Annotated in this window: 217 protein-coding genes and 1 pseudogene; 145 read left to right on the top strand and 73 right to left on the bottom strand. The window is 64.6% G+C overall.

The annotated features are described in order from the left end of the window. Window positions 1-168: 168 nt before the first annotated feature. A complete protein-coding gene (locus C1A15_RS15755; protein ID WP_101723443.1) occupies window positions 169-381 on the bottom strand; it encodes a TOBE domain-containing protein in 213 nt (70 codons plus the stop codon). Between the two features lie 214 nt (window positions 382-595). Here C1A15_RS15755 and C1A15_RS15750 point away from each other — a divergent pair, with 214 nt between their 5' ends. The 6 genes from C1A15_RS15750 to C1A15_RS15720 all read left to right on the top strand — a co-directional run bounded on the left by C1A15_RS15750 (window position 596) and on the right by C1A15_RS15720 (window position 7,219). Further along, complete coding sequence (locus C1A15_RS15750) at window positions 596-1,516, top strand: substrate-binding domain-containing protein (protein ID WP_101723442.1); 921 nt, start codon at window positions 596-598, stop codon at window positions 1,514-1,516. Between the two features lie 129 nt (window positions 1,517-1,645). Next, window positions 1,646-2,506 (top strand): phosphate ABC transporter permease subunit PstC, encoded by an 861-nt coding sequence (gene pstC, locus C1A15_RS15745; RefSeq protein WP_101723441.1) that lies wholly within the window; start codon window positions 1,646-1,648, stop codon window positions 2,504-2,506. After that, window positions 2,506-3,471, top strand: coding sequence for a phosphate ABC transporter permease PstA (gene pstA, locus C1A15_RS15740; RefSeq protein ID WP_101723440.1), 966 nt, complete (start codon window positions 2,506-2,508; stop codon window positions 3,469-3,471). Before pstC ends, pstA begins: the two co-directional genes overlap by 1 nt. Further along, a complete protein-coding gene (gene pstB, locus C1A15_RS15735) occupies window positions 3,464-4,339 on the top strand; it encodes a phosphate ABC transporter ATP-binding protein PstB (RefSeq protein WP_101723439.1) in 876 nt (291 codons plus the stop codon). Before pstA ends, pstB begins: the two co-directional genes overlap by 8 nt. Before the next feature lie 769 nt (window positions 4,340-5,108). Then, entirely contained in the window at window positions 5,109-5,801 is a 693-nt protein-coding gene (locus tag C1A15_RS15725; RefSeq protein ID WP_101723438.1) for a winged helix-turn-helix domain-containing protein, read from the top strand. After that, window positions 5,798-7,219, top strand: a complete 1,422-nt coding sequence (locus C1A15_RS15720; protein ID WP_245865056.1) for a sensor histidine kinase — start codon at window positions 5,798-5,800, stop codon at window positions 7,217-7,219. The genes C1A15_RS15725 and C1A15_RS15720 overlap by 4 nt, the downstream gene beginning before the upstream one ends. A gap of 124 nt (window positions 7,220-7,343) precedes the next feature. Here C1A15_RS15720 and C1A15_RS15715 read toward each other — a convergent pair whose 3' ends face one another. Further along, on the bottom strand, window positions 7,344-7,559 hold the full coding sequence (locus tag C1A15_RS15715) for a helix-turn-helix domain-containing protein (protein ID WP_101723437.1): 216 nt from the start codon (window positions 7,557-7,559) through the stop codon (window positions 7,344-7,346). 103 nt (window positions 7,560-7,662) lie between these two features. Here C1A15_RS15715 and C1A15_RS15710 point away from each other — a divergent pair, with 103 nt between their 5' ends. From C1A15_RS15710 to C1A15_RS15635, 16 genes and pseudogenes are all read left to right on the top strand, one after another. Next, window positions 7,663-8,541 (top strand): MarR family transcriptional regulator, encoded by an 879-nt coding sequence (locus C1A15_RS15710; protein ID WP_180953123.1) that lies wholly within the window; start codon window positions 7,663-7,665, stop codon window positions 8,539-8,541. A 151-nt stretch (window positions 8,542-8,692) separates the two neighbouring features. Continuing rightward, a complete protein-coding gene (locus C1A15_RS15705; protein ID WP_146001875.1) occupies window positions 8,693-9,316 on the top strand; it encodes a hypothetical protein in 624 nt (207 codons plus the stop codon). A gap of 94 nt (window positions 9,317-9,410) precedes the next feature. Then, entirely contained in the window at window positions 9,411-10,742 is a 1,332-nt protein-coding gene (locus C1A15_RS15700; RefSeq protein WP_101723434.1) for an FAD-dependent oxidoreductase, read from the top strand. Window positions 10,743-11,553: 811 nt separating this feature from the next. Continuing rightward, window positions 11,554-12,894, top strand: a complete 1,341-nt coding sequence (locus C1A15_RS15695; protein WP_101723433.1) for a replication-associated recombination protein A — start codon at window positions 11,554-11,556, stop codon at window positions 12,892-12,894. Window positions 12,895-12,999: 105 nt separating this feature from the next. Continuing rightward, the gene (locus tag C1A15_RS15690; RefSeq protein ID WP_101723432.1) at window positions 13,000-13,845 is read left to right on the top strand and encodes a DUF948 domain-containing protein; all 846 of its coding nucleotides are present in this window, start codon (window positions 13,000-13,002) and stop codon (window positions 13,843-13,845) included. 31 nt (window positions 13,846-13,876) lie between these two features. Then, on the top strand, window positions 13,877-15,166 hold the full coding sequence (locus C1A15_RS15685) for an AI-2E family transporter (protein ID WP_101723827.1): 1,290 nt from the start codon (window positions 13,877-13,879) through the stop codon (window positions 15,164-15,166). 121 nt (window positions 15,167-15,287) lie between these two features. Next, window positions 15,288-17,924, top strand: coding sequence for an alanine--tRNA ligase (alaS, locus tag C1A15_RS15680; RefSeq protein WP_101723431.1), 2,637 nt, complete (start codon window positions 15,288-15,290; stop codon window positions 17,922-17,924). A gap of 669 nt (window positions 17,925-18,593) precedes the next feature. Continuing rightward, window positions 18,594-19,013, top strand: a complete 420-nt coding sequence (ruvX, locus tag C1A15_RS15675; protein ID WP_101723826.1) for a Holliday junction resolvase RuvX — start codon at window positions 18,594-18,596, stop codon at window positions 19,011-19,013. Window positions 19,014-19,029: 16 nt separating this feature from the next. Further along, window positions 19,030-20,187 carry an endolytic transglycosylase MltG gene (gene mltG, locus C1A15_RS15670; RefSeq protein WP_101723430.1) on the top strand — a complete coding sequence of 386 codons (1,158 nt, stop codon included), beginning with the start codon at window positions 19,030-19,032 and terminating at the stop codon, window positions 20,185-20,187. A gap of 18 nt (window positions 20,188-20,205) precedes the next feature. Next, complete coding sequence (locus tag C1A15_RS15665; RefSeq protein WP_101723429.1) at window positions 20,206-20,796, top strand: YqeG family HAD IIIA-type phosphatase; 591 nt, start codon at window positions 20,206-20,208, stop codon at window positions 20,794-20,796. Next, complete coding sequence (locus C1A15_RS15660) at window positions 20,793-21,716, top strand: shikimate dehydrogenase family protein (protein ID WP_101723428.1); 924 nt, start codon at window positions 20,793-20,795, stop codon at window positions 21,714-21,716. Before C1A15_RS15665 ends, C1A15_RS15660 begins: the two co-directional genes overlap by 4 nt. A 218-nt stretch (window positions 21,717-21,934) precedes the next feature. Next, window positions 21,935-23,107, top strand: coding sequence for a chorismate synthase (gene aroC, locus C1A15_RS15655; RefSeq protein WP_101723427.1), 1,173 nt, complete (start codon window positions 21,935-21,937; stop codon window positions 23,105-23,107). Between the two features lie 26 nt (window positions 23,108-23,133). Next, on the top strand, window positions 23,134-23,673 hold the full coding sequence (locus tag C1A15_RS15650) for a shikimate kinase (protein ID WP_101723426.1): 540 nt from the start codon (window positions 23,134-23,136) through the stop codon (window positions 23,671-23,673). Then, complete coding sequence (aroB, locus tag C1A15_RS15645) at window positions 23,655-24,767, top strand: 3-dehydroquinate synthase (RefSeq protein WP_101723425.1); 1,113 nt, start codon at window positions 23,655-23,657, stop codon at window positions 24,765-24,767. Before C1A15_RS15650 ends, aroB begins: the two co-directional genes overlap by 19 nt. A gap of 30 nt (window positions 24,768-24,797) precedes the next feature. Beyond that, window positions 24,798-25,211, top strand: a pseudogene (gene aroQ / locus C1A15_RS15640) (type II 3-dehydroquinate dehydratase); the annotation flags it as partial. Window positions 25,212-25,280: 69 nt separating this feature from the next. Further along, window positions 25,281-26,429 carry a M24 family metallopeptidase gene (locus C1A15_RS15635; protein WP_101723825.1) on the top strand — a complete coding sequence of 383 codons (1,149 nt, stop codon included), beginning with the start codon at window positions 25,281-25,283 and terminating at the stop codon, window positions 26,427-26,429. Window positions 26,430-26,452: 23 nt separating this feature from the next. On the opposite strand, the gene C1A15_RS17295 is transcribed toward C1A15_RS15635, so the two are convergent. Beyond that, window positions 26,453-27,487, bottom strand: a complete 1,035-nt coding sequence (locus tag C1A15_RS17295; protein ID WP_245865055.1) for a hypothetical protein — start codon at window positions 27,485-27,487, stop codon at window positions 26,453-26,455. A 594-nt stretch (window positions 27,488-28,081) separates the two neighbouring features. On the opposite strand from C1A15_RS17295, the gene efp reads away from it, so the two are divergent. Beyond that, a complete protein-coding gene (gene efp / locus C1A15_RS15625; protein ID WP_101723424.1) occupies window positions 28,082-28,642 on the top strand; it encodes an elongation factor P in 561 nt (186 codons plus the stop codon). Between the two features lie 58 nt (window positions 28,643-28,700). Here the strand turns inward: efp and C1A15_RS15620 are convergent, their stop codons facing one another. Continuing rightward, window positions 28,701-29,006, bottom strand: a complete 306-nt coding sequence (locus C1A15_RS15620) for a helix-turn-helix domain-containing protein (RefSeq protein WP_245865054.1) — start codon at window positions 29,004-29,006, stop codon at window positions 28,701-28,703. Window positions 29,007-29,240: 234 nt separating this feature from the next. Between C1A15_RS15620 and accB the strand changes: the two genes are divergently transcribed. The 7 genes from accB (at window position 29,241) to C1A15_RS15585 (ending at window position 36,836) form a co-directional block, all read left to right on the top strand. Next, on the top strand, window positions 29,241-31,127 hold the full coding sequence (accB, locus tag C1A15_RS15615) for an acetyl-CoA carboxylase biotin carboxyl carrier protein (protein ID WP_101723422.1): 1,887 nt from the start codon (window positions 29,241-29,243) through the stop codon (window positions 31,125-31,127). Continuing rightward, window positions 31,127-32,479 carry an acetyl-CoA carboxylase biotin carboxylase subunit gene (gene accC / locus C1A15_RS15610; protein WP_101723421.1) on the top strand — a complete coding sequence of 451 codons (1,353 nt, stop codon included), beginning with the start codon at window positions 31,127-31,129 and terminating at the stop codon, window positions 32,477-32,479. The genes accB and accC overlap by 1 nt, the downstream gene beginning before the upstream one ends. Then, window positions 32,476-32,823: an Asp23/Gls24 family envelope stress response protein gene (locus C1A15_RS15605; RefSeq protein WP_015761248.1), complete on the top strand. Its 348-nt coding sequence runs from the start codon at window positions 32,476-32,478 to the stop codon at window positions 32,821-32,823. The genes accC and C1A15_RS15605 overlap by 4 nt, the downstream gene beginning before the upstream one ends. A gap of 25 nt (window positions 32,824-32,848) precedes the next feature. Continuing rightward, complete coding sequence (gene nusB / locus C1A15_RS15600) at window positions 32,849-33,439, top strand: transcription antitermination factor NusB (RefSeq protein WP_101723420.1); 591 nt, start codon at window positions 32,849-32,851, stop codon at window positions 33,437-33,439. Next, window positions 33,429-33,689 carry an exodeoxyribonuclease VII small subunit gene (locus C1A15_RS15595; protein WP_101723419.1) on the top strand — a complete coding sequence of 87 codons (261 nt, stop codon included), beginning with the start codon at window positions 33,429-33,431 and terminating at the stop codon, window positions 33,687-33,689. Before nusB ends, C1A15_RS15595 begins: the two co-directional genes overlap by 11 nt. 18 nt (window positions 33,690-33,707) lie before the next feature. Beyond that, entirely contained in the window at window positions 33,708-35,585 is a 1,878-nt protein-coding gene (gene dxs, locus C1A15_RS15590; RefSeq protein WP_101723418.1) for a 1-deoxy-D-xylulose-5-phosphate synthase, read from the top strand. A gap of 198 nt (window positions 35,586-35,783) precedes the next feature. After that, complete coding sequence (locus tag C1A15_RS15585) at window positions 35,784-36,836, top strand: inorganic phosphate transporter (RefSeq protein ID WP_015761244.1); 1,053 nt, start codon at window positions 35,784-35,786, stop codon at window positions 36,834-36,836. A 43-nt stretch (window positions 36,837-36,879) separates the two neighbouring features. On the opposite strand, the gene C1A15_RS15580 is transcribed toward C1A15_RS15585, so the two are convergent. Both C1A15_RS15580 and C1A15_RS15575 read right to left on the bottom strand, forming a co-directional pair. Then, complete coding sequence (locus C1A15_RS15580; protein WP_101723417.1) at window positions 36,880-37,053, bottom strand: YegP family protein; 174 nt, start codon at window positions 37,051-37,053, stop codon at window positions 36,880-36,882. 198 nt (window positions 37,054-37,251) lie between these two features. Further along, window positions 37,252-37,767, bottom strand: coding sequence for a GNAT family N-acetyltransferase (locus C1A15_RS15575; RefSeq protein WP_101723823.1), 516 nt, complete (start codon window positions 37,765-37,767; stop codon window positions 37,252-37,254). 181 nt (window positions 37,768-37,948) lie between these two features. Here C1A15_RS15575 and C1A15_RS15570 point away from each other — a divergent pair, with 181 nt between their 5' ends. From C1A15_RS15570 to rpsA, 4 genes are all read left to right on the top strand, one after another. Next, window positions 37,949-39,229 carry an ammonium transporter gene (locus C1A15_RS15570; protein ID WP_245865053.1) on the top strand — a complete coding sequence of 427 codons (1,281 nt, stop codon included), beginning with the start codon at window positions 37,949-37,951 and terminating at the stop codon, window positions 39,227-39,229. A gap of 13 nt (window positions 39,230-39,242) precedes the next feature. After that, window positions 39,243-39,581, top strand: coding sequence for a P-II family nitrogen regulator (locus C1A15_RS15565; RefSeq protein WP_101723416.1), 339 nt, complete (start codon window positions 39,243-39,245; stop codon window positions 39,579-39,581). A 185-nt stretch (window positions 39,582-39,766) separates the two neighbouring features. Next, on the top strand, window positions 39,767-40,177 hold the full coding sequence (locus C1A15_RS15560; RefSeq protein ID WP_101723821.1) for a Fur family transcriptional regulator: 411 nt from the start codon (window positions 39,767-39,769) through the stop codon (window positions 40,175-40,177). A gap of 479 nt (window positions 40,178-40,656) precedes the next feature. After that, entirely contained in the window at window positions 40,657-41,874 is a 1,218-nt protein-coding gene (gene rpsA, locus C1A15_RS15555) for a 30S ribosomal protein S1 (protein ID WP_101723415.1), read from the top strand. 95 nt (window positions 41,875-41,969) lie between these two features. Here rpsA and C1A15_RS15550 read toward each other — a convergent pair whose 3' ends face one another. After that, window positions 41,970-43,901, bottom strand: a complete 1,932-nt coding sequence (locus C1A15_RS15550; RefSeq protein ID WP_101723414.1) for an acyltransferase family protein — start codon at window positions 43,899-43,901, stop codon at window positions 41,970-41,972. Window positions 43,902-44,141: 240 nt separating this feature from the next. On the opposite strand from C1A15_RS15550, the gene mnmA reads away from it, so the two are divergent. Both mnmA and coaE read left to right on the top strand, forming a co-directional pair. Next, on the top strand, window positions 44,142-45,209 hold the full coding sequence (gene mnmA / locus C1A15_RS15545; protein WP_245865052.1) for a tRNA 2-thiouridine(34) synthase MnmA: 1,068 nt from the start codon (window positions 44,142-44,144) through the stop codon (window positions 45,207-45,209). After that, complete coding sequence (gene coaE / locus C1A15_RS15540) at window positions 45,206-45,805, top strand: dephospho-CoA kinase (RefSeq protein WP_101723412.1); 600 nt, start codon at window positions 45,206-45,208, stop codon at window positions 45,803-45,805. Before mnmA ends, coaE begins: the two co-directional genes overlap by 4 nt. 89 nt (window positions 45,806-45,894) lie before the next feature. Here the strand turns inward: coaE and C1A15_RS15535 are convergent, their stop codons facing one another. Beyond that, complete coding sequence (locus C1A15_RS15535) at window positions 45,895-46,968, bottom strand: YeiH family protein (RefSeq protein ID WP_101723411.1); 1,074 nt, start codon at window positions 46,966-46,968, stop codon at window positions 45,895-45,897. Between the two features lie 795 nt (window positions 46,969-47,763). Between C1A15_RS15535 and uvrB the strand changes: the two genes are divergently transcribed. Together uvrB and C1A15_RS15525 are read left to right on the top strand one after the other, a co-directional pair. Then, window positions 47,764-49,914, top strand: coding sequence for an excinuclease ABC subunit UvrB (gene uvrB / locus C1A15_RS15530; protein ID WP_101723410.1), 2,151 nt, complete (start codon window positions 47,764-47,766; stop codon window positions 49,912-49,914). A gap of 197 nt (window positions 49,915-50,111) precedes the next feature. Continuing rightward, window positions 50,112-50,879, top strand: coding sequence for a 12alpha-hydroxysteroid dehydrogenase (locus C1A15_RS15525; protein ID WP_101723409.1), 768 nt, complete (start codon window positions 50,112-50,114; stop codon window positions 50,877-50,879). Window positions 50,880-50,973: 94 nt separating this feature from the next. Here the strand turns inward: C1A15_RS15525 and C1A15_RS15520 are convergent, their stop codons facing one another. The 3 genes from C1A15_RS15520 to C1A15_RS15510 form a co-directional block, all read right to left on the bottom strand. Then, window positions 50,974-52,284 carry an MFS transporter gene (locus C1A15_RS15520; RefSeq protein WP_101723408.1) on the bottom strand — a complete coding sequence of 437 codons (1,311 nt, stop codon included), beginning with the start codon at window positions 52,282-52,284 and terminating at the stop codon, window positions 50,974-50,976. Window positions 52,285-52,538: 254 nt separating this feature from the next. After that, a complete protein-coding gene (locus C1A15_RS15515; protein WP_101723407.1) occupies window positions 52,539-53,345 on the bottom strand; it encodes a glycoside hydrolase family 25 protein in 807 nt (268 codons plus the stop codon). Window positions 53,346-53,453: 108 nt separating this feature from the next. Continuing rightward, window positions 53,454-54,206, bottom strand: coding sequence for a transglycosylase domain-containing protein (locus C1A15_RS15510; protein WP_101723406.1), 753 nt, complete (start codon window positions 54,204-54,206; stop codon window positions 53,454-53,456). Window positions 54,207-54,381: 175 nt separating this feature from the next. Between C1A15_RS15510 and C1A15_RS15505 the strand changes: the two genes are divergently transcribed. Further along, entirely contained in the window at window positions 54,382-54,792 is a 411-nt protein-coding gene (locus tag C1A15_RS15505; RefSeq protein WP_101723405.1) for an RrF2 family transcriptional regulator, read from the top strand. Here the strand turns inward: C1A15_RS15505 and C1A15_RS15500 are convergent. The 4 genes from C1A15_RS15500 to C1A15_RS15485 are packed head-to-tail and all read right to left on the bottom strand — an operon-like array spanning window position 54,789 to window position 57,483. Continuing rightward, window positions 54,789-55,496 (bottom strand): ABC-2 transporter permease, encoded by a 708-nt coding sequence (locus tag C1A15_RS15500; protein WP_101723404.1) that lies wholly within the window; start codon window positions 55,494-55,496, stop codon window positions 54,789-54,791. The two genes, C1A15_RS15505 and C1A15_RS15500, sit on opposite strands and share 4 nt — an antisense overlap. 24 nt (window positions 55,497-55,520) lie before the next feature. Beyond that, the gene (locus C1A15_RS15495) at window positions 55,521-56,219 is read right to left on the bottom strand and encodes an ABC-2 transporter permease (protein WP_101723403.1); all 699 of its coding nucleotides are present in this window, start codon (window positions 56,217-56,219) and stop codon (window positions 55,521-55,523) included. After that, window positions 56,216-57,106, bottom strand: a complete 891-nt coding sequence (locus C1A15_RS15490; protein WP_101723402.1) for an ABC transporter ATP-binding protein — start codon at window positions 57,104-57,106, stop codon at window positions 56,216-56,218. Before C1A15_RS15490 ends, C1A15_RS15495 begins: the two co-directional genes overlap by 4 nt. Then, window positions 57,106-57,483 (bottom strand): GntR family transcriptional regulator, encoded by a 378-nt coding sequence (locus C1A15_RS15485; RefSeq protein WP_101723401.1) that lies wholly within the window; start codon window positions 57,481-57,483, stop codon window positions 57,106-57,108. The genes C1A15_RS15490 and C1A15_RS15485 overlap by 1 nt, the downstream gene beginning before the upstream one ends. A gap of 276 nt (window positions 57,484-57,759) precedes the next feature. On the opposite strand from C1A15_RS15485, the gene C1A15_RS15480 reads away from it, so the two are divergent. Both C1A15_RS15480 and C1A15_RS15475 read left to right on the top strand, forming a co-directional pair. Next, on the top strand, window positions 57,760-58,116 hold the full coding sequence (locus C1A15_RS15480; RefSeq protein ID WP_101723400.1) for a type II toxin-antitoxin system RelB/DinJ family antitoxin: 357 nt from the start codon (window positions 57,760-57,762) through the stop codon (window positions 58,114-58,116). Continuing rightward, on the top strand, window positions 58,100-58,546 hold the full coding sequence (locus tag C1A15_RS15475; protein ID WP_101723399.1) for a PIN domain-containing protein: 447 nt from the start codon (window positions 58,100-58,102) through the stop codon (window positions 58,544-58,546). The genes C1A15_RS15480 and C1A15_RS15475 overlap by 17 nt, the downstream gene beginning before the upstream one ends. Window positions 58,547-58,552: 6 nt before the next feature. On the opposite strand, the gene C1A15_RS15470 is transcribed toward C1A15_RS15475, so the two are convergent. Further along, window positions 58,553-59,347: an EFR1 family ferrodoxin gene (locus C1A15_RS15470; RefSeq protein WP_101723398.1), complete on the bottom strand. Its 795-nt coding sequence runs from the start codon at window positions 59,345-59,347 to the stop codon at window positions 58,553-58,555. A 498-nt stretch (window positions 59,348-59,845) separates the two neighbouring features. Between C1A15_RS15470 and C1A15_RS15465 the strand changes: the two genes are divergently transcribed. Further along, window positions 59,846-60,208 (top strand): arsenate reductase family protein, encoded by a 363-nt coding sequence (locus C1A15_RS15465; RefSeq protein WP_101723397.1) that lies wholly within the window; start codon window positions 59,846-59,848, stop codon window positions 60,206-60,208. A gap of 12 nt (window positions 60,209-60,220) precedes the next feature. Here C1A15_RS15465 and dtd read toward each other — a convergent pair whose 3' ends face one another. Continuing rightward, the gene (gene dtd / locus C1A15_RS15460; RefSeq protein WP_101723396.1) at window positions 60,221-60,667 is read right to left on the bottom strand and encodes a D-aminoacyl-tRNA deacylase; all 447 of its coding nucleotides are present in this window, start codon (window positions 60,665-60,667) and stop codon (window positions 60,221-60,223) included. Continuing rightward, window positions 60,664-60,888, bottom strand: a complete 225-nt coding sequence (gene dmpI / locus C1A15_RS15455; protein WP_101723395.1) for a 4-oxalocrotonate tautomerase DmpI — start codon at window positions 60,886-60,888, stop codon at window positions 60,664-60,666. Before dmpI ends, dtd begins: the two co-directional genes overlap by 4 nt. Window positions 60,889-61,075: 187 nt before the next feature. Here dmpI and bilS point away from each other — a divergent pair, with 187 nt between their 5' ends. Together bilS and C1A15_RS15445 are read left to right on the top strand one after the other, a co-directional pair. After that, entirely contained in the window at window positions 61,076-61,591 is a 516-nt protein-coding gene (gene bilS / locus C1A15_RS15450; RefSeq protein ID WP_101723394.1) for a flavodoxin family protein BilS, read from the top strand. Window position 61,592: 1 nt separating this feature from the next. Continuing rightward, the gene (locus C1A15_RS15445) at window positions 61,593-61,859 is read left to right on the top strand and encodes a TfoX/Sxy family protein (RefSeq protein ID WP_101723393.1); all 267 of its coding nucleotides are present in this window, start codon (window positions 61,593-61,595) and stop codon (window positions 61,857-61,859) included. Between the two features lie 23 nt (window positions 61,860-61,882). Here the strand turns inward: C1A15_RS15445 and C1A15_RS15440 are convergent, their stop codons facing one another. The 3 genes from C1A15_RS15440 to hdcA all read right to left on the bottom strand — a co-directional run bounded on the left by C1A15_RS15440 (window position 61,883) and on the right by hdcA (window position 65,518). Further along, on the bottom strand, window positions 61,883-62,788 hold the full coding sequence (locus C1A15_RS15440; protein ID WP_101723392.1) for a DUF368 domain-containing protein: 906 nt from the start codon (window positions 62,786-62,788) through the stop codon (window positions 61,883-61,885). A 203-nt stretch (window positions 62,789-62,991) separates the two neighbouring features. Next, window positions 62,992-64,491: a basic amino acid/polyamine antiporter gene (locus C1A15_RS15435; protein ID WP_101723391.1), complete on the bottom strand. Its 1,500-nt coding sequence runs from the start codon at window positions 64,489-64,491 to the stop codon at window positions 62,992-62,994. A 73-nt stretch (window positions 64,492-64,564) separates the two neighbouring features. Next, window positions 64,565-65,518, bottom strand: a complete 954-nt coding sequence (gene hdcA, locus C1A15_RS15430; RefSeq protein WP_101723390.1) for a histidine decarboxylase, pyruvoyl type — start codon at window positions 65,516-65,518, stop codon at window positions 64,565-64,567. 211 nt (window positions 65,519-65,729) lie between these two features. Between hdcA and C1A15_RS15425 the strand changes: the two genes are divergently transcribed. Beyond that, entirely contained in the window at window positions 65,730-66,287 is a 558-nt protein-coding gene (locus C1A15_RS15425) for a TetR/AcrR family transcriptional regulator (RefSeq protein WP_101723389.1), read from the top strand. An 86-nt stretch (window positions 66,288-66,373) separates the two neighbouring features. Beyond that, on the top strand, window positions 66,374-67,192 hold the full coding sequence (locus tag C1A15_RS15420) for a 4Fe-4S binding protein (protein WP_245865051.1): 819 nt from the start codon (window positions 66,374-66,376) through the stop codon (window positions 67,190-67,192). Between the two features lie 25 nt (window positions 67,193-67,217). Here the strand turns inward: C1A15_RS15420 and C1A15_RS15415 are convergent, their stop codons facing one another. The 4 genes from C1A15_RS15415 to C1A15_RS15400 all read right to left on the bottom strand — a co-directional run bounded on the left by C1A15_RS15415 (window position 67,218) and on the right by C1A15_RS15400 (window position 70,994). Then, window positions 67,218-68,033 (bottom strand): M15 family metallopeptidase, encoded by an 816-nt coding sequence (locus C1A15_RS15415; protein WP_101723387.1) that lies wholly within the window; start codon window positions 68,031-68,033, stop codon window positions 67,218-67,220. A 108-nt stretch (window positions 68,034-68,141) separates the two neighbouring features. Then, window positions 68,142-68,927 carry a hypothetical protein gene (locus C1A15_RS15410; protein WP_101723386.1) on the bottom strand — a complete coding sequence of 262 codons (786 nt, stop codon included), beginning with the start codon at window positions 68,925-68,927 and terminating at the stop codon, window positions 68,142-68,144. After that, window positions 68,924-70,297, bottom strand: coding sequence for a HAMP domain-containing sensor histidine kinase (locus C1A15_RS15405; RefSeq protein WP_245865104.1), 1,374 nt, complete (start codon window positions 70,295-70,297; stop codon window positions 68,924-68,926). The genes C1A15_RS15410 and C1A15_RS15405 overlap by 4 nt, the downstream gene beginning before the upstream one ends. A gap of 37 nt (window positions 70,298-70,334) precedes the next feature. Next, window positions 70,335-70,994 (bottom strand): response regulator transcription factor, encoded by a 660-nt coding sequence (locus C1A15_RS15400; protein WP_101723384.1) that lies wholly within the window; start codon window positions 70,992-70,994, stop codon window positions 70,335-70,337. Between the two features lie 163 nt (window positions 70,995-71,157). Here C1A15_RS15400 and C1A15_RS15395 point away from each other — a divergent pair, with 163 nt between their 5' ends. After that, window positions 71,158-71,937 (top strand): MerR family transcriptional regulator, encoded by a 780-nt coding sequence (locus C1A15_RS15395; protein ID WP_101723383.1) that lies wholly within the window; start codon window positions 71,158-71,160, stop codon window positions 71,935-71,937. 180 nt (window positions 71,938-72,117) lie between these two features. Here the strand turns inward: C1A15_RS15395 and C1A15_RS15390 are convergent, their stop codons facing one another. Then, window positions 72,118-73,629, bottom strand: coding sequence for an ATP-binding protein (locus tag C1A15_RS15390; protein ID WP_101723382.1), 1,512 nt, complete (start codon window positions 73,627-73,629; stop codon window positions 72,118-72,120). Window positions 73,630-73,688: 59 nt separating this feature from the next. Continuing rightward, on the bottom strand, window positions 73,689-75,221 hold the full coding sequence (locus C1A15_RS15385; RefSeq protein ID WP_101723381.1) for a vWA domain-containing protein: 1,533 nt from the start codon (window positions 75,219-75,221) through the stop codon (window positions 73,689-73,691). Window positions 75,222-75,393: 172 nt separating this feature from the next. Here C1A15_RS15385 and C1A15_RS15380 point away from each other — a divergent pair, with 172 nt between their 5' ends. Together C1A15_RS15380 and recN are read left to right on the top strand one after the other, a co-directional pair. Further along, a complete protein-coding gene (locus tag C1A15_RS15380) occupies window positions 75,394-77,316 on the top strand; it encodes a leucine-rich repeat protein (protein WP_101723380.1) in 1,923 nt (640 codons plus the stop codon). Between the two features lie 172 nt (window positions 77,317-77,488). Further along, on the top strand, window positions 77,489-79,162 hold the full coding sequence (recN, locus tag C1A15_RS15375) for a DNA repair protein RecN (protein ID WP_101723379.1): 1,674 nt from the start codon (window positions 77,489-77,491) through the stop codon (window positions 79,160-79,162). A 22-nt stretch (window positions 79,163-79,184) separates the two neighbouring features. Here recN and C1A15_RS15370 read toward each other — a convergent pair whose 3' ends face one another. The 4 genes from C1A15_RS15370 to C1A15_RS15355 form a co-directional block, all read right to left on the bottom strand. Beyond that, window positions 79,185-80,669 carry an MFS transporter gene (locus tag C1A15_RS15370; protein ID WP_101723378.1) on the bottom strand — a complete coding sequence of 495 codons (1,485 nt, stop codon included), beginning with the start codon at window positions 80,667-80,669 and terminating at the stop codon, window positions 79,185-79,187. Between the two features lie 229 nt (window positions 80,670-80,898). Next, entirely contained in the window at window positions 80,899-81,426 is a 528-nt protein-coding gene (locus C1A15_RS15365; protein ID WP_101723377.1) for a PadR family transcriptional regulator, read from the bottom strand. 131 nt (window positions 81,427-81,557) lie between these two features. Further along, window positions 81,558-84,002, bottom strand: a complete 2,445-nt coding sequence (locus C1A15_RS17090) for a hypothetical protein (protein ID WP_180953121.1) — start codon at window positions 84,000-84,002, stop codon at window positions 81,558-81,560. A 128-nt stretch (window positions 84,003-84,130) separates the two neighbouring features. After that, a complete protein-coding gene (locus tag C1A15_RS15355) occupies window positions 84,131-86,131 on the bottom strand; it encodes an MDR family MFS transporter (RefSeq protein ID WP_101723376.1) in 2,001 nt (666 codons plus the stop codon). Between the two features lie 212 nt (window positions 86,132-86,343). Between C1A15_RS15355 and C1A15_RS15350 the strand changes: the two genes are divergently transcribed. The 5 genes from C1A15_RS15350 (at window position 86,344) to C1A15_RS15330 (ending at window position 91,130) form a co-directional block, all read left to right on the top strand. Further along, entirely contained in the window at window positions 86,344-86,982 is a 639-nt protein-coding gene (locus tag C1A15_RS15350) for a TetR/AcrR family transcriptional regulator (RefSeq protein ID WP_101723375.1), read from the top strand. Between the two features lie 871 nt (window positions 86,983-87,853). After that, the gene (locus tag C1A15_RS15345) at window positions 87,854-88,480 is read left to right on the top strand and encodes a tryptophan transporter (protein WP_101723374.1); all 627 of its coding nucleotides are present in this window, start codon (window positions 87,854-87,856) and stop codon (window positions 88,478-88,480) included. A 189-nt stretch (window positions 88,481-88,669) separates the two neighbouring features. Next, window positions 88,670-89,509: an energy-coupling factor ABC transporter ATP-binding protein gene (locus C1A15_RS15340; RefSeq protein WP_101723373.1), complete on the top strand. Its 840-nt coding sequence runs from the start codon at window positions 88,670-88,672 to the stop codon at window positions 89,507-89,509. Next, window positions 89,506-90,363, top strand: a complete 858-nt coding sequence (locus C1A15_RS15335; RefSeq protein WP_101723372.1) for an energy-coupling factor ABC transporter ATP-binding protein — start codon at window positions 89,506-89,508, stop codon at window positions 90,361-90,363. The genes C1A15_RS15340 and C1A15_RS15335 overlap by 4 nt, the downstream gene beginning before the upstream one ends. Beyond that, window positions 90,360-91,130, top strand: coding sequence for an energy-coupling factor transporter transmembrane component T family protein (locus C1A15_RS15330; protein WP_101723371.1), 771 nt, complete (start codon window positions 90,360-90,362; stop codon window positions 91,128-91,130). Before C1A15_RS15335 ends, C1A15_RS15330 begins: the two co-directional genes overlap by 4 nt. 6 nt (window positions 91,131-91,136) lie before the next feature. Here the strand turns inward: C1A15_RS15330 and C1A15_RS15325 are convergent, their stop codons facing one another. Further along, window positions 91,137-91,586, bottom strand: coding sequence for a GNAT family N-acetyltransferase (locus tag C1A15_RS15325; protein ID WP_101723370.1), 450 nt, complete (start codon window positions 91,584-91,586; stop codon window positions 91,137-91,139). Window positions 91,587-91,680: 94 nt separating this feature from the next. Here C1A15_RS15325 and C1A15_RS15320 point away from each other — a divergent pair, with 94 nt between their 5' ends. Next, complete coding sequence (locus C1A15_RS15320) at window positions 91,681-92,160, top strand: GNAT family N-acetyltransferase (RefSeq protein ID WP_101723369.1); 480 nt, start codon at window positions 91,681-91,683, stop codon at window positions 92,158-92,160. A 310-nt stretch (window positions 92,161-92,470) separates the two neighbouring features. Here the strand turns inward: C1A15_RS15320 and C1A15_RS15315 are convergent, their stop codons facing one another. Together C1A15_RS15315 and aac(6') are read right to left on the bottom strand one after the other, a co-directional pair. After that, entirely contained in the window at window positions 92,471-93,121 is a 651-nt protein-coding gene (locus tag C1A15_RS15315) for an SdpI family protein (RefSeq protein WP_101723368.1), read from the bottom strand. A gap of 286 nt (window positions 93,122-93,407) precedes the next feature. Further along, window positions 93,408-93,857: an aminoglycoside 6'-N-acetyltransferase gene (gene aac(6') / locus C1A15_RS15310; protein ID WP_101723367.1), complete on the bottom strand. Its 450-nt coding sequence runs from the start codon at window positions 93,855-93,857 to the stop codon at window positions 93,408-93,410. A 378-nt stretch (window positions 93,858-94,235) separates the two neighbouring features. Between aac(6') and C1A15_RS15305 the strand changes: the two genes are divergently transcribed. The 4 genes from C1A15_RS15305 (at window position 94,236) to C1A15_RS15290 (ending at window position 96,931) form a co-directional block, all read left to right on the top strand. Continuing rightward, on the top strand, window positions 94,236-95,075 hold the full coding sequence (locus tag C1A15_RS15305; protein ID WP_101723366.1) for a deoxyribonuclease IV: 840 nt from the start codon (window positions 94,236-94,238) through the stop codon (window positions 95,073-95,075). Window positions 95,076-95,127: 52 nt separating this feature from the next. Next, window positions 95,128-95,964, top strand: a complete 837-nt coding sequence (locus C1A15_RS15300) for a deoxyribonuclease IV (RefSeq protein WP_101723365.1) — start codon at window positions 95,128-95,130, stop codon at window positions 95,962-95,964. 326 nt (window positions 95,965-96,290) lie between these two features. Next, window positions 96,291-96,638 carry a type II toxin-antitoxin system RelE/ParE family toxin gene (locus tag C1A15_RS15295; protein WP_101723364.1) on the top strand — a complete coding sequence of 116 codons (348 nt, stop codon included), beginning with the start codon at window positions 96,291-96,293 and terminating at the stop codon, window positions 96,636-96,638. Further along, the gene (locus C1A15_RS15290; RefSeq protein WP_219618201.1) at window positions 96,635-96,931 is read left to right on the top strand and encodes a helix-turn-helix transcriptional regulator; all 297 of its coding nucleotides are present in this window, start codon (window positions 96,635-96,637) and stop codon (window positions 96,929-96,931) included. Before C1A15_RS15295 ends, C1A15_RS15290 begins: the two co-directional genes overlap by 4 nt. A 54-nt stretch (window positions 96,932-96,985) precedes the next feature. Here C1A15_RS15290 and C1A15_RS15285 read toward each other — a convergent pair whose 3' ends face one another. Then, a complete protein-coding gene (locus C1A15_RS15285; protein WP_101723363.1) occupies window positions 96,986-97,849 on the bottom strand; it encodes a C39 family peptidase in 864 nt (287 codons plus the stop codon). Between the two features lie 248 nt (window positions 97,850-98,097). Between C1A15_RS15285 and C1A15_RS15280 the strand changes: the two genes are divergently transcribed. Both C1A15_RS15280 and C1A15_RS15275 read left to right on the top strand, forming a co-directional pair. Beyond that, window positions 98,098-98,907 (top strand): MerR family transcriptional regulator, encoded by an 810-nt coding sequence (locus C1A15_RS15280; RefSeq protein ID WP_180953120.1) that lies wholly within the window; start codon window positions 98,098-98,100, stop codon window positions 98,905-98,907. Window positions 98,908-98,994: 87 nt separating this feature from the next. Next, a complete protein-coding gene (locus C1A15_RS15275) occupies window positions 98,995-99,717 on the top strand; it encodes a Fic family protein (RefSeq protein ID WP_101723361.1) in 723 nt (240 codons plus the stop codon). A 39-nt stretch (window positions 99,718-99,756) separates the two neighbouring features. On the opposite strand, the gene C1A15_RS15270 is transcribed toward C1A15_RS15275, so the two are convergent. From C1A15_RS15270 to C1A15_RS15260, 3 genes are read right to left on the bottom strand one after another with little or no spacing between them, the layout of a single operon-like run. Beyond that, entirely contained in the window at window positions 99,757-101,175 is a 1,419-nt protein-coding gene (locus tag C1A15_RS15270; protein ID WP_101723360.1) for an aldehyde dehydrogenase, read from the bottom strand. A gap of 19 nt (window positions 101,176-101,194) precedes the next feature. After that, complete coding sequence (locus C1A15_RS15265; protein WP_101723819.1) at window positions 101,195-102,382, bottom strand: iron-containing alcohol dehydrogenase; 1,188 nt, start codon at window positions 102,380-102,382, stop codon at window positions 101,195-101,197. A gap of 29 nt (window positions 102,383-102,411) precedes the next feature. Continuing rightward, window positions 102,412-102,951 carry a D-alanyl-D-alanine carboxypeptidase gene (locus C1A15_RS15260; protein ID WP_101723359.1) on the bottom strand — a complete coding sequence of 180 codons (540 nt, stop codon included), beginning with the start codon at window positions 102,949-102,951 and terminating at the stop codon, window positions 102,412-102,414. 298 nt (window positions 102,952-103,249) lie between these two features. Between C1A15_RS15260 and C1A15_RS15255 the strand changes: the two genes are divergently transcribed. From C1A15_RS15255 to C1A15_RS15210, 10 genes are all read left to right on the top strand, one after another. Next, window positions 103,250-104,710, top strand: a complete 1,461-nt coding sequence (locus tag C1A15_RS15255; RefSeq protein ID WP_101723358.1) for a S1C family serine protease — start codon at window positions 103,250-103,252, stop codon at window positions 104,708-104,710. Window positions 104,711-104,904: 194 nt separating this feature from the next. After that, window positions 104,905-105,627 carry a UMP kinase gene (gene pyrH / locus C1A15_RS15250; RefSeq protein ID WP_101723357.1) on the top strand — a complete coding sequence of 241 codons (723 nt, stop codon included), beginning with the start codon at window positions 104,905-104,907 and terminating at the stop codon, window positions 105,625-105,627. A gap of 69 nt (window positions 105,628-105,696) precedes the next feature. Continuing rightward, a complete protein-coding gene (frr, locus tag C1A15_RS15245; protein WP_101723356.1) occupies window positions 105,697-106,257 on the top strand; it encodes a ribosome recycling factor in 561 nt (186 codons plus the stop codon). A gap of 75 nt (window positions 106,258-106,332) precedes the next feature. Beyond that, on the top strand, window positions 106,333-107,112 hold the full coding sequence (locus C1A15_RS15240; protein ID WP_101723355.1) for an undecaprenyl pyrophosphate synthase: 780 nt from the start codon (window positions 106,333-106,335) through the stop codon (window positions 107,110-107,112). Further along, window positions 107,113-108,045, top strand: a complete 933-nt coding sequence (locus C1A15_RS15235; protein WP_101723354.1) for a phosphatidate cytidylyltransferase — start codon at window positions 107,113-107,115, stop codon at window positions 108,043-108,045. It abuts the gene before it with no gap. Between the two features lie 9 nt (window positions 108,046-108,054). Beyond that, window positions 108,055-109,281 (top strand): 1-deoxy-D-xylulose-5-phosphate reductoisomerase, encoded by a 1,227-nt coding sequence (dxr, locus tag C1A15_RS15230; protein WP_101723353.1) that lies wholly within the window; start codon window positions 108,055-108,057, stop codon window positions 109,279-109,281. A 636-nt stretch (window positions 109,282-109,917) separates the two neighbouring features. Next, window positions 109,918-111,009 carry a site-2 protease family protein gene (locus tag C1A15_RS15225; protein WP_101723352.1) on the top strand — a complete coding sequence of 364 codons (1,092 nt, stop codon included), beginning with the start codon at window positions 109,918-109,920 and terminating at the stop codon, window positions 111,007-111,009. A gap of 111 nt (window positions 111,010-111,120) precedes the next feature. Beyond that, window positions 111,121-112,188: a flavodoxin-dependent (E)-4-hydroxy-3-methylbut-2-enyl-diphosphate synthase gene (ispG, locus tag C1A15_RS15220; RefSeq protein WP_101723351.1), complete on the top strand. Its 1,068-nt coding sequence runs from the start codon at window positions 111,121-111,123 to the stop codon at window positions 112,186-112,188. Further along, window positions 112,185-113,942, top strand: a complete 1,758-nt coding sequence (locus tag C1A15_RS15215) for a proline--tRNA ligase (protein ID WP_101723350.1) — start codon at window positions 112,185-112,187, stop codon at window positions 113,940-113,942. The genes ispG and C1A15_RS15215 overlap by 4 nt, the downstream gene beginning before the upstream one ends. A gap of 218 nt (window positions 113,943-114,160) precedes the next feature. After that, entirely contained in the window at window positions 114,161-114,814 is a 654-nt protein-coding gene (locus C1A15_RS15210; protein WP_101723349.1) for an HAD family hydrolase, read from the top strand. Window positions 114,815-114,938: 124 nt separating this feature from the next. On the opposite strand, the gene C1A15_RS15205 is transcribed toward C1A15_RS15210, so the two are convergent. Then, window positions 114,939-115,823, bottom strand: coding sequence for a LysR family transcriptional regulator (locus tag C1A15_RS15205; RefSeq protein WP_101723348.1), 885 nt, complete (start codon window positions 115,821-115,823; stop codon window positions 114,939-114,941). 250 nt (window positions 115,824-116,073) lie between these two features. On the opposite strand from C1A15_RS15205, the gene C1A15_RS15200 reads away from it, so the two are divergent. The 10 genes from C1A15_RS15200 to C1A15_RS15160 all read left to right on the top strand — a co-directional run bounded on the left by C1A15_RS15200 (window position 116,074) and on the right by C1A15_RS15160 (window position 126,688). Further along, a complete protein-coding gene (locus C1A15_RS15200; protein WP_101723347.1) occupies window positions 116,074-117,117 on the top strand; it encodes a DMT family transporter in 1,044 nt (347 codons plus the stop codon). A gap of 247 nt (window positions 117,118-117,364) precedes the next feature. Next, window positions 117,365-117,562, top strand: a complete 198-nt coding sequence (locus C1A15_RS15195; RefSeq protein ID WP_101723346.1) for a hypothetical protein — start codon at window positions 117,365-117,367, stop codon at window positions 117,560-117,562. Between the two features lie 200 nt (window positions 117,563-117,762). Continuing rightward, window positions 117,763-118,140, top strand: a complete 378-nt coding sequence (locus C1A15_RS15190) for a phasin family protein (RefSeq protein WP_101723345.1) — start codon at window positions 117,763-117,765, stop codon at window positions 118,138-118,140. 24 nt (window positions 118,141-118,164) lie between these two features. Beyond that, on the top strand, window positions 118,165-119,820 hold the full coding sequence (locus C1A15_RS15185; RefSeq protein ID WP_101723344.1) for an ABC1 kinase family protein: 1,656 nt from the start codon (window positions 118,165-118,167) through the stop codon (window positions 119,818-119,820). A 146-nt stretch (window positions 119,821-119,966) separates the two neighbouring features. After that, window positions 119,967-121,121, top strand: coding sequence for a helix-turn-helix domain-containing protein (locus C1A15_RS15180; protein WP_101723343.1), 1,155 nt, complete (start codon window positions 119,967-119,969; stop codon window positions 121,119-121,121). A gap of 253 nt (window positions 121,122-121,374) precedes the next feature. Further along, complete coding sequence (locus tag C1A15_RS15175) at window positions 121,375-124,566, top strand: InlB B-repeat-containing protein (protein ID WP_180953119.1); 3,192 nt, start codon at window positions 121,375-121,377, stop codon at window positions 124,564-124,566. Beyond that, window positions 124,563-125,093 carry a hypothetical protein gene (locus tag C1A15_RS15170; protein WP_101723341.1) on the top strand — a complete coding sequence of 177 codons (531 nt, stop codon included), beginning with the start codon at window positions 124,563-124,565 and terminating at the stop codon, window positions 125,091-125,093. The genes C1A15_RS15175 and C1A15_RS15170 overlap by 4 nt, the downstream gene beginning before the upstream one ends. Before the next feature lie 119 nt (window positions 125,094-125,212). Next, window positions 125,213-125,812, top strand: coding sequence for a hypothetical protein (locus C1A15_RS15165; protein WP_146001873.1), 600 nt, complete (start codon window positions 125,213-125,215; stop codon window positions 125,810-125,812). A 154-nt stretch (window positions 125,813-125,966) separates the two neighbouring features. After that, window positions 125,967-126,260, top strand: coding sequence for a winged helix-turn-helix transcriptional regulator (locus C1A15_RS17445; protein WP_146001872.1), 294 nt, complete (start codon window positions 125,967-125,969; stop codon window positions 126,258-126,260). Beyond that, window positions 126,257-126,688 carry a winged helix-turn-helix domain-containing protein gene (locus tag C1A15_RS15160; protein WP_219618200.1) on the top strand — a complete coding sequence of 144 codons (432 nt, stop codon included), beginning with the start codon at window positions 126,257-126,259 and terminating at the stop codon, window positions 126,686-126,688. The genes C1A15_RS17445 and C1A15_RS15160 overlap by 4 nt, the downstream gene beginning before the upstream one ends. A 97-nt stretch (window positions 126,689-126,785) precedes the next feature. Here C1A15_RS15160 and C1A15_RS15155 read toward each other — a convergent pair whose 3' ends face one another. Continuing rightward, window positions 126,786-128,318, bottom strand: a complete 1,533-nt coding sequence (locus C1A15_RS15155; RefSeq protein WP_101723338.1) for a DEAD/DEAH box helicase — start codon at window positions 128,316-128,318, stop codon at window positions 126,786-126,788. Window positions 128,319-128,838: 520 nt separating this feature from the next. Here C1A15_RS15155 and C1A15_RS15150 point away from each other — a divergent pair. The 22 genes from C1A15_RS15150 to C1A15_RS15055 all read left to right on the top strand — a co-directional run bounded on the left by C1A15_RS15150 (window position 128,839) and on the right by C1A15_RS15055 (window position 151,118). Then, a complete protein-coding gene (locus tag C1A15_RS15150; RefSeq protein ID WP_101723337.1) occupies window positions 128,839-130,056 on the top strand; it encodes an LCP family protein in 1,218 nt (405 codons plus the stop codon). Window positions 130,057-130,092: 36 nt separating this feature from the next. Further along, window positions 130,093-130,749: a YveK family protein gene (locus tag C1A15_RS15145; RefSeq protein WP_101723336.1), complete on the top strand. Its 657-nt coding sequence runs from the start codon at window positions 130,093-130,095 to the stop codon at window positions 130,747-130,749. Between the two features lie 13 nt (window positions 130,750-130,762). Further along, complete coding sequence (locus tag C1A15_RS15140; RefSeq protein WP_101723335.1) at window positions 130,763-131,605, top strand: CpsD/CapB family tyrosine-protein kinase; 843 nt, start codon at window positions 130,763-130,765, stop codon at window positions 131,603-131,605. Then, window positions 131,602-132,255: a CpsB/CapC family capsule biosynthesis tyrosine phosphatase gene (locus tag C1A15_RS15135; protein WP_101723334.1), complete on the top strand. Its 654-nt coding sequence runs from the start codon at window positions 131,602-131,604 to the stop codon at window positions 132,253-132,255. The genes C1A15_RS15140 and C1A15_RS15135 overlap by 4 nt, the downstream gene beginning before the upstream one ends. A gap of 255 nt (window positions 132,256-132,510) precedes the next feature. Further along, the gene (gene loaP, locus C1A15_RS15130) at window positions 132,511-133,029 is read left to right on the top strand and encodes an antiterminator LoaP (protein WP_245865050.1); all 519 of its coding nucleotides are present in this window, start codon (window positions 132,511-132,513) and stop codon (window positions 133,027-133,029) included. Between the two features lie 37 nt (window positions 133,030-133,066). After that, window positions 133,067-133,891 (top strand): dTMP kinase, encoded by an 825-nt coding sequence (locus C1A15_RS15125; RefSeq protein ID WP_219618199.1) that lies wholly within the window; start codon window positions 133,067-133,069, stop codon window positions 133,889-133,891. Then, complete coding sequence (locus tag C1A15_RS15120; protein WP_219618198.1) at window positions 133,888-134,826, top strand: sugar transferase; 939 nt, start codon at window positions 133,888-133,890, stop codon at window positions 134,824-134,826. Before C1A15_RS15125 ends, C1A15_RS15120 begins: the two co-directional genes overlap by 4 nt. Further along, complete coding sequence (locus tag C1A15_RS15115) at window positions 134,823-135,698, top strand: NAD-dependent epimerase/dehydratase family protein (protein ID WP_101723333.1); 876 nt, start codon at window positions 134,823-134,825, stop codon at window positions 135,696-135,698. The genes C1A15_RS15120 and C1A15_RS15115 overlap by 4 nt, the downstream gene beginning before the upstream one ends. After that, window positions 135,695-136,945, top strand: coding sequence for a glycosyltransferase family 4 protein (locus tag C1A15_RS15110; RefSeq protein ID WP_101723332.1), 1,251 nt, complete (start codon window positions 135,695-135,697; stop codon window positions 136,943-136,945). Before C1A15_RS15115 ends, C1A15_RS15110 begins: the two co-directional genes overlap by 4 nt. Then, window positions 136,929-137,981 carry a polysaccharide biosynthesis protein gene (locus tag C1A15_RS15105; RefSeq protein ID WP_101723331.1) on the top strand — a complete coding sequence of 351 codons (1,053 nt, stop codon included), beginning with the start codon at window positions 136,929-136,931 and terminating at the stop codon, window positions 137,979-137,981. Before C1A15_RS15110 ends, C1A15_RS15105 begins: the two co-directional genes overlap by 17 nt. Then, window positions 137,978-139,168: a polysaccharide biosynthesis C-terminal domain-containing protein gene (locus C1A15_RS15100; protein WP_101723330.1), complete on the top strand. Its 1,191-nt coding sequence runs from the start codon at window positions 137,978-137,980 to the stop codon at window positions 139,166-139,168. Before C1A15_RS15105 ends, C1A15_RS15100 begins: the two co-directional genes overlap by 4 nt. Before the next feature lie 2 nt (window positions 139,169-139,170). Further along, window positions 139,171-140,313, top strand: coding sequence for a UDP-N-acetyl glucosamine 2-epimerase (locus C1A15_RS15095; protein ID WP_101723329.1), 1,143 nt, complete (start codon window positions 139,171-139,173; stop codon window positions 140,311-140,313). 3 nt (window positions 140,314-140,316) lie between these two features. Continuing rightward, window positions 140,317-141,417: a glycosyltransferase gene (locus tag C1A15_RS15090; RefSeq protein WP_101723328.1), complete on the top strand. Its 1,101-nt coding sequence runs from the start codon at window positions 140,317-140,319 to the stop codon at window positions 141,415-141,417. 1 nt (window position 141,418) lies between these two features. Then, complete coding sequence (locus C1A15_RS16895; protein WP_146001871.1) at window positions 141,419-142,747, top strand: hypothetical protein; 1,329 nt, start codon at window positions 141,419-141,421, stop codon at window positions 142,745-142,747. Between the two features lie 71 nt (window positions 142,748-142,818). Then, entirely contained in the window at window positions 142,819-144,033 is a 1,215-nt protein-coding gene (locus C1A15_RS16890; RefSeq protein ID WP_146001870.1) for a lipopolysaccharide biosynthesis protein, read from the top strand. A gap of 1 nt (window position 144,034) precedes the next feature. Further along, window positions 144,035-145,174 (top strand): glycosyltransferase, encoded by a 1,140-nt coding sequence (locus C1A15_RS16885; protein ID WP_180953118.1) that lies wholly within the window; start codon window positions 144,035-144,037, stop codon window positions 145,172-145,174. Between the two features lie 70 nt (window positions 145,175-145,244). Continuing rightward, complete coding sequence (locus C1A15_RS15085) at window positions 145,245-146,558, top strand: nucleotide sugar dehydrogenase (RefSeq protein ID WP_101723327.1); 1,314 nt, start codon at window positions 145,245-145,247, stop codon at window positions 146,556-146,558. Between the two features lies 1 nt (window position 146,559). Next, window positions 146,560-147,633 carry a Gfo/Idh/MocA family protein gene (locus C1A15_RS15080; RefSeq protein ID WP_101723326.1) on the top strand — a complete coding sequence of 358 codons (1,074 nt, stop codon included), beginning with the start codon at window positions 146,560-146,562 and terminating at the stop codon, window positions 147,631-147,633. 3 nt (window positions 147,634-147,636) lie between these two features. Beyond that, window positions 147,637-148,326 carry a formyltransferase family protein gene (locus tag C1A15_RS15075; RefSeq protein ID WP_101723325.1) on the top strand — a complete coding sequence of 230 codons (690 nt, stop codon included), beginning with the start codon at window positions 147,637-147,639 and terminating at the stop codon, window positions 148,324-148,326. Continuing rightward, window positions 148,307-149,434, top strand: a complete 1,128-nt coding sequence (locus tag C1A15_RS15070) for a DegT/DnrJ/EryC1/StrS family aminotransferase (protein ID WP_101723324.1) — start codon at window positions 148,307-148,309, stop codon at window positions 149,432-149,434. The genes C1A15_RS15075 and C1A15_RS15070 overlap by 20 nt, the downstream gene beginning before the upstream one ends. Window positions 149,435-149,520: 86 nt before the next feature. Continuing rightward, window positions 149,521-150,543 (top strand): oligosaccharide flippase family protein, encoded by a 1,023-nt coding sequence (locus C1A15_RS15065; protein ID WP_101723323.1) that lies wholly within the window; start codon window positions 149,521-149,523, stop codon window positions 150,541-150,543. Window positions 150,544-150,767: 224 nt separating this feature from the next. Continuing rightward, window positions 150,768-151,118: a UDP binding domain-containing protein gene (locus tag C1A15_RS15055; RefSeq protein ID WP_245865048.1), complete on the top strand. Its 351-nt coding sequence runs from the start codon at window positions 150,768-150,770 to the stop codon at window positions 151,116-151,118. 39 nt (window positions 151,119-151,157) lie between these two features. On the opposite strand, the gene C1A15_RS15050 is transcribed toward C1A15_RS15055, so the two are convergent. Continuing rightward, the gene (locus tag C1A15_RS15050) at window positions 151,158-151,844 is read right to left on the bottom strand and encodes an alpha/beta fold hydrolase (RefSeq protein ID WP_101723321.1); all 687 of its coding nucleotides are present in this window, start codon (window positions 151,842-151,844) and stop codon (window positions 151,158-151,160) included. Window positions 151,845-151,955: 111 nt separating this feature from the next. Here C1A15_RS15050 and C1A15_RS15045 point away from each other — a divergent pair, with 111 nt between their 5' ends. The 16 genes from C1A15_RS15045 to C1A15_RS14970 all read left to right on the top strand — a co-directional run bounded on the left by C1A15_RS15045 (window position 151,956) and on the right by C1A15_RS14970 (window position 168,488). Then, window positions 151,956-153,368, top strand: a complete 1,413-nt coding sequence (locus tag C1A15_RS15045; RefSeq protein ID WP_101723320.1) for a cytosine permease — start codon at window positions 151,956-151,958, stop codon at window positions 153,366-153,368. Next, on the top strand, window positions 153,365-154,468 hold the full coding sequence (locus C1A15_RS15040) for an S-methyl thiohydantoin desulfurase family protein (protein WP_035585796.1): 1,104 nt from the start codon (window positions 153,365-153,367) through the stop codon (window positions 154,466-154,468). Before C1A15_RS15045 ends, C1A15_RS15040 begins: the two co-directional genes overlap by 4 nt. Beyond that, the gene (locus C1A15_RS15035; RefSeq protein ID WP_101723319.1) at window positions 154,469-156,019 is read left to right on the top strand and encodes a hydantoinase/oxoprolinase family protein; all 1,551 of its coding nucleotides are present in this window, start codon (window positions 154,469-154,471) and stop codon (window positions 156,017-156,019) included. It begins immediately after the preceding gene. A gap of 241 nt (window positions 156,020-156,260) precedes the next feature. Continuing rightward, a complete protein-coding gene (locus C1A15_RS15030; protein WP_101723318.1) occupies window positions 156,261-156,644 on the top strand; it encodes a GntR family transcriptional regulator in 384 nt (127 codons plus the stop codon). 12 nt (window positions 156,645-156,656) lie between these two features. Beyond that, on the top strand, window positions 156,657-157,592 hold the full coding sequence (locus C1A15_RS15025; RefSeq protein ID WP_101723317.1) for a slipin family protein: 936 nt from the start codon (window positions 156,657-156,659) through the stop codon (window positions 157,590-157,592). A gap of 793 nt (window positions 157,593-158,385) precedes the next feature. Further along, on the top strand, window positions 158,386-160,005 hold the full coding sequence (locus tag C1A15_RS15020) for a molybdopterin-dependent oxidoreductase (RefSeq protein WP_101723316.1): 1,620 nt from the start codon (window positions 158,386-158,388) through the stop codon (window positions 160,003-160,005). A 1-nt stretch (window position 160,006) separates the two neighbouring features. Beyond that, entirely contained in the window at window positions 160,007-161,041 is a 1,035-nt protein-coding gene (locus tag C1A15_RS15015) for a molybdopterin-dependent oxidoreductase (RefSeq protein WP_101723315.1), read from the top strand. A 41-nt stretch (window positions 161,042-161,082) separates the two neighbouring features. After that, window positions 161,083-161,742, top strand: coding sequence for a 4Fe-4S dicluster domain-containing protein (locus C1A15_RS15010; RefSeq protein ID WP_101723314.1), 660 nt, complete (start codon window positions 161,083-161,085; stop codon window positions 161,740-161,742). Between the two features lies 1 nt (window position 161,743). Next, entirely contained in the window at window positions 161,744-162,697 is a 954-nt protein-coding gene (gene nrfD, locus C1A15_RS15005; RefSeq protein ID WP_245865047.1) for an NrfD/PsrC family molybdoenzyme membrane anchor subunit, read from the top strand. 174 nt (window positions 162,698-162,871) lie between these two features. Further along, the gene (locus C1A15_RS15000) at window positions 162,872-163,141 is read left to right on the top strand and encodes a hypothetical protein (RefSeq protein WP_101723814.1); all 270 of its coding nucleotides are present in this window, start codon (window positions 162,872-162,874) and stop codon (window positions 163,139-163,141) included. After that, window positions 163,138-163,872: a tyrosine-protein phosphatase gene (locus C1A15_RS14995; protein WP_245865046.1), complete on the top strand. Its 735-nt coding sequence runs from the start codon at window positions 163,138-163,140 to the stop codon at window positions 163,870-163,872. The genes C1A15_RS15000 and C1A15_RS14995 overlap by 4 nt, the downstream gene beginning before the upstream one ends. Window positions 163,873-164,379: 507 nt before the next feature. Next, window positions 164,380-165,213 carry a transporter substrate-binding domain-containing protein gene (locus C1A15_RS14990; protein WP_101723312.1) on the top strand — a complete coding sequence of 278 codons (834 nt, stop codon included), beginning with the start codon at window positions 164,380-164,382 and terminating at the stop codon, window positions 165,211-165,213. A 187-nt stretch (window positions 165,214-165,400) separates the two neighbouring features. After that, window positions 165,401-166,054, top strand: a complete 654-nt coding sequence (locus tag C1A15_RS14985; RefSeq protein WP_101723311.1) for an amino acid ABC transporter permease — start codon at window positions 165,401-165,403, stop codon at window positions 166,052-166,054. A 10-nt stretch (window positions 166,055-166,064) separates the two neighbouring features. Beyond that, entirely contained in the window at window positions 166,065-166,841 is a 777-nt protein-coding gene (locus tag C1A15_RS14980) for an amino acid ABC transporter ATP-binding protein (RefSeq protein WP_101723310.1), read from the top strand. Window positions 166,842-167,328: 487 nt separating this feature from the next. Next, on the top strand, window positions 167,329-167,796 hold the full coding sequence (locus C1A15_RS14975; protein WP_101723309.1) for a YbaK/EbsC family protein: 468 nt from the start codon (window positions 167,329-167,331) through the stop codon (window positions 167,794-167,796). Further along, a complete protein-coding gene (locus tag C1A15_RS14970; RefSeq protein WP_101723308.1) occupies window positions 167,796-168,488 on the top strand; it encodes a histidine phosphatase family protein in 693 nt (230 codons plus the stop codon). The genes C1A15_RS14975 and C1A15_RS14970 overlap by 1 nt, the downstream gene beginning before the upstream one ends. A 41-nt stretch (window positions 168,489-168,529) precedes the next feature. Here the strand turns inward: C1A15_RS14970 and C1A15_RS14965 are convergent, their stop codons facing one another. The 4 genes from C1A15_RS14965 to C1A15_RS14950 all read right to left on the bottom strand — a co-directional run bounded on the left by C1A15_RS14965 (window position 168,530) and on the right by C1A15_RS14950 (window position 172,752). Next, window positions 168,530-169,531, bottom strand: coding sequence for an SDR family NAD(P)-dependent oxidoreductase (locus C1A15_RS14965; protein WP_101723307.1), 1,002 nt, complete (start codon window positions 169,529-169,531; stop codon window positions 168,530-168,532). A gap of 192 nt (window positions 169,532-169,723) precedes the next feature. Continuing rightward, the gene (locus C1A15_RS14960) at window positions 169,724-170,989 is read right to left on the bottom strand and encodes an MFS transporter (protein ID WP_101723306.1); all 1,266 of its coding nucleotides are present in this window, start codon (window positions 170,987-170,989) and stop codon (window positions 169,724-169,726) included. 266 nt (window positions 170,990-171,255) lie between these two features. Further along, the gene (locus C1A15_RS14955; protein ID WP_101723305.1) at window positions 171,256-172,074 is read right to left on the bottom strand and encodes a MerR family transcriptional regulator; all 819 of its coding nucleotides are present in this window, start codon (window positions 172,072-172,074) and stop codon (window positions 171,256-171,258) included. Between the two features lie 12 nt (window positions 172,075-172,086). Continuing rightward, complete coding sequence (locus tag C1A15_RS14950) at window positions 172,087-172,752, bottom strand: GNAT family N-acetyltransferase (RefSeq protein WP_101723304.1); 666 nt, start codon at window positions 172,750-172,752, stop codon at window positions 172,087-172,089. Between the two features lie 168 nt (window positions 172,753-172,920). On the opposite strand from C1A15_RS14950, the gene ptcA (C1A15_RS14945) reads away from it, so the two are divergent. The 4 genes from ptcA (C1A15_RS14945) (at window position 172,921) to arcC (C1A15_RS14930) (ending at window position 177,855) form a co-directional block, all read left to right on the top strand. Then, entirely contained in the window at window positions 172,921-173,952 is a 1,032-nt protein-coding gene (gene ptcA, locus C1A15_RS14945; protein WP_101723303.1) for a putrescine carbamoyltransferase, read from the top strand. Window positions 173,953-174,152: 200 nt separating this feature from the next. Then, entirely contained in the window at window positions 174,153-175,655 is a 1,503-nt protein-coding gene (locus C1A15_RS14940) for an APC family permease (RefSeq protein WP_101723302.1), read from the top strand. Between the two features lie 67 nt (window positions 175,656-175,722). Beyond that, window positions 175,723-176,838, top strand: a complete 1,116-nt coding sequence (gene aguA, locus C1A15_RS14935; RefSeq protein ID WP_101723301.1) for an agmatine deiminase — start codon at window positions 175,723-175,725, stop codon at window positions 176,836-176,838. Window positions 176,839-176,901: 63 nt separating this feature from the next. Beyond that, window positions 176,902-177,855 (top strand): carbamate kinase, encoded by a 954-nt coding sequence (gene arcC, locus C1A15_RS14930; RefSeq protein ID WP_101723300.1) that lies wholly within the window; start codon window positions 176,902-176,904, stop codon window positions 177,853-177,855. Window positions 177,856-178,135: 280 nt separating this feature from the next. Here the strand turns inward: arcC (C1A15_RS14930) and C1A15_RS14925 are convergent, their stop codons facing one another. Continuing rightward, the gene (locus C1A15_RS14925; RefSeq protein ID WP_245865045.1) at window positions 178,136-178,549 is read right to left on the bottom strand and encodes a cytochrome c3 family protein; all 414 of its coding nucleotides are present in this window, start codon (window positions 178,547-178,549) and stop codon (window positions 178,136-178,138) included. Between the two features lie 335 nt (window positions 178,550-178,884). Continuing rightward, window positions 178,885-180,669, bottom strand: a complete 1,785-nt coding sequence (locus C1A15_RS14920) for an FAD-dependent oxidoreductase (protein WP_101723298.1) — start codon at window positions 180,667-180,669, stop codon at window positions 178,885-178,887. A 242-nt stretch (window positions 180,670-180,911) separates the two neighbouring features. On the opposite strand from C1A15_RS14920, the gene C1A15_RS14915 reads away from it, so the two are divergent. Further along, a complete protein-coding gene (locus C1A15_RS14915) occupies window positions 180,912-182,405 on the top strand; it encodes a response regulator transcription factor (protein ID WP_180953117.1) in 1,494 nt (497 codons plus the stop codon). Between the two features lie 6 nt (window positions 182,406-182,411). On the opposite strand, the gene C1A15_RS14910 is transcribed toward C1A15_RS14915, so the two are convergent. From C1A15_RS14910 to C1A15_RS14890, 5 genes are all read right to left on the bottom strand, one after another. Beyond that, window positions 182,412-183,836, bottom strand: a complete 1,425-nt coding sequence (locus C1A15_RS14910) for an MATE family efflux transporter (protein ID WP_101723296.1) — start codon at window positions 183,834-183,836, stop codon at window positions 182,412-182,414. Window positions 183,837-184,099: 263 nt separating this feature from the next. Continuing rightward, window positions 184,100-185,731, bottom strand: a complete 1,632-nt coding sequence (locus C1A15_RS14905; RefSeq protein WP_101723295.1) for an amidohydrolase — start codon at window positions 185,729-185,731, stop codon at window positions 184,100-184,102. Continuing rightward, window positions 185,728-187,155 (bottom strand): MATE family efflux transporter, encoded by a 1,428-nt coding sequence (locus C1A15_RS14900; RefSeq protein WP_101723294.1) that lies wholly within the window; start codon window positions 187,153-187,155, stop codon window positions 185,728-185,730. The genes C1A15_RS14905 and C1A15_RS14900 overlap by 4 nt, the downstream gene beginning before the upstream one ends. Window positions 187,156-187,370: 215 nt before the next feature. Continuing rightward, window positions 187,371-188,339 carry a helix-turn-helix transcriptional regulator gene (locus C1A15_RS14895; RefSeq protein ID WP_101723293.1) on the bottom strand — a complete coding sequence of 323 codons (969 nt, stop codon included), beginning with the start codon at window positions 188,337-188,339 and terminating at the stop codon, window positions 187,371-187,373. An 86-nt stretch (window positions 188,340-188,425) separates the two neighbouring features. Then, window positions 188,426-189,391: a helix-turn-helix domain-containing protein gene (locus C1A15_RS14890; RefSeq protein ID WP_101723292.1), complete on the bottom strand. Its 966-nt coding sequence runs from the start codon at window positions 189,389-189,391 to the stop codon at window positions 188,426-188,428. A 288-nt stretch (window positions 189,392-189,679) separates the two neighbouring features. On the opposite strand from C1A15_RS14890, the gene ptcA (C1A15_RS14885) reads away from it, so the two are divergent. The 4 genes from ptcA (C1A15_RS14885) to arcC (C1A15_RS14870) all read left to right on the top strand — a co-directional run bounded on the left by ptcA (C1A15_RS14885) (window position 189,680) and on the right by arcC (C1A15_RS14870) (window position 194,722). After that, window positions 189,680-190,723 (top strand): putrescine carbamoyltransferase, encoded by a 1,044-nt coding sequence (ptcA, locus tag C1A15_RS14885; RefSeq protein WP_101723291.1) that lies wholly within the window; start codon window positions 189,680-189,682, stop codon window positions 190,721-190,723. Window positions 190,724-190,851: 128 nt separating this feature from the next. Continuing rightward, complete coding sequence (locus tag C1A15_RS14880) at window positions 190,852-192,354, top strand: APC family permease (RefSeq protein WP_101723290.1); 1,503 nt, start codon at window positions 190,852-190,854, stop codon at window positions 192,352-192,354. A gap of 67 nt (window positions 192,355-192,421) precedes the next feature. Then, window positions 192,422-193,582 (top strand): agmatine deiminase, encoded by a 1,161-nt coding sequence (gene aguA, locus C1A15_RS14875; RefSeq protein ID WP_101723289.1) that lies wholly within the window; start codon window positions 192,422-192,424, stop codon window positions 193,580-193,582. Between the two features lie 186 nt (window positions 193,583-193,768). Beyond that, window positions 193,769-194,722: a carbamate kinase gene (arcC, locus tag C1A15_RS14870; RefSeq protein WP_101723288.1), complete on the top strand. Its 954-nt coding sequence runs from the start codon at window positions 193,769-193,771 to the stop codon at window positions 194,720-194,722. Here arcC (C1A15_RS14870) and C1A15_RS14865 read toward each other — a convergent pair. Further along, the gene (locus C1A15_RS14865; protein WP_245865102.1) at window positions 194,712-195,635 is read right to left on the bottom strand and encodes a BRO-N domain-containing protein; all 924 of its coding nucleotides are present in this window, start codon (window positions 195,633-195,635) and stop codon (window positions 194,712-194,714) included. The two genes, arcC (C1A15_RS14870) and C1A15_RS14865, sit on opposite strands and share 11 nt — an antisense overlap. A gap of 273 nt (window positions 195,636-195,908) precedes the next feature. Here C1A15_RS14865 and C1A15_RS14860 point away from each other — a divergent pair, with 273 nt between their 5' ends. The 5 genes from C1A15_RS14860 to C1A15_RS14840 all read left to right on the top strand — a co-directional run bounded on the left by C1A15_RS14860 (window position 195,909) and on the right by C1A15_RS14840 (window position 201,076). After that, entirely contained in the window at window positions 195,909-196,643 is a 735-nt protein-coding gene (locus C1A15_RS14860; RefSeq protein ID WP_101723287.1) for a response regulator transcription factor, read from the top strand. Between the two features lie 275 nt (window positions 196,644-196,918). After that, the gene (locus tag C1A15_RS14855; RefSeq protein ID WP_101723286.1) at window positions 196,919-197,869 is read left to right on the top strand and encodes an ATP-binding cassette domain-containing protein; all 951 of its coding nucleotides are present in this window, start codon (window positions 196,919-196,921) and stop codon (window positions 197,867-197,869) included. Further along, on the top strand, window positions 197,862-198,635 hold the full coding sequence (locus C1A15_RS14850) for a hypothetical protein (protein WP_101723285.1): 774 nt from the start codon (window positions 197,862-197,864) through the stop codon (window positions 198,633-198,635). Before C1A15_RS14855 ends, C1A15_RS14850 begins: the two co-directional genes overlap by 8 nt. Before the next feature lie 3 nt (window positions 198,636-198,638). Continuing rightward, window positions 198,639-199,526: a sensor histidine kinase gene (locus C1A15_RS14845; protein WP_101723284.1), complete on the top strand. Its 888-nt coding sequence runs from the start codon at window positions 198,639-198,641 to the stop codon at window positions 199,524-199,526. A gap of 164 nt (window positions 199,527-199,690) precedes the next feature. Next, window positions 199,691-201,076: a winged helix-turn-helix domain-containing protein gene (locus C1A15_RS14840; RefSeq protein WP_180953116.1), complete on the top strand. Its 1,386-nt coding sequence runs from the start codon at window positions 199,691-199,693 to the stop codon at window positions 201,074-201,076. A gap of 712 nt (window positions 201,077-201,788) precedes the next feature. On the opposite strand, the gene C1A15_RS14835 is transcribed toward C1A15_RS14840, so the two are convergent. The 11 genes from C1A15_RS14835 to rsxC all read right to left on the bottom strand — a co-directional run bounded on the left by C1A15_RS14835 (window position 201,789) and on the right by rsxC (window position 210,221). Then, entirely contained in the window at window positions 201,789-202,136 is a 348-nt protein-coding gene (locus tag C1A15_RS14835) for a hypothetical protein (protein ID WP_101723282.1), read from the bottom strand. 9 nt (window positions 202,137-202,145) lie between these two features. Beyond that, on the bottom strand, window positions 202,146-202,925 hold the full coding sequence (locus C1A15_RS14830; RefSeq protein WP_101723281.1) for an SDR family oxidoreductase: 780 nt from the start codon (window positions 202,923-202,925) through the stop codon (window positions 202,146-202,148). 123 nt (window positions 202,926-203,048) lie between these two features. Continuing rightward, window positions 203,049-203,663: a Gx transporter family protein gene (locus C1A15_RS14825; protein ID WP_101723280.1), complete on the bottom strand. Its 615-nt coding sequence runs from the start codon at window positions 203,661-203,663 to the stop codon at window positions 203,049-203,051. After that, window positions 203,638-204,039, bottom strand: a complete 402-nt coding sequence (locus C1A15_RS14820; RefSeq protein WP_101723279.1) for a NusG domain II-containing protein — start codon at window positions 204,037-204,039, stop codon at window positions 203,638-203,640. Before C1A15_RS14820 ends, C1A15_RS14825 begins: the two co-directional genes overlap by 26 nt. Then, window positions 204,036-205,106: an FAD:protein FMN transferase gene (locus C1A15_RS14815; protein ID WP_245865044.1), complete on the bottom strand. Its 1,071-nt coding sequence runs from the start codon at window positions 205,104-205,106 to the stop codon at window positions 204,036-204,038. Before C1A15_RS14815 ends, C1A15_RS14820 begins: the two co-directional genes overlap by 4 nt. Window positions 205,107-205,196: 90 nt before the next feature. After that, window positions 205,197-206,000, bottom strand: coding sequence for an RnfABCDGE type electron transport complex subunit B (locus tag C1A15_RS14810; protein ID WP_101723278.1), 804 nt, complete (start codon window positions 205,998-206,000; stop codon window positions 205,197-205,199). Window positions 206,001-206,015: 15 nt separating this feature from the next. Further along, window positions 206,016-206,609, bottom strand: a complete 594-nt coding sequence (locus C1A15_RS14805; RefSeq protein ID WP_101723277.1) for an electron transport complex protein RnfA — start codon at window positions 206,607-206,609, stop codon at window positions 206,016-206,018. Next, complete coding sequence (gene rsxE / locus C1A15_RS14800; RefSeq protein WP_245865043.1) at window positions 206,609-207,319, bottom strand: electron transport complex subunit RsxE; 711 nt, start codon at window positions 207,317-207,319, stop codon at window positions 206,609-206,611. Before rsxE ends, C1A15_RS14805 begins: the two co-directional genes overlap by 1 nt. After that, entirely contained in the window at window positions 207,316-207,909 is a 594-nt protein-coding gene (locus C1A15_RS14795) for an RnfABCDGE type electron transport complex subunit G (protein WP_101723276.1), read from the bottom strand. Before C1A15_RS14795 ends, rsxE begins: the two co-directional genes overlap by 4 nt. Beyond that, window positions 207,909-208,892: an RnfABCDGE type electron transport complex subunit D gene (locus C1A15_RS14790; protein ID WP_101723275.1), complete on the bottom strand. Its 984-nt coding sequence runs from the start codon at window positions 208,890-208,892 to the stop codon at window positions 207,909-207,911. Before C1A15_RS14790 ends, C1A15_RS14795 begins: the two co-directional genes overlap by 1 nt. Continuing rightward, window positions 208,893-210,221: an electron transport complex subunit RsxC gene (rsxC, locus tag C1A15_RS14785; protein ID WP_101723274.1), complete on the bottom strand. Its 1,329-nt coding sequence runs from the start codon at window positions 210,219-210,221 to the stop codon at window positions 208,893-208,895. Between the two features lie 490 nt (window positions 210,222-210,711). On the opposite strand from rsxC, the gene C1A15_RS14780 reads away from it, so the two are divergent. Both C1A15_RS14780 and C1A15_RS14775 read left to right on the top strand, forming a co-directional pair. Beyond that, entirely contained in the window at window positions 210,712-211,152 is a 441-nt protein-coding gene (locus C1A15_RS14780; RefSeq protein ID WP_101723273.1) for a DUF3788 domain-containing protein, read from the top strand. After that, entirely contained in the window at window positions 211,149-211,577 is a 429-nt protein-coding gene (locus C1A15_RS14775; RefSeq protein ID WP_101723272.1) for a pyridoxamine 5'-phosphate oxidase family protein, read from the top strand. Before C1A15_RS14780 ends, C1A15_RS14775 begins: the two co-directional genes overlap by 4 nt. Here the strand turns inward: C1A15_RS14775 and C1A15_RS14770 are convergent. The 3 genes from C1A15_RS14770 to C1A15_RS14760 all read right to left on the bottom strand — a co-directional run bounded on the left by C1A15_RS14770 (window position 211,510) and on the right by C1A15_RS14760 (window position 212,986). Continuing rightward, the gene (locus tag C1A15_RS14770) at window positions 211,510-212,001 is read right to left on the bottom strand and encodes a hypothetical protein (RefSeq protein ID WP_101723271.1); all 492 of its coding nucleotides are present in this window, start codon (window positions 211,999-212,001) and stop codon (window positions 211,510-211,512) included. The genes C1A15_RS14775 and C1A15_RS14770 overlap by 68 nt on opposite strands. 61 nt (window positions 212,002-212,062) lie before the next feature. Further along, a complete protein-coding gene (locus C1A15_RS14765; RefSeq protein WP_101723270.1) occupies window positions 212,063-212,494 on the bottom strand; it encodes a hypothetical protein in 432 nt (143 codons plus the stop codon). Between the two features lie 54 nt (window positions 212,495-212,548). Then, window positions 212,549-212,986: a LytTR family DNA-binding domain-containing protein gene (locus C1A15_RS14760; protein ID WP_101723269.1), complete on the bottom strand. Its 438-nt coding sequence runs from the start codon at window positions 212,984-212,986 to the stop codon at window positions 212,549-212,551. A 285-nt stretch (window positions 212,987-213,271) separates the two neighbouring features. Here C1A15_RS14760 and C1A15_RS14755 point away from each other — a divergent pair, with 285 nt between their 5' ends. Together C1A15_RS14755 and C1A15_RS14750 are read left to right on the top strand one after the other, a co-directional pair. Then, window positions 213,272-213,706 carry a YjdF family protein gene (locus C1A15_RS14755; protein ID WP_101723268.1) on the top strand — a complete coding sequence of 145 codons (435 nt, stop codon included), beginning with the start codon at window positions 213,272-213,274 and terminating at the stop codon, window positions 213,704-213,706. Between the two features lie 67 nt (window positions 213,707-213,773). Then, complete coding sequence (locus tag C1A15_RS14750) at window positions 213,774-214,343, top strand: CDP-alcohol phosphatidyltransferase family protein (protein WP_101723267.1); 570 nt, start codon at window positions 213,774-213,776, stop codon at window positions 214,341-214,343. On the opposite strand, the gene C1A15_RS14745 is transcribed toward C1A15_RS14750, so the two are convergent. The 4 genes from C1A15_RS14745 to C1A15_RS14730 all read right to left on the bottom strand — a co-directional run bounded on the left by C1A15_RS14745 (window position 214,340) and on the right by C1A15_RS14730 (window position 217,031). Beyond that, window positions 214,340-215,254, bottom strand: coding sequence for an SPL family radical SAM protein (locus C1A15_RS14745; RefSeq protein WP_101723266.1), 915 nt, complete (start codon window positions 215,252-215,254; stop codon window positions 214,340-214,342). The two genes, C1A15_RS14750 and C1A15_RS14745, sit on opposite strands and share 4 nt — an antisense overlap. Then, the gene (locus C1A15_RS14740) at window positions 215,251-215,961 is read right to left on the bottom strand and encodes a GyrI-like domain-containing protein (RefSeq protein ID WP_101723265.1); all 711 of its coding nucleotides are present in this window, start codon (window positions 215,959-215,961) and stop codon (window positions 215,251-215,253) included. The genes C1A15_RS14745 and C1A15_RS14740 overlap by 4 nt, the downstream gene beginning before the upstream one ends. A 26-nt stretch (window positions 215,962-215,987) precedes the next feature. Continuing rightward, window positions 215,988-216,452, bottom strand: a complete 465-nt coding sequence (locus tag C1A15_RS14735) for a zinc ribbon domain-containing protein (RefSeq protein WP_101723264.1) — start codon at window positions 216,450-216,452, stop codon at window positions 215,988-215,990. Window positions 216,453-216,563: 111 nt separating this feature from the next. Continuing rightward, window positions 216,564-217,031 (bottom strand): GyrI-like domain-containing protein, encoded by a 468-nt coding sequence (locus tag C1A15_RS14730; protein WP_101723263.1) that lies wholly within the window; start codon window positions 217,029-217,031, stop codon window positions 216,564-216,566. 170 nt (window positions 217,032-217,201) lie between these two features. Between C1A15_RS14730 and C1A15_RS14725 the strand changes: the two genes are divergently transcribed. Beyond that, window positions 217,202-217,486 carry a helix-turn-helix transcriptional regulator gene (locus C1A15_RS14725; protein ID WP_101723262.1) on the top strand — a complete coding sequence of 95 codons (285 nt, stop codon included), beginning with the start codon at window positions 217,202-217,204 and terminating at the stop codon, window positions 217,484-217,486. Continuing rightward, on the top strand, window positions 217,473-218,756 hold the full coding sequence (locus C1A15_RS14720; protein ID WP_180953115.1) for a HipA domain-containing protein: 1,284 nt from the start codon (window positions 217,473-217,475) through the stop codon (window positions 218,754-218,756). The genes C1A15_RS14725 and C1A15_RS14720 overlap by 14 nt, the downstream gene beginning before the upstream one ends. On the opposite strand, the gene C1A15_RS14715 is transcribed toward C1A15_RS14720, so the two are convergent. Both C1A15_RS14715 and C1A15_RS14710 read right to left on the bottom strand, forming a co-directional pair. After that, window positions 218,753-219,661, bottom strand: coding sequence for a helix-turn-helix transcriptional regulator (locus tag C1A15_RS14715; protein ID WP_101723260.1), 909 nt, complete (start codon window positions 219,659-219,661; stop codon window positions 218,753-218,755). The genes C1A15_RS14720 and C1A15_RS14715 overlap by 4 nt on opposite strands. A gap of 9 nt (window positions 219,662-219,670) precedes the next feature. Continuing rightward, window positions 219,671-220,315 (bottom strand): GNAT family N-acetyltransferase, encoded by a 645-nt coding sequence (locus tag C1A15_RS14710; RefSeq protein ID WP_101723259.1) that lies wholly within the window; start codon window positions 220,313-220,315, stop codon window positions 219,671-219,673. A 425-nt stretch (window positions 220,316-220,740) separates the two neighbouring features. Between C1A15_RS14710 and C1A15_RS17290 the strand changes: the two genes are divergently transcribed. The 6 genes from C1A15_RS17290 (at window position 220,741) to pheS (ending at window position 226,334) form a co-directional block, all read left to right on the top strand. Continuing rightward, the gene (locus tag C1A15_RS17290; protein WP_245865041.1) at window positions 220,741-221,040 is read left to right on the top strand and encodes a helix-turn-helix transcriptional regulator; all 300 of its coding nucleotides are present in this window, start codon (window positions 220,741-220,743) and stop codon (window positions 221,038-221,040) included. Continuing rightward, window positions 221,037-221,597, top strand: coding sequence for a hypothetical protein (locus C1A15_RS14700; protein ID WP_146001868.1), 561 nt, complete (start codon window positions 221,037-221,039; stop codon window positions 221,595-221,597). The genes C1A15_RS17290 and C1A15_RS14700 overlap by 4 nt, the downstream gene beginning before the upstream one ends. A 36-nt stretch (window positions 221,598-221,633) precedes the next feature. After that, a complete protein-coding gene (locus C1A15_RS14695) occupies window positions 221,634-222,194 on the top strand; it encodes a hypothetical protein (protein WP_101723257.1) in 561 nt (186 codons plus the stop codon). Between the two features lie 147 nt (window positions 222,195-222,341). Then, complete coding sequence (locus C1A15_RS14690; RefSeq protein WP_245865040.1) at window positions 222,342-223,499, top strand: serine hydrolase; 1,158 nt, start codon at window positions 222,342-222,344, stop codon at window positions 223,497-223,499. Next, the gene (locus tag C1A15_RS14685) at window positions 223,496-224,674 is read left to right on the top strand and encodes a coiled-coil domain-containing protein (RefSeq protein ID WP_101723256.1); all 1,179 of its coding nucleotides are present in this window, start codon (window positions 223,496-223,498) and stop codon (window positions 224,672-224,674) included. The genes C1A15_RS14690 and C1A15_RS14685 overlap by 4 nt, the downstream gene beginning before the upstream one ends. Window positions 224,675-225,272: 598 nt before the next feature. Further along, entirely contained in the window at window positions 225,273-226,334 is a 1,062-nt protein-coding gene (gene pheS / locus C1A15_RS14680; RefSeq protein ID WP_101723255.1) for a phenylalanine--tRNA ligase subunit alpha, read from the top strand. The last annotated feature ends 153 nt before the right edge of the window (window positions 226,335-226,487 follow it).

Raw genomic sequence — 226,487 nt, 5'->3', positions numbered from 1 at the left:
CACGCGGCGATGGCGCAGATCCAGCGCGGATCCGCCTCGATCTTGCGGGGATCCAGCGCGCTTCTCACGCGGATTCCACGCGGCCTGCCGCCGTTTCCCCCGCGGATTCCACGCGCGTCCTACGCGCGTGCCTCGCGAATCCAACGCGGGCGTATCCTCGAGGCTTCGCTAGTCGTCGACGCCGATGATAACCGACGATGCCTTGACGATGGCGTAGGCGGTCTGCCCCACTTCCAGATCGAGATCCTTGAGCGAGCCCATCGAGATCGTCGACGTGATCAGCTGGCCTCCGTCCAGCTCGAGGATGACGATGGCGTTCACCGCGCCCGGATGAATGGCGGTGACGGTGCCCTTCAGCGTATTGCGTGCGGAAAGCTTCATGATGCCCCTTTCGTGCGGTATTCCCTCCGCCGACCATTGTATCGTGGCCGATTACGCGTGCGCACGTCATGCGTCCTCAAACTTTACTCAGATTTGATCGGCTTCCGACACTCCTTTGATGCTGGTTCCTCATCATGGTTGTCGCAGCGGGCCGAGGGCCCGCGTTCAGCGAACACCATGCGCCTTCAAGGCGCCAACGAAAGGAACAGACAACATGAAGAAACGACTGCTGATGGTGGCGATGGGGGCCGTGCTCGCGTTCGGCCTGCTGGGCGTCGCGGGCTGCGCAGGCGGAAACGGCGCGACTGCAGCGGACGGAAGCGACGGTGCATCCGCTTCCGCAAGTCCCTCGGGCCAGATCTCGGTGTACTCGCGCGAAGACGGCTCCGGCACCCGCGGCGCGTTCATCGAGCTGTTCGGCATCGAGGAGAAGGACGCGAACGGCGACAAGGTGGATATGACCACTCCGTCTGCGGCCATCACGAACTCCACGTCGGTCATGATGACGTCGGTGTCCGGCGACGAGAACGGCATCGGCTACATCTCGCTCGGCTCGCTGAACGACACGGTGAAGGCGCTCAGCATCGACGGCGCCGAGGCGACGGCCGAGAACGTGAAGAGCGGCGAGTACAAGGTGGCCCGTCCGTTCAACATCGTGACGAAGGACGGCACCTCCGACGTGGCGCAGGACTTCATCGACTACATCATGAGCGCCGAGGGTCAGAAGGTGGTCGAGGATAACGGCTGCATCTCCGTGGCCGACAACGCGGGCTCCTACACGGCTTCCGGCAAGTCCGGCAAGATCGTCATCGCCGGCTCTTCGTCGGTAACCCCGGTCATGGAGAAGCTGTCCGAGGCGTACAAGGCCCTCAACCCCGACGTCACCATCGAGGTCAACCAGTCCGACTCGACCACCGGCGTGAACATGGCCGCCGAGGGAACCTGCGACATCGGCATGGTCTCTCGCGAGCTCAAGGACTCCGAGAGCAGCGTGAAGGCCACGGTCATCGCGCAGGACGGCATCGCCGTTATCGTGAACCCCGGCGCGTCGCTGGACAACCTGACGTCCGACCAAGTGAAGGGCATCTACACCGGCGAACTGACCACCTGGGAAGATATCGTTCCGTCTGCTTAGCAGCCGCCGGAAGCGCTCGACGCTGCGAGGTGCCGATACACCCCAAATCGCCCCTTTTCGCTGCGCGAAACGGGGCGATTCGGGACCCCTCGGCACCTCTCGCTGACTTTGCCAAACCAAGGAGTTTCCATGTCCCACCCGCATATCAAGGAAGGCATCGCGAAGGCGCTGTTCGTGGGAGCCGCGGGGATTTCGATCCTTGCGGTCGCCCTCATCTGCGTCTTCCTGTTCGCCAACGGCGTGCCGGCCATCGCGCAGATCGGCCTGCCGGAGTTCCTCTTCGGCACCACGTGGCGGCCGGCCAACGATATCTACGGCATCTTCCCCATGATCATCGGCAGCATCTACGTGACGGCCGGTGCCATCGTCGTGGGCGTGCCCACGGGCCTTCTGTGCGCTATCTTCCTCTCGCGATTCGCCAGCGGAAAGATTGCAGCCGTGCTCAAGCCCGGCGTCGAGCTGCTGGCCGGCATCCCGTCGGTCGTGTACGGCTTCTTCGGCCTCGTGCTCATCGTGCCGTTCATCCGCGCGAACATGCCGGGCAACGGCCTGTCGCTGCTGGCGGCAGCCGTGCTGCTGGGCATCATGATCCTGCCCACCATCATCACCGTGGCGCAGAGCGCGCTCGATGCCGTGCCGAAGAAGTACTACGAAGGTGCGCTGGCGCTGGGAGCCGACCACGAGCGCTCGGTGTTCCGCGTCATCGTGCCCGCCGCCACCTCCGGCATCATGGCCGGCGTGGTGCTGGGCGTGGGCCGCGCCATCGGCGAGACGATGGCCGTCATCATGGTGGCCGGCAACCAGCCCCTCATCCCCGAGAGCATCTTCAACGGCGTGCGCACCATGACGGCGAACATCGTCCTGGAAATGGGCTATGCGGCCGACCTGCATCGAGGCGCCCTCGTTGCCACCGGCGTGGTGCTGTTCGTGTTCATCCTGCTTATCACCATGCTGTTCAACGTAATCAAGAAGCGAGGTGAGATGAAGTAATGAGTCCGAAGCTCACTATAGCCTACGAGGCCGGTTCCGCCCCCGCGGCGCCTGCCGATTCCGACGACCGCATCGATGCCCTGTTCGCCGTTGCGGAAACGCGCCAGCGTAAAACGCGTCGCGTCGTGTCGGCGCTGCTGCGATCGCTCGTGTACCTGGGCGCGTTGCTCACTACGGCGGTGCTCTTGTTTCTCGTGGGATACATCCTGGTCAACGGCGTGCCGTACCTCACGCCCAGCCTGTTCGCCTGGGAGTACACCTCCGACAACGTCTCGCTCATGCCGGCGCTCGTCAACACGCTGCTCATGGCGGCGCTCTCGTTGGCCCTCGCGGTGCCCGTCGGCGTGGGATCAGCCATCTACCTGGTTGAATACGCACCGCGCGGTAGCCGTTTCGTCCAGATCGTGCGCACCACCACCGAGACGCTGCAGGGCATCCCCTCCATCATCTACGGCCTGTTCGGCATGCTGTTCTTCGTGACGGCGCTGCACTGGAACCTGTCGCTCATGGCGGGCGCGTGCACGCTGGCCATTATGGTGCTGCCCGTGGTCATGCGCACCACCGAGGAAGCGCTCATCGCCGTGCCCGACGCCTATCGCGAAGGCGGTTTCGGCCTGGGCGCGGGCCGTTTGCGCACGGTGTTCCGCTGCGTGCTGCCCTCGGCGGTTCCCGGCATCCTGGGCGGCGTCATCCTGGCGTTGGGCCGCTGCGTGGGCGAGGTGGCAGCCCTCATTTTCACGGCGGGCTCCATCGCCCAGATCCCGAACTTCCTCGAGCAGGGCGGCATGGCGCTGTTCGACTCGACGCGCACCCTGGCCGTGCACATGTACGTGCTGGCCAGCGAAGGCTTGCATGTGAACGAAACGTACGCGACGGCGGTGGTGCTGCTGGTCATGGTGGTGGTGCTGAACCTCCTGGCCACGTTCGCCGCGAAGAAGATGAGCAAAGGAAACCAAGATGACTAACGCTACCGTAGAGAAGACCACGACGCGCGCCGCAGCCTCCGCGACCGCGCACACCTACCTGCCGCAGGCTCGCGTGCGCACGGTCGAGCGCAGCGGTCGGCAGGCTCCCGCCGATGCGCCTGTGAAGATGGGCGTGCGCAACCTCGACCTGTTCTACAAGGACTTCCACGCGTTGAAGGGTATCAACCTGGAGTTCCCTCAAAACCAGGTGACGGCGCTCATCGGCCCGTCGGGTTGCGGCAAGTCCACGCTGCTGAAAAGCCTCAATCGCATGAACGACCTCGTGGCGGGCTGTCGCGTCGAAGGGGAGATCACGCTCGACGGCGAGGACGCCTACCGCTCGCTTGATGTGAACAACCTTCGCCGCCGCGTGGGCATGGTGTTCCAGCAGCCCAACCCCTTCCCGATGAGCGTGTACGACAACGTGGCGTTCGGCCCGCGCACGCACGGCATCAAGAACCGCGCCGACCTCGACGTCATCGTAGAGCAGAGCCTGCGCGACGCCGCCATCTGGGACGAGATGAAGGACCGTCTCAAGAAGAACGCGCTGGGCCTGTCCGGCGGCCAGCAGCAGCGCCTGTGCATCGCTCGCGCATTGGCCGTGCGCCCCGAGGTGCTGCTCATGGACGAGTCCACGAGTGCGCTCGACCCCATCTCCACTGCGAAGATCGAGGATCTCGTGGGCGAGCTCAAGAGCAAGTACACGGTGATCATGGTGACGCACAACATGCTGCAGGCGCTGCGCGTGTCCGACAAGACCGCGTTCTTCCTGCTGGGCGAGATGGTGGAGTCCGGTTCGACCGACGACATCTTCACGAACCCGACCGACCCCCGCACCGCGGACTACGTCGCCGGACGCTTCGGCTAAATAGGGACGTCGGGCGATTGAATTTGCGAGTGGATGCGAGGGCATGACGCCCGACGAGCCGTACCTGTCCCGAGCGTCCTGTCCCTGGCTTCCGATCGAGGCCGAAACGGCAAGAAAATACCGATTTCGGAAGTTTCAGGCCGGGTCGCCGGCGCGCCGGGAGGTCCTGTCCTGCATAATGCCCGGTCGCGACGATACCCCGTCCCGCCGTACGCTCCCAGCTCCCATCCGGAGCGTCGCGTACTTCCGAAATCGGTATTTCCTTGCCATTTCGGCGGTGGGGGGATGCACGAGGAGTTTGCGGCGGAAAGGGGCTGCGATTGGCGGAAACTTCCCCTGTTGGCCGATCGGGCTTCGCCGAGGTCTTCCGTTTCGAGAGAATCGGAAGGGAAAGGCCAGGTTGCGGCACCGGTCGCAGACGCAGGCGGGAAACGGGGTTGCCAATAGGGGAGATTCCTGCCGAAAACCCCCGTGCGGCAGGATGTTCGTACGGCAAGATGACGCATGGGATCGCCAAAGCGTTCGCCGAGAGCGAGTTCGATCGGTATCGCGTGACCCGGGACAGGTTGTGCGAGTCGGATTTCGACAAGACGGCTCAGCTGGCCCTCTTCGGCGATCGTGATGCAGCAGAAGGACTTGAAGGAGGGGAGTGGCGCCGCGTCCCTTCCGCAACACTTTACGCAAATTTGACTCGTCCGGCGCTGCGGTCGCTTTCCGGCTGCTTTACAATGAGCCGAAACGGTTGGAACGTTCCACGGGAGCCCCCACGATGATCTACTACGTTGAAGACGATACCAACATCCGCGACCTGACGGTGTACGCGCTCAAGCAGGCCGGCTTCGAGGCCGCGGGCTTTCCCGCGGCGGGAGAGTTCTTCGCCGCCTGCAAAGAGCGCCTCCCCGAGCTCGTGCTGCTCGATATCATGCTGCCCGAGATCGACGGGTTGGAGATCCTCCACATGCTGCGGGAGAACCCCGCGACGAAGCACCTGCCCGTCATGATGCTCACGGCCAAGGGCACCGAGTTCGACACGGTGAGCGGCCTCGACGCCGGCGCCGACGACTACCTGGCCAAACCCTTCGGCATGATGGAGCTGGTCAGCCGCGTGAACGCGCTCATGCGCCGCGCCTCGGCGCCGCCCGTGGTGGCCGACGACGAGCTGGCGTGCGGCCCCATCGAGCTGTGCGTGTCGGCCCACACCGTGCAGGTGGCGGGCGAGCCCATCACGCTCACGCTCAAGGAGTTCGACCTGCTGCACACCCTCTTGCAGAACCAAGGGCACGTGCTGTCGCGCAGCCAGCTGCTCGAGGACGTGTGGGGCATGACCTACGTGGGCGAGACGCGCACGGTGGACGTGCACGTGCAGACGCTACGCCAGAAGCTGTCCGCGGCGCAGGAGGGGGCCGATGCCCTCGTCCGCACCGTGCGCGGCGTCGGCTACTGCATCAAGCCCACTTCGTGAGCGCGCGCATGAGCCCCACCCATTTCAAGGTCAAGAACCTGTCCGGCAAGATATTCACGAGCGTGCTCGCGTTCACGCTCGCCATCATCGTGGCACTTTCCGTGACGATGACCACCATCTACTATCTGTCCTACGAGCACGATGCCGAAACCGAGCTGGCCGCCAGTGCCCAGGACGCCGCGCGCTACCTGAACGCCACGCCGTCGTCCGAGAACGCCCCGGCGCTGAAAGAGCAGTTCAGCGGCTTGACACGCTACACGCTCATCGCCGAGGACGGCACGGTGCTGTTCGACAGCGCAGCCGACACCGACGCCATGGAGAACCATGCCGACCGTCCCGAAGTGCAGGAGGCGGCTGCCCAAGGCGAGGCCGTCACCATGCGCTATTCCGAGACGCTCGGCACCGATACCGTGTACGCTGCCGTGAAGCTCGACGACGGCAGCATCGTGCGCCTGTCCGAGACGCGTCATTCGCTGCTGTCGTTCCTCAGCGAGATGTTCATGCCCGTGCTCGTGGCGCTGGCCGTGGCGGTGGTGCTCGTGTTCCTGCTGTCGAAGATGCTCACGAGCCGCATCATGAAGCCCATCGACGCGCTCGATTTCGCCAACCCGCTCGACAACGAGATCTACGAGGAGATGGACCCGCTGCTCATCCGCATCGACGAGCAGCAGCGGCAGCTGAAGGCTCAGAACACCGAGCTGGCCGAGGCCGAGAACATGCGCCGCGACTTCTCGAGCAACGTGAGCCACGAGATGAAGACGCCCCTGCAGGTGATATCGGGCTACGCCGAGCTCATGAAGAACGACATGGTGCAGCCGGCCGACCGCCAGAAGTTCGCGGCGCTCATCTACGATGAGGCGCAGACCATGCGATCGCTCATCAACGACGTGCTGACGCTGTCGAAGCTGGACGAGTCGGCGTTCGAGAACGATGGCGCAGCGGCCATCAACCTGTACGTGGTGGCGCAGCGCGTGGCGGGCCGCCTGGCCAGCTTCGCCGCCGACCAACACGTGAAGGTGCAGGTGGAGGGTGCGTCGGCGTGCATCGCGGGCAGCGAGACGCTGGCCGAGGAGATGCTGTACAACCTCATCGAGAACGGCATCCGCTACAACCACGAGGGCGGCAGCGTCACCATGAAGGTGGGGTCGGAACGCGTGGAGGGCTCGCCTACGGGAGACGAGGCGTGGCAGACGGTCGTGCGCGTCAGCGACACGGGGCCGGGCATTCCCGAAGAGCTGCATGACAAGGTGTTCGAGCGCTTCTTCCGTGTGGACAAGAGCCGCTCGAAGGAGACGGGCGGCACAGGGCTCGGCCTGGCCATCGTCAAGCATGCCGTCATGTACCACGGAGGCGCCATCGAGGTGGAGAGCGCCGAGGGGCAGGGCACCACGTTCGTGCTGCGGTTTCCCAGCGCCTGACGTTCACGGCCTTCCCGGACGCCCTCTGCGGAGGGCGTCTGCCTTTCTGCAGGTTCGGGCACGAGATGCGGTAACGGGGGGATGGTGCCGGTCCGAGACCCCTCGCCGCCGCGGCGCCGAGGGGCTACAGGTCTTCGAACAGTTGGCCCAACGTCACGCCCAGGCCGAGCGCGATCTTCTCCATGAAGTCGACGGTGGCGTTGCGGCTGCCCGCCTCGACCTTGGCGAGGTACGACCGGCCCACGCCGGTCATGAGCGCAAGCTGCTCTTGCGTCAGATTGTTCTGCTCGCGAAGCGCCCGGACGCGCTGGCCGACATTTTTCCTGGTTGTCTGAGTCATAGGCAAAGAGTACGGGCTTGTGCGGTATACTAGGTGTCCTATAGGGCACAATATGCAGAGGCGCCCAAGCAGATGCGGGGAGGCATCGAAGGAGGGTATCCGCATGATCCAAGACGAAGTGCTGTTCACGCCTCAATTGGCGACGGTGGTGGTCGATCTGCATCGTCGCATCGGCGAGACGATCGCCGAGGCGTCCGGGGTGTCGTATCTCGAGTTCTGCCTGCTCTCGTCGGTGCGCTCGCACGGCGGGTCATTGCTGCTGGCCGATTTCCCTCGCAACGCCCTGGCGAACGCGAACACGGTGGTCGTAGCTGCGAACGCGCTTGCGCGCGCCGGCTTCGTCGACAAGGGGCGCTGCCCGAGCGACGGGCGGCTGACCGTCCTCGCGGAACGCGCCGAAGGATCCCGTGCGCTTGAGCGCGGATACGAAGGGGTGTTCCGAAGCCTGCGGTCGTCGGTGTGGGCGAACCACACGGACGAGGACATCGAAGAGATCATGTGCTCCTTTCCTTCGGTAGCCGAGAAGCTGGGCGTCGGCGCCGAGGAGATCAACCGGCTCTGCCATCGGGTGCTCACGCCCGCGTACCTCATGATCGTCGCGGCGCTGCTGCGGCGCTGGTCGCGCGTCGTCGCGCAGTATGCCGGCCTGTCGTTTGCGGAATACCGCTGCCTGGCCGTTCTCGAGGCGCGCCCCATGCCGCTGGCCTGCGCCGCCATCGCCGAAGCCCTCATGCTGGAACGCACGTCGGCCTCCGCGCTGGTGGCGAAGCTCGCCCGCAAGGAGCTCGTGACGTACGGACCCGGCGCCGATCGCCGTCACAAGGCGATCTCCCTCACCGAGAAGGGCGAAGTGAGCGCCGCCTTGGTCACGGGAAAGCTTGGCCGCGTCACTGCCGAGCTGTACGCGGGGGTGGACGCTTCCCTTAAATCCAAGACGAACGAATTGCATATGCGCATGCACGCAACCTACGCTCGCCCGTAAGGCGTTTCCGAATCCTCCCAGTTCAAGCACCTCCCTTTTCGGTTCATTCCCTCGAATTGCATGATGCGCCGCATCATGCGAAAACGTTTGTAACCGATTCGTTACACCTCGTACACTTGCAGTATAGGAACACGGGGAAACGAGGGGAATCATGAAAAGTGACGAACGAAAGGCAGCTTGCTCATCGATGCGGGCGGGAGCGGTCGCGGTGCTGACGCTCGCGGCGTTGGCGTGCGGGCTCGCTGGGTGCGCGCCGAAGGCGAACGAGGGCGCCGCTTCGCCGAAAGACGACGAAGCGGCTGCGGTGCAGGTCGATTTCTCCTGGTCGGAAACGAGCGATTGCGGCATGTGCCACGCGAAGGAGCAAGCGTCGTTCGATGATGGCACTTGCGCCGCCTCCCAGCACGAGGGGACGGCGTGCGCCGTGTGCCACGCCGACGCTTCGACGCTCGCATCGGCCCACGAGGGGGCGACGGCGGAGAAAGCGGCGAAGGCTGTGTTGAAGAGCACGGCGGTGGATGCGGCGACGTGCGAAAGCTGCCATGCGCTCGACGAGGTTGCGGCCGCCACGGCAGGCGTGGAGACGCTTACCGATGCGAACGGCACCGTGGTCAACCCGCATGCGCTGCCGGAGTCGGCCGACCATGCCGAAGTGACCTGCACGAGCTGTCATCAAACGCACGTCTCGGGCGCCACCATCGAGAAAAAGGCCCAGCGCGCGTGCGCAAGCTGCCATCACGCCGACGTATACGAATGCTACACCTGCCACAGCTAGGACGTGCTTGAGGGATGACGCGGCATCGCCGTGAAACCCCGCCGCGCCCGAGGTTGGCCGCGGCGGCATATCGGAGGAAGGGAAAGGTACGATCATGGGGAACGACACACGCTTTACTCGCAGGAACTTCTTGAAGGGCACCGGCATCGCGGCGATCGCGATGGCGGGCGGGGCGCTTGCCGGGTGCTCGTCCGGCGGAGGCTCGGCCAACGCGGCGTCCGAGCCGGTTTCGGATGCGACGTCCATCGCATGGGCGAAAGAGGCCGACGTCGTGGTATGCGGCTACGGCGCGGCCGGCGCTTCCTGCGCCATCGAGGCGGCGGCGAACGGCGCGTCGGTGATCATCCTCGAGAAAGCCGCGCTGCCGGGCGGCTCGATGGCCCGTTGCGGCGGAGCCATCATGGGGGCGCCGACCAAGATCCAGCAGGCGCTCGGCATCGAAGACAGCGCGGATGCTCTGTACGACTGGGTCATGACCTGCACCGACGGCACGTGCAGCAAGGAGATCGCGCGTGCGTACGCCGACGTGGCCGGCCCGAACGTCGACTGGCTCGACGCGCTTGCGGAGGAGTACCTGGGGCAGCCGTGCTTCGAAGTGGCCATGGCCGAGGCGAACAGCGCGGTCGACGAGGGGCGTCACAACGGCGCCGTGGGCGGTTGCCTCGACGCGACGGGTTGCGAGTACGAGAAGTTCGGCGTCAAGCAGGAGGAGGCCGTCCCGCGCACCCACTGGGCCAAGGCGGCTCCCGACAATACGGCTAACTCTGGGCCCGAGCTGTTCGACCCGCTGCTGGCGTGCATCGAGAAGCAGGACGCCATCGAAGCCGTCTTCAACACCGCGCTCGTGAAGCTGGTGACGAATGCCGAGGGCGTGGTCGTCGGCGTGGAAGCCGAAGGCCCCGACGGCACCGTGTTCTATAAGGCGAACAAGGGCGTCATGCTGGCCACGGGTGGGTTCCCGGCCGGTTTGGACATGCAAGAGCGCTTCTGCCAGGACGCGCTCGACTACGCAACCTACATGTGCAAGGATTGCACGGGCGACGGCGTGAAGGCGGCCATGGCCGTGGGCGCCGATCTGTACAACATGTGCAACTACTATCCCATCGAGGTGGCGCAGCAGTACCACTACAACGTGCAGTACAACGACGTGTACAACAGCTGGGACATGGATTCCGACGGGTACATGGAAGTGCCGGCCATGAATCTGGCCGAGACGCACGGCGGCCTCGTCATCAACACGGACGCTCAAGTCCTCGACGTGTGGGGCGAGCCGATCCCGCACCTGTACTGCTCGGGTTGCGACACCGGTTCCAACATCTTCGGCGTTCCGGGCAACTACCCCGGATGCGGCTGCTACGTGAGCTTCTCGTTCGCGTTCGGGCGCATCGCCGGCAAGAACATGGCCAACTCGGAAGCCGTCGCCTAGCGATCCCTCGTCAGCGCGGCCTCCCTCCCCGCTGCGCGACCTGCACGGCTTCCCAAAGGAAAGGGGCTGCAACGTCGACGTTGCAGCCCCTTTCGCGTCTGTCGAACGGCGAGCTTCGCGCTCGCGAGCAGGCGGGCGAGGGGCGCGGCTGGCAAGACGAAGGCAGGTTGGTGGCGCCATCCCGGTCCGGCGCGCCTCTTGCCCCGTTAGCATCTCCCTGTGCATTATGCGGGGAACTCTACGATGCAAAATCGAGTTTTTGGCTTGTCCTGGCCTTCCGGAAACGGGCTTTAAGCTTCGGTGGCGGAGGGTATCCCGGAAAACTCCAGCTCACGTTCAGCTGGGCCTGATGAACGAGCGCGGCGACGTGCCAAAAATCCGATTTTGCATCACATTGCGCTCTGTGCTCGCATCACGCGAGGCACCTCGAGGCGGTCGCGAGGGTGCTTGCGCTTGTGAAGGAGGGGTCTGGGGCATCGACGATCGCGGGACGTGCTCGTTCGAAGTCGATGGGTGCACTTGAGCAAGAAAGCCCCGCCCCCGGCCAGAAGGATGAACCCACCTTAAAAGGTGGGTGCTCGCAGCTCGCTTCCTGGCTTTCGTATCGACAGACACGAATCCCCATTTCACGCGCGATCTTGAGCTCCCTCATGTATCAGCATCGGTCCATCGCAAAGTATGGCTACGAGGGCAGGACCTATCTTTGAGTATATGGGTAGCACTGTCAAAATAAAGTCTTGACATCCGGTTGTTTCGTCGAATCCACAAACATAGGTAGGCAAACAGGCGTTCGCATGATACGATATGCGGCATGGATACGCTATTTACTGAAATGGAAAACGAGCGAAAGTCGGAAGTCGCGCCCCTCGCGGTGCGCATGCGCCCGCGCACGCTCGAAGAAGTGGTCGGCCAGGACGAGGCGGTGGGCCCCGGCTCGTGGCTGCGCAACGCCATCGAGCAGGACCAGCTGAGCTCGGTCATCCTGTTCGGCCCCGCGGGCACCGGCAAAACCTCGCTCGCGCACGTCATCGCCGAGACGACGAAGGCCACGTTCGTGGAAGTGTCGGCCATCGGCGGCACCGTGTCGGACCTGCGCCGCGAGATCGACGCGGCCGACAAGCGCCTGTCGGCGTTCGGCCTGCGCACCATCCTGTTCGTCGACGAGATCCACCGGTTCAACCGCAGCCAGCAGGACGCGCTGCTGCACGCGGTGGAAGATCGCGTCCTCGTGCTGGTGGGCGCCACCACGGAGAACCCGTTCTTCGAGGTGAACTCCGCGCTGATCAGCCGATCGCGCGTCGTGGAGCTGCACGGGCTGTCGGACGAGGAGGTCGTCGCCCTCGTGGAGCGCGCGCTGACCGACGAGCGCGGCTTGGGCGGACGCTACCAGCTGGACGATAAGGCGCGCGATGCCATCGTGCTGTTGGCGGGCGGCGACGGGCGCGCGGCCCTCACCACGCTCGAGCTGGCCGCCGGCATGGTGGAGCCCGGCACGGCGAAGAAGCCCGCGAAGATCACCGAGGACAACGTGCGCGCGGCCACCCCGCACCGATCGCTGCCGTACGACAAGAACAAGGACATGCACTACGACGTCATCTCGGCGTTCATCAAGTCTATGCGCGGCAGCGACCCCGATGCCGCCCTGTATTGGCTCGCCCGCATGATCGACGGGGGAGAGGACCCGAAGTTCATCGCGCGCCGCATGTTCATCGCCGCGTCGGAGGATATCGGCAACGCCGACCCGCAGGCGCTGCTCGTCGCCGAAGCCGCGTTCAAGTCGGCCGAGGTCATCGGCTATCCCGAGTGCCGCATCAACCTGGCGCAGGCCGCCATCTACCTCGCCCTCGCGCCCAAGAGCAACGCGGCCGAAGCCGGCATCGACGCCGCGCTGGCCGAGGTGCGCAAGGGCCCATCGCGCAACGTGCCCGACCACCTGCGCGATCGCCATCGTCCCGGATCGGAGAACTACGGCACGTACCAGTACCCGCACAGCTATCCCAGCGGGTGGGTGGACCAGCAGTACCTGCCCGACGGCCTGCAGCGCGGATGCTTCTACCGTTCCAGCGATCGCGGCTGGGAGGCCTACCGCAGCGACACGTTCGCGCGCGACCGCCTCGACGCCGGGGAAAACCCCACGTCGCGCGGAAAGTAACCGATTGCCTACTCCTATGGAAGCAGGGTGAAAAGTTGACCTCGGTCTGTATATCATCCAAGGTGCTCGTGCTATAGTAATGGCTTCGGAAACAGGAGGCATACGGTGGATATCAGCGAAATTCTCAGCATAGCGTTGCCGGTGATCTACGTGATCGTGGGCGCGGTGCTGGTGTGGCTCGTCATCGAGCTTGTCATGACCGTCCGCAAGACGCGCAAGACGGTCGACGATCTGCAGAAGCAGGTCGAGCCCACGCTTGCAAGCGTGGAGCGCATCACGGCATCGCTCGAGCCCGTCGCGGCGAAGGTCGACCCGCTCGTGGAGCGCGTGTCGCTGACGGTGGACGCCGCTAACCTCGAGATCATGCGCGTCGACCAGATCCTCGAAGACGTGAACGAGATCACCGATTCGGTGTCCTCGGCCGTCGAAGCGGTGGACACGGTGACGAACGCCCCGGTGGAACTCGTGAACAACGTCACTTCGCGCGTGCGCAACGCGTTCAAGTCGCGTCGCGCCAGCGACGAGTCGGTGGCCCTAGGCCAGGCGAAGGCCGAGCGCGCCGAGGGCGAGCATGCCGCTGAGGCTCCCGTTGAGCGCCCGTCGTACGAGCGCCCCGCCGCTCCCGCCCCGGCGCCCGCTCCCGCGCACGAGCGTCCTGCGTCCACCCCGAACACCGAGGTGCCCGTTTCTGCCACCGACGTGGTCAAAGGCGTGGTGACGACCTCGGTGAAGGCCGCGCAGGAAGCCGTGGCCGACCAGCGCGAGCAGCGTGCCGAGCAGCGCGCCGAGCGCGAGGAGAAGGCCGAGGCCAAGCGCGCCGCCGCCGACAAGACCTCCGAAGCGGCCGCCAGCATGGCGGATGCCGTGACCACCGCAGCGAACGCCGACGCCGCTGCCGCGCAGCAGTACTTCACGTACGGCGCGGGCGCGAACGCGGAGCAGGGCAAGTAAGCGACGGCACACGGCACGAAAGGGCGGCTTGGTGGACACTCCCCAACCCGAATCGACAAAAACCGATAAGGCGAAGCGCAGCTTCCTCATAGTGTGGACGATCGTGGGCGGCATCCTGCTCACGGCCGTGCTCGTCTACCTGTTCAACATCCTCAGCGTGCCGGTGGGCATCATCATATGGACCACCGTCATCGTGTTCTGCCTGCGCGGGCCCGTGAACAAGCTCCAGAAGCTCGGCGTGCCCCGCGTCGCCGGCACGACGATAGCCTACCTGCTCATGTTCGTGACGCTGGCCCTCGTGGGCTTTTTGCTGTTCTCGCCGGCTTTCGGCCTGGGCGGCCAGTTCACCAGCCTCGTTGAAAGCGTCCCCGGTTACGTGCAGACCATCATCGGCTGGGGCAACGACCTGTATTCCCGCTACGCCGACCTGCTGTCGAACAGCACCGTGCAGGATTGGCTCAACCAAGCGCTCAAGGCGTTGGCCGATTGGGCCTCGTCGTTCGTGCGCGACAGCACCACGGGCGTGGTGGCCATCGGCACCGGCGTGGTCAACAGCTTCGTCGCCATCGGCTTCGCGCTGGTCGTAGCGTTCTGGATGCTCATGGAGCTGCCCGAGCTCGGCCGCGAGAGCATGCGCCTGGCCGGTCCGAAGCGCAAGGAAGACCTTGAGATGCTGCACGTCACGTTCACGCGCGTGATGGGCGGCTACATCAAGGGCACGCTCCTGCAATGCGCGGTCATCGGCGTGGGGTGCGGCGTGCTGTTCGGCGTCATCGGCATTCCGAACTCCGCAGCGCTCGGCGGCATCGCCGGCCTGTTGAACATCGTTCCCATCGTCGGTCCGTGGCTGGGCGGCGCGCTGGCTGCCGTCGTCGGCGTGTTCGTGAGCCCCTGGATCGCGTTGATCGCGCTTCTGGGCACCATCGCCATACAGCAGATCGTCTACACGTTCGTCTCGCCGAAGATCATGGCGAACTCGGTTGACGTGCACCCGGCGCTCACCCTCATCGCGTTGATGGCGGGCTCGGCCATCGGCGGCGCCATGAGCGGCTTCATGGGCTCGCTTGTGGGCATGTTGGCATCGATTCCCGCCGTGGCCGTCGCGAAGGCCGTTTTCGTGTATTATTTCGAAAAACGAACCGGTCGGCGCCTCGTGTCCGAAGACGGCGTGTTCTTCCAGGGCAGCACCGGCGCCGACGGGGCGATCGACCCCATCGCCGACGCCACGGCGCCGCACCCCGACGTGTCTGCGGCGTTCGAACGCGTCGAGCAGCGCAAGGCCGAAGCGGAGAAGAAGGCGCTGCATCGCAAGAAGCGCTGACCGGTCGGTGTCCAGCGATCGTGCATGTGTGGGGGTGCGCGGATGCCGAGGCGTCCGCGTTGTCGAGAGTGGAGCAGCGGGCCGTGCAACGCGGCCCCCGAGGAGATAGAAAGACACGACTATGAAGTACATGACCAGCGCGGAGATCCGCGAGAAGTACCTGAGCTTTTTCGAGGAGAAGGGCTGCAAGCGCTGGCCTTCGTCCTCGCTCATCCCCGACGATCCGTCGCTTTTGCTGACGAGCGCCGGCATGGTGCAGTTCAAGCCCTACTTCCTGCAGCAGAAGCACCTCGAGGCCCCCTACATCGGCACGACCACGGTTCAGAAGTGCGTGCGCACGAACGACATCGACATCATCGGCACCACGGGCCGTCACCAGAGCTTCTTCGAGATGCTGGGCAACTTCAGCTTCGGCGAGTACTTCAAGGAGGAGATGTGCGCGTGGGCGTACGAGTTCTCCACCGAGGTGCTGGGTCTGCCGGCCGAGCGCCTGTACTTCACCGTGTACCTCGACGATGACGAGACCATCGAGATCTGGAAGAAGCTCGGCGTGCCCGACGACCACATCTCGCGTCTCGGCGAGGAGGACAACTTCTGGCGCGCCGGGCCCACCGGCCCGTGCGGCCCGTGCTCGGAGATCTACTTCGACCAGGGCGAGAGCTTCGGCTGCGGCAGCCCCGACTGCGCGCCGGGCTGCGACTGCGACCGCTTCCTGGAGTACTGGAACCTCGTGTTCACCCAGTACGACGGCCAGGAGGACGGCTCGTTCGTGCCGCTGCCGAAGAAGAACATCGACACCGGCATGGGCCTCGAACGCATCGCCGCCATCCTGCAGGGCGTCCAGTCCAACTATGAGACCGATGTGCTGCGCAGCCTCGTGGCGGTGGGCGAGCGCCTGAGCGGCGCCGTGTACGGCAGCGACCCGGCCACCGATCTCAGCTTGCGCATCATGGCCGATCACAGCCGCGCCGTGGCGTTCATGATCGCCGACGGCATCCTGCCGTCCAACGAAGGCCGCGGCTACGTGCTGCGCCGTCTGCTGCGCCGCGCCGTGATGAAGGGCCACCTGCTGGGCCTCGACAAGCCGTTCCTCAACGAGTACGTTGACGAGATCGTGAACCTCATGGGCCACGTGTACCCCGAGATCGTGGAGAACCGCGAGCTCATGCGCCGCGTCATCCTGTCCGAGGAGGAGCGCTTCGGCGCGAACCTGCGCCAGGGCCGCGCCTTCCTCGACGAGGCGCTGGCCGAGCTCGAGGGCGTCGTGCTGCCGGGCGACCGCGCCTTCACGCTGCACGACACGTACGGCTTTCCCGTGGAAGTCACGCGCGAGCTGTGCGACGAGCGCGGCATCGAGGTGGACATGGAGGGTTTCGGCCGCTGCATGGACGAGCAGCGCGAGCGCGCCCGCGCGGCCAACACGAAGGATGCCGAGGCGGCCTGGTCCACGTACGGCGGCGTGATGAACGAGATCCTCGAGGCCGTGGGCCCCACCGAGTTCCTCGGCTACGCGAAGAACGACGCCGATGCGCGCGTGCTGGCGCTTGTGAAGGACGGCCAGCAGGTCGACGCGCTGGAGGCCGGCGACGAGGGCCGCATCGTGCTGGACGCCACGCCGTTCTACGCCGAGAAGGGCGGCCAGATCGGCGACACGGGCGCCATGACGAAGGACGACGCCGCCGTGCGCGTGCTGGACACGAAAGAACCCGAGAAGGGCCTGATCGCCCATACCGTGCAGGTGGAGAACGGGCGCGTGAGCGTGGGCGACACTGTGCACGCCGCCATCGACGTGCCGCGCCGCGAGCGCATCCGCCGCAACCACACGGCCACGCACATCCTGCATTGGGCGCTGCGCGAGGTGCTGGGCGACCACGTGAAGCAGGCCGGCAGCTACGTCGCCCACAGCCGTCTGCGCTTCGACTTCACGCACTTCGAGGCCATGACGGCCGAGCAGATCGCCGAGGTAGAGCGCCTGGCGAACGAGAAGATTATGGAGAACCATCCCGTGCGCGCCTACGAGACGTCGCTCGCGTCGGCGCGTGAAGCCGGCGTCATGGCGCTGTTCGGCGAGAAGTACGGCGAGTTCGTGCGCGTGCTCGACATCGAAGGGTTCTCGCAGGAGCTGTGCGGCGGCACGCATGTGTCGGCCACGAGCGAGATCGGCTTCGTGAAGATCACGTCCGAGACGAGCGTCGGCGCGAACCTGCGCCGCGTGGAGGCGGTGACCAGCTTCGACGCGCTGGCGTACATGAACCGTGTGGAAGCCGAGCTCAAGGAGGCGGCCGAGGAGCTGCGCGTGCCGCTGTTCGACGTGAGCGAGCGCACAGGCGCGAACGTGAAGCAGCTCAAGGAGCTGCAGACGAAGATGAAGCGCAACCGCCATACCATCGCCGACGACGGCATCACCGCGTTGCTGGAGAGCGCCGTTGACGCGAAGGCCGGCTACCCGGTGGTCTTCGGACGCCTGCCCGAGGCCGACGCGGGTCAGATGCGCAACGCGTGGGACGTGCTGCGCGCGCGCCTCGGCAAGCCGGGCGCCGCGGTGCTGGCCACCGAGAAGGAGGGCAAGCCCACGCTGCTGGCCGCCGGCACGCCGGAGGCGGTGGAGGCGGGCTTCGACGCCGGTGCCATCATCAAGGCGATCTCCCCGAACATCAAGGGCGGCGGCGGCGGAAAGGCCGCCATGGCGCAGGCCGGCGGCAAGGACGCCTCGGGCATCGACGCGGCGCTTCAGGCTGCGCGCGAACTGCTGCTGTAGGGTTGCCGGCTGGACCCGGGCGAAGGGGGTCCGCTGCTCAGACAGTCCTGGCTCGCGCAAACAGCCCGCTGGGCTGTTTGGCTCGTGCGGAACTCGCCTCGGACCCCCTTCGCCCGGGTCCGAGGCGCCTCTGCCGCAGGTTGCGCCGGCTATGCGAGCGGCGCTTCAACCTGCGGGGGCGTCCTTTTCGGCGGCTTCTCCGTGAATCGGAGAAGCCCTTTTTTCATCCTGGAGGAGTGGTCGTGCTGCTGCGCCTGCCAACTCGGGACGTGTGTGGCGGTCTTGTCGTCCTCGTCGATTTCAGACGTGCGAATCGAGTCGAAGGATCCTGTTCGGTCGTTCGCTGGGCTGATTCTGGCAAGAATTTCGAGCTAGGTAAAAGTTATGCATAGCTAACTCGATTAAAAGCGAGCATGTGAGAATACCGACCAGGTGTTTTGCGTGCAAACTACGACGCGAAGATGGTCTCCGGGCGTTCATCATTTACCTAGGTCGATTTTTCTGCCATATTCTCGCACCTCGACGACAAGCCACTGTCTATCGACCGTGCGATTTCCTCAAAAGAGGTTACGAGCATGCTTGCGCTCTTCGCCAGGTTGCCGCACTGACGTACAATAAGCTGAAAGCGGAAAGCCGCGCGTATCCGCCGGTAACATGAAAGGGCTCATCATGCGAATCATGGCGTTGGACATCGGAGAAACGCGCGTGGGGGTTGCGGTGAGCGACCCCGGGGAGCGCGTTGCGTCGCCGGTGGTGGTGCTTCCTTCTGCCGAGGTGCTTTCGTGCGCGAAGCCGTTTCAGCGCGTGCTCGAGGATTGGGAGCCGGAATTGCTGCTGTGCGGGCTTCCCTACACGATGGCGGGCGAGGAGGGGCCGCAGGCCGTGCGCATACGAGCTGCGGCGAAGACCATCTCCGATGCGTGCGGCATCCCCTACGAGTTCGCCGACGAGCGCCTGAGCTCGCAGGAAGCCAAACGGAGTTTGCGTGAAAAGGGCCTGAACGAGCGGGCCATGCGGGGCAAAATAGATATGATAGCCGCGAGTTTGTTTTTGCAGGCGTGGCTTGATGCGCGCCGCGAGGCTTGGTGAAAGAAGAGGACGGTCCATGCCCCAGCACAGGAAGCAAGTCACCTATTCCCAGCGTCCGAACCACGCAGCGCGCTCGGTTCACGCTCGCGGTGAGCGTCAGTTCCGCACGTACGATACCAGCTATATCCGCCCCAAGAAGAGCAAGGGGCCGGCCATCTTCGCGGCCATCCTGGCCGTCGTCGTGCTTGGCGGCCTGGCGTGGGGCGCGCTCACCCTGTTCAACAGCTGCTCCGCGCAGCCGGTCGAGCTTCTGGCCGAGGGCCAGGAAGCCACCATCGTGGTGGCCGAAGGCGCCGGCGCCAAGGCCATCGGCGAGGACTTGCAGGAGGCCCGCCTGGTAACCAGCGCATCCGACTTCACGAAGCGCGTGAACGAGCTGGGCGTCGACTCCCAGCTCAAGCCCGGCACCTACACGTTCGCCGGCGGCATCACGCTCGATCAGATCATCAACGAGCTGCAAGCCGGCCCCGCGTCGAACGCGCTCACCATCCCCGAGGGCAGCACGCTCGCGGCTACCGCCCAGAGCGTCGCGAGCTTCACCGAGAACCGCATCACGGCCGACGCGTTCACCGCCGCCGCGTCCGACGCCAGCGTGTACGCGGCCGACTATGCGTTCTTGGCCGACGCGGGCACGAACAGCCTCGAGGGCTTCCTGTTCCCGAAGACGTACGAGATCGGCGAGGACGCCACGGCCGAGTCGGTCGTGCGCATGATGCTCGACCAGTTCCAGACCGAGACTGCGAGCCTCGACTGGTCCTACCCGCAGAGCCAGGGCCTCACCATCTACGACGCGGTGAACCTCGCCTCCATCGTGGAGCGCGAGTCGTCGGGCGACGAGCAGATCCGCGCCCAGGTGGCCTCCGTGTTCTACAACCGCCTGAACAACTTCGGCGATCCGAACTACGGCTTCCTGCAAAGCGACGCGACCACGGCCTACGAGCTGGGCAAAGATCCCGAGCCTGCCGACCTTGAGAACAATACGCCGTTCAACACGTACCTGAACCAGGGTTTGCCGCCCACGCCCATCTGCTCGCCGGGCCTCGACTGCCTCAAAGCCGTGTGCAGCCCTGCGCAGACGAACTACTACTTCTTCTACTTCGCTAAGGACGAGAGCGGCGCGATGCAGTACTACTTCAGCGAGACGTACGAAGAGCATCAGCAGACGTTCTCGTAGGACGTAAGCGACAACGACATGGCCTTCCTCGAACCCGACCGCTACTTCGCGCGCATCTCGCGCATCGACATCGACCGCGACCTGCTGGCGCTGGGCTATCGCAACGTGCTCTTGGACGTGGACAACACCATTCTCACGCGTGACACCCATGAGGTGCCTCGCGACGTGGGATTCTGGCTGGCGAGGGCGCGCGATGCGGGCATCTCGTTCTGCCTCGTGTCCAACAACTGGCACGAAGGCGTGTACCACCTGGCGAACCGCCTGTCGCTGCCCATCGTGGCGAAGGCCGTCAAGCCGCTGCCGCCTGCGTTCCTCATGGCGCTCGGCAAGCTGGGCGCGAAGCGCGCCGAGACGGTGGTGGTGGGGGATCAGCTGGTCACCGACGTCATGGGCGCGCACTTCCTCGGCATGAAGGCGTACCTGCTGGCGCCGCTCGTGGAGCAGGACCTGCCCCACACGCTGCTGCTGCGCAATTTCGAGCGCGCCGTCATGGGCGAGCGGAAGCCGGAAGGAGCCACCACGGCGTCGAATGCGGTTCCCTGCGAGGAAGGCGAAGGCGCATCTCTCAGCGCATCGGATTTGAACGAGCGAGCGGAAGGATCATCATGACGGAGCACCTCTACCTGCTGGGCCATCCCATCGCGCACTCGCTGTCTCCGGCGATGTACAACGCCGTGTACGAGCGTCTCGGGTTGCCGTGGCGCTACGATTTGGCCGATTGCGCAACCGAGGACGAAGCGCGGTCGTTCCTCGATGCGCGCGACTTCCTATCCATCAACATCACCACGCCCTACAAGCCGCTCGCGTATCAGGCGGCCACGGCGAAAGCCGCTACCGCGAAGCTCGCCCAGGGAGCGAATGTGCTGGTGAAGAAGGGCGGCGCGCTCATCGGCTTCAACACCGACGGCCAGGGGTGCGTGGCCTACCTGGAGCGCACGGGCTTCAGCTTCGCGGGCAAGCGCGTTGCCGTGTGCGGCACGGGCCCCACGGCGCTGTCCATCCTGCATGCGTGTTCCATCGCGGGCGCCGACGTGGCCATGCTCGTCGGTCGCGATAAGGAGCGTTCGCGCAAGGTGCTCGAAGGCTACGTCGAGCGGTTCGGCCTGCTGGCGAACGCCACAGTGGATCTGCCACCCGCGCAGGCGCACCATCGCAGCTTCCGTGCGGCCTACGAGCGCACCACGTTCAAATTCGGAAGCTACACCACGTCCACGAAGGCCCTGGCAGCGGCCGATCTCGTGGTGAACGCGACGCCGCTCGGCATGAACGAGGACGACGGCGCGCCGTTCGACACCGCGCTTTTGCGCGCAGGGCAGGCCGTGTTCGACGCGGTGTATGGCCACGGCGAGACGGCGCTCGTGCGCGCCGCGCGCGAAGCGGGATGCACGGTGCACGACGGCGCCGGCATGCTGGTGGCGCAGGCGGTGGCCACGGTCCATGCCGTGTGCGATCTCGCCGAAGCGGATGTCGCCCTCGCCGATGACGAGCTGTTCGCCCTCATGGCCGAAGCCGCAGGGTTCGACCTGTAGGACTGGGGCGGGCGAGACAGGGGGACGGGGTAATTGTCTCATTTTGCGAGCAAAATGAGACAATTACCCCGTCCCCCTGTCTCGCCCGCCGTCCCTCTGTCTCGCCCCCGTCCCGTTCGTAGATGCGGCGTGCGATCTGCTTTTCGCTGACCTTGCCTGATCGGTAGGGTACAATACGATACGAACATCATTCGTATCAGCGCGGAAAGCGACAGACTATGCGATACCTAACAGCAGGCGAGAGCCACGGTCCGTGCCTCACGGCCATCGTCGATGGCGTCCCCGCGGGCCTGAAGATCTCCGAATCGCAGATCAACACCGACCTCGCGCGTCGGCAGTCCGGCTATGGGCGCGGCGGTCGTCAGCGCATCGAGCGCGACACCGTGGAGGTCGTCTCCGGCGTGCGCTTCGGGCGCACGCTGGGAACCCCCATCGCGCTCGTGGTGCGCAACCGCGATTGGGAGAACTGGACCGACCGCATGGCCGCGTTCGGCGACGCTCCCTCCGACCTCACGCGGGAGGTCACGCCGCGCCCCGGCCACGCCGACCTCGTGGGCGCGCTCAAAACCGACACGTCCGACTGCCGCAACATCCTCGAGCGCGCGAGCGCCCGCGAGACGGCGGCACGCGTGGCGGCGGCCGGCATCGCGCGCGAGTTCTTGGCCGACCTGGGCGTGGAAGTGTTCTCGTACGTCACGTCCATCGGCGGCGCTTCCTTCGACGAGGACGACGCGCTCATGAACGCCCCCGACTACAAGCCGCTCGCCATCGAGACGAGCGAGGTGCGCTGCCCTGACGAGCAGGCCACGGAGGCCATGAAAGCCGAGATCGACCGCGCGAAAGATGCGGGCGAGAGCCTGGGAGGCACGTTCCGCGTCGTGGTCACGGGCCTCGTGCCCGGCGTGGGCGGCTACGCCTCGGCGGGCGACCGTTTGACCTCGCGCTTGGGCGCGGCGCTGTTCTCCATCCCCGCCATCAAGGGCGTTGAGTTCGGCATGGGCTTCGAAGCGGCGCGCCGCCCGGGCTCGGAGGTGCACGACCCCATAGCGCTCGACAAGCAAGCCGGCTTCGTGCGCACGTCGAACAACGCGGGCGGCCTCGAAGGCGGCATGACCACGGGCATGCCCCTCATCGTGTCCGCGGCCATGAAGCCCATTCCCACGCTCATGACGCCGCTCGAGACGGTGAACCTCGACACGCTCGAGGTGGAGGAGGCGTCCAAGGAGCGCAGCGACACGTGCGCCGTGCCCGCCTGCGCCGTGGTTGCCGAGAGCGAGGTGGCGTTCGTGCTGGCCGAGGCGTACCTCGAGAAGTTCGGGCGCGACAACATGGCCGACATCAAGGCGGCCGTGAAAGCCTACCGCCAGCGGCTCAGGACGATGGCGCGATGAGGCACGAGGCTTCGAGGCGACCTCGCGTGGTGGGGGAGCTTACGCGCCCCGTGTTCTTCGTGGGGTTCATGGGCGCCGGCAAAACCTCGGTCGCACGTCGTTTGGCGCGCACCTGCGGCGTGGCGTCGGTGGACATGGACACGTACCTCGAGCGTCGCGAGGGCAAGCGCGTGAAGGAGATCTTCGCGCAGGCGGGCGAGGACGGTTTCCGCGCCATCGAAACCGACGTGCTGCGCGAGCTGGCCGGCAAGGAGCCGCTGCTCGTGTCGTGCGGCGGCGGCGTGGTCAAGCGCGACGAGAACCGCGACGTGCTCAGGGATGCCGGGTTCGTCGTGTACCTGCAGGTGACGGCCGACGAGGCGAAATCGCGCATCAGCGACACCTCCACGCGCCCCCTGTTCCAGAACCTCGATGCGGCGCGCAAGACGTCCGAGGAGCGTCTGCCTCTGTACGCCGAGGTAGCCGATCTCACTATCGACACCGCCGGCAAGAACGTGGCAACCATCGCGCGCGAAGTGCAAAACGCGCTTGAGAAGGAGGGCGTCCTGTGCCTGCAACGAAAGTAATCGTCAACATCCCCGGTGAGGAAGCCTACGACGTGCGCATCGGCGGCGGCGTGCTGGCGAATTTGGGCGCGCATCTGCGCCGGATTCCCGCGCTTTCCGAAACCGAGCGCGCGCTTCTCATCACCGACGAGAACGTGGCGCCGCTCTACCGCGCGGACGCGAAGGAAGCGCTCGTGCAAGCGGGGTTCCGCGTGAGCGACATCGCCGTGCCCGCGGGCGAGGGGTCGAAGTCCATCGAGGTGGCGGGCGAGATCTGGGAAGCCATGGCCGAGCTTGCGCTCGGGCGCGATTGCGCGGTGGTGGCGCTCGGCGGCGGCGTGGTGGGCGATCTCGCCGGGTTCGTGGCCGCGTCCTACATGCGCGGCGTGCCGGTGGTGCAGGTGCCCACGACGCTGCTGTCGATGGTGGACTCGTCGGTGGGCGGCAAGACCGGCGTCAACCTGGCGGCCGGCAAGAACCTCGTCGGCGCGTTCAAGCAGCCGTCGTACGTGTGCGCCGACACGGCCACGCTCGCCACGCTCGATGAGCGCGAATGGGCCTGCGGCTGCGCGGAGATCGCGAAGTCGGCCCTCATCGACTCCGACGAGTTCTTCTTCTGGCTCGTCGACGCGGCCGGCGCGCTGGCTGCGCGCGACGACGTGGTGGTCGAAGAGGCCATCGCCCGCTCGGTGGTGTTCAAGGCCGACGTGGTGGCCGCCGACAAGTCCGAGAGCAAGGGCGTGCGCGAGTGCCTGAACTACGGTCACACGTTGGGGCATGCGGTGGAATCGCTGGCGGGGTACGGCACGTTCTCGCACGGCGCGGCGGTGGCCGAGGGCATGCGCTTCGCCGCGCGCATGGCCGTGTCGCTGGTCGATGCGCCGCTCGATTTGGTCGAGACGCAGGATTCCCTGCTCGACGAGCTGGGCCTGCCCGCGCTCGACTGGTCGGCCGAGCCCGAGGCCATGCTGGAAGCGATGAAGCGCGACAAGAAGGCCCGCCACGGCCAGGTGCGCTTCGTGCTGCCGCGCGACGTGGGCTCCTGGCAGCTGGCCGACGTCGACGACGACATCATCCTCGAGCACCTCGCCGCCTGGCGCCGCTCGAAGGGGTAAGGACAACACGCGCAAGGGAAGCGGATAGCGATGAAGAACATTCTGGTGCTGAACGGGCCGAACCTCAACCTGCTGGGAGTGCGCGAGCCCGACGTGTACGGCACGGTGACGCTCGCCGACATCGAGCGCGAGGTGGAGGCGTACGCGGCCGAGCGCGGCGCGCACGTCGACTGCTTCCAGAGCAACCACGAAGGCGCGCTCGTCGACAAGCTGCACGAGGCGCGCGGCGCGTACGACGGCATCGTCTACAATCCCGGCGCGCACACGCACTACTCCTACGCGCTGCGCGACGCCGTCTCGTCCATCGACGTCCCCACGGTGGAGGTGCACCTGTCCGACATCTCGGCGCGCGAGGAGTTCCGCCGCACCTCGGTCATCGCGCCGGTGTGCGTGGCGCAGATCAAGGGGAAGGGCAAGGAGGGCTACAAGGAAGCCGTGGACGTGCTCTTGGCCCTTGAGCCGGTCGAACGTCCTGTGGGCTCCGTTTCGCAGCCTTCGGCGCAAGGGGACGAGCTGCGCGCTGCCGCGCCGCTTGCCGCCCCGCGCCTCGACCGCCTGCGCGCCGTCTGCGCCGACGCGGGCATCCGCACGTTCTTCGCGCGCGACACCTCGAACATCGCCTGGCTCACCGGGTTCGACGGCGTGTTCGACGACGAGGACGCCCATGCGCTGCTGGTCACCCCGCACGACGCGGTGCTCCACACTGATTCGCGCTACAGCGAGGCCGCGCGCGTCGCTGCCGCCGACGAAGGGGCCATCGCGGTCGACGACGCCCGCGTCACGCACGCCGCGTTCGTGGCCTCTGCGTTCACCGCGCGCCACGGCGAGCAGCCGGCAGCCGAGGCCGACGCCATCGTGCTCGGCATCGAGGACTCCCTGACGCTCGGCTCCTACCGTGCGCTCGAAGCGGCCTTCGCCGACGCGCCCGCACGCCCGCAGCTACGCGAGACGTCCGACTTCGTCCTCGGCCTGCGCGCCGTGAAAGAGCCGCTCGAGATCGTCCGCATGAAGGCGGCCCAGGCCATCACCGATGCCGCGTTCGCGCACATCGTCGCGTTCATGCGCCCTGGCATGACCGAGCGCGCGGTGCAGATCGAGCTTGAGGACTTCATGCGGCGTCACGGCGCCGAAGGCCTGGCGTTCCCCTCCATCATCGCCACGGGCGCGAACGGCGCGAGTCCTCACGCCATTCCGGGGCAGACGGTGCTCGAGACAGGTCAGTGCGTCGTGCTTGACTTCGGCGCGCGGGCGCACGGCTATTGTTCGGACATGACGCGCACCGTGTTCCTCGGCGAGCCGTCCGCGCGGATGCGCGACGCCTATGCGGCCATCCGCAACGCGAACGAGCAGGTGGAGGCCGCGCTCAAGCCCGGGGTCACCGGCAAGGCCATGCACGAGCTGGCCGAGCGCGTGCTCGCGGACGGCGGTTACGCCGGCAAGATGGGCCACAGCTTGGGCCATGGCGTGGGCATCGACATCCACGAGCTGCCCGTGCTGTCGCCGCGCAACGAGTCTGCGCTGACGGTGGGCAACGTGGTGACGGTCGAGCCGGGCGTGTACCTGTCTGGCGAGTTCGGCATGCGCCTGGAAGATTGCGGCGTGATCACGGCCGACGGCTTCGAGGTCTTCACCCAGTCGACTCACGACCTGGTGGTGCTGTAGCGGGCAGGTCCGCATAGCCGTTCTTAGGCGTGGGGGTCTTCCCAAAGAGCCTTGAAAAGCTGTTCTCGCAGCTCCAGGTGCTTGCGCGTGAATTCGGGGTCGCGGTACCGCAGGCGTTTGCCAGTCGCCTTCGCCACCTGCCGCGCAAGACGATTGAAGGTGCTGCTATCCGCGATGTGCCCAGGGAAAACCGTTACCACGGTGAATCCGAGCGCGATGAGCGTGCTGCGCCGTCGCGCATCGCTGCTTTGTCGGTCGGAGTCCGCATGGTGCAGCTCGGAATCGTACTCGACGGCGAGCTTGGCGTCGGGCCAGCAAAGGTCGCACAGGCAATAGCCTCGGTCGGCCAAATCGCGCCTGCTGGGCGGCACGTCGACGCGATAGTTCAGCACCGGCTTCTTCAACCCGTAGCCGCCCAGGTTGTTCGGCAGATACAGCAGCAGGGCGAGCAGGGTTTCCATAGCCGAGGCCGAGCCGTCCAGCAGGTAGCGCGTCGCGCGCAGCGCCTTGGCTCGCCCGGGCGCGCCCGCTGCAGCTTCGACGAAGGCCCGAAGTTTGGCAGCTGTCGTGAGCGACGCGTCGTGCGAGACCGCCGGACCGTCGTCGACCAACGCGTATGTTCCGCATAGTTCCAGCCCGAGCTGCACGAGTTGGGCGACGGTCATCTCGCGGGCCATCTGAAGGAAGCAGAACTCAGGCGTGCTGACGAGGAAGCCTTGTCCTGCGTCGACGAACGAGTTTGCCGGCAGGGTCGTCCACTTATGGCTGACCAGGCATGCTGTCGTCGTTCTGGCTTCGGTTGTGCCGACGATCGCGCGAACGGGAAGCTTGCATCCGGCCGGCCGGCGGTTTCCTTGCGCGAGCCGCGGCTTCGAGGAAGACGTCAACGCTCTCGCCGCACGGCGCGTGGCGGCCCTGCGTTCTTGGTATCCGCGCAGGAAACCAGGACCGACCAATCGCCAGTATTCAAGAGCGGAGCGATATCCAACGAGTATGTCCATGTCGGCCACTATAGAAGAATCTGGCAGAAAAATCGAGATAGGTAAATGGAACAGCAAGGAATGACCCTTAGTGCAGCGATGGCGTGAGCAAAACGCCAGGTCGCACATTCCTCAAGCTGTCTTTGAGGGCGGTTGCCCGTATGGAAATTTACCTACCTCGATTTTTTTGCCGCAATCGGGGATGCCGGCGACCGCGTGCACGGCTGGGAGGCGGTGTGCACAGGTGGGAGGCCGCGGCACGCGCAGATGGGAGGCGGCGTGAACGGCTGGGAGACCGCGCGCATGTCGGCAACCGCGTACGCAGGTGGGAGGCGGCGTGAACGGGTGGGAGGCGGCGCGCATGTCGGCAACCGCGTACGCAGATGGGAGACCGCGCGCATGTCGGCAACCGCGTACGCAGGTGGGAGGCGGCGCGCATGCCGGCGACCGCGTGCGCATATGGGCGACCGCATGCTCAAGTGGGAGACCGCGTGCGCATGCCGGCAACCGCGTGCACACGCGTCGTCGACCTCGCCCTGCCCTGATTTTTTTCTGATACCCTTGATGTGCGAGCGTCAGGCCAGCTCTTCATGAGTATAATGAACCAGTTTGAACGCTGATCGGGCCCCGCGGCACGCAGCGGATCGCCCGTGAACGAAAGGAATACCGAATATGGCTATCTCTACCGCCGATTTCAAGAACGGCATGTGCATCGAGTTTAACGGCAAACTGTGCACCATCGTCGAGTTCCAGCATGTGAAGCCCGGCAAAGGCAGCGCCTTCGTCCGCACGAAGCTGCGCGACATCAAGACGGGCCGCGTCATCGACAACACGTTCAACGCCGGCGTCAAGGTGGAGTCCGTGCGCCTCGAGACGAGGAAGCTGCAGTACCTCTACAACGACGGCGCCGACTTCAACTTCATGGACAACGACACCTTCGAGCAGATGGCCATCCCGGCCGACACCGTGGGCGATGCCGCGAAGTGGCTCAAGGAGAACGACGAGGCGTCGCTGCTGTACGCCGGCGACGAGCTGATCAGCATCGAGCCGCAGATGTTCGTCGAGCTCGAGGTCACGCATACCGAGCCCGGCTTCAAGGGCGACACGGCCACCAACACGACGAAGCCCGCCACGCTGGAGACCGGCGTCGAGGTGCAGGTTCCCACGTTCGTCGAGATGGGCGACATCCTGCAGATCGACACCCGCGACGGCCGCTTCATCAAGCGCGTCTAGCGCCAACCGAGCACGTTCGTAACGAGGGCGCCCCACGGGGCGCCCTCGTTCGTTTCGGCTACAACCGCGCGTGGTTGTCGGGCGGGGGAAGGGGATAGTCCTTCAGCTTGTAGGCGGCGAGGTCGAGCAGCTCGCCGGGATCCACGTCGAGCGCACGGGCCAGCTTCACGATATCGGAGAGCCGCACGTCCACGAGGCCGCCTTCGAGGTTGCTGATGCGCGGGTGCTTCGTGCCCACCATCTCGGCCAGCGTGGTTTGGGAAAGTCCTTCGGAGGTTCGCACGTCGAGAAGCCGGCTGCCCAGGTCGGCGGACAAGCGCTGGACAAGGGGATCCTTGCGCGCCATCTTCTCGTTTTTGCTCATCTCGCTCATACAGCAAGCGTAACGGCGCGCAAAACGCAAGCCGTCATCCAGCGGTTACAATGCTGGTTCTTTTTGATGAGCGCGCCGCATACGTATCCCGAGGCGAACCTCCCGCCGCTCTAAATCTGTTGCTTGTCGGTGAATTTCCCCGGTCGTCGCCTTGGCGGCGTGGGGTTACTCTATAATTCTTGTTTCGATCTTTGACTAACTGCAAACCGAAGGGGGTGTGAGTTCATGCCAAGGCTTCAGATCATGGATACCACCATCCGTGACGGCCAGCAAAGCCTCTGGGCCACGCGCATGCAGATCGGCGATATGCTGCCGATCCTGCCTAAAATGGACCGTGTCGGGTACTGGGCCATCGAGGCGTGGGGCGGTGCGACGTTTGACACGTGCATGCGCTTCCTCGACGAGAACCCGTGGGAGCGACTGCGATCTATCAAGGCGCAGACGCCGAACACGCCGCTCTCGATGCTGTCCCGCGGTCAGAACTTGGTGGGGTACAAGCACTATTCGCGAGACATCTGCAATCATTTCATCAAGGCCGCGAAGCGCAATGGCGTGCATGTCTTCCGCGTGTTCGACGCGCTCAACGACATCCGCAACGTCGTCGACAACGCCGAAGCCATCAAGGAATGCGGCGGCCACTTCGAAGGAGCCATCTCCTACACGATGTCGCCGGTCCACACGCTCGACAGCTTCCTCGACTACGGTCAGAAGCTCAAGGACCTCGGTGCCGACTCCATCTGCATCAAGGACATGGCGGGCATGCTCACGCCGTACCGCACCGAGCGCATGGTGAAGGCCTTCAATGCCGAAATCGGTTTGCCGCTGCACATCCATTGCCACTACGTCGGCGGCATGGCTCCCGCCAACATCCTCAAGGCCGCCGAAGCCGGCGCCGCCATCGCCGACACGGCCCATGCGCCGCTGGCGTTCGGCAACTCGCACCCGGCCGTCGAGATGATCGTCGCCGCGCTCCAGGAGAGCCGTTACGACACCGGCCTCGACCTCGATCTCTTGTTCGAGATCGCCGAGTACTGGGAAGGCGTGCGCAAGCGCGGCCACTACAAGCGCGGCGTCTCGTCGCTCACGCACATGCAGGTGTACTCGCACCAGGTGCCGGGCGGCATGATGTCGAACCTCGTGTCGCAGCTGGAAATCCAGAACGCGGCCGACCGCCTGCCCGAGGTCATGAAGGAGATCCCGAAGGTGCGCGCCGAGGTGGGCTACCCGCCGCTCGTCACGCCGATGTCGCAGATCGTGGGCACGCAGGCCGTGTTTAACGTGCTCACCGGCAAGCGTTGGAGCGTCGTGTCCAAGGAGATGAAGGACTACATCTGCGGGTACTACGGCAAGGCGCCGGGCCGCATGGACAAGGACATCGTGGCGAAGGTCGTGGGCAACTCCGAGATGCTGCCGCCCGACGTGGCGCCCGGCTCGCTCGTCACCACCACCTACGCGCAGGTTGAAGAAGAGATCGGCGACCTTGCGAAGAGCGAGGAAGACGTGCTCATGTACGCCCTGTTCCCGAACGAGGCGCGCACGTTCCTCAGCAAGCACCGCACATCGGAGAAGGTCGACTTCCTCATGGAGCAGGAGTCGAGCCACACCAAGGAGGACGATTACGTGGACATCAATCAGATTCGCGAGCTGGTTCGCGTCGCCGAGGAAAGCGGCGTCGGCGAGATCGTAGTTGAGGAAGAGGGCACCCGCATCGCCGTGCGCATGCCGGGCACCCTGTCCTCCGAAGCCGCTGCTGCTGCCGCCGCTCCGGTTGCCGCTGTGGCCCCGGCTCCGGCAGCCGCCGCTCCTGCCGCCGCAGCGGACGACGTCGAGCGCCCCTCCGACTGGTACGCCGTCACGGCTCCCATGGTGGGCACGTTCTACGCGTCCCCCGCGCCGGGCGAGCCTCCGTTCGTGCAGGTGGGCGACGAGGTTGCCGCCAACCAGACGCTGTGCATCGTCGAGGCCATGAAGCTCATGAACGAGATCGCAGCCGAGGAGATGGGCACCGTCCGCGAGGTGTGCCTCGAGGACGCGTCCCCCGTCGAGTTCGGCACGGTGCTGTTCTACGTCGAGCCGCATGGCGCCCCGGCCCCGGCCCCGGAGACGGCGTAATGTTTAAGAAGATCCTGATCGCCAACCGCGGCGAGGTCGCCCTGCGCGTCATGCGCGCCTGCAAGGAGCTGGGCGTGAAGACGGTCGCGGTCTACTCGACCGAGGACGCCAACACCTACCCCGTGCAGTACGCCGACGAGGCTGTGTGCATCGGCCCTGCTCAGGCGAACAAGAGCTACCTTATCATACCGAACATCATCGCGGCGGCGAAGACCACTGGCGCGGAGGCCGTGCATCCCGGCTACGGCTTCCTCGCCGAGAACGCCGACTTCGCCCGCGCCTGCGCCGACAACGACCTCGTGTTCATCGGGCCCAGCCCCGAGTGCATCGAGCGCATGGGCGACAAGAGCTCCGCGCGCGAGACCATGAAGGCGTGCGGCGTGCCCACCGTCCCGGGCTCCGACGGCTGCATCGAAACGGCGGCCGAGGCCAAGGCATTCGCCGACACCGTGGGCTATCCCGTGCTCATCAAGGCGACGGCAGGCGGCGGCGGCAAGGGCATGCGCGAAGTGCACGACCCGGCCGACCTCGAGGCGCAGTACGCCGCGGCCCGCAACGAGGCCGGCGCCGCGTTCGGCAACGACGGCGTGTACCTGGAGAAGCTCGTGCTGCGCCCGCGTCACGTGGAGATCCAGGTGCTGGCCGACGACTTCGGCAACAACATCGCCCTGTGCGAGCGCGACTGCTCCGTGCAGCGCCGCCATCAGAAGCTCATCGAGGAAGCGCCCTCGTCGGCGCTGACCGAGGACCTGCGCCGCGCCATGGGCGTGGCGGCCATCAAGGCCGTGCGCGCCACGAACTACAAGAACGCCGGCACCATCGAGTTTCTGCTCGACGAGCGCGGGTCGTTCTACTTCATGGAGATGAACACGCGCGTGCAGGTGGAGCACCCGGTGACCGAGCAGATCACCGGCACCGACATCATCAAGGAGCAGCTGCGCATCGCCTCCGGCGAGCCCATGAGCTGCGCCGACCGTGCGCCGTTCTCGCCTGCGGGCCATGCGATGGAATTCCGTATCAACGCGGAAGACCCCCAGCACGGCTTCCGCCCGTGCCCCGGCACCATCACGAAGTTCGAGGCTCCGGCCGGCCCCGGCGTGCGCGTGGAAAGCTACGTGCGCACGGGCTCGCGCATCTCGCCCTACTACGACTCGCTTGTGGCGAAGCTCGTGGTGTACGGCCAGGATCGCGAGGAAGCGCTCGCGCGCGGTCGCCGCGCGCTCGACGAGTTCGTGATCGAGGGCATCGAGACTACGATCGCGTTCCATCGTCGCGTGCTCGACAACGCGGTGTTCTGCTCGGGCGACGTGACCACCGACTTCATCGAAACCCAGATGGGAGACGTACTATGACAGAGCTCAACGTCGACGGCATGGCGCTTGCGCCGGGCGTCGTCGAAACCATCGTGTCCATTGCGGCCAACGAAGTGGAAGGCGTGGCCTGCATCGGCCCGTCCACCACGAGCGGCCTGCGCTCCGTGTTCGGCAGCAAGCCGACCACGCAGGGCATCGAGATCACCGTGGGCGAGGACGACAAGCTGCAGATTTCCATTCGCGTGGACGTGTACTACGGCTTCGTGCTTCCCGACCTCGCCGCCAGCATTCGCCAGGCTATCTCCGATGCGGTGACCAGCCAGGTGGGCATTCCCGTGGGTGCCGTGGACGTGTACATCGACGGCATGCAGTTCGCCCGCTAAACGCCCGGAGGCTTTAAGTATCTATATGGCTGCCAAACGACATGAACGAACCAGCGCGCGACGTGCCGCGCTCCAAGTGCTCTATACGAGCGAGATAACCGACGAGTCGCCCGCGGCAATCGCCGAGGGCGACCTTCGCCTCGAAGAGGACGGTCCGCTGCCCGAGTACGCGCTCAAGCTCGTGCTGGGCGTGGAATCCCATCGCTGCGCCATCGACAACCACCTTGCGGCCACGTCCGAGAACTGGTCGCTGGCCCGCATGCCTATCGTCGACCGCTCCATCCTGCGGTTGGCCACGTTCGAGATGATGTACGTCGACGACGTGCCCACCTCGGTCACCATCAACGAGGCGGTGGAGCTGGCGAAGGATTTCGGCGGCGAGGACGAGTCGCACCGCTTCGTCAACGGCATCCTCGGCCGTATCGCAAAGATGCTGGAAGGGGAGGAAGGCGAGGAGGCCGACGCCCCGAGCGACGCCTCTGAGGCGCCCGCCGATGGCGACGCTGCTTCCGACGGCCTCTCCCCTGACGCTGCGGATACCGCATGCGACCAGGTTGAGCCCTTTGCGGCCCAGGACGACAAGTCGCCGGAAGGAGAGCTCTCCCATGGCGCTTGAGTCGTATGATAGCTTCGAGGCGGTGAAAACCCGCCTCGACGAGATCGTCGACGCGGTGAGCGACGACGAGTTGGCGCTCGACGATGCGCTCGCCCTGTACGAAGAGGCGGTAGGGCTCGGGCTGCGCGCCAGCGACCTGCTCGAGGAGAATATCGAAACGCAACAGAGCGTCGAGGGAGCGGACGAGGTGTCGGACGAGCCGTCCGACGATGCGCCCGCACAGGAGACGGGTGCGCCGGTTTCGGCGTAGCCCCTGGTAAGGATGCATATGGATAAGCGTATTCTCGATATGGTGTCGTCCCCTGCCGACCTGAAGCTGCTTACGAACGAGGAGCTGTCCATCCTCGCGCAGGAAGTGCGCGAGGAGATCATCACGACAGCGTCCGAAACGGGCGGGCATGTGGCTTCGTCGCTCGGCGCGGTGGAGATCATCCTGGCCGTGCACAGCATGATGGACTGCCCGCACGACAAGATCGTGTTCGACGTGGGCCACCAGGCCTACGCGCACAAGCTGATCACCGGGCGCCTCGACGAGTTTCGCACATTGCGCACGTACGGCGGTCTGTCCGGCTTCCCGAAGCCCGACGAGAGCCCTTACGACGTGCACCCGTCCGGCCATGCCTCCGACTCCCTGTCGGTGGCGCTCGGCTTGGCCGAGGCGCGCGAGCTGCGCGGCAGCGACGAGAAGATCGTGGCCGTCATCGGCGATGCGGCCCTGTCGGGCGGCATGGCGTTCGAGGCGCTCAATCACATCGGCCAAGCTCAGACGCCCATGGTGATCATCCTCAACGACAACGAGATGTCCATCTCGCGCAACGTGGGCGCGCTCATGAAGCATCTCGGCTACATGCGCGCCACCCCGCAGTACCGCCAGACCCGCGACTCCGTGCAGGAGGCGCTCGAAAGCAGCGGCGCATTCGGCAACGCGTTGGCGAACTTCGGGCGCAACATGAAAGAGTCGATGAAGCAGTTCGTCATCCCGCGCACGATGATCTTCGAGCAGCTCGGCATCATCTGCACGGCGCCCATCGACGGTCACGATATCGGTCTGCTCAAGGAGACGTTGGCAACCGTGCTGCACACCGACGTGCCCGTGCTCATGCACGTGGTCACGCGCAAGGGCGCGGGCTACGCGCCCGCGGTGCAGAACCCTGAGAAGTTCCATGGCATCGCGCCGTTCGAAATCGCCACGGGGGATGTGAAAAAGAAGCCGTCCGCCGTGCCTTCGTACACGAGCGTGTTCGGCAAGGCGTTGGCCGCCGAGGCTCGTCGCGATGATCGCATCGTGGCCATTACGGCAGCCATGAAGGGCGGCACGGGTCTCGACGCGTTCGCCGAGGAGTTCCCCGAGCGTTTCGTGGACGCCGGCATCGCCGAGGAACATGCGGTGGGCCTGGCCAGCGGTTTGGCGACGGGCGGCATGAAGCCGGTCGTGGCCCTGTACTCCACGTTCCTCCAGCGCGCCATCGACCAGGTGATCATCAACAACGCTCTGCCGAATCTCGACGTGGTGTTCGCCATCGACCGTGCCGGCATCGTGGGCGAGGACGGCCCCACGCACCACGGCATGTTCGATCTCGCCTACATGCGCATGATCCCGCATATGCGGGTGCTTGCCCCCTCTGACGAAGCCGAGCTCGTACATGCGTTGCATACGGCGCTCGAGCTGGGCGGCCCCTTCGCCATCCGCTATCCGCGCGGGGCGGCCGAAGGCGTCGCGCTGCCTGACGAGCCGCACGTGCTGGAAGAGGGGAGGGCGCGCGTGATCCGCGAAGGCGACGACGTGGCCATCCTCGCGTTCGGACGCATGGTGTCGCGCGCCAAGGAAGCGGCGGCGCTGCTCGCCGTGCGCGGCATCGACGCGCGCGTGGTGGACATGCGCTGGGTCAAGCCGCTCGACGAGGACGAGATCGCCCGCGCGGCGCAGACGAAGCTCGTCGTGACGGTGGAGGGCGGCATCATTTCCGGCGGCGTGGGCGAAGGCGTGCTGAACGAGCTGGCTCGTCAAGGAGCCGCCGTCTCGGCGCTGACGCTGGGCATTCCCGATACGTTCGTGCCCCAAGGCTCCTCGAACCAGCTGCTGCACGACCTCGGCCTTGATGCGGAAGGCATTGCCGATGCCGTAGAGCAGCGTCTCGCTCGCTGAGGCTGCATTCTGCTCGACCTTCCAGCGCCGCCCGCACCGCGCGGGCGGCGCTTTTCTTTACATTCAGCCGGATGCTTTCGGGCGTGCGACGAGCGATTTTACCTAAACTTGATCTTTTCGTTGCCCAATCCTGACATTTCATCACTATCATTTCTCCGAGTGCTTTGTCTTGAGCGATCGGGTGTGGAGGAAACCGGCATGAGCTATGATTTAGGGGCGTTCGTCGGGGCGCTCATGGGCGATCCGGTACTCGCCCTCATCGTTGTTCTGACGCTCGGCGCGACCGTGGTGAACGGCGCGACCGACGCTCCTAACGCGATCGCCACCGTGGTGGGGACGAAGGCCATGAGGCCGGGTCCTGCCATCGCGATGGCGGCGGTCTGCAACTTCGTGGGTCTCGCTGCCATCACCGCTGTGTCGTCGGCCGTGGCGCTGACCATCTTCAAGATGGTCGATTTCGGCGGCGATAACCACGCGGCGCTCATCGCGCTGGCCGCCGCCATGGTAGCCATCATCGTGTGGGGCGTGGCGGCATGGTACTTCGGCATCCCCACGTCGCAGAGCCATTCGCTCATCGCCGGCATCACCGGAGCTGCCATCGCCCTGCAGGGCGGCCTGGCGGGCGTGAACGGCGACGAGTGGATGAAGGTCATTTACGGCCTGGTCATCTCCACGTTTTTGGGATTCGGCACCGGATGGCTGTTCACCCGGCTCATCAAGAAGCTGTGCTGGCATCTCAGCCGCGCGAAGGCGAACTCGTTCTTCAAGTGGGCGCAGATCATCTCGGGCGCGGGCGTGGCCGTGCTCCACGGCGCACAGGACGGCCAGAAGTTTTTGTCGCTGTGTATGCTGGGCATCATGATCGGCATGAGCGGCGCGGTGGACTCGAACGTGGAGTTCCCGTTCTGGCTGATCATCCTCGTGTCGGCCACGATGGCGCTGGGCACGGCCGTGGGCGGCAAGAAGATCATCAAGTCCGTGGGCATGAACATGGTGAAGATGGAGCAGTACCAGGGCTTCGCCGCGTGCCTGTCGGCCTGCTTCTGCATCGGCCTGGCCACGTTCACCGGCATGCCCGTATCCACCACCCACACGAAGACCACCGCCATCATGGGAGTGGGTGCCGAGAAGAGCATCCGCACGGTGAAGTGGGGTCTGGCCGGCAGGATGGTGCTCACCTGGATACTCACGTTCCCCGGTTGCGGCCTCCTGGCCTTCGCCTTCACGCACCTGTTCCTGATGCTGTTCTAAAGGTCCCAAATGGGGACAGTCCCCATTTGGGACATTCTGTCTTTTAGTCCTCTTCCACCACGGTTGCTTCAGGGGCGTTCTTCTTGACGCTCTCGATGCCTTTCTTGCAAGATTCCTTCGTCGTGTACACCTGCGATGTGGCGATGACCTCGCCGTTGTCGGCCTTCAGCACGAAGTGGCATCCTGCGTCGGTGGTCCTGATCACGAACTTTCCCATACGACTGCACCTTTCACGAATATTGAGCGGGTTCGTCGATCATACACCGCTTGGCGAGTGCGGTTCGACCTGATCAGGCGGTTAAACCAAGGGTTGAAGAAGCCCGTCCTCATCCGGGGCTTGCACGGTGCTACGTCTCTTCGCCGCGGGAGTCTCTGCGTGAAGGTATCGTCGGCGCAAGGGACTGGCAAGCATGCGCTAGCGCGCGAGCCGTTTCTCCATGATGAAGTCGTCCATGACGAAGCCGTTGCCGATGTCGGTTTCCACAGCGTCGATGGTTTCGAATCCCTTGCCGAGGTAGGCGCGGATGCCGAGGTCGTTGTGCTTGTTCACCGTGAGGTACATCGCTTCGAGGCCGCGCTCGTGGCACAGCCGCTCGTAGAAGGCGATGGCCTGCGAGGCGAAGCCCTTGCCGCGTTCCTCGGCCCGCAGGTACACCTTCGAGATGAAGTAGCGGTTCGTCTCGGGCTCCGCGCGGCCCCCCGTGTACCCCACGATGCGCCCGTCGTCCTCGGCGCGCAGGAACCAGTACTCGTAGGCGTGCTCGCGCAGGTCGCGCTCGATGGCGCCGAGGCTTTGAAAGTTCTCCACCATGTAGTCGGTTTGCGCGTCGCCGATGAGGGCGGGCCAGTACTCGTGCCAGATCTCGTCGGCCAGCGCGGCGAGGCGCTGTCGATCGTCGGCGGTTCGAACGGCGTCGAATGCGATGCTCATGGAAGGCAACCTTTCGCGGGTGGGGCGGTCGTGCGTGTTTCCTTATTGTAACGCGGCCGCTTCGTGTTTGTTACAAGACGTTTCCCGGCGTGTTAACAGTGGCAGATGTGACTCAACACCAGGTCAAAGCATGGGATCATCGAAGCGTAACCGATGGGACGTGCGATTTTCAAGGAGGTAGATGCATATGTTTGACACAGGGTCGACGGGCTTCATGATCGTTTGCGCGATGCTCGTCCTGCTGATGACGCCGGGTCTGGCGTTCTTCTACGGGGGCTTGAGCCGCCGTAAGAACGTCGTGAGCACGATGATCATGTCGTTTGCGGTGCTCGGCATCGTCGGCATCACGTGGACGGTGTGCGGCTGGTCGTTCGCGTACGGTGGCGACGGCTCGATTCCGTTCTTCGGGGGCTTCGATCAGATAGGCCTGCAAGGGCTCGTGATCGACATCACGAGCGAGGCGCCCGAAGCGCTGAGTCACGGCGCGTATCCCGCGATGGCCGACGTGGTGTTTCAGCTGGCGTTCTGCATGATCACCACGGCCATCATCACGGGTGCGGTGGCCGGTCGCGTGAAGTTCGGCGCGGTGTGCGCGTTCGTGGCCGTGTGGACCGTGGTGGTGTACCCGCCGCTCGCGCACATGGTATGGGGCGGCGAGGGCAGCCTCGTGGGCGACACCATCGGAGCGCTCGATTTCGCGGGCGGCGACGTGGTGCACATCTCGTCCGGCCTCACGGGCCTCATCCTTTGCCTGATCGCAGGCAAGCGGCGCGGGTTCGGCCTGGTGAGTTACCGTCCCCACAACGTGCCGTTCGTCGCGTTGGGCGCCACGCTTTTGTGGTTCGGCTGGTTCGGCTTCAATGCGGGCTCCGAGTTCGCCCCCGACGGCGTGGCGGCGCTCGCGCTGGTGAACACCGTGGTGGCGTCGGGCGCAGGGCTCGTGTCGTGGATGCTCACCGAGCGTGCGCGCGCGGGCAAGCCCACGCTCGTGGGCGCGGCGACGGGGCTGGTGGCCGGCCTCGTGGTCATCACGCCGGCGGCGGGCTTCGTGGAGCCGTGGGCTGCGGTGGTCATGGGCCTCGTCGTGTCGCCCGTGTGCTACTTCGCCGTGTCGCTCCTCAAGCGGAAGCTCGGCTACGACGACGCGCTCGACGCCTTCGGCATCCATGCGATCGGCGGCATCGCGGGCGGCGTTCTCACCGGACTGTTCTGCGTGCCCGAGCTTTCGTGGACCGATCGCGGCGGCCTTTTCTACACGGGTGATCCCGCGTTGCTGGGCGCTCAGGTGCTCGGCATCCTCGTGACGGTCGTGTTCGTGGGCGTGCTCGACGTGGTGCTGGGCTTCGTCGTGAAGGCATGCTTCAAGGGCAGCCTGCGCGTGAGCGAGGCCGAGGAAGCGCAGGGCCTCGACGTGGCGGCTCACGGCGAGAGCGCGTACCCGGCCTACGTGGGCCTCGACTAGGAAAGGAGCGAGCATGAAGAAGATCACGGCTATCGTGCGACCCGAGAAGCTCGAGCCGCTCAAAGAAGCGCTGTTCGCCGCGCAGGTGTCGGGCATGACCATCTCGCAGGTGCAAGGCTGCGGCAAGCAGCATGGGTGGAAGGAGCACTACCGCGGCACCGAGATCATGCTGAACATGATTCCCAAGGTGAAGTTCGAGCTCGTAGTGGACGACGCGGAGGCGGGCCCGCTCGTCGACCTCATCCGCGCCACGGCGCGCACCGGCGAGGTGGGAGACGGCAAGATCTTCATCTTCCCGGTGGAGGACGTCGTCCGCATACGTACCGGCGAGCGCGGTTCGGAAGCGCTGTAAGGGGGGGGCTGGCCTGAGGCCTCCTTCTCCCGCGTGTCGTGCGTTTGGACGCGGGCAGGGCGGGGGATGTGGACGTTCGCGGGAGGCAAGGTGCCGTTCGACGCGGTACCTTGCCATTTCATGCTAATGATATATAATCCTAATTAATCAACAGTATGGTTAGATATGCGAACGACAGGATGCTCATGGCTACGGAAACTGCAGAGCGCGCGACGACGCGCAACACCATTCAGCGAGCGCTCGTCTTGGAGGCGGTGCAGTCGCTGCATAACCATCCGACCTCGGCCGACGTGTACGAGGTGGTGCGCGAGCGTCATCCCAACATCTCGCGCGCCACGGTGTACCGCAACCTCGGGGTGCTGGCGAACCGCGGCGAGGTGCTGCGCGTGGAGGTTCCCAACGGCGCCGACCGCTACGATTTCCTCAACAAGCCGCATTACCATGCGAAGTGCCGCGTGTGCGGCGGCGTGTTCGACATCGATATGCCCTACCAGCACGACATCGCGTCGTACGTGTCCGACGCCCACGGCTTCACCATCGAGCACCACGAGATCATCTTCGACGGCGTATGCGCGGAGTGCCAGGCGAAGGGGTAGTCCGTCAGCCTGTTCGCCCGCAATGCCAAGCGCGCCATCTTCGGCGCGCTTTTTTCTGGGCTGCTGGACCCCGGTCGACAGGCCGGTTCTGCATGCTGACCCGGCAGAGGGGGAGGCTCGGGGATTTCCCGACGGAGCTTCTTCGCACATGCACGCTTTTGTCAATCGTTCGCAAGCAAATAGGGTCGTTTTAGTTGTCAAAAGCGTGCATGTGCGTATATTGACCGCGCGCTCTCGCAGCTCAGCGGAGATCGGAATTATCGTGAGGGTTCGTTAAAAAGAGCGCGGACCTCCGGGGCCTCTGTGCTATACTACTATGGCTTATAACGCACAAGCTGTAAGCGCATTGTAATGTAGGCCCCCGAGACATGTTTGTTACACCGCTGCACGGGCAAGTTTCTTGCACAAGCGAACATGGTGAAGTAGCAAGTAATCATGACGAAGGGTCCCCGATTGGTAGGAATTGAAAGGGGTCCGTTTTGACCGACATCAAAAACACGTCCGTCATCGACTTCGAAGACATCTCCGATGAGCAGATGAACGCGATGATCGACGGCACGCTGACCGAGTTCGACGAGGGCGATCTGGTCGACGGCACGGTCGTCAAGATCGAGCACGACGAGGTGCTCGTCGACATCGGCTTCAAGAGCGAGGGCGTCATCCCGTCGCGCGAGCTGTCCATCCGCAAGGATGCCGATCCGTCCGACATCGTCGAGCTGGGCGAGAAGATCGAAGCCCTCGTGCTCCAGAAGGAGGACAAGGACGGTCGCCTGATCCTCTCCAAGAAGCGTGCCGAGTACGAGCGTGCTTGGATTCGCGTCGAAGAGAAGTTCAAGGCCGGCGAAGTGGTCACGGGCGAGGTTATCGAAGTCGTCAAGGGCGGCCTCATCCTCGACATCGGCCTGCGCGGCTTCCTGCCGGCGTCGCTGGTCGACCTCCGTCGCGTCAAGGACCTCGACATGTACCTGGGCACCGAGATCGAAGCCCGCGTCATCGAGATGGACCGCAACCGCAACAACGTCGTGCTGTCTCGCCGCGTGCTGCTCGAGGAAGGCCGCAAGAACGAGCGTGCCGAGATCCTCGCGAAGCTCTCGAAGGGCATGCGCCTCAAGGGCACCGTCTCCTCGATCGTCGACTTCGGCGCGTTCGTCGACCTCGGCGGCATCGACGGCCTGGTGCACATCTCCGAGCTGTCTTGGAACCACGTCAACCATCCGTCCGAGGTCGTCAAGGTGGGCGACGAGGTCGAGGTCGAGGTTCTGGACGTCGATCTGCAGCGTGAGCGCATCTCGCTCGGCCTCAAGCAGACGACGGAGGATCCGTGGGTCAAGCTCGTCGAGAGCTACCCGGTGGGCACCATCGTCGACGGCAAGGTGACGAAGATCGTGCCGTTCGGCGCGTTCATCGAGCTCGGCCAGTCCATCGAGGGCCTCGTGCACATTTCCGAGATGGCCATGCGCCACATCGACACCCCGGCTCAGGTCGTGAAGGCCGGCGACGAGGTGAAGGTGAAGGTCATGGAGATCAACCCCGAGCGTCGCCGCATCTCCCTGTCCATGAAGGCCGCCGCGGCCGACCTGGGCTTCGAGATCGAAGTGGACGAGTCCATCCAGGTTGAGGAGAAGCCGGCCAAGAAGAAGGTCGAGAAGGCCGACGCCCCCGCCGAGGAAGCTGCCGCTCCCGAGGCTGCGGAGTAACGTCCAGCTTCAATACCATGCATGAATAGGAGGGCCGGTCGCAAGACCGGCCCTCTTTGCGTTCAGGGATTCGATGCGCTAGCTTTGCGGGTGCGCTACTGCTGCGGCTGGGGGGCCAGGCCGCTTGCCGCGCGCGCAGCGAGGGCGTGCACGGCATCGGACGCGGCTTTCTGCGCGCCGTCGGCGGCCAGCTCGAGCGGCGACTTCACCACGGCGGTCTCGTCGTTCTCGGCATGTTCGGGCAGCAGCGGCTCCACGGCATCGTGGATGAGCCCGATGTAGGCCTGCGCGCCCTCTTCGGTGAGGTGCGTGCCGTCGCCATCGAAGTACTCGTCGTGGTCGGCGCTGGCCGTGTACCAGTCGATCACGTGCACGTTTTCGTAGCGATCCGCTGCGTCGAACATGGCTCCGTTGGTCTGCCCGACCCACGACTGAGGGCTGCGCGTGTTCACGAAGAACACTTGGCGGTCGGGGCCGGCCGCTGCGATGAGCTCGTCGAGCTGCTCGTCGCTCGCCGCGCCGTTCGTGCCGAGCGCGAACACCACCACGCCGCCTACGATGTTCTGGTCGTCGTAGAAGTCGAACGTCTCCCGGCCTGCATAGAGCTGGCGGTTCACGGCGGCGTCGAGGGCGCCGTAGGGGAACGCTTCTTCGAACTGCGGGATGGCGCGAACCGAGACCGAGTCGCCGATCATGAGCACGTCGAGCTTGGGCTGCTCGGCCGCCGTGTCGTCGACGGGCAGCTCCGGCATCTGCGAGGTATGGGCCTGCTCGTCCTTCAGCAAGTCGGCAGCGCCGATGGCCGAGGTGGGAGGCACGACGATGAGGCCTACGACGGCCACCGCCGTGACGAGCGCGCCCGCGCCGTACAGCAACGCATGGCGCGTCATCCAGTCCCGCAGGTCGATGGTGTGCTCGCGCACTCCCTTCACGAACGTGCCGATGGCTCCCTTGCGCAGCGGGTTCTCGACGAAGCGGTACGAAAACGCGGCGCAGGCGAACACGACGGCCACCTGCACGAGGTACATCCACCACGGCGTCTCGCCTGTGAAATTGCGCGGGTTCATGAGCAGGAACAACGGGAAGTGCCACAGATAGATGCCGTACGAACGCAGGCCGATCCATACGAGCGGCTTCGCCCCGGCGATGCGCCCGAGGAGACTGGCAGGATGCACCATCACCGCGATGACGATGGCGGTGAGGATGGAGGCCAGCAGGATGCCGCCGCGGTAGAGGAACGGCGAGAAGCCGTCCACGAACACGATGAGGCCCAGCAGCGCGACGAGCGCGACGATCCCGACGCCGTCGAGAATGGTGCGCACCTGCTTCGTGAGGTGCACGCTCTTCTGCGCGCCCAACAGGTGCGACGGCCATACGAACGCGAGCCACGCGCCGATGAGCAGCGAGAAGGCGCGGGTGTCGGTGCCGTAGTACACGCGGCTCGGATCGTCGAGCGGGTTGTACAACAACGCCATCTCGAGCGCGGACAGCAGAGCCACCGCGAGGGTTGCGTTGCGCATGGTGGTGCGCTTCGCGCCCATCTTATGGGCGACGAGCAGCACGACGGGCCAGACGAGGTAGAACTGCTCCTCGATGGCGAGCGACCAGAAGTGGGTGAGCGGCGATGGGGCGCCCAGCGCGTCGAAGTACGATACGTCTTGGAAGATGTACCACCAGTTCGTCACCCACAGCAGCGCGGCCCACATGTCTTCGCGCAGCTTTGTGAGCAGGCTGTGGTCGAGCAGGGTGCACAGTGCGGCCGTGCATACGATGACCAGCACGATGGCGGGCATGAGCCGGCGCACGCGGCGCAGCCAGAATTGCGGCAGGTTGATGGTGTCGGTGTTGTCCCATTCGATGAGCAGCAAACTGGTGATCAGGTAGCCTGAAAGCACGAAGAACACCGTGACGCCCAAGAGCCCGCCCGGAGCCCATTGCATGCCCAGATGGTAGGCGATGACGGCGAGAACGGCGAATGCGCGCAAACCATCGAGCGCGGGAATGTAGCGTGATTTCGTCCCCGACATATGCTTCCGTGACCCTCCTGCGTAACCTATATAAGCGCATGACGCGCAAGTTTTTCAGTATAGCAATGTTTGCACAACAAGATGGCTCCGCAGCGGCAACGTACCGTGAAGAAGGGTGTTTCCACGAAATATTGAAAATCAGATCTTCGTATGAGTCTGGTTCCGCGCCGCGAGCCGTGCCTTCCCGGGGCCGTCGCATCCTCTATACTGGAGGCTCCGTAACGAGAAAGGACGTGCTTCGTGTCGAGCGATCGAGGAAACGGGCGCATCGCGCTCGGGATGAGCGGCGGGGTGGACAGCGCGGTGTCGGCGGCGCTGCTCATGCGCGCCGGGTACGAGGTGGTGGGCGTCACCTGCCGGTTCCGCGACAACGCCGCCACCGAGCGCGCGGTGGCCGATGCGGCGACCGTATGCTCCCAGCTGGGCATTCCCCATGCGGTGCCGACGTGCGTCGACGATTTCGAGCGCTGCGTGGTGGGGCCCTTCGTCTCCTCGTACGCCGCAGGGCTCACGCCGAGTCCCTGCGTGGGCTGCAACGCGCGCTGCAAAATGCCCGCGCTGCTGCGCGTCGCCGACGAATGCGGATGCGAGCGCGTCGCCACCGGCCATTACGCGCGCATCGCCCGCTTGGCCGATTCGGGCAGGTTCGTGGTGAAAACGGCGCTCGACGCCCGCAAGGACCAAAGCTACATGCTGTCGCTGCTGAGCCAGGAGCAGCTGGCGCGCCTCGTGCTGCCGCTCGGCGCCATGACGAAGGCGGAGGTGCGCGTGATCGCGGCCGATTTGGGCCTTGCGGTGGCCGAGAAGGCGGAAAGCCAAGACAACTGCTTCATCGAGGGCGACTACCGGCCGTTTCTGCGCGCGAGGGGGGTTGAGGACGCGCCCGGGAACATCGTGGACCGTGCGGGTGAGGTGCTCGGCCGTCACGAGGGGCTGTCGAACTACACGGTGGGGCAGCGCAAGGGCATCGGCGTAGCCGGGCCCGAGCCGTACTACGTGGTGGAGAAGCGTCCTTCGACCGGCGAGCTCGTGGTGGGATTCGCCGACGACACGCTCATCGACCGGGTGGTGGTGGGCGCCATGAACTGGCAGGCGTATCCAACGCTCGGCGATCCGTACGACGCGATGGTGAAACTTCGCTACCGGAGCCGTCCCTGTGCGTGTATCATAGAGCCGGAAGACAACCAGCGCGTATCGCTCGCGCTGCGGAGTCCGCAGCCAACCACGGCGCCGGGCCAATACGCCGTCCTCTACGACGGCGACACCGTATTGGGAGGCGGCATGATTGAGGAGGTAGTGCACGCATGAAGAAGCTGTTCATCATCGGCGGCATGGGAGCCGGCAAGTCCACGGCCCGCAAGGTGCTCGTCGAGCAGGGCTTGCCGAATATCGATCTCGACCAGGTGGGCCACGACGTCCTCATGTGGGACACGGTGAAAACCGAGCTCGTCGAGACGTTCGGCGAGGACATTCTGGGAGCCGACGGGGAGATCGACCGCCGCGCCCTGGCCGCCAAGGCGTTCGTGAGCCCTGCGGAAACGCGCAAGCTCAACCGCATCACGCTGCCGCGCATCGAAGAGGCGTTCACCGACCGCGTGGCCGAGTTGGAGGCCGAGGGCCACAAGGCCGTCGTGGTGGAGCACTCGGTGTTCAAGAACCGCCAGACGTCGCTCGCCTACGATGCCGACGTGGTGATCGCCGTATTGGCGCCCATCGACCTGCGCATCGAGCGCGCCGTGAAGAGCGGTTGGGATGAGACCGACGTGCGTCGCCGCATCGCCCAGCAGATCACCGACGCCGACCGCATCGAGGCGTCCGACGTGGTGTTCAACAACGACGGCACTCCCGATGAGATGCGCAACAAGGTGCTCGCCTGGTGGGGCGAGTATTCGAAGGACCTGTAAGGGTCGTCGCGCCGCACACGAAGGGCCCCGGTTCGGTTCAGAACTGGGGCCCTTTTCCTTGCCGACGCTTGACTGTGCTCGTCGGCGGCTTACCAGAGGCCGAGGACGTGCTGCATGCCGAGGCTGACGGCGGCAATGGCGATCCAGCAGCAGAGGCCCATGAGGATGGGCTTGCCGCCCGACTTCACGAGATGCACGATGTCGGTGTTCAGGCCGATAGCGGCCATGGCCATTACGATGAAGAACTTCGACAGCGTCTTGAGCGGCTCGAACAGCGCGACATCGACGCCCGCCGCAACGGCGACGGTGGTGATGACGGATGCAGCCAAAAACAGCACGATGAACACGGGCAGCGCACGACGCAGGCTGAAGCCGCCGAGCTTGCCGGCGGGCTTGACCACGCTGTGCTCCTGCGCCTCCAGCGCGGCGGGATCATGGCTTTCGCGGCGCGCCACCCAGATGCCCAGCACGAGCGTGATGGGGATGATGGCCAGCGTACGGGTGAGCTTCACGATAGTGGCCTGGTCGAGCGCATTGGATCCCGGATGCATGCCGTCCCATGCCGCGGCGGCGGCCGTCACCGAGGACGTATCGTTCACGGCGGTGCCGGCGAACAGGCCGAAGCCCTCGTTGGACATGCCCAGCGCCACTCCGAGCGACGGGAAGATGAGGGCGGCCAGCACGTTGAACAGGAAGATGACCGAGATGGCCTGGGCCACGTCGCGGTCGTGCGCCTTGATGACGGGGGCGGTGGCCGCGATGGCCGAGCCCCCGCAGATGGACGATCCGACGCCGATGAGCGTTGAGATCTCGGAGGGCATGTGCAGCACCTTGTGCAGCACGAACGCCGTGATGAGCGCGGTTGCGATGGTGGAGCCGATGATGGGCAGCGACATCATGCCCACCTGCGCGATCTGCGCGAGGTTCAGCCCGAAACCCAGCAGCACGACGGCGGCCTGCAGCACCTTCTTGCCGGTGAAGGCGATGCCCGTCTGCACGGGGCCGCGCGTGGGCTGTTTCCAGAACACGGCGATGGCCATGCCCGCCAGGATGGCGAATACGGGCCCGCCGATGATGGGGAACAGCTGCCCGATGAACCAGCACGGCACGGCGATGGCCGCGCACACCGCAAGCCCGGGAAGATTCTTCAGCACGTTGGTCACGATCGGCCCTTCTGTCGCAAGCGGGGCCCTCGCCTCGCATTCCCTCGTCAACGGCGACAGAGTATATCACTGCTTCAGTGTCGCTGCGTGCTGCAAATCCGCATTGTTTTCCAATATTTACGAACAAATGTTTGCTACGGTGTGATATACTATCAGAAAGCAAAAAGAGCCAGTGCAAGCGCTTGCCGATCGCGTCGCTCGGTCGGATGCCCATCGAGGCGACGGATGTTCCGCGCCGCCCGCATCATGCTTGCAGGATCCGCAGGACCCTCTCAGATTTCGGAACGCCTCAGAGGGGTGCATGCTGTTATGTCCGGTCATGAGACGATACAAGCGCGAGGACTGGCGATTTCTCTCATAACGCACGCAGAATATGAAGACTACGTGTCGCTTACCGATATCGCTCGCTACCGATCGTCGGCGCCGAAAACCACGATACAGAACTGGTTGCGAAACCGTGATGTAGTCGAATTCCTAGGTTTGCGGGAAAGCCTTCACAACCCGCGATTCAAAGGCATCGAATTCGATGCCTTTAAGAGAGAAGCGGGAAGAAACGCGTTCGTTCTTTCTCCAAGCCAGTGGATCGAACGAACCGGCGCCGTCGGCATGGTGTCGCGGCCGGGGCGGGGAGGCGGGGAGGAGGGTTTCCGATGCGGATTGCCCCCTGCTCCGTAACCATTTACTAACGAACATATGTTCATATCAAAGGTGCTGTGCTACACTGGTTCTCTTATGAGATTTTTCGTTGCGCAGCCCGACGTGTCGGCGCTACGCTGTTTGTTCGGAAGGAGCAGCATGGCTCATCTTTCCAATATCGAAGGCATCGAGATGGAGGGCAAGCTGCCCGAAGTTCGCCTCGCCGCAACGCCGTTCAAGGCGATCTCGCCGTACGAGCCGGCGGGCGATCAGCCGCAGGCCATCGAGAAGCTGGCACAGGGCATCAAGGACGGCCTGCGCTACCAGACATTGCTTGGCGTGACCGGCTCCGGCAAGACGTTCACCATGGCGAAGACCATCGAGGCCGTACAGAAGCCCACGCTCGTCATGGCGCCGAACAAGACGCTCGCGGCGCAGCTGGCAAGCGAGCTCAAGGAGTTCTTCCCCGACAACGCCGTGGTGTACTTCGTTTCGTACTACGACTACTACCAGCCCGAGGCGTACGTGCCCTCGTCCGACACGTTCATCGAGAAGGACGCGTCCATCAACGAAGAGGTGGAGAAGCTTCGCCATGCGGCCACCTCGGCCCTGTTGTCGCGACGCGACTGCATCGTAGTGGCATCGGTGTCGTGCATCTACGGCATCGGCTCGCCGATGGACTACGCCGGCATGGCCGTGTTCGTGGACAAGCAGAAGGACATGGATCGCGACCAGGTCATCCACGAGCTCATCGACATCCAATACGATCGCAACGACTACGAGCAGAAGCGCGGCACGTTCCGCGTGCGCGGCGATGCGCTCGACGTGTTCCCGCCGTATGCCGACCATCCCATCCGCATCGAGTTCTGGGGCGACGAGATCGAGTCCATCACCGAGATCGACAACGTGACGGGCGAAGTGCTCAACGAGTTCGAGGCGCTGCCCATCTGGCCCGCCTCGCACTACGTGACCGCGCGCCCCAAGATGGACCGCGCGCTCGGTACCATTCGCGACGAGCTGCGCGAGCGCTTGCAGCAGTTCAAGGAGGAAGGCAAGCTGCTGGAAGCGCAGCGCCTCGAGATGCGCGTGAACTACGACCTCGAAATGCTGGAGACGATGAACTTCTGCTCCGGCATCGAGAACTACTCGCGCCATATGGACGGCCGCGAGCCGGGCGAGCCGCCCTACACGCTGATCGACTACTTCCCGAAGGATTTCTTCTGCATCATCGACGAGAGCCACGTGACGGTTCCGCAGATCCGCGGCATGCACGAAGGCGACCGCTCGCGCAAGATCACGCTGGCGGAGCACGGGTTCCGTCTGCCCAGCTGCCTGGACAACCGCCCGCTGCGCTTCGACGAGTTCGAGGACCGCATCCCTCAGTTCGTGTACGTGTCGGCCACGCCGGGCGACTACGAGCAGAAGGTGTCGCAGCAGCAGGTGGAGCAGATCATCCGACCGACCGGCCTGCTGGACCCCGAGATCATCGTGCGCGGCTCGGCATCGCAGATCGACGACATCATCGACGAGTCGAAGGAGCGCGCTGCGCGCAACGAGCGCGTGCTCATCACCACGCTCACGAAGAAGATGGCGGAAGACCTCACCGACCACCTGCTGGATCAGGGCGTGAAAGCACGCTACATGCACTCCGACATCGCCACGCTCGAGCGCGTGGAGATCTTGCGCGACCTGCGCCGCGGCGAGTTCGACGTGCTCGTGGGCATCAACCTGCTGCGCGAGGGCTTGGACCTGCCGGAGGTGTCCCTCGTTGCCATCCTCGACGCCGACAAGGAGGGCTTCCTGCGCAACCACCGCTCGCTTATCCAGACGATCGGCCGTGCGGCCCGCAACGTGTCGGGCCAGGTGATCATGTATGCCGACAAGATGACGGACTCCATGGCGCTGGCCATCGACGAGACGAAGCGTCGCCGCGCCATCCAGATGCAGTACAACGAGGAGCACGGCATCGAGCCGCAGACCATCCGCAAGGCCATCAACGACATCATGAGCTACGTCACCGACGAGATGGGCTCCACTACGGCCGAGCAGGTGAACAAGGAGCTGGCCGAGCTCTCGCGCGAGGAAGTGCTGCGCATCATCCAATCCATGGAAGACGACATGGCCTCTGCGTCCAAGAACATGGACTTCGAGGAGGCCGCGCGCCTGCGCGACCAGGTGGTCAAGCTGCGCGTGCAGGTGGAGGGCGGCAGCGAGGACGACGTGTTGAAGGACCTCAAGAAGAGCGCGCGCAAGGGCAGCGCCTACGGCAACCGCAAGAACGCCGCGTACGGCAGCGCCCGAAGGTCGTAGCGGCTGCTTCCTGGCACGACGCCTGCGAGCGGCGTCTGGCCGTTCGTCGTGCGAACCGCGCCGCTGGATGTGGACGTTTCGAGGTGCGAGGCCGCTGGCCGAACACGTCTTTGAGCTCTCGGAGCATGAACTCGTGCGCGCGTCGGCCCGCGATACCATACGTCCCAGACGATGCAGTCGAATCGAAGGAGTCGAGCATGGACATGGGTTTGAAGGACAAGGTGGTGCTGATCACCGGCGGCGGTGGCGGCATCGCGCGCGGTATCGAGCGAGCGTTCGCGACCGAGGGCGCGAAGTTCATCCTCACCGATCTGTTCCCTGGCGGCATGGAAGCGGCGAAGGAGGAGCTTGAGCGCGACTTCGGCTCCGAGGTGTTCACGTACCTTGCCAACGGCGCGGTCGAGGACGAGGTGCAGGCTGCCGTCGAGGCGGGTGCCGCGCATTTCGGAGGACGCATCGACGTGCTGATCAACAACGCGCAGGCGTCGGCCTCGGGTTTGACGCTCGTGCAGCATTCTAAAGAGGACTTCGATCTGGCCGTGCAATCGGGTCTGTACGCGACGTTCTTCTACATGAAGCATGCCTACCCCTACCTCAAGGAGTCGGCAGGTTCCGTCATCAACTTCGCGTCGGGCGCGGGCATCGGTGGAAACCCGGGGCAAAGCTCCTACGCGGCGGCGAAAGAGGGCATTCGCGGCATGAGCCGCGTGGCAGCCTCGGAATGGGGCCCCGACAACATCAACGTGAACATCGTGTGCCCCATCGTCATGACGAAAGCGCTCGAAGAGTGGCGTGAGCGCGAACCCGAGATGTACGAGAAGAACATGAAGGCCATCCCGCTCGGACGCTTCGGCGACGCGGAGAAAGACGTGGGACGCGTGTGCGTGTTCTTGGCCAGCCCCGACGCTTCGTTCGTGACGGGCGACACCATCATGGTGCAGGGCGGGTCGGGCATGAAGCCGTAGGATCCGCTGCGAATACTCCGCCCTAACTCGGCGATAGCGGGGCTGCTCGATTGAGAGCAGCCCCGCTTCGATGCTGGGGAGGCGTTCCTGTCCGCTACAGCTGGGATCCGTCCACTCCGCCGTTTTCCAATGCGCTGTCGCGAACGATGTGCGGCTCGCCGTGGTCGAGGGCCCGCACGCTTTTGAACAAGTACACCGTCAGCCCCAGCACGATGCACACGAGGCCGTCCACCACGAAGAACGCGGCCACGCCCATGGCTTCGGCCGCCACGCCGCCGATGGCGATGCCGATGGGCGAGGCGAGCCCCATCGCCGCCATGGCCAATCCCAGCGCGCGGCCCGTCTTCTCTTCGGGCACGTTGCGCTGGATGAGCGTGATGAGCGGCCCGTTGAACCAGGCGCAGGCCAGCGCCATGATGGCGCACAGCACCACGAAAGCCCAGAACATAGTGGGCGTGAGGAATCCGCACGCCGTGGTGGTGACGCCCACGATGAGGGACGCCACCGCGATGAGCCCTGCCAGGCGCTTGCCGCCGCCCCAGGCCATGAGCACGATCGAGCCCGCGATCATTCCGACGCCGAACGCGGCCTCTACGATGGACGCCATGTAGCCGTCGCCGCCGAAGTGGTCGTACGTCATGAGCGGGAAGATGGCGCCCAGCGGGGCGAACGCCATCATGCCGACGGTGATGCCCACGATGAGGATGACGAGGCCGCGGTTCGCCGACAGCGCCTTCCATCCATCGCGAAGGTTCGCCAGCACGTGCTGGTTCTCGGTTGTCTCGTCGGTGACGGTGGGTATCTTCGCCAGGGCGAGGCCCGCCACGGCCACGAGCGCGCCGGCGAAGTCGAGGAACATCACGGAGTGGAACCCGATGGTGGTGTACAGGAAGATGCCGAACGCCGGCGCGCCGATGGATGCCACGGACATGAGCAGCTGGTCGAGCGTGTTGATGCGCAGCAGGTGCTTCTCGGGTACGAGCAGCGGCATGGCGGCCATCATGGCGGGGCCGTGAAACGCCTGCCCGATGCTGCGCACGATGACGAGGATCATGAGCAGCGGGAACGACACCTGACCGAACAGGATGACGATGCCCAGGCCCAGCGACACGATGCCAACCGAGAGATCGGCCACGATCATGACGGTTTTGCGGTTGTACTTGTCGGCGATGACCCCGCCGAAGGGCGAGAGGAGCCCTTGCGGCAAATAGGCGCAGATGGCGGCAGCGGCCAGCATGAGGGCGCTGCCCGTGGTCTCGGTGATGTACCACACCACGGCGTACCCCGCGGCGTAGCTGGTGATCATGGATGCGGCTTGGCCGCCCCAGATGGTTGCGATGATGGCGAGCCAGCGCTTCGGCAGCTCGCGACCGGCTGCGCTCAGGGGCGCGGTCGATGCAGTCATGGAATACTCCTTGAGAACGAGATGATCAACTGAGCATCAGTGTGCGGTAGCGAACGCGGTTGCGCTACCTATTCTGGATGGAAGATGCCGTTTGAAGGGCAACTATGCGTTGCACGGGCGGTGCCGTGCGGGGTGAACGTGCGAAATCGCCTAGGCGATTTAGAGATAGAGTTGTCCAGCCATCGGTCAGGCTCCTCATGAATCGAGCGAAAAGTGAGCGTTAGTGTAGCACGTACGGACGGCAGCGGCAAACGCTATGCGGGCGGCAGGAGCAGGTTGAGGTCGACGGCGGTGTCGATGCCGGCCACGGAACCGCCGTTAGTGTACTGCCAGATGGCGAAGTCGAACTGCGCGTGGGGCTCGGCGCTGTCGTATTCGGCGAACCATAGGGGGCGCCCGCCCAGCTCGGCACGATCGTAGCGCGCCATGTCGCCGCTGTTGCCGTAGATCATCGTGTCGTAGCCGCCCTGCTCGAGGCGTTCGCAGAACGCGCGGGCGCAGGCGGTGAGCGTCTCGCGGTCCACGTAGTTCGCGCGTCCCGCCGCGTCCGCGACGGGCTCGTGGTCGTACGCCACGGGCATCGCCAGATAGCGGCCGGCCAGCAGCTGCAACACGAAGTCGGCCTCCTCGCGCGCCTCTTCGACGCTTGTGGCCTGCGAGAAGAAGTACGCGCCCACATCGAGGCCGGCGTTCGTCGCGTTGTCGATGTTCTCGGCGTAGCGGGCGTCGGCGTACAGCGCGCCCTCGGTGTAGCCGCGGTTGCCCACGCGTACGAAGGCGAAGTCGACGCCGTCGCCCGCCACGACGTTCCAATCGATGGCACCCTGGTGGTCGGACACGTCCACGCCCAGCTGGGAGCGCACTTCGCCGTCCACGCGGTAGGCGAGGCGATCGCCCTGCGCGCCGGAGCGCTCGAGGGCGCTCCAATCGTAAGGGCTCACGTAGGCTTGCGCGGCGGGTTCGGTTGCATCGCCGCCGCTGCACGCCGTCATGAGGCCGAGCGATCCCAGCAAGGCGACGGCGGCCAGCGCGGCGGCCACGGTGGTTTTGAGTCGTTTCATGCGGCCTATCCTACCAAAGCTCCCAGCGCTCTCGCTTGCGAACCGTCCGACGCTACGACGACTACAGAACCAGCGCCCTGCCGTGCTCCAACGATCGCCCGCGGCGCATCATGCTGCCAGCGCGCGCAGGTTGCCCAGGATGTGTTGCGCTGCGCCCTGATCAAGGTAGTCGTAAGACACGAGCTTGCGCAGCACCTCCTGCTGGCGCTCGCGCGCAAGGTCGGGGTTCTGGGACAGGGCGTACACGCTCGGCGCGTTCGGGATGCCGGCCAAGAGCGTGCACTCGTCGGCATCGAGGGCGCTGGGAGCCTTGCCGAAGTAGCCCCTGCTTGCGCTGCCGATGCCCTCGTAGCCGTCGCCGAAGTAGATGGAGTTCACGTACAGCTCGAGGATTTCCCGCTTCGAGAAGTGCTGTTCCATGGTGAACGCCATGAACACCTCGGCGATCTTGCGCTCGATGGTCTGCTCCTGGGTGAAGTACTGGTTTTTCGCCAGTTGCTGGGTGATGGTGCTGCCTCCTTCGACGATGGCGCCCGCCTTGAGGTCGTTCACGAGGGCGCGCCCCGTGGCGATGACGTCGAAGCCCGGGTGCGCGTAGAAGCGATGGTCTTCAACGGCGACGACGGCCTGCAGGTATAGATCGGGCAGCTCGCTTGCGGGGGTGTACGTCTCGCTGCTCTGGATGGCGGCGGCCATCTCGTCGAGGCCGGTTCCCTCGAGCGCTTCGCGGTACAGGTTGAACCCGCGTGCGAGGAAGTACACCTCCACGAGCACGACGAGGATGAGCGCCACGAGGGCGATGCGTCCGAGGAGCGCGACGACGGGATGCGCCGACGATGTCCGATGCGCCGTTCCTTTCATGGTTCCGCCTTTCGCTTCGAGGGTCTGTATACGTTATACCAAGCCGTCCTTAACGCTGTCTTACCGACCACTTGCCCCATCCTTACATTCCTGCAAGAAAGGCGCGATCCATCAGGCAAATGATGGGCTATACTTGCGAAAGCGGCATGAACGACGAAAGGACGGGGCGGCGACCATGATGATTTCGACAAGGGGACGTTACGCTTTGCGGCTCATGATCGACATCGCGCGGCAGGGGGAAGCCGGCGCGTTGGTCACCATGCGCCAAGCGGCCGAGCGCGAAGACCTGTCCGTCAAGTACCTCGAGCAGCTGGGCGGCGCGCTGGTGAAGGCGGGCGTGCTCAAAAGCGTGCGCGGCGTGAGCGGCGGCTATCTGCTGGCGCGGCCGGCCGACCAGATCACCGCAGGCGACGTGCTGCGCGCCACGGAGGGCAGCTGCGCTCCGGTGTCGTGTCTCGAAGACGGCGCGGAGGCGTGCCCCCGGCGCGAGGAATGCGTGGCCGTCAACTTCTGGCGCGGCCTCGATCAGGCCATCGAGAACTACGTGGACAACGTGACGCTGGCCGACCTGGTGCGGATGGGCTAGAGGTCGCGCGACGCGTACCCGCGCAGGGCAGCGTGTTCCGAGACGGCGTACAGCGCAAGGGTCGCCGCCGTGACGCATGCCGCGACGATCAACGACCCGCCCAGGGTCTGCGCGGCGGCGACCACCTGGCCGACGATCGGCAGAAACGCGTCGAAGTCGATGCTGCGGAACAAGTAGATCCACCCCATGAGCGCGAGCATGAACGCGAAGGGGATGTAGCTGGCGAGCTTGCGGTAGCTGTTGGCGAACATGAAGGGCAACACTGCGCTGAACATGGCGATGGTCAGCGCGAACGTTCCCGCAGCGAAGGATACGGCCCCCGGCGCATCGAACCCCTGCGTGAAATGCCGCATGAGCGGAAGGCCTGGCACGACGGCGTTCAGAAAGCATGCTGCCGTGTATGCCGCGACGCCGAGAGTCACGCATCCGGCAACGACGATCGCGATGCTCGCGTAGCGTCCCCTCACCACGTCGGCGCGCGAGAGCGGCAGCGCCTGGCGAAACGCGACCCACTCGCGCCGCTGGTCGCGCATCAGCAGGGGCATGAGCACCATGTGGGACATGGGGAAGCCGGTCAGGAGAATGATGGGGGTCGCGTTCCCGGCCACCAGGCAGACGCCTGTCGAGAGGAGCGCCCACAGGGCCACGTTCTTCGGCAGCGATTTCGTCAAGACGAGAAAATCGGCTAGCATCATGGTCTTCATCGGGCGCCCCTCCTATCCGTTCGTCTAGAGCTCGCGCTTCTTGTACAGCCCCGTGGATATGATGGCCGAGATCACGTACGCGACGGCGACGATCGCGAGGATGCCGGCGGCGACCGCCACGGTGCCGGCGGGGGTCTCCAGCAAGTTCAGCACGTCGAGCACGAACGCGGGCGGCGGGCCGTTTTGCGGGAGCGTGAACGCGATCCATACGCCGAAGATGATGAGCAGCGGCAGATAGCGCACCGCTTTCGTCATACCGAACCGCGAGAACAGCGGCATGACGATGGCCAGCATGACGAGGATGATGCTGATGCCGGCCACCGACACCATGAGCAAGGCTTGCCAGGAGAAGTTCGCCATGAGGTCGGCCAGCTGAGGCACGTTCGGCATGAGCTGCGCGGCGACGATCACCAGAAACGCGGTGAGCAGGCCCACTGCGATGCCGAGCAGGGCGAGCAGCAGGAAGCTGACGTAGCGGCCCCTGATCACGTCGCCGCGCGAGATGGGCAGCGCGAGGCGGAACTGCTGCCAGTTGGCGCGTTCGTCCAGCGAGAGGATCATGATGATCAGCGAGAAGGGGATCATGACGCCCACCGCGGGGGTGACGATGTAGAGGTTGCCGATCATGATGCAGATGAAGATGCCCACGACGATGGCGATTCCCAGCTGCTGCACCAGGTATTTCTTGGCGATCAGGAGGTCGGACATGATCATGGCTTTCATCGGACCTCTCCTTTCAGCATCAAACCCATGTAGGTGTCGATATCGGCCTTGTCCAAGACGATGTTCTTGAAGTTCTCGGCGAACGCGAAACGGTCGGGCGCCAGCACGTCGATGCCGTAGGGGTGGCGCATGCTGCGCAGCTCGCCGGGCGCGAAGAAGCCGCTTTCGGCGATGCGTTCGTAGTCGGCCGCGCGGCAATGCGCGATGCCCGCCAGGTCGGTGATCGCGTCCTTCTCGACGGCGAATACGATGCGTCCGGCGTCGATGCACACGATGTAGTCGGCGATTTTCTCGAGGTCGCTCGTGATGTGGCTGGACATGAGGATGCCGTGACGCTCGTCGCGCATGTAGACGCGCAGGATGTCGAGCGCCTCCTCGCGGGCGAGCGGGTCGAGCCCGGCGGTCGCCTCGTCGAGAATCAGCAGGTCGGGGTCGTGCGCGAGGGCGCAGGCCAGCGACAGCTTCATGCTCATGCCGCGGGAGAGGTCCTGCACCGTCTTGCTCTTCGGCAGCTCGAACTGGGCCAGGCGCTGCTCGAAGTCGGCGGCGCTCCACGTGTCGTAGCTGTACTGCATGAGCTTGCCCACCGAAGCGACGGTCATTTCCTCGGGGAACGAGCAGGTGTCGAACACCACGCCCGTGCGCTGCTTGGCGTCCTTGACGGCCTTGCCGCTGGCGTGCTCGCCGACGTTCTGGCCGAACAGCTCAATGGAGCCGGCGTCGGGGTAGATGAGGCCGAGAACGGCCTTGATGGTGGTCGTCTTGCCGGCACCGTTCGAGCCTATGAAGCCGACGACGCTGCCGGCAGGCACGGTGAGGTCGACGTTTTGCAGGTCGAAGCCGTCATAGTGCTTCGTCAAGCTGCGGATGCGAAGAAGATCGTTCATCAGTCGTCACTTTCTGCGATGAGGTCGAGCATGGTATGAAGGTCGTGGACGTCGACGTTCGCGCCGCGCGCTTCGTCGACGGCTTGCGTGAGCAGCTCCTCGATGCGGCGGAGGCGTTCCTCGCGCAGAAGCTCGAGGTTGCCGCCGGCCACGAAGCTGCCCTTGCCGGGCACCGTCTCGATGAAGCCCTGAGCTTCCAGCTCGGCGTAGGCGCGCTTCGTCGTGATGACGCTGATGCGCAAATCGCCGGCCAGCGCTCGGATGGAGGGCAGTTGCTGCCCTTCGTCCAGCTCACCCGTCAGGATGAGGGCCTTCATCTGCGAGACGATCTGGTCGTAAATGGGCTTGTCGCTCGCATTCGAGATGATGATGTCCAACTCAGGCTCCCTTTCGTGTTCCGTATCCGAACGCGCGGGCGTCCCCTGCGCTCGGGTGGCACGTCGCGGCGTCCCGCTTCGCGCCAGGAGGGATGCAAGCACGTTCCCTGCTTCCCTCCGCTCGGGCTATGCCACTCGTAACGTATTGAGCGTATATACCCGATATGCACACTATAAACAATAGATACACACCCGTCAAGCATGTTTCGGGCGAAGAATGCCACTTGTCAGTAATACGGTATTACAGTATACTGATCGTGTTGAAAGGAGGCTGGCATGGAAACCGCGCTCAGCAAGAAGCGGTCACGCAGCAATCGCGACGACAGCATCGTCACCGCACGCGTACCGGTGGAAATCAAACGGCAGGGCAACGCCGTCCTCAAGAAGATCGGCTCTACTCCCACTGAGCTGGTAAACGCCGCATACCAATACGTCCTCAAGCGGGAGGAGCTGCCGGTTGAAGCACGCCTGCTCGAACCGCACGTCATCAAGCTGACCGACGAGCAGAAAAAGACGTTGCGAGAGCGAAGCGAGCGAGCGACATGCGCAGTTCCCGAATCGTTTTGGCAAGGCAAGTCGTATAAGGATCTGTTGGAGGAGGCAGTGAGGGAGAAATATGAAGCTCTTGCTTGATACGAATGTCCTTGTGGACTACTTCGGTGCCCGTCAGCCCTTTTTCGATCAATGGGAGCTGATCAACGCCTTGCAGATAACGGGGTATGCCGAGTTGTGGGCCTCGGCTGAATCGTACACGGACGCGTTCTATCTGTTGCGAAAAGCCGTCGGCCCCGCGAAGCTCCAGGACATGTTTCTCCAAAGCCTCTCCTTCATCAAGGTATGCTCGGTGGACGAGGGCGATATCCGCGAAGCAGCCGAGCGATCATGGCCCGATTTTGAAGACTGCCTGATCGGCATCTGCGCAGAAAAGGTGAAGGCGGACTACATTATCACGCGCGATGCAGACGGGTTCAAACGTTCGAGCATGCCTGCGATGGATGCGCCGTCGTTTTTTGCGATGCTCGAAGAGGAGTACGGCATCGTTTACGACATGGTCGACTGGTAGTGCGGCTCAGGCGCGCCTGGGGGCTTTTGCGAGGACGGGGTTGACGTAGCGGCCGCGGCGTTCGGTTTTCGAGCCGTACTGGATGGCGTTCACAGGGCAGCGATGCAGGCAGGCGAGGCACTGCGTGCAGCCGAGCTCGGCCCAGCGGGGCGTGCCCTCGATGAGCGTGATGGTGTTCGTGGGACATAAATCGGCGCATTGACCGCAGCTGATGCAGGTGGGGAGCGCGAAGAATTCGGCCGTGGAGCGCGGCTTCTCGTCCTTCTCGGTGAATTTCGACAGGATCACCCCGACGGGATTGCGATGCTCGGCGCGCACGTGCTCGCGCCCGACGATGCGCTCGGCAACCGTGCGGGTGGCGAGTTCCGCAGCGGCCAGCAGGCGCTCGCGCTTCTCGCCTTGGGCGGGCGCGTACAGGTAGGTGCAGTTGCCCACCGACTTCACGCTGAACGAGGCATCGAGGTTGATGCCCTGCGCTTCAAGCAGACGGTCGCCGAAGATGCGCGCGGCGTTGCCGACGAACGCGCCGCAGCTGAGCACGGCGAAGCAGTAGCCGGGCGTGAACGTCTCCTTGTTGCCCGTGCGGAAGTGCGCGCGCTTGACGAACGCGTCGACGATGGGCGGGGTGGTCCAGGCGTAGGTGGGGAAGACGAAACCGAGCTGCTCGTTTTGCGCAAGCGTGAAATCGAAATCCTTGTACTTGTACGCTGCGCCGATGTCGACGAGCAGGTCGTCCGTCGCTCGAGCGATGGTCTGCGCCGCGGCGAGCGAGTTGCCGGTGCCGGTGAAGTAGAAGATCATGAGAGGCCTTTCCGTCTGGATGTTCCCAGTATACCAAGGTGCGGCCGCGCGCGCTCGTTTCGCTACCTGGATGTATCTCGCTGCGTCCGTGGCATGGCGTGCAATGCCACGGACTCCCGTTCGGCGCACGATCTCGGCGGGAAAGGCTCAGATTGGCAGGATTCTCCCCTGTTGGTCGGTGGGGCGTTGCCGGAAGCCCCTGTTCCGGGAAGATCGGAGGGAACGGCCAGGTCGCGGCACCGGCTGCAGGTGCCGGGCGGGCAGCAAGGTTGCCAATAGGGGAAATTCCTGCCGAAAAAACCTCGGTGCACCAGGATATACGCATATCCTCGGGCGGAAAGCTCTTGCAGTTAGGCTCCAAACAGGATGCCGAACGGATGGTTCATGTGAAACATTCTGCCGACGCGCGCGCTGTTCACACGTTCGCTCAGCCTCGCGGTCGCGTAGCGCTTTGGTATCATTGGCGGCGTGCAAAAGGACGCGAACCGAGGAGGAACCATGGCGGACGTGCTGTTCATCGAGTACCCGAAGTGCTCCACGTGCAAGAAGGCGAAGGCGTGGCTCGACGCGCATGGCGTGGCGTATGCCGATCGCCACATCGTGGAGGACAACCCGACGGCCGACGAGCTGGCCGCGTGGCATGCGAGAAGCGGGCTGCCGCTGCGCCGTTTCTTCAACACGAGCGGCATGCTGTACCGCGAACGCAACGTGAAGGCACTGCTCGACGCCGGCATGAGCGATGCGGGCGCCTATGCGCTTTTGGCCGAGAACGGCATGATGGTGAAGCGCCCGCTCGTAGTGGGCGACGATTTCGTGCTCGTGGGCTTCAAGGAAGCCGAATGGGAGCGGGCGCTGCTCTAGCGAAACAGCGCGCTAGAGCGCATCGGTGTCGAGCCACAGCGTGAACGGCCCGTCGTTGACCAGGCTCACGTCCATGTAGGCGCCGAAGCGCCCCGTCTCCACGCGGGGCACGTCGCGGCGCGCGCGTTCGACGAACCATGCGTACAGGCGGTTCGCCTCGTCGGGCGCGCCCGCTTCGGTGAACGAGGGACGGTTGCCCTTTTTGCAGCTCGCGAACAGGGTGAACTGCGAAACGACGAGCACCTCGCCGTCCACGTCGGCTAACGACAGGTTCGTCTTGCCGTCGGCGTCCTCGAAGATGCGCAAGCGCGCGATCTTGCTCCAGAGGCGTTCTGCCTGCTCTTCGGCATCGCCGTGGCCAACGCCCAACAGGATGAGCAGTCCGCGCCCGATGGATCCTGCCGTCTCCCCGTCGATGTCTACCCGCGCGCTCGACACGCGCTGCACCACGGCCCTCATCGGCGGCCCGCAGCTTCCTGCTCGCGCCGGTAGGAGGCCTTCACCTCGTCGATGGGCTTGCCGCCGATGCCGATGTTCTCGTCGGGCAGCTCCTTGATGGTGACGAGGAAGAACTCGGCCGGCACGTGCATGATAGCGGACGCGGTGGCGGTGAGCTCTTCGATGAGCGCCTTCTTGCTGGGGGCGTCGAGCGGCCCGCCCTCGACGGTGATGTAGGGCATGCGGCATCCTTTCTCGCGGTCATGGGGCCATTATCGCACACGTCGGTGGGGCGGGGCGTCGCAACGGTTTGTTGCGTGAGAGCGCCGTGCTGATCGTGTGCGACCTGTTTACGATGCAGGTGGGCGGGTGTATAACGGTCGGAACGAACGAGGCGGCGCCGCGCGCCGCGCACGAGGGAGGACGCTTATGAGCTACGCGATCGTGTACGAGAGCAGCACGGGCAACACCGAACAGCTGGCGAAGGCGGTGGCCGATGCGCTGCCGAGCGAGGAGCGCCTCGCATTCGGGAGGGTGGACGACGTCGACCGCGACGCCGTCGCGCAGGCCGACCGCGTGTACGCGGGGTTCTGGACGAACCGCGGCGACTGCGGCGATGAACTGGCCGAGGTGCTGGCCGGGCTCGCGGACAAGGACGTGTTCCTGTTCGGCACGGCCGGCTTCGGCGCCGACGAGACGTACTTCGCCGGCGTAATGTCGCGCGTGGCGGTGCATCTGCCCGCTTCGGCGCAGGTCGTCGGTTCGTTCATGTGCCAAGGCCGCATGCCTGCGAGCGTTCGCGCGCGCTACGCCCAAACCGCCGCGAGCAAGCCGGAGCAGGCTGCGCGCATGCAGCAGCTCATCGAGAACTTCGACGAGGCGGCGAACCATCCCAACGACGATGACCTCGCTCGCTTGCGCGCGGCGGTCGAGGCGGCGATCTAGCATGGCGAAGCTGACCGACCTTCCCAACATCGGCGCCCATGCCGAGCAGCAGCTGGCCGAGGTGGGCATCGCCACGCCCGAGGATTTGGCGGCCGTCGGCGCCGAGCAGGCGTGGCTGAAGCTGCAGACCATCGACCCAGGCGTATGCCTGCACATGCTGTACGGCCTCGAGGGCGCGGTGCAGGGCATCCCGAAGGCGCGTCTCGACCCGGCGCGCAAGCAGGAGCTCAAGGAGTTCATGAATTCGCACCGGCCCGCATCTCGGTAGGCGCGCGGCCCCGCGTCGAAGCGCTACGCGTCGGCGGGTTCCTCCAGGCGCGCCCTGAGCAGCTGGAGCCCGCCCACCACGACGCCGCCGACTATGAAGAACACGATGCTGAACGTGTCGATGCCCATGGCGGGCTGCGGCTCGCTCAGCGTGAGCGGCCCCTGCGTGATGGAGAACAGCGAGCCCAACATCATGCCGATGATGGCATAGATGGTCTGCGAGCGGAAGCGCTCGAGGCACATTCTGATGAGGCGCACGAACACGAGCACACCGCACGCCACGCCCGCCGCGAACACGAGCAGGACGGGTAGGTAGGCCATGTCGAGCCCCATCACCGCGCGCACCGCGCCCATGATGGGCACGTACAGGCCGAAGATCAGCAGCAGCGTGGAACCCGAGATGCCGGGCAGCACCATCGCCGAGATGGCCACCATCGCCGCCAGGAACACGTACGCGACGAGGCCGACGTCGAGATTCTCCACCGCCACGTCCAACCCTGCGCCGGACACGGGGCTCAGCAAGGTCACGGCCACCACGAACGCGATGCCCGCGCCGGCGAAGACGAGGTTCGGCAGGCGCCCTCGCAGCGCGCCCAGCTCCTCGCGCACGACGATGGGGATGGCGAACACGATGAAGCCCATGAACAGCGAGCTGACCTCGTAGATGTGCGAGTCGAAGAAGCTCGTCAGCACGAGCGCCGACAGTCCGAAGCCGATCGCCCAGCCCACGCCCAGCTTCAGCAGGAAGCGCACGGCCACGAGGCGCGCGGCCTTCGTGCCGTGGAACAGGTCGTCGAGCGAGCCGATGAAGCGGTCGTAGAAGCCCAGCAGGAAAGCGACGGTGCCGCCTGACACGCCGGGTACGCTGTCGGCCAGGGCCATGCAAAACCCGCGGACGGAGTTGACGATGAGTTCGGTAGCGCCTTTCATAGATGGCTCCTTTTCGGTTTCAGATGGGAACAGCATGGCGTATGCGCGATGAAAGTCCCAGGTCGTACACCGATTGATGGAGGATATTCAGACTGCTTAAGAATCGGTAAAACCCGTGTAAAGTACAGGTAAAGCCAATTGCAAAAAGCCCGGGACCGCATAGCGGCCTCGGGCTTTCAGGGCGATCGTGCGAGGGGAGGGTTCTAGAAGTGGACGTTCCCGAACGTGATGATCGAGTAGATCAGGCCGGCGATGCCGAGAGCCAGCACTACGGCAAGGATGATCTTGTCGGACCTTTTCTCGAAGAGCTTCGCCTGTTTGTCATGCTGGCGCACGCCTACGATGTACAGCGGCAAACCGATGGCGTACACGATGCAGGCCACCATGAGGTAGTTCAGGCCGGCAGCGTAGATGAGCCAGATGCCGTACAGCGACCCGGCCGCGCCGGTGAAGATGGCCATGTTGCGGCTGGCGAAGATGCCGGAGGGGTACTCCTTCTTAACGGCGATCTTGAACAGGAACAGGGTGCAGAAGAAATAGCAAGGCAGCGCCATGACGCTCGTGATGCTGATCATCGTGGTCCATGCGTTGCTGCCGATGAAGAACGAGATGATGAGCACCACCTGCACGACGATGGTCGTCCACAGAAGCGAGGTGGAGGGCGATCCGTTCTTGTTCTCCTTCACGAACATCTTGGGGAAGATCCCGCTTTTGGATGCGGCCAGCGGCATCTCGCCCAGCATGAGCATCCATACGAGCCAGGAGCTCAAAACCGAGATGATCACGCCGGCGTTCACCATGATCTCGCCCCATTGGCCGAAGGATTTCAACATGATGGCGGCCATCGACGGATCGGCCATGTTGCCGACGTCGGCCTGCGAGTACACGCCGAGGGGCAGCAGCGACACGATGATGTAGAGGGCCAGGGTGACGAGGAAGCCGATGGTGGTTGCCTTGCGCACGGCGGCCTGCGACTTCGCCTTCCCCGACACGACCACGGCGCCCTCGATGCCGAGGAACAGCCACAGCGTGACGAGCATGGTGGAGGATACCTGCGGCATGACGTTGTCGAAGTTCAGCGTCAGCGCGATGCCGTCCTTCATGCCCCAGAAGCCTTCCATGAACACCGAGAACTTGAAGACGGTGGCCACGGCCAGGATGAAAATGATGACGGGCACGAGCTTGCCGATGGTGCCGATGATGTTCAGGAAGCTCGTGGACTTCGCGCCGCGCAGGGCGAGCAGGTACATGATCCACGTGATGATGGACCCGCCGATGATGGAGGGTATGTTGTTGCCGCCCGAGAAATCGGGCACGAAGTAGTTCAGCGTGGCCATGACGAGCACTGAATAGGCAACAAGCGCGAAGCAGTTGCAAATCCAGTAGCCGTACGCCACGAAGAAGCCGATCAGCTTGCCGAAGCCTTTCTCGGCGTACGTGTACAGGCCGTTCGTGAGCTCGGGACGCGCTGCCGACAGGATGCGGAACGTGTTCGCGATGAACCAGATGCCGATGCCGGTGACGACCCAGGCGATGATGATGGCTCCTGCGGAGGCGTCTGCGGCCATGTTCTGGGGGAGGTTGTAGATGCCTCCGCCGATCATGGCGCTGATGACGATGCCAACCAGGCCGATCAGGCCAACCTTTTTCGAGCTGGTCTGGGCTGTTGATCCGCTGGAACCGGAAGCGGTTTTGTCTGCCATGTTTCCAGTCCTTGTCTAACGAAATCGAGCCGCCCGGGACCACCTGGACGGCTCGACGAGGGGATGCCGTTGGTTACTTGAGATCCGTGAGGGGCTCGAAGTCCATGTCCTTCAGCCAGTCGGAGAGGTGCATGGCGTTGAGCGAATCGAAGCCGGTGGCGGGCACGGCGTTGCGGGCCAGCGTGACGTAGGGGCCCACGGTGATGGCGTTGCCGATCTCGCCGGGCTTCATCATGCGGTGCGCGAAGCCCACGTAGGTGCGGTCGTACAGCACGTTCTGGTCGCGGCCGCACTCGACGACGGACCAGACGATGGCCTTGCGATGCTCCTCGAGGAACTTGACCATGTCCTCTTCGTTGTCGTTCTCGGTCCACACGCCGGCGTCCTCGATGAACAGGTCGGCCGAGAAGTCGCGATCGGCGGACAGGGAGATGGCGATGAAGGACCACACGCCGTAGCCCTCGCCTTCCTTGAGCGGGCGGTCGGTCTTCGGACGGTAGGCGACGACGCCCTTGTTCGCGCAGATGGTGTGCGCGCCCGGGATGGGATGGTAGCGGCGGTTCTGCTCGGTGCCGAACAGCTCGACGCCGGCGCTCAGCAGCGGAGCAGCGTCGTACACTTCGAGCTCGCGGCCGTTCCACTGCTTCTCGGTGAACAGCGGCTTGCTCGCGCCGTTGTCGACCGAGTCGTGGCGGGCGAGGTCGTAGCCCCACACCTGGCCGGCCATGCCGCAGAACGACGAGGCGGTCAGCATGTTGATCTGGCCGACGTAGGCATCGGCGGCCTCGGCCTTGTCGTAGGTGACGATGCGGTCGACCAGCTCGTCGTTGGTCTTCTCAACCGTGCCGGCCGAAACCTTCAATACGGACACGTAGCCGTTGCCGTAGGCGCCGGGCATGCCGTAACCGTCGCAATAGTCGTCGTACGGGCTGATGGCCGTCTTGTCGATGTGCGGCGCACGCATGGTTGCATGATGATCGGCCTCGCGGGCGATGGTGCGGTTGCGTCGCTCCTCAACGTTCTTCATGGATGGGTCTCCTTTCGAATGTGAACGATTCAGCGCCGATTGTAGGGCCCTTCGCGCGTGCTGAATTTCGCATAAGGGTTTCGATGGCGAGCCGTGCCTTCCCCGATGACTGCACGTCATGCGCGTGAAACAGGGACGTGATCTTGACAAGCCGCTCGAACGGTGTATATTACAACCGTAATATAACAAGTGTTATGCAAGGGAGAAACGTATGCCGGAACAGAGGGTGAGCAAGGGGCAGGTGCTCGATGCGGCGCTTGCCATCGTGCGCGAGCAGGGCGAAGCGGCGCTGAGCGCGCGATCGGTGGCACAGCGGGCGGGGTGCTCGGTCCAGCCGATCTACAGCCTGTTCGGCGACATGCAAGAATTAGTGCGGCAGCTGTACGACCACGCTCGCGCGTGGGTGGCCGCCTACAACCGCGAGCACGAGCTGGACGGGAACAACCCGTTCGAGGCCAACGGCTTGTCGCATCTGAGACTCGCGCGCACCGAGCGCGCGCTGTTCCATTTCCTGTACCTGTCGCCCCACATGGAGGCGACGGGCTTCAACGAGGTGTACGAGAGCGTCGCCATCGACGGCGTGCAGCAATGCATCGAAGAGCTGGGGCATCTGTCGCCGGAGGCGGCGCGCACGCTGTACCTCGACATGATCGTCTACGTGCACGGCATGGCCGCGATGCTGGCCACGGGCGCGCGGTTCTCCGACGAGGAGCTGCACGCACGCATGGATCGCGCGTTCCAGGGCTTCGTCGCGATGGTGCGCTCATGAGCGCCCGGGGAGGCGGCGAGCAGGCTGCCCGCGAGCCGATTGCTTGCGCAGCTGACTCACGTGAAACATCTGGTACTACAGAACGAATGTTTCACGTGAAACACTCGAACGAGAAGACGGCGGCGCCGGGACGCGCAGCGGCAAGCGCAGCGCGTGATCGGCGGGCCCGCGGGCAAAAGCGCCAGCGGACGAGGCGCTTGCTGCTGCTCACGACGTTCCTGCTGTTTCCCATCATCATCTTCTATTTCTCGCCGGTGCTCATCATCGAAGGGGCGCTGGAGGGTGCGGTGGTCGCCAGCATGCTCGTGTTCGGCTTGCAGTTCCTGACGGCGATCGTGCTGCGCCGCGCGTGGTGCGGATGGCTGTGCGCGGCGGGCGGATTGCAGGAGCTCGCGGCCACGGCGGTGGGCAAGCCGTCGAGGCCTGCATGGCTCAAGCGCGTGAAGTACGTTATCTGGGTGCCGTGGGTGCTCTCCATCATCGCGTGCGCCTGGGTGGCGGGCGGCTTCTCGGTGGTGGATCCGCTGTACGGCATCCCGTTCGGCGTGTCGATGAACAACCCGCTCGGCCTGCCCATCTACTTCGGCATCGTGGCGCTGTTCTTCGTTCCCAACCTGGTGCTGGGACGGCGCGCCATGTGCCACTGCATCTGCTGGATGGCGCCGTTCATGGTGTTGGGCGAGAAGCTGGGGAGCGCGCTGCGCGTCCCGCAGCTGCACGTGAGCGCCGAGGCCGACCGCTGCGTCGGCTGCGGGAAGTGCGACCGCGCCTGCCCGATGAGCCTGCCGGTGGAGCAGCTGGCGCAGGGCGGCGCGATCGTCGACGCCGAGTGCATCCAGTGCGCGGCGTGCGCCGACGCGTGCCCCAAGGACGTGCTGAAGCTGCGGGTGGGGAGGCTGCGATAAGCGGGTGCCTTCCTGCGAGCTCCGATTAGGCGATCGCGCCGTCCTGCGCGAGGTATTCCTCGAGGCAGATGCCGCGCTTCGTGATGATCTCGGCGGCTTCGAGGCCCACGTAGCGGTAGTGCCACGGCTCGTAGACGACGCCGGTGATCTCCGTCTTGTCGGCGGCGTAGCGGAAGATGAAGCCGTATTCCCAGCTGTGCTCGATCAACCATCGTTGGGTGGGCGTGTCGGCCTGGGCGTCGGTGAGGTTCTGGTCGTCGAAGTCCACGATGTCGAGCGCCAGCCCCACTTGGTGCTCGCTCGTGTCGGGCGCGGCCACGATCGTGGCCGCCTTGGCTTGGGCGTCTCCCGGCGACAATCCTTTGGCCATCATCGACTGCACCTGACGCTCGAACAGCGATTCCTGCATCTCGCGCGTGCGGAACGCCGAGCAGATGAACGGGTTGCAGCCCGCAGCGCTGCATGCGTTCAGCAGGCGTTCCACGTCAGGAAGGCAGCGCTCGTCCACCTCGAAACCGTTTTGGGTGGTGCTTCGCTCGAAGGCGTAGCCGGGATCGATGGGATGCGAGGGGTTCACGAGGACCAGCTTCCAGTCGTTCCGGTCGATCGGCGTGGGAGCAGGCTCCGTCCCGTTCGGCGCCGCATCGCGCGCACTCGTCTCGTCGGATGATGCTGCGGCGCTCTTCGGGGGGCCGGAAAGCGATCCGAGCAGTGAGACCCACGCCGTAAAGCCGATCAGCACCGCCCCTCCGACGAACGCGCGTCTCGAGAGGGAAGGGGTGCGGGAGACGTTGGAGTTCGCTGCGGCGCGCGGGCGGGGGCGGGGCGATGTGTCGCGCATGAGTCCTCCTCAGGATCGGTTGACGCGATCCTAGCAAGAGGGCTGCAACGATCGGCAGCGATCCGGCATCCGAACGGCATCATCCGCTCGGATGCTGCTGGTCTGATCTCATGCGAGCTTGACGGGCTCGAGCGAATAGGCGACATGGAAGCCGTCGATGCTCTGTCGCTCGGCGCGCAACCCAAACTCGGTGTCGGGAATGTACGCGAGCAGGGATCGATCAGCCGAGGACTCGGCGATGGCGAAGGTGCCGCCGCCGTCGTGCTCGGCAGGCGAGCTCGAAACGGTTGCGCCTGACGCGATCTCGCCGGAACCGTCAGATTCGACGACGTCGAAGTCGAGATGCGATGCCCAGGCGTCCATCCATGAACCGAGGAGTTCGCGAACGGCGTTTTCGTCAGGCGCTTCGTCCTCTTTTATGAAGCACGTGAGCTGGACGATCTTGCCGGTAGCATCGTCGACGAAGGCCGAGATGGACGTATCGGCATCGTCGTCGAGCGCGAACGCGCAGCTCCATAGCAAGGCTGCTTGGGAGTCGTCGGCGCCGATTGCCAGCATGGGTACGATCTCGACGTCACGTGTCGCGATGTCGATCGTTTGCAGCGAGGGTGCTGGTGGCAGCACCTCGCCGACGACGGCGCGTGCGTCGTAGGGGAACGTGCGCCTATCGTTTTCCAGGTTGTAGAAGACGGCGTTCGAGGCGAAGGCTTGGAGCGCCGGAAGAGCGCCGTCAACCGGCTCGAAGTCCAGTTGCACGGGGCGCGCATCGTAGCGGGATACCGACGCGTTCCTCGCATCGTCTTGCAGGCGGCATACTATGTCGGGAAGGCGGAAGCCGACCACGACGATGAGCGGCGCGGCAAGTGCGAGCGCGATGGTCGCAGGTGATTTCATGGGCGTCCTCCTCTCAGGTAGACGGTGACGCGGGTGCCTCGCCCCTCCTCGCTTTCGATGCGCAAGGAGCCGTGATGAACGTCGGCGATTTTCGAGCAGAAGGAAAGTCCGAGGCCGGCCCCTCCTTCTGCACGCGAGCGCACGGTATCCACGCGGTAGAACGCTTCGGCGACGTGCGCCAACGATTCGCGGGGGATGCCCCTGCCGTCGTCCTCGACGACGATGCGGCATCCGTCGGGCAGCATCGTGCAGGAGACGAGCACGGTTCCCTCGCCTTCGAGGGCTTTGCGCGCGTTCTCGATGAGGTTGAGCAGCAGCGAATGCACGAGATCCGCTTCCAGCAGGCACGTTCCCTCTTCGCAGCGAGCGATGAGCTGCGCGCGCTGGCGATCGAACCGCTGCTTCTCGTGGGTGCATGCGTTTTCGACGAGGGCAGCCGGCTGCTGCGGAGCGAGGACGGGCTCGGAGTTGCCGAGCACGAACAGGTCGAGCAGACGCAACGACAGGTTCTCGAGTCGCTTCCCCTCGGAGAACACGTACGCGGCCGCCTCCCGGCGCTCGTGCGGATCGAGCGTGTTGCGTCGAAGGAGATCGGCGTACCCGATGATCGAGGTCATAGGTGTTTTCAGCTCATGGGCGAAGCTTCCCATGAAACGTTCCTGACGCTCGAGTGCTTGCTGCATGCCCGCGACGCTTCGCTCGACCTGCATGGCCATGACGTCGAAGTCGGCCGACAGCGCTCCGATCTCGTCGCTTGCGCTCACGTTCGAGCGATATGCGAGGTTTCCCGACGCCAGCTCGCACGCTGCACGCGACAACTTCGAAAGGGGCCTGGTCAACAGCCAGGCAATGCCGTAGGCGCACAAGGCACAGCATGCCATGAGCACGAGGAAGACGATGCGGAACACCGCCAACTGATGATCGCGCGCCTCGTATAGGGGCGTGATGTCGTGCAATGCGTCTAGGTAGCATCGCTCGCCGTCGATTGCGACTGCGCCGGTAAGCTGGAGATAACGCCTGCCGTCGGCGCCTGACAGGGCGAACGCCGCGCCGTGCTCCTGGTCGATTCCCGAACGGTCGTCGACGAAGATCGCGTCCGTATCCCCGCTCTCGTGGATCAGCCGCTCGTCGGACGAAAGCCGCAGTGCCGACCACAATGAGGCGCTGTCGGCGTGAAGCTTGTCAAGCAAAGAGGACACATCGCTGCTCGAAGTCCACGCATCGAGCGCGCCGACGGCTCCCATCGCATCGAGGATGAGCTGATGGGATTCGCGCGCCGAAGCTTCCTGTCGTTCGAGCGAGCTGTCGAACGACAGCGCGATGAGCAGGCTGCCTCCGACGCCGAACGACAGCGCCATGAGACACAGCATGCTCAACGTTATCTTCAGCCGGAACTTCATGCGGCGCTCAAGCGCTGCCGGTCAGGCGGTAGCCCACCTTGTTCACGGTTTGGATGAGATCGTGCAGCCCTGTCTTCTTGCGGAGCCGTTGCACGTGCAAGTCGACGGTTTTGCTCCCAACCCCCAGGTCGCCGCCCCATACGCGCTCGTATATGGTCTCTCGGTGCAGCGCGACGTCGGGGTTGCGCGCGAGTAGGACGAGCAGCTCGTACTCTTTGCGTGTGAGGGCTATGTCCTCGTCGCCGCGGCGGACGCGCATGGCGCGCGTGTCGATGACGAGGTCGCCCGCTTCGAGGACGCCGTGCGCCTTGCCGTATCGTCTGAGCACGACGTCGACGCGTGCCAGCAATTCGTCGATCTCGAATGGTTTCACGATGTAGTCCTCTGCTCCCTCGCGCAGTCCCCGCACGCGTTTCTCGAGCGAGCTTACCGCCGTCAGGAAGATGACGGGGATCTCGAGCGAGGTGAAGTACCCCAGCAGTTCGAAACCGTTGATCTCGGGGATCATCACGTCGAGCAGCGCGAGGTCGAACGTCCCTTCGGCGGCGAGATCCGCCGCGACGGCTCCATCGTAGGCGCAGGTGCACTCGTATCCGGCCTGCGTCAAACTGAGCCTGATGAGGTTTGCGATGGGAAGCTCGTCTTCCACGATGAGAATGGTTGGCATGGGGTCCTCCATAGGATGATGCTCCGCACCCATTATTCATCATCGCGGCATCGAAACGGCAAACAATTTCACCGGATAAGGTTTTTTCAGGGCCTCTCCTTGACCCTCACGTTACGTGAGGGTGTATGCTGGCGCTGCGATCGCAAAAGGAAGGAGGTTGCTCATGGAGCGCGAGCGGGAAGGCGACGGCTACACGGTGCACGAGCTGGCGGCGTTGTCGGGGTGCACAGTTCGCACGCTGCATCACTACGACGAGCTGGGGCTGGTGCGGGCGCAGCGCGCGGCGAACGGATACCGTCGCTACGGGCCCGCCGAGGTGAACCGGCTGCAGCAGGTGCTGCTGTATCGCGAATGCGCTATGCCGCTGGCCGACATCGGGCGGCTGCTGGACGACCCGGCGTTCGACGCGCGCGATGCGCTGGCCGGTCATCTGTGCGAACTGCATGCGCGCAAGGAGCGCCTCGACGGATTGATTGCGAGCGTGGAGAAAACGCTCGCCTGTATGGAAGGTTCCACCAGTATGGAAGATCAGGAAAAATTCGAGGCTTTCAAGCAGGGCCTCGTCGACGAGAACGAGCGGCGCTACGGCGAAGAGGTGCGCGAGCGCTGGGGCGACGATGCCGCCGACGCGAGCAACGCGAAGCTCATGGGCATGAGCGTGGAGCAGTACCACCGAACCCAGGAGCTGGAGCAGGGCGTCAAGGACGCGCTGCGGGCGGCGATGGAAGCGGGCGACCCGGCGGGCGAGGACGCGCATCGCGCGGCCGACCTGCATCGCCAGTGGCTGTGCGCCTTCTGGAAGGACGGCACGTACTCCAAGGCCGCGCATCAGGGACTCGCCGAGATGTACGTGGCCGACGACCGCTTCAAAGCCTACTACGAGGCCGTCGCCCCCGGCGCCGCCGAATTCCTCCGCGACGCCATCCGAGCCTATTGCGCGTAAAGCTGGTCGCCTTCGTCCCGCTGCAAGCGGCGGCGAGACGCATCTTCGCTCCGAAAACACGCCACAGCGGCTGTGGCGTGTTTTCGGAGCGAAGATGTTTTGACGATCTCCCCATAGACGGAGACCCCCGCACTGTTCGCCGCAACCGCAGAGCGAAGATGTTCTGGCGAGCGAGGCGGGCTACTCGTCTTCCGTCAAATCCAAACGGTTGATGCGGTCGATCAGATCGGAGCCGCGCTCGTAGAACAGCAGGTCCTCGTTGTGGGCGAAGTAGCGCTTGCATCCGTGGTCGTTGATGAAGGACATGCCGTAGCGGTTGACGGACAGGTCGGTGACGAGCAGCAGCATCTCCTGGCCGCTGCCGAACGCGTCCTCGACGAACCGGAAAGCGCTGTCGAGCGCGCTCGAGGTGTCTGCGATGCGCGCGTCGAGCGCATCGACCTGCTCGGCGAACAGCTCCTTGACGCGCGAGAACGGCACGCCGCCGCCCGCCGCGTCGCAGCGCAGCGCGCGATCGACCAGCGCGAGCGTGCGCTCGTACGCCACGTACTTCTCGTCCGACAGCAGCCCCGCCTTGCGCTCGGTGGTCAGCCGCGCTTGCAGCGAGGCGGCTTCCTCGCGCAGCAGGGGCAGCGCGTTCGCGTCGTCGCCTTTGAGCGCATCGCGCAGCGCGGCAAGCCTGCCGTGCATGAACTCCACGGCGCGTTCCTCCAGCACGGCGTCGCGCAGGCGGCCGCCGAGGGCGTCGGTGATGAGGCCCATGAGCGAGACGCGCTCGTCGAAGGCGGCCTCGCGGGCGCGGTCGAGCACGGAAGCGTCGGCCTCGCCGGCCAGGATGCGGTCGATCTGGTAGTCTGCGCGGTACTTCGTGAACAGGTCGTAGTACACGCTGAACCGCTTCGCGATCTCTGCGTTCTGCACGTATTGGCCGATCAGCAGCTCGTCCACGGGAATGTCGCGCTCCTCGTAGAGTTTCATCATGGCCGAGAGGTCGTCCCAGCCGCGCGCCGTGACGAACGACTTACCGTCCACGGTGGTCTCCACGCGGTAGAAGTGATCGCGCTCGATGTCGAGGTAGGTGAGCACGGCGGGGTGCACGCCCGTCTCCACGGCGAAGTCGCGCCAGGCGGCGAAGTCGGGCTCCACGTCGATGCGCTTGAGGCGGTCCCACGTGGCGATGTCGAAATCGTGTGCCGTGCGGTTGTACTCGGGCGGGTTGCCGGCCGTCACCACGATCCAGCCGTCTGGCACGCGGTGGCGTCCGAAGATCTTGTATTGCAGGAACTGCAGCATCGCGGGCGTCAGCGTTTCCGACACGCAGTTGATCTCGTCGAGGAACAGGATGCCCTCGCGCTTGCCGGTGGCTTCCATGGCGTCGTACACGGCGGCGATGATCTCGCTCATCGTGTACTCGGACACGTCGTACTCCACGCCGTCGTAGGTCTTCTTCGCGATGAAGGGCAGGCCGAGCGCGCTTTGGCGCGTGTGGTGCGTCATCGAGTACGATACGAACCCCACGTCGAGATCCTGCGCGATCTGCTCCATGATGGCCGTCTTGCCGATGCCGGGCGCGCCCAGCAGGAACACAGGCCGCTGCCGCTCGGTGGGCAGGCGGTAGTTGCCGAACTCGTCCTTCGAGAAGTAGGCGACCATCGCGTTTTTGATCTGCTGCTTTGCCTGACGGATGTCCATGCGGTGCTTCCTTTCCAAAATGTCCCAAATGGGGACTGTCTCCATTTGGGACATGTTCCTCAGTCGTTCAGGATGACGGTTTCGTCGAGCTCCACTTTCATAGCCCACGCGGGAACGTGCGGGCTGGCGGCGGCGGATGCGTCGTCGACGAAGACGAACGCGGTATCGTAGTCGGGCTTGCGGGCCGGGTAGGTGCCCTGGCCGTCGGTGAAGTAGATGAGGCCGCCCAGGTTCGTGAGGTCGCCGCGTTCCACGGCGTCGTCGACGTAGGCGAACACGGGGCGGAAGTCGGTGCCTCCCAGCCCCTTGATCTCGAGATCGTCCAGGTAGTCGTCCAGATCGCGCAGGTTCGCGATGCGGGCGACGTCCGTGATGGCGGCGTCGCACTGCACGATGAGCACGTTCATGTCGGCGAAGAAGCTCGTTTCCTGCTCGAGGATGGCGTACGTCTTCTCGATGAAGCGGCGCATGAGCCCGTCCTTCGTCGAAGCCGAGGTGTCGATGGCGATGACGAAGTCGCGGATGCGCTTCTCCTCCACGTACTCGAGCGGCTCGATGAGCGGCAGGTTTCCGTAGCGCTCCAAGCCGTAGCAGTAGTAGACGTAGTCGAACTCGTCGTCGTTCACGCGGATCTGCTCGCCCATGCGGGCGAACTTGCGCAGGAATTCGCGGTAGTCCTGCTTCTCGCGCGTGACGGCGCGCAGGTTCATGGCGAGGTTCGCGCCTTTGACGCCCCAGAGCTTGGCGTAGGCGTCCAGCTGCACGCCCATCTCGAGCGCGGCGTTCTTCCATTGTTCGCGCGAGCGGTCGAGGTTCACGGTGTCAGCGAACCGCTCGCCCACGGAGGGCTTGGCGTTCTCGGGCGCTTCCTTCTGCGTTATGTCGTCCGGGTCCATGCCGCGTTGCGAGGCGTGGCTGCGCTTGGCGCTGGCGGCGTCCGGCGGCAGCTCGGCGTCGGTGCCGCTCTCGGCGGGTCCGGACGCGGGCGCCGTGGACGAGCCGTCCTCCTGCTCCTCGGCGCGCCGGCTCTCCTCGGTGACGTCGCCCTCGCCCTCGGCGGCCATCAGGCGGTACCAGGGATCGTGGTCGTCCACGTAGAAGGGAGCGCGCAGCTCGGCCAGCTCGGAGGCGTCCAGGCCCTCGTCCTGCAAGTAGCGGTACACCGTCTCGGCGGTGGCCAACGGCAATGCCGCGTCGATGCGGGCGAGCGCGGCCTGCTGCCGCGCGGCGCGCGCGGTGCGGGTGGCGGGCAGGTCGAGCTCGGCGATGGTGCGCTCCGCGACGATGTCGCAGGCCGCGTCCCAGCGCGCCGCGTCAACATGCGGCCCGGGATAGAGGTGGAGGAACACGTTGTGCAGCACGATGTGAAGGTAGGCGCGGGTGAGCTCAGCCGGCTCGGCAGCGTAAAGGCGTGCGAGCGCGGCGGGATCGTAGCGGAGTCGCGCGCCGTCGGTGGCGAGCGTGGAGCCCGCGACGGGGAAGGGATGCAGGCGCGCGAACGCGGCGTTCATGAAGCGCAGGTTCACGAGCAGTGCGTTTTTCGCGAGGTCGAGGGCTTGGCGGGCAAGCGGCTCGGCAGCATCGGACGCCATGGGGCCTCCTTCGACGGGCGTTTCGTGCGGCGGCGGGCGGCATGCTCGTTGCATGTGCGCGCGGCGCGCGTCGGCTTGACGCTTGCCATCGCCACCACGGGCAGTGTAGCATGGGGGAAGCGGGTGGTAAACACGCAGCGCGGCGATAAGTTTTGGGAGGTAGCACGAAACTATGCCTACGGATGATCTGGTGTTCTACGATATAGAAACCCCTATCGACGAACTAATTGTGCAAGTGCACGAAAACGGGCCCACGTTGGCGCCCTCCGAGGTGGACGTGGTGGACGCGGCGCGCGCGGTCGATGGCGAGGTGTGGTCGCCCCAGCTTCCGGCGTATCAGGCGTGGGCTGCTCAAGGCACCGAGGAAGGCACCGACGGCGATCTGCTGGTGGTGGGATCGCTGGGCATGGGGCTTTCGGACGAGGAACGCGAGGCGCTGCTTGCCCAGGCCACCGAGCGGGAGCGGCGAAGGGACGCGGCGCGGGCGGAGGGCGCGCAGCCGGAGGCGATCGACCTGCGCGGGGCGCTGCGCGTGCGTCGCGACGAGGACGGCTACGCCATCGTGGCGGTGGACCTGCGGCGCTTCGCTGCGGCCTGCGGGCAGAGCGAAGGCCTCGTGGTGAACCTTCCCGCGCACCTCGGCGGCGTTCCGGTGGTGCGCATCGCGGCCGAGGCGTTCGCCCGTCGTTTTGTGCAGGGCGTAGGGGTGCGGCTGCTCGCGATTCCCGATACGGTAGAACGCGTCGGCGCGAACGCGTTTCTGGCGCTGTCGGTGCAGCATATCCACGTGGGGGCGGGCGTGCGCGTCCTGGGCGAGCAGCCGTGCGACCTCGCCGGCGTCTCGCCGCGCCTCAAACGCCGCGAGTATTCCGTCGACGCGCGCAACGGGCGGTTCTGCGCGCGGGACGGCAACCTGTTCGCCGACGGCGGGTCGACGCTGTTGTTTTTAGCCTCGCCGTACGACGAGCGCATCGAGCTTCCCGCAGGCGTCGAACGCATCGGCGCGTCCGCGTTCGCCGCCGGGTGCGAACCTCCTTCGGTGGTGTCGTGCCCGCCGACGCTTGCGCGCGTGGATGCGAAGGGCTGGGACGATGCCGTGTGGCTGTGCCCGCCCGAAGCGCTGGCGCATCGCCCGCTCGCCGCTCGCGGCGTGCGGCTGGCGGGTCCGCGAGCGGTGGAGCTTGACGGATGCTGGTACGACTTCGACGACGCTGGCGCGGTGCTGGTGGCCGGGCCACCCGCGCCCACCTCGGTGTCCAAGCGGTTCGCGGCGGCCGCCGCCGTGCGCGCGGCGACGCTGCGCGGGCAGAGCGCGGTGGAACAGGCGCCGTCGCCGGGGCAGGTGGCGCACGTGGCCGCGCATTCCGCCGCGCCGGAGGACGCGCTCGTGCTGCCGCGCTCGGTGGAAGGCCGCCCGCTCGTCCGCGTGGGCGTGCGCGCGCTGCCCTACGCTCCCGCATCGCTCGTGGTGGCCGATACCGTGCGCGTCGTCGAGCGCGACAACGCATGCCGCAACGCGAAGCGGCTCGTGCTTCCCGAGGGGCTCGAGGCTATCGGGCCCCACTGCTTCTGCTCGCGCATCCTCGAAGGGCCCGTGTCTATTCCGGCCAGCGTGCGCTCCATCGGGGAAGGCAGCTTCGAGTACGCGGTGTGCCGTCTCGAGCGCACGGGAACGATCGTGCACGTATCGGCCGATCAGCTGCTCACGTGCTTTCTGACGGACGCGGAGGACGGCGTGCCGTTCGACTACGGGCGCTACGACGAGCTGCTGCGCTCGGGGAAGAACCTGCCGGACAAGCTGGGTGCGGTGCTGCATCGGCTGACCGTGCCGTACCGCTTGGAGGACGCGACGCGCACGGCACTCGTGGCGTATCTACGCGATCACGAGCGTGAGGCTCAGGAGCGGGTGGCCCAGGAGGGAGACCGGGCGATGGTGGAGGCGCTCGTGCGGGACGGCTTCATCGACGAGCGCACGTTCGACCGGCAGATCGAGCTGCTGCGCGCCTGCAACCGAACCGACTGCGTGCTCTACCTCATGGAGCAGCACCGCGCCCAGTCCAAGCCGACGAGCGTGAAGGATCGCTTCGCCCTGTAGGCTGACGGCGACCTGGCGTTGGCGTCGGCGTTAGGGCTGCGCAAGAACGGCGTGAGAACGGCGTGAGAACGGCGCTGGGTTTGCGCGACCGGGGGATTCTCCTTCAGCGAGGCACTTCGGCGCTGGTATACTTGATGGTTCCAGAACGATCGAAGGTGTGAAGAGGTGCGCGATGATCGATGAGATCCAAGTTGAGAACCTCGCGTTGATCCGCGAGGCGACGCTCGTGCCGGCGCGCGGGCTGACCGTGCTCACGGGCGAGACGGGCGCGGGCAAGACGGCGCTGCTCTCGGCGTTGAAGCTGCTCATGGGCGCGCGCGCCGACAAGGACGCCGTCCGCGACGGCGAAGAGTCCCTTGCCGTGTCGGGGCGGTTCTACGGCGTCTCGCTCGACCCGCTCGAGGCCGAAGACGCCGATGCCGATGCCGACCTACGCGAACTCGTGGCCACCCGTCGCGTGACGGCGGACGGCCGCTCGCGCGTGTCCATCGACGGCCGCATGGCCAGCGTCGGCGAGCTTGTCCGCGCCGTGGCGCCCACTATCGACCTGTGCGGCCAGCACGAGCACCAGCAGCTCATGAAGACCTCCCAGCATGTGCGCATGCTCGACGCTTGGGCGGGCGAAGCGGTGGCGCAGGCGCACGCCGCGTACGAGGAAGCGTTCGCGACGGCGAACGCGGCTGCGGCCGAGCTGGCGCGCGTGCGCGAGGCGGGCGAGGCCTCGTCGGCCAAGCTCGACGAGGCGCGCTTCGTGCTGCAGCGCATCGACGCGGTGGATCCGCGCGAAGGCGAATACGACGAGCTGCTCGAGGAGCTCGCGCGCGTCGAGCACGCCGAGACGCTGGCCGTGTCCGCGAATGCGGCGTATGAGGCGCTTGCGGGCGAAGAAGGGGCCATCGACGCGCTGGGCAGCGCCATCTCGGCGCTCGACGGTGCGGCTCGCTTCGATGCGAAGCTCGGCGAGTTCGCCGAAGCGCTGCGCGAGGCGGGCTACGTTTTGGAGGACATGGCGCGCGAGACGCGCGACTACCGCGAGGGCGTGGAGTTCGATCCGGAGGTATTGGCGCAGCAGCAAGAGCGCATGGCCTCTCTGCAGGGGCTCCTGCGTACGTACGGCCCGCGCATGGAAGACGTGGTCGCGCGTCGCGCCGAGGCGGCCGACCTCGTGTCGCTCGTGGACGACGCCGCCGAGCGCGAACGCGCGGCGCAGCAGGAGCTCGATCGGGCCGAAGAGGCGCTCGCGCAGGCGGCGGCCGCGCTGTCCGAGGCGCGCGCCGAGGCCGCGCCGCGGTTCGCCGAGGCCGTGTGCGCGCAGATGGGCCGCTTGGAAATGGGCGGCGCGCAGCTCGTGTGCGACCTCGTGCCGCTCGAGCGCGACCGGTGGACGAAGGTGGGGCCGCAAGCGGTGGAGTTCCTGTTTCGCCCGGGTGCCGGAATGCAGGCGCGCCCGCTCGCGCGCATCGCGTCGGGCGGCGAGGTCAGCCGCGTCATGCTGGCGGTGAAGGTGGTGCTCGGCGAGGCGGACGAGGTGGACACGCTCGTGTTCGACGAAGTGGACGCGGGCGTGGGCGGCTCGACCGCCGTGGCCTTGGCCGACGTGCTCGCCGACCTTGCGCGCACGCACCAGGTGATCGTCGTCACGCACCTCGCGCAGGTGGCCGTCCGCGGCCAGGCTCACTACGTGGTGCAGAAGGCGGCGGGGGACGAGGGCGCCATGCCCGAGACCGATCTGCGCCAGCTGGACAGCGCCGAGCGACCCGCCGAGATCGCGCGCATGCTGTCGGGCGACGCCACGGAGACGTCGCTCGCCCACGCGCGCGAGCTGCTCGAGCGGGCCGCCGACTAACGCGTGCCCGTCGCCTCGCCCTCTACCTGCGACGCTCGATGAGCCGCGGAAGCGTGCCCGACAGCGCGAGGCCCGCGACCGCCGCGCCGATACAGAGGGCGAACACGGGCAGCGCGGCGCTCGCGAACGACGCGCCGGCAACCGCGCCGCATGCCGCCGATCCCACGGTGCCGCCCAGTCCGCGGAAGAACAGCGCGAGGGAGGTGACCTTGCCCATGTCGCGCGGCTCCACGGCGGTTTGAGCGGCGATGTTGGTTATGGGCATGTTCACGCCGATGCCGAATCCCAGCACCGCCGACGAGCACGCAAGCTGCACCATGCTGGTTGCAGGGCCCACGAGGCACAGCAGCAGCGCTCCGATGCCCAGCACGAGGAACCCGATACGGCTGATAGCGCGCATTCTCCCGTTCCTGCCGAACACCCGCCCTGCCAACGTGCTGCCCACCACGAGCGCCAGCGTCATGGGGATGGTGGCCAGCGCCGAGGCGGTCGACGAGAGCCCCAACCCTTCTTGCACGAACCGCGGCACGAACATCACGCCGACCAGTAGGGCGAACTGCGAGCAGAACCCCATCGCCACCGCCCCGTTCACTTGCGCGCGGCGGAAGAGCCGAACCGGCACGATGGCGTGATCGCGGCGTCGTTCGACCAGCACGAGCACGGCGATCATGACGACGGCCGTCGCGAGGAGCCCGAAGAACGGCACGGAGAACCAGGCGAACGCGCTGCCGGTCAGGCTGAACGCAAGCGTGAGCGGCACGATGGCGGCGGCTGCGCACACGGCGCCGGGCAGGTCGAACGACCGCTCCGCATGGGCTTGCTTCCCGGGAAGGAACCGCACCACCAGCACGAGCGCCACGATGCTCAATGGCAGGTTGACGAGGAATATCCAGTGCCAGCCAACCGTGTCGGCGATCAGCCCGCCGGCCAGCGGCCCCGCGATGGAGGCCAAGCCGTACATGGACGAGAGGATGCCCATGTACTTCCCGCGCACGCGCGGCTCGAACAGCTCGGCCATGGCGATGAACACGCCGGCCTCCACGAGCCCGCCTCCCACGCCCTGCACGGCGCGCCATGCCGTGAGCGCGTCGAGGCTGTTCGACAGCGCGCAACCGGCCGATGCGACGGCGAACACGCTGATGCCGCAGGCGAACACCCGCTTGTGGCCGAAGCGCGTCGCGCATGCGCCGCACAAGAGCGTCGCCAGCGTGCAGGTGAGCAGGTACGAGGTGAACGGCCAGGTGTAGTGGTCGAAGCTGCCCAGGCCCGCGGCGATCTTCGGCATGGCGGTGCTCACGATGGTAGCGTCGAGCGCGGCCATGAACAGGCTCAATGCCAGTCCTCCCAGCACGGCGGCGGTGGGGAAGGGCTTGCTCTCCATCTGCGTCCGCCCGCTGCGCCGGGCCGCGCCGCTCGCCGCGCCCTCGAGCGCCCTGTTGCGCGCGGCTGCGGCCGAGGTGCGCGTTCCCGCGTCGAGCGCCTGTTCCCTCAAGTCTTCCACGTCCATGATTTCTCCTATCTACAATACTACTATCAATGATAGTTAGTGCTTAAAAAAGAAACCGGTTACCCGGTTCGTCGGTTCCTGCGCACGCCGCCGCGTCCCTTCCGCCGCGCCCCCATGTGCAGAGTCCCTGCTCAACGCAGGGGCGACGGGATGCAAGAGGAGGAGGCGGGCGCAGGGAGCATTCGTCGGCACGATGTTTCACGTGAAACATTCGTTCGCGTCTTGCCGCTCAAGCATCGCCGTACAGATCCTTCTCGAACTGCTCGAGGTGCTTCGCAACCAGGCGGTACGTGCCGGCGCACAGCTCCATCGTCGCTCGCGCCTCGAGGCGTTCGTATGCGGGTATGAGCGTATCCACGCGCTCCGCCGTGCTTCGGTGCGTCTCGATGAGCTCGTCGATGAGGGCACGGCCGGTCTTCTCGTCTACGAGGCTGATGTTCGCCAAGACGGGCAGGAAACCGAAGTCCACGCGCGCGGGCAGCGCGGCGGCCTCGTCCATGAGCTCGGCGAAGCGGTCGCGCCCTTTGTCCGTGATGGTGTACACCGTCTTCTCGGGCATCTCGCCCTCCTTGACGACGGTGCCGTCGGCGTAGCCTTCGTCGCACAGGCGGATGACGTTGCGGTACACCGACGGCGAGCTGATGCGTATCCAGCGTCGGACGTTGCGTTCTTCCAACGTCTTGTCCATCTCGTACGCGCTCATCGGTCGTTCGATGAGCGCGCCCAGAATCATGATCTCGATCGACGTGCTTGCCATGCCGGCTCCTTCCTCTCACCGCTAATACTATCATTGATAGTAAAAAATGCAACGGGAAATGTTCAGGGCCCAAAATGGAGACGGCGGCCATGAAGGCCGCCGCTGTGGATGGGGGCTTGCCGCTCGATCACCTACGACTGGTTTCGTCGATTCGCTCGGCGTTGTGCTGCGCATACGATCAGGACACATCCGGAGAACAGGGCGAGGCCGAACGCCACCTGCGGCAAAGCGGTGTCGCTAGTCGCTGCAAGTGCAGTGGCCGACGTGCCGTTTGCCGCCGCCGTTGTCGTTGTCGACGGCGGCGGCTCGGGCGTCGATGCACCCGGCGTTACGGGCTCTGGCACAGGATCTGCCGGGGGTGCGGGTTTTGGATCGGGCTTCGGTTCGGGGTCGGGCACCGGCGCAGGATCAGGGTCCGGATCGGGGCTCGGGCCCGGCTCGGGGTCCGATATCGGGATTCCGCTTGCTGCGAGATAGAGCGGGCTTGTGACGGCACTCTTCTTGATTGCAAGCGTGCCGGTGGTCGCATCGTAGGTGTAGTCGTCTCCCGCGACGAGTTCCGGGCTGCCCGGCGACTCGTGGTGCAGCGCGATTGTGTCGGGAAGCGCATAGCCCTTGTCGGCCGCGAGCGTGAACAGATTGCTTTCGGAGCTGTCTTTCTCGAAGGTTGCGTACAGTCCGATGTCGGTGTCTTCCCCTGTGTTGTCGCCAGTGGCCAGCGTCGAAGTCTCGGTGAGCTCCCTGATGGTCAGCCCGGTCAGGCTCAACTTCACCGGGTAAGCGCCTGCATCAAACACTCCGCTCCGATTGATGACGGCATGCTCGAAGCGCCCGCCCGAAATAACGCCACTGCGCCCGTTGGTCACGATGCCAGCGAAATGGGGAATCGTCGTCTTGCCGTCGCCGTCGGTTGCGTTTGAAATGATGCCAACGCTCGATACCGTGCCGAGAAACACACCGCCCGTTATAGCTCCAGGGCCGCTGGAGGTGTTGCGGTTGGCAACGGAACCGCTTTCCAGGAACGTCCCGCCTGCGATGACACCGTAGTTGCTCACGCTACCGTCAAAGGTGGGACCATCCGCCTCGCCGCCCTTGATGGTGCCCGATGCCTCGTTGCCCACGATGCCGCCGAATGCTCCACCGCTGATGGTGCCGCTGCTCTGCACGGAGCCCGAGACGCCGAACGTGCCGGCCGCGATGACGCCGTCGTTCTGGATGACCGACCCCTCGAACGCGCCACCTGCAATAACGCCGTCGGACTCATTGGTCACCACGGCGTCGAAGCGGGGAATCGTCGGGTTGCCGTCGGCGTCGGTTCCCTCCGCGATGGTGTCGTGGTTCTTCACCACGCCCGTGAATGTGCCGCCGTTGATGACGGCGCCTGGCCAATCAACATCGCCGTTGATCACCGTGCCATCGAACGTGCCGCCTGTGATGGTGCCGTCGTCGTTGCTTTTCACACGGCTCGATGAGGCGAACGTTCCGCCTGCGATAATGCCGCCTTCGGTTACGGTGACGGTTCTTCTGAACGAGCCGTCGGCGATAGAGCCCGTGTTGTACACCTCGTCGTCGAACGTGCCGCCCTCGATGGCTCCAGCGGAACGGTTCTCCACGTAGGCGCTGAACGTGCTGTTGCCCCCAATGACGCCCGCGTTGTTCACGTTGATGTTGAACTCACCGCCGCTGATGGTACCGTTGCTCTGAACGGAGTTGTTGTTGCCGCCGTCGCTATACGCGCCTCCCGAAATCACGGCGCCTTCGTAATTGGTCACATAGTCGTGGAACGTGCCGCCCGTGATAGTGCCGGCCCCGGCGTTGTTCGACATGTTGTACACGGATGCATGGAATGTGCCGTCCTCAATGAGCCCCCAGTTGCTCACGGTGTCTTTGAACTCGCCGCCCTCGATGGTTCCGCCGAGGTTGCTGGAGCGATTGCCGCTGTTTACCTCTTCGTTGAAGGTGCCGCCTTTGATGATGAAGCCCGCCATCAGGTTTACGTACCCGTCGAACTCGCCGCCCTCGATCGCGCCGCTTCCGATGCCCGTGACCATGCAGTCGAACGTGCCGCCCGTGATAGTACCGCCGGAGGTGCTCACATAAGGGCCGTGCTCATAGCTCGGGTCGTCGTAGAATCTTCCGCCTGCGATGATGCCGGAGTTGCCGATGCTTGCGTTGAACGTGCCGCCCCTGATCACGCCACTCGCTTCGTTGCGCACGGCGAAGCGGTACGTTTTGGACTTGTCGAAGAAGACGCCGTTCTCGATGATACCCTTGTTCCGGATGCGGTTTTCGCCAGAGACGTCGAACGTATACCCCGTGAACGTGAATGCGTGCCCCGCCTCGAGGACGAGCACGTCGTTTTCGTACGTCCAGCCGTCGCCCGACGCGCTGATCGGCGAGCCGTCTGCGCCGATCTCGATCTCGACAGCGATGTGGGCGCGGGAATCGCCTCCTTCGTCCGAAAATGCGACGCTCGGCGCGAGCGAGCAGACAAGGGCCAGGATTGCGACCAGGGGGAGCAGTCGTTTTCTCACAAAGGGCCTCCTTCGAGTACGTTGACCCTCGAATGCTAGCATGGGGGAAGGAGCTGCAGGCACTCCCTGCGAAACCAGGCGGATACGCTGCGAAAAAAGGCGGCAGCCATCGGGCTGCCGCCTTTTCGGAACGGAACAAGGATGCGACCGGCACTCGAGCGGGGGCGGCCCTAGATGGACGAGGCCACCGCCTCGTCGTCGGGAAGCGCGGCGGCTTCCTCGGCGCGTTCGAGCTTCGACGGCCCGTCGGGGCCGTCGCCCGCGGCCAGCGCCTCTTCGCCGCGCTCGGCGAGGTACTGCTCCATGGAGTAGTGGGTGATGTCGGATCGGTTGATCACGCCCACCACTTGGCCTTCGTCGAGCACGGGCACTTTCTTCAAATGGTTCTCGCCCAGCACGCGGCACACCTCGGGAAGGTCGGCATGCACGTCCACGCCGATGATGCCCTTCGCGCCGATGCTCTTCGCCGGCATGGTCATGAGCTCGTCGAGCTTGCGGGCGAAGTCCTGGTTGCCCCCGTCGGCGTCCACGGTCTGCATGATCATGACCACGGGATCCATCATCATGGTGCTGCGCTTCGACAGGTAGCGCATGATGTCGCCGTCGGACACGAAGCCCACGGCCTTGCCGTCCGCGTCCACGAGGGGCGCGGCGCTGATGTGCTTGTCCACGAGCACCTGCATGGCCTCGGCCACGGTGGCGTTCGCGGGGAGCGTGAACACGTCGCGCTTCATGATGGATTCGAGCACCGTGCGGCGCGCGTTGTCCTTGTCCTTCTCGGCGGCCTCGCCCGGCTTGTTCTTCACGAGCGCAACCACCATGACGAAGCCCACGAGGCACAGCACGCCGGCCAGCGCGAACGCCACGTCGATGCCGAAGATGCTGCCTTGCAGCTGCCCCATGGATTCGGAGGTCATGTTCGTGGCGATGGTGGACGCGGACACGATGATGGCCGTGCCCAGCGAGCCCGCTACCTGGCGGAACGTGTTGTTGACCGAGGTGCCGTGGTTCACCAGCTCGTTGTCCAGCGCGTTCATGCCCCAGGTGGTGATGGGCATGTTCACCAGCGACAGCGAGAACAGGCGCACCGTGTACAACACGGTCAGCGTGATGATGCCCGTCTCGGTTCCCAGGAACGCGAAGCAGAACGTGGTGAGCGTCAGCACGCCCATGCCGATGATGCTGAGCACGCGCGGGCCGTGCTTGTCGAACAGGCGGCCGGCGATGGGGCCCATGGCGCCCATGATGATGGCGCCGGGCAGCAGCACGAGGCCCGACACGGTGGCCGAGTAGCCCATGAGCGACTGCAGGTAGATGGGCACGAGGATGCCGGCGGCAAGCAGGGCGCCCTGCACGAGCATGCCGATGATGGTGGCGATGAGGAACTTGCGGTTCTGCAGCACGCGCACCTGCAGCATGGGGTGCTCCATCTTGAGCTGGCGGCGGAAGAAAAACACGAGCGCCACCACGCCCACGAGCGTGCCCGCGACGGCATCGACGCGCAGGCCGTAGGAGCCGATGGTGGACAGGCCGTACAAGAGGCCGCCGAAGCCGAAGGACGACAGGACGACCGAGGGCACGTCGAGGCTGACGTCCTTGTTCGTCTCGCCGCCCTTCTCCAGCACGAATGCGCCGATGAGCACCACGAGCGCCGACAGCACCGTGATGATGTAGAACATGTCGTGCCAGGTGTAGCGGTCGATGATCACGCCGGCGACCGTGGGGCCGATGGCCGGGCCGAACGCGATGACGATGCCGAACAGGCCCATGGCCGTGCCGCGCTTGTCGACGGGGAACGTCCACATGAGCACGGTCATCACGAGCGGCATGAGGATGCCGGCGCCGGCAGCCTGCACGAGGCGGCCGAGCAGCAGCACGGCGAAGCTGGGACCCCAGCCCGCCAGCAAGCTGCCCGCGGTGAAGATGACCATGGACACGAGGAAGAGCCGCTTCGTGGTGAAGCGGTCCGTCAAGAATGCCGTGATGGGGATCATAATGGCATTCACGAGGGTGAAGCCCGTGGTCAGCCACTGCGCCGTGGAGGCGTCGACGCTCATCTCGGCCATGACCGACGGCAGCGCAGGGGCGACGACGGTCTGGTTCAGAACCGTCACGAACGTGCCGAACACGAGCACGGCCAGCATGACGATCTGCTTACGCGATAAACCCATATACCAGTTCCTTCCGAATATGCTCCGCGAACAAAGGCGCCTTTGAAGGGGAGCTTGCAGCGAACCCGACTTCAAAGACGCCCGTTTTCATGCGGTTGACGTGATTTACACTCAGTATAAATATTCATTCGGTAGATGAAAAGTCCTGTATTGAAAAGTTGTGGTACCCTGCACGGAAACGGCACATCATCGGCAGCGAAAGGGCGCGCGTCGTGGAACAGACACAACCTTCGGCGGAAGGTCTGCGGTATCGCAAGAAGCTCAAGGCGCGGCTCGCGGTAGAGCGAGCGGCGTTGGAGCTGGTCATCGAGCGGGGCTTCGACGGCGTGACGGTGGAGGACATCTGCGCCCGCGCCGAGATATCCAAGAAGACGTTCTTCAACTACTTCTCGTCGAAGGCGGCCGCCATCATGGGGCGCATGGACTCGTTTCCCGACGACGAGCGGCTGGCCGAGATCCTCGAAGAGCACGACGAAGCATGCTACCTCGACGTCCTCGTGGGCGTGGTGGGCACGAGCCTTGCGTCGGGCGTGGACGAGAGCATCGTCAACCTGCGCCGCGAGGCCCTGCGCTCCATGCCCCAGCTGTTCTTCCAGGGCCAGCGCGACCTGCTGGCCGTGCAGCGCTCCATCGCCGATGCGCTGCGCGCGTACCTCGCCGAGCATCCCGAGCGCCGCATGCTGGCCGACCAGCCCGTCGAGGAAGAGGCGCTCGTGGCCTCGTCCACGGCCATCGGCCTGGCGCGCACCCGCTCCATGTTGCACGTGTGCGGCGATGCGGAGCCTTCGGCGGCCGAAACCCGTCGCCTTCTCGTCACGTACCTGTCGGCGGGGGATGCTGCTTCGGAGTAGGGTGCCGATCGCGCGGTAGCGTAGTCGAGGCGCTGGAGCCGCCGACGCGCCGCGCTTCGCCCGCGGCGTGCCAGAGAATTCGTGATTGGTGGTCGATTTTGCACGGAATTCACCTGATAAGCGCGTTCTCTTCGTTGAGACATGGGAGCGATTCCGGTTCACTGCGTCATTCGGGCAGGTCGGGAGTTGGCTATTGAAGCTTCTCGCTGGAAGTGAGCTCTGCGTTGATGAATATCGTGCAAATTCGACCAAAACTGAGCATGTTTCTGGCGCGCGAAGCGGAGACAGGCAGCCGCGGCATAGGGCCCCAGCAACGGCGTCAGGGTCTTCGCGCTTGTCGTCGCGGGTTTTGCGTGCCTGACCGCCGATGCCTTGCTCCGCGAAAAACTTCTTGACAGCTTTCCGGACCTCTGTGCTATAGTTTGCGCCACAACTTAATACCTTGAAACCTATGAGGCGAAAGTCAAGCCATCATGAGCACTCACAGAGAGCGGGCGTAGCTGGGATTCCCGCAGTAAGCTGGATGGTAAATGGATCGCCGAGGGAAAGGGGAAAGGGAGGCGCGGTGCGCAAGCAGCCGAACCGACCGAGTATCTGGACCGTGAGCCTGCGTTAAGGGCAGAACATGTGTTGGCATGTTCGTGAGAGGGTTCCGCATCGCGGAATCAACTGTGAAGGTGGCACCGCAGGTTATAAGACCTGTCCTTCGATGAGAAGGACAGGTCTTTTTCATTGTGGGGCGCTGGGCGCCGAAGCCATGCAGTTGGTTGCGCGGGGTCGATCCTCATCCGCGAAGTTCGTGCCGGCAAACGAAACGCCCCGGGAGGGGCAATGACCGGCGGGAACTCCGCCAAAGAAAGGATTGAGGAACATGGAACAGCAGATCAAGCGCGAGGTAGCAACGCAGACGGCAGCGGCGGGCGAGGCGGCAGCGCCGCGCAAGCGCGACGTGGCGGCAGCGCCCAAGAAGGCGGGCCTCTCCACGCAGGATCTCATCCTCATCGCCGTGCTGCTGGCGGCCGGGGCGGTGCTCAAGCTGACGGTGGGCTCGCTGCTCTCGTCGATGGGCATGAAGCCGAACTTCATCATCGCCATGTACTGCCTGGCCATCATCCTGACGCGGCCGAAGCTGGGCCAAGCCCTGATCATCGGCTTGCTGGCAGGGCTCATCTGCCAGATTCCCCTGCTGAACGCCACGCCGCTTTTGAACATTCCCTCCGAGGTTCTCGGCGCGCTCGCCTGCGGCTTGCTCATCAAGGTGCCGATGCGCATCGGCGGCAAGCTCGACCTCAATCCGCTCGTCAACACGTTCGTCTCCACGGTGGTGTCCGGCGGAACCTTCGCTCTGTTGTCGGTCTACATCAACGTCGTGTCCACGGGCGGCGACGTCATGGTGGCGCTGGCGACGTACGCGGCCATCGTGTTCGGCACGGCCACCTTCAACTGCATCCTCGTGCAGGTTCTTGCCGTGCCGCTGAAGAAGGTTCTCAAGCGCTAGAGGTTCCGCGGGCTCACGGCCCGCGGAACCTGCCGACGCTGCGGTCGGCCGTGGCATCCGATCTCGCGGCGATGACGAGGGTTCGCGTACGCAAGAACGCGTCGCCCTCGCCCTCCCCACGATCTCGGATGCCACTGCCGACCTCGCTGACTTACTACGCCAACCTACGATTCGGAAGAAAGACTCGACATGATAGAGATACGCGATTTCACGTTTCAGTACCGCGAAAACGAGCGGCCGGTGGTGAGCGGCATCGACCTCACCATCCCGGACGGCGCGTTCGTCGGCATCACCGGGGCCGCCGGCTCGGGCAAATCGACCCTGACCTACGGGCTGAACGGCATCATCCCGCATTGCTATCCGGGCGACTTCTACGGCTCCGTCGTCATCGACGGGCTCGACACCTGCGAGGTTGCGCTCACCGACGTGTCGCGGGTGGTGGGCAGCGTGTGCCAGGACATCGACAGCCAGTTCGTCACGTCGATCGTGGAGGACGAGGTGCTCTACGGTCTCGAGAACTTCGGCGTGCCGCGCGATGAGATCGAGGGCCGCGTGAGCCGGGCGCTGGCCGACATGGGCATCTCCGATTTGCGCGATCGCGTGATCTCGTCGCTGTCCGGCGGGCAGAAGCAGAAGGTGGCCATCGCGTCCATCCTGGCGCTCAACCCGCGAGTGCTCGTGCTGGACGAGCCCACCGCCGAGCTCGATCCGGCCAGTTCGCAAGCGGTGTTCGACCTGCTGGCGCGCTATGCGCGCGAGCACGGCACCACCGTCGTGGTGGTGGAGCAGAAGATCGCGCTCTTGTCCCAGTACGCCGACCTGTTGGTCATCGTCGACGAGGGGCGCATCCGCTTCGCCGACGAGCCCGCGAAGGTGCTGGAGCATTCGGACGAGCTCAAGCGGATCGGCGTCAACTGCCCGCGTTCGACCACGCTCATGAACCGTCTGCGCGCCGAGGGCCTGTACGGCGGCGCGTCCGTCTGCAACGTGCGCGAAGCGCGCGAGGCATTGAAAGAGGTGCTCGCATGATCGAGTTCGACGACGTGCACGCGTCCTACGAGGCAACGCTGCCCATCTTGAAGGGCGTCAGCTTCACGATCCGCGACGGCGAGTTCGTCGCGTTCGTGGGCACGAACGGCGCGGGAAAGTCCACTACGATGCGCCTGGTGAACGGCTTGCTGAAGCCCGATGCCGGCCAGGTGCTCATCGACGGCGTTCCCACGACCGAGCTGCGCACGAGCGAGCTCGCGCGGCGCGTGGGCTTCCTGTTCCAGAATCCCGACAGCCAGATCTGCTGCAACACGGTGCGCGAGGAGCTGCTGTTCGGGTTCAAGGCGCTCGGACAGGCGGGTCCCGAGGCCGATGAGCGCGTGGACGCCATCATCGAGGAGTTCGGCTTCGATGCCGACGACGACCCGTTCCTGCTGAACCGCGGTGCGCGCCAGCTTTTGGCGCTGGCTTCCATCGTGGTGCTCGCGCCGCCGGTGGTGGTGCTCGACGAGCCCACCACGGGGCTCGACTACCGCGAATGCGCGAAGGTGATGGACATCGTCCGCCGCATCCACGAGCGGGGCACGACGGTGATCATGGTCTGCCACGACATGGAGGTGGTGGCCGACTTCGCGACACGCTGCATCGTGATGAGCGACGGCACGGTGGTGGACGACGCCCCCACCTTCGACGTGCTGCGCAACCGCGACACGCTCGAGCGCGCCTCGCTCGTTCCGCCGCAGATCGTGGACCTGTCGCTTGAGCTGGCACGCGACATGCCGCGGCTCGCCGAAACGGCCATCGGCCGTGCCAACACGGTGGACGAGATGCTGGCCGCCGTCGTCGAAGAGGCTCGAACGATCCAAAACGTCGAAAGGGGCGTGTGCGCATGAGCTCGTTTCTCGAATACGTGCCCGGCACCAGTCTGCTGCATCGCATGAACCCCGTGGCCAAGCTGGCGGCGGCCGCGTTGTTCGCCGTCGCGTGCTTCTGCTCGAGCAACCTCGTGTTCTTGGCTGCGCTGCTGGCGGTCGGGTTCGCGCTGGCCGCGACGTGCGGCATGACGAGGCCTGCCATCGGCCTCGCGAAGGCGGTGTTCGCGTTCTCGCTGATCCTCGCCGTCGTCCAGATCCTCACGACGCCGAGCGGGGCGGTTCTGGTGGAGCTGCCGTGGGGCTACATCGGCACGGGCAGCCTGTTGGCGGCTCTCACCACGGTGGTGCGCCTCGTGGCCGCGGCCATCCCGCTGTTCCTCGTGTTCTACGTCACGAAGATGAATGACATCACGAACGCCGTGGTGAAGGTGCTGCACGTGCCGTACAGATACGCGTTCACGTTCACGTCCACGATCCATTTCATCCCCCTGTTCATGAACGACATGAAGGGCATCATGGAGGCGCAGACCGCGCGCGGCGTGGAGTTCGACGCGGGCGGCATCGTGCGGAAGGTGCGCCTGATGGTGCCGCTGTGCGTGCCGCTGCTCGTGTCGTCGGTCCGCAAGACCAACAGCGCCGCCATCGCCGCTGAGGTGCGCGGCTTCAACTTGCGCGGCGTGGCGAGCGGCTACAAGGAGTACCCGTTTGCGGGTTACGACGTGGCCGTGATGGCGGTCGCGGTCGCGCTGGTGGCTTGCGCCGTGGCGCTGGGGATCGTGCTGTAACGGCGGTCAGGCGTCCTTGCGGAGGTACACCATGTCTCGGAGTTGGATGCCGTCTTCGAACATGGGATGGTCGTAGTTGTCGGTGAAGAAGTTCTCGTTGCGGTGCGAGATGCGGAAGCCGCATCGCTCGTAGAAGCCCAAGGTTTTCGGTACGTCGCCCGTGCCGACATACATGGTTTCGAACGCTTTGAGGTAGAGGTTGGAGAGGTGGTCGACCATGGCCTTCCCGTACCCTTTTCCCTGGTGCTGCGGGTACGTGGCGATGTTCTTGAGCTCGCACTCCTTCTCGTTCAGCGCGACGACCACGGCAACGCACTTCGTCCCGTCGTCGTCGAGGACGAAGAGCCTGCCGTCGTCCAGGTAGCGGTCGATCATGTCCTCCTGCTCGTCTGCCAACAACAGCAGATCGAGGTACCGCTTCTTGTCGGCGGTCACCTCGACGATGCGATATCCCATGCTCCATCCCTTCGCAGCTTCGATTCGTTAGCGGGTAGTATACCCCGAAGCTCGTGAGATAATAAGCGGCCACGATGGCGGAGAAGGAGGGCGGATGGAGTACGCGGCGGCTGCGGAAAGCCAGGTCGACGAGCTGTACGAGCTGGTGCAGCGCACGATACGAGCGGTGTATCCGCGCTACTACCCGCAGGCGGTGGTGGAGTCGTTCTGCGGGCTGCACAGCCGCGACGCGATCGCGGCCGACGTGGCGGCGGAGCGCGAGGGCGTCGTGCTCGTGGACGGCCGCGTGGTCGGTACAGGCTGCCGCGACGGCAACCACATCACGCGCGTGTACGTGGCGCCCGCCTTCCAGGGGCGCGGCGTGGGCAGCTTCATCATGCAGCGCCTTGAGGACGAGATCGCGCGCGATCACGCGACGGCCCTGCTCGACGCCTCGCTGCCGGCGACGAGCCTCTACGAGCACCGCGGCTACCGCACGCTGCACCACGAGCAGTTCCCCGTCGAAGACGAAGCCGTGCTCGTCTACGCCGTCATGGAGAAAGAGCTGGGCGCTGAGCCTCGCCCGGGGGGATAGCGGGCATCGTACGGCCCCTGACTCCGTCGTGGGGACGGTCCGAAAACGTGCAGTAATAACCCAAATGTTGCGCTTGGAAAGCGGCAGCGGGCTGTCGAGCATCCGACTACGGCATCTGAAGGTCGTATGCCCAGGTCGCGTTCTTCGCCTCATGCACGAGTTTGTTCCAGGAGCCTTCAATCTGCAACATGAAAGTAAGTACTGCACGAAAACCTGTAGCTCCCGATAGGGTCGAGCTTTGCACGTCGCATGGAGCCGACGCACCCGTTCCATTGAGGCAGCGCTTCGTCGCACCGCTTCGGACGTCGCCTCAGCCCTGCACATCCTTGCAGGCGAAGTACGAGCCGATGATACTGACGAGGGTCCAGACGACGAAGATGACGATGGCGACGACGAACGCAACTTCGCCGTCGAAGAGGATGCCGCAGGCGATCATGAGGATGCCGGCGGGGATGGACGCGTACGCGCCGAACCGCTGGCCTTTCTGCCACGCCTCGTCGCTCTTTTGCGTCCACGGCAAGCGGATGCCGAACGCGGCGTTCCGCGTCGTCTTCGGCATGAGGTTCCCGAGGAACAGCAGCGTGGCGCCGATGACGAGGATGCCGATCTTCGATATGGCGCCGTCGGGCGCGCCCACGGCGACGGCGGTGGGATCGTACGACAGGGTGTTGAGCGACACGAACACCGATACGGCGATGAACATCGCCTGTATGCCGACGTTGAGCTTCATCATGGTGGCGCGGTTCTCCTGCTCGCCGAACTTCGCGAGCAGCATCAGGAACAATCCGAACACGAACGCGAGCGCCACCACCGTGAACGTTTCGTAGCGGCTGCCGATGCGATCGACCTCGCCGCCTGAGAAGTGAACCGGCACTTGGTCGGGCATCATCGACACGAACGCTGCCGTGACCACCACGTCGATCGCGAACAGGACGCCGACGGCGAGATACCCCTTCTTCATGTTCTGCTCCTTCGGCTCCGTTCATACACGACGACCCGTCCCCGCGCGTTCCAGTATAAAACTTCCGGGGGGGGGGGCGTCAATGCGGGCTTTCCGGGAGGCTCTACGCGCGCTTCTTGCGGAGCTGGACGGCGGCCAACACGAAGAACAGCGCGATGAATTCCCAGATCATGGCAAGAGCGAAACCGACGCTGGCGAAATCGGCGTGAACTGGCGAATTCGCCGAGGGCGGCGAGGCCGAGCTTGCAGGCGATGCTCGCGGACGTCGCTCTTGAGTTCGTCGGCGCTACAATCGCTTCGCGAAGCAGATGAGGCGGTTCGCTTCCTCGAACCCCGCGTGGAGATGAAACGCCAGGCTGGCCGCGTTGTCCAACTCGCAATCGCTGGCGAATTCGGTGCAGCCGCGCTCCTTCGCCCACGTTTCGCAGGCGTGCAGCAGCTCGCGCGCCAGCCCTCGATGCCGGCACGCCTCGTCGACGTAGATGCCCTCCAAGTACCCGACGGGGCTCGAGGACGTGCCCTCCACGTAGTCGCGGCGCAGCTGGCACTGGGCGAACCCGCAGGCGCCGTCTTCGCTGCGGCATCCGTCGTCGAACAGCAGGAACACCGCCGCCTCGTCGCTCTCGATCAGCTCGGAGAACTCCGGCTGCAGGTCGGCGGGCGCATGCTCGGGCCACAGGCAGGAGGCGAGCCGGGCTGCGTCTTCCAGGTCGGACGGCTGCGCTTCGCGAATCATGGGGAGCCTCTCTTTCGGCATGCGCCGCACGGGCGCGGTAACATGGGTATGATGGTCGTCGTCGGATACGGTAGCAGAAACGCGGGTCGCTTGTCTGGGAAGCTCGGTTACTGGTGCGGGGGTTCGCCACAGTCCTCGCGTCGGTTCTCGGCAGCCGTTTCAACGATCGCGTGCCGCGCATCGTCAACGTGGCGTGAGGCCTCGTGGTCATCGTGTACGGCGTGCGCCTTGCCGTGTTCTTCGGCGTCGGATGATCGCGCCGCAACGACCTGCTGACAACTGTGCGGCATCGCACCTGCGCCCGCCGCGCACGCCCGCGCTGTTCGCTAGGATAGGCGGCATTGTCCTCGGATCCCCACGATCGGAAAGGATGCCGCTATGTTCACCATCGGCTGTCATCTCTCGGATAAAGACGGATACCTTCACATGGCGAAGGACGCCGTGTCCATCGACGCCAACACGTTCCAATTCTTCACGCGCAACCCGCGCGGCGGCGCGCAGAAGGCGCTCGACCCGAAGGATCTCGCCGCGTTCCGCGCCTACGCGCCCGAGCACGGCATCGACCTCATCATGGGATACGCGCCCTACACGGTGAACCCCGCCAGCGACAAGCTGAGCGAGCGCGATTTCACGATGATGGTGCTCGCCGAGGATCTGGCGCGCATGGAGGAGACGCCGCATGCTCTGTACACCCTCCGGCCGGGAAGCGCCCTCGGGCAGCCGGAGAACGTCGCGCTCGACAAGGTGGCCGCGGCTCTCAACGACGTGGTGACCCCTTCGCAGACGACGCGTGTGCTGCTGGAGACCATGGCCGGATCGGGGACGGAAGTGGGAGGCACCTTCGAGCAGCTGGCCGCCATCCTCGAGAAGGTCGATCTGTGCGATCACGTGGGCGTGTGCCTCGACGCGTGTCGGGTGTGGGGCGCGGGTTACGACATCGTGGACGACCTAGACGGCGTGGTGGAGGAGTTCGACCGCGTGATCGGCCTCGACAAGCTGGGGGCGGTTCATCTCAACGACAGCATGGACGGGCGCGGTTCGCACAAGGATCGCCATGCGCCCATCGGCGATGGCAAGATCGGCTTCCCGGCGCTCGCCGCGATGGTGAAGCATCCGAAGCTGCGCGCCGTGCCGTTCTACCTCGAGGCCCCGGATCCGACGCTTGCGAAGTACGGCGCCGCTATCGAGAAGCTGCACCAGGCTCGCGCGAACTCCTAAGCGCATATGCTACCATATGCGTCACGATTTAATCACCGGAAAGGATCCGCGCATGTTCACCATCGGATGCCATCTTTCGAGCGCTAAGGGCTACCTCCATATGGCGAAGGCGGCCGTGTCCATCGACGCCAACACGTTCCAGTTCTTCACGCGCAACCCGCGCGGCGGGCGGGCGAAGGCCATCGACCCGAAGGACGTGGCGGCATACGCGGCCTACGCGCCCGAGCACGGCATCACGCGCATCCTGGCGCACGCGCCCTATACGCTGAACCCCGCGTCCGACAAGCAGCAGACGCGCGATTTCGCGCTCATGGTGCTGGCCGAGGACCTCGGCCGCATGGAGGAGACGCCGCACCAGCTGTACAACATGCATCCGGGCAGCGCCACCGGCCAGACGCACGAAGCGGCCATCGCGAAGATCGCCGACGCGCTCAACCAGTCGCTTCTGCCGCACCAGACCACCACGCTGCTGCTCGAGACGATGGCGGGGAAGGGCAGCGAGATCGGCGGCACGTTCGAGGAGCTGGCAGCCATCATCGCGCAGGTGGAGCTCGAGAACCACGTGGGCGTGTGCCTCGACACGTGCCATGTGTGGGATGCGGGCTACGACATCGTGGGCGACCTCGACGGCGTGGTGGAGGAGTTCGACCGCGTCATCGGCCTCGACCGTTTGCGCGCCATCCACCTCAACGACTCCCAGAACGCGCGCGGCTCGCATAAGGATCGCCATGCGCGCATCGGCGAGGGAGAGATAGGCCTGGCCGCGCTCGCCGCCGTCACGAACCACCCGAAGCTGCGGGACCTGCCGTTCTACCTGGAAACCCCCAACCCCGAGCTGTCCGGCTTTGCCGAGGAGATCGCCGCGCTTCGAGAAGCGCATACGGGGTAACCTTCCCCGTTCTTCATGGCGCGGCGGAGGCTCCGGTATGCGTGCATCTTACGCCGCGCCGATCGCGCGCCGCACCCCTGTGGAATCGGCGACAAAAATCGTACAAATGTTCTTGACTACCGAACCGATGTTCGGTATACTGATGCTATAGCGGCTGGACGTTCATCCTAACCGCAGGGCAACCTGCGGGACAGTCGCCTTCCTTAACGGTAGGCAGCTGAGAGAAGGGATGGACGCATGGCTGCTTTTTCTGACTCTCAAACCCCTGATGCTTGCTTTTTACTATATATATGTAGTAAAGTGAATACGCACGGGAGGCGAGACTGATGTTCGTCGATTACTACGCGCTCCCGAGCGGCCGTCAACCCGCGAAAGACTACATCAAATCGCTTGACGGCAAACTGAGGAGCAAGACGATGCGCTCGATTGAGCTGTTGCGCACGAAAGGGCACCTGATAGGCGAGCCGGAATCGAAGCACCTCGAAGACGGCATATTCGAGTTGCGAACGACGATGGGAAACAACACCAGTCGGATACTGTTCTTCTTCTGCGTCGGCGACGTGGTGGTTTTGACGCACGGGTTCGTCAAGAAGACCCAGCGCACGCCCCGAAGGGAGATCGCAAGAGCGAAACGCTATCGTGAAGACTATCGGGCTAAGGACTCGAAAGGGTGATTGACGTGGAAGATCGCTATGAAGACGATTTCACGAGGCATTTGGCCGAAGAGTTGAAAGACCCCGAATTCCGGAAGTGCTGGGAAGAGGACGAGGCGGAGTTCCAGTTGCGGCTCGCCATCATCGATGCGCGCAACGAAACCGGGATGACGCAGGAGCAGCTCGCGAAGGCGTCGGGGCTGAACCAGCGTGTGATCAGCCGCATCCAGACCGGCAATGCCAACCCGACGCTGCGCACCATCGGCAAGCTGGCGAGAGGCTTCGGCAAGAAGGTCGAGATCAGGTTCGTGTAGCGTGAGCGCTCGTCGCCGCATCCTGCGGCTGCACGAGGGGCATAGGCGCAAGCTCTACTTGATGACGACCGCTTGCGCCCCCAGCTCGTAGTAGCGGGCTGCGAACTGCTGCAGGTCATAGCTCACCTGGCCGGCGAGCGAGTCGCTGACCAGCACCACGCCTGAATCCAGATCGTAGCCGCTCACCACGACGCAATGGCTGTTCGCGTACAGGCGGTACGTACGGTCGCCTGCGCGCTCCACCTGGTAGGCGGTGCCCGGGTCCGCAAGGCCTATCGTGCACCAGGCGATCACGGGGTTCCCAACGGCAACCTCGCCGAGCACCTCTTCGAGCGAGGAGCCGGTGAGGTCGACGGCCTCCAGGGAGGATCCCTGCGTGGCCAGGTAGGCGGCGGCCGTTTGGGCGATGGCGGGCGCCATGCAGCTGTGGCCGTCGGTCGCGTGCGGGTCGCCCATGAACGCCGTCACGAAGTCGCTGTCGCTGCGGGGCAGCCACGCGTCGGCGATCTCGGTCTTCTCCAGCTCGAATCCGAGCGACAGCAGCGTGTTCGTCAACGCCACGGACTCGCAGCCGGTGGGAAGCTCGGGGTACTGCTCGATCGCGGGCACCTCGAAGGAGATGGCGCGTTGCTCTTGGGAAACATCCGCTTGCATGGCGGCCACGTCCTGCGCGGCGCGTTTTTCGGCATCGATGTCGGCAACCGCGAAGGGGGAGGACAGCAGCGAGAACGACATCGCTCCCACGAGCAGCGCCGCCGCGGCCGAGAAGCACAGGCGCGTGGGGGTCCAGCGATTGCGTCGCCTGAAGATCGGGCGCTCGCGGCGCATGCGGGGAAGATGCTGCCGGGCGAGCAGCCGACGGCGATATGAGGTGCTGCGGGTGCGCGAGGTGCGCCTATGGGGCGGTTCGATGGCCATGCTCGCACCTTTCTCTTGGGTCGGCTTGCTTGTAGCTTATCGGTCGATGTTGAAAACAACCTGAAAGACGCTCGTGAGCAACCCCTTCACCTCGAACACGCCATCCGATGCCGAATTGTTTCACTCGTCGCAAAACCTCCTCATTTCCTCGAGGCGCATGCGCACGGCGCGCGATACTATGTTTGGAAAACCCCTTGACCCTCCTGTTGCAGGAGGCTGTTGAATGCGATGAGAAGGAGGTGAGACACGTGTTCTACATCGGAGAATTCTCGAAGATGGGCAAGACCACCATCAAGACGCTACACCATTACGATCGCATCGGCCTGTTGCGCCCGGCGGCGGTTGACGGCGTGACAGGGTACCGCCTGTACACCACCCAGCAGCTTGCCGACCTGCACCGCATCCAATCGCTCAGGCAGGCGGGACTCGCCATCGACGAGGTGACCTCCATCGTCGGCGGCGCCGACCCGCGTCCCATACTTACGCAGCGTCGCGACGAGATCGAGCGGGAGCTCATCGCGTGCGAGGATCGCCTCGCGCGCATCGCATTCATGCTTTCAGACGAAGAAAAGGGGTTTACCATGGACTATCAGGCAACCATCAAGGACATTCCCAGCTGCATTGTGTTCTCCAAGACGATGACCGTACCCGATTATTCCGCATATTTCGAGGTCATTCCCGCTATCGGGCGCGCCGTGCGCGCGTCGAACCCCGATCTCAAGTGCGCCACGCCCGAATACTGCTTCATCACGTACCTCGACGGCGAGTATAAAGAGCGCGACATCACGATGAAGTACAGCGAGGCCGTGGAGTCGTTCGGGGTCGAGAGCGACGGCATCGTGTTCGAGGAGGTTCCCGCCGCGACCGTGGTGTCCGTCATGCACCGCGGGCCGTACGCCGACCTGCCGCGCGCCTACGCGTTCGCGATGGAGTGGGTCGAGCAGAACGGCTACCGCATGGTCGATCTGCCCCGCGAGAGCTACATCGACGGCATCTGGAGCGGCGCTCCCGAGTCCGAGTGGCTCACCGAGATCCAGGTGCCCATCGAGAAGAAGTAGCGAATCCCGAAAGGCGGGTACTCCGCAGTGCCGCCCGGTCGATCGGGCGGCACTGGTATACTGTGCTCCAACGAAAGGAGCCGGCTGATGGAACCGCATGCGCTGCTCGGCGAGTACCTGCGCCAGAAGAGGATCAAGCTTGAGGGCAACCTATATCACAAGACGCAGGTGGAGATGGCGTACAACTCGAACCGTATCGAGGGCAGCCGCCTATCGGTCGATCAGACCCGTCAGATATTCGAGACGCGTACCGTGTCCGGCGATGCCCGCTTCGATGACATCGTCGAAGCGGGAAATCATTTCAAGCTGTTCGACCTCATGCTGGACACGGCGGACGAACCTCTCGATCTCGACCTGCTGCTCGCGTTCCATCGGGTGCTCAAGGCGGGAACCATGCAAGCGGAATCGGATCCCGTCTTTGCGCCGGGCGTTTTGAAAACCCTTCCGAACGAAGTAGGCGGCGTGTTGACGGCTGCCCCTGATTCCGTTGAGCGCGAGTTGCGAGATCTCCTCGATTCGTTCGATGAACGGTGCGCGACCCTCGAGCAGATCGCCGATTTCCACTATCGTTTCGAGCGTATTCATCCGTTCCAGGACGGCAATGGCCGCGTCAGCCGTGTGCTCATGTTCCGTACGTGCCTTGTCTCCGACGTGCTGCCGTTCATAGTGGCCGATGGCGAAAAGCTCTTCTACCTGCGCGGCCTGGCGAACTATGCCGAAGAGCCGGGATGGCTTCTTGACACGTGCCGCTCGTTCCAAGATCGCTTTGCTGCCGACTACCTCTCTCTCGTTCCCCGCTTCCGGGCGTAGGGTCTATTCCCGGCGCCACGCGGGCTCGCTCGGGCATCCTTACCTCATCAGCATCCTCAGCAGCTTGATCTTGTCGCCGAACGGGGGATTGCGGATGGGCATCTCGATCCAGGTGCCCTTCGTGAGCGTGGACTTGTAGTGGGTAAAGCAGTCGAATCCCACTTTGCCATGGTAGGCGCCCATACCTGAGTTACCTACGCCGCCGAAGCCCATGTGGTTGTTCGCGAGATGGATGACCACGTCGTTGACGGTGGCGCCGCCGAACGGCAGCTCGCGTATCACGCGCTGCTGCACGTGCTTATCGTTCGAGAACACGTATGTGGCCAGGGGTTTCTCGAATGTGCGCACGATGCTGAAAGCCTCGTCGAGCGTCTTGTAGGTGAGGATGGGCAGCACGGGCCCGAAGATCTCCTCGTTCATGACGGGGTCGTCGAGCGTCACGCCGCGCAGACAGGTGGGCTCGATGCGCAGCGTGTCGGGATCGCCGTGACCGCCGAATGCCACCGTGGCGTTCGGGTTGCGCTGCTCGATGAGTCCCATCACGCGTTCGAAGTGGCGCTGCGATATCATATGCGGCCATTCGTCGCAGGCGAGGACGTTCTCGCCGTAATACCGGTGAAAGCACGCGTCCAGCTGCCCGACGAAGCTGTCCGCCACGCGCTCGTGCACGAGGAAGTAGTCGGGCGCGACGCAGGTCTGTCCGCAGTTGATGCCCTTTCCCCAGGCCACACGCTGTGCCGCACGCTTCACGTCGGCCGTTTCGTCCACGATGCAGGGACTCTTGCCGCCCAGTTCCAGCACCACGGGCGTCAGGTGCTTCGCCGCCGCTTCCATGATGGTATGGCCCACGTTCGGGCTGCCCGTGAAGAAGATCTGGTCCCACCGCACCTCGAGCAGCCAATCGTTCATCGCGCCCGATCCGGGGAACCCGCGCACGAACTCGGGCGGGAACACGTTGGCCAGGATGTCGATGAGAAGCTCGCTCGTGTGCTTCGAGGTGCGTGAGGGCTTGAGGGCCACGCAGTTGCCGGCGGCGATGGCGTCCACCATCGGCACGAGCGCCAGTTGCACGGGGTAGTTCCACGGACTGAGCACGAGCACTACGCCCAAAGGGCTCGGGTACACCTTCGACGTGGAATGGAAGTGCACGATGGGGGTGGGCACGCGGCGCGGCTTCGACCAGCCGCTCAGGTGCTTGAGGCAGGTTGCTATCTCGTCGTAGACGAGCCCCAGCTCGGTGGCGTAGCCCTCGAACGGCGCCTTGCCCAAATCGGCGGTCAGCGCGCCGAGGATGCGTTCCTCGTTCGCCTTGAGGTACGCCTTGAGCTTCACGAGGGCCTGGCGGCGAAAGTCGATGTCGAGCGTGGCGCCCGTCAGGTAGAAATCGCGCATGGCCTGCGCGGCGGCTTCGACGTCGGCGACGCTTTCGTATACGGGGTGCACGGGGGTGGCGGTCATGCGGACTCCTTCGCTTGCTCTAGTAGACGGCTTCGAGGATGGCGAGCGCGTCTTCCAGCGTGATCTCGGTTTCGTTGTACAGCGCGGCGCCGTCGTAGCGCGCCTGCTTGGCGACGGCCGGCAGGTCGTCGCGCGACACGCCCAGATCGGACAGCTTGAGGGGCACGCCGTAGCCGTCGCGGTACAGCTCGTTGAGCGAGAACAGGTGCTCGGCGAACGCCTCGTCGCGCACGCCCGGCGCGGCATCGGCGCCCAGGGCCGCGGCGCGCGCGGGGGCGAGGGCGCCCAGCAGCTGGCCGTAAACTCCGGCATGGATGCCGCGGTCCAGGTTGAACCGCACGCAGTGGGGGAGCAGCATCATCATGGCCTGGCCGTGCGGGATGTGGCAGAGGCCGCCCAGCGAGTGGCCGATGGCGTGGACGATGCCCACCATCGCGTTCGAGAACGCCGCGCCTGCCATGAGCGAGGCCAGCGCCAGGCTCGTGCGCGCTTCGGCGTTCGCCCCGTCGCGGCAGGCCAGCGGCAGGTTGTCGGCGATGAGCTCGATGGCTTTCATGGCGAACGCGTCTGACACGGGGTTCTTCTGGATGGACGTGTACGCCTCGATGGCGTGCGTGAGTGCGTCCATGCCGGTGGTTGCCGTCAGCTTGGGCGGCAGCGAGGACGTGAGCGCGGGGTCGAGGATGGCCACGTGCGGCACGAGCTTGTAGGAGGTGAACGACAGCTTCGCGTGCTTTTTCGTGTCGGCCACCACGGCCACGAGCGTCACCTCGCTGCCGGTGCCGGCCGTCGTGGGCACGGCGATGAGCGGCGGCAGGTCGGCGTGCAGGATCTCGGAGCCCTGCAGCGTGGCGAAATCGACGCCCTCGCAGGCAAGCGAGGCGGCAGCGCCCTTCGTCGTGTCGATGACCGAGCCGCCGCCGATGGCCACGAACCCATCGCAGGCGCGCTCCGTGAACAGGTGCGCTACCTCGTTCACCACGTCCATCGACGAGTCGGGCGGCACCTGGTCGAATATCTCGTAGGCTACGTCGGCGGCGTCCAGCACGTCGGTCAGCTTCGCGGCCACGCCCAGCTTCACGAGGCCGGCATCGGTCATGACCAGCGGGTGCTTCATGCCGCGGTCGGCCACCTCGTCGGGCAGCTTGTCCAGCGCGTGCGCGCCGGCTACGATTTTCGTGGGGCAGGAAAACTCGAATCCTTGCATGTGCTCCTCCTGGCGATCGGGGACGGCGATCAGGCGCGCGGGGCGGACGGGGACGACGGGCGGGCGGCGGACGCGCGGTACGCGGCCCGCCATCCGAAGAACAGCTTCAGCAGCGCCGTGAACATATAGGTGAGGGAGACGCCCGTGTTGTTGGGCCCGCGCGTGGAGAACGCGCGCTCGGCGAGAGCGGCTTTGAGCGTCGTGCCGCCCGAGAAGCAGCTGAACGCGTAGGCCAGCGAACGGAACGCGATGACGTAATCGACGGTGACGGCCTGCGCGTCGGCGCTGGCCAGGCCGCTGCCGGGTTCCACGTCGGTGGCCAGACGGTCGGGAGGCACGCGCTTGAACGCGCCGGACGCCGTGCGCCGGCACGCGCACGCCAGGCTCGTCCCGTTCACGGACAGCATGAACGTGTAGCCCGGCTCCAGGTAATCCACCTCCGCGCGGATTTTCGGCGAGACGTGTTTGAACGCGTTGATCAGATGCGGCAGCAACCGCAACAGCACCCGGACGTAGAGCGCTTGGAAACGCTGTCTCATGGTGCGGCGAGGGGAAGATGATTCGGCCATACGCGCTCCTCTGACGTCATCGTTGTTCGATGCCCCGTATGATACTCCGCTCCGCAAAACGAAGGATCGGGTTCTTTGTAAAAACAGGCTCGCGGCCCCTCCTCTCCCCGGTTTGTGCGCCGGGCGGTGTACGGGTCGGTTTCGCTGCGTACACCATTTGGTGTAATTCCGTGTCGCAAAGGTGACAAATGGTTTCGAGCGTCTCTGAACTGGGGAGGGGAGTGATAAGGTGACGGCATTCAATAAATGAAAAGCTTGGCGATCATAGACCAGCACGAATTAAAGGAGCGTGAAGCACATGACCGATACCCATGGCACCCCTGGCAACGGCCCCGTGCCGCCGACGCAAGGCGACGAGCATGCCCAGCATGCCGCCCCGACGGGCCAGCAGCCGTACTATCAGCAGCAACAGCAGTACTACCAGCAGCCGCAACATCCCCAGCATCCGGCAGGGGCGGTGACCGTCGAGAAGAAGTCGCACGGAGGCCGCACGTTTTTGCTCGCCTTCTTGGGTGCGGCCGTCGCGTGCGCCATCGGCTTGGGCGGCTTCGGCATCTGGCAGTCCATGAACGGCGGCTCGTCCTCGAGCAACGACGGAGGCCAGTCGACCCAGCTCGGCTCGCAGAACTCCGGCAGCATCAACGCCACCGACGCCGAGTCCGACCAGACGCTGGCCGAGGCCGTGGCGCAGAAGGCCCTGCCCTCCGTGGCCGCCATCGACGTGTACGCGAACCAGTCCAACGCCGGCGGCATGTACGGTTTCGGCTCGAATTCCGGTTCCAGCTCGGATACGCTGACCGAAGCGTCGCTCGGCAGCGGCGTCGTGCTCACCGAAGACGGCTACATCATCACGAACTACCACGTCATCGCCGGCGGCGATGCCTACAAGGTGACCGTCGAGGGCGAGACTTACGATGCCGAGGTCGTGGGCAGCGATCCCAGCTCCGACATCGCGGTCATCAAGGCCAAGGATGCCAGCGGCCTCACCCCCATCGAGATCGGCAACTCCGACGACCTCATCATCGGCGAGTGGGTCATGACCATCGGCAGCCCGTTCGGCCTTGAGCAGTCCGTCGCCACCGGCATCGTGTCGGCCACGAGCCGCTCGCAGATCATGGACGCCAGCACCGACCAGTACGGCCAGAGCTCCGGCGAGACCACCATCTACCCGAACATGATCCAGACCGATGCCGCCATCAACCCCGGTAACTCCGGCGGCGCGCTCGTCGACGCCGACGGCAAGCTCATCGGCATCAACACGCTGATCACGTCCTACTCGGGCAACTACTCCGGCGTCGGCTTCGCCATCCCGGTGAACTACGCGGTGAACCTCGCGCAGCAGATCATCGACGGCAAGACCCCGACCCATGCGCAGCTCGGCGTGTCGCTGTCCACGGTGAACGCCCAGAACGCGCAGCGCTACGGCCTGTCGGTTGACGAGGGCGCGTACGTGGCGGCCGTCAGCGAGGGCTCCGGCGCCGCCGAGGCCGGCCTGCAGGAAGGCGACATCATCACCAAGTTCGACGGTCAGGATGTCGCGTCCGCCAGCGACCTCATGCTGGACGTCCGCTCCAAGAACCCCGGCGACAAGGTGACCCTCGACGTGAACCGCAACGGCGAGACCAAGCAGGTCGAGGTCACGCTCGGCTCCGACGAGAACAGCCAGAGCGCTTCGACCCAGCAGAACAACGCCCAGGAGTCCATGCTCGAGCGCCTCTTCGGCGGCGGCTCCAGCAGCTCCCAGCAGGACGCGGCGTAACCGATCCCTGCCATCTCCTCTCCTTCGACGGCCCCCGCTCCCCGGCGGGGGCCGTCGTGCGTACGGCCCTTTTCCTCTGTCCTTTGCGTGAAATGCCCGAAAACGGCCGCGAGCTTGACGCGGTCGTTTTCATTTTCAGGTAAGATGGGCGGTTAGAACAACATACATGAACGACCACCGAGAGGATAGGGCTTATGTCTGAAGGATACCGATACGACCGCGTGCTGCTCAAGTTGTCTGGCGAGGCGCTGGCGGGCGACGTCGGCTACGGCATCGATCCGAAGGTGGTGGACGACCTCGCCGATCAGATCGCCGAAATCGTGCGCGCCGGCGTGCAGATGGCCGTTGTCGTGGGCGGCGGCAACATCTTCCGCGGGCTGGCCGGATCGGCCGAGGGCATGGACCGTGCGCAGGCCGACTACATCGGCATGCTGGCCACGGTGATGAACGCGCTCGCCCTCCAGGACGCCTTCGAGCGCCACGGCATCTTCTCCCGCGTGCAGAGCGCCATCAACATGCAGGAAGTGTCCGAGCCCTACATCCGCCGTCGCGCCATCCGCCACATGGAGAAGGGCCGTGTGGTCATCCTGGCCGCCGGCACGGGCAACCCCTACTTCACCACCGACACCACGGCCGCGCTGCGCGCGTGCGAGCTGGACGTGGACGTGCTGATGAAGGCCACGAAGGTGGACGGCGTGTACGACAGCGACCCCAAGAAGAACCCCGACGCCCAGCGCTTCGACCGCATCAGCTACATGGACGTGCTGTCGCGCGGCCTCAACGTCATGGACTCCACGGCCACGTCGCTGTGCATGGACAACGACGTGCCCATGATCGTGTTCGACCTGACGGTCAAAGGCAACATTTCGCGCGCTTTGAAGGGCGAAGACGTCGGAACCACGGTAGAATCGCGGTAGAATAACATGAGCGCGCGTGCCGCCTAACATGGTCGGCGCGATGCGAGGAGCAGGGTGAAAGGAACCGGGATGAGTATAGACGACAGCATGTTGCAAGCCGAGGAGCGCATGGACAAGGCGCTGGCTTCGCTGGGCGAGGCGTTCGCGTCCGTCCGCACCGGGCGTGCGAACGCCATGGTGCTCGACCGTATCAGGGTGGACTATTACGGCGTGCCGACGCCGGTGAACCAGATGGCGGGCGTCAAGACGCCCGATGCGCACATGCTGGTCATCGAGCCGTGGGACAAAGGCGTGCTCGGCGCCATCGAGCACGCGATCATGCAGAGCGATCTGGGCGTGACCCCGTCGAACGACGGCTCCGTCATCCGCCTGCCGTTTCCTGCGCTCACCGAGGAGCGCCGGCGCGAGCTGGTGAAGCAGTGCAAGACGTACGCTGAGGAAGCCCGCGTGGCCGTGCGCAACGCCCGTCGCGACGCGAACGCCTCCATCGAGCGCGCCGTCAAGGAAGAGAGCCTTCCCGAGGACGACGAGCGTCGCGGGCAGGCCGAGGTGCAGAAGCTCACCGACAAGTACATCGCCGAGATCGACGAGGCCTTCAAGAAGAAAGAAGCCGAAGTGATGGAGATTTAATTCGGCGCAGCCGAATTGAATCTCCGAAACCGGCGGCCGACGGTCGCCGGTTTCTCGTCTTTTGCGGAGGTAGCCTTGAACAAGCCGCTCGATTACATATTCCCGAACCCCCCGGCGGACCTCGATCCGACGCGTCTCGATCCGGCGGCGGTGCCAAGCCACGTGGCCGTCATCATGGACGGCAACGGCCGCTGGGCGAAGGAGCGGGGGAAGAACCGCCTGTTCGGCCACAAGGCCGGCATCGAGGCGGTGCGCGAGACCATCCGGTGCGCGTCCGACGTGGGCGTGCGCTACCTCACCATCTACTCGTTCTCGTCCGAGAACTGGAAGCGCCCGCAGGACGAGGTCATCGGCCTCATGAACCTGTTCGCCACCACGATGCTCGCCGAGGTGGACGGCCTGCATGAGGAGCACGTGCGCGTCATGACCATCGGCCGCACCGACGAGCTGCCGAAGAAGACGCGCGACGCGTTCGCGAAGGCGTGGGAGAAAACCAAGGACAACGACGGCATGACGCTGGTCGTGGCCGTGAACTACGGCGGTCGCGTCGAGCTGCTCGATGCTATGCGATCCTACATGGACGATGCGCATGCCGCGCTGCGCGAGGGTCGCACGCCCGAGCCGCTGACCGAGGAAGGGCTGGCGCGCCACCTGTACACGGCGGACATCCCCGATCCCGACCTGCTCATCCGCACGAGCGGCGAGATGCGCGTGTCGAACTTCCTGCTGTGGCAGATCGCCTATTCCGAATTCGTGTGCACCGAAACGCTGTGGCCGGATTTCGACCGCTACGAGCTTCTGCGCGCGCTGCTGGAATTCCAGTCGCGCGATCGCCGATTCGGGGCGGTGAAGTAGGTGGCACCGCGGCCCGACGAACAGGTTGAAGCAGGTGACGACCGCAAGCGCACGGGGCGCATCAAGGATTTCGCCTACGAGAAAACGCCGAAGAAGCTGAAGAACGCCACCGACTTGCAGGTGCGCTTTCGCACGGGCTTCGTGTACGTGGCGCTGTCGGTGCTGTGCATTCTCGTGAGCGATTGGACCACGGTGGCGTTCCTCGTGGTCACGGCCGGCATCACGGCTGGCGAGTTCTACTACATGCTGCGGTCGGACGCGAAGCTGCCCAACGAGATGCTTGGCATCATCGCGGCCATGCTGTACCCGCTCAGCGTGTTTTTGCTGGGTTTGAACGGCGCGCTGTTCGTGAGCCTCGCGCTCCTTCTGGCGCTGATCGTATGGTACGTGTTCTGGATGCGGGCGCGCGTGCCCGACGTGGGCGTGAGCTTCTTCGGCGCCGCGTACTGCGGTATGCTGCTGTCGGGCCTCGTGGTCATCCGCACGGCGCTGCCCCAGCCGTGGGGCGGCGTGCTGGCCCTCGGGGTCTTCTTCAGCGTGTGGGCGAACGACTCGTTCGCCTACCTCGTGGGAAGCAAGATCGGCAAGCACAAGCTGGCGCCGCGCACGAGCCCGAAGAAGAGCTGGGAGGGCTTCATTGCCGGGCTGCTCGGGTCGGCGGCGTTCTGGTGCTTGATGACGCTCATTCCGGGCGTGACGATGTCCATTCCGCAGGCGTTGCTGTTCGGCCTGCTCAGCGGCCTTATGGGCGTGCTCGGCGATCTGGCCGAGAGCCGCATCAAACGCAACTCGGGCTTCAAGGACTCCGGAACCATCATGCCGGGTCACGGCGGCCTGCTCGATCGTTGCGACTCGCTGTTCTTGGTGGCCGTCACCTCGGCCATCTTGCTGCTCGGCTTCGGCTGCATCCCGTTTCCCGTTCCGCTGCTCTAGGAGGCGCGCATGAGACGCATCGTTGTGTTGGGTTCCACGGGCTCCATCGGCACGCAGACGCTCGACGTGGCGCGCCGCCATGCCGACAAGCTCGAAGTGGTGGGCCTCGCGGTGAACGCGCGGGCCGACGAGCTGCTGGCGCAGGCGCGGTCGTTCGGCGTGCGCCACCTCGCGGTGGGCGACGGGCGCCTGGCGGGCGAGCCGATAGCCGACGAGCTGGCCGCGCACGTCGAGGGTGCGAAGCCGGCGAGTGCGGCCTCGTCACTTGCCGAGGCGTTCGCGCAGCGTGGCGAGGGGTCGCTCGGGTTCGGCGCCGACGCCGTGGTGGACCTCGTGCGCCTTCCCGAAGCCGACATCGTGGTGAACGCGCTCGTGGGCGCTGCGGGCCTGCGCGCCAGCTACGAGACGCTCGCGGCGGGCAAGGTGCTCGCGTTGGCGAACAAGGAGTCCCTCGTGGTGGGCGGCGACCTCATCATGCCCTTGGCCGCCGAACCGGGGCGCCTCATGCCCATCGACTCGGAGCACGGGGCCATCTACCAATGCCTGCTGGGCGAGGACCCGCGCGAGGTGTCGCGTTTGTGGGTGACGGCGTCGGGAGGACCGTTCCGCGGACGGGCGCGCGCCGAGCTGGAGAGCATCACGCCCGCGGCTGCGCTCGCGCATCCCACGTGGAACATGGGCGCGAAGATATCCATCGACTCGTCCACGCTCATGAACAAGGGGCTCGAGGTCATCGAGGCGCACCACCTGTTCGCCATGCCCTACGATCGCATCAGCGTGGTCGTGCAGCCGCAGAGCGCCATCCACTCCATGGTGGAGTATTCCGACGGCAGCGTGAAAGCCCACCTTGGCACCACCGATATGCGCATCCCCATCCAGTTCGCGCTGTCGTATCCCGAGCGCTGGGACGCGCCCGTCGAGCCGCTCGACTTCACGAAGCTCGGCAGCCTCGAGTTCGCCGCGCCCGACACCGACACGTTCCGCTGCCTCGCGCTGGCCCGCGCGGCCGGCGAGCGCGGCGGCACGCTGCCCTGCGTCATGAACGCCGCGAACGAGGTGGCCGTGGCCGCGTTCCTCGCCGAAGAGGGCAGCTACTTGGGGATCGCCCAGTGCGTCGAGGCCGTCATGGACGCCCACGAGCGCGACGGCGTCCAGCGCGTGGAGAGCCTCGACCAGCTCGAGGAGCTCGACGCCTGGGCCCGCGAGGAAGCGCGCCAGCGCGTCGTGCGGGTTTAGCCGATCGAACCATCTCCGATCGAAGCTGCATAAAAGAAGCCGGTGATCGTCGAGGGTTTCGAACGTGAATCTCGCCGAGCCCGCGCCAGGCTTCCACGATGGCCGAGTGTTCTCAGAGGGTTTTCGCGTCGAAGCGCTCGCCGTCGGGCCAAATGACCGCATCGCGGTCGGGTGCGGCGGGCTTGCGCGAGATATACAGGGAATCGGCTAATTGTCGGCATGGCGATCCTCTCCAAAGGCTCCTCCAGTCGTTGTCTTGTTGCGCGGGCCCGCTCTTTCAGTATAGTGAGCTGGTTCTACGTTTCTATGGCGCAGATCCAGCAGGGATTCTTCTCGATCCAGCGCGCATTCTATGCCGATGGCACGCGCTTTCCACGCGCCGTGCCCCCGTTTCCAGCGCGGATTCCACGCGCTTCTCTCGCGGATCCAACGTCGATCCAGCGTCCCTCGTCGCGTGTCGCGCATCCCTGCACGCGCGCTCCGTACCTCGTGTCGCGTACACCGCACTGCGGTTTCCTCGTGCGCGGGTTGTAGTTTTTCCGCACATCGGTTCGCAGCGCCTACGGCTGCAGGCGCATCTCCCTATAATGGGAGCACGTAAGAAGCATTCCTCGCAACCGAAAGGGAAACGAGTTTATGGATATCGTTTTGATGATCGTGTACACAACGCTCGTGCTCGGCTTCCTCGTGTTCATCCACGAGGGTGGGCACTACCTGGCCTCACGCGCCTTCGGCGTGCGCGTCACCGAGTTTATGCTGGGGCTTCCCGGCCCGAACATCGGCTTCACGAAATGGGGCACGAAGTTCGGCGTGACGCCCTTCCTCTTGGGCGGCTACGCGAAGGTGTGCGGCATGGAGCCAGGCGAGATGAGCCCGCACCTCGAGCCGGTGCTCGCCGCGCTCTACCGCCGCGGCACCGCGAACATGGAGGACATCGCCCGCGACTGCGGCATTACCGATGACGAGGCGTACGAGGCGCTCGACGAGCTCGTCGAATGGGGCAGCATCGCCGGTCCTGCCAAGCAGGACAAGTACAACACCTACCGAGCTCCCGTGGTCAAGCCGAGCAAGAAGCAGCTTGCCGCGGGCGCCGTTGCCTACGAGCTCGGCCAGGCGCGCCCAGTCGAAGACGCCCACGCACTGTTCGAGAGCGAGTACAAGCAGCAGTACCGCAGCCTGCCGTTCTGGAAGCGCTCCGTCATCCTCGTGGCCGGCGTGGGCGTGAACCTGCTGTTCGCCGTGCTGCTGCTCGTGGTAGTTTTCTCGGTTATCGGCCTCGATATGGTCAATCCCGACACGGGCGCCATCCAGCACGTGGTGCTCACCCCGCTGCAGGCGCTGCAATTCGGGTTCAACTACATCGGCATGGTGGTGCAGATGGTGGTCGGTCTGTTCAACCCGGCCACCGCGGCCGAGACGGTGTCGAACTCGTCGTCGGTCATCGGCATCGCAGCAATGTCAAAGACGTACTTCGACCTGGGCGCCGGCTACGCTATGATGTTCGTGGTCATGATCTCGGTGTCGCTCGGCATCATGAACCTGCTGCCTATCCCCCCGCTCGATGGCGGCCGTCTGGTAATCGAGATCTTCCAGAAGGTCTCGCGCAAGGTGGTGTCCATGCGCGCGCTTAACTACCTGAGCGCCGCCGGGATGATCCTGTTCATTGGTTTCTTCCTGTTCATGGCGAACCAGGACATCCAAAGGTTCGTGTTCGGCAACTGGGGGTAGGCGCTGCTTCGCGGAAACCCGGTGCAGATGCGCCCGAAAGCTTCCATTACGGGGTAGAATATCCTCCATGCGCGCAAGCGCAGGCAACTACGACCCTGAACGGAGGCCCTTGTGGCAACGCATGCCAAACCGAATGAGGCTACCCGCCGCGTGATGGTGGGCTCCGTGCCGCTCGGCGGCGGCGCGCCCGTCGTCGTGCAGTCCATGCTGAACGCTCCGGCCGACGATGCCGCCGCCAACCTCGCGCAGATCGAGGCGCTCGCGAACGCGGGCTGCGAGATCGTGCGCATGGCCATCCCGCACCATGCGAATCTCGACACGTTCGAGGCCGTGTGCAAGCAGTCGCCCCTGCCGGTGGTCGCCGACATCCACTTCGATGCGAGCATCGCCATCGAGGCCGCTCGGCGCGGCGCGGCCAAGCTGCGCATCAACCCCGGCAACATCGGCGGGCTCGCCAAAACCGACGCCGTGCTCGACGCGGCGGGGGAGGCGGGCATCCCCATCCGCATCGGGGTGAACGCGGGCTCGCTCGACAACGAGCTGGCGGCGCGCGACGATCTCACGCTGCCCGAGAAGCTGGCGCGCTCGGCCGCCGATTACGTGCGCTACTGCGAGGGCCGCGGCTTTTCCGATCTCGTGGTCAGCGCGAAGGCCCACGACGTCATGACCACGGTGCGCACGTACCGCCTGCTCAGCGAGGAGCTGCCGACGTGTCCGCTGCATATCGGCGTCACCGAGGCCGGCACGACGTTCCAAGGCGTCATCAAAAGCGCCAGCGGCCTGGGCATCTTGCTGGAAGAGGGCATCGGCGACACGCTGCGCATCTCGCTCACGGACGATCCCGTACAGGAGGTCCGCGCATGCTGGACGCTGCTTGCTGCGCTCGACCTGCGCCGACGCAACGCCGAGCTCATCAGCTGCCCCACGTGCGGGCGCTGCCAGGTGGATCTCATCGGGCTCGCGCGCGAGGTGGAAGGGCGCATCGCGCACCTGGACAAGCCGCTCAAGGTGGCCGTCATGGGCTGCGTGGTGAACGGCCCGGGCGAGGCCGCCGATGCCGACATCGGCGTAGCGTGCGGTTTGGGGTCGGGCGTGGTGTTTTCACACGGGAACGTCGTCCGCAAGGTGGAGGAGAGTGCCATCGTGGACGCTTTGATGGAGGAGATAGGAAAGCTATGACGAACGCGAATATCATGCGCATGAGCCAGGTCTACGCGCCCACGCTCAAGGAAGATCCCGCCGACGCGGAAATCGCCAGCCACAAGCTGCTGCTGCGCGCCGGTTTCATCCGCAAGACGGCGTCGGGCGTGTACACGTTCCTGCCCCTGGGCAAGCGCGTGCTGGCCAAGGTCGAGAACATCGTGCGCGAGGAGATGGACGGCATCGGCGCGCAGGAGATCATGATGCCGGCGTTGCAGCCGGGCGAGCTGTGGCACGAGAGCGGCCGTTGGGACGACTACGGCCCCGAGCTCATGCGCCTCGTCGACCGCCACGACCGCGAGTTCTGCCTCGGGCCCACCCATGAGGAGCTCATCACCTCGCTCGTGCGCAACGAGCTGCGCTCCTACAAGGAGCTGCCGTTATCGCTCTACCAGATCCAGGTGAAGTTCCGCGACGAGATCCGTCCGCGCTTCGGCCTGCTGCGCAGCCGCGAGTTCATCATGAAGGACGCCTACAGCTTCCATGCCGACCAGGAGTCGCTGCAGAAGACCTACGACGACATGAGCGAGGCGTACGGCCGCATCTGCGACCGCATGGGCATGGACTACCGTCCCGTCGAGGCCGACCCCGGCCAAATCGGCGGCAGCGTGACCTGCGAGTTCATGGCGCTCGCCGATGCGGGCGAGGCCGAGCTCGTGCACTGCACGTGCGGGTACGCCGCCAACACCGAGGCCGGCGACTGCCTGGCGCGCCCCACCGTGTACGACGTGCCGCAGATGGAGAAGATCGCCACACCCGACGTGCACACCATCGCCGAGCTGGCCACGTTCCTCGACATCCCCGAATCGTCCACGGTGAAGGCCCTGTCCGGCAAGAACGACGAGGGCAAGCTCGTCGTCATGTTCGTGCCGGGCGACCACGAGCTCAACGAGCTGAAGGCCGCGCGCGTGGCCGGCGGCTTCACGCTGCTCACCGACGAGGACATGGAAGCCTTCGGCCTGCACAAGGGCTCGATGGGCCCCGTGGGCCTGCCCGAATCCGCCTACGTCATCGCCGCGCGCAGCCTGCAGGCCGTGCCGAAGTGGGTCGTGGGCGCCAACGAGGACGGCTACCACTACGTGGGCGCCAAGCTGGGCGAGGACTTCCAGGTGGACGAATGGGCCGACCTCTGCATCGTGCAGCCGGGCGACAGCTGCCCGTCCTGCGGGCTGCCGCTCGAGGGCGCGCGCGGCATCGAGGTGTCGCAGGTGTTCCAGCTGGGCGACAAGTACTCGAAGGCCATGGGCGCCACGTTCATGGCGGAAGACGGCTCCGAGCAGCCGTTCCTCATGGGCTGCTACGGCGTGGGCATCTCGCGCACCATGGCCGCCATCGTCGAGCAGCACAACGACGAGAACGGCATCATGTGGCCGCTCACGGTTGCGCCGGCGCACGTGTGCGTCATCCCGCTGACGGTAGGCGACGACGAGGTGCAGCCCGCAGCCGAGAAGCTGGCGAACGATCTGGCGAAGCTGGGCCTCGAGGTGGTCATCGACGACCGCAAGGAGCGCGCCGGCGTGAAATTCGCCGATGCCGACCTCATCGGCTGGCCGTTGCAGGTCATCGTCGGCAAGCGCGGCTTGGCCGAGCAGAAGGTTGAGATCAAGCGCCGCAGCACGGGCGCCCGCCGCGACATCCCGTTGGCGGCCCTCACTGACGCGCTCGCGTTCTCCCAGCGCAACGCCAAGGTCTGGGGCTCCGAACTGTCCCTGTTCGGCGGGCTGTTCGAGTAGCGTACCGCGTGCCTGACGGCACGCGGTATCAGCCGACGCTGCGGGGCGCTGCGGCACCCGATCTCGCGGCGATGCCGACGGCTCGCGTACCCGTTGTACGCTTCGCCCTCGCCATCCCCACGATCTCGGGCACCGCAGTGCCCCTCGCTGACTTACTGCGCCAGCCGGAGCAGTTGTTTTTCGCGCTTCGCGCGAATTGATCGCTGATGGAAGGACCTATGACTACTCGCACCATGCAAGCCGTCCTGTTCGACCTCGACGGAACCTTGCTCGACACGCACGACCTGCTGCTCACCACGTTCCGGTACACGGCTCGCGCCGTGCTCGACGAGCCGATCCCCGACGAGCGCCTCATGGCGAAGGTGGGCCAGCCGCTCAACACCCAGATGTGGGACTTCACGGACGATCCGGCCGTGCACGAGGAGCTCTGCCGGGTGTACCGGGAGTACAACGCGGCGGTGCACGACGACCTCATCAGGTTGTTCGACGGCACCGTGCCCATGCTCGAGCGCCTCAAAGAGGCCGGCTACCCGCTGGCCGTGGTCACGTCGAAGCGCCACGAGGTGGCCATGCGCGGCCTCGACCGCTTCGATCTGGCAGGCTACTTCGATTTCCTCATCGGCGCCGACGATTTCGTGGAGCACAAGCCGCATCCCGGCCCCGTGGCGCACGGCTGCGACCGCTTGGGCCTCGCGCCCGAAACGTGCCTGTACGTGGGTGACAGCCCGTTCGACATGCAGGCGGGCAACGGCGCGGGCTGCGCCACCGCCGCGGCGCTGTGGGGCATGTTCCCCCAGGCCGTTCTCGAGGCCGAGCGTCCCACGTACGTGTGCGCTGACGGCGTCGAGATCCCTTCGCTGCTCGGCTGCTGACGAGCCGGAGGGGATGGGTGAGGCAGGGAGATGGGAGTGAGACAGAGGGACGGGGTAATTGTCTCATTTTGCCCGCAAAATGAGACAATTACCCCGTCCCTCTGTCTCACTCCCCGTCCCTCCCTCAGCGGGCGTACGCGTCGGCGATCCAGTCCTGCGTCACGTCGAGGAACGCGCGCGTTGCTGTCGAGGCCGTTTCCAGCGAGCGCAGCGCGATGGCGATCTCGCGGCTCGTCTCCACTTCGGGCTGCTTGACGGCCAGAGGGAACGGCGCGTCGCGCAGGATGAGGTCCGCCAGCACGCTGAACCCGAGGCCCGCGCTCACCATGCTCATCACCGCGTAGTCGCTGTCGATGGTGAAGCGTACGTTGGGCTCTACGTCGTTCGCGCGGAACAGCGTCTCCATCTCCGACGACGTCCCGCTCTTCAGGCGGATATACGGTTCCTCCGCCAACGCCTCGCGCGGCACGAACGGCGCGTCGGCCAGAGGATGGTCGGGCGGCAGCACCACGAGCAGCGGATCCTTGCGCAAAGGCACGGCGTGCAGGTCGTGCTTGATGGGGTAAACGAAGAACCCGCAGTCGGCATCGCCGCGCCACACGGCCTCCTCCAGCTCGTCCTCGTCGTCGACGCAGATCAGCTGCAAGTCGATGCCGGGATGCTGCGCGAGGAAGCGCTTTGCGATGCCGGGGAACCACTGGATGGCCGTGCTCGTGAACGCCGCCACGCGCACGATGCCGCTCTCGAGATGCTTGAGCTCGGCGAGGCGCATCTCCAGCTGCCGCTCGCTGTTGCACACGTTCTGCACCCAGGGCAGCAAATCGGCGCCCTCCGCGGTGAGATGCGCGCCGCCGTAATCGCGCACGAACAGCGGCACGTCCAGCTCGCGCTCGAGCGTGCTCACGAGGTAGCTGATGCCGGCCTGCGTGTACCCCAGGTCGTGGGCGGCCTGCTTGAAGCTGCCCGTCTCGGCCACCTTGAGAAACGCGTCGTATTTCTGGTTGCTCATGCGCTTGCCCCTCACCGCTCACTGGATCTCCATAAACCGCATTGGTAACCTCAACTATACGAAGCACGACGTGGATAAACAAGGATTCCTTGAAATCTTAAAAAGAAAATCTCATTTTACTTTTACCAGGCGAAACCATACCATATCCCAGCAACCCAAGAACATCGTTCAAGAAGCTCCGCGAGGGCGGGGCTTGGAAGTCTTGCGCTGCCCTGCGCCGTGCAAGCCGCGAACCGGAAGGAGGCACCCCATGGAAACCCGTAGCAAGCGTTGGCCCTATGTCGCGTGCGTCGTGCTGCAAACCGTTATCTTCGGCTCGGGCAACGCCATTACGAAGATGGCGTACGAGAGCATCACGCCCATGTGGTGCCTCGCCATCCGATTCGGCCTGGCCACGCTCGTGTTCGCGGTCTTCTTCGGCCCGCGCATCGCCCGCCAGCTGCGCGACGCGCGCGTCGGCGCCTGGCTGCCCGCGGCGCTGTGCATGGCGCTCGCGTACCTCACCTGCAACGTGGCGCTCGATCTCACCACGGCCACCAACGTGGGCTTCCTCGTGGCGCTACCCGTGGTGTTCGCGCCGCTGCTCTCGAGCGTGGTGAACCGTTGCCGCTACCCGCTCGCCTTCCTGCCGTTCCAGGCGGCGGTCGTCGTCGGGCTCTACCTCTTGTGCAGCAACGGGGGAGCGCCCTCGTTCGGCCTGGGCGAGATCCTCGCGCTGCTGTCCTCCGTGGCGCTTGCCGGCGCGCTCGTGTTCGGCGAGCGCGGCCTCGAGCAGCTCGACGCCGTCACCGTGGCCGGCACGCAGATCGCCGCGTCGTTCGTGGTGGCCCTCGCGTGTGCGCTGGCCTTCGAACCGCCTGTGGACGTGCTGGCCGTGCAGCCCGTGGCGTGGGCCACCATCGCCTTCCTCGCGCTGCTCAGCACGTGCCTCACCTTCATGCTGCAGAACGTGTCGCTGACGAAGCTGCCGTCCTCCACCGTGTCGCTGCTGCTCACGGGCGAGCCGGTGTTCACTGCGGCGTTCTCGTTCGTGCTGTTGGGTGAAACGCTGTCCGCGGCGGGCCTCGCCGGCGCCGCGCTCATCGTGGCCAGCGTCGTGGCCGCCACGTGGGTGGAAGGCCGTCAGGCCGCGCCCGCTGCATCGCCGGCGCTGCAGGCCGAGCAGCGCTTCGCGCTCGAAGAAGGGTGGTTCGAAGGTGCGGAGTTCGGCGCTCCCGCTCCCCTTGCCGGGGTGGAGCTGCCCCACCTCGTGCCTCCCGAACGCCGCTCCTTCGCGTCGGAGCGCGCTGCGTAGCGCGCCTCTCGTCTTCGGCCGTCCTCGCGGCCACCGCGTTTCGCGTTTCGAGCGGCGAGCGGCCCGTTTCCGCTCGCCGCTTCGTTTCTGCCGCCCATGTGCGGAAGGGCGGCCGAAACGTCCTTTCGTCTGGTCACGTTGGGCCGATTGTTGGTTGCTCGCCGAATATCGCGCATCCTTTCTCTATAGTACAAGGGTATCAACGCCTTGACAGCTTGTCGCTATACGGGAGGAGCGTGCTTGTCTGATGGCATCGAAGCCCTTGTCCAATGACGAAGCGAAGGATCTGATGAAGCAGCTCGGCATGGCCGAGGCATCTGCGCGCGAGGAGGAGCGTGCTCCGAAGAAGGCGGGCTCGTCGAGCGATGCGAGCGTGGCCGAGCTGCTGAGCGAGCTCTACCGCTCGGACATCGGCCGCAGACCGCCGCATCTGACGCGCGGCTGACGGCCCGAGGATCCCGACCGACGACCGTCGCCCCGCGAGGGGGGCGACGGGGCAGGCGGAAAGCGGAGAAGCGGCAACCTTCCCTTGACGGCTCCGCACTCGTCCGTTGCGAGCATTGCCCTTTTCGCCGATTTGGTGCATCATGGATAGCAGAGGCCGTCCGCGATGCGGACGGCGAATCGCAAGCATAGGAGGCTCTTATGGCTAACCTCAGCGACGGATTCAAAGACATCTTCCTGGCCGGCATCGGCGCGATGGCCATCACCGGCGAAAAGACCAAGGATTTGGTTGACCAGCTCATCTCCAAGGGCGAGCTCACGGTGGACCAGGGCAAGCAGATCAACACCGAATTGAAGCACAAGGCCGAGGACGTGGCAGCATCGGTGCGCTACGACGTCCTGGAGGCGCGCATGGCCGCCATGACGCCCGAGGAGCGGGCGGCGTTCGCCGCCAAGGCTGCCGAGATCGCCGAGAAGGCGAACGCGAAGCCGGCTCCCGAGGCCGAGGTGGGCGACGCGTCCGCCGTGGCCGTGGACGACGAGGCGGCTGGGGCCGAGCCGCAGACGCCGGGCGCCTAGCGCGCGGCTGCAGGCTGCCCGCCCATGCCTGAGAACACGCTGCTGCGCTACTTCTTCAGTTCCGGTTCGGAGGTCGATCCCGAGGATCGGTTCCATCTGAACCGGAAGACGCGTACGCGGCGCCTCAAGGAGATATCCGATATCCTGCGGAAGCACCACTTCCTCAAGGGCTTCTCGCCCGAGGAGTTCCGCGCCATGCTGGAGGATTTGGGCCCCAGCTTCGTGAAGATCGGCCAAACGCTGTCCACGCGTTCGGAGATCCTGCCGAAAGCGTACTGCGACGAGCTGGCGAAGCTGCAGATGGAGTGCGACCCGCTGCCGTTCGACGCCATCCTCGCGGCCCTCGACGACATCTACGGCGACGCGCAGGGCGACGTGTTCGACGCCATCGACCCCACGCCGCTCGGCAGCGCGTCGCTGGCGCAGGTGCACAAGGCGCGCCTCGTCAGCGGCGAGACCGTGGCCGTGAAGATCCAGCGTCCCGGCGTGAAGGCCACCATGGCTCAGGATATCGACATCATGCGCATGGTGGCGCGCCATGCCGCGCGCTTCATGAAGGACGAGCAGATGCTCGACCTGCGCGACGTGGTGGAAGAGCTGTGGGCGACGTTCTTGGAGGAGACGGATTTCCAACGCGAGGCCGCCAACCTCGAGGAGTTCGCGCGCCTCAACGCCGACGTCGCCTTCATCGACTGCCCGAAGGTGTACACCGAGCTGTGCGGCGAGTACGTGCTGGTGATGGAGTACATCGACGGCATCCCCATCCTCGCGGTCGATCGCCTGCGCGCGTCCGGCTACGACCTGGAGGAGATCGGCGAGAAGATCCTCGACAACTACGCTTCGCAGATTCTCGACCACGGCTTCTTCCACGCCGATCCGCATCCGGGCAACCTGCTCATCCGCAACGGCAAGATCGTCTACATCGACCTCGGCATCATGGGCCGCCTCTCGCCGCGCGACCGCGCCGGGTTCGGCAACATCATCGAGGCGGTGGGCATGGAAAGCTCGTCGGAGCTCAAGGATGCGCTCATGTCCTTCGCCATCGCGAAGGACAACTCGGCCATCGACCACACGCGCTTCCTGGCCGACCTCGACCTGCTGCTCAGCGACTACGGCTCGTGCGACGTGGCCGACATCGACATCGGCTCGTTTCTCAACGACATCCTCATGCTCACACGCTCGTGCAAGGTGACGCTGCCGTCGTCCATCACGAGCGTGTCGCGCGGCATCGTCACGCTCGAGGGCACCATCGCTCCGTTCATTCCGAACCAGAACGTCGTGTCCATCATCAACGCCCATATCCAGCGGTCGAAGAACAAGGGCGACGAGCTCGTGCAGGCCATGCAGGACCTCGCGCTGGCGCTGCGCTCGTCGTCGCGCGGAGCGCTCGATGCGGCGCAGTACTCTGGCGAGACGCTCAAGATGCTCACGCGCGGCCAGCTCAAGATGAACATGGAGGTGCTCGGCAGCGAGGCGCCGCTGTCGAAGCTGGCCAAGATCATCAACCGCCTGACCATCGGCATCATCATCGCGGGTCTGTTCATCGGCTCGAGCATGCTGTCGCTGTCGTCCATGGAACCGCGCCTGCTGGGCGTGCCGGTGCTCGCGTTCTTCGGCTACCTCGGCGCCGCGGTGCTGTCGGTATGGGTGGTCTTCGACATCAGCAAGCGCAAACTGTAGCTCTGAAACGCTGCGATTTCCCCAGTTCAGACGTTCCGCAACCAATAATTGCGGAAAATTCCAACTGAAATAGGTCGCGCTCGTTTCCTCGCAACCGTAGTCTTCTGGGTACGCTACTATGGATGAAACGAGAAAGGCAGCACACCATGAACGTAGAGATCGCGCAACGCCTGGCCGACCGCCGCAAGCAGGCGGGGCTTTCGCAGGAAGCGCTCGCCGAGCGGCTGGGCGTATCGCGACAGGCCGTGTCGAAGTGGGAGCGCTCCGAGTCCTCTCCCGACACCGACAACCTCATCGCGTTGGCGCAGCTGTACGGTTTGTCGCTGGACGACCTGCTGTACGTCGACGACGAGATCCGCGACGACGTCACGTTCGAAGCGGCCGATCGCGCTGCCAAGCGCGAAGCCGAGCAGGCTGCCCCGGCGGCATCCTCCGTGGCGGACCCGCCGCCCGCGCCCGCCGATGCGGCCGCTGGGTCGGCGGCGGGGGAGGCGCCCTGCGGTCCCGGCGTCTCGTCGTCGGACAAGAAGGGAAAAGTGCACATCGGCCCCGGCGGCATCCACGTGGTGGACGGCGACGAGTACGTGCACGTGTCGTGGCGCGACGGCGTGCACGTGAGGGACGGCAAGAAGGGCGAGGAAGTGCACGTGGGCTGGGACGGCGTGCACGTGAAGAGCCCCGGCAGCGGTGCGGGCGACGACGAGGTGCTCGCCGACGGCTCCAAGGTGGTCATCAACGGCGAGCAGTTCGACAGCTGGCAGGATGCCCACGCGAAGTACCATCACGGATGGGATGAGGACGAGCGTTGGTACGAGCCCTGCGCTTACAGCGTCCAGGGCGAGCGCTTCGACAATCTCGACGATGCCCGCGCCAAGTACGGCGACGAGGTGGGGAAGTCCATCCCCGTGCGCAAGCACTACCTGCGCGACTTCGAGAAGTCCTGGGTGAAGTTTCCGTACCCGCTCGTTGCGATCGTCGTCTACCTGCTGCTGGGCATCCTCAACGGCGCCTGGGCGATGGGGCTGTTCCTGTTCCTCACCATCCCGCTCTATTATATGGTAGGGCACGCCATCGGCCGCAAGCGCATCGTGCCGCTGATCTCGGGCGCGTACCCCATCGTCGTGGTGGCCTGGTTCTGCTGGATGGCGTTCGTGATGAACGAGCCTCATCCCGCCTGGGTGGCGTTCCTCACCATCCCCGTGGTGGAGTGGCTCGTCCACAGCCTGTCCCACTGGTGGCGCGACCGCAAGCGCCGCAAGGCGGCCGCCAAAGACGCCCCCATCGACGTCGACGCGCACTAGGAAATGTCCCGAATGGGTGTCCCGAATGGGGACCGTCCCCATTCGGGACATGTTTGGCAGACCCAACCGCATTCAAACCGAATCTAAATATAATCGAAATCGGAATCGAATACTCGTCTCTCATACTTGTTCGCATGCATAAGAAAACCGAGGGGGCTCGGTATCGGGCAAGACGAGAAAGCGATGACGTATGCGGTGGGGCGGTATTCGATGGGGTTCCGGCAGGTTCCTGCTTGCGGCTGCGTTGGCATGCATGCTTGCCGCCGGAGCGTTGCTGGACGGTCTCGCGCCCGCCCTCGCGAGCGAATCGGAGGACGCGGTTTCGCTCGATGCCGCCGATGTCTTCCAAGAACCGGAGGGCGCCGAACCTGCCGGACCTGCGGACCCGGAAGGAGAGCCCGCCGTTCCCGCCGAGTCGGTCGAGTCGGTCGAGAAGGCCGAACAGGAAAAAGAGCCTGTCGGTGCCGACGACGAAGCGACCGGCGGCGAGTCGGAAGCCGACCTCGCGGAGGCCGGCCCCGAGGAGGCCGACGAAGGGGCCATCGCTGAGCAGGCTGAGGAACGCTCGACCGTAAACGAAGCGGAGCCTTTTGAGACGCCGGAGGTCGAGCCGCGTGCGGTGGGCAACACGTTCAACTTCGGCAAGCGCAAGTACAAGGTGACCAGGGAGGCTCCTTCGACCAGCGTCATGGGCGGCGTGCAGCTGGGCGACGGAACGAACGTGTGCGGCACGGGCGATGCGGTTGCCGGCAACGTCGTCATCCCTCGATCGGTCAATCGCAGCTTCAACGGGGCCGCCGGTCAGGGCATCTACAACTACTTCGTCGAAAGCGTCGGGCCGAAAGCGTTTCGCGACTGCACCGGGCTGTCCTCGATTGGGTTCGGCAACGCAAAGGGCAGCGAGATCGTCTCCATCGGGGCGGAAGCGTTCGCCGGCTGCACGGGCCTCACGTCGATCGTCATCCCCGAGGGCGTGACCACCATCGGCATGGGAGCCTTCAAGGGCTGCACGAACCTCGAATCGGTCACGCTTCCATCGACCCTTACCTTGATCGAAGAGGAAGCGTTCAAAGATTGCGCCAGCCTTTCGTCGATCGTCATCCCGGAGGGCGTAGACGAGATAGGGCTCGGTGCGTTCGCAGGCTGCACGAACCTTGCTTCCGTCGGTCTCCCCTCGTCGCTGCAAGCGCTTGGTTCCAGCGCTTTCGAGGGTTGCAAGAGCTTGACGAAGGTGGCCGTTCCCGACAATTTGAACCGCTTGAACGACCGCACGTTCTTCGACTGTTTCAGCCTGCGCACCGTCGAGATATCGCCGACGTCGAGCTTGCGCGGGATCGGTTCGGACGCGTTTCACCTCACGCTCGTGACCTCCATCTTCATACCGAAATCCGTGAGGACCGTCGACGAGGCCTTCGCCAACGATGCCCAGCAGATGACGGCGATCAACGTCGATCCCGACAACAGCGAGTACCGCTCGATCGACGGCGTGCTGTTCAGGAAGAACATGACGGAGCTCGTTCGCTACCCTCAAGCCAAGGGCACCACCGCGCGCATCGACGATGCGAGGACCTTCACGCTCGGCCGGTACGCGTTCTTCAACTGCCTTAACGTGAACCGGATCGTGTCGTACGCATACGTTGAGAACATCGATTTTACTTCCGGCGCGTCGTCTTCCCAGCTTGTAAACGATTGTTTTTACGGCATGAACAAGGCCGCGGTACGCGTGGACTTGTGCGGCGGCACGGTTAACGGGGCGGACTATACTACGCGCTCGAGCGTGTGGAAGGGGTGGGGTTTCAACGCGTACCTCATGACGCAAACGGTGAAGTTCAACACGCAAGGCGGATCCGCGGTCGCCGACCAGAAGCTCGGCATTTACGACAAGGTGACAAAGCCGACCGACCCGATCCGCAAAGGCTACGTATTCAAAGGCTGGTATAAGGAGCCGGCCGGCACGACCGCGTGGAATTTCGACAACGACACGGTAGGTGCCTACGACCTGACGCTCTACGCGAAGTGGGAGCGCGCCACCTATACGGCGTCGTTCGACTCCCGGGGCGGCTCGGCGGTCTCCTCGCAGCGGGTCCCCTACGAGGGCCTCGTCTCCGAGCCTGCCGCCCCGACGCGGGAGGGCTACGCGTTCGGCGGCTGGTACAAGGACGCCGCGTGCTCCGAGGGCCAGGGCCCGTGGGACTTCGCCACCTGGCAGATGACGGCATACGACCTGACGCTCTACGCCAAGTGGACGCCCATCAAGTACAAGGTGACCTACTGGCTTGACGGCGGCACGGGCACGCGGCCCTGGGATCAGACGGTTTCCTACGAACAGGAGTTCGAGCTGCGCTGGCCCATAAGCGAGGGCCAGTGGAGCGTATCGCGCAAGGGCTACACGTTCGGCGGCTGGCGTACCGTGCGCAACGCCGACGCATCGCCCAGCAACCCTGGGAAGTCGTATGCCGCGGGCCAGAAGGTGAAGAGCCTCTCGTCCGTCGACGGTTCCGAAGTGCAGCTGTTCCCAATCTGGAAGCCGAACCCCTACACCGTCGGATTCAGCGGCAACGGCGCGACAGCGGGCGTCGCGCCGGCGAACTTCTCCGCAGTCTACGACGGGGACGTGCCGATGCCCGTCAACCCCTTCACGCGCAAGGGACACACGTTCAAGGGCTGGAACACGAAGATGGACGGCACAGGCACCACCTACGAGGCCGGCAAGACGGCGAGCAGGCCGAACCTCGCGGGGACTGATCTCAACTGGGCTATGCTCTACGCGAAGTGGGAGCGCGCCACCTATACGGCGTCGTTCGACTCCCGGGGCGGCTCGGCGGTCTCCTCGCAGCGGGTCCCCTACGAGGGCCTCGTCTCCGAGCCTGCCGCCCCGACGCGGGAGGGCTACGCGTTCGGCGGCTGGTACAAGGACGCCGCGTGCTCCGAGGGCCAGGGCCCGTGGGACTTCGCCACCTGGCAGATGACGGCATACGACCTGACGCTCTACGCCAAGTGGACGCCCATCGTGTCCGTCGAGGCGCCGCTGACCGCCGCGATAAAGCTCAAGGCCGACGGGACCGCCGAGGACGTCGAAGCGTCGTTCACCTCGAAGTCGAAGGTGCCCGTCGGGATCGTCTCCGCAGATTGCGCGTCCGTTGTCGGAGAAGCAGGGACGGCGGCCCTGTTTCCCGATCCGTCCCAATGGGGCGACATCGACGTGACGCTTGCTGCGGATACGGTTGCGGCCCGCGCGGCGATTCCGCTGGACGGGCCGCCGCTAAAGCTGAACGGGTTCGTGATCCCGGCCGCCTCTGCAAGCGCCGACGGCCGGCTCGTAGTCAGGTTCGGCTTGTCGCTTGAAGAGGGCATCGTCGTTGCAGCTTACCTTCCCGAGATGCCGAACACTCCGGTCGCACGTGTTGAATTCACCTATGGAATCGCAGATGAGGAGCGGAAATGACCGAAGAGGAAACAACGCCGCGGCGCGCGCATCGCGTCCGGCGCATCGTGATCGTCTTGGTGCTGATCATGGTGCTGCTTTGGTGCGTCGCGGCGCTTCTGCGCTGCACGTCGAACGATGTTCCCGATTTTTTCGACGCCAACGCGAAGATCGGGCAGGCTCCGTACAAAACCGAAGACGAGATACAGGCCGAGCTTGACCGCATCATCGAGGAGGGCATGTTCAACATCTCCATCGCCTCGGTCATCGAGTTCGCGGACGGCGCTTCGACGGGCAAAGCCTACATCGAGAACGTCCCGGCCAACCGGTATGCGATGCGGGTGAAGCTGACGCTCGATGACGGGGGTGAGGCCGTGTACGAGTCGGGAGGCATCGCTCCGGGGAGCTACATCGAGGAGATCGCGCTTGCCCGCGACCTCGAACCGGGCGAGTACGCGGCAACGGCCACGTTCACGGCGTTCGATATGGACACCCATGAAGAAGCGGGTGTGGCGGCGGCGCGCGTCACGCTGCTGGTAAGGGGGTGATTGGGCTCGTGGACGGCATGGAGTGCGCGTCGGCGACGTTGCGGTGCCCGGGAGGGTAGCCGTCGCTTCGGCATGGAACGAATTTTTGCATCAGGCAATCAGAGATAGGAGCACGCATCATGAGGAAAACCACTGTCACGCTCGCCTTGGCGGCGGCGCTCGCCGTTGCAGCGGCGCAGCCCGCGTTTGCCGAAAACGCCCCTTCGGCCAGCGATGCGGGGGACTTCGAGAAGAACAACGCCACCACGGAGGTGTCCGCCATTCCCGATGCCAGCCAGCTGGCGGCGACGGTCCCGCTCAAGGTGGGCATCGTCGCCCCTATGGTGGGGGGCGCGTTCGAGGCACCTTCCAAGGAGTCGTACAAGATCGAGAACAAGTCGGTCTTCGATATCTACGTGACCGATGTCGAGGCGAAAGCCAAAGCGAACTGGGGTCTCGTTGGAAGCGACCCAAGCGCGAACGGCCCGTCTTCGGCCTCCCACGGCGAGGTGCAGGCGTTGCTCAACGGTCTGGACTTGTCCAAAGGCAAGCAGTCCATCCCTTCTGCGCAGGCGGCCGATTGGAAGGTCCCGGCGAAAGCGGACGGCGTTAACGGATCGCTGGGGTTGGCGTTGACCGGCAAGAACTCGCAGCTCAAAGACGTAACGTCGGACAGCGCCGAAGCCGTCATGGACATCGTGTTCACCATCGGGCCCGCTATTCCGGAGAAATCAGCGTAGCGGGCAGGAGCTGGAATCGCAGAGAAGAACGAGGATCGCGCCCTGTACGCACGCGCATGTGCGGTCTAGCCGGCGCGATCTTCGCGGCCTTCGCGCTGCGGCTGCGGTTGCGGTTCGCTCGTGAGGACGTCGAGACGGAAGGAAGGTGATTGGCATGGGCCGTTCGTGCAGATGCGACGCCGAGGCGACGCGACATCGGGTGCTAGGCTATCTGGAGGCGCGCTCCTTCGACGATACGCTCGCATGCCCTCTTTCGAGGAGGACGCTCGCCCAAGATCTGGGATTATCCAAGGGGCGGGTTCGCTATGCGTGCCGTACGCTCGAAGCCGAGGGATTGATCATCTGCCGCCGGCTGTTCGACGATGCTGGTGGGCAGCTGGGCAACGGGTACGATCTAACGGCATCTGGCAGGCGGCTGCTCGTATCGATGCGGAGGAATTCTCCATGAGGGCGTACGTCATAGCGATCGAACGCGAGGAATACCTGACGATGCCCTTGAGCGAGCTGATCGACGCTCTCGATCGCGCGAACTCGGCATCTGGCAGAACGGTCGGATCGAACGCTTCGCTCGCCTCCGCGCCTGCGAACGTTTTGTCATGGGGGCTGATGAAGCTCGACCCTGTCGGTCGGCATGCTTTCGTGGGGGAAGACGAAGTTCCCCTCACCAGGCTCGAGTTCGACATCCTGCATCTGCTCATGGCCAATCGGGGGCGCACCTTCACGCGCCGCGAACTGCTCGACTGCGTATGCGGATACGAGTACGAGGGCTACGATAGGGCGGTCGACGGGCACGTCATGAATCTCCGTCGGAAGATGGGATTCGAGTGCATCGAGACGGTACGGGGCGTAGGCTATCGGTTCACGGCGAGCGGCTAGGCGGCGCGGCTGTTGTTGCGGCGGTGCCTAGCATCGCATAAAAAACCGCGCACCCGATGGGATGCGCGGTAGTGGCGATGGGGGTCGGTTTCGAGAGCTAGTCGTGCTTGTTGGCGAACTTGCTGTAGTTGTAGCCGCCGGCACTCGCCTTCTTCTTGGCGCCTTGCTGCTTCGGGGCGCCCTTGGCGCCCTGGTTCGCCCGCTTCTTCTTCTCGTTCAGCTCGAGGCGGCGCTTCGCGTGGTCCATGTTGGTGCTGCGCGGGCCGTCCTGCTTGCCCTCGGCGCGCTTGGCGCGGCCGGGACGATTGTCGGAGCGGTTCTCGGAGCGATGCTCGAACTCGCGCTTCTCGCCGGTTCGCTTGCCCTCGTGCTTGGCGCCCGCCGGGCGGTCGCGGCGATCGCCGTTGCGTGCGGGACGTCCGGAGCCGGAGCCCTTGGCGCCCTTGTAGCCGCCCTTGCGCGCTCCGCCGCTCTTCTTACCCTTTTCGATGTCGGCCATGTTCAGCTCGTAGGTCTCAAGCTCCATGAAGGCGATGTCCTTGCCGATGAGCTTCTCGATGTCCTTGAGCGTGCGGCTCGATTCGCGGGTGACGAACGAGATAGCGAAGCCCTGCTCGCCCGCGCGGCCCGTGCGGCCGATGCGGTGCACGTAGTCCTCGGGCATGTCCGGCAGGTCGAAGTTGATGACGTGGTCCACGTCGGGGACGTCGATGCCGCGCGCCAGCACATCGGTGGCCACGAGGATGGACGTGCGCCCGCGGCGGAAGTTGTCGAGCGCGCGCTTGCGCTGGCCCTGCGACTTGTCCGAGTGGATGGACTCGGCGCGGTAGCCGGCATCGCACAGCGCCTCCGCGCAATCCTCGGTGCGGTTCTTCGTGCGCGCGAACACGATGACGCGGTCGGAGCCCTTCTCTTCGAGAACGGCCCGCAAAAGCTCGGGCTTCTTGAAGTTCGCGATGGGCATCATGAACTGCTCGACCGTCTTGGCCGTCTCGCCGTTGCGGGCGATCTCAACGATGGCCGGATCGTTCAGCAGCGTGCCGAGGTTCTTCTGGATGGAGTGGTCGATAGTGGCCGAGAACAGCAGCGTCTGGCGATCGTCCGGCGTGGCCTCGACGATGGTGGTGACAGCCGGCAGAAAGCCCATGTCCAACATGCGGTCGGCCTCGTCGAGGACGAGAGCCTCGATGCTGCCGAGGTCGACGACGCCCTTGTTCATGAGGTCGTTCAAGCGGCCGGGCGTGGCGATGAGCACGTCGGTGCCGCGGCGGATCTCGTTGATCTGGGGGCCGTAGGGCGTGCCGCCGAACACGGTGGTCACGTAATGGCCCGTCTTGCGGGTGATCTGCATGCACGTGGTGGAAATTTGCTGAGCCAGCTCGCGCGTGGGGCTGACGACGAGCACGCGCGGGGCGCGCTTGCCCTTCTTGCCGCGCGGCAGCGTGCTCAGGATGGGCAGCAGGAATGCGGCGGTCTTGCCGGTGCCGGTGCTGGCTGCGGCGATGAGGTCGCGGCCTTCCAGGACCAGCGGGATGGCCTGCAGCTGCACGGGGGTGGGGTTCTCGTAGCCCAGGCGCTCGACGGCGGCAAGGGCAGCCTCGGACAGGCCGAGGTCGGCGAAATTCTGCATATAGGTTTTCCGTTTCTCTTCGTACGCGCCCGATGCGCGTTTTTCGGTCGCACCCGCTCCTGCGGCGTGCTTGCGCTTGACTCGAGCCGCTTTCTGATTCGTTAGCGATTGCGCGAAAAGAAACAGGAAAGAATTTCGTGTAAAGCGACTGATTATTCTCCCACTGTGCACTCGAAAAAGGAAGGAAAATGTAAAAAATGATCGGGATTATGTATCAAACTCCATGAAATCGGAAGGATTTGTCGGTGTACTTTTCCGGTTACCGGCTACCGACGAACGATGTGTGGTTCTGGTGACCGCGCGGGCGTTGATCAAGAATTTATGATGGCTTACATCACCTTTGACGTGGGAAAACGAAAAAACTCGGGGGGGGGGGGGCTTCATCGAAGGAGCTTTTTTCTGTTGCTAAACCGCTACCGTGCTATTATCATGAGGTAGGAAAAACGAGTGCTCCGGCTCAAATCGGGGTTGAAGATTTTTGCGACGGACGAGACGGACGATAAGGAAACGTATTCTCCCTATGGGACTCGACGATCACAATAGAAGGGCGGCCTCGGGTCGTCATGGCTCCTCCGCCCCGCGCGGAGGTTCTCGCTCATATGGGCAGCCTCCGGCGGGCGCGTACAACGCGGCACCGCGCGGCGAGCGTCCCCATCCGCAGGGCGGCTACGCGCCGCGGCCGACCGGCCAGCAGCCGTATCCTGGCCAGCAGCCCGCGAACTACGGCTATGCCTCTCAGGCCGACGAGATCATCCGCGTGCGCAAGAAGCGAAAGAAGCACACCAAGCTGAAGCGGGCCGCGCTCATCGCGCTGGCCGTGATCGTTGTGCTCGTGGGCAGCGTCGCCGCGTACGGCGCCTGGTACACGAGCAGCCTCTCCAGCAACATGGCGCTCGACGCGCAGGAGCAGAACGAGCTCAACACCGTGCTCGCGCCTTCCGATTCCCAGATGGAGCCGTTTTACGTGCTGCTCGTGGGGTCGGACAACTGGGAAACCTACGGAGAGCGTTCGGACGCTCTCGTGCTCGTGCGTGTTGATCCGGTGGGCCACGTCATCACTATGGTGTCGGTGCCGCGCGATACGCCGTACGAGTACAACGGCAAGGTCGAAAAGATCAACCAGATGTTCGCCGTGAACGGTGCGGCCGGAGCGGTTACGGCCGTGCAAGACCTCACCGGCGTGAAGATATCCGATTACGTCGAGATCGAGTTCGCGGGCCTTGCCGAGTTCGTCGACTCGATGGGGGGCATCTACGTGGATGTGCCCTATACCGTCGATTACCAGGTGTATACGCAGGATCAGGCTCCCATCCACATCGAGGCCGGCAACCAGCTGCTCAACGGCGAGCAGTGCGTGGCGCTCGCCCGCATGCGCACCGCCTACGGAGACGACCAGGAGGCCATCCGCCAGTCCAACGTGCGCGCCATGGCGGTCGCGCTCATGAAGAACGTCCTGCAGGCGCCGCCGGTCGAGATCCCCGGCCTGGTTCAGAACCTGTCCCAGTGCGTGTCCACGAGCATCGATCTGCAAACGATGATCTCGCTCGCCACCGATTTCGCGCAGGCGGGCAATCCCACCATCTACACGTGCACCGGCCCGTACAAGGGCGACTTCATGGAAGAGTACGACGGGCTGTGGCTGTGCTACGAGGATCCCGAGGGGTGGGCTACGCTGATGCAGGCGGTCGACTCCGGCGAGAACCCCGAAGCTGCCGAGACCACCGTGCAGGGTAAGTAACAGCGTGCGTACGACGCTGAAGAGAAAGACGAACGAATGACACTGCTCGAACTATTCAAATTGCTGCGCAAGCACCTGGCCTTGGTGGTCGTGCTACCCGTCGTGCTCGCGATCGCGACGGCGGGCTTCAGCTGGGGCCTCATGCAGAACCAGTACACGGCCACGGTGTCGGTGTACGTGCTGACCGCGAAGGACGACCCGAACGCCAGCACCTCTGCGTACAACGACCTCACCGCCAGCCAGCTCATGGCGAACGACATCGCCACCCTGGCGAAGTCCGAGACGGTGCAGAAGCGCACGGCGGAATCGCTGGGCATGTCGTCGCTCGACGGGTACAAGATCTCCGTCGAGGCGGGTACTACCACGCGCGTGATCAGCATCTCGGTGACGGCGGGCAAGCCCGATGCGGCTGCCATCGTCGCCAACGAGATCGCCACCGTGCTGTCGACGGTCGCGCAGGACGTCATGGGTGTCGAGAGCGTTAACGTGGTAGACGCGGCCCAGGTGCCCACCGACCCGTCGGGTCCGCCGCGCACCATGTACACGGCGGTCGCGTTCCTCGCGGGCATCTTCCTGGCCGTGGCCATCGTGGTGCTGCTGGACATGCTGAACACGCGGGTGCGCAACCCTGAAGAAGCCGAAGAATTGCTGGGCGTGCCGGTTATCGGCCGTATCCCCACGATCAAGGGTTAGGAGGGAGCAGGCCATGGCTAAGAAAAAGAAGCAGTCGTCGAACCAGCTCGAGGTGCAGAACGCGGCGAAGACGCTGTTCGCGAACATCCGCTTCATGTCGCCCGACAACCCCATCCGCTCCATCGTCATGACAAGCTCGGTGCCGAACGAGGGCAAGTCCACGTGCTCCGTGGAGCTGGCGCGCGCCATCGCGACGTCCGGCAAGACCGTGCTCCTTGTGGAGGCCGACATGCGTCGCCGCACGCTCGCCAGCTTGCTGAACGTGCGTCCTGCGGCGGGCGTGTACGCCGTTCTCACCGATGCGGCGCCGCTCAAGACGGCCGTCACGCCGACGCAGACCCCCAACCTGTTCTTTCTCGACGTCGAGCCGAATATTCCCAACCCGGCCGACATCATCTCGTCCAAGCGCTACCAGAAGCTCGTCGCCACGCTTGAGGACAGCTACGACTACGTGATCTTCGACATGCCGCCGGTCGGCACGTTCGTCGACGCCGCCATCCTGTCCACGTTGGTGGACGGCACGGTGCTCGTGGTGAAGCCCGGCTCGACGAAGCGCACCGAGCTCGTGGATGCCTGCGATCAGCTGAAGAAGGCCGACGCGAACATCCTCGGCATCTGCGCGACGTTCTGCGAGGGCACGGGCTCCGAGTACTACTACGCGTACTACACCAAGGACGGCGGTCGCGTGAAAGACGACGGCGACGTTGCCGCCCTGCAAACCGAGGGTCGCGTGCCGGCTCCCGCGGCGGGTCGTCGCGCGAGTCGCGGAACGCAGGGAAGCGCGGTGCCTGCGGGCGGCCGCGGCGGATTCGCCAAGACGGAGCTTCCGGTTGGAAAGGGCCGTAACGCCCGATGAGAGACCTGCACTGTCATATCCTCCCCGGCGTCGACGACGGCGCGCGCAACCTGGACGAGTCTCTGGCCATGCTGGAGGCCGCGAAGGCTGCGGGCATCACGTCCATCGTGTGCACCCCGCACGTACGCGATCCCTACTTCGATTTCGATGCGATGTGGGACGCCTACGAGCTGCTCGTGGCGCACGCCGACGGGTTTCCGTTGACGATGGGCTTCGAGGTGAACCACGCGAAGCTCATGGAGCTGGGCATGGAATGGGCGGAGCATCTGCACTACGACGGCACGAACGAGTTTTTGCTTGAGCTTTCCACGCGGGCCCGCAAACCCGATTTCGAAGTGTACGAGCGGACCATCTTCGAGTTGCAGGGGAGGGGCTATCAGGTGATCATCGCCCACCCCGAGCGCTATCGCGCCATCCAGGAGGATGTCGAGGTGGCGCGCAACCTGGTCAAGATGGGATGCAAGCTGCAGGCGTCGGCCGACTTCGTGGCCGGCGGGCGTATGGGCGCCGAGCGCAAGCCGGCGAAGCGCCTGTTCGAGGAGAACTTGTACGCGTACATCGCGAGCGACGCGCACCGGGTGGAGCACTACGACTACTTCGCGGAAGCAAAGCGGACGTATCGCACGCGAGGGGCGCACGCGCGCTTGTAAGTTCGGCTCGACGGCTTCCTGCCGTTAGGCCACAGGTCCGGCCTGTGGCCTAACGGCAGGAAACTGCACCGCTGCCGGTTCTGGATATACCAGGGCTATGTGTTAAATAGGCACGGCAGCGTACATATCTTGAGGAAAGCGGGATCGTCGCTGGGTGCGCGTTCCGGATCGATCAAGAGGATGCATATCGTTGTTGCGTTTTGGCCGAATGGCTAGGGCGAAGCCGTATCTTCATTTCGTCTTGCCAGGGAGGTGATGGCATTGTGGTACGTCGTGCAAACGGTCGGCGGCCAGGAAAAGCACGTGCTTGACCTGGTCAACAAGCTCGTCGACGAAGAGCTGATCCAAGAATCCTTCATCCCCCAATATGAAGTCAAGAAGCGCATTCAGGGCGTATGGAAACTGCGCACCGAAGTGCTGCTGCCTGGCTATATTTTCGTCATCACCGATCAACCCGGGAAACTGCGGGAAGCGCTGCGAAGCGTGCCCAAGTTCACCAGACTCCTCGGCAACAACGATGTGTTCACGCCTCTTGACGATCAAGAAGCCGCCTTCATCAACGCGTTCACCCAACCTGGCCACCGCGTGGTCGAGTTCTCGAACGGTGTGATGGAAGGAGACGAGATCGTGATCCTCAACGGCCCGCTCATGAACCAGACGGGCCTCATCAAGAAGCTCGATCGCCACAAGCGCCTGGCGTATCTGGAGATGGAGATTCTTGGCCGTATGAAAACCATCAAAGTCGGATTAGAGATTGTTCGAAAAAAACCCTGACAACTGTATAGATGTAACCGCCGGCGGAGCCGCCGCGTTGGCAGACGACGACTTCGCGTCAGCGGGGGAGAGCGCCTCGAGCGCCCCGGAGATTTCCACGCCCCCAAAGTCTGATAAGCGCGGTTATGTAAAGTCGAGCGAAACCCTCGGGGATACGGCCGGCGGGCGCCCGTCCCGGGGCCGCCTGATCGTCGTCGAGGGCCTCGACGGTTCCGGCAAGGAGACCCAGGCGAACCTGCTCCGGGCCAGCCTCATCGAGCGCGGCGTCGACCTCCGCTCGGTGTCCTTCCCCCGCTACGACAGCGCCTCCTCGGCCCTCGTGCGCATGTACCTGGGCGGGCGGTTCGGCCCGAGCCCCGACGACGTCGGCGCCTACGCCGCCTCCGCCTTCTACGCCGTGGACCGCTACGCCTCCTACAAGGAGGACTGGGGCGCGTTCTACGAGGCGGGCGGCACCGTGCTCGCCGACCGCTGGACCACCTCCAACGCCGTCCACCAGTGCTCCAAGCTCCCCCGCGCCGAGTGGGACGGCTACCTGGAGTGGCTGTTCGACTTCGAGTACCGGCTCCTCGGCGTCCCCGAGCCCGACCTCGTGGTCTACCTGGACATGGATCCCGAGGCCAGCGCGCGCCTCGTGGAGGAGCGCTGCGAGCGTGAGGGCGTCGCGAAGGACATCCACGAGGCCGACGCGGCCTACCTGGCCCGCTGCCGCGAGGCCGCGGGGTTCTGCGCCGGGCGCGGAAGCTGGGCCCGGGTGGAATGCGCCCCGAACGGCGAGCTGAGGGCGATCGAGGACGTGCACGAGGAAGTGCTGGGTCTCGCCGAAGCGCTCCTGGAAGACGAGGGAAGGGGCTCCCGATGACGGAGGGGTTCGCGATGGGCGACGGCATGGCGGACGGAACGCTCGCGATCGGCGACGACGGCTTCGCCGAGGCGGTCATGGAGTCCGACAACGTGCTCAGCGAGAAGGCGCACGGCGGCAACGACGCCTGGATACGCGGGGAGGTCGCGGAAGCGTCGGCCGTGCTGGCCGCGCGCAACCTCGCCCACGCCAACGCCGTGTCCGGGCCGGTGCATCCGAGGAGGACGCTCTACCTGCGCTTCGGCAAACGGGTCCTCGACGTCGTCCTCTCGGGGGCCGCGCTGCTGCTCACGCTGCCCGTCAACGCGGTCCTCGCCGTGCTCACCTACCGCGACGTCGGCTCGCCCATCTTCTACGTCCAGGAGCGCACGGGCAGGGACCTGAAGAGCTTCAAGATGGTGAAGTTCCGCAACATGACCGAGGACCGCGACGAGGACGGCGAGCTCCTGCCCCCCGAGGACCGCATCACGAGGCTCGGCCTGTTCGTCCGGAGCCACTCGCTCGACGAGCTGCTGAACTTCTGGAGCGTCTTCAAGGGCGACATGTCGCTCATCGGCCCGAGGCCGCTTCCGGTGGAGTTCACGCCGCACATGACCGAGCGCCACAAGATGCGCTACGCCGTGCGCCCGGGCCTGGAGTGCCCGCGCGTGGGCGACGAGGAGCCCGAGGCGGGCGCCGACTACAGCCACGTCCGCTTCGAGAACGACGTCCGCTACGTGGAGAGCGTGTCCTTCCTCACCGACGTGCGCCTGGCCTTCAGGCTGGTGGGCGTCGTTCTCGGCCGCGGCGGCAGCGGGGACTCGACCGGCACGGACTCGCACTTCGCCGGCTACGACTCCGAGGGGTGCGCCATGAGCCTGGGGCGCCTGAAGGACCCGGCGTGCTACCGCCGCGAGATCCTCGGGATCGACGACGAGGCGGGGGCTGCGGAATGAAGCGCATCCTGATCACCGGGGCGACGAGCTGGATCGGATCGGAGGTGGAGGCGCACCTGGCCACCTTCCCCGGCAGGTACGTGGTCGAGCGCGTCTCCCTGCGCGGCGACGCGTGGAGGGAGCGCTCCTGGGAAGGCTTCGACTCCGTGCTGCACCTGGCGGCCGTCGTGCACGAGGGCGAGAAGGCGGGCGACATGGGCGGTCTTTACGACGAGGTCAACGTGGCGCTGACCTCGTCAGCCGCCCTCAAGGCGAAGGTCGAGGGCGTGCCCCACTTCGTGTTCCTGAGCTCGTTCTCGGTGTACGGCGCCGAGGAGGGAGGCGTGGAGGAGGTCGGCCTCGCCACGGAGCCGCGCCCCGCGACCTTCTACGGCAAGAGCAAGCTCGCTGCCGAGCGCGCGCTCGAGCCGCTCGCGGGCGACGGCTTCGCGATCTCGGTCGTGCGCGCCCCGCTCGTGTACGGCACGGGCTGCGAGAAGGGCAATTTTCCCCGTCTCGCCAAGCTCGCGCGTGTCGTGCCCGTGTTCCCCGACGTCGACAACGTCCGCTCCATGCTCTACTCGAGAAGCCTTGCCGAGCTCGTCCGGCTCCTTGCTGAGGACGGCAGAGGAGGGCTCTTCCTCCCCCAGGACGCCGACCACGTCAACACCTCCGAGCTGGTGCGTCTGCTGGCCGAGGCCCAGGGGCGCCGCGTGCATCTGAGCCGCGCGCTCGGAGCGATCGCCGCCCCGCTTGCGAGCGCGAGCCCGACCCTCGGCAAGCTCTTCGGCGACGCCCGCTACGCTCTCGAGGCCAGCGAATGCGGCTACGGCTACCGCGTGGCGACCCTCGAGGAAGCCGTGAGGGCGTCGGTCGGAGGTGATAGCCGATGAGGGTATTGGCGGTATGCCAATACTATTGGCCTGAGCCGTTCAGCATAGACGACGTCTGCGAAGAACTCGTTCGCCGTGGGCATTCCGTGACGGTGCTGACGGGTTTGCCGAACTATCCCGAAGGATCCATTCCGAACGAATACAAACACGGCCGCAATCGCGAGCAGCGTCGTAACGGCGTGCGAATCGTGAGAACGCCCATCGTCGCACGCGGAGCCAACCTGAGGAAGGGCGGGGCGGTATCGAGGGTCGCGAACTATCTGTCGTATGCGATAAGCGGAAGCCTGAAAGCGCTCGAGATCTCAAACGAGTACGATGTTGTGGTGGTTTTCCAGTTCTCGCCGGTTTTCATGGCGTTGCCCGGGATTCGATACGCCAAACGAGCGAGGGTTCCGCTTCTGCTGTACTGCTTCGATCTTTGGCCGGAAGACATGCTCGCTGGAGGCATGCGGCGAAACGGTATCCCTTTTCGGGTTGTAAAGATGGCGTCAAAGGCAATTTATAGCAAAGCGGATACGATAGCCGTCACATCCCCGGGTTTCGAAACCTACTTTCGCGAATACCTGGAACTGGCTGATCGGCGTTTTTGCTTGCTTCCGCAATACGCCGAGGAGCGATTCGAGCAGATGGATCCTGGCAATCACCTTAAAGACGATGGAACCTGCGATTTCGTGTTTGCGGGCAATATCGGAGAGAATCAGGCCGTCGACGTCATTGTTCGTGCGGCCGCTCTGCTCAAAAACGATCCTGTAATCAGAATCCACGTAGTCGGTTCGGGCTCTCGTTACGAGGAATGCAAGTCCTTGGCGACCGAACTCGGAGCGACGAACGTTGCCTTTTACGGAAGGCAGCCGATCGAAAAGATGCCGAGTTTTTATCGAATGGCGGATGCGATGATCCTGACGCTATCGCGTCCTGCGAACGATTCCGTTGTCACCTCATACACCATTCCGAGGAAAATCCAATCCTACCTGGCTGTCGGAAAACCCTTGATCGTCTCGGCGCCGGGGGCGTCGAGACGGATAGTGCGAGATGCCGCATGCGGAATATGCTGCGCCGCCGAAGATCCCGAAGGTCTTGCCCTTTCGATGAAATCGTTCGTTTCGCTAGATCAAAAAGAAAGAGATGAGATGGGAATCCGATCAAGAACCCTCTACCACAATGTTTTCTCGAAAGAGAAGTTCTTTCGCCGCTTTGAAGAAGAGTTGGAATCGTTGACGAGGATAGCGCATGACAACCGAGCTTAAGGCGCTCGAAGGCAAAACCCTCATGATCACCGGAGGCACGGGCAGCTTCGGCTCCACGGTGCTCCGGCACTTCATGGACTCCGACGTCGGGGAGATCCGCATCTTCAGCCGCGACGAGAAGAAGCAGGACGACATGCGCCACGCGCTCCAGGAGCGCCACCCCGACAAGGCCGCTCGCGTGCGCTTCCACATCGGCGACGTGCGCGACCCCCAGTCGGTGCGCGACGCCATGCGCGGCGTCGACTACGTGTTCCACGCCGCCGCTCTCAAGCAGGTGCCCTCCTGCGAGTTCTTCCCCATGGAGGCCGTGCGCACCAACGTGATCGGCACCGACAACGTGCTGCACGCCGCCATCGATGAGGGGGTGGGCAAGGTTGTGTGCCTGTCCACCGACAAGGCGGCCTACCCGATCAACGCCATGGGCACGTCGAAGGCGATGATGGAAAAGATCATCTACGCCAACGCCCGCAACGGCGCCGGGCGCACCACCATCTGCTGCACGCGCTACGGCAACGTCATGTGCTCGCGGGGCAGCGTCATCCCGCTGTTCATGGACCAGATCCGCCGCGGCGACCCCGTCACCGTCACCGACCCGTCCATGACCCGCTTTCTCATGAACCTCGACGAGGCGGTCGACCTCGTCTGCTTCGCCTTCGAGCACGCCAACCCCGGCGACCTGTTCATCCAGAAGGCGCCGGCGTCGACCATAGGCGACCTGGCCGAGGCGGTGCAGGAGCTGTTCGGCCGCACCGGCACGAACGTGGTGGGCCCGCGGCACGGCGAGAAGCTCTTCGAGACGCTCATGACGCGCGAGGAGCGGCTGCGCGCCGAGGACATGGGCGGGTACTGGCGCGTGCGCGCCGACACGCGCGACCTCAACTACGACAAGTTCACGGTGGGCAGCGAGGTCCGCACCCAGGCCGACGACTCCTACACCTCGCACAACACCGAGCGGCTCGACGCGGCGGCGACCGTCGAGAAGATCAAGACGGCCGAATACGTGCGGGAGGCCCTCGCCGAGGGGCGCGCGCGATGAAGGTGCTGGTGACCGGCGCGAAGGGCTTCGTCGGGCGCAACCTCGTCGAGACCCTCAAATGCGTCCGCGACGGCAAGGACCGTCGCGGACGCTACGCCCCGCTTCTCCCGCTCGAGGTCTTCGAGTACGACCGCGATTCCAGCGCCGCCGACCTCGAGAGGTTCTGCGCGGAGGCGGACTTTGTGTTCAACCTGGCCGGCGTGAACCGGCCGAAGGACTCCTCCGAGTTCATGGAGGGCAACTTCGGGTTCGCCTCCGAGCTGCTGGGGGCGCTCGAGCGGGCCGGGAACCGCTGCCCGGTGATGCTGGCCTCCTCAGCCCAGGCCTCGCTCGAGGGCCGCTATGCGGGCAGCGCATACGGCGAGAGCAAGCTCGCCGGCGAGCGGCTGTTCCGGGACTACGCCGAGCGCACCGGGGCCGACGTCCTCGTCTACCGCTTCCCGAACGTCTTCGGCAAATGGTGTCGCCCGAACTACAACTCTGCGGTGGCCACCTTCTGCAACAACGTGGCGAGGGGCCTGCCCGTCCGCGTGGACGACCCCGCGACCGAGCTGGAGCTGCTCTACGTCGACGACCTGGTGGCCGAGATGCTCGAGGCGCTCCTCGGCAACGCGAGCCGCGGGGACGGCGGGCTCTGCTGGGCCGGCCCCGTCCACCGCGCGACGCTTGCGGAGATCGTGGCGCTGCTCCGCTCCTTCCGCGAAGCGCGGGGGACGCTCGACGTGCCCGACGTGTCGGCTGGCTCCTTCTCCAAGAAGCTCTACTCGACGTACCTGAGCTATCTCGACCCGTCGGACTTCTCCTACGCGTTGAAGGCGAACCGCGACGGGCGCGGCAGCTTCACCGAGGTGCTGCGCACGGTCGACCGCGGGCAGGTCTCGGTGAACGTCTCGCGGCCGGGCGTCGTGAAGGGCCAGCACTGGCACCATACCAAATGGGAAAAATTCTGCGTGGTTTCGGGCGAGGGGCTCGTCCGGCTGCGCCGCGTAGGGGCCGACGAGGGCGGCGAGCCTTACCCGGTCGTCGAGTACCGGGTGTCCGGCGAGGAGCCGGAGGTGGTCGAGATGATACCCGGCTGGACGCACAGCATCGCCAACCTGTCGGACGAGCGGGACCTCGTCACCCTCATGTGGGCCAACGAGCCCTTCGATCCCGAGAACCCCGACACGTACTACGAGGAGGTGTAGCCGTGGGCAAGCTCAAGCTCATGACCATCGTGGGCACCCGCCCCGAGATCATCCGCCTGTCCGAGACGATAAAGAAGTGCGACCGCTACTTCCAGCAGACGCTCGTGCACACGGGCCAGAACTACGACTACGAGCTCAACCAGATATTCTTCGAGGACCTGGGGCTGCGCCAGCCCGACGAATACCTCGACGTCGGCGGCGGCAGCCTCGGCGAGACCATCGGCAACGTGATCGCGCGCTCCTACGAATGCCTCGCCCGCGTGCGGCCCGACGCGCTCCTGATCCTGGGCGACACGAACAGCTGCCTCTCCGCCATCGCGGCGAAGCGCCTGCACATCCCCATCTTCCACATGGAGGCTGGCAACCGCTGCTTCGACGAGCGCCTTCCCGAGGAGACGAACCGCCGCATCGTCGACCACATCGCCGACGTGAACATGTGCTACTCCGAGCACGCCAGGCGCTACCTCAACGCCGAGGGAACGGCCAAGGAGAGGACGTTCGTCACCGGATCCCCCATGGCCGAGGTGCTCTCCGCCCACTGGGATCGCATCGAGGCGTCCGACGTCCTCGGCCGGCTCGGTCTGGAGGACAGGGGCTACGTGCTGCTGTCGGCCCACCGCGAGGAGAACGTCGACGACCCGCGCAGCCTCGATACGCTGTTCGAGGCCGTGAACGGCGTCGCGGAGCGCTACGGCCTCCCGGTGCTCTACAGCATGCACCCGCGCAGCGCCAAGCGGCTCGAGGAGTCCGGGACCGCGCTGCACCCGCTCGTGCGAACGCACACCCCTTTGGGCTTCACCGACTACAACCGTCTGCAGATGGGCTCGTTCTGCACGGTGAGCGACTCGGGCACGCTGCCCGAGGAGGCCGCCTACTTCAGCTCGAGGGGGCTTCCCTTCCCAGCCGTGTGCGTGCGCACCTCCACCGAGCGCCCCGAGGCGCTCGACGCCGGCGCGTTCGTCATCGGATCGATCACCGCGGAGCGCGTCCTGCAGGCCGTCGACCTGGCCGTGGAGGCGGTGCGCTCGGGAGACGTCGCCTCGGACGTGCCCGACTACGTCGACGAGAACGTCTCGACGAAGGTGGTCAGGATCATCCAGTCCTACGCCGGCATCGTGGACCAAATGGTGTGGAGAAAGGGATAGGACGTGAGGTACGTCCAGATCAACAGCTTCTACAACGGGTCGACCGGCACCATCATGCGCAACCTGCACAAGGAGCTGAAGGAGCAGGGAATCGACTCCTACATCTTCTGGGGGCGACGTCACGAGACCATCTCCGATCATGAGATATGCTGCGCTTCGAAGCTCGGCGTGTACGCTCACGGCGCCCTCTCGAGACTGACTGATCGAGCCGGGTTCTACTCGAAAAGAGACACCCGAAGACTGCTCGAACGACTCGAAGCGATAGACCCCGACGTCGTCCACTTGCATAACATCCACGGCTACTACATCAATATCGAGATGCTCTTCGAGTGGCTCGCGAATCATCGCTGCCAGGTGAAATGGACCCTGCACGACTGCTGGGCGTTCACAGGGCATTGTTCGCATTTCACATACGTTGGGTGCGAACGGTGGCGGGACGGCTGCCATGATTGCCCTCAGAAGAAAGAGTATCCGAGATCGTTTTTTGCCGATGCGAGCGAGAAGAACTTCAGCGACAAGAAGCGCCTATTCAATCTCATTCCGGATACGCGAATGGAGATAGTCGTCCCCTCTCGCTGGCTTGCCAACCTTGCGAACCGGTCCTTCCTCTCGAAGTTTTCCACGATAGTGAAGCACAACAAAATCGACTGTTCCGTGTTCAAGCCCACCCCCAATGATTTCCGAGAACGCTACGGTTTGGAGGACAAGTTCGTCATCTTGGGTGTCGCGTCTCCTTGGACGGAGAGAAAAGGGCTGGACGACTTTATTGAACTGAGATCGAGTTTAGATGAAACATTCGCCATAATCCTTATTGGGCTTTCATGGAAGCAGAGGATGCGTCTTCCTGAAGGAATTCTGGGGCTAGGAAGAACGGAAACGCAAAATGACCTGGCTTCTTTTTATACGACTGCCGATGTCTTCTTCAACCCTACGCATGAGGATAACTACCCAACGGTCAATCTTGAGGCAGAAGCGTGTGGAGCCTCAGTAATCACATACGATACAGGAGGCTGCGGGGAGACGATAAAGAGCAACGATTCCCATATTGTACAAGGACTTACTGATGCTATGAGAGTTCTAAAAAAATACGTAGGTAGTGTCTAGCGTGGATAGGCTCAGCAACAGCTTCTTTAGCCTGGCTAATTCTTTTGTAGGATGCATCGGTTTATTTTTAGCTGCGCTTTTTCAGCTTGGTGTACTACCTATCGACGCCCTTGCTTGGTGCCTGGTCATTTTTAGCGTCTATTTTGCATTCAAGGTAAGAAAAAATCGGCAAATTTTGGTAGTCGCCGCCATTATCACTTATGCTTGCTATAGCGTTGCTTCCGCAAATTATATCAATCGCATACCTGATACGGTTTACACCACATTATGGCAAACAGATTTTGCCGAACGTGGAGTGCAAGCACTTCTGATTTTCTTGTCAGTAGTTATTCTCTTTTTGCCGAGAAAAATATTCTACTTTGGATACAAATCCAAACTATTCAGTCGCTCTGAATCAAATACTTTACTAGTTGCGGTTCTAACTTGTGCCTTAATCTCCATTCTGGTTTTTGGATTTGAGCGGCCGGATAGTATCGGTAACGCGCGAGGTGTATCTTCGCCTATTTACGAGTATTCGACGATTTTATTTGTTGTAGCTTTCTATTTCGCAGGGCAATCGAGGTCAGCCAAGGGCATACTTTCTTTCATTTTGCTGTTGTTCGTAATGCAGAATCTTGTTTATGGCGGACGTATCATCGCGCTGCAATTGATGCTAGTTTGGTTTTTCTTTTTCGTTTCGCATGCAACGAATACGAGAACATTAATAATCTCAGCTTTCATTGCCTTGTTTGTTTTCACAGCTGTAGGTAATATGCGTACATCCTTTTTTGTCAGTGATTTTTCGGATGTCTTAAGCAGCCTGACCAGCAATTTTACCAGAGGCTTGGCTTGGGATACTGCTTACTCCGCATGGCATACTTCGCTTACTTTCTATGGTTTCGAGAACACCCCCGCAGGTAACTCGCCCTTGCGCTTATTTGGGGAATGGCTCGCTTCAATTGTTCTCGGCAGCTCAGCTGTTCCTGAATCAAACCTCCCGAGTTTGACAATACAGTATTTCTTTCATAGTTATGGAGGCTTTTTGCCAATTTATTTCGATTACTATTTAGGAATACTGGGGGTTACGTTGATTGCGATATCGATTTCAACATTGATCTCGTGGATCAACAAAAGCTCGGATCAAAGAGCTCGTTGTACGAATCGGACAACCGGGGACTTCGGCAGATTATGTTGCCTTTATGTGGCTGTCACCGTTCCAAGATGGTTTTTATACTCACCTTCGCAAATCACTCGTGGTCTTTTGATTTGTATGGCAGTTTGCGCAATATTACTTTGGCTCGATAAAAACATGAGTCGAGTACTGAACAGGTCTTTGGGAAATATAACATAGAGTTATTCAATAAAATCGAGGCATTAATCCTTCTAATGTTCAATTTGAAAAATAAGCAAATAGTTGAAGACATGGCTACAAATATCGTTTCATCAATGTTGCCAGTCATCATCATACAATTGATAATTCTTCCATCCATAAATCATATTCTAGGATCTAAAGAATACGGCTTAATAATTACGCTAATAAGTATCCTTTCCCTTTTTGCAGCTGTTTTCGGCAACACTTTGAACAATGCGCGGCTTATCGTCCAAAGCAAAGACGATGCAAGCAAGTACCAGGAAAATTTTCTTTTTCTGACTTGCATTTTAGGCATGTTCACATTTGTCTGTGTTGCTATCGTTTCGAGTATTTACTCAGATGGTTCTCTCGGCTCTCTAGATATTGTCGGCATAGCGAGCGCAGCTGTTCTCATGTTTCTGAATAGTTACTATTTGGTCGCTTTTCGTCTTAGTATTGAGTATAAAAAAATACTAGTCAGTAGTATTTTTTTAGCAATAGGCTTACTTCTCGGTTTGGCGGTTTTCAATTTATTAAAACTCTGGTGGATGGCATATATTTTAGGTTACGGGCTAAGCTTTATCTACGTTTTTAGGAATGGCGGATTGCTTGATGACCCATTCCGTATCACTCCTCACTTTTTGAAGCTATGTAAGATCGAAACCATTCTGGTTGCTAGCTCTTTGCTAGGAAGTCTTATGCTCTATGCGGACAGGATGCTGCTCTATCCATTACTTGGTGGAACTGCCGTCTCGCTCTACTTTGTGGCTTCACTCGCTGGAAAGATGCTTTCTATGGCGACCGGGCCTATATCAGGCGTGATCTTGAGCTATCTGGTAAAAGGCGGCCGGTTAAGACGAGCAGTTTTGAGAAAGTGCGCCTTGATCCTTTTTCTTATCACTGTCATCCTCCTTCTGCTTTGTATACTTGTGAGTCGCCCTATGCTATCAGTTTTGTATCCCGACCTTGTTGGAGACGCCATGCAATATGTTCCGATCCTGTCAGCGGTGGCTGCGATTAATTCAGCTTGCGGTTGCGTGAATCCTATTGTTCTCAGATTTTGTAATCTCAGGTGGCAACTTGGTTTGAACGCCATAAATGTTGCGACGTATGTACTTGCTTCTTTTTCGTTATTCTATGCGTTCGGTCTGCTGGGGTTTTGCATTGGGGCACTAATTGCTGCTTCGTTGAAACTCCTACTTTCTGTTGGGGCATGTTACGCCAATAAGCAATCAATGCTAGCAGAATATGAGCCGACGCCAAATGTCGATAGTAAGGAATACTAGAATGCGTTTATTGCATGTCGGGCTGTCCTCTCATTTTACTGATGGCATGACATACCAAGACAACATGCTGGTTGAGCAAAATGTTCGTGACGGACACACCGTTATGTATGTAAGCGACTGTCAGAGCTATAGCAACGGAAGGCTTGTTCGTGTTGCACCGGGCATCCAAATTCTTAGCTGTGGTGCGACGCTGATTAGGCTTCGATTCGCCGGATGGCCAGCCTTTCTTGCGGAAAAGATCCAGTTAGCCCTAGGTTTGAAAAACATATTGGACACCTTCTCGCCGAACGTAATTCTGTATCACTCTCTTGCAGGTGTTGAACTGCTCGCAGTCTCTGAATATGTTGGATCGCATCCGGATATTCGGCTATTCGTCGACACGCATGCTGATTTCAATAATAGTGGAAGAGGGCCAGTTTCAAAAAGAGTCCTGCATGCGTTTCTTTATAAAAAAATCGTTCAAAGATCATTGCCGAATATCACCAAAGTGCTTCCGATCGCTTGCAGCTGTTTGGACTTCGCAAGCAAAATATACGGCGTCCCTTCCGATAAAATGGAGTTGTTTCCCCTTGGAGGACGTTTGATTCCTGACAATGAATACCTTCCGATTCGCGAGCGTCTCCGAAAAAACTGGAGAGTAAAAAGCTCGGACATCATCTTCTTCCATTCTGGGAAACTGGACTCATTGAAAAAGACGCAAGATGTATTGATCGCGTTTAGCCAGGTCAAGGCTTCCAACTTTCGTTTATATCTTGCCGGATCGGCTGACGAACAAATCAAAACGGCAATTGTGGAAGCGGTAAAAAGGGATAATAGGATAGTTTATCTCGGATGGGTAGAGGGCTCTGCTCTCTTGGAATGCCTTTGCGCATGCGATGTGTATGTGCAGCCTGGTAGTGTTTCCGTTAGTGCCCAGTCTGCCACCTGTTGTCGTTGCGCCTTGATTCTATTTCCACATCCTGACTATCAGGCGATATACGAAGATAGCTGCCTTTACGCCAGCAACAAAGGGCAGATTATCGACATTCTATGCGAAATTGCACAGGGAAATGTGGATATCGAGCTGCTAAGCAGACGTTCATACAACGTTGCAATCGAAAAACTAGATTATGAAAAATTGGCTGCACGATTGTACGAATAAAAAAAGTCGGAGTTATGCAATGCCTTTCTTAGCAGGGGCATAAGCTGAAACCAACAGGAGGCAGTTTCAAATGAAGCAAATAGTACTCGAAAGAATTCGAGATCGAGAGATTTCCGTTGGAGTTATGGGCCTCGGCTACGTGGGGCTTCCCCTGGCCGTCGAGAAGGCCAAGGCCGGCTTCAAGACGATCGGCTTCGACGTGCAGGCCGACAAGGTGGACATGGTGAACCGCGGGGAGAACTACATCGGCGACGTCGTGCAGGAGGACCTCACGGCCCTCGTCGGGGCCGGCACGCTCGAGGCAACGTGCGACTTCTCGCGCATCGCCGAGTGCGGCTTCGTCGCCATCTGCGTGCCCACCCCGCTCGACGCCCACCAGATGCCCGACACCTCCTACATGGAGTCCTCGGCCCGCGAGATAGCGCCCTACCTGAAAGAGGGCGCCATGGTGGTGCTCGAGTCCACCACCTACCCCGGCACCACCGAGGAGCTCATCCTGCCCATCCTGGAGGAGGGCTCGGGCCTCAAGTGCGGCGAGGGCTTCTACCTCGGGTTCTCGCCCGAGCGCGTCGACCCCGGCAACCTCCTCTACAAGACGAAGAACACCCCGAAGGTGGTCGGGGCCGTGGGCGCCGACGCGCTCGAATGCATCTCCGCGGTGTACGAGGCCGTGCTCGAAGGCGGCGTCACGCGCGTGTCGAGCCCGGCCGTGGCCGAGATGGAGAAGATCCTCGAGAACACCTACCGCAACGTCAACATCGGGCTCGTGAACGAGCTCGCGATGCTCTGCGACCGCATGGGCATCGACGTGTGGGAGGTCATCGACGCCGCCAAGACCAAGCCCTACGGCTTCACGGCCTTCTACCCCGGCCCGGGCCTCGGCGGCCACTGCATCCCGCTCGACCCCTACTACCTGTCGTGGAAGGCGCGCGAGTACGGCTTCCACACCTCCATGATCGAGGCGTCCATGACCGTGAACGACGGGATGCCGGAATGGGTCGCCTCCCGCGCCGCCCGCATCCTCAACCAGTCTGGCAAGGCGATGATGGGCTCGAGAGTGCTCGTGCTGGGCGTGGCGTACAAGCAGGACATCGACGACTACCGCGAGAGCCCTGCCCTGCGCGTCATCGAGCGCCTGGAGGAACGGGGCGTGGAGGTGTCCTACTACGACCCCTGGGTGCCGCGCTATTGCCACAAAGGCGATGCGAAGGAATCCATCCCGGACCTGTCGGCCGAGGCGATCGCCTCGGCCGACCTGGTTCTGGTGACGTGCGCGCACACGAACGTCGACTACGAGTTCGTTCAGAGGCACGCGAAGGCTGTCCTCGACACGAAGAACGCCATGAAGGGCGTGGCCGACCGCGAGAACATCGAGGTGCTGTAGCGTGAAAGTAGCGATCATCGGTTGCGGGCGCATAGCGCTCAACCACGTCAAGGCCGTCGAAGCGAACGGGCTGGAGCTGGCGGCGCTCTGCGACGTCGTCCCCGGCAAGGCCGAGGGCCTCCTCGAGCGCGCGGCGTGGGCATGCCCTGCGCCCAAGATCTTCGAGGGCTACCGCGAGATGCTCGCGGCGGTTCCCGAGATAGGGCTCGTCGCCATTGCCACCGAGAGCGGCGAGCACGCGCGCATCGCGCTGGACTGCATCGATGCAGGCAAGAACGTGATAATCGAGAAGCCGATCGCCCTCTCCATGGCCGACGCCGACGAGATCGTGCGCCGCGCCGGCGAGCGTGGCGTGAAGGTGTCCGCCTGCCACCAGAACCGCTTCAACGTCGCCGTGCGGCATGCGCGCCGCGCCGTGGAAGAGGGCCGCTTCGGGCGCATGAGCCACGGCTCGGTCCATGTGAGGTGGAACCGCGGCAGGGGCTACTACGACCAGGCGCCTTGGAGGGGGACGTGGGCGCAGGACGGCGGCTGCCTCATGAACCAGTGCATCCACGGCATCGACCTCTTGCGCTGGATGATGGGCGGCGAGGTCGTCTCCGTGTACGCGCAGACGCGCCGGCGCTTCCACGACTACCTGGAGGCAGAGGACGTGGGCGTGGCGGTGCTCTCGTTCGCCGACGGCTCCGTGGCCACCGTCGAAGGCACGTCCAACGTGTTCCCCAGGAACCTCGAGGAGACGCTCTACCTGTTCGGCGAGGCGGGGACTGTGAAGATCGGCGGGACCTCCACCAACAACGTCGACGTGTGGGACTTCGCCGACGAGCGCGAGGGGGACGAGGCGATCGCCGGCCTCGAGGAGCCCACCTCCAACGTCTACGGCAACGGCCACGCCGCGCTCTACGCCGACGTCGTCGAGGCGATCAGGGACGACCGCGCGCCCTACGTGGACGCGAAGGCGGGGCGCGACGCGCTCGAGGTCGTGCTCGCGATCTACAAGAGCCAGAGGACGGGCCTGCCCGTGGAGCTGCCGCTCGAGGGCTTCGCGAGCACCGACATGGAGGGGGAGTTCTAGCGCATGAGGATAGCGATCCTGACCTACCCCGTCCCTCACAAGAAGACCTACGACGCCCTTTGTCTGCTGAAGACGAAGGGCTATGAGGACGTCGAAGTGCTCGCATCTCCCATGACGTACGCGAAGAAGGCGCGCCCCGCGGTGGCGCACCGCCCAGACATGGGCTACCTCGTTCCCTCTACGGAAAACGTCTGTCGGGCGTTCGGATACGGCTATCGGGAGATATCGGGCTACGGCGAGGCCGACGGAGCGGACGTCTACCTTGTCTGCGGGGCCGGCATCATTCCCCAGGGGTTCGTGGACGCTCACCGTATCGTGAACGCCCACCCCGGTTACATTCCCTTCGCGCGGGGGCTCGACGCCCTCAAGTGGGCCGTCCTCGAAGGCGCGCCGGTGGGCGCGACGACTCACTTCCTCGGAGGCGAGGTCGATGCCGGGGAGGTCATCGAGCGCAGAGAGCTGGAGCTCCGCGCGGAAGAGTCCTTCTTCGAGCTGGGGACGAGGGTCTACCGCACCGAGGTCTCCATGCTGGTGAACGCGCTGGAGAAGCTCGACGAGCCACACGAGTACGTTCCGGCGGGAAGCACCGTCCAGCATAGGCGGATGCCGAGGGAGCTGGAGCGCGAGATGCTGCGGAGATACGAGGCCGCACTTCTGGATTTGGAGGAACAGCATGCAGTTCAGGGATCTTAGTGCGCAGTACTCCGCGCTCAAGGAGGACGTCGACGCGGGCATCGCCCGCGTCATGGAGCACGGCCGCTACGTCGGAGGTCCGGAGGTCGCCGAGCTCGAGGGACGCCTGGCGGTATATGTCGGCTCCAAGCACTGTATCACCTGCGCCAACGGCACCGACGCGCTGCAGCTCGCGCTCATGGCGTGGGGCGTCGGGCGGGGCGACGCGGTGTTCGTGCCCGACTTCACGTTCTTCGCGAGCGGGGAGGCGCCCGCGCTCCTGGGCGCGACGCCCGTGTTCGTCGACGTGCACGAACGGACCTTCAATCTCGACGCCGCCAAGCTGGAGGAGGCCGTGCGGTTCGTGGAGGACGAGACCGATCTCGTCCCAAAGGCCGTCGTGGCCGTCGACCTGTTCGGCCTGCCGGCGGACTACCCGGCCATCCGCGAGGTCTGCGACCGTCACGGCATGCTGCTCCTCGAGGACGGCGCGCAGGGCTTCGGCGGCTCCATCGACGGGAAGGCGGCGTGCTCGTTCGGCGACGTCTCGACGACGAGCTTCTTCCCGGCCAAGCCGCTCGGCTGCTACGGCGACGGCGGGGCAGTGTTCACCGACTCGGACGAATGGGCGAAGCTGATCCGCAGCTACGCCGTTCACGGAAAGGGGTCGATGAAGTACGACAACGTGCGCGTCGGCGTCAACAGCCGGCTCGACGCGATCCAGGCCGCGATCCTGCTCGTCAAGCTGGAGGCGTTCGAGCGATACGAACTCGACGCCGTGAACGAGGCTGCGGCGTTCTACGACGCGGCCCTCGCCGGAAGCGGCCTCGCGCTGCCCACGGTGCCCGAAGGCTACCGCAGCTCGTGGGCCCAGTATACGGTGCAGCTGCCGGAAGGCTGCGACCGGGACGTCCTCCAGGCTGCGCTCAAAGAGCAGGACTTCCCTACCATGGTCTACTACCCCAAGCCCATGCACGAGCAGAGGGCTTTCGAGGGCGCGCACCTGTGCCCCGACGGATGCCCGACGACGAAGCGCCTGTGCGCGACGGTGCTGAGCCTGCCGATGGGGCCGTATTTGCGGCGTCTAGACGCGAGTGACGCCGCGAAGACTCTAAAGAGCTCGCTGTAGCTCGATGTCTCGACTTCTTGTAAAAGCGAGGCAAGCTCTCGCTTCCTTGAAGAGCAAGGGGCCTTCGCAATCCTCTCGGAACCTTCCTGACGAAGATCGCCGCGTTCCTTGGATCGTTGATCCTTGTTCGGATCATGTCGGAATCCGAGTTCGGCGTGCTGGGTTGCATGGAGAACCTCTACACTTATGCCTATCTTTTCGCGGGCTATGGCCTCAACAACGCCGTTTTCAGGTATCTCGTCCTGAAAGAGACCGTTTCTGAGAAGAAAGGGATCTTCGACTACGTTGTCTCCCAGGGGACGAGGTTCAACCTGGCTTTCATTGCCATCCTCGCCGCCTCGGCCTTCCTGTTCCCCCATTCGGAGGAGTTTTCCACAGCCCATCTGCTACTCCCGCTCATGCTGCTTGCCCTCCCTTTTCAATTCCTGGCGGACACGTGTTCCTTTTCGCTTAGGGCCTTGTTCCGGAATCGGGCCTTTGCCCTCGCCGCCGTCTTGACGGTGGCGACGGTCTGGGGCGCGAAAGCGGCGGGGGCGTCTCTGCTCGGCTTGGAGGGAGCCGCGGCTTCGTGGCCAATAGCGTACTGTGCCGTCGCGCTCTCCCTCCTTCTTTACTTCCGAAGGGGGATATTCCCCAGCGTTTCCGTGATAGCTCCCGAGAAGGAGGAGCGGAAAGGGATCCGTTCATATTCTTTCCAATATATGATCACCAACAGCCTATGGGCTTTGTTCTTGCAAAACGATCTGTTGATGATAAGCCTGCTTACCGGGGATGCGACCGCTAGCCGATTGCAAGGTCGCCTACGCCTTACCTGCCGCTATTGCGATACTGAGTTCGTCCGTCGGCATGTTCGTAGCTCCGTACTTCGTCAAAAGGGAAGGCGACAAGGCTTGGGTATGATCCAATTACAAGAAGACCTTCGCGGCTACTGCCGCGCTCGTCGGAATGGCCGCGATGTTCGTTGCCGAGTTTGCAGAACCGGTGATCGGACGCTTCTACGGCGAACGGTACCTCAATATTATTCCCTTGATGAACTTGCTATTGGTGACTGCCTTCATTACCAACGGGCTACGCTACACGACGGCGAATCTGTTGGCAGCGATGGGTAGGATACGCGTTAACATGATCGTCTCGTTCGGGGGCATGGTTTCTCAAATACTCTTGAATCTCGCTCTTATCCCTCTCTTCGGGATGTATGGCGCGGCCTATACTTCGATCATCTCGTACTCATTCATGGCTGTCGCCGTCTTCGTTCCTTTCGTTAAGATGTATAGGGTGCATTAGCCGAGCCATCTGCGTACTGCGCGCGTCGCAGAACCTGGTCGGGGCCATCGTGGATGCGAACCGCACCCGCAAGGACTTCGTGGCCGACGAGGTGCTGGCGCGGGTGGCGGGCGCCGAAGACCCGGTCGTGGGGGTCTACCGCCTCACCATGAAGACCGGCTCGGACAACTTCCGCGCCTCGTCGGTGCAGGGGGTCATGAAGCGCGTGAAGGCCAAGGGCGTAAGCGTGCTGGTGTACGAGCCGACGCTGGATGCGAGCGACTTCTTCGGCAGCGAGGTAGAGCGCGACCTCGCTGCGTTCAAGGATAGCTGCGACCTCATCGTGGCGAACCGCTGGAGTCCCGAGCTCGATGACGTCGCGAGCAAGGTGTACACCCGAGACCTGTTCAGGCGGGACTGAGGACTAAAGCAGGTATTATGCATGTAAATAGCATGTATTTTACTTAGTTGCTAAGCAAAACCCCTTCACAACCTTGTTGAACGCCCACGGGTTCTTGCTTGCCACAAAGTGGTCGCCCTCTACGAATGCTAGCTTCGCATTTGGGATGCTACCTGCTACCAAGCGGGTATGCTCCTCCTTGATCATGTCCTTCGTGCCGGCCACCACTAGCGTCGGCGCGCTCAGCGCGGCTAGCTCATCTGGGGCGATGTTCGGGTCGTTCACCATGAGGCCGAGCATCTCGGCGTTGCGGCGCGCCTGCTCGCTCCACCTCCCGAAGAGCGACGCTATCCGATAGCCCACGACGATAGGCAGCTGCACTGACGGCTTCACGCCGCTGCCGTCCAAGTTCGCCCCATTCAGCACGAGCTTGCCCACGCGCTCGGGATGCGCGAGCGCGAACACGAGGGCGATGTTGCCGCCGTCCGAGAAGCCCAGGAGGTGCGCGCGCTCGATGCCGTGCTCGTCCATGAAGGCCAGCAGGTCGTCGGCGAACTGGCGGATGGTGAAGGGCGCCTCCCCACGCGGCGACTTCCCGTGCCCGCGCGTGTCGAGCGCGATCACGCGGAAGCGCGATGCGAACGCATCCATCTGGTGCTCGAAGTACGAGCCGTCCTCGCCGTTGCCGTGCAGCAGGATGAGCGTCTCGCCCGATCCCTGCTCGCGATAGTGCAGTTCGACGTCCATCGTCGCCCTTCGTCCCGTGTCGTATTGAATCGCGCTCCATGATAGCATGCGCCGTTATGCTACACTTTCGAGCCGTTACCACCTGAAAACGACAAACGAGAAAGCGGGGCCATGGCGGGGCATCAAGAAGCGGAGCGCGGCGGCGACAACCTGCGCATCGACGAATCCGAGCGCAAGAGCTGGGCGAGCATCGCGTTCATCCGCGCGGGCGGCATGTTCAGCGCGCCGACGCTCATGGTGGGCGCGGCGCTGGGGCTGGGTCTCGCGCTGTCGGGCGCGGCGCTCGCCACGCTCGTGGGGTTCGGCTTCATCGTGGCCTACATGTGCTTCGTGTCCATGCAAGCCTCCGACCTGGGGCTGCCCACGGCATCGCTCGCGGCCCCCGCGCTCGGGCGCGCCGGGGCGCGCTACGTCGTGTCGCTCATCGTGGGCATCGTGACCATCGGCTGGTTCGGCGTGCAGACGGCCGTGTGCGGGGCGTCGCTCGCGCTCATGTTGGCCGACGTGTTCGGCCTGGCCGTGCCCGTGTGGGCATGCTCGGTGGCGCTCGGCGCGCTTATGCTGGCCACGGCGCTCATCGGGTTCGACGGCCTCAAATGGGTGAGCTCCGTCGCCGCGCCGCTGCTCGTCGCCATCTGCCTGTACGGCGTGGGCGCGTCGGTGGCGCAAACGGGCAGCCTCGACGCGCTCTTGGGCTACGTGCCGCTGCCGGCCGATGCCATCGGCCTCATCGCCGGCGTGAACATGGCGGTGGGCCTGTTCGCGTTCGCGGGCGCCACGGCCGGCGACTTCGCCCGCTTTGCGCGCACGCGCAAGGACGCCGTGCTGTCGTGCGTGGTCGGCGTCATCCCCGCGGCGCTCGTGGCGCTGGTGGCGGGGGCGGCGCTGGCCATCGTCACCGGCCAAGGCGACATCGCCGTCATCATGAACTCCATCGGGCTGCCGGCGGTCGGCCTCGTCGCGCTCGTGCTGTCGGCGTGGACGGTGAACGCGAGCAACGTGTACTCCGCAGGCCTCGGCTTCGCCGTCATGCTGGGCCGCGACGAGGGAGGATCCAAATGGACCACGGCCGTCTCCGGCATCGCGGGCATCGCGCTGGCGGTGGGCGGCATCCTCGGGCAGTTCGAGGCGTTCCTCACCGTGCTGTCCGCCTGCGGCCCCGCGTTGGCCGGCGTGATGGTGTCGGACTACTGGCTGGTGCGGAAAGGCCGTCCGGCGAACATCCGCGTGATGGACGGCGTGTCCGCAGCGGGCGTGGCGGGGCTCGTGTGCGGCATCGCGATGGCGCTCGTCACGGGCGGCACGTTCGCGCTCGTGCCGGGGCTCGAGGCGCTCGACGTGCCGTTCTTCGTCGGGCCGGTCAACGGCATCGTCGTGGCGATGGCGGCATACATGGCGGCCTACCGTTTGGCGGGCGGGATGCGGTTCACGGGGCCCATCGCGTTCAAGCGGCCCGCAGAATCGACTATCATGAACCAGGTCGCACCCGATGCGACGGACGGTATACAGGAAGGACGAGCATGAGGAAGATCGGCATCCAGGAAATCGAGGACATCGCGCTGGGCGCGGCGCTTCTCGGCGCAGGTGGGGGCGGCGACCCCTACATCGGCAAGCTCACGGCCATCGGGGCCGTGAAGGAGTGCGGGGAAGTGGAGCTCATCGGCGCCGACGAGGTGCCCGAGGGCGCGTTCATCATGCCGGCGGCCTCCATGGGAGCCCCCACCATCCTCGCCGAGAAGGGCGTGGGCGCCAACGAGTTCGCCAAGCTGTTCGACATGGTGTCGCGCTACTACGGCAAGCCCGTGTACGCCACCATGCCCATGGAGGCCGGCGGCGTGAACTCCATGCTGCCCATCGCCGCGGCCGCGCGCCTCGGCATCCCCATGGTGGACGCCGACGGCATGGGCCGCGCGTTCCCCGAGCTGCAGATGGTCACGTTCACCATCGGCGGCGCGTCGGCCACGCCCATGGCGTTCATCGACGAGAAGGGCAACTCGGGCATCCTTGACACCATCACGAACAAGTGGACCGAGGACATCGCCCGCGCAGCCACCATGACCTGCGGCGGCACGCTGACCATCGCGCTGTTCTGCATGGATGCTGACACGTGCAAGAACTACGGTGTGCACGGCATCGTGACGCGCTCGGAAGAGCTGGGTCGCGCCATCCGCACGGCGAAGGACGAGGCGGCTGCGGCCGGTCTTTCCCCTGAAGAGTTCTTCTTGAAGTTCACGGGCGGCCACAAGCTGTTCAAGGGCAAGATCTCCGACGTGCTGCGCGAGACGCGCGGCGCGTTCAACTTCGGCAAGGTGATGCTCGAGGGCATCGCCGACGACAAGGGATCCCAGGCGTTCGTCGAGTTCCAGAACGAGAATCTCAGCTGCACGGTGGACGGCGAGATCGTGGCTACGGTGCCCGACCTCATCTGCCTCGTGGACCCCGACACGTTCATTCCCGTGCCCACCGATGCGCTCAAGTACGGCAAGCGCGTGTTGGTGGTGGGCCTCGAGTGCTTCGATATGTGGCGCACGTCGGCGGGCCTCGACCTCGTGGGACCGCGGTACTTCGGCATCGACACCGACTACATCCCCGTGGAAGAGCGCTCGGCGCGGAAGGGAGCGTAAATGTACAAATTGGGCATCGACGTGGGCGGGACGAACACCGACGCCGTCCTGATCGACGAGAACCTGCAGGTGGTGGCCGCGGTAAAGAACCCCACCTCGGGCGACATCTACACGGGCATCATGGGTGCGGTCGACGCCGTGCTCGACGAGAGCGGCGTCGACCGCACGCTCATCGGGCAGGCCATGCTGGGCACCACCCAGTGCACGAACGCCATCGTGGAGCGCAAGGGCCTCGCGCCCATCGCCATCCTGCGCATCGGCGCGCCGGCCACGGTGGGCATCCCGCCGATGGTGGACTGGGCAGACGACATCGCGGCCGTGTGCGTGGACGCGCTCGTCATCGAGGGCGGCTTCGAGTACGACGGCAAGCGCCTGGCGGAGTTCGACGAGGCCGCGTGCCGCGCGTTCTTCGAGGGCGTGCGCGGGCGCGTGGAAGCCGTGGCCGTGTCCAGCGTGTTCTCCACCGTGCGCAACGACGACGAGCTGCGCGCCGCAGAGATCGCGCGCGAGGTGCTGGGCGAGGACGTGCACGTGTCCATCTCGAGCGAGATCGGCTCGATGGGCCTGATCGAGCGCGAGAACGCCACCATCCTGAACGCGGCGCTGTACGATGTGGCGCGTCGGTTCACCGAGGGCTTCGCGCAGAGCCTGGCCGACAAGGGCGTGGTGAACGCCGAGGTGTACCTGTCGCAGAACGACGGCACCCTCATGACCATGGAGCACGCGCGCCGCTATCCCATCCTCACCATCGCGTGCGGGCCGACGAACTCCATCCGCGGCGCCAGCTACCTGTCGCGCCGCGACAACGCCATCGTCATCGACGTGGGCGGCACCACCACCGACCTGGGCGTTCTGTCGCACGGCTTCCCGCGCGAGAGCGGCGTGGCGGTGACCATTGGCGGCGTGCGCACGAACTTCCGCATGCCCGACGTGGTATCCATCGGCCTGGGCGGCGGCTCCATCGTACGCGTGGCCGACGACGGCAGCGTCACCGTGGGCCCCGACTCGGTGGGCTACGAGATCGCGCGCAAGGCGCTCGTGTTCGGCGGCGATACGATGACGGCCACCGACATCGCCGTGCGTCTGGGCATGGCCGAAGTGGGGGATGCGGCGCTCGTGGCCGACATCCCGCAGGAGGTCGCCGAGCGCGCCATGGACGCCATTCGCGCGCTCGTGGAGGACGCCATCGACGTGATGAAGGTGTCGAGCGACGACATCGACGTGGTGCTGGTGGGCGGCGGCGCCATCGTGCTGCCGCACGAGCTGGCCGGAACCGCCGAGGTGGACGCGCCCGAGCACGCGGGCTGCGCGAACGCCATCGGCTCGGCAATCTCGAAGGTGAGCGGCGTGTACGAGGCGTTGGTCGACTACGACGTCACGCCGCGCGACGAGGCGCTGGCCATCGCGCGTGTCGCCGCCGTGGACGCCGCGGTTGAGGCCGGTGCGGTCCGCGACACCGTGGAGATCATCGACGCCGAGGACGTGCCCCTGGCGTACTACCCGGGCCACACGAACCGCGTGAAGGTGAAAGCCGCAGGCGACTTGGGGTAGTCCGCGGCTTCCGGGCTCCCAGAAGCGCGCCGATCGAGCGCGGCCGTCAACGCGACGGCCGCGCTCTTCTTTTCTCGGCCCCGCGTTCGCCCCAAACACACGCCTCGCATACATGAGGCGTGTGTTTGGGGCGAACGCGGGCATCTGATCGATGCACTCGTCTTTCGTTGAGGCGATCCGTTGGCGTTCGCTTGTGTTATCATACGACCGGATGATACTTTGAAGGGAAGGCTGGGCGCGCGTGTTCGAGACGTTGCGGGTGAACGATACATCGGGCGTTCCCGTGTGGATTCAAATCCGCAACCACATGATCTTCCTGATCCGATCCGGGCGGCTGCGGCCGGGAGACACGCTGCCCACCGTGCGCGAGCTGGCCATTCAGCTGGGCGTGAACTACAACACCATCCACAAGGTGTATCAGGACCTCGAGACCGACGGGCTGATCCTGTCGGGCCGCGGGAAGCGTTCGACCATCGCGGAAATCGACCGGGAAGCGCTCGACCTGCCCGATTCGCCGGTGGACGTCGTGATCGAGGAGCTGATGCGCGTGATTCGGGAAACGGGGATTTCCCGCGCTGACGCGAGGGCGCGGATCGAGAAAGCGTTCGCGACGCTCGACGAGTGAGAGGGGAGAGCCATGGGGGAGAAGAAGTCGTATTTCGACGAAGCGGACGAAATGAGCGCCGATGACGTCGTGATCGCGACCGAAGCTCAATTCGACGAGACGACGACGAGCCGAACCGGTGCGACGGCGCTTCGATGGGTGCTGACGCTAGTTGTGTTCGCCCTGTTCGTGGGCGCGGCGTGGCTGTTGCGGTCGCCCGTGCCGGCCGTCGTCGGCGCGGTGGCCGCCGCCGTGCTGTTCAGCTGCATGCACGTGGTTCTGGAGTGGGAGCGCTCGGTGGTTTTGCGCTTCGGCAAGTTCAACCGCGTGGCCGGCCCCGGCCTCATCTTCATGATCCCGCTCGTGGAATACTCGGCGGCCACCGTGGACATGCGCATGCGCTCGACGGCGTTCAAAGCCGAGCACGTGCTGACCGCCGACCTCGTACCCGTGAACGTGGACGCCGTGCTGTTCTGGACGGTGTGGGATGCCGGGAAGGCGTGCTCCGAGGTGAAGAACTACGTCCGCCTGGTGTACTGGGCGGCGCAGACCACCCTGCGCGACGTGATGGGCGCGGTGAACATCGCCCAGCTGAGCACGCGCCGCGAGCAGATCGACCGCGAAGTGGCCGACATCCTCGAGCGCAAGACGAACGAATGGGGCATCACCGTGGTGTCGGTTGAAATCCGCGACATCGAGATCCCCGACGACCTGCAGGAGTCGCTGTCCGCCGAGGCGCGCGCCGAACGCGAGTACAACGCGCGCATCATCCTGGCCGAGGTGGAGAAGGAGATCTCGGAGATGTTCGTGGACGCCGCGCGCACGTACGGGCGCGAGGACGCGGCGCTTCAACTGCGCGCGATGAGCTTCGTGTCCGACAGCGTGCGGGAGAAGGGCGGCCTCGTGGTCATCCCAAGCGCGCTGTCCGAGGCCTTCGAGGGTTTGGAGAGCATCGCGAAGAAGGGGTAGGGCACGGGCGCTGCGGATTGACGTGTCCCGCGGCTCATGCCTTGCGGATTTGTCGCCTGAGGCAGAATGCGGCTGCCAGTTGCTGGGTGGCTTGCCAGGCTCCAATCTCGGTGGAGCGACTGGTTGCGTTCGGCCGATCGGGGCTGGGTGGAATCCTGCGAGTATTCGCCCATGCGGTCGCCGCACGGTCTGATTGAGGCTCTTCCGACCGTCATTCTTTGACCAAGCTGATGGAAGGTCGTAGGACGCCCTACTTCTCGAAGTACGGTAATAGAATTGAAAAAAATTTCTGATATTTTACCGTTCCGATCGCATAAGGCCTCGAAACCCCCTCCGATGACGGGCAAACCGTCCACTATAGAGGGAAAAGCCGGATAGTAGGGTAGTCGAAGACAGGTTTTGGGCGCGAAATTCCGAGACACGGTAATATCGTGGAAAAATTCAAAATCTTTTACCGTAGCGCGTCTCCCCGATGAGGAATCATGCGAATTCTGACGAGGTAATCCAACTTGGCGCCTCCGAGCCTCCTGCGAAGCCAAAACACCTGTCTCTATTCTCAAAAAAGAATCATAGACCTGTAAGACAAGTATCACAAATTTGTATGATTTATGATACGATACGGGCAAGGTGAAAGGCGTCAAGCCGAATTCCTGATCGTTTGCAGTTGCTAGGGGGAGGGATGCTTTTCGTTTGCGATCGTTTCGCTTGAAGGTTTCAAGCCCATGGGATGCTTGGAGCGAAGCAAGTGCTCGAGTTTTTGCTCCTGATCACGCAATAAGAGAAAGGAAGGGGAATGAGAAAAAAGTTTGTGCTGGCTACCGCGATGCTCATGGCAGGTTCATTGCTTACTGTCGGCTGCGCTCAGCAAGATTTGTCGGCGGAGGACAGCGCCTCAACTGAACCTACGTACGAAAACAGCATCGAGAAGACTGAAGCCTATTACGACGAAGTGCAGGCTCGACAGGACGAGATCAATAAGCAGTACGCTCCGGAAATACGCACCTTGGAGGACGGTACCAAGGTCCAGCGCACGCCAACCGAATACCAGTGCTATCACTGGAATCGTCCCTATGAGGGGGGTACGTCCTATAACAACTACTATCTCGATGCCGACAATCGTGGTTGCGGTGCGTGCCACGAAGACCTCGCGGATGTGCTATCCAATATGGAGTACAGCCATACCACTATTTGGAACGAGGCTTTGGGCAACGAGATCACCGTCGATCAATGCATGCTCTGTCATAGCGACGACGACGGCTACGAAATGGGTACATTGATGCACGGTATCCACAACGGCGAGCGCAACAAGGAAGCGTTCGAAGAAAAAGGTGGTGAATGCATCAGCTGCCACAACATGACAGAGAACGGAGAAGGCGTCGAGCTTTGGGATGATGTCAAATACGATCATCTCGACGGTATCGTCGAAGTTGAGAATGTTCAAGGCGACTTCGTTTTTGATCAGGATACAACAACCGCTCCTGAAGATATGTTCACCTACGACTGGATCCACTCCAAGTACGACAGCATGATTCATATCATGGGTAAAAACGTTCTCGACGAGCAGCTGCCTCGAGATTTTGTCGACAACTGGGAAATCACGATCGATGGTCTGGTGAACGAGCCGTACACGGCGAAGTTAGCCGACCTTATCGCGGAAGCCGAGAGTGCTGGGGTCACGGTTACGAAGCTGTCCAAGATTCACTGCGTGGATAACATGCCCGGTGGCGGTGGCATCTCTAACGTTGAGATAACGGGCATACCTTTGAATTGGCTTATCGAGAAGGGCGGCGGCGCTAGCAAGGATATTACCGGTGCCTTGTTCGATCGTCGCGAATTCCATACCAATGGGGTTCAAGATCATAGCAAGCGCGGTGTGCCTGAGGCCTCTTTCGACGACGTTTACCTTGTCTACGAGATTGGCGGAAAGCCGCTTGATCCCAGTTCAGGAAGTCCCTGCATCAACTGGGTGGAGGGATGTGATGCTCAATCGTTCGTGAAGCAGTGCATGGGTTATACCCTCACTGACGAAGAAAAGCCATGGTCGGACTGGATGATGAACGGTTTCAATTCGTATGGTGAAGGCGAATATATGAACAAGCCTAATGCCACCATTCTCAAGGTTCCCGAAGGAAAGATCATCGAAACAGGCAAGCCTTTCACGTTCGAGGGCTATGCAGATGCTTACGATCAGGCAGTTGTCAAGCTTGAGTTCTCAATGGACAAGGGCGAAACGTGGACGGCGTACGATCTCGGTCAAACCGATCCCCGGCAATGGGTGTACTGGCATTATACGTGGACGCCTGAAAGTGATGGCAGCTACGTGATCATGGTGAGGGCTACAACCGAGACCGGTCTTGTGACCACCACTCCCCAAAAGGTAATGGTCACCGCCAAGAGCAATATGGAGGGATAACATGAAGCATGCAATGGGTGCACGGGTGCTGGGTTGCACGGTAGGTGCCGGTCTCGTATTGAGCGGTATAGGAGCTGTGGGCCCTCAATTGGCGATGGCGGCGTCGTCGCAGGACCTTGGTCCGAACCAGGTGCTACAACGAAATGCGGTAGATTACGACAAGATTGCGAATGTTTCCGGCACATTCTCATTTTGCCAGGACAGGGTTACTCCGACTGATGACGTATTCAATTTGTTCGGCACGGCGGCGACTACTATCTGTGCCAAGCCGGGATACGCTTTCGATGCGGTGAGTCACGAGAGCTACTATCTCAATATCGGCGGCAACGTGGAGAAAGTCTACACGGTGAGCCTCGACGAGATCGAGCAAATGGATGCCCAGATGAAAAAGGAGATACGCTGCACGTGCGGCATGAGCCCCGCTGTCGCCATGGCGAGCGTTACGGGTGTTAAGGTGTCTGACATGCTTTCCTTGGTGGATATCGCTCCCGAGGTCAACACCATCACGTTCAAGGATAAAGAAGGGTATGGGCTTCCGCTGCCGCTGTCTTACGTGACCGAAAAGGAAGCGATGTTGGTCTACCAGATAGGCGATAAGAAGCTTTCTGATGGGGAGCGTTTGCAGGCGTGGATTCCCGATACGGTTGCGAAATACTTCACGCGTGCGGTTACCGATATCGAGCTGTCCGTATCGGACGAGGTTCCCGAGGTCGAGGGCCCGGATGCGGACTATCGGGCCAAGGTGAGCATCCTCAGCACGGTTCAGGACGTGTTCAAGGTTGGCGACATGGTTTCCTTCGAGGGGTATGCCGACGACTGCGGAACGCAGGTTGTCGCTGTGGAGTTCTCGCTCGACGGTGGAGAGACCTGGACAACGTTCGACACTTCTTCCTCCAATACCGAGGACTGGGTGTATTGGAACTTTGATTACGTAGCCGAAAAGGCGGGCGAGTACAAGCTTGACGTTCGAGCGGTTACCGAAGACGGTACAGTCTCTTCCCTTGCTTCTAGCGTGGTGTTCAACGTCGAAGAGTAGACAAACTGCATCGCGTTGACATCGAAAGGAGGTAGAAGAGCATGGGAGAAAAGACGAGCGTAACGCGTCGGGTGTTGCTGCAGGCGTCGGCAGCGAGCGCTTGTGCGTTTGCTCTGGGGGGTGTCGTTACCTCCAATGCCGAAGCGCATGCTGAAGGGACGAACTCGAAAACCGCAAACGATGGCGAACGGTATGGCTTCCTTGTTGGCCTTGCGAGGTGTTCCGGTTGTGGCCGCTGCGTCGAGGCTTGCAGGAAGGAGAACAACCTTTCCGACGACACACCTGACAGGCGCAGGGTCATGTCCTTCAAGCGCACGAGAGGGAAAAAGTTCTTCGTATCGACCGCGTGCATGCATTGTGCGGAGCCGAGTTGCATGAACGTGTGTCCGGCGGGCGCTATCTCGAAAGACGCAAGTGGCGTCGTAAGGGTGAACCCAAGCGTGTGCATAGGCTGTAAGTATTGCTATCAGGCATGTCCATACGAAGTGCCGCAATACAATGCCGTTTCCATGGATAAGTGCGATTGCTGCCTCGGGTCAGGGGTTGCCATCGGCGAGGAGCCGTATTGCGTAAGGGCATGCAAATTCGGCGCCTTGAAGTTCGGCCCCTTGAGTGAGCTGTTGGAGTCAACGAACGGCTCTGCGGTTCCCATCGCCGAAGCGAATGATCCATCTTGTCTGCTGCTTGGATCGGGGAAGTGAGGTGAGTACGGTGCTGCAATCGATATGGGGCTGGCAGCCTGCATTGTATTTGTTTCTGGGCGGTATGGGCGCCGGTGCGTTCATCATGGCTGCGGTACTTTACCTGATCGACCAGAAGCGTCATGCCAAAATAGTCTGCATTTCCATGTGGGCTTCGGCGGTCAGCTTAGGCGTCGGCTTGCTCTTGCTGCTCTCGGAGCTGACTCAGCCTGCGCGTGGGCTTTTGATGTGGCAAAGCTTCAGCCACTTCACCTCGTGGATGACCTACGGTGCTTGGGGCGCGTTTGCTGCCATCGCCGTGTTTGGGCTGTCGGCTGTGCTGGCTATGGAGAAGACGGGAAAGCGTTTCGTCCGCGCGCGGAAGGCGTTGGCCGTCGTCGGCATCGTGCTCGGCTTATTCGTGGCCGTGTACACGGGCATGCTGCTCATGATGGCACCGGGCGTTCCTCTGTGGAATACGCCGCTGTTGCCGTTCCTGTTCGCGGTGTCCGGCGTTGACACGGGCGTTGCTCTTGTGGAAGTGGTGGCGGTGCTGTTGGGGAAAAAGGATCCATTGGCTTCCCGTGCTCGCGTGCTGATGGAGCGTATCGTCGTATTTCTCGTAGTGGTGGAGTGCGTCGTGCTCAGTGCTTTCCTTTTGGCCATGATGAGCGGAGAAGGGTCGGCCGCAGCTGCGGCGGGCGCCCGATCGGCGGAGATGCTCGCAATGGGCGTTCTTGCCCCGTACTTCTGGGGTCTCGTAGTGCTTTGCGGCCTTGCGTTGCCGCTTGCAATGGCCGTGGCCGGTTTGGTTCTGCGCAAGCGCGGGCAAGGTGTGAGGCGGGGCTACAGCTCTCCGATGGCTATCGGTGCCGCGGGGGCTTTGATTGGTGGATGCACTCTTCGCTTCTTGATCCTTGCGGCCGGAATCCATGCCGACGTGGTTGCCGAAACGGTGATGAGCCTGATCGGATAGGCGTAAGGGCGGCACCCTCCCTCGCCGCCCTCCGCGTGCGAACCGGCAGCCATGGCGGCTGCCGGTTCGCGTTTCGGGGCGGGTTTTGCGCGCGCTGCGCGGTTATGGTACGGTGGGCGGGCGCGTTTCGGGCGCGCGCGACGAGGAGGATCAGCTGGTTGAAGGGGGATGGCGGTGGCGCATCGAGCAGGGGAGCCCATCGAGTTCGACGGCTACGTCGACGACTTCGAGCGCAACGTGTCCGCCATGCAGTTCTCGCTGGACGGCGGTGCCACCTGGACCACGTACCCCACGTCGGGCGCGGTTATCGACAAGGGCGTCAACTGGCACTTCGTGTATCGTCCCGAGCGCTCCGGACGTTATCTGCTGAAGGTGCGCGCGGTCGACGGCGCGGGAGCGGCGTCGGACATCGTCGCGGAATATGCGTTCGAGGTGGAGTCGTGAACAGCGCGTTCGGTGGGATTCGTCTGCGCGCTATCGACGGCGGGCCGCTCGAGGGCGCGCGTCTGTTCCGCTCGGCTTCGCTTGCGCGCATAACCGAGGACGAGGCAGCCTACCTGGTGGGCGAGCTGGGCGTGCAGTCGATCTACGACCTGCGCAACCGGTGGGAGGTCGCATCGAGCCCCGAGCCGCGTATCGTGGGTGCGAAGACGCTCGCGTTCGAGCCCTCCACCGACCGCGGACGTTCCGACGCGTCGCGTCGCCTCGTGGCCGGCGTCATCGGCGAGTACGGCCGTCCCGAGGAGCGCATGATCCGCAACTACCGACGCTATGCGCGCGAGTTCCCCCTCATGGGCACCGTCCTGCGTACGATGGCGGCCGAGCGCCGTGTGGCGCTCGTGCATTGCGAGCACGGCAAGGACCGCACGGGCGTGCTGTGCGCCGTGCTGCAGCGCATCGCGGGAGCTTCCGAGGACGAGGTCATGGCCGGGTACCTGGCCGCGAATGAGGCGAACGCCGAAGCGACGGCGCGCGAGATGTCACAGCTCGAGCGGGGGATGACGGACGAGGAGCGCGCGGTGCTCCGGTCGTTTCTCGAGGCGCGCCCCGCATACCTGCGCGCGTTCTTCGACGAGATCGACGGACAAGCCGGCGGATTCGCGGCGTACGTCCGCGACGCGCTGCGCTTGACGCCTGCCCAGGTGGCCAGCCTCTGTGCGCTGTTGGCTCGCTGAGCGCTGGCCGTTGCGGGGCGTCGCGCTCGCACCGGTTCTGTGTGGAGGAGGGGCGTTTTCGGAAAGCGCCCTGGCACAGATTGCATGGTATGAACGATTCCGGGGGCGTCTTTTCGGGAATGGTTCGAGGAAATCCCTGCTCGCTCTTTTCTGTATGCTCGGTAAATCGTTCATAACGCGCAATCTCTGCCACCGGATTCGCGGGGAGGGGCAGGCGGAGGCGATACGGAGAACGCTGCGACGCAATGGCGGGTCGGGCCTCCATTGCGTTCGCGCCTTGGAGCAGCCGCCGGTTCGCGTTCGTGCCGCTTCCGCCGCCTGCCGCCGGTTCTCGTTCGTGCCGCTTCCGCCGCCTGCCGCCGGTTCCCGATCGCAGGGGGTTCCGCTTTCCGACGGCTGTGCTATACTGTCCCCGCGCTTTAGTACAGTAAAGTAGAAAAGCGGCTGAGGCGAGGCGCCACCAGGGAAGGGCGCGCATCGGCCGGGTTCGGGATGATGGGAGATGCGATGAAGAAGAAACTCGTAGCGCTCGTGGCCGCCGTCGCCACGCTGGCGCTGTCCGCGGTGATGCTGGCAGGGTGCTCCGGCGGCGGCGACGCGCAGCAGAGCGCCGACTCCGGCGCGACGGACGGCGCGTTCACGTTGAAGGTGGGCTTCGACCAGGGCTACCCGCCGTACGGCTACGTGGGCGACGACGGCCAGTTCACGGGCTTCGACCTGGAGCTCGCCAAAGCCGTGTGCGAGAAGATGGGCTGGAACCTCGAGCTCGAGGCTATCGACTGGGACGCGAAGGACGCGCTTCTCGGCAGCGGCACCATCAACTGCATCTGGAACGGCTTCACCATGGAGGGTCGCGAGGACAAGTTCACGTTCTCCGAGCCCTACATGTACAACGAGCAGGTGGTGGTCGTGAAGAAGGATAGCGACGCGAAGAAGCTCGAGGACCTGGCCGGCAAGACGGTGCTGACGCAGGTCGATTCGGCGGCGCTGCACGTGCTGGAGGACGAGGCCGGCCAGAAGCCCCTCGCCGACACGTTCAAGGAGCTGCAGACCATCGGCGACTACAACAACGCGTTCATGCAGCTTGAGTCCGGCATGGTGGACGCCGTGGCGTGCGACCTGTCCATCGCCAGCTACCAGATGGCGGCCAAGCCCGACGCGTACGTGAAGCTGGGCGTGCTGACTCCCGAGAACTACGCGGTGGGCTTCAAGAAGGGCGACACCGAGCTGGCCCAGCAGGTGACCGACGCGCTCAAGGCGCTCAACGAGGACGGCACCGTCAAGCAGCTGTGCGACAAGTACGCCGACCAGGGAATCACCTACGATAACTGGGTGCTTTAGGGTTCCGCCGGCCCGACGGCCGGCGGACCTGCTCGATGCTGCGGGCCGTTCGCGCACCGAATCTTCGCGCGATCCCGGAAGCTCGCGTACCACAGTACGCTTCGCCTCCGCGACCCCCCGAATCTTCGGCACGGGAACGGCCCTCGCTGACGTTATTGGACCTGCGATGTTTTGAGAAAGGCCGAACATGGAATTCGCGACCATGATGGAGCTTCTGCTCTCGGGCTTGGCGTTCACCTTGCAGATATTCCTCACCACGCTCGTCGGCTCGTTGCCGTTGGGCGTGCTGGTGGCGTTCGGTCGCATGAGCCGGTTCAAGCCGGTCGCGCTCGTCACGCGCTTCTACATCTCGGTGATGCGCGGCACGCCCCTCATGCTGCAGCTCATGGCGCTCATGTTCGGCCCGTACTACCTGTTCGGCCTGCAAATGGGCAACGACTGGAAGTACTGGGCGTGCTCCATCGGCTTCATCATCAACTACGCGGCCTACTTCGGCGAGATCTACCGCGGCGGCATCCAGTCCATCCCGCGTGGGCAGTACGAGGCGGCCGAGGTGCTGGGCTACTCGCGCTTCCAAACGTTCATGAAGATCGTGCTTCCCCAGGTGATCAAGCGCATCCTGCCCGCCATGAGCAACGAGATCATCACGCTGGTCAAGGACACGTCGCTCGCGTTCGTGCTGGGCATCATGGAGATGTTCAGCCAGGCGAAGGCAATCGCCGCCTCGCAGGTGAGCATGCTTCCCTACGTGATCGCGGGCGTGATCTACTGGGTGTTCAACTTCATCGTGGAAATCATCCTGACCCGCGTCGAGAAGCGGCTGAACTACTACCATGATTAGGAGCGACGTCATGACCAACGAACAACCTGTCGTGCTGCTCGAACATGCGCGGAAGAGCTTCGGCGGAACGCCGGTGCTCAAAGACATCTCGCTCAAGGTGCAGCCGGGGGAGGTGGTGGCCGTCATCGGGCCGTCGGGCGGCGGCAAGTCGACGCTGCTGCGCTGCATGACGCTGCTGGAGACGCTCGACGCGGGGCGCCTCGCGTACGGCGACCTCGTGGTGGCGGAAGACGGCGGGAACGGTGCGGCGACGTACGCGTCGAAGGCCGTGCTCAAGGAGGCGAAGACGCGCTTCGGGCTCGTGTTCCAGAACTTCAACCTGTTCCCGCACTACTCGGTGCTGAAGAACATCACCGACGCGCCCCTGCACGTGCAGAAGCGCCCGAAGGACGAGGTGCTGGCGGCGGCGCGCGGCCTGCTGGCGAAGATGGGCCTCGAGGGCAAGGAGGACATGGTGCCCTGCGAGCTGTCGGGCGGCCAGCAGCAGCGCGTGGCCATCGCCCGCGCGCTCGCGCTCGACCCCGACGTGCTGTTCTTCGACGAGCCCACGAGCGCGCTCGACCCGGAGCTGACGAAGGACGTGCTCAAGGTCATCCGCGACCTTGCCGCCGAGAACATGACGATGGTCATCGTGACCCACGAGATGAGCTTCGCGCGCGACGTGGCCGACCACATCGTGTTCATGGACGGGGGCGTCATCGTGGAGGAAGGCCCGGCCGAGCAGCTGATCAACAACCCCCAGCACCAGCGCACCCAAGCGTTCCTGGCGAAGTTCGAGGGGGAGTAGGGGTCTCCCGCCTCGTGGTGCGACGGCGGCTTCGGGATGCGGGCGTCGTGTGGCGCGCCGGTCGCATGCTGCCCTCGTCACGAATCGGCGCGGTTGCGCTCCGCGAGCCGCATGTCTCTCACCGTGCCATGTGGGGAGGGGGCGGCACGGAGAGCGAAAGGGAGCGTAGAGGGATGGCCCCTCGCTTTTATTCATGATTGAAAAAGTCATGGACAAAAACGGGAGTTTTCGCTAGATTTCGGACGGGAATTGCGGGAGCGAGAATTTGGCGTTTTCATAACGCCTGATGAGAAAGCTGACGTGATGATTATCTGCGCTTCAGGATAAAGAAAACTCGCGTTTTTGTCCACAGCGCGAAACGAGGGCAAGGGGGCGGCTAGGCGCCCGCGGGTCGGCGCGCTGCCGATTCACGAGTGCGCCCCTCGCCGCATCGCGGGATGCCGCGCTATACTGATGCCGTACCCTATCCGGAAAGCGAGGCGTGACGATGGCTATCGACAAGGTGAGAGCGTATTTGCGCGAGCGGGGCATGGAAGAGCGCGTGCTCGAGTTCGAGACGTCGAGCGCCACCGTCGAGCTGGCCGCGCAGGCCGTGGGGTGCGAGCCGGCGCGCATCGCGAAGACCCTGTCGTTCCATGTGGGCGACCGCGTCGCGCTCGTGGTGGCCGCGGGCGACGCGCGCATCGACAACCCCAAGTACAAGGCGCAGTTCGGGTGCAAGGCGAAGATGCTCGCTGCCGACGAGGCCGAGCCGCTCATCGGCCACGGCGTGGGCGGCGTGTGCCCGTTCGCGCTCAATGAGGGCGTCGACGTGTTCCTCGACGAATCGCTGCGTCGTTTCGATATCGTGTACCCCGCCGCCGGCAGCGCCGCGAGCGCCGTGCGCCTGACGCCCGACGAGCTGGAGCGCTGCGCTGCGCCGTGCACGTGGGTCGACGTGTGCAAGGTCGTCTGATGGAAGCGGGGGAGCGTCGTCCCAGCGACGTGACGTTCTACGTCGTGCGCCACGGGCAGACGCTGTTCAACGTCATGGGAAAGGTGCAGGGCTGGTGCGATACGCCGCTTACGGACGAGGGCGTGCGCGCCGCCCGATCGCTCGGGCGCGGGTTGGCGGAAGTCGATTTCGCTGCGGCCTACGCGAGCGACAGCGGCCGCGCCGTGCATACGCTCGAGGAGCTGCTGCGCGCGCGGGCGGATGCGGTGCCCTTCGGCCCGCGCACCGACCAGCGTTTGCGCGAGTGGTGCTACGGCGACCTCGAGGGCGAGCCGGGAGAGCTGCTGCACGCCACGCTCGATGCGGGGTTCGGCGCGCCGTTGTCGTTCGAAGAGCATAACCGACGGCTGCCCGAGGTTGCCGACGTGCTGGCCGACGCGGACTGCTCCGGCCGCGCGGAGCGCTTCGGCGTCATCGAGCGCCGCCTGCGCGGGTTCTTCCGCGAAGCCGGCGATGCGGGGCTCGCGTGCGGCGGAGGCAACGTGCTGGTGGTGACGCACTCGTTCGTCGTGCGCACGCTCGTGTACCTCATCGACCCGGAGCGCGTGAACGACCCCGTGAAGATTCCGAACGCGAGCGTCACGCGCATCTCTTACGACGGCTCCGACTTCCGGTTGGGCGAGATCGGCTCCACCGCCTGGCAGCGTCCGTAAGCATTGGGGCGGCCGGGGAAGCGCCCCGGCCGCCTGTGGAACTACCAGCGATCCCAGCTGATGCGGCACGTGGGGCCGGCGCCGCCGCCTGCTTGGCCGTGCTCGTGCCGATGCTCGCCGCGACACGGACGATGATCGCGTCCGCCGTCGCGGTCGTGACCGTCGTGACCGCGACCATGGTCGTGACCGTGACCATGTCCGTGCTCGCGATCGCGCTGCGAGCCATCCTCGCCCGTACCTTCTTCGGTTCCCTCGTGATCGAGCGGATGCTTGCGCGCGCCCATGAGCCACTCGCCGGCCATCAGCTGAAAGCCCATCGGCATGAGCCGCACCGAAACCGATCCCATCTTGTTGTACCAGCCGGTCACCGCGCACCGTTCGCCGCGCATGAGCGCCCGATACACGCGGATGGCCGTCTCGTCGGCGCTCATCGAGAAGTACTTCCACGCGGGCGCATCCTCGATGCCGGCATTTTTCGCGAAGTTCGTGCGCGTTGCACCGGGGCAGGCGGTGGTCACCGTCACGCCGGTCCCCTTGAGCTCGCGTGCGAGCGCGGTGGAGAACGACAGCACGAACACCTTCGCCCCGCCGTACAACGCGTTGTACGGGCACGGGGTCTTGGCCATCATCGAGCTCATGTTGAGGATGCGCCCGTGGCCCCGCTCGAGCATGGGATGGAGGAACACGCTCGTGAGCTCGGCGAGGCTCGTGACGCTCACCTGGACCATCGAGCGGATGTCGGCGATGGACAGGTCCGAGAACTGCCCGGCGGGGCTGTAGCCCGCGTCGTTGACGAGCACGTCGATCTCCTTGCCCGCCTCTTGGACGCGCTTGAAGATGGTGCGTGCGGCGTCTGGGTCGGAGAGGTCGCAGGCGATGGGGAGCACGTCGATGTCGAGCCTCCTCAGCTCGCCGGCTTGCTTCTCGAGGGCTTCTTTGTCGCGGGCGACGGTGACCAGATCGTATTCGTCGCTGGCGAACAGCAAGCAGAGGGACTCTCCGATGCCGCTCGTCGCGCCGGTGACCAATGCGGTGTGTGCCATGGTGGCGCTCCTTTCGTGTCGTTTTCCCGCCATGATAGGAGGGCGGCACGAACGCCGTGGCTGCGGCTCTGCGGCCGTTGGGAAGGTGCGACCCGCACGCAATCGCGCTGAAATCGCGACGAAATCGCTTCGCGGACGGGCTGCTCGCGGCACAGAGCGACGCTTGGGGATCCGGCGTCGCGAGGGGCGTCGCTACGAATCCGCCTGAACCCCCTCGAGCACGGCTTCATCGTCGAGGTGGCGCATGCCGCGCGCGATCAGGGCGAAGGCCGTGATGGCGATCCAGCAGCCCACGAGCACGACGGCTGCGACGGACGTTCCCAGCGCGCTGACGCCCACCGAGGTGGCGAACACGGCCACGGGCGCCGCCACGAGCAAAAGCGAGTTCTGCGTTCCCAGCGCGCTGCCGCGCGACTGCTCGGGTATGCGGTCGAGCATGAAGAAGCCCATGAGCGCCGAGGCGGGGCCGGCGCTCATGCCCAGCACGAGCGCGCCCAGCAGCATGAGCGGGTAGGCGGGCAGCGCCCCCAGGATGGCCACGCCGATCAGCATGCCGAACAGCGACAGCACGTACCACGAGCGGCGCGACAGGCGCGGCGCGAGCGCGGCGTACGCAAGCGAGCTTGCCAGCAGGCCCAGCGACATGGTCGACAGCACGTAGCCCAGCAGCTCGGGGTGCCCGCTGTCCGTGAAGTGCACCGGCAGCACGAGCCCTTGGAACGATCCCATGACCATGACGATGCCGAACGTGAGCAGCGTGGAAACCGTCAGCACGCCGTCGGTGCGGAACAATACGCGCACGCCGGTGCGCAGCGCGCCCAGCGCCGAGGAGGCGATGCCCTGCGCGATTTCGGCATCACCGCCCGCCGAAGCCGTCGTGCGCACGGCTCCCACGGCGCGCGGAATGGTGGCCGTGGCGAGCGCCGCCAAGAACGACAGGGCGGCCGTGAACCACAGCGACGGCACGCCGCCGACCAGCCCGATGAAAAGCGCCGCCAACGCAGGGCCGATGATGGTCGCCAGCGAGTCGAGCGATTGCGACAGCCCCATGAACCGTTGCAGGTCGACGCCGTCGCGCTCGACGACCTCGGGCAGCAGCGCGTCGCGCGCCGTCATGCCGGGGATGTCGCCCACGGAACCTAGCAGGCCCAGCGCGACGAACCACCAGAAGTTCAGCCCCCAGATCATGTCCACCACGGGAATGAGCGCGACGCTGGCGGCCGATACGATGTCGGAGACGATGGAGATGGTGCGGCGGTTGAAGCGGTCGAGCGCCGCACCGCCCACAATGCCGATGATCATCTGCGGAACGGCGCAGATGAGCGCCAGCGTGCCCGCAGCCAACGCATCGCCGGTGGTCGCGAGCAGGATGAGGGGCAAGGCGACGCCGGCGATGGAGTTGCCCAGCAAGGAGAGCGCGTTCGATACGAGGAATCTGATGGTGGTGCTGCCGAACATGGGTGATCCTTTCCCGCGGTGCTGCCCGGGCGATGCCGGACTCTGTTCGTGGCAGAAAAACGGAGAAATTCGTCGCCCTGAGGCCGATGTTGGGGCTATAGAGCGAATCCTCTTCGCGAGCTTCCCTGTTTTCGCAGGTTGAGTGATCGAATCGAGCGTTCGCCCCTGTAAGACCTGCGAAAGACGACGAATTTCTCCGATTTTCTGCCACGAACCGTGTCTGTTAGTTGCTGGAAAGGAGTAAAAACTACGACGTTACGTCGGGGTCAAGCGTTCTGTGGCGAAGATGTGGAGGGAATCCGCTCGAGGATGCGCGCCTCGAGCGCCTCCGCGAGACGATCCGCCGCGACGCGCTGGGCCTCGTTCAGATCCTTCTTCGTGATCTCTCGCAGGAGGTCTTCGGAAACGCTGTCGTAGTCCTTGTCCCAGTTGGCTGGGTCGAAGCGGTCGATGAATGGGCCGAGCAGCTCCATTGCTGCGTTGATGGCGGCGTCGATTTGGCTGCGCGAGGCGTCTGCGGGCAGCTCGTCGAAGCGCGCCTGAACCGTTTGGAGCTGATCGATCGTATCGCCGTCGAACAGTGCCGAGACGACGCGTTCGAGCTCGTCGGTATCCTCTTCGGTGAACAGGTTGCCGGCGAGCAGAAGGGCCTCCCGATCGCTTTTCGTTATGGAGGAGCTTGCGGAAAGGCCCTCGAACAGCTTCTTGATGCGCGCCATGCGCAGCGGCAGATCGAGGTCGATCTGTTCCCGCTTCAGCAGCGCGATGGTGCGGCGCTGCTCTTGCAGGCGCTCGATCTGCAGCTCCAGCTCGCGGTCCAGCTCGTCGAGCGCCTCGCTGGCGCCCGAGCTGCCGGCCTCGGTCAGGTTCGCGTCCATCTCGTCGAGCACCTCGCCGATGCGCGACAGCGAGAATCCCAGCGATGACAGCCGCTTCACGCGCAGCAGGCGCACGAGATCCTCCGCGCCGTAGTCGCGATAGCCGTTCTCGCCGCGCGGCGGCTCGGGCAGCAGCCCGATGGCGTGGTAGTGCCGCAGCGTGCGCACCGACACGCCTGCCAGCTTCGCGATCTCGTTCGACTTCATGGCGCACGTCCCCTACTGCGGCCGACGGATCATGAGACGCTCCTCGATGGGGAAGGCTTCGATGCTGCGACGCTCCACCGTCTCGAAGCCGAAGTGGCCGTACAGCTGCTCGAGGCGGTCGGTATAGCAATCGAGGTAGCAGTCCAGCCCGTGCTCGTCGGCGTAGGCGAGGAAGGGCGTGAACAGGCGGCGGAACGCGCCCGTGCCGCGCTTCTCGGGATCGACGGCGGCCGAGATGAAGTAGACGAAGTCCTCATCGGGCGCTGTGCGCTCGAGCGGCCAGCTCGTGGAGGAGATCGGGTCCATCGCCTCGATGCGCGGCCCCAGCACGGCGATCTCCTCGTCGGTGAGCATCTCGGCCAGAAGCGCGCCCGACTCCTCCTCGAGCTCGGTCCAGTCGATGTCGCCCAGCTCGCTGCGCAGGTAGACGTTCGCGGCGCCCGCGCGGTCGGGCAGCGTGTACACGCACTGGAACGGCGCGGTGACGGCATAGTCCGAGCGGATGACGGCGCGGGTGATCTCGAGCTTGCGCTCTGTTCCGATGCCCAGCTCGTCGAGCGCTTCAAGCCAGGTGACGTACCACATCTCCTCGAGGAAGCAGGTGCCCACCATGGTGGCGAGCGCATCGAGCTCTTCGGTCTGATCAGGCTGAACGGTGATGAGTCCGGATAGGTTCATAGCGTGTCCTTTTGCGATTCGGTTTCGGTTCGTCTTCGATTCTCGCACGACCGGAGAGCCTTGTCGAGCGCTGCGGCGATTCGGGTTACAACTGAGTGCAAGGCGCGGCCGTACTGCAATCCGGCCGCGCCGACTCACTTGTCCGCACTCCCCGAAGGAGGCTCATCGATGACCGTCAAGGACTTTCTCGATACCAACGATTTCACGAAGGACCAGCTGCTCGACATGATCGAGCTGTCGCGCGTGCTCAAGCGCTGCGTGAAGGCCGGCTACTTCCCCGAGCTGCTGAAGCACAAGACGCTCGGCATGATCTTCCAGCAGGTTTCCACCCGCACGCGCCTGTCGTTCGAGGGCGCCATGGCCGACCTCGGCGGCACGGGCCAGTTCTACGCGCCCGGTACCATCCAGCTGGGCGGGCACGAGACCATCGAGGACTCGGCGCGCGTCATGAGCCGGCTGCTCGACGTTCTCGAAGCGCGCGTCGATCGCCATGAGGACCTCGTGGAGTTGGCGAAGTATGCCACGATTCCCGTGATCAACGGCATGTCCGATTACAACCATCCCACCCAGGAGATGGGCGACCTTCTCACCATGATCGAGCATCTGCCCGAGGGCAAGCGCATCGAGAACTGCAAGATGGTGTTCGTGGGCGACGCCACCCAGGTGTGCGTGTCCGAGATGTTCATCTGCTCGAAGATGGGCATGGACTTCGTGCAGTACGGCCCCGAGGGCCATCAGATCCGCGAGGATCTGCTGGAGATCGGCCGCAAGAACTGCGAGGTGTCGGGCGGAAGCGTGAGCGTCACCGACAACCGCGAGCAAGCCATGAAGGATGCCGACTTCGTGTACACCGACGTGTGGTACGGCCTGTACGACAAGGAGCTGTCGAAGGACGAGCGCATGGCCATCTTCTACCCGACGTACCAGGTCACCGAGGAGCTCATGGCGATGGCCGCCCCGAACGCCAAGTTCATGCACTGCCTGCCCGCTTCGCGTGGCGAGGAAGTCACCGACGCGGTCATCGACGGTGCGCAGTCCATTTGCTGGGACGAGGCCGAGAACCGCAAGCACTCCATCCGCGGCTTGCTGGCGTACTTCTGCAAGCAGGCCGAAACCGAGGAGCCCGAAGCCGGCGAGGCGCACGACCAGCTGAACTACCTGCTGGAAGGCCTCGGCAAGCAGGGGGTTCCGACGGCTTAGCGGCCATCGGAACGAGTCGATGTGCTGCGTCGCGAAGCAAGTCCCCGAAGGGGACGGGCGGCCGTGGTGCTCAATCTTCGCGCGATGTCGCGAGCTCGCGAACCGAAGTACGCGTAGTCCGCGCCATCCCACGAATCTCAAGCACCACGGCCGCCCTCGCTGACCGACTACGCCAACCTGTGCGTGAAAGAAGGAAACTTATGGCAAAGAATAAGAAATTCCGGTTGATCGACGCGATCCTGTCGGTGATCACCGTCGTGTTCGTGGCCGAGGCGGCGGCTCCTGCGGCCGCCATCGGCAACTCGCAGTTCTTCTGGTGGATCTTCCTCATCATCGCGTTTTTGCTGCCGTATGGATTGGTGGTTTCCGAGCTGGGCACCACCTACGACGACGAGGGCGGCCTGTACGACTGGGTGCGCCGCGCGTTCGGCGACAAGTGGGGCAGCCGCGTGAGCTGGTACTACTGGATCAATTTCCCGCTGTGGATGGCCTCGCTCGCCTTCCTGTTCCCTGAGACCATCTCGATGATCACCGGCATGGAGATCGGGCTGGTGCCCTCGCTCATCATCGAGCTGGCGTTCATCTGGATCGTCGTGTTCCTCAGCTTCTCGAAGGTGTCGGACTCGGCGTGGATCCTCAACCTGGCCGCCGTGCTCAAGGTGGGCATCGCGCTCGTCGTGGGCGGCCTCGGCATCTGGTACGCCGTGAACTTCGGCTTCGCGAACGACATGGAGCCTTCGACGTTCCTGCCGGCGCTCGACTCGAACAGCCTCACGTACCTGTCCATCATCCTGTTCAACTTCATGGGCTTCGAGGTCATCACCACCTACGTGGGCTCTATGGAGAATCCGAACAAGCAGATCCCCCGCGCCATCATCGCCGGCGGCATCGCCATCGCCGCGCTGTACCTGTTCAGCTCGTTCGGCATCGGCGCCGCCATCCCGGCGATGGACATCTCGCTCGACTCCGGCATCATGGACGCCGTGGGCATCATGGCGGGCGTGGGCAGCGTGCTGTTCATCGTGGTGGGCATCGTGTTCCTCATCACGTTGTTCGGCAACATGGTCAGCTGGTCGTTCGGCGTGAACTTCGTGGCCGAGCATGCCGCGCGCAAGAAGAACATGCCGAAGGTGTTCGCGCACGAGAGCAAGAAGAACCAGATGCCCACGGGCGCGGCCATCGTCAACGGCATCGTGGCAAGCGTGCTCGTGCTGCTGTCGCCCGTGATGGAGCTGGCCGGCTTCGACAGCTTCTTCTGGATCTTCTTCTCCATGAACATCGTGTTCCTGCTGATCAGCTACATCCCGATGTTCCCGGCGTTCTTGAAGCTGCGCACTATCGACCCCACGGCGAAGCGCGTGTTCAAGGTGCCCGGCGGGCACGGCGTGGCGCTCGTGGTGGCGTGGCTGCCCGTGGTGCTGCTCGTGCTGGCCATCGTCGCCACCATCGTGCCGCTGAACGGCTCGCCGGAGGAGATGGGCAAGATCCCCATGCTCATCGGCGTGATCGCGTTCGTCATCCTGGGGGAGATCGTGCGCATCTGGTCGGCGCGCGGGCGCAACAGCGACTACGGCGGCATGGGGTCGAACGGCGACCCGTTCGACTTCGACGTGGCGCAGGGCTACGAGAAGATGCCCGAATCCGAGAAGGTCGCCATGGAGGAGGACATGCTCATCGGCCGCGAGCCGCGCGACCTGGTGTAGTTCTCGAAGCGGCGTCCTCGGCGGACGCCGCTTCGCGTGCAACGATACGAAACGAAAGGACGTACCTATGGATACGATTTACGAGAACGAATCCACCCCGAAGAAGGACGGCTACCGCATGCCCGGCGAGTTCGAGCCGCAGGAGTGCATCTGGATGCTGTGGCCGCACCGCCCCGACAACTGGCGCGACGGAGCGAAGCCCGCGCAGAAGGCGTTCGCCGACGTGGCGCGCGGCATCGCGCAGTACGAGCCGGTCATCGTGGGCGTGAACCCCGAGGACTACGCCGCCGCGCACTACGTGCTGGCGGGCGAGGAGAACATCCTCGTCGTGGAGATGACGAGCGACGACTCGTGGATCCGCGACTGCGGTCCCACGTTCGTGGTGAACGACGCGGGCGACGTGCGCGCGGTGCACTGGCACTTCAACGCGTGGGGCGGCCTGGTGGACGGCCTGTACTTCCCGTGGGACCAGGACGCGCTCGTGGGCCTCAAGGTGGCCGACCTGGCGGGCGTGGACCGCTATCGGCCCGATTCCTTCGTGTTGGAGGGCGGCTCCATCCACGTGGACGGCGAGGGCACCGTGATGACCACGGAGATGTGCCTGCTGTCCGAGGGGCGCAACCCCGAGCTCTCGAAGGAGCAGATCGAGGACTACCTGAAGGAGTACCTGGGCGTGGACAAGGTCATCTGGATCAAGGACGGCATCGACCCCGAGGAGACGAACGGGCACATCGACGACGTGGCCTGTTTCGTGCGTCCCGGCGAGGTGGCCTGCATCTGGACCGACGACGAGGACAACCCGTTCTACGAAGCAGCGCATGCCGCCTACGAGACGCTGTCGAACGCCGTCGACGCGCAAGGGCGGACGCTCAAGGTGCACAAGCTGACCATGCCGAAGGAGCCCACCTACATGACGCAGGAGGAAGTGGACGCCATCGACGTGGTGGAGGGCACCATCCCGCGCACTACCGAGGACGTGTGCATCGCCTCGTACATGAACTTCCTCATCGGCAACGACTTCGTGCTGGTGCCCCAGTACGACGACGAGTACGACGAGCGCGCCCTGCAGCAGGTGCAGGAGATGTTCCCCGAGCGCGAGATCGTCGGAGTGCCCACCCGCGAGGTGGTCTACGGCGGCGGCAACATCCACTGCATCACCCAGCAGCAGCCCGCGGGGCTGTAGGCGAATTCCGGGCAGGGCCCGTCCTCTAGGGCGGGCCCTGCCCTGCGATCGAAAGGAGCTTGTATGCCCTATCAGAAAGGTCCCGGCAAGTCGGTGGTCATCGCGTTGGGCGGCAACGCCTTGGGCTCGACTCCCGAAGAGCAGCTCGAACTGGTGAAGCACACCGCGCAGAACATCGTCGACATGGTGGCCGAGGGCATCAACGTCGTCGTCTCGCACGGCAACGGGCCGCAGGTCGGCATGATCGAGAGCGCGTTCGACTATGCGAACACGCACGACGGCAAAACCCCGGCCATGCCGCTTCCCGAGTGCGGCGCGATGAGCCAGGGCTACATCGGCTATCAGCTGTCCCAGGCGCTGCTGGGCGAGCTGAAGGAGCGCGGCATCATGCGCTCGTCGGTTGCGCTCGTCACGCAGACCGTGGTGGATGCGGACGACCCCGCGTTCGAGGATCCCACGAAGCCCGTGGGCGCGTTCCTCTCCGAGGACGAGGCCGTGCGCCTCGCCGCCGAGACGGGCGCCGTGTTCAAGGAGGACGCCGGGCGCGGATGGCGCCAGGTGGTCGCGTCTCCGCAGCCCCAGCGCGTCGTGGAGTTCGACGCCGTCAAGGACCTCATGGACGACGGCTACGTGGTGGTGTGCGCCGGCGGCGGTGGCGTGCCGGTCGTCGAGGACGCGAGCGGCTACCACGGCGTGCCGGCCGTCATCGACAAGGACCGCTCGAGCGCCAAGCTGGCCGCCGAGTTCGAGGCCGACATGCTCGTCATCCTCACGGCGGTGGAGAAGGTTGCTATCAACTTCAACACGCCCGAGCAGGAGGAGATCGACGTCATGGACGTGGCCCAGGCCGAGCGCTACATCGAGGAGGGCCAGTTCGCACCGGGCAGCATGCTGCCGAAGGTGGAGGCCTGCATCGAGTACGTGCGCGCCTACCCCGAGGGCCGCGCGCTCATCACCTCGCTCGAACGCGCCGCCGCCGGCCTCAAAGGCGAGACGGGAACGCTGATCGTCGCGTAGCGAACGCGCCGGTAGGCCGCCGGGGTCGCCGTGTTGCGCAGCGGACGCGAGCTCCGGTCACGTGGGCGCGAATCGCGGGCCATGACAATTTCGGCGTGCGGTTCGCGTCGTGCTATGCTGCCGTAGCGAGCAAAGCCCCAGGTGGCGATGTTTCGATTCGCCGCCTGGGGCTTCGCGTTGCCAAGAGAATTGTCACAGGTGCCGTTTTGCGCCCAAAAAAGGCGAGGGGGCATGCGGAGGAAGGCGCGCGGAAGGGGGCGTGAGGCGCGCGAGCGCTTCGCTAGTCGTGGCAGGTGTGGCAGGAGTACACGCCGGCGTGGTGGCAAGACTCGCAGTATTCTGGCGCGCTCTCTTCGGTCGGTTCGCTGTCGTGCATAACGTGGCAGCTTGCGCAGTCGGTGGATGCGTGGTCTTCGTTCTCGGGCATAGCGTGAGGGTTCACCGTCGTGCCCTCACTGTCGGTAAGCAAGGTAAGATTGGCGGTCTTTGTCGCGAGGTCCTCGTAGCTGCCATGGCATGAGAGGCATGCGGGCTCGTCGATGGTGGTGCTGCGCAGCTTGGTGGCGCGTTTCTTGGCCGCGTCGGGCGTTGCGTTCTCGTGGGCGCTCGCCAGGCCGCTCTCGTCGGTGTGGCAGGTCGCGCACGTGGCCCCCTCGGCGGCGTGCGTGGCGGCCAGGCATGACGCATCGTCCATCGAGCCATCTTCTTTCTGGTGACATTGCGAACAGGTGGATTCGTAGCTCCAGGCGAAGGCTACCTGCGTCGATTCTGTGCCTGCTCCTTCACTGCCGGCTTGGTTGTTGTGTTGCGGAGCGCATGCGGCAAGGCCTCCGAGGACGGCGATGCCGCATGTTGCCAACACGACGGTTATGCGCAGGTGCATTCGGTTCACGGCTGACTCCTTCGTCGAACGTAGTTGCGGATGAGCCCCGCTCGGCGTGTGCGAGGGGAGGGAGGGTGTCGCCTTGCGCCGAGCGGGGCTGGAAGAGCGACGGCGCAAGCGAACGCGCGCCGTCGCAGCGTATGGTCTTACTTCTCGGAATCCCAGGCGGTTTCGGCTGCGGCGTTCTCGCCGGCAATGCGCCCGCATACGATGCATTCGGTCACGTTACCGCCGCCTTGGTACACGAACTTGAAGCACGACGACATCTCGCCGGCCGAGTACAGGCGCGGGATGGGCTCGTTGCGCCAGTCGATGACGCGGCGCTCGCCGTCTGCCTGGAGACCGCCCTTCGTGTTGGGGCCGCCCGCCACGAGCGGCATCGCGTAGAACGGCGGCGTGCTGATGGGCTGGAATCCCTTGTCCGTCTCTTCGCCGGTCAGCGGGTCCTTCGACTTGCTTGTGCGACCGAACTCCTCGTCGACGCCGGTGTCCACCATGTGCTGGTACTGCTCCATCGTGGCGGCCAGCACGGCGGGATCCATGCGACCCTTGTTGAGCTCGTGGGTGTCGCGGATCTTCTCAGCCAGCTCCTCAATGGTATCGGCTTTGATGAGCCATCCCTTGTCGATGGCGGTCTGGTTGTCCTCGTCCCAAGGAATGATGCCGAATCCGCAGGTAGAAAGCGTGATGTTGACCAGCGGAGCCGACGTGCGCTTCGTTTCGTCGATGATCATGTACGACGGGTTGTTCGGGAATTCCAGCTTCTCGATGTCCATGTGCACGGCGTTCTTGTACGAGAAGTAGCGGCTCGGGTCTTTCGTGATGAGCGTCTCGTTCATGAAGCGACGGCCCTCGGAATTCACGACGATGGTGCCGGCGCCGCCAACCGAATCGGTGATGGAGCCCACGTTGCAGTCGTTCTTCGTCACGTCGGGGCACGACCAGATGAGGCGTGATGCCGCCTTGCCGACTTTCGCCAACTGGGCGCCTACCTCGCATCCCATGCGAATGCCGTCTCCCTCGTTGGAAAGCGTGCCGTAGAACGCCCAGCCGGTCATGCCCTCGCCTTCGAGAAACGCGCGGCGCATCTCCTCATTGTACTCGTAACCGCCGGTCGTGAGGATGACGCCCTTTTTCGCCTTGATGCGGACGTCGGACCCTCCCTGTTGGGCGACGACGCCGATCACTTCGCCCGCATCGTTTTGAATGAGTTTCTGGCCGGGCGTTTCGTAGGCTACTTCGATCCTGTCGGTGCGGTCGGCGATGCCCGTCTTCAAGCAGTTGAAGAATGCGAGGCCGGCGGCCGTGTCTTCCTTCGGCATGTCGATAGTGGGGAACTTGGGCCCCGTGGCCGACTTGCCGTACGTGCTGTTGTAGCTCTTGTAGCCCGCTTTTTCGGCACCGGGGAAGTCGGGGAAAGCCGCGCCGCCGCGCTCGATCACCTTGAAATCGGGGTCGAGGCTCTGCATGAATTCGACGTTGAGCGGCTCGTACTCGGCGAACTTCTCCACAATGCCATCCACGAACAGAGGTGACTGCTCGCCCTCGTTCTTCGTCGGCAGATTCTCGCCCGAGAACATGCCGCGCAGGTATTCCTTGAGCGCTTCCTTGTCGCCATCCTTGTCGGGCGAGTGGAAGATGCCGCCGGACATGAGCGTGTTGCTGAGGTGCTCCGCTTCCGCGTTCTTCTCGAGCAGGATGACGCTGGCGCCCGCGTCGGCCGCAGCGATGGCCGCGCATGCGCCCGCGCCGCCGAAGCCCACGACGACTACGTCCGCTTCCTTGTTCCATGCCTCCTGGCCGGTGCCGCCGTCGGCCGCCTGATCGGTGCAGCCCGTCAGGCCGAGCGCCGAGGCGCCCACGGCCGCTCCCGCTGCGGCCAGGCCTGCGTTGCGCAGAAAATCGCGACGTGAAACCGATGATGCTCCCATGATGGTCCCCTTTCCTTGATGGTTCCATGGTGCCGGCGATGCCGACGCCCTGAGAGTAGGCGGCGGGACGGAATAGGGCATCGTGCGAACCGGCAGATATTGCCCGGGGTCGCACTATCGTCCGAACCGGATGATGTATGGTGGTGCGGATGCATCTATCGTGCGAAGTGGCTTGAGGGGGCTGGACGCAGGTGCACAGGGGAGGGGTTGCAATGCGATTCACGGGAAGCGGATTACGGGATATGGCGCTTGACGAGCGCAAGCGCGTCGTCGCAGCGCTTGTGGGTTTGGCGGTGATGGGCATCTGGGTGAACCTGGTCGGATACGGTGGAGTGTTTCTCGAGCCGGCGTCAACCGATTCCTCGCTCGAGACGACGAGGTACGCGTATCATGCGGGACGCGTGACGGTTTCGCTGTTGATTCTCGTCGTTCCGGGGGCGTTCGAACGCTTCGGACGCGGCATGCGGACGTACCTGCCGCTGGTCATGTGCTTCTGCACCGCAGGTTTCGCTATTGCGTTTCACCAGACGCTTGTGGCTCCGGCAGTGCTCGGCGTGGGCGTATCGTTCGTGCTCGGTGTGGGGTACCTGTGGATCGTGGCGTCGTTCTATATCGCGCTGGCTCGGGCTGTTCCGTTGCGTCCAGCCATCGTCGTGGCACTTGCGAGCCAGGTGATCGAACAGGTGTTGAGCGTTGCGGCAAGCTCGGCGTTGAGCGCGACTGCGCAGATCGTCGTGTGCTGCGTATGCCCGCTCGTCGCGTTGGTCGCTCTGCCGCGCGCATGGCGGAAGCGTGATGCCGATCGGGCGGGCGTCGTGGCCGACAGGGCGCGCTCGCATCTGCACTTGTTGCTCATCGCCTCGGGGGTTGCCATCGTCACGCTTAGCGCAGTGAGCAACGTAGGCATATGGGGAAGCGCGCGAGCCGAATACGTTGCCGATGATGCGCTGGTTTCCTGTGTGCGGACGTGCCTCGCGTGCGTGCTGCTGACCGCATTCACGCTGGGTACGCTCGTGGCTTCGGCCGACAAGCCGCTGGGGTATCGCTACCAGGTGCCGTTCCTCGTCATCGTGGGATGCTTCATGCTGGCGGTACTCAAGCAGGTGTTTCCCGGCATGTGGAGCGAGCCGGTTACGGTGGTGCTGCTGGCAGCCGAATTCTTCTCGCATATCCTCACCTGGACGCTTGTCATGAATGCGGAGAAGGATCTTGCGGGACCGTCGTATTTCAACGCCGGCATGTCGCTGGCACCGTATAGCGTATGTTCGATCGCGTGGATATTCCTGCTCGAGACCAATCAGGTTGCATCGGCATTCGTGGTGCTTGCGGTGTCGTATGCGCTCATCATCGTAGTGGCCGTGCATCCGCGCTTATTGTACGAACGACGCCAGAGTACGCTTACGTCGGCGGAAGCGCTTAACGAGTATACGATCGAGGGGGAGCCCGAGATTCCGCTCGAGAGCAACGGCGCTGCCGTGGTCGAAGTCGTAGACCGTCGCTGCGTGCTTTTGGGCGAACGCTATGGATTGTCTCAACGCGAGACGCAGGTGCTGTCGCTTCTGGCGCAGGGCAGGTCGCGCCCGGCCATTCAGCGCGAGCTCGTGCTGTCTGAAGGAACCGTGAAGACCCACGTCGCCCACATCTACGAGAAGATGGGCGTCGGCTCGCGCCAGGAGGTGTTCGACATCGTGTACGATGCGGGCGTCGACGGGGAGACGGCCCCCGCGTCTTCGTGAGCCTTCCTACGCCCCTTCGACCAGCGCTTCCCCCTCCGGCGCTCCCAGCGCGCTCGCATCCGCGTCCGCGCGCTTGAGCTTGCGGTATTCGCGGGCGGCCAGCGCCACGGCCAGGCCGGCGGCCAGCAGGTCGGCGGGCGGCTGCGACCACCACACGCCCGTGAGGCCTTCGACGGCAGCGAGGATCACGATCAGCGGGATGGCGAACAGCAGGTAGCGGCAGATGCCCAGCACGATGGACGTGCGCTCCTGACCGACGGCCTGGAAGTACGCCGAGGCCACCTGCGCCATGAACCCGAACGGCGCGCACACGAGCAGCGGCAGGAAGTGAGAGGCTGTCAGCTCGACGAGGGCGGGGTCGTCGCCGATGAAGAACGCCGAGATGGGCGCCGCGAATGCGATGACCAGCCCGCACACCACGGCCACCACGGCGAACGTGCCGCCCAGACTCACCTTCACCAGTTCGCGCAGGCGGCCGTGGTGCCGTGCGCCGCAGTTGAAGCTGGCGATGGGCTGCAACCCGTACGTGGCGCTCAGGCACAGCATATCCAAGAGGTAGACGACGTAGCCGTTGATCACGGCGAACGCGGCGAGATCGGGGTCGCCTCCCAGCGCGCCCAGGTAGTTGTTGATGACCATCGTGTACACGAGGCTGGCGGCCTGCACCAGGAACAGCGGCAATCCTTGCCACAGGATGGCGCCGCACACCTCGCGCTCCAGCTTCATGCCCGAGAGCGTCACCTTGAAGGTGGATTTCTTGTTAAACTGGAAGTACAGGATGGCGAAGAACCACAGCCCCGTGCTCATGCCGTAGTACGCGCCCGCAGCGGCGAAGCCCAGCTGCAGCACGTACACGCACACGTACAGCCACAACAGCGACACGACCGATGCGATGACGGCCAGCGCCGAGGCGAGCGACGGCTTCTCGTCGGTGCGCAAGAGCGAGCACAGCAGCTGCCCCAGCGTGCAGAACGGGTAGAAGCACATGAGCAGGCGGATGAACGCCGTCACGTCGGCGTGGATGTCGGCCGTGGCGCCCAACAGCGTGGCGATCTGCGGCGCGAACAAGGCAATGGCCGCGGAAAGCGCCACGAGCAGGTACGCCGACAGCCAGAAGCCCTGCGCGAACACCTTCTGCGCGCCCTTCGCGTCGCCGCTGCCGAGGCGCTGGCCGGCAGCGGCAGCGGTGCCCATGCCCAACGCGCCGCCCAGCGCCAGGTTCAGCAGCTCGAGCGGGAGGATGACGGTGACGGCCGCCAGCCCGAGCGGCCCCAGGCCGTTGCCGATGATGAGCCCCTCGAGCACCACCATCACCATCTGGGCCAGCATGCCGGCGAACGTGATGGCGGCGTAGCGTGCGAACAGCGGCTTGATGGGAGCGCATCCCAGCTCGCGTTCGGTGGGTTCGGGCTCGATGAGCAGCTCGTCCATGGCCGTCGGCCTCCTAGCCTCAAGTGGCGTGTTTCCTTGGATCGACGATACCGCGAAGCGGGCGCGAGCGGGGGATTATACCGGTCGCGTTTCCCCGCCCCGCGGGATTATATGGGATTAGCTGGTTGCTCGAGGGCCCGCTCGGTCCCGCAAACGCACATTCGCCCCAAACACACGCATAAGGGGCCTGTGGCGTGTGTTTGGGGCGAATGTGCGCCTGAGGTGCCCGCGTTCGGCAGGCTCCCCAGGCGTCCCAAGCGTTCTTACTCCCCGAACACCTTCTTGCCGCCCAGGTACGTGGCCAGCACCTTCGCTCGCAGGATCTCCTCCGGCGCGCACGTCACGAGGTCGGTGTCGAGCACCGCGAGGTCGGCCAGCTTGCCCACCTCGAGCGACCCGACCTCGTCGCCGCGCCCCGCGGCGACGGCGCTGCCCAGCGTGTAGGCGCGCACGGCGTCGGCGGCGTCGATCTTCTCCTGAGGCTGCCAGCCGCCCGCGGGCTCGCCGGTGGCCGGGCTCTGGCGCGTGACGGCGTCGTAGATCACCTCGCGCGAGTTGATGTCCACCACGGGCGAGTCGGTGCCGAACGAGAACTTCACGCCCGCGTCGAGGTAGCTGCGATACGGCCACATCCATCGCGCTCGCTCGGGCCCCAGATCGCGCTCGATGCCGTTCGGGTCGAGCACCGTGTGGGGCGGCTGGCAGTTGGCCGACACGTCGAGCTCGGCCAGCCGCGCGATGTCCTCCGGCAGGAAGTTCTCGAGGTGCTCCAACCCGTTCTGGCCGGTCACGGGGCCGAACTTCTCGCGCGCCTCCTCGAAGATGTCGAGCGCCACGTGGATGGCGCGGTCGCCGATGGTGTGGATGCGTACGGCGAAGCCCTCCTCGGCCGCGCCCAGCACGATCCGGCGCATGCGCTCGGGGTCGGTGACTGGCGCGCCGCATTCGCCCTCGTACGCCGCGTTCGCATACGGCTCGGTGAGCCAGGCGGTGTGGGTGGACGACACGCCGTCGAAGAACTGCTTGAGGCCGGGCGAGCGCAAGAGGTCGTTGCCGGCGAACTCGTCGCGCAGCGCACGGGCGCGGGTGAGGTCCTCGAGCGCGGTGGGGAACATGTTGATGCGCACCGTCAGCTCGCCGCGCTCGGCGAGCCCGCGGTACACGTCGTCGCGCACGAAGTCGCCGCCCGGCACGGCCAAGAGCGACACGTCGCACACGCTCGTGATGCCCTCGGCGTTGAGGTCTGCCAGGAACTGCTTGATGCCGGCGTTCGTCTCCTCCTCGCTGAACTGCAGCATGGTGGGGATGAGCTGCGTGGCGGCGGTCTCCTGGATGATGCCGGTCAGCTCGCCGTGCTCGTCTTTTTGGTAGATGCCGCCGGCGGGCGGCACCGAGTCTTTCGTGATGCCGAACTTCTCGAGCCCCTTCGAATTCGTCCACAGCGTATGAGAGTCGCCAGACTGCAGGCACACGGGGCGGTCGGGGTAGGCGGCGTCGAGGATGTCCTTGCTCGGCAGCACGGGGTTGTCCCACAGCGGGTGGTACCAGCCGTACGACAGCATGAATTCGTCGGTCGGCCGGGCGTCCTCCACCTGCTTGAGCGCCTCGACGCAATCCTCGGGACACGTTCCCTCGCAGAACACCACGTAGGGCGAGCGGTCCATCGCCGAGGGGAAGAAGTGCAGGTGGGAATCGTGGAAGCCGGGGCAGACGAACGCGTCGCCCAGGTCGACCTCCCGGGTGGCGGGCCCTGCGTAGGCGGACGCCCCCTCGCGCGGGCCGACGAAGACGATGCGGCCGCTCTCGATGGCGATGCTGCCATCCATCGTGGCGTCGACGCCCGGCTCGGCGGTGAAGATGCGGGTGCTGCTCAGAATCAGATCGGCCGGCTTCATGCGACGGCTCCTTCCTGCGAGAGGTCAGACGTATCGGGTGCGGTCTCGGCGCGCAGCGAGCTCAGGCGGCGCAGCTCGCGCACCACGAACACCATGGTGAACGCGAAGCACAGCACGTCGGCCACCGGCTGCGCCCACCATACGCCCGTGATGCCCATGAACGAGGACATGATCATGATGCAGGGGACGGTGAAGATCAAATAGCGGCTCATGCCGAGCACCGTGGCGACGACCACCTTGTCCACGGCCTGGAAGTACGCCGACATCACGTTCGACACGCTTCCGAGGCACGCCAGCGCGCACAGCGGCAGGGCGTTCGCGGCGGCCAGCGCGATGAGGTCGGGCTCGTTGCCGCAGAAGATGGTGCAGATGGGGACGGCGCACACGATGAACAGCGCCGAGATCACGGCGATGGCGCCGGCGGTGTCCACCACGGCCACGCGGATGAGCGTCCTCAGGCGGTCGGGGCGCTTGGCGCCGAAGTTGACGCTGGCCAGGGGCTGCACGCCGTAGGTGGAGCACAGCCACATCATGTTGAGGATGTACACGAGGTATCCGTTGAGGATGGCGAACGCGGAAATCTCCAGGTCGCCGCCCAGCACGCCCAGGTAGTTGTTGATGACGGTGGTGTACACGAGGCTGGCCGCCTGCACGAGGAAGGTGGGCAGGCCGATGACGAGGATCTCGCGGCACAGCTTGCCCTCGATCTTCATGTCCGACAGCTTGATCTTGAAGTTCGTGTGCTTGCTGAAGATGAAGTAGAACACCACGACGAACCACAAGCCGATGGACGTGCCGTAGTACACGGCGGCGCCGGCCACGCCCATGTTCGCCAGGAAGATGGAGCAGTACAGCCACACGATGGCCAGCACGGCCGAGCCGAACATGGCGGCGGTTGCCAGCGCCGGCTTCTCGTCCACGCGCAGCACCGACGACATCATCTGGCCGAGGATGCAGAACGGGTAGAAGCACACGAAGATGCGCATGAACGTGACCACGCCGTCGACGAGGTCGGGCGTGGCGCCCAGCATGAGGGCGATCTGCGGCGCGAAGATGAAGATGAGCACCGAGATGGCGAGGATCAGGTAGGTGGACAGCCAGAAGCCCTGCGAGAACGCCTTGCGCGCGCCCGCTGCGTCGCCCGCTCCCAGGCGGTTGCCCGCCACGGTGGCTACGCCCATGCCCAGCGATCCGCCCAGCGCCAGGTTCAGCAGCTCGAGCGGCATGATGATGCCCACGACGGCCAGGCCGAACGATCCCAGGCCGTTGCCGATGATCACCCCCTCCAAGATAACCATGACGGCCTGCGCGGCCATGCCGATGAGCGTGATGAGCGAGTACTTGACGAACAGGCCGTGCACGGGTTTCGTGGCGAGCTCGCGGTCCTCGTCGTTGACCGCCACGGCGGTTGCATCTTCTGCCATCAGCGCTGCCCTCCTTTCCCAATCCGGTTGAAGCGGCGGTGCCGCTTTCTCGGGGCGGCCGGGCGGCCGCCCTCGCATGCGGGCGGCTCCCTTGCAGCCGCCCCTCTGGAAACGACCATACGCCCGACGTCCGGCCGGAGGAAAGTTTAGAAGGGGTTGGATTTCCCGTCCTCGGGATTAGAAGGGGTTAGCACGCTTTCGAACAGGGGAGATTCTCAGTCTTCCTTCCAGAAGCTTTGCAGCAGCTGCTGGCGCGAGCTGACGTTCGCCTTGCGGTAGATGTTGTGCACGTGCGCCTTCACCGTGCCGAGCGACAGCGTGAGCGCGCTCGCGATGTTCTGGTTGTCTTTGCCTTCCAGCAGCAGGGCCAGCACGTCGCGTTCGCGCGGCGTGAGCGCGTGGCGGTCGGCGAAGCGCGCCAGCTGGGTGTGGGCGCGCTGCTGCACCTTCGTGGTGGCGGCGGTAGGCGGCTCGTGGAAGCGGATGGACAGGGTGTCGGCCGCCGAACGGATGGCCAGCACGGCGCAGAAGATGACGGCGACGTTCTCGCACATGTTGCGCTCGCTGAGGTGGTACGTGAAGGACAGGTCGGTGATCTGCGGCGCAAGGTAGTACATCATGACGGAATCCTCCGTGAACACGAGCGCTATCATCACGGCGAACACGAGAAACGGCTTCCTCATGCGCAGCAGGTGCTGTCGCAGCGCCTCGTCGGCGCCTCGACGATACGACCAGAACCCGTAGGCCAGCGCGGCCGCCACGCACAGATCGCGCGTGCCGTAGAAGATCCACTGGCTCAGCCGAGAGTCCTGCACCGTCACCACGACGACGGCTTGCACGAGCACGCACGCGCAGCAGGGGACGGCGATGCGCGCCCAGCTGCGACGCTCGACGTACTCCAGCACCACCCACCACACGCTGACGATGAACAGCGTGGAGAACGCCAGCTTGATCCACGGGTGCAGGAAGGGGAACGTCACGATCTCCGCGAGCGTCTCGGGTTTCAGATACGAGTACTCGTCCAGGAAGATGAGCGACGTTTCCAGGCAGAAAGCGATGAAGAACGCCATGACGCCCAGGTAGGTGGTGCGGTGCGACACGAAGTAGGCCGACAGCGACATGCTGGCCGAAAACAGGCACATCAGGATGAACAGCATGGTGTAGCAGAACCAAACCTCGTTCATGGGCCCTCCTCGTCATGGGAATGAGACAGAGGGACGGGGGCAATGTCTCATTCTGCCGGATGAGACATTGCCCCCGTCCCTCTGTCTCATTCCTTCCAGAAGTCGCGGGTGAGCTCTTGGCGGCTCGCGTGATCCGTCTTCTTCAGGATGTTGTGCACGTGCGCTTTCACCGTGCCCAGGGCCAGCTGCAGCTCGCTCGCGATGTTCTGGTTATCCTTACCCTGCAGCACGAGGGCGAGGATCTCCCGCTCGCGGGCGGTCATGCCGTGACGCTCGCTGTAGGCGGGCAACAGGTCGTCGATCTGCTGGCGCACGACCGGGTTTTCGGACACTGGAGGCTCCTTGAACCGCAGGCGCAGCGTGGCGGCGGCTTCGCGTAGGCTGAAGAACGCGAACGCCAGCATGAGGAAGTTCTCGGAGAAGTTGCGCTCTGATATATAGAGGGGGAGCATGGTGGCTGACGCGGGGTCGGGATCCCATACGAGCATCATGAACGTGTCCTCGAGGATGATGCACATCGTCAACACGAGCGTGATGAGGAACAAAGGCTCCTGCCGTCGCATTCTGGTCTTCTCTATCTCGCTTTTCGTGGTGCGGTAGCGCAGAAGCGCATACGCGAGGCACCACAGCAGGAATATCTGGCGCATGCTGTAGAACAGCCATTGTTTGTACTGGCCCTCGGGCAGGGCGATGATGACGGTGGCGCTCAGCACGACGAAGCCGACGGCCGGCACGATGCGCAACCAGAGGCGCTTCTCGCCGAGGAAGTCGAGCGCGACGAGCCACAGCGATTGGATGATGCCCAGCGCGAAGAAGATTCTCAGAGCCGGTTGGTCGATGGTGTAGAACACCTCGAGGGGGAATTCGGTGTTCTGGCCGAGGTATTCGTTCTGGAAGATGAGCGCCAGGTCCAGAAAGTAGAACAGGAAGAACGCCACCATATACAAGTGGCTGCGCTTGCGGCAGACGAAGTACGCGGAAAGGGAGATCGTTCCCGCCGCGATGCAGACGAGCATGACGAGAATCGTGTAGAAGTAGAAGGCAATCTCCAAGGTTTAGTCCCCTCGCTTTCCCGCTTGCGGGTCGGCCGTTCTTCTTGCGGTCATTCTACCTCGTGGGTTTAGGAAGTCGTAACGGGGTTGTAGTGCTTTTGTAAACCGAGATTATAACACCTGATCAGAAGGTGGATTACCAAGGATTATTTCGGTTATAGATTCTTTTTCATGAAAATAATCTTCATTATTCCTTCACAACGGAAGGTGCCGGCCGCATAGTGGGCGCCATGAGAAGCGGCCGACGAACCGGAAGCCGCGGACACCGATTCCATACTAGGAGGAACCATGGCAGTCAAGGACTACATCGACACCAACGACTTCACCAAGGAAGAGCTGCTCGACATGATCGAGCTGGCGCGCTCCATGAAGGCGATGATCAAGGAGGGCGGCCGCTACCCGCTGATCCTGAAGAACCGCACGCTCGGCATGATCTTCCAGCAGGTGTCCACCCGCACCCGCATCTCCTTCGAGACGGCCATGACCGACCTGGGCGGCCACGCGCAGTTCTTCGGCCCGGGCACCATCCAGCTCGGCGGCCACGAGACCCTCGAGGACACCGCCCGCGTCATGGGCTCGCTCGTCGACATCCTCATGGCCCGCGTGAACCGCCACCCCGACGTGGTGGGCCTGGCCGCGAACTCCGCCGCGCCGGTCATCAACGGCATGTCCGACTACAACCACCCCACCCAGGAGCTCGGCGACCTTCTGACCATGATCGAGAACATGCCCGAGGGCAAGAGGATCGAAGACTGCAAGCTCGCCTTCGTCGGCGACGCCACGCAGGTGTGCGTCTCGCTCATGTTCATCGCCTCGAAGATGGGCATGGACTTCGTGCACTTCGGCCCCAAGGGCCATCAGGTGACCGACGGCGGCCTCGTGGTGGACAAGACCGTCGACATCATGGCCATCGCCGAGGAGAACTGCAAGGTCTCCGGCGGCACGGTCACCGTCTCCGACGACGTCGAGTGCATCAAGGGCGCCGACTTCGTCTACACCGACGTGTGGTACGGCCTCTACGACGAGGAGGAGGGCGGCGAGAGCTACATGGACGTCTTCTACCCCAAGTACCAGGTGACCATGGACATGATGGACTTCGCCGGCCCGGACTCCAAGTTCCTGCACTGCCTGCCGGCCACCCGCGGCGAGGAGGTCGTCGACGAGGTCATGGACCATCCCGAGCGCAGCCTGTGCTGGGTCGAGGCCGAGAACCGCAAGCACTCCATCCGCGCGATCCTCGCCTACCTCTGCCCCAAGCTGCCGGAGGACGACGCCGCCGCCGACGCCGCCGAGGCCCGCATGAACGCGGTGCTGGCGAAGATCGGCAAGTAGCACGTACTGCGAATGGCATGCAAGGCGACCGTCCCCTTGCATGCCATTGACCGAGCGCTCCACCGGGCCGGGCCCGCGACGTCAGCTGACGCGACCCGGTGGGGCTGACCCCCTGGAAGGGGAGACCAATGGGTAATAAAGTCAAGAAGTTCTCATTCATCAGCGTCATTCTTTCCGTGATCTGCGTGGTGTTCGTGGCCGAGGCCGCCGCTCCCGCTGCCGCCATCGGCAACCAGCAGTTCTTCTGGTGGATCTTCCTCATCATCACGTTCCTGCTTCCCTACGGCATGGTGGTGGCCGAGCTGGGAACCACCTACGATTCCGACGGCGGCCTGTACGATTGGATCCGCGAGGCCTTCGGCGATCGTTGGGGCAGTCGCGTGGCGTGGTACTACTGGATCAACTTCCCGCTGTGGATCGCGTCTCTGGCCACGCTGTTCCCCGACATCCTGGGAATGGTGTTCGGCGTCGAGTTCGAACTGGCGCCCGTCCTGCTCATCGAGCTGGCCTTCGTGTGGATCGTCGTGTTCATGAGCTTCTCGAAGGTGTCCGACTCCGCCTGGATCCTCAACGGCGGCGCCGTCCTCAAGGTGCTCATCGCGGTGTCCGTGGGCGGCCTCGGCATCTGGTACGCCGTGAACAACGGTTTCGCCAGCGACATGTCGCCGGCCACGTTCATGCCCGACCTCACCAACACCAACGCGCTGACGTACCTGTCCATCATCCTGTTCAACTTCATGGGCTTCGAGGTCATCTGCACCTTCGCCGGCGCTATGAAGAACCCCTCGCGCGACATCCCCAAGGCCATCGTGCTGGGCGGCCTGGCCATCGGCGCCATCTACCTGTTCTGCTCGTTCGGCATCGGCGCGGCCATCCCGGCCGACCAGATCGACCCGGACTTCGGCATGATCTACGCCGTGATGACCATGGTGGGCGAGGCGTCCCCGATCTTCATGCTCATCTGCATCATCTTCCTCGTCACCCTGTTCGCGAACATGGCCTCCTGGTCGTTCGGCGTGAACTTCGTGGCCGACTACGCCGCCAAGCACGGCAACATGCCCAAGGTGTTCTCGCATGAGAACGCGAAGACGGAGATGCCCACCGGCGCGGCCATCGTCAACGGCGTGGTGGCATCGCTCGCCCTCATGCTGCAGCTGATCCCGATCCCGGCCATCTCCGAGGGCATCTTCTGGATGCTGTTCTCCATGAACGTTGTGTTCCTGCTGATCAGCTACATCCCGATGTTCCCGGCGTTCCTGAAGCTGCGCAAGGTGGACCCGAACCGCAAGCGCGTGTTCACGTTCCCCTTCAAGGGCAAGCTCATGTACGTCATGCTGGCCATCCCCGCCATCGAGCTCGTGCTTGCCATCATCGCCACCATCGTGCCGCTCAACGGCACGGAGGAAGAGCTCTCGAAGATCCCCATGCTCATCGGCGTGATCGTGTTCGTGGTGCTCGGCGAAGTGGTGCGCATCTGGTCGAAGCGCGGTCGCACCGAAGAGTACAAGGGCCTGACCCCCGCCCTGGCCGCCGAGCGTTTGGCCGAGGAGGCCGCTGAAGAGGTTGGCGAGAATGCCGAGGCCGAAGAAGCGAAGGGCGATGCGGAAGCCGAGCCCGTACCGGTCGCATAGCAACCGAAGCAACCGCAAGCAACGCTTGAAAGCAAGTACTGCAAACCAAAACAGAAAGGTGTGCATTATGAAGACGATTCACGAGAACGTGTCCACCCCGAAGGCAGACGGCTACCGCATGCCCGGCGAGTTCGAGCCGCAGACCCGCATCTGGATGGCGTGGCCGCACCGCACCGACACGTGGGCCTGGGGCGCGAAGCCGGCCCAGAAGCAGTACGCCGACGTCGCCCGCGCCATCGCCGAGTTCGAGCCCGTCACGATGTGCGTGAACCAGGCCGACTACGCCAACGCCAAGGCCGTGTTCGAGGACGACGAGAACGTCACCGTCATCGAGATGACCACCGACGACGCGTGGGTGCGCGATACCGGCGCCACCTGGGTCGTCAACGACGAGGGCGACAAGCGCGCCGTGCATTGGCACTTCAACGCCTACGGCGGCTTCGAGAACGGCCTGTACTTCCCGTGGGACAAGGACGAGCAGATCGCGCTCAAGATGGCTGAGATGAGCGGCTGCCGCCGCTATCGTCCCGAGAGCTTCATCCTCGAGGGCGGCTCCATCCACGTCGACGGCGAGGGCACGGTCATCACCACCGACATGTGCCTGCTCGATCCCGGCCGCAACGCGTCGGTGACGGACTACGAGCCTTGGTCCGAAGAGCTGCGCGCGTACTGCGACGAGCAGCTCAAGAGCTACCTGGGCGTCGAGAAGGTCATCTGGGTCAAGGACGGCATCGATCCCGAGGAGACGAACGGCCACATCGACGACGTCGCCCAGATCGTCGCGCCCGGCAAGGTGCTGTGCATCTGGTCGGACGACCCGGACTACCCGTTCTACAACGAATGCCATGCCGCCTACGAGACGCTGTCGAACGCGACGGACGCCAAGGGCCGCAAGCTCGAGGTGACGAAGCTCTGCATGCCGGTGAATCCGCTGTACATGGACCAGGCGTCTTGCGATTCCATCGACACGGAGGAGTACGCCGAGCCACGCGTCGCCGACGAGCCGCTGATCGCCTCCTACATGAACTTCCTCATCGTCAACGGCGGCGTCATCGTGCCGCAGTACGGCGACGAGAACGACGCGCTGGCCGTGCAGCAGATCCAGGCCGCGTTCGACGAGGCGTGGGGCGAGGGCGCGTACAAGGCCGTGGGCGTGAAGACCGACCAGGTGGTCTTCGGCGGCGGCAACATCCACTGCATCACCCAGCAGGAGCCCGCCGGCAAGTAGCGCCAGCCAAGCAACCCTGCATTTTCCAGACGGCCCGGCCGTCCCCTGAGCAACCGGTGCGCACAGGCGGGGGACGGCGGGCCACGGAGCGGTCCTTTTCGCCAGGGGCCGCTCCGTTTTTGAGACAAAGGGACGGGGTAATCGTCTCATTCCCGTCCCCTCCGTTTTCCACTGAAGGAGGATTTTATGCCCTATCAAAAAGGAGAAGGCCCCAGCGTCGTCATCGCGCTCGGCGGCAACGCCCTGGGCAACACGCCCCAGGAGCAGCTGGCGCTCGTGAAGAACACGGCCAAGCACATCGTGGACATGGTGGGCGAGGGCACCAACGTCGTGGTCTCCCACGGCAACGGCCCGCAGGTCGGCATGATCAACAACGCGTTCGCCTACGCGTCCCAGCACGACGGCAAGACCCCGGAGATGCCGTTCCCCGAGGCCGGCGCCATGAGCCAGGGCTACATCGGCTACCAGCTGTCCCAGGCCATCCTCAACGACATGAAGGAGCGCGGCATCATGCGCTCCACGGCCTGCGTCGTGACCCAGACGGTCGTGGACCCGGACGACCCGGCGTTCCAGAACCCCACCAAGCCCGTCGGCGCCTTCCTCACCGAGGAGGAGGCCAAGGCCAAGGCCGAGGAGACCGGCTGGACGTTCAAGGAGGACGCCGGCCGCGGCTGGCGCCAGGTGGTGGCCTCGCCCAAGCCCGTGCGCATCGTCGAGTTCGACGCCGTGAAGGACCTCATGGACGACGGCTACATCGTGGTGTCCACGGGCGGCGGCGGCGTGCCGGTGTTCGAGACGGAGGACGGCTACGTCGGCGTCCCCGCCGTCATCGACAAGGACCGCTCCTCGGCCAAGCTCGCGGCCGACTTCGGCGCCGACATGCTCGTCATCCTCACGGCCGTCGAGAAGGTGTGCGTCAACTTCGGCAAGCCCGACCAGGCCGAGATCAGCACCATGACGGTCGCCGAGGCCGAGGAGTACATCGCCCAGGGCCAGTTCGCCCCCGGCTCCATGCTCCCGAAGGTGGAGGCGTGCATCGAGTACGTGCGCGCGTTCCCCGAGGGCAAGGCGCTCATCACGAGCCTCGAGTGCGCCGCCGCGGGCCTCGAGGGCAAGACGGGCACGGTCATCACGGCGTAAGGCCGCGACCTCGCATCGTCGCAGCAAGCTTCACCAGGCGCCCCGCCCGGACCTCGGTCCCGGCGGGGCGCTCTCGCGTCCGCTCGGCTTCGTCGGCCGTGCTGTCGATTGCCTGGACTTCGATCACCTTCCTGATGAGGCGGCCGAAGTCAGGCGCGGTGGCGGACGTGATCACGGGGCCGCCGATCTTCTTCTCGGCGGCCTTGCGGGCGACGCCCGCGACCTCGCCGCCCGAGCGCGCGACCTCGCGGTGCTCGGGCAGGCTGGCGGGGTCGACGGCGCGCTCGATTTCGGCGGTCGTCGCTTCCGCAAGCGTGCTGAGCGCCAGTTCCAGATCGCTCATGTTGTCGCGCAGGCTCTCGTTCGTCAGCCCCTTATGGGTTTTGTACTGGCGGGCGGTCATGTCCGACCAGGCGCGATAGATGTCGTTCGTCAGGATGGCGTACTCGGAGTTCGCCTTCACCCCGCGCTCGCGCCACTCGAACGTGAGGCTTTTCCTCACGCGGATGGAGAACAGGCGTTGGCTGATCCAATCCTCGGTGTAGCCTTTGCGGCGGTAGTACTCGATGGCGCGTTCGATGGCGAGCTCGGGGTCGAACACCTCGTCGACGCGCTCTTTGCCGACCTGCGCGAGCCAGAGCTTGAACGGCTCCGCCTTGGGCGAGGGGATGGACTGGACGAAGCGCAGGATCTGCTCGGCGGTGCCGGCGTCGGTTCGGTAGTGCTTGCCGTCTTTCGCCGACTGCATTTTCAGTTGTACACACTCCGTGTACATCTGACTTCCCTCTTCACGCAGACGCGCCTTGAGCTTGTTCCAGTAGTTGCGCGGATTCTTGCTCTCCGTCAGCACCGACACCACGTCGACGATCGAGAAGTACCACTCCTCCCCGTCTTCGACCCGTACCGATCTGATTTCGCGCCCCTCGAAGAATTACAGCTTATCGAGCCGGCTTTCCTCCTGCTTTGCGGTTTCGGACATAGCTCCGCCCTTCCTTTCTCGTAAAGGTTTCAAAAACGCCGACGGAGAGGCGAACGGAAGAGAAGCATGCGGTGAAAACGAAAGAAGCGGGACGCCGCTCGTCTCTGGTGTGAGCCCGCGGCATCTCGCTTGTGCTGCAATCAGTATATCAAACGAATGTTCGTATTTAAAGGGAGATATTCGGGGAATATGCGGTACAATACCCCCATGAGCGAACCTGCATCCATTTTGGTCATCGAGGACGACGCCGCCATCAACGAGGTGGTGGCGGTGAATCTGCGCCGCAACGGCTTCGCGTGCACGCAGGCGTTCTCGGGCAGCGAGGGGCGGCTGCTGCTGGACAGCGGCCAGCCGTTCGACCTCGTTATCACCGATCTCATGCTGCCCGGTTTGGCGGGCGAGGACGTCGTGCGGCTCGTGCGCGCGAGCATCGACGTGCCCGTCATCGTGATGTCGGCGCGCACGACTGCTGCCGACAAGGTGGCCTTGCTCGATCTGGGCGCCGACGACTACCTTGCCAAGCCGTTCGATCTCGACGAGCTGCTGGCTCGCGTGCAGGTGCAGCTGCGCCACGCCCAGGCCCGTCGCGCGCCCGCGCCCACGGCGTCTTCGACTGCCGCCCGTGCGGTCGAACCGAATGCCACGGCTCCTCTGCTCTACAAAGACTGGAAGGTCGACGTCGACGCTCGCACGCTGACGGTGCGCGGCGAGCAGGTGCGCCTCACGCGCCTCGAGTTCAACATCGTCGAGGCGCTCGTGCGCCGCCCGCGCAAGGTGTTCGCGAAGCGCGAGCTGTTCGAGATCGCCTGGAACGAGGAGAGCGCCGTCGAGGAGAAGGCCATCAACGTGCATGTCAGCAACATCCGCGGCAAGCTGCGCGCCGTCGGCTCCGCAGGCGAGATCGAGACGGTGTGGGGCATCGGCTTCAAGCTGGCCGAATGAGCGCGCTCTTCGAGTCGGAGGATTTCGCATCCGCCGTCTGGGTGCCCGCCGCGCCTATTCTTACAACTTTCTTAACGTTTTCGGGAAGGTTCCCAAACCTCTTCTCCGTATCGTGGACGGCAGAAGGTTCACCACGCAGGCTTTCCGTGGTGAGTCGCATAGGCCTGAAGGTTCTGAGGGTTTGAGCTAAGCGGCCTTGTGGGCCGTGTGCGAAAGCCCTCAGGTTCTGAAGGGCTAGGCGGCCATCACGGAAAGCCTGCAGGAAGGAGATTCGCATGCTGGCTATTGAAACACGGGGTCTGAGCAAAGTCTATCTCAGGCGCAAGGTCGTCGGCGGGCTGAACATGCACGTCGAGCAAGGCGACATCTACGGCTTCGTCGGGCGAAACGGCGAGGGCAAATCCACGACGATGAAGATGATCTGCGGCATGATCCGCCCGACGGCGGGCGAGGTGCGGCTGTTCGACCGTCTGGCCGTCGACCCGACGGGCAACGTCGAGCACGGCGAGGCCGTCCGCATCGGCGCGCTGGTGGAAAGCCCGGGGCTGTACCCCAACATGTCCGCGTTCGAGAACATGCGCTGCAAGGCCATCGCGCTGGGGCTCGTCGATGGCAAGGCGGAGATCGAGCAGCTGCTGAGCATCGTCGGATTGAGCGACGCGGGTAGGAAGCGCATGGAGGACTACTCGATGGGCATGAAGCAGCGCCTCGGATTGGCGCTGGCGATGCTGGGCTCGCCCGACGTACTGCTGCTGGACGAGCCGATGAACGGGCTCGACCCTGATGGCGTGCGCGAGGTGCGCAACCTTATCATCCGCTTGAACGAGCAACGTGGCGTCACCGTGGTGGTGAGCTCGCACGTGCTGGACCAGCTGGGGCGCATCGCCACGCGCTACGGCGTGATCAACGCGGGCCGGATGGTATGCGAGATGACGGCGGACGAGGTGGCTCAGGCATGCGGCGACTACCTCGTCGTGCGCACGGCCGAGCCGGAGCGTACGCTGGCGTTGCTGGCCGAGACGTACCCGAACGTCGTCTGCACGATGCTTCCGGAAGGGACGTTGCGCTTGCAGGACGCGGCGAGGGAGCGCGCGGTGCTCGACGCGGCCATGATTGGCGCGTTCTTGGCTGCGAACAACATCCCGGTGTACGAGCTGCGCGTCCACGAGCGTGATTTGGAGGACTACTTCCTCGAACTCATGGGAGGGGGCGATACCCATGCTTAAGTACCTGCACATGGACGTGTACCGCCTGATCAAGAGCAAGACGCTGTACGTAACGCTCGGCATCGTCCTCGCCGTGGTGGCGTTTTCGGTGTATATGATGAGCACGGCGGCCACGCCCGGCCTTGGCGTGGGCGGGAGCGGCCCCTCGCCGATGGCGATCCAAAACGGCAAGGAGTTCGAAAGCTTCACGCAGACTCAGTCCGGTCTGTGGATATGGACGATGGTCATCCTCGTCTCCGTGGTGGTCGCCCAGTTCTTCGCGCTCGATTTCTCAAGTGGCTTTGTCAGGAGCCTGCCCCTGTCGCGCCGGGATCGCTTAGACTACTACCGTGGGAAAATCGCGTTCGTCATCCTGCTCTCGGCGGCGCTCTCGATGTTCGGCATCGTGACGTTCGGGATCGCTCTCATGGCGGCAGGGTTCACGTACGCCCATGCGGACTCGGTCGTGGAATTTGCCGTCTGGTACGGGTTGCTGCTGCTGATCCTCTGGACGTACGGGATGCTGGCCGCGACGGCAACCTGGCTGACGCGGAGCAGGGGTGTGGGCATCGTCGTCACACTGCTCGCGAGCACCTCCGTGGCATGGGAGCCCCTCGCTCGCGCAGCGGAGTGGCTTCCGTACGGCAGCTGCGTGCTGCTCGCGCAGGGCGGCCGGGCGCTGCTGGCGTCGCCGGGCGACGTGGGGCACATCCTCGTCTCGTCCGGTGTCGTGCTCGCGGCGTGCGTGGCGGTGGCGTTGCGCGTGTGCGCTCGAAAGGACGTGTAGGTCATGGACGGGTTCGTGCTGGCCATCGTGGCCGTTGCGGCGGCAGCGGCGGGGGCGTTTGTCGTCGCCTTCCGCTACGAGCGGGAGCTGCGCCGCATGGCGCGCTTCCTCGACCAGCGCGAACCCGCCGGAAGCGCCCGGATGACGACCGGCGTGCGCACGCGCGGCATGCTGTCGCTGGCGCGTGGGGTGAACGCCGAGCTCGACGAGCTGCAGGATGAGCGCATCGCCGCGCAGCAGGCGAACCAGGCGTTCCAGGCGGGGCTCACCTGCCTGTCGCACGACATCCGCACGCCGCTCGCCGGAGCTCAGGGCTACCTGCAGCTGGTGGACGGCGAGGGGGATCCGGCCGAAAAGGCGCGCTTTCTGAGCGCCGCCGCCCACCGATTGGACGACGTGCGGGTGATGCTGGACGATCTGTTCTCGTTCGCGCAGGTGCACGACCCGTCGTTCGAAGCGGCGTGCGAGCCGCTGCGGCCCGCCGACGTGGTGGGCGACGTGCTCGCAAGCCTGTATCCGCAGTTCCGCGAACGCGGCTGGGCGCCGAGCGTGGTCCTCGACGAGGAGGCGCTTGCGCTGGCCGATGCCGAGGCGCTCGCGCGGATCGTACGCAACCTGGTGGCGAACGCGTTGCGCCACGGCACGGCGGCGCCGTCCATCGTGCAGCGCGGCGCGCGCATCTCGGTTGAGAACCGCGTGGCGAATCAGGACGCGCTCGATGTCGATCGCCTATTCGAGCGCTTCTACCAGGGGGAGGCCTCTCGGTCGAGCGGCGGCGCCGGCTTAGGGCTGGCCATCGTCGCCCAGCTGGCTGCCGCCATGGGCGCTGCCGTGGCGGCCGTTCTCGAAGGCGACCGCCTCCGCATCGAGGTAGCGCTGCGCGAAGCATGAGCCCCGATCTCTCAATACCTCACCAAAAAGATCATCATCGAGCCGTGAGTTTGCTAGAATGAACTGCTAGTTGAATCAGTTGAATCAGTTGAATCAGTTGAATCGGACGGGCGCGCTCAGACGCGAAGGGGCCGACGCTCGGTGCGGCGAGAGGGATGATGAATATGGGGGATTCGGAAGAATTGTCGCGTGCGAGCATTCCCGATGTCGAGGCTATCAAGCCGGCGGCGCTCGAGGCGCTTGCAAGCGGGCGTGCGCGGTCGCTCGAATCGTTCGAGCGCGAGACGGCGAAGCGACTGGGCCTTTCGCCCAAACAGCGAACGTACCGCATTGGCGGCAGCGCCACGGCGCTCTTTTCCAACCGCTTCGAGAAGGCTCGATCGGAGCTTCATCACGAAGGGCTGATCGAGTATCCGACGAACGGAAAGGTTCGCCTGACCGAGGCGGGCCGCTCCGCCGAAGGCGAGAAGCCGGCGGCGTCGGTCGGCGATGCGCCTGCGATCGCCGACGAGCCGGCATCGACCGTTCCGATTGCCGCCTCAAGCGAGCCGTACCAACCCGGCTCGTTCGAGGGCGGCATCGTCGCTTTCCCGTCCGAGAAGAAGCCTGCCGCGCAGCTGCGGCCGTGGCTGCCGCTGGCGTTGGCCGTCGTCGGCTTGCTGCTGTGTTTCACGGGTTCGTTTGCGCTGCTGGGCGTGGCATGCGGCATCGGGTCGTTCGGGTTGTTCCTGCACGATCGCAAGAGCTCGTCAGACGCGGGCTCGCTCAAGCTCGCTGCGCCGAGGGCGACGCTTGCGATGGGTGCGTGCTCGGTCTTGCTCGGCATCGTGATCATGGCCGGCGGCGCGGCGTCCGGGGGCAACCATGCGGACGTGCAGCAGCCTCCCGACCCCGCACCTGAACAGCAGGAGCCGAAGGCGGCCGCGGAACCTGAGGAGCACGAGCTGAGCTTCGTGGTGGAGGCGGGCGGCGAAGGCGAGGTGCCCGCGTCCGTGAAGGTGCGCGTGACCGGAACGCAGGAAGACGGCACGAAGGTGAGCGATGCGCGCGAGGCTGCCGTCGGCAAGACGTACGTGCTCGCGTATCCGGCGGGGTCGTACGCCTTCGAGGTGGATGCGACGTCGTTGGCGGCGGGGGACGTGCTGTTCAAAGCTGAGCGCGCCACCTGCTCCTTCGACGGCTCCAAGGACCATACGGTACGCATCAAAGTGGCGCAAGACGTCGAGGCGATGGAGAAAGCGAAGGCGGAGAAGGCGGCGCAAGAGGAAGCGGAGCAGCGGGCTGCAGAAGAGGCTGCCGCTGCCGAGGCCGCCGCAGCCGCAGCCGCTGAAGAAGAAGCCGCCGCAGCAGCCGCTGCCGAGCAGGAAGCCGCAGCTGCCGCCGCAGCAGCAGCGAGCGCAGGCGGCGGGGGAGACACCGTGTACATCACCAACACGGGCGAGAAGTACCACAGCGGAGGATGCCGGTACCTGAAGAAGAGCAAGATCCCGATATCGCGCTCCGACGCCCTTGCCCAGGGTTACGGCGCCTGCTCCGTGTGCAACCCATAAGGAATTCCGAGTGGCGCGGCATTCCGCCTACCCGGAAACCTCGCACGCTGCGACGAGTCGGAGCTTCTCCTCGTCCATCTTGTCGCGTTCATATGCGTATCGAAGAACCGTTGGCGGTAGGCAATGGTCTTGGGGTTGAACGTCAGGGTCCTAGCGTCCCAGAAGAGCTCGAACCGGGCGTCTCCGACGCCTCCGTGTCGGTGAAGCCGCCGATCCGCCAATCGTCGAGGATGGCGTTCGGCAAGCAGCAATCGCCGCGCTAACACGGCAGGCGGGCAGGGGCTCGCGTTGCGAACGCGGGACCCTGCCCTGAGCTTTAGGGCCGCGCTTCGGGCGTTATCGTTTGGAGGGGCCTCATGGTGGACGACGTGCTCGTGAGCCTGCACCCGCAGTTCCTCGATCTCTTCGTGCGCGTTTCGCGGCAGAAATTTACGGTTTGGGCGCAGTTGCGGCTCGTTTTTCGCTTGGCGGCTGAGGATTTTCCGCATAATGCCTGGTCGGATTGTTCGCTTCCGGGAAAATTTGTGCCTAAACCGAAAATTTCTGCCGCGAAACGCGCACGCGGCCCAACGCGCTTGCGAACCCAACGCCCTCGCTCTGATGCCCGCAAAGGAATCAGGTCCCGCACGGATGGCGTGCGGGACCTGACCAAATGCAGTGCTATTCCGGAAAACGCGAGCGTTCAATCACCGTTTCCCAGCGCGTTGTTTGCCTACGCGGGCCGAATCACCAGTTCCTGGATCAGGCTGTCGTCGAGGCTGCACGAACCGTCGGTGCAGTTCTCGATCTGGGCGAGGGCGTGGATGATGGTGCCGTTGTAGTCGGCGTAGAAGTTCACCGTGCGCTCGTTCACCACGCGCGGATCGAGCATGCCGAAGCCGCCGAACGTGAACTTGTTGTGGTAGAACATCTCGATGGCGTTGCGGCCGTACAGAAACGAGTTCTGGCGCTTCACGATGGAGGGGCAGTAGTCGAACAACCGACACTCCTCGGCGAAGCAGGCGGCCAGCGCTTCGTGGTCCTTGCCCTGCATGGCAGAAACGAAATCATTGATGACCATGGTCGCCTCCTAGTAGACTTTCTCGGAATTGAGCAGGGCGTCGGTGCCGCCGTCCACGAACAGGACCACGCCGTTGATGCCGCTGGCCTCGGGACTGGCGATGAACGCCATGGCGTTCGCGATCTCGATGGGGTCCATGAGCGGCTCTTCGCCGTAGTGGGTGGGAACGGGGATGGCCTCCATGGCGGCGCGCTGCTCGGGCAGCATGTTGGACGTCATGGCGGTGCGCACGTTGCCCGGCGCGATCGCGTTCAGGCGCACGCCGCGCGAACCCCAGTCGGGGCTCATGCGCCGCACCCAGCGGGCCAGCGCATACTTCGTCGACGCGTAATACACGTGGCCGATGGCGGGATCGACGTTCTTCACCAGCTCGAGGATGCGGTCCTCGTCGGCATGGTTGTTCAGCATGCCGGCCACGTCCATGCGCGCCGCGCCCTGGGCGATGGAGTTCGACGAGGTGACCACGCAGCTGCCGCCCTTCTTCTCCAGCAGGTCGAACACGCCGCGCGCCATCTCGGTGGCGCCGAAGTAGTTGAGCGAGATGATGAGCGATATGGGCACTTTGCCGCCCGACACGCCCGCGTTGCAGATCATGGCGTCGATGCCGTCGGGGAACCGCTCGTGCAGCTCGGCGATGGCGCCCGCTCGTCCTTCCTTCGTGGCAAGGTTGGCGTTGATGTCGCCGCCGTTGAGGTCGATGTTCACCACTTCGTGGCCGTGCTCGCGCAGGATTTCGGCCGTCTTCGCGCCGATGCCGCTCGAGGCGCCGGTGATGACGTAGATGCCCATGAGCCGTCCTTTCATGCCGTTTGAACCGATCGAAACTTATTGATATGCAATACTATTACTGCGCAAATCATAGCATCCCGCACCGCCCGATCGACGGGTTCAAGGTCAGCGGTAGGCGAACCGTCATGCTCGGCGCGGCCGCTCGGTAGGCGGCTCGCATGCTGCGGATACGGTTGGGCCCGCACCCGGCCGGGCGCGGACGGGCACCGCGCTCGAGTGCGGGAGCCGCTCGAGCACCGCCTGTGCGACCGTGCCCGTGAGAAAGCCCGCACCCACGCCCACCATCAGAAGAACAGGCAGGTAGAATGCGATTTCGGGCGTGCCGGTAACCACGATGGCAACGGCGATCTGCCCGATGTTGTGCGCCACGGCGGCCGCCATGGCGCAGAGCCGCACGCGCTCCATCGAGGAGAAACGGACGAAGGCGAGCGTCACCGCCAGTGCGCAGGCGCCGCCCGCCAGGCTGAACGGCAGCGTGGCCAGCTGCCCGGTGAGGAACGCCGCCAGCACGATGCGCACGCCCAGCACCACCGCCGCGTCGACGGGCCCCAACCAGAACGCGGCCGCCACCGTCACGATGTTCGCGATGCCCAGCTTCATGCCCGGAACGGGAACCGGCACGGGAATGAGCGATTCGAGCGCGGTCAGCGCCAGGGCGAGCGCCGCCAGCAGCGCGCAGCGGCAGACGCGCAGGCTCGTGGAGGACGCGGTGCTAGCGCGCCACGGCGTCGAGGCCATCGGAGGCACCCCCTTCGCGCGCGACGGTGATGGTCAGCCCGTGCGGCACGCATGCGATGGGCGTGGCGGCGCTGTCGATCCAGCCCGTGTGCACGCACACCTCGTCGGGGCAGTCGGCTTCGACGACGCGGATGCGTCCCGGCTCCACCGCCACCACGTTCACGCCGCGCTCGTCGTCGAGCCGCAACGTGTAGGGCTCGTCCACGGCGTCGAGGTCGATGGTGTCGATCAGCGCGCCGTCGCGCGCGATGGTGGCCACGGCATGGCCTTCGGGGTCGCCATCGCCGACGGCATGCGCCAGCGCGAACCCGCCGAGGGCCACGGCCAGCACGGCGGCGATGAACAGCAGCTCGGCTTTTCTCGCTCGGCGCTTCATGGCCGCTCCTCGACGCTCACGCGGTCGGCGTATTCCGCGGCAGGGGAGAACGACGCGGCGATGCCCTCGGTGACGCGCACGCTTCCGTCGTTCGCGATCAGCACGAGCTCGAACGCGTCCTCGCCGCTCGCCGCGCGCCACAGGTCGAGCGCGCCGTCCGCCCCCAGCACGTAGCACGCGGTGGAAAGCGCGTCGCAGCGCGTCCCGTTCGGGCCGATCACACTCACGGATGCGAGGTCGGAGGCGGCGGGGTAGCCGGTGGCGGGGTCGAGCAGGTGATGGTAGCGCGTGCCGCCCTCGTCGAAGAAGCGCTGGTAGGCGCCCGACGTGGACACGGTGACGTCCTGCACCGCGAGCGTGCCCGCCAGCTGGTCGGGGGCGCTCGGGTCGGCGATGCCCACCTTCCAGGGGCTGCCGTCGGGCTTCGCGCCGAAGGCGGTCACGTTGCCGCCGAGGTCGAACAGCGCCGATGCCACGCCGCGTTCGCGCAGCAGCGCGGACAGCTCGTCGGCAGCGAAGCCCTTGGCCACGCCGCCGACGTCGATCTGCGCGCCGCCGTCCAGCGTGAGCGTGCCCGCCGCCCCGTCCACCTGCACGGCGGCGTAGCCCACGCGCGCACGCAGCGTCGCGATCTCCTCGGGGGAGGGCACGCGATGCGCGCCGTCGGTGAATCCCCAGGCGTCCGTCAGCGGGTACACCGTGGGGTCGAACGCGCCGCCCGTCTCGCGCGCCGCGTCGAGCGCCGCTTCGACGAGCGCGCCGACCGATGCGGACACGGCCACCGCCGCGCCGCCCGCGGCGTTCGCGCGCGCAAGCTCGCTGCCATCCCCGTCGGGCGCCAACAGCGTATCCAGTTCGCGCACGCGCTGCTGGCAAGCGTCCGCCGCCTCGTCGGCCGCGGCCTGGTCGGCGGCGTGCACGGTGAGGGTCATGCCGGTGTCCATGGCCGTGAACGCGCGCGTGGCCGTCGCTGCATGCGCGCCCGCCCCGTCGGCTTCGCCGCCGCCCGCCGCGCAGCCGGCCAGCCCCGCGCCCACCGCGCCGACGAGTGCGCACGCAATCACCACGCGAAACGCTCGTCCGGCCCCGAGGGGGCGGGACGAGCGGACGGTGCGGCTCTGTCGCAGGAGGGACGTCATGGGCATCGCGTCATCGTATCACCGGAACACGAGCTTGGCGATGGCATGGGTCGGGCACGTCTCGACGCAGGTTCCGCAGCCGATGCACGTGGCCGCGTCGATGCGCGCGAGGTTGTTCTCCACGGTGATGGACTGGGTGGGGCACGCTCTCGCGCACTTTTGGCAGCCGATGCAGCCCACGCTGCACACCTTGCGCGTCTTCGCGCCCGGCATGGTGTTCTTGCACGTCACCACGGACGCGACGGGGGAGGAAGCCTGATCCACCAGCGAGATGATGCCGCGCGGGCAGATGTTCGTGCACGTGCCGCAACCGGTGCAGGCGGCCGTGTCGATGCGCGCCACGCCGTTCTCCACGATGATGGCGTCGAACGGGCACGCCTGCGCGCAGTCGCCGAACCCGAGGCAGCCGAACGGGCACGACAGGCTGCTGTACGACAGCGTGCTGAACACGCGGCAGCTGGGCACGCCCTTGAACACGAGGTGCGGGTCGATGTGGTCGAGCGATCCTTGGCATGCGATGAACGCCTCGCGCTGCACCACGCCCGTGGACTCGACGCCCAGAAACGCGGCCAGCTCGTCGGCGACGCGGTTGCCGCCGGACGTGCAGGCGTTGGGCGGCGCGCCGGCGAGCATCGCCTTGGCGTATTGCTCGCAGCCAGGATATCCGCATGCGCCGCAGTTGACGCCCGGCAGGATGCTCGTGAGGTAGGTGAGGCGCTCGTCCTCGCCGATGGCCAGCTTCTTCGAAACGATCAGCAGCAGCACCGAGCCGACGAGGCCGACGGCGGCCATGAGCACGACGGTCCAAACGATGGTGTCCATTCGTCCCCCTCCTTCCTACAGCACGCCGAACAGGTTGTCCACCACGCCGGCGAAGCACATGAAGCTCAAGCTCACGAACGCGGCGGAGATCAACGTGATGGGCATGCCCTTGAACGCCTTGGGCGGCTCGGCCTCGTCCACGCGGCGGCGCACGCCGCTGAACAGCACCATCGCCAGCAGGAAGCCCAGGCCGGCGCCGAGCGCGCACACGAGCGCCTGCGGATAGTTGTAGCCCTCGTCGATGGCGAGGATGGTCACGCCCAACACGGCGCAGTTCGTGGTGATGAGCGGCAGGTACACGCCCAGCGCCTCGTGCAGCGCGGGGAAGAAGCGCTTGATGACGATCTCGAGCATCTGCACGAGCACGGCGATGACGAGGATGAACGCGATGGTCTGGAGGTATCCCAGCCCCAGCGCGTTGAGCAGCTGCTGCAGGGGCCAGGTGACGGCGGTGGCCAGCACCATGACCACGGTCACGGCGCAGCCCATGCCCACGGCCGAGTCGAGCTTCTTCGACACCCCGAGGAACGGGCAGATGCCGAGGAACTTCACCAGTACGTAGTTGTTGACGAGGATCATGCTGAACAGGATCGCGGCGAACTCGGCCATTATGCCTCACGCTCCTTCAAGTCGCACATCTGGCACGACGCGCACGCGTCTTCCTGCGAGGCGATGGCGTCTTCCTCGGGTTCGCCCGCGCGGCGCTTGCGGCGCATCTCGATGGTCACCGAGATGGCGATGAGCACGCCCAGCACGGCGAAGCCGCCCGGGGGCATGATGAACACGCTCATGGGCTCCATGATGCCCAAAAGGACGGGGAAGCCCAGCAGCGTGCCCGCGCCCAGCAGCTCGCGGATGGCCGACATGAGGATGAGCGTGATGGTGAAGCCCACGCCCATGCCCAAGCCGTCGAGCGCCGCGTCCTTCACCGGGTGCTTCGACGCGAACACCTCGGCGCGTCCCAGCACGATGCAGTTCACCACGATGAGCGGCAGGTAGATGCCGAGCGCCTGGTTGAGGTCGGGGAGGTACGCTTCGATGGTCATCATCGTGAGCGTCACGAACCCGGCGATGACGGTGATGAAGGCGGGCAGGCGCATGGTGGTGGGGATGATGTTGCGCAGCAGCGACACGACGATGCCGGAGCACACGAGCACGAACGTGGTGGCCACGCCCATGCCGATGCCGTTCGTCACCGCGGTGGTGACGGCGAGGGTGGGGCAGAGGCCCAGCATCTGGCGCAGCGTGGGGTTCTCGATGAGCAGCCCCTTGCTGAACACGGAGAGCGCCGAGGGCTTTTCGTTGACGGCTGCCATCATGCGGCTCCCTTCTCCGTCGAGGCGGCGGGCGCGGGGGCCTCGCCGGCGGTGGTCTGGTAGGCCTCGATGGCCTCGTTGAGCGCGGCGAGCGCGGCCTTCGACGAGATGGTGGCGCCGGTGATGGCGTCGATGTCGTCGATCGTCAAAGGCTCGGCCGCGCGCCCGATGAACTGGTCGGTGAACGCAGGGTCCTTCACCTTGGTGCCCAAGCCGGGCGTCTCGGTGTTGTCCATGCCGATGACGTTCGTGATGACGCCTTCGTCATCGAAGGCGACGGCCATGGGAACCTGGCTCGAGTACCCCTTCGCCTGCGCGGTGATGGCGTAGCCCTTGCCGTCGGCCGCCTCCATGCAGGCCGTCACGCCGGGCACGTCGCACGGCAGCGCGGCGAAGTCGGACGCCTCGGGTATGAGCGACGAGTACGTCGCCCAGGCGCGCGCCTCGCGGTTCGCCATGATGGTGGGCAGCGTGAGGTTGTTGACGGTTCCCAGCAGAAATCCCACGATGGCGCAGATCACCACGAGGACGACGGCAGGTTTGACGATGCTGCTCCACGTGGAGGGCTTCGCGGCGGATGCGGTAGCGGTCATTATTCGCCTCCTTCTTTCCTCGCGCGGGCAAAGCGACGCTTCTTCGCGCCGCCGAGCGGCGTGGTGGCCGTGAGAGAGTCGATGTAGGGCACCACGAGGTTCATGAGCAGGATGGAGTACGCCACGCCCTCGTTCATGTTGCCCCAGAAGCGGATGAGGCACGTGATGAGCCCCAGCCCGACGCCGAAGATGATCTGCCCCTTGAACGACGTGGGCGATCCCACGTAGTCGGTGGCCATGAACACGGCGCCGAGGAGCAGCCCGCCGCCGAACACCTGCGTCGACACGTCGTGCCCGGTCAGCAAGCTGAGCACGATCACCGTGCCCACGTAGACGCCCGGGATGGTGAACGTGATGGTGCGCGTGGCCAAAAGCCAGATGAGGCCCAGCAGGATGGCCGCGCCGCACGTCTCGCCCAGCACGCCGGGATGGACGCCGAACAGAAGATCCATGAACGGCAGCTGTGCGGCGCCCGGGGCGAGCGGAGTGGCCGAGCTCACGGCGTCGACGGCGGCCGCGCCGGGCAGAAGCGGGTTGGGCGCCGCGTAGTTCGTCATGGCCGCGGTGAACGACACCGACAGCACGATGCGGGCCACGATGGCCGGGTTCGCGAAGTTGCGCCCGATGCCGCCGAACAGCTCCTTCACCACGATGATGGCCACGAACGAGCCGATCACCGCCATGTACAGCGGGATGGTGGAGGGCAGGTTGAACGCCAACAGCAGCCCGGTGACCACGGCGGACAGATCGCCCACCGTTTGAGGCGTCTTGCGCAGCCGGCACCACAGGTACTCGAACAGCACGCAAGCGAGCGTCGTGACGGCGGTGACCAACAGGGCGTCCACGCCGAATATGACGATGGAGGCGATCAGCGTGGGCGCGAGCGCGATCAACACGTTCAGCATGACCTTCTGCGTGGTGATGCCGTCGAACACGTGCGGCGCCGTCGAGAGGATGAGCGGTCGTTTCTCCATAGGTTCCATCTAGCCCCTCCTCGCCATCTCCGCGCGCATGAAGTCGCGCGCCAGCTTGCTTGTCTGGGCGAGCGGCTGCTTGGCCGGGCATACGTACGAGCACGTGCCGCAGCCCATGCAGAGGTCCGCCATGAGCTTGTCCAGCTTGTCCGCGTCCTGCGTGGTGTACGCCTTCTTGATGGCGATGGGCGAAAGCTGCATGGGGCACGAGTTCGTGCAGCGCCCGCAGCGGATGCAGGCGGTGGTGACGGGCTGCTCCATGGCCTCTTCGCTGAACACGAGCAGGCCGCCGTTCTGGCGGACGAGCGGGTAGTCGAGGTCGATCTGCGCGTTGCCCATCATAGGGCCGCCCACGATGATCTTGTGCGGCTCCTTTGCCAGCCCGCAGTAGTCCATGATGTCGCGGATGCGCGTGCCGATGACCACCTCCACGTTCTGCGGACGGGCCACGGCGTCGCCCGTCACGGTGACGCGGCGCTTGATGAGCGGCATGCCCGTGCGCAGGAAATGCCCGATCATCGACATGGTGGTGACGTTGAACAGCATGACGCCCACGTCGGTTTGGCGCTTGCCGCGCGGCACCACGCGGCCGGTGACGTTGTACACAAGCACGTTCTCGGCGCCTTGGGGGTACATGCCGGGAAGCGCGCGCACCTCGATGTTCGCGTCGGCGGACGTGCGGGCGCGCATGTAGTCGATGGCCTGGGGCTTATCGTCTTCGATGCAGATGATGGCCTTCGGCACGCCCAGCATCCTGAGGCAGGTGCGGATGCCGTGCAGCAGCGAGTCGGCATGCTCCATCATCTCGCGGAAGTCGGTGGACAGGTACGGCTCACACTCGGTGGCGTTCACGAGCCACGTGTCGATCTCGTCCAGGTTGGGCGGCGCCAGCTTCACGTCGGTGGGGAAGCCCGCGCCGCCCAAACCCACGATGCCGCTCTTCTTCATGGCTTCGAGCAGCGTGTCGCGATCGATGACGTTTGGCGGCGCGACGTCGGGCGAGACGGTCTGCTCGCCGTCGGCCTCGATGACCACGGTGGTGTCGGTTTTGCCGGTGGAGTAGAACACCGGCTGGATGGCTTTGACGGTGCCCGAGACGCCGGAGAAGATATCGGCGGACAGACCGCGCGGCGCATGTCCGACGAGGGAGCCCACGTCCACGTGGTCACCCTTCTTCACCACCGGCTCGCACAGCGCTCCGATGTGCTGCTGCATGGGCAGCACGATCTCGCGCGGCAACGGCATGATGGTCGTCTCGAAATCCGCCGTCTCCTTGTGGTGGGGAACGGCGGCGCCCCGCATGCGGCGGAACCGCGAGAATAAGGCTGTGGCGTTCATCGGCAATTTCACTCCCCCCGAAGTGCGTTGGCTGACGTGGCTGGTCGATGTGCGGATAGGACTGAGCGTCACCCGGCCGCTGCGGGGTGAGGTGAAGCGCCCAACTTGTTGCATTTGAGATGTTGGTCATCCTACGTGAGCGGGTCATCGGATGCCAGGAACCGTCGGTGAAGGGAAACCACGTCGCGCGCCAAAGGCGCAGGCGAAACCCGGCTGTGCGCATTTCCCCGGTGGACGGCGCCGCCTTTTTCCGCACAGCCATCGGCGCTCCCGCCCGCTGTTCAACTGCCAGGGCCGGTACCGTCGTTCGCCCCGATGGCCAGCACGCCTCCGGCGGAGGCTCGGATGAGGGGGCAGGCGCAACCCCGAGGCAGCATGCGTCGAATGCGTCAAACGACAGATAAAAACATCCGTTCTTAAATTCCCGATCAGATACCATACTATCGTGCTATACTTCCCTGTATCCACCCCCGACCTCTGGAGGATGCCCATGACCGCTTGGCCCGAGCTGTTTCCCGTGGACCGCGAGCCCACGATGGACTACATCGCCGACTACATCGCCAACCCCTTGTGGGACGCGTTCACCGCGTTCATCGAGGAGACGTACGGCGCGCAGCCGCGCATCGAGTACAGCCGATGCGGCGGCGCTCCCGGCTGGAACGTGAAGTACAAGGCGCGCAGTCGCGCGCTGTGCACGGTGTACCCGCACGACGGCTTCTTCATCTGCATGGTGTCGGTGGGCTCGAAGGAGAAGGACGAAGCCGAGGCGCTCATGCACCGGGCCGATCCGTACGTGCGCGCGCTGTACGAGCGCTCGGCCGACAGCAGCATGGGCCGTTGGCTCATGATCGAGGTGACCAGCGAGCCCATCCTGCGCGACGCCGAGGCGCTCATGCTTCTGCGCGCCGCGCCGAAAGGAGCACGCTCATGATGCGCGACCCCGAGCAGACCGTCGGCAACCTCATCGACCACCAGAACGCGTCGTTCGTCGGGTCGATGGACGAGGACGGCTTTCCTGAGATCAAGGCGATGCTGCCGCCGCGCAAGCGCGAGGGCATCCGCGTGTTCTACTTCACCACGAACACCTCGTCCATGCGCGTGCGGCATTACCGTGCGCACCCGCAGGCGTGCATCTACTTTATGGATCGACGGTTCTTCCGCGGCGTCATGCTCAAAGGCACGATGGAGGTGCTGGAGGACGCATGGGCGAAAGAGCTCATATGGCAGGACGGCGACACGATGTACTATCCTCTCGGCGTCACCGATCCCGACTACTGCGTGCTGCGCTTCACGGCTGAGAGAGGTCGCTTCTACCAGAATTTCGGATCCGAGGATTTCGACGTGCCGGGCGCTTGACCCACCAGGTGGACGCCACGCTGAACAGGAGCGTCTGAAGGAGGATCTCGAGGGTTCCTCCGATGCTTATGCCCAAAGGCGAGTCTGTGGGGGCGAGGTAGATAAACCCTTCGATGGAGTCTGGCGAGGGGGCCGGCGTGTTGAAGATGCCGACGATGGCTACGACCGCCCACACGACGAGCCAGCCGTGCTTGCGCTCCATGAACGCAGGGCGGATGAGCCAGAGCACGAGGGCGAACAGCGCGCCGCGCGCGATCTGGAACACGGGGGCCAGCGCGACGATGGGGTCGTCCAAAGGACGCATCCCGATGGCCTCCACCGAGCTTTGGTAGTCGAACAGGGCCATGGCCGCAAAACCGCACAGCGTGTAGGTTACGACGTGCGCGACCGTGACCTTCGCGCCGAAAGCGAGCTTCTCTTTCATGGGCATGCCTTTCTGTTTGATGCGAGGCGGGTGGATGCGACGGGCGTGGGCGCCCGGCCGCTCAGCGGCGGTGCTGCTCCCGGTAGCGCGCGAGGGCCTCGTCGTAGCCGCCGGCGGTTTTCCTGAAGTAGACGGAATAGCCGATCGTGACGCCTGCGAGGATAAACAGGTAGATGACGGCGAAGGTTGCCCATACGCCGGGTGCGTCGAGCGGGAACCATGGGCCCGCCCAGGCGCAGAGTGCCAGGACGGGCAGGCCGCAGGCGCCGAAGCCCGCGATGCGCGCCGGGTAGGCGAGCCTCTTGAACACCGCTCCCGTGAACCAGAGCGCCTGGAGTGCGGCCATCCCGAAGGCGGCACCGAACACGCTCATGGTGAGGTTGAGCCCATAGCTCGGTCCGGCGAACAGGTATCCCATGCCCGTGAACCACAGCATGACGATGGTGAACATGATGCACGCGGCAGAGGCGGCTTGGGCGATGATCTTCTTCATGGCGAACTCCTTCGAAATGAGACAAAGGGACGGGGTGAATGTCTCACGCGGCGATTACAGGCCGAGCTTCCGCTTGATGGCGGGCGCGTATTGGCGCGACACGATGGCGGCTTCGCCGTTGTCCAGCATGAGCTGCAGGCGCGCGTTCAGGGCGGGCCGGATGGACGCGACGTGGTCGAAGTTCACGAGCATCTGCTTCGAGGCGCGTACGAACTCGGTGCCTGCCAGCCGCTCTTCCAGCTCGTAGAGCTTGAGCGGCGTCTGGTATACGGCGTCGCCGGTGTACAGGAACGTGCGACCGTCCACCGTCTCGGCATAGCAGACGTCGTCGACGTCGAGTCGGTAGGTGGCTCCGTCGCGCTCGCCGGCGAGCTTGCGGTCGAAGGCGCTCAGGCTGGCGACGATGCGTTGCACGCGCTCGTCGATGCGCGGGCAGGCCAGCGTGACTTCGATATCGGCGAGCCGCGGGTTCTCGGTGATGATGACGTTCATGAGCGCGCCTTCCGCAAGAGGGGACGGGTGGTTGGCCAACGCCGTCAGTATGCCGAAAGCGCCATGCGCGCACAAGGCTCGTCTCCCTCAGTTGCATCTGCGCGCATCCCAGTTGCACCGCAGCGCCTTCTCTTGCTATGATGGCTTCTGCGAAGGCGAAAACACGGTCCGGTTGGTAGTCCGGGCGCGAAGCCGGGGCGCAAACGCGCAGCCCGCCTCGTCAGTAACCTGCCTCCTTGGTTGTCCATCCTTCGCGCGGCACCACGACATACAAGGAGGAACATCATGCAGGTCATCACCTCGTCCACGCTGACCGTGCTCCATGACGGCCAATTCTGGGTCGGCATCTTCGAGCACGCCGACGAAGGCCGCTACGGCGCGTGCCGCGTCGTGTTCGGCACCACCGAGCCCACCGACGCCAAGCTTCTGGCGTTCGTCGCGCGACGTTGGGCCGCGCTGCCGTTCGACCTCGCGGCCGATCCGTCCCAGGGGGCGGACGCCGCGCTCGCCCATGCGAACCCGAAGCGCCGCCAGCGCGAGGCGCGGAAGCTCGTTGAGCGCGCGGGCGTCGGGACGAAGGCCCAGCAGGCCATGAGCGCCAGCTACGAGGCGCGCAAAACCGAGCGCAAGGCCGCGGCGCGCGAAGCCCGCGAGGCGGAAGCCGAGCACCGGTTCGCCCTCAAACAGCAAAAGCGCAAGGCCAAGCACCGCGGGAAATAGGCTGCGGCCCCCTCCGCTGGCACGTGGCGCGAGCCCCCTCGCGCCGACGACGTGGTAAGCTGTCGGCATGCCCTCCGCCCGCTCCCGCACATACGCGCTCGTGCTTGTGAACGCCATCACCGCGATGCGCCTCGTCGGCTCGTTGGCGCTGCTCGCGCTCGCGCCCCTGTCGGCGCCGTACTTCGTCGCGTACGCGGCGTGCGGGGCGAGCGACGCGCTCGACGGGTGGATCGCGCGGCGTGCTGGCGTGACGAGCGCGTTCGGCGCCTCGTTCGACAGCGTGGCCGACACGGTGTTCGCACTTGCGCTCGTCGTGTCGCTGGTGCCGGCGGCCGAGCTTCCCCTGCTCGTGTGGCTGTGGATCGCGGCTATCGTGCTCGTGAAGCTCGCGGCGCTCGCCGTCGGCTACGCGCGTTTCCGCGCGTACGCGGCGCTGCACACCTACGCGAACAAGCTGGCCGGTCTCGCGTTGTTCGCCCTCCCGGTGCTCTTCGCGTTCGCGGGCTCCGTGCCCGCCGCGGTCGCCGTGTGCGCCCTCGCCACGTTCGCTGCGCTCGAGGAACTGGTCCTCACCGTCAAGGCCCCTGTCCTCGACCCCAACGTCAAGGGCGTTCTCGTCTTCCGTCGGAAGCGTTAGAACAGGCTGGCCTGCGCGCCGAGGGGCTGGTCAGGCTTGTAGGCGGCGATGATGTCGGACATGCGCCACAGCAGGCCGTGCTGCTTGCACAACGAGCGGAACAGGGCGCGGTTCTCGTTTGCGCGGGGGCTGTTGCAGAAATAGCGGTCGCGATACGCGGCGCGGTAGCGCTCGGGCAGCGCGGGGTCGACGACGGCCAGGTGTTCGAGGAAGTGCTCCCGCTGGCGGTCGCGCATCGTGACGCCCGTCATGTGGAAGACGAACCGCGCGCCGGCCGCCGCCGCGCCCTCCACGACGCCGCGGATCGTGTCATCGTCGTCCGTCACCCACGGCAGCGTCGGCGTGAACAGCACGCCGCAGAACACGCCGGCGTCGGCCAGCTCGGCCAGCGCCGCAAACCGTTTGCTCGGCGACGGCGCGTGCGGCTCGATGATGCGCGCCAGCTCGTCGTCGGCCGTGGTGACGGTGATCTTCGCGATGGCGCCGCCCGCGCGCCCGATGGCGCTCAGCAGGTCGATATCGCGCGTGACGAGGGTGCCTTTCGTGTCCACCGACACGCCGAAGCCGAACTCCTCGACCAGTTCGAGCGCCCCGCGCGTCACGCACAGCGTCCGCTCGAACGGATTGTACGTGTCGGACATGGCGCCGATGCCCACGATGCCGCGCGTGCGGCGGCTGCGCAGCTCGCGTCGCAGGATGGCCAGCGCGTCGAACTTGACGCTCACCTGGTCGAAGTCGTCGATGCGGTAGCACTCGCTTCGACTGTCGCAGTAGATGCAGCCGTGGCAGCAGCCCCGGTACAGGTTCATGTTGTAGTCGATGCCGAACCATTCGTTTCCGTGCGTGCGCACCTTCTGAAGGATCGTCCGCGCGCGCACGACGGGGCAGGGGCTTGGCGTGGCATCGCTCATGCGGACGCGGGCTTCACGGGATGGCGGATCACCGTCTTGAGGTTCTCCGGCTTCGTGCGGCGCGGGTCGCCCAGGTAGATCTCGTGGTGCAGGCGCACCGAGGGAACGCCTCCGCACGCATCGAGCATGTCCATCATGGCTTCGGCGCTCGGCGGGTTCTCGATGTCGTCGACCAAGCCGGACGAGGAGATGAACTCCTCCATGCACGCGATGGTGGCCGGTTCGTCGTCGTAGGGCCCCTTGTGCATGATCTGCGCGCACGGCCCCTCGGCGAACCGCACGAAGCGGGCGCGCTGCAGGTCGAGCTCGGGCTTCTTGGCGGCAACCTGGTCGGCCGCCCAGCGATACACTTCGGGCGTGACGAAGTCGGGCTGGCGAATGAGCGAGATCCATGAGAACGCGTCCTTGTCGAGGATGCGCTGCCCGTCGAAGGCTTCATCGCTCGTCCACCACAGCCCTTCGAGGGGAGGAACCGTGTAGTCGAAGTAGCCTTGCGGTTGCCACGCGCCCATCTTCGACATTTTGATGGTGTAGGAGAATGCGTACAGCAGCCCCAGCGCGTCGGCGTACGAGCCGTTCTCTTCGTTCGGGTTGCCCGTGCCGGCCACCGCTATGAAATTCATGGGCGGCACATCCACGAGCGCGGGCACCGCCCGCGGCAGGTAGAGGTCTTTGTACTCTTTTGTGAAATTGAACGCGGCAGCCATGAGATCCTCCGTCGGTCGTAGGGATGTCAGTTGTTCGCGGCGCCCTTCCAGCGTTCGAGCGTTGGCAGCAGCGATTCCATGTAGGCGCGCGCCTCGTCCTCGGTGAAGGGCGCCTCCGGTCCGGTCATGTTGGACACGCAGATGTCCACCATGTCTTCCATGGTGCATTCGCCCAGGTAAGAGCCGTCCTTGTAGCACCACTTGCAATGATGCTCGCTGGGGGAGCCGTCCGCTTCCGTGCCCAGCAGGCTCGCGTCCGAGAGAGGCATGCCGCAGCTTTGGCATACGGCTTGCAGGGGCATGTCGAGCAGCTTCTCGACGGGCACGTTGAACGTGGTGGCGATCAGCTTGAGCACGTCGATGCTCGGTTGCGTGTCGCCGCATTCCCAGCGCGACACGGCTTGCCTCGTGACGAACAGGCGCTCGGCCATCTCGGTTTGCGTGAGGCCGTGGTACTCCCTGAGCTCGATGAGCGTGTCCTTGATCGCCATGAAAGGCTCCTTCTTCCGGTGTCGATACTCGGGTTTCATGGAACCACGGCGCATGCGGCCCCGTCAAGCAACAGCCGGTTGCCCGACGGGGCCGCGCGGCCATTGCAGGCGTTAGCGCAGGGCCACGTACACGTCGATGTCGGCGCAGGCCATGTCGTCGCCGGGCAGGTACGCCTCGAAGTCCACGGTGAACGCGCGCTGGGCGCTCAGCTCCTCGTCGGCCCAGATCTCCTCCCAAGCCTTGCCGACGCTCGCCACGCAGTCGCCGCCGCGGATGGCGATCTTCGCGTAGCGTCCGGCGGCGATGGTCCGGGCTTCCATGCCCTCGGGCGTGGCGGCGGGCGTCTCGCAGCCCACGAGCATCGTGTAGCTCATGTCACCCATGTCGTAGTCGTAGTACAGCCCGAAGCAGCCGTAGGGCTCGACGCGCGTCTCGGGGATGGTGCGGTCCATGCCCTCGCCCATGAAGCGCCCCCAAAGCTGGCCGATGGCGCCGATCTCCTCGGGAGAGTTGTTGGACGTGCGGATGGTGGGGCCGACGACCGTGCGCGCGGGAAGCTCGACGATTTCGTAGTTCATGGTTCGGATCCTTTCGAAGCGGTGAATGTTGACAAGGGTCACGATACCGAACATAACCGGACAGGGCATGTCCGGTTATGCGAGAAAACGTGTTCTATTTCCAATATCAACTATTCTTGATATATGCTAGAATACAGAGAATATCAAATAATCTTGATAGAAGGAACCCTATGGAGTGGAGCACGGTATACACGCTCGCACAGCTTGGCGAGTTCTTGAGACGGCGCAGAAAAGAGCGGGGCATCAGCCAAGACGACTACGCCGAGATGATCGGCGTCTCACATGCGACGCTCTCGGCACTCGAAAACGGCAAGCCCGTCTCATCGGCTACGCTGTTGAAAGCGGTCAGCTTTCTGGGCTTGAATCTCGTGGCGGTTCCTAAAGCTGCGCAGGTGTCGGTGTCGGTATCGCCCGATGGCGACGAGCGGGATGGTGAGGGCCATGCCCGCCTGTGACCTGCTGGTGTATCTGCATGGCAGCCTGATCGGCCGATTGACGCCGGCGAGGGACGGTGCGCGTTTCTCCTTCGATGCGCCGTACGTCGCTGCCCATGCGGGCGGCGCGCACCTGTCTACCGCGTTGCCTGTTCGGGAGGAGCCGTTCGATCGCGAGACGACGCGGAGGTGGTTCGCCGGTCTCCTTCCCGAGGATGCCAGGCTCAATGAGCTTCGCCGCTTTTTCGGCGTGCGCTCGGAATCGTATCTCGATCTTCTACGCGAGGTCGGCTGGGAGTGCGCCGGCGCGGTGCGCGTCGTTCCGTCTGACGGCAGCATCGGATCCTGCGACGTGGCCGGGTTCGTGCGGCTCGGCGAAAGCGAGCTCGCGCAACGGTTGGCGGCGTTGCCGACCCATCCGTTCGACAGCGCGTCGACCATGCGCGTCTCTTTAGGGGGGTATCAGGAAAAGCTCTGCGTCGTCGCGTTGAGCGACATCGAAGTCGACGACGGTCGCGTTCGTCATCTTGACGTAGGCCTTCCCCTTTACGGTGCTCCGACGACCCATATCCTCAAGCCGCAGCCGCACGGGCGCCTAGCCGGTTTGTGCGAGGGAGAGGCGTGGGCGATGCGCGCCGCCGGCTACGCGACGGCTACGGCCCGATCGGCGCTGTACGAGACGAGCGACGGAACCCCCGTCCTGCTGGTTCGGCGATACGATCGGACGCGGGTTGACGGGAAGATCGTTCGCGTGCATCAGGAGGACGGCGCTCAGGCGCTGGGTTTGGGGCCCGAGCAGAAGTATGCGGCAGAGCGGTCTCCCCAGAAAAGCGACCCGACGTTTCGGGGAATCGCCGCGCTGCTGGCAGCGCACGCGTTGGAGCCGTACGCGCAAATGCTGATCCTCTTGCGCCAGATGGTCGCCAATCTCGTCCTGGGGAATACGGACGCCCATGCGAAGAATTACTCGCTTGTGCACGATGCGTTCGGAAACGTGTCGCTCAGCCCGCTGTACGATGTGGTGCCCGCTCGCGAGATCACGCCGCACGTGCTCACGCTGGGCATGCGCATCGACGGGCGCATTCGGGCCGACAGGGTCGGGCGCGATCAGGTGGTTGCGGAAGCGGGAAGCTGGGGGCTTTCGGCTCGCGTCGCCGAACGCGAGCTCGATGCCGTGCTAGACGATCTCGAGCACGGCATCGAAGCCGCATCCGCGTCGTTTCCCCAGGCGGGAAGCAAGCATGCGCCGGGTGCGCGAGCTCGCGCCGCCGCCTTGCGGGCGGTTCGCTAGGCGTAGCGCCGCGCAACAGCTTGCGCCTGCTCGCGCAGCCAGGCGCGCACATCGGCGGGTTCGAGCACTTCGAGCAGCTCGCCGAACGACAGCAGGTAGTAGCGCGTGCGTTCGTTGATGTCGCAGACGAGCGTCACCAGCCAGCTGCCGTCTGCCTCGCGCTCGATCGTCTCCGGCGCGAACTCCTCGCGCACCCGTGCTTCCGCTTCGGAGGAGAAGCGCATGACCAGCCGATCGTTGCCCCTCATGTGGCCGCCCTCGTCGAACGCGGGCATCGGGCGCGCTTCGAACGTGTCGGGCGCGACGTCGATCGTCTCCCAATCGATGCGGAACAGCTTGAACGTGCGCCATGCCTCGCGCTCGCGGCACCAGGCGCGCAGGTACCACGACGATTCCTTGAACACGAGCTGCGCGGGCTCCACCGTGCGCTCGGTGCGGTTGCCCGCGGCGTCGAAGTATGCGAACGACAGCGGGTGTCGGCCGATGGTGGCGCTGCGGATGGCGTCGAACGCGGCCCGGTAGTTCGGCGGCGCGCCCCAAAACGAGAAGTCCATGTCGAGCCAGTCGACGTTCTCGCGTTGGAACAACCGTCCGAGGCGCGCGGCCGTTTCGTCGCTCGCCTCGTCTGCCGCGCCGGTGCGGTTGAGCGCCGAGAGCGCCGCCATGATGTCGCTCTGCTCGCGCTCGCTGAGCACTGAACGATCAAGCACGTAGCCGTCCATGAGGTGCACGCCGCCGCCCTTGCCGCGCGTCATGTACACCGGCACGCCCGCCGCCGACAGCGCGTCAACGTCGCGGCGTACCGTGCGCTCGGACACCTCCAGCTTGCCTGCCAGCTCGGCCGTGGTGGAGGTGCCGCGGTCCATCAGCAGGTAGACGATCTCGAACAGGCGCTGGGGCTGCATGGTGGGTCCTTACGCGCTCGGGCCCGGCGCGGCGACTGCCGCGTTCGCCCCGGCTAGGACCTGCTGCACGAACTCCGCGTGCAGACGGGCGCACTCGTCGAACGGGATCGGGTCGCGCGGGAGGCCGTCGAAAGGCGCGAGCTCTTTCACGTACCACGCCACGTCGCGCCACGAGCCGTCCTTCCAGCCGGCGTGCGGCTGCACCCACAAGCGCTCGAACCCCAGGGCTTCGTGCAGGCGCTCGCTCGCTTCGTTCGGTACGGTCACCAGGCCGTATGCGCTCAGGATGCCCTGCTTGCGAACCAGTTCCAGCAGCGCGTCGTACAGCGTTCGTCCCCAGCCGCCGCCGGTCGCGCCCTGCTCCAGGTACACCGAAAGCTCCGCGTTCCAGCGGTACGCCGCGCGCTCGGCTTGGGCGTGGGCGTACGCGAACCCGACGATGCGCCCGTCGCGCTCGAGGACGAGGCAGGGGTACGCGGGCATCACGTCGGACATGCGCGCGGCGAACTCGTCGGGGGCGGGCACGGCGACGTCGAAGGTGACGGGCGTCTCGACGTACGGCGCGTACACCGCGCGCATGCCTTCCGCGTCGTCGCGAGTGGCGAGTCGAACGGTCGCGCCATCTGCGCAGGAGGCGCGTGGGGGGAGGGCCATCATCGATCCTTTCGTGCGAGGGCGGGGCGGATTCGGTTGCGCAGCCACATCCTACCACGAGCGCGTTCGCGCCGTCTTTCGGCGGCGACGAGCAAGGCGTGCGGAAGGCGCTCCGAGTCACAGAATCAACCGCTGTGAAGCGATTCCGGCCTCTGCAAGGGCCCTCGTCGCGCATCTGACCGCAACCGTCGTGCATTCTGCAGATGTTTGCCCAGGTCGCATGATGCTTCGATGGCGATCTTCGGGGCGTTGAGCTTCACAGCGGTGATTTTGCGAGTCCGGCGAGCCATCCGCGACGGGTTGTCCGCGAGCTGCATCTGCAAAGCCGCGTCGATCGTACGAAATGCAATATATATTTGACATTATGGCAGACGAACCGTATAGTTGGTGAAAAGGCATACGAACTCGCGGAAAGGAGGGTCGAGATGAACGCAGCATCGTGGGCGGCACCCGGCAACATCGGGCGCATGGCCGGCACCGCACCGCGCGCGGCGTCTGCCGTGCCGCCGGCATCCGGCGCGACGGGCAAGAACCTGCGCATGAAAGCCGCCCGGGTTGCGTCCGACCTGTCCCAGGCCGACCTGGCCGCGGCGGTGGGGGCCACGCGCCAAACCATCGGCCTCATCGAGGCCGGCGGTTACAACCCGTCGCTCAAGCTGTGCATCGCCATCTGCAAAGCGCTGGGATGCACGCTCGACGACCTGTTCTGGGAAGAAGGCGCGTGACGATGCGGGCGCGTCTGCGCGCGCGGTTCTTCGGCCCGCGCAAGGAGGTCGACGAGCGCATCGTCGCCGAGTCGAACCGCATCTACAAGACGGGTTTCTGGTTGTTCGTCGTCGGCTACGGGCTGTATGTGTGGCACAGCTTCATGCTTTCGCAGGTGGCGTTCGTGAACGATCTGACTCCGGGATTCGAAACCGAGGTCAGCCCGTTCCTGAATTCCTGGTTCCTGCTCGTGTTCGCCATCGTGGGGCTCATGTTGGCTCGCAAGGGAATCCTCGCTTTCGACGACCTCGACGAACAGGGGCTGTTTCCCGTCGAGCGCTGTCTCAGCGCCTCGTTGGGCTCGGCGGCGGTCGTTCTCGTCCTCGCCACGCTCATGCGCGCGCTCGCCGAGTTCGAGCTCATGGGCCTCGAAGGCGTGAACTGGCTCGATGACGTCGTCATCGCGTGCGTGTTCGCCATGGAGGTGTTCGTCGCGGTGCTCGCATGCTCCGCGGCCTCGTACGCCGTCGCGAAACGCCGCCGCAAGCGCCTCGAAGCAGACCTCGACGACGAGTAGCGAATCCCCGATGAACTGAGAAGAAGGTGCGAGATTGTGAAATTTGCCCAGCAGTGGAGAGCGTGCGCCGGCCCGAAGGACGAGCGCGTTGAGACGGAAAGCAACCGCGTGTACAAGCTCGGCTTCGTCATGCTCTCGTTCGGCGTGCTCGTGTATTTGTACTACGATTGGTCGCTCAAGCAGGCGATGTGCATGCGCGACGTGCTGGCGAACGGCACAGGGCGCATGGAGTTCACGACGGCCGACCTGTTCTTGTGCGGATGGTTTGCGCTGACGATGATCGTCGGCATGGTGCTTCTCGTTCGCAAAGGGTTCGGGGACGACAACCGGTTCGCCGAAGTCGAGCGGTTTCCCATCGGCCACTACGCGCTCACATCGATCGCCTTCACCGTCGCCGTGGACGTGGTGGCGACGGGCCTGCGCGTGTTGGCGGAATTTCAAGTGCTGGGCGCGGGGGAAATCATGTGGCCCGCGGTGGCGTTCGGCAGCGTGTTCGCGCTCGTGGTGGGGATACCGCTTTTCCTGCTCGGGTTTTGGGTTGCTTTCAAATCTGCCCAAAGTCGTCGCAAGCAGCTCGAGCTGCGCTTCGACGAGTAACCTTCCCCGCCTCGGAAAGCCCGTGGCGCTCCTATGTTGTTTGGCCGTTGCGTACTTGTTTCCTTCCGTGCATTGGGGAATACTGCACAGACGGAAAGGCCCGGTACGGGCGCAAGGAAGTGGAGCGGATTCGCCGGAAAGGCTGCTGTGTCGAAGGTTCTCAAAACGATCAAGCATCGGCTGAAGCGTCAGCCCGCCCTCGTTGCGGGCGTACTCGTGGGCGCTGCTGCGGTGCTCGCCATCGGGGCGGGGACCGTTGCCGCGAACGCCGTGCATGCCGAGGACCCCATCGCCGTCGCCGACGAAGCGGTCGCCGCGCTTCCCGAGGCTGCCGCGCAGTCCGACGGCGACGCGAATGCGAGCGCAGACGCCGAGGTGGGGTCGCAGGCAAAAGCCGACCCGCGCGCCGTGGCCGAGGACGCCCGCACGGCGCTTGACGCCGCGTCCGGAACCGAGGACATCAACCTGTTCAGCTCGGTCACCGGCATCGTGCGCACGCTGGCCTCCGACGAGGCCGCCGAGGTGGAGCAGGCCATCGCCGCGTTCCACGATGCGGGCTTCGACGTGGGGTTCGTCATGTACGACCTCGCCACGAGCGAGGGCGTTGGCTATAACGCCGACGAGCAGTTTTTCTCGGCCAGCACGGTGAAGGCCCCCTTCGCGGCATTCGCCGCGCAGGACATGGTTGACGGCGGGAAAGCTTCCTTCGACGAGGAGGTGGTCGAGGACATCATCCTCGACGGCACGGGCGTCATGTCCTCCGACAACATCGATCGCTACGACCTGCAAACGGTCATGAGCAACACCATCGTGCACTCGGACAACACCGGCTACGGGCTGCTGCGCGAGCGCTTCGATCAGGGCGATTTCGAGGCGTGGTGCGCCGCAGCCGACGTGGACGCCTCTGCCTGGCAGGGCGAGTGGTATCCTTACATCACGCCGCGCGACTTGGCGAAGATGTGGCTGAACATCGGTGCGTATGTGGCCGAAGGCGAGGGCAACGCGGCATGGCTGTCCGACGCCTTGTTGCAGACGGATCGGTCGTTCTTGCGCGAGGCGCTGGGCGATCGGCACCGCGTTTTGTCGAAGCCCGGCTACGAAATAGACACGCCCTGGTACGACATGGGCGCCCTCAACGACGCGGGCCTCGTGATCGCCGATACTGACGCTTACGTTCTCGTCATCATGTCCGATGCCGATTACGACGACGAATACTACACCGATAACGAGCATCTGATCGTCGACCTCGCAACCGCGCTGGGCGCGATGCACGATCGCCTGATGTTCGAAGGAGGCGCAGCATGAGATCCGTTGCACGCTCGCACGCTCCCCGACCGAACGCGCTGATCGCAGCTCTGCTGACGCTTGCGCTCTGCTTGGGCGGCGGGCCGCTGGGCGGAGGGGCGGTTTCCCGTGCGTGGGCCGACGAGGCCGAGGAGGCGCAGAAGGCCGTCGACGACGCGCAGGCCACGCTCGACGACGCCGAATCGCGCATGGAGGACATCGCGGACGACTACGACGCCCTCAAGCAGGACGTCGACGAGTTGCAGGCGCGCGTCGACGAGATCACGGCCCAGGCGAAGGACGCCCAGCAGGCGGTCATCGAGGGCCGCGCCGCGCTTGGCAAGACGGCCGCGTACGAGTACCTCAACGGCGGCTCGTCTCAGTCGCTCGTGACGATGGTGCTCGAGGCGCAAACCTTCAGCGACCTCATACGCAACCTCACCTACCTCGGCTCGGTCATGCAGTTCCACGCCGACGAGGTGGAAGCCCAGAAGGAGCGCTCGGCCCAGTACGAGCAGCTCATCGACAGCCTGAACTTCCAGAAGGACGAGCAGGAGAAGAAGCTCGAAGAGCTGGAGGCGAAGCGAGCGGAAGCCGAAAGCGTGCTGTCCGAGGCGAACTCCAAGCTGGCGAATGCGCAGAGCGACCAGGCCGCGCGTCTGGAAGCGCTCAAGCAGAAGGCCGAGGAGCTGGCTGCGGCCGATGGCGCAACCGAGCCGGTCATCGACGAGAACGCGAACACCCTTGGTCGCGAGGATGTGGTCGATCCCGGTACGCCGGTCCAGCCCGATCCGAACCCGACTCCTCCGGCGAAGGATCCCGCGCCGTCGCCCGACCCTTCGCCCGAGCCGACGCCCGATCCCGGCATCAGCTGGTCCACCGGCGTCGCGTCCGCCTACGGCGGATCCACCGATCCCTACACGCCCAATCCGGGCACCACCGCGACGGGCGCCGTCTGCGACGACTACTCCATGGGCGTGGCTATCCCCATGTCATGGCCGAACTACCGCTCGTATTTCGGACGCACTGTGGAAATCTCCTACAACGGCCAAACCGTGCTCGCCACCATCAACGACACGGGCGGTATGGGCGGCGGCAGCCGGTCGCTCGACTTGCAGCCCGGCGTGTGGAAGGCGTTCGGCTTCTCGTCGTGCCTCGACTGGGGCCTGCGGACGGTCAGCTACCGCATCCTGTAGCCTCAACAGGCGTTTGAATGGCGCCGCCGCACTGCGTCTTTCTCCTGCTGCGAGTTAGCATGACCGGATCGGCACGCGCGGCCTGCCATCCAGGGGGCATCTTCGCTCCTAAAACACGCCACACAGGCTGTGGCGTGTTTTAGGAGCGAAGATGCCCCTTTGCGTGCGGTCCTCGGGTCCCTTGTGGAATTTCGCGCCGGTCGTGCGCTCATGTGCTAGACTACATCGTTACATGCGATGACGAAGACAGCGCCGCGCGACGGCGCCGCCATCAGAGACGGGTTCTCACCGGCTGAGAGGAACCCGGGCGGCGGGTGCGACGATTCCCTTCCGAGCAGCGCGTTTGAACGCGGACGCAGGGCGCGATTCCGTCGCCGCCCGGCGAGACGCCAAGTAGGATGCGCCGGGAGCTCCCGTCACAGAGCGAACGAGCGGGCGGCAGCGCGCAGGCGCAGCCGTCAACCGAGGTGGTACCGCGAGAGCCTTCTCTCGTCCTTGGATCGGGGAGCAATCCCCAGGGGCAAGGACGAGAGAAGGCTCTTTTTTATTGCGCCGCCGCGCGGGTGGCGCGAGGTGAGAGACGGAAAGGGACGGCACTATGGCAATCGTGGAGGAACTGGCGTCGCTGCGCGAGCAGACCATCGCCCGTATCGCGCAGGCGGCCGACACCGCAGCGCTCGAGCAGGTGCGCATCGGCGTGCTGGGCAAAGCGGGCACGCTGACGGGCTATCTGCGTCAGATGGGACAGATAGCGAAGGAAGAGCGCGCCGCCGTGGGCAAGACGGCGAACGAGGTGCGCGCCGCCGTGGAGGGCGCGCTCGCGGCGCGCAAGGAGGAGCTTGCGGCATCCGAGCTGGCCGCCGCCATCGACGCGGCCGCCGTGGACGTGACGCTGCCGGGCCGCGCGCAGCAGGTGGGCACGCGCCACCTCATCAACCGCATCACCGACGAGATCTCCGAGATATTCCTCGGCCTGGGCTACACGGTGGCAACGGGTCCCGAGGTGGAGACGGACTACTACAACTTCGAGGCGCTCAACGCTCCGGCCGACCATCCCAGCCGCAGCCTGGCCGACACGTTCTACGTGCGCGACCTCTCCGGCGCGCAGGCGGCCGTGCGCGGCGAGTCCGACGTGCTGCTGCGCACGCAGACCTCCGGCGTGCAGGTGCACGCGATGGAGGACAACGAGCTGCCCATCTACGTGATCGCGCCCGGCAAGGTGTACCGCCGCGACGTGGCCGACCCGTCCCATCTGCCCCAATTCACGCAGATCGAGGGCCTCGTCGTGGACGAGGGCATCACGTTCGGCGACCTCAAGGGCACGCTCGACTACCTCTGCAAGCAGATGTTCGGCGAGGAGCGCAAGACGCGGTTCCGCGCCCACTACTTCCCGTTCACGGAGCCGTCGGCCGAGGTGGACGTGAGCTGCGGCATCTGCCACGGCGAAGGCTGCCGTTTCTGCAAGAACACCGGATGGCTGGAGATCCTCGGCTGCGGCATGGTGGATCCGAACGTGCTGTCGATGTCGGGCATCGACCCCGAGAAGTACTCCGGCTTCGCGTTCGGCATGGGGGTGGAGCGCATCGCCTGCCTGAAGTACAACGTGCCCGATCTGCGCATGCTGGTGGAAGGCGACATGCGGTTCCTTCGCCAGTTCTAGGGTTTCTGGCGGGTCGGCGGGCGGCACCCAGTCGCTCGGCAGTCCTGCTCGCTCGAACAGCCCACTGGGCTGTTCGGCTCGTGCGGAACTCGCTTGGTGGGCACTGCCCGCCGACCCTTCGCATTATTGACGTTGCTGCCTCCCGTCTGCGCC

Source organism: Eggerthella timonensis (assembly GCF_900184265.1).
In the GTDB taxonomy this organism is placed as follows: domain Bacteria; phylum Actinomycetota; class Coriobacteriia; order Coriobacteriales; family Eggerthellaceae; genus Eggerthella; species Eggerthella timonensis.
This window is presented reverse-complemented; position numbering and strand designations above follow the sequence as displayed.

Coding starts and splice junctions, on each gene's coding strand:
- C1A15_RS15755 (WP_101723443.1), bottom strand. CDS start 381: ATGAAGCTTTCCGCACGCAATACGCTGAAGGGCACCGTCACCGCCATT.
- C1A15_RS15750 (WP_101723442.1), top strand. CDS start 596: ATGAAGAAACGACTGCTGATGGTGGCGATGGGGGCCGTGCTCGCGTTC.
- pstC (WP_101723441.1), top strand. CDS start 1,646: ATGTCCCACCCGCATATCAAGGAAGGCATCGCGAAGGCGCTGTTCGTG.
- pstA (WP_101723440.1), top strand. CDS start 2,506: ATGAGTCCGAAGCTCACTATAGCCTACGAGGCCGGTTCCGCCCCCGCG.
- pstB (WP_101723439.1), top strand. CDS start 3,464: ATGACTAACGCTACCGTAGAGAAGACCACGACGCGCGCCGCAGCCTCC.
- C1A15_RS15725 (WP_101723438.1), top strand. CDS start 5,109: ATGATCTACTACGTTGAAGACGATACCAACATCCGCGACCTGACGGTG.
- C1A15_RS15715 (WP_101723437.1), bottom strand. CDS start 7,559: ATGACTCAGACAACCAGGAAAAATGTCGGCCAGCGCGTCCGGGCGCTT.
- C1A15_RS15710 (WP_180953123.1), top strand. CDS start 7,663: ATGATCCAAGACGAAGTGCTGTTCACGCCTCAATTGGCGACGGTGGTG.
- C1A15_RS15705 (WP_146001875.1), top strand. CDS start 8,693: ATGAAAAGTGACGAACGAAAGGCAGCTTGCTCATCGATGCGGGCGGGA.
- C1A15_RS15700 (WP_101723434.1), top strand. CDS start 9,411: ATGGGGAACGACACACGCTTTACTCGCAGGAACTTCTTGAAGGGCACC.
- C1A15_RS15695 (WP_101723433.1), top strand. CDS start 11,554: ATGGATACGCTATTTACTGAAATGGAAAACGAGCGAAAGTCGGAAGTC.
- alaS (WP_101723431.1), top strand. CDS start 15,288: ATGAAGTACATGACCAGCGCGGAGATCCGCGAGAAGTACCTGAGCTTT.
- ruvX (WP_101723826.1), top strand. CDS start 18,594: ATGCGAATCATGGCGTTGGACATCGGAGAAACGCGCGTGGGGGTTGCG.
- mltG (WP_101723430.1), top strand. CDS start 19,030: ATGCCCCAGCACAGGAAGCAAGTCACCTATTCCCAGCGTCCGAACCAC.
- C1A15_RS15665 (WP_101723429.1), top strand. CDS start 20,206: ATGGCCTTCCTCGAACCCGACCGCTACTTCGCGCGCATCTCGCGCATC.
- C1A15_RS15660 (WP_101723428.1), top strand. CDS start 20,793: ATGACGGAGCACCTCTACCTGCTGGGCCATCCCATCGCGCACTCGCTG.
- aroC (WP_101723427.1), top strand. CDS start 21,935: ATGCGATACCTAACAGCAGGCGAGAGCCACGGTCCGTGCCTCACGGCC.
- efp (WP_101723424.1), top strand. CDS start 28,082: ATGGCTATCTCTACCGCCGATTTCAAGAACGGCATGTGCATCGAGTTT.
- C1A15_RS15620 (WP_245865054.1), bottom strand. CDS start 29,006: ATGAGCAAAAACGAGAAGATGGCGCGCAAGGATCCCCTTGTCCAGCGC.
- accB (WP_101723422.1), top strand. CDS start 29,241: ATGCCAAGGCTTCAGATCATGGATACCACCATCCGTGACGGCCAGCAA.
- accC (WP_101723421.1), top strand. CDS start 31,127: ATGTTTAAGAAGATCCTGATCGCCAACCGCGGCGAGGTCGCCCTGCGC.
- C1A15_RS15605 (WP_015761248.1), top strand. CDS start 32,476: ATGACAGAGCTCAACGTCGACGGCATGGCGCTTGCGCCGGGCGTCGTC.
- nusB (WP_101723420.1), top strand. CDS start 32,849: ATGGCTGCCAAACGACATGAACGAACCAGCGCGCGACGTGCCGCGCTC.
- C1A15_RS15595 (WP_101723419.1), top strand. CDS start 33,429: ATGGCGCTTGAGTCGTATGATAGCTTCGAGGCGGTGAAAACCCGCCTC.
- dxs (WP_101723418.1), top strand. CDS start 33,708: ATGGATAAGCGTATTCTCGATATGGTGTCGTCCCCTGCCGACCTGAAG.
- C1A15_RS15585 (WP_015761244.1), top strand. CDS start 35,784: ATGAGCTATGATTTAGGGGCGTTCGTCGGGGCGCTCATGGGCGATCCG.
- C1A15_RS15580 (WP_101723417.1), bottom strand. CDS start 37,053: ATGGGAAAGTTCGTGATCAGGACCACCGACGCAGGATGCCACTTCGTG.
- C1A15_RS15575 (WP_101723823.1), bottom strand. CDS start 37,767: ATGAGCATCGCATTCGACGCCGTTCGAACCGCCGACGATCGACAGCGC.
- C1A15_RS15570 (WP_245865053.1), top strand. CDS start 37,949: ATGCATATGTTTGACACAGGGTCGACGGGCTTCATGATCGTTTGCGCG.
- C1A15_RS15565 (WP_101723416.1), top strand. CDS start 39,243: ATGAAGAAGATCACGGCTATCGTGCGACCCGAGAAGCTCGAGCCGCTC.
- C1A15_RS15560 (WP_101723821.1), top strand. CDS start 39,767: ATGGCTACGGAAACTGCAGAGCGCGCGACGACGCGCAACACCATTCAG.
- C1A15_RS15550 (WP_101723414.1), bottom strand. CDS start 43,901: ATGTCGGGGACGAAATCACGCTACATTCCCGCGCTCGATGGTTTGCGC.
- coaE (WP_101723412.1), top strand. CDS start 45,206: ATGAAGAAGCTGTTCATCATCGGCGGCATGGGAGCCGGCAAGTCCACG.
- uvrB (WP_101723410.1), top strand. CDS start 47,764: ATGGCTCATCTTTCCAATATCGAAGGCATCGAGATGGAGGGCAAGCTG.
- C1A15_RS15525 (WP_101723409.1), top strand. CDS start 50,112: ATGGACATGGGTTTGAAGGACAAGGTGGTGCTGATCACCGGCGGCGGT.
- C1A15_RS15520 (WP_101723408.1), bottom strand. CDS start 52,284: ATGACTGCATCGACCGCGCCCCTGAGCGCAGCCGGTCGCGAGCTGCCG.
- C1A15_RS15515 (WP_101723407.1), bottom strand. CDS start 53,345: ATGAAACGACTCAAAACCACCGTGGCCGCCGCGCTGGCCGCCGTCGCC.
- C1A15_RS15510 (WP_101723406.1), bottom strand. CDS start 54,206: ATGAAAGGAACGGCGCATCGGACATCGTCGGCGCATCCCGTCGTCGCG.
- C1A15_RS15505 (WP_101723405.1), top strand. CDS start 54,382: ATGATGATTTCGACAAGGGGACGTTACGCTTTGCGGCTCATGATCGAC.
- C1A15_RS15500 (WP_101723404.1), bottom strand. CDS start 55,496: ATGAAGACCATGATGCTAGCCGATTTTCTCGTCTTGACGAAATCGCTG.
- C1A15_RS15495 (WP_101723403.1), bottom strand. CDS start 56,219: ATGAAAGCCATGATCATGTCCGACCTCCTGATCGCCAAGAAATACCTG.
- C1A15_RS15490 (WP_101723402.1), bottom strand. CDS start 57,106: ATGAACGATCTTCTTCGCATCCGCAGCTTGACGAAGCACTATGACGGC.
- C1A15_RS15480 (WP_101723400.1), top strand. CDS start 57,760: ATGGAAACCGCGCTCAGCAAGAAGCGGTCACGCAGCAATCGCGACGAC.
- C1A15_RS15475 (WP_101723399.1), top strand. CDS start 58,100: ATGAAGCTCTTGCTTGATACGAATGTCCTTGTGGACTACTTCGGTGCC.
- C1A15_RS15470 (WP_101723398.1), bottom strand. CDS start 59,347: ATGATCTTCTACTTCACCGGCACCGGCAACTCGCTCGCCGCGGCGCAG.
- C1A15_RS15465 (WP_101723397.1), top strand. CDS start 59,846: ATGGCGGACGTGCTGTTCATCGAGTACCCGAAGTGCTCCACGTGCAAG.
- dtd (WP_101723396.1), bottom strand. CDS start 60,667: ATGAGGGCCGTGGTGCAGCGCGTGTCGAGCGCGCGGGTAGACATCGAC.
- dmpI (WP_101723395.1), bottom strand. CDS start 60,888: ATGCCCTACATCACCGTCGAGGGCGGGCCGCTCGACGCCCCCAGCAAG.
- bilS (WP_101723394.1), top strand. CDS start 61,076: ATGAGCTACGCGATCGTGTACGAGAGCAGCACGGGCAACACCGAACAG.
- C1A15_RS15445 (WP_101723393.1), top strand. CDS start 61,593: ATGGCGAAGCTGACCGACCTTCCCAACATCGGCGCCCATGCCGAGCAG.
- C1A15_RS15440 (WP_101723392.1), bottom strand. CDS start 62,788: ATGAAAGGCGCTACCGAACTCATCGTCAACTCCGTCCGCGGGTTTTGC.
- C1A15_RS15435 (WP_101723391.1), bottom strand. CDS start 64,491: ATGGCAGACAAAACCGCTTCCGGTTCCAGCGGATCAACAGCCCAGACC.
- hdcA (WP_101723390.1), bottom strand. CDS start 65,518: ATGAAGAACGTTGAGGAGCGACGCAACCGCACCATCGCCCGCGAGGCC.
- C1A15_RS15425 (WP_101723389.1), top strand. CDS start 65,730: ATGCCGGAACAGAGGGTGAGCAAGGGGCAGGTGCTCGATGCGGCGCTT.
- C1A15_RS15420 (WP_245865051.1), top strand. CDS start 66,374: ATGTTTCACGTGAAACACTCGAACGAGAAGACGGCGGCGCCGGGACGC.
- C1A15_RS15415 (WP_101723387.1), bottom strand. CDS start 68,033: ATGCGCGACACATCGCCCCGCCCCCGCCCGCGCGCCGCAGCGAACTCC.
- C1A15_RS15410 (WP_101723386.1), bottom strand. CDS start 68,927: ATGAAATCACCTGCGACCATCGCGCTCGCACTTGCCGCGCCGCTCATC.
- C1A15_RS15405 (WP_245865104.1), bottom strand. CDS start 70,297: ATGCTGTGTCTCATGGCGCTGTCGTTCGGCGTCGGAGGCAGCCTGCTC.
- C1A15_RS15400 (WP_101723384.1), bottom strand. CDS start 70,994: ATGCCAACCATTCTCATCGTGGAAGACGAGCTTCCCATCGCAAACCTC.
- C1A15_RS15395 (WP_101723383.1), top strand. CDS start 71,158: ATGGAGCGCGAGCGGGAAGGCGACGGCTACACGGTGCACGAGCTGGCG.
- C1A15_RS15390 (WP_101723382.1), bottom strand. CDS start 73,629: ATGGACATCCGTCAGGCAAAGCAGCAGATCAAAAACGCGATGGTCGCC.
- C1A15_RS15385 (WP_101723381.1), bottom strand. CDS start 75,221: ATGGCGTCCGATGCTGCCGAGCCGCTTGCCCGCCAAGCCCTCGACCTC.
- C1A15_RS15380 (WP_101723380.1), top strand. CDS start 75,394: ATGCCTACGGATGATCTGGTGTTCTACGATATAGAAACCCCTATCGAC.
- recN (WP_101723379.1), top strand. CDS start 77,489: ATGATCGATGAGATCCAAGTTGAGAACCTCGCGTTGATCCGCGAGGCG.
- C1A15_RS15370 (WP_101723378.1), bottom strand. CDS start 80,669: ATGGACGTGGAAGACTTGAGGGAACAGGCGCTCGACGCGGGAACGCGC.
- C1A15_RS15365 (WP_101723377.1), bottom strand. CDS start 81,426: ATGGCAAGCACGTCGATCGAGATCATGATTCTGGGCGCGCTCATCGAA.
- C1A15_RS17090 (WP_180953121.1), bottom strand. CDS start 84,002: ATGCTAGCATTCGAGGGTCAACGTACTCGAAGGAGGCCCTTTGTGAGA.
- C1A15_RS15355 (WP_101723376.1), bottom strand. CDS start 86,131: ATGGGTTTATCGCGTAAGCAGATCGTCATGCTGGCCGTGCTCGTGTTC.
- C1A15_RS15345 (WP_101723374.1), top strand. CDS start 87,854: ATGGAACAGCAGATCAAGCGCGAGGTAGCAACGCAGACGGCAGCGGCG.
- C1A15_RS15340 (WP_101723373.1), top strand. CDS start 88,670: ATGATAGAGATACGCGATTTCACGTTTCAGTACCGCGAAAACGAGCGG.
- C1A15_RS15335 (WP_101723372.1), top strand. CDS start 89,506: ATGATCGAGTTCGACGACGTGCACGCGTCCTACGAGGCAACGCTGCCC.
- C1A15_RS15330 (WP_101723371.1), top strand. CDS start 90,360: ATGAGCTCGTTTCTCGAATACGTGCCCGGCACCAGTCTGCTGCATCGC.
- C1A15_RS15325 (WP_101723370.1), bottom strand. CDS start 91,586: ATGGGATATCGCATCGTCGAGGTGACCGCCGACAAGAAGCGGTACCTC.
- C1A15_RS15320 (WP_101723369.1), top strand. CDS start 91,681: ATGGAGTACGCGGCGGCTGCGGAAAGCCAGGTCGACGAGCTGTACGAG.
- C1A15_RS15315 (WP_101723368.1), bottom strand. CDS start 93,121: ATGAAGAAGGGGTATCTCGCCGTCGGCGTCCTGTTCGCGATCGACGTG.
- C1A15_RS15305 (WP_101723366.1), top strand. CDS start 94,236: ATGTTCACCATCGGCTGTCATCTCTCGGATAAAGACGGATACCTTCAC.
- C1A15_RS15300 (WP_101723365.1), top strand. CDS start 95,128: ATGTTCACCATCGGATGCCATCTTTCGAGCGCTAAGGGCTACCTCCAT.
- C1A15_RS15295 (WP_101723364.1), top strand. CDS start 96,291: ATGTTCGTCGATTACTACGCGCTCCCGAGCGGCCGTCAACCCGCGAAA.
- C1A15_RS15285 (WP_101723363.1), bottom strand. CDS start 97,849: ATGGCCATCGAACCGCCCCATAGGCGCACCTCGCGCACCCGCAGCACC.
- C1A15_RS15275 (WP_101723361.1), top strand. CDS start 98,995: ATGGAACCGCATGCGCTGCTCGGCGAGTACCTGCGCCAGAAGAGGATC.
- C1A15_RS15270 (WP_101723360.1), bottom strand. CDS start 101,175: ATGACCGCCACCCCCGTGCACCCCGTATACGAAAGCGTCGCCGACGTC.
- C1A15_RS15265 (WP_101723819.1), bottom strand. CDS start 102,382: ATGCAAGGATTCGAGTTTTCCTGCCCCACGAAAATCGTAGCCGGCGCG.
- C1A15_RS15260 (WP_101723359.1), bottom strand. CDS start 102,951: ATGGCCGAATCATCTTCCCCTCGCCGCACCATGAGACAGCGTTTCCAA.
- C1A15_RS15255 (WP_101723358.1), top strand. CDS start 103,250: ATGACCGATACCCATGGCACCCCTGGCAACGGCCCCGTGCCGCCGACG.
- pyrH (WP_101723357.1), top strand. CDS start 104,905: ATGTCTGAAGGATACCGATACGACCGCGTGCTGCTCAAGTTGTCTGGC.
- frr (WP_101723356.1), top strand. CDS start 105,697: ATGAGTATAGACGACAGCATGTTGCAAGCCGAGGAGCGCATGGACAAG.
- dxr (WP_101723353.1), top strand. CDS start 108,055: ATGAGACGCATCGTTGTGTTGGGTTCCACGGGCTCCATCGGCACGCAG.
- C1A15_RS15225 (WP_101723352.1), top strand. CDS start 109,918: ATGGATATCGTTTTGATGATCGTGTACACAACGCTCGTGCTCGGCTTC.
- C1A15_RS15215 (WP_101723350.1), top strand. CDS start 112,185: ATGACGAACGCGAATATCATGCGCATGAGCCAGGTCTACGCGCCCACG.
- C1A15_RS15210 (WP_101723349.1), top strand. CDS start 114,161: ATGACTACTCGCACCATGCAAGCCGTCCTGTTCGACCTCGACGGAACC.
- C1A15_RS15205 (WP_101723348.1), bottom strand. CDS start 115,823: ATGAGCAACCAGAAATACGACGCGTTTCTCAAGGTGGCCGAGACGGGC.
- C1A15_RS15200 (WP_101723347.1), top strand. CDS start 116,074: ATGGAAACCCGTAGCAAGCGTTGGCCCTATGTCGCGTGCGTCGTGCTG.
- C1A15_RS15195 (WP_101723346.1), top strand. CDS start 117,365: ATGGCATCGAAGCCCTTGTCCAATGACGAAGCGAAGGATCTGATGAAG.
- C1A15_RS15190 (WP_101723345.1), top strand. CDS start 117,763: ATGGCTAACCTCAGCGACGGATTCAAAGACATCTTCCTGGCCGGCATC.
- C1A15_RS15185 (WP_101723344.1), top strand. CDS start 118,165: ATGCCTGAGAACACGCTGCTGCGCTACTTCTTCAGTTCCGGTTCGGAG.
- C1A15_RS15180 (WP_101723343.1), top strand. CDS start 119,967: ATGAACGTAGAGATCGCGCAACGCCTGGCCGACCGCCGCAAGCAGGCG.
- C1A15_RS15175 (WP_180953119.1), top strand. CDS start 121,375: ATGCTTGCCGCCGGAGCGTTGCTGGACGGTCTCGCGCCCGCCCTCGCG.
- C1A15_RS15170 (WP_101723341.1), top strand. CDS start 124,563: ATGACCGAAGAGGAAACAACGCCGCGGCGCGCGCATCGCGTCCGGCGC.
- C1A15_RS15165 (WP_146001873.1), top strand. CDS start 125,213: ATGAGGAAAACCACTGTCACGCTCGCCTTGGCGGCGGCGCTCGCCGTT.
- C1A15_RS17445 (WP_146001872.1), top strand. CDS start 125,967: ATGGGCCGTTCGTGCAGATGCGACGCCGAGGCGACGCGACATCGGGTG.
- C1A15_RS15160 (WP_219618200.1), top strand. CDS start 126,257: ATGAGGGCGTACGTCATAGCGATCGAACGCGAGGAATACCTGACGATG.
- C1A15_RS15155 (WP_101723338.1), bottom strand. CDS start 128,318: ATGCAGAATTTCGCCGACCTCGGCCTGTCCGAGGCTGCCCTTGCCGCC.
- C1A15_RS15150 (WP_101723337.1), top strand. CDS start 128,839: ATGGGACTCGACGATCACAATAGAAGGGCGGCCTCGGGTCGTCATGGC.
- C1A15_RS15145 (WP_101723336.1), top strand. CDS start 130,093: ATGACACTGCTCGAACTATTCAAATTGCTGCGCAAGCACCTGGCCTTG.
- C1A15_RS15140 (WP_101723335.1), top strand. CDS start 130,763: ATGGCTAAGAAAAAGAAGCAGTCGTCGAACCAGCTCGAGGTGCAGAAC.
- C1A15_RS15135 (WP_101723334.1), top strand. CDS start 131,602: ATGAGAGACCTGCACTGTCATATCCTCCCCGGCGTCGACGACGGCGCG.
- loaP (WP_245865050.1), top strand. CDS start 132,511: ATGGCATTGTGGTACGTCGTGCAAACGGTCGGCGGCCAGGAAAAGCAC.
- C1A15_RS15120 (WP_219618198.1), top strand. CDS start 133,888: ATGACGGAGGGGTTCGCGATGGGCGACGGCATGGCGGACGGAACGCTC.
- C1A15_RS15115 (WP_101723333.1), top strand. CDS start 134,823: ATGAAGCGCATCCTGATCACCGGGGCGACGAGCTGGATCGGATCGGAG.
- C1A15_RS15110 (WP_101723332.1), top strand. CDS start 135,695: ATGAGGGTATTGGCGGTATGCCAATACTATTGGCCTGAGCCGTTCAGC.
- C1A15_RS15105 (WP_101723331.1), top strand. CDS start 136,929: ATGACAACCGAGCTTAAGGCGCTCGAAGGCAAAACCCTCATGATCACC.
- C1A15_RS15100 (WP_101723330.1), top strand. CDS start 137,978: ATGAAGGTGCTGGTGACCGGCGCGAAGGGCTTCGTCGGGCGCAACCTC.
- C1A15_RS16890 (WP_146001870.1), top strand. CDS start 142,819: ATGGCTACAAATATCGTTTCATCAATGTTGCCAGTCATCATCATACAA.
- C1A15_RS16885 (WP_180953118.1), top strand. CDS start 144,035: ATGCGTTTATTGCATGTCGGGCTGTCCTCTCATTTTACTGATGGCATG.
- C1A15_RS15085 (WP_101723327.1), top strand. CDS start 145,245: ATGAAGCAAATAGTACTCGAAAGAATTCGAGATCGAGAGATTTCCGTT.
- C1A15_RS15075 (WP_101723325.1), top strand. CDS start 147,637: ATGAGGATAGCGATCCTGACCTACCCCGTCCCTCACAAGAAGACCTAC.
- C1A15_RS15070 (WP_101723324.1), top strand. CDS start 148,307: ATGCAGTTCAGGGATCTTAGTGCGCAGTACTCCGCGCTCAAGGAGGAC.
- C1A15_RS15050 (WP_101723321.1), bottom strand. CDS start 151,844: ATGGACGTCGAACTGCACTATCGCGAGCAGGGATCGGGCGAGACGCTC.
- C1A15_RS15045 (WP_101723320.1), top strand. CDS start 151,956: ATGGCGGGGCATCAAGAAGCGGAGCGCGGCGGCGACAACCTGCGCATC.
- C1A15_RS15040 (WP_035585796.1), top strand. CDS start 153,365: ATGAGGAAGATCGGCATCCAGGAAATCGAGGACATCGCGCTGGGCGCG.
- C1A15_RS15035 (WP_101723319.1), top strand. CDS start 154,469: ATGTACAAATTGGGCATCGACGTGGGCGGGACGAACACCGACGCCGTC.
- C1A15_RS15025 (WP_101723317.1), top strand. CDS start 156,657: ATGGGGGAGAAGAAGTCGTATTTCGACGAAGCGGACGAAATGAGCGCC.
- C1A15_RS15020 (WP_101723316.1), top strand. CDS start 158,386: ATGAGAAAAAAGTTTGTGCTGGCTACCGCGATGCTCATGGCAGGTTCA.
- C1A15_RS15015 (WP_101723315.1), top strand. CDS start 160,007: ATGAAGCATGCAATGGGTGCACGGGTGCTGGGTTGCACGGTAGGTGCC.
- C1A15_RS15010 (WP_101723314.1), top strand. CDS start 161,083: ATGGGAGAAAAGACGAGCGTAACGCGTCGGGTGTTGCTGCAGGCGTCG.
- C1A15_RS14990 (WP_101723312.1), top strand. CDS start 164,380: ATGAAGAAGAAACTCGTAGCGCTCGTGGCCGCCGTCGCCACGCTGGCG.
- C1A15_RS14985 (WP_101723311.1), top strand. CDS start 165,401: ATGGAATTCGCGACCATGATGGAGCTTCTGCTCTCGGGCTTGGCGTTC.
- C1A15_RS14980 (WP_101723310.1), top strand. CDS start 166,065: ATGACCAACGAACAACCTGTCGTGCTGCTCGAACATGCGCGGAAGAGC.
- C1A15_RS14975 (WP_101723309.1), top strand. CDS start 167,329: ATGGCTATCGACAAGGTGAGAGCGTATTTGCGCGAGCGGGGCATGGAA.
- C1A15_RS14970 (WP_101723308.1), top strand. CDS start 167,796: ATGGAAGCGGGGGAGCGTCGTCCCAGCGACGTGACGTTCTACGTCGTG.
- C1A15_RS14965 (WP_101723307.1), bottom strand. CDS start 169,531: ATGGCACACACCGCATTGGTCACCGGCGCGACGAGCGGCATCGGAGAG.
- C1A15_RS14960 (WP_101723306.1), bottom strand. CDS start 170,989: ATGTTCGGCAGCACCACCATCAGATTCCTCGTATCGAACGCGCTCTCC.
- C1A15_RS14955 (WP_101723305.1), bottom strand. CDS start 172,074: ATGAAGTCGAACGAGATCGCGAAGCTGGCAGGCGTGTCGGTGCGCACG.
- C1A15_RS14950 (WP_101723304.1), bottom strand. CDS start 172,752: ATGAACCTATCCGGACTCATCACCGTTCAGCCTGATCAGACCGAAGAG.
- ptcA (WP_101723303.1), top strand. CDS start 172,921: ATGACCGTCAAGGACTTTCTCGATACCAACGATTTCACGAAGGACCAG.
- C1A15_RS14940 (WP_101723302.1), top strand. CDS start 174,153: ATGGCAAAGAATAAGAAATTCCGGTTGATCGACGCGATCCTGTCGGTG.
- aguA (WP_101723301.1), top strand. CDS start 175,723: ATGGATACGATTTACGAGAACGAATCCACCCCGAAGAAGGACGGCTAC.
- arcC (WP_101723300.1), top strand. CDS start 176,902: ATGCCCTATCAGAAAGGTCCCGGCAAGTCGGTGGTCATCGCGTTGGGC.
- C1A15_RS14925 (WP_245865045.1), bottom strand. CDS start 178,549: ATGGACGATGCGTCATGCCTGGCCGCCACGCACGCCGCCGAGGGGGCC.
- C1A15_RS14920 (WP_101723298.1), bottom strand. CDS start 180,669: ATGGGAGCATCATCGGTTTCACGTCGCGATTTTCTGCGCAACGCAGGC.
- C1A15_RS14915 (WP_180953117.1), top strand. CDS start 180,912: ATGGCGCTTGACGAGCGCAAGCGCGTCGTCGCAGCGCTTGTGGGTTTG.
- C1A15_RS14910 (WP_101723296.1), bottom strand. CDS start 183,836: ATGGACGAGCTGCTCATCGAGCCCGAACCCACCGAACGCGAGCTGGGA.
- C1A15_RS14905 (WP_101723295.1), bottom strand. CDS start 185,731: ATGAAGCCGGCCGATCTGATTCTGAGCAGCACCCGCATCTTCACCGCC.
- C1A15_RS14900 (WP_101723294.1), bottom strand. CDS start 187,155: ATGGCAGAAGATGCAACCGCCGTGGCGGTCAACGACGAGGACCGCGAG.
- C1A15_RS14895 (WP_101723293.1), bottom strand. CDS start 188,339: ATGAACGAGGTTTGGTTCTGCTACACCATGCTGTTCATCCTGATGTGC.
- ptcA (WP_101723291.1), top strand. CDS start 189,680: ATGGCAGTCAAGGACTACATCGACACCAACGACTTCACCAAGGAAGAG.
- C1A15_RS14880 (WP_101723290.1), top strand. CDS start 190,852: ATGGGTAATAAAGTCAAGAAGTTCTCATTCATCAGCGTCATTCTTTCC.
- aguA (WP_101723289.1), top strand. CDS start 192,422: ATGAAGACGATTCACGAGAACGTGTCCACCCCGAAGGCAGACGGCTAC.
- arcC (WP_101723288.1), top strand. CDS start 193,769: ATGCCCTATCAAAAAGGAGAAGGCCCCAGCGTCGTCATCGCGCTCGGC.
- C1A15_RS14860 (WP_101723287.1), top strand. CDS start 195,909: ATGAGCGAACCTGCATCCATTTTGGTCATCGAGGACGACGCCGCCATC.
- C1A15_RS14855 (WP_101723286.1), top strand. CDS start 196,919: ATGCTGGCTATTGAAACACGGGGTCTGAGCAAAGTCTATCTCAGGCGC.
- C1A15_RS14850 (WP_101723285.1), top strand. CDS start 197,862: ATGCTTAAGTACCTGCACATGGACGTGTACCGCCTGATCAAGAGCAAG.
- C1A15_RS14845 (WP_101723284.1), top strand. CDS start 198,639: ATGGACGGGTTCGTGCTGGCCATCGTGGCCGTTGCGGCGGCAGCGGCG.
- C1A15_RS14840 (WP_180953116.1), top strand. CDS start 199,691: ATGGGGGATTCGGAAGAATTGTCGCGTGCGAGCATTCCCGATGTCGAG.
- C1A15_RS14835 (WP_101723282.1), bottom strand. CDS start 202,136: ATGGTCATCAATGATTTCGTTTCTGCCATGCAGGGCAAGGACCACGAA.
- C1A15_RS14830 (WP_101723281.1), bottom strand. CDS start 202,925: ATGGGCATCTACGTCATCACCGGCGCCTCGAGCGGCATCGGCGCGAAG.
- C1A15_RS14825 (WP_101723280.1), bottom strand. CDS start 203,663: ATGGCCTCGACGCCGTGGCGCGCTAGCACCGCGTCCTCCACGAGCCTG.
- C1A15_RS14820 (WP_101723279.1), bottom strand. CDS start 204,039: ATGAAGCGCCGAGCGAGAAAAGCCGAGCTGCTGTTCATCGCCGCCGTG.
- C1A15_RS14810 (WP_101723278.1), bottom strand. CDS start 206,000: ATGGACACCATCGTTTGGACCGTCGTGCTCATGGCCGCCGTCGGCCTC.
- C1A15_RS14805 (WP_101723277.1), bottom strand. CDS start 206,609: ATGGCCGAGTTCGCCGCGATCCTGTTCAGCATGATCCTCGTCAACAAC.
- rsxE (WP_245865043.1), bottom strand. CDS start 207,319: ATGATGGCAGCCGTCAACGAAAAGCCCTCGGCGCTCTCCGTGTTCAGC.
- C1A15_RS14795 (WP_101723276.1), bottom strand. CDS start 207,909: ATGACCGCTACCGCATCCGCCGCGAAGCCCTCCACGTGGAGCAGCATC.
- C1A15_RS14790 (WP_101723275.1), bottom strand. CDS start 208,892: ATGGAACCTATGGAGAAACGACCGCTCATCCTCTCGACGGCGCCGCAC.
- rsxC (WP_101723274.1), bottom strand. CDS start 210,221: ATGAACGCCACAGCCTTATTCTCGCGGTTCCGCCGCATGCGGGGCGCC.
- C1A15_RS14780 (WP_101723273.1), top strand. CDS start 210,712: ATGACCGCTTGGCCCGAGCTGTTTCCCGTGGACCGCGAGCCCACGATG.
- C1A15_RS14775 (WP_101723272.1), top strand. CDS start 211,149: ATGATGCGCGACCCCGAGCAGACCGTCGGCAACCTCATCGACCACCAG.
- C1A15_RS14770 (WP_101723271.1), bottom strand. CDS start 212,001: ATGAAAGAGAAGCTCGCTTTCGGCGCGAAGGTCACGGTCGCGCACGTC.
- C1A15_RS14765 (WP_101723270.1), bottom strand. CDS start 212,494: ATGAAGAAGATCATCGCCCAAGCCGCCTCTGCCGCGTGCATCATGTTC.
- C1A15_RS14760 (WP_101723269.1), bottom strand. CDS start 212,986: ATGAACGTCATCATCACCGAGAACCCGCGGCTCGCCGATATCGAAGTC.
- C1A15_RS14755 (WP_101723268.1), top strand. CDS start 213,272: ATGCAGGTCATCACCTCGTCCACGCTGACCGTGCTCCATGACGGCCAA.
- C1A15_RS14750 (WP_101723267.1), top strand. CDS start 213,774: ATGCCCTCCGCCCGCTCCCGCACATACGCGCTCGTGCTTGTGAACGCC.
- C1A15_RS14745 (WP_101723266.1), bottom strand. CDS start 215,254: ATGAGCGATGCCACGCCAAGCCCCTGCCCCGTCGTGCGCGCGCGGACG.
- C1A15_RS14740 (WP_101723265.1), bottom strand. CDS start 215,961: ATGGCTGCCGCGTTCAATTTCACAAAAGAGTACAAAGACCTCTACCTG.
- C1A15_RS14735 (WP_101723264.1), bottom strand. CDS start 216,452: ATGGCGATCAAGGACACGCTCATCGAGCTCAGGGAGTACCACGGCCTC.
- C1A15_RS14730 (WP_101723263.1), bottom strand. CDS start 217,031: ATGAACTACGAAATCGTCGAGCTTCCCGCGCGCACGGTCGTCGGCCCC.
- C1A15_RS14725 (WP_101723262.1), top strand. CDS start 217,202: ATGGAGTGGAGCACGGTATACACGCTCGCACAGCTTGGCGAGTTCTTG.
- C1A15_RS14720 (WP_180953115.1), top strand. CDS start 217,473: ATGCCCGCCTGTGACCTGCTGGTGTATCTGCATGGCAGCCTGATCGGC.
- C1A15_RS14715 (WP_101723260.1), bottom strand. CDS start 219,661: ATGCAGCCCCAGCGCCTGTTCGAGATCGTCTACCTGCTGATGGACCGC.
- C1A15_RS14710 (WP_101723259.1), bottom strand. CDS start 220,315: ATGGCCCTCCCCCCACGCGCCTCCTGCGCAGATGGCGCGACCGTTCGA.
- C1A15_RS17290 (WP_245865041.1), top strand. CDS start 220,741: ATGAACGCAGCATCGTGGGCGGCACCCGGCAACATCGGGCGCATGGCC.
- C1A15_RS14685 (WP_101723256.1), top strand. CDS start 223,496: ATGAGATCCGTTGCACGCTCGCACGCTCCCCGACCGAACGCGCTGATC.
- pheS (WP_101723255.1), top strand. CDS start 225,273: ATGGCAATCGTGGAGGAACTGGCGTCGCTGCGCGAGCAGACCATCGCC.